The sequence below is a fragment of the Chitinophaga sp. YIM B06452 genome (assembly GCF_039655965.1).
Lineage (GTDB): Bacteria > Bacteroidota > Bacteroidia > Chitinophagales > Chitinophagaceae > Chitinophaga.
On the sequence record NZ_JAWLKY010000001.1, the window covers coordinates 57,672 to 288,357 of the forward strand.

176 protein-coding genes and 2 tRNA genes (2 of these 178 only partly in view) are annotated in these 230,686 nt (G+C 52.2%); 67 read left to right on the forward strand and 111 right to left on the reverse strand.

Annotated features, from left to right (window positions below; all coding sequences use genetic code 11):
- The 11 genes from dapA to R3I13_RS00220 all read right to left on the reverse strand — a co-directional run.
- Positions 1–764: the 5' portion of a 4-hydroxy-tetrahydrodipicolinate synthase gene (dapA, locus tag R3I13_RS00170; protein ID WP_346315879.1), read on the reverse strand. Its footprint begins 139 nt before the window's first position; only the first 764 of its 903 coding nucleotides appear in the window; the start codon lies at positions 762–764; its stop codon lies beyond the left edge, outside the window.
- A 95-nt stretch (positions 765–859) separates the two neighbouring features.
- Positions 860–1,819: an acetyl-CoA carboxylase carboxyltransferase subunit alpha gene (locus R3I13_RS00175; protein ID WP_346317731.1), complete on the reverse strand. Its 960-nt coding sequence runs from the start codon at positions 1,817–1,819 to the stop codon at positions 860–862.
- A gap of 282 nt (positions 1,820–2,101) precedes the next feature.
- Entirely contained in the window at positions 2,102–2,428 is a 327-nt protein-coding gene (locus tag R3I13_RS00180; protein WP_346315880.1) for a hypothetical protein, read from the reverse strand.
- 34 nt (positions 2,429–2,462) lie between these two features.
- A complete protein-coding gene (locus R3I13_RS00185; RefSeq protein ID WP_346315881.1) occupies positions 2,463–2,765 on the reverse strand; it encodes a hypothetical protein in 303 nt (100 codons plus the stop codon).
- 87 nt (positions 2,766–2,852) lie between these two features.
- Positions 2,853–3,452, reverse strand: coding sequence for a GDSL-type esterase/lipase family protein (locus R3I13_RS00190; protein WP_346315882.1), 600 nt, complete (start codon positions 3,450–3,452; stop codon positions 2,853–2,855).
- Between the two features lies 1 nt (position 3,453).
- A complete protein-coding gene (gene kynU, locus R3I13_RS00195; RefSeq protein WP_346315883.1) occupies positions 3,454–4,713 on the reverse strand; it encodes a kynureninase in 1,260 nt (419 codons plus the stop codon).
- A 144-nt stretch (positions 4,714–4,857) separates the two neighbouring features.
- Entirely contained in the window at positions 4,858–5,439 is a 582-nt protein-coding gene (locus R3I13_RS00200; RefSeq protein ID WP_346315884.1) for a hypothetical protein, read from the reverse strand.
- Between the two features lie 51 nt (positions 5,440–5,490).
- Positions 5,491–6,810 (reverse strand): DUF4302 domain-containing protein, encoded by a 1,320-nt coding sequence (locus R3I13_RS00205; protein ID WP_346315885.1) that lies wholly within the window; start codon positions 6,808–6,810, stop codon positions 5,491–5,493.
- Between the two features lie 28 nt (positions 6,811–6,838).
- Complete coding sequence (locus tag R3I13_RS00210; protein WP_346315886.1) at positions 6,839–7,744, reverse strand: putative zinc-binding metallopeptidase; 906 nt, start codon at positions 7,742–7,744, stop codon at positions 6,839–6,841.
- A gap of 38 nt (positions 7,745–7,782) precedes the next feature.
- On the reverse strand, positions 7,783–9,240 hold the full coding sequence (locus R3I13_RS00215; protein ID WP_346315887.1) for a RagB/SusD family nutrient uptake outer membrane protein: 1,458 nt from the start codon (positions 9,238–9,240) through the stop codon (positions 7,783–7,785).
- Positions 9,241–9,250: 10 nt separating this feature from the next.
- Positions 9,251–12,583, reverse strand: a complete 3,333-nt coding sequence (locus tag R3I13_RS00220) for a SusC/RagA family TonB-linked outer membrane protein (protein WP_346315888.1) — start codon at positions 12,581–12,583, stop codon at positions 9,251–9,253.
- A gap of 310 nt (positions 12,584–12,893) precedes the next feature.
- Here R3I13_RS00220 and R3I13_RS00225 point away from each other — a divergent pair, with 310 nt between their 5' ends.
- Positions 12,894–13,178, forward strand: a complete 285-nt coding sequence (locus R3I13_RS00225; RefSeq protein ID WP_346315889.1) for a SelT/SelW/SelH family protein — start codon at positions 12,894–12,896, stop codon at positions 13,176–13,178.
- An 11-nt stretch (positions 13,179–13,189) separates the two neighbouring features.
- On the opposite strand, the gene R3I13_RS00230 is transcribed toward R3I13_RS00225, so the two are convergent.
- From R3I13_RS00230 to R3I13_RS00240, 3 genes are all read right to left on the reverse strand, one after another.
- Entirely contained in the window at positions 13,190–14,299 is a 1,110-nt protein-coding gene (locus R3I13_RS00230) for a Fic family protein (protein WP_346315890.1), read from the reverse strand.
- A 136-nt stretch (positions 14,300–14,435) separates the two neighbouring features.
- Complete coding sequence (locus tag R3I13_RS00235; RefSeq protein WP_346315891.1) at positions 14,436–16,073, reverse strand: sodium/sugar symporter; 1,638 nt, start codon at positions 16,071–16,073, stop codon at positions 14,436–14,438.
- 102 nt (positions 16,074–16,175) lie between these two features.
- Positions 16,176–17,069, reverse strand: a complete 894-nt coding sequence (locus tag R3I13_RS00240) for an inositol oxygenase family protein (RefSeq protein ID WP_346315892.1) — start codon at positions 17,067–17,069, stop codon at positions 16,176–16,178.
- Between the two features lie 153 nt (positions 17,070–17,222).
- Here R3I13_RS00240 and R3I13_RS00245 point away from each other — a divergent pair, with 153 nt between their 5' ends.
- Both R3I13_RS00245 and R3I13_RS00250 read left to right on the forward strand, forming a co-directional pair.
- Positions 17,223–18,224 carry a LacI family DNA-binding transcriptional regulator gene (locus tag R3I13_RS00245; protein WP_346315893.1) on the forward strand — a complete coding sequence of 334 codons (1,002 nt, stop codon included), beginning with the start codon at positions 17,223–17,225 and terminating at the stop codon, positions 18,222–18,224.
- 50 nt (positions 18,225–18,274) lie between these two features.
- The gene (locus R3I13_RS00250) at positions 18,275–18,778 is read left to right on the forward strand and encodes a PPC domain-containing DNA-binding protein (protein WP_346315894.1); all 504 of its coding nucleotides are present in this window, start codon (positions 18,275–18,277) and stop codon (positions 18,776–18,778) included.
- Positions 18,779–18,830: 52 nt separating this feature from the next.
- Here the strand turns inward: R3I13_RS00250 and R3I13_RS00255 are convergent, their stop codons facing one another.
- On the reverse strand, positions 18,831–19,574 hold the full coding sequence (locus R3I13_RS00255) for a MerR family transcriptional regulator (protein WP_346315895.1): 744 nt from the start codon (positions 19,572–19,574) through the stop codon (positions 18,831–18,833).
- Positions 19,575–19,732: 158 nt separating this feature from the next.
- Here R3I13_RS00255 and R3I13_RS00260 point away from each other — a divergent pair, with 158 nt between their 5' ends.
- Positions 19,733–20,077, forward strand: a complete 345-nt coding sequence (locus tag R3I13_RS00260; RefSeq protein WP_346315896.1) for a YciI family protein — start codon at positions 19,733–19,735, stop codon at positions 20,075–20,077.
- A 4-nt stretch (positions 20,078–20,081) separates the two neighbouring features.
- Positions 20,082–21,329 carry a DUF6596 domain-containing protein gene (locus tag R3I13_RS00265; protein ID WP_346315897.1) on the forward strand — a complete coding sequence of 416 codons (1,248 nt, stop codon included), beginning with the start codon at positions 20,082–20,084 and terminating at the stop codon, positions 21,327–21,329.
- Between the two features lie 71 nt (positions 21,330–21,400).
- On the opposite strand, the gene R3I13_RS00270 is transcribed toward R3I13_RS00265, so the two are convergent.
- The gene (locus R3I13_RS00270) at positions 21,401–22,282 is read right to left on the reverse strand and encodes a DUF6528 family protein (RefSeq protein WP_346315898.1); all 882 of its coding nucleotides are present in this window, start codon (positions 22,280–22,282) and stop codon (positions 21,401–21,403) included.
- A 152-nt stretch (positions 22,283–22,434) separates the two neighbouring features.
- Between R3I13_RS00270 and R3I13_RS00275 the strand changes: the two genes are divergently transcribed.
- Positions 22,435–23,208, forward strand: a complete 774-nt coding sequence (locus tag R3I13_RS00275; protein WP_346315899.1) for a bifunctional hydroxymethylpyrimidine kinase/phosphomethylpyrimidine kinase — start codon at positions 22,435–22,437, stop codon at positions 23,206–23,208.
- A 52-nt stretch (positions 23,209–23,260) separates the two neighbouring features.
- Here R3I13_RS00275 and R3I13_RS00280 read toward each other — a convergent pair whose 3' ends face one another.
- The 4 genes from R3I13_RS00280 to R3I13_RS00295 form a co-directional block, all read right to left on the reverse strand.
- Positions 23,261–25,414, reverse strand: coding sequence for a GH92 family glycosyl hydrolase (locus R3I13_RS00280; protein WP_346315900.1), 2,154 nt, complete (start codon positions 25,412–25,414; stop codon positions 23,261–23,263).
- A 95-nt stretch (positions 25,415–25,509) separates the two neighbouring features.
- Positions 25,510–25,950 carry a hypothetical protein gene (locus tag R3I13_RS00285; protein ID WP_346315901.1) on the reverse strand — a complete coding sequence of 147 codons (441 nt, stop codon included), beginning with the start codon at positions 25,948–25,950 and terminating at the stop codon, positions 25,510–25,512.
- A gap of 11 nt (positions 25,951–25,961) precedes the next feature.
- Positions 25,962–26,909 (reverse strand): heme-binding domain-containing protein, encoded by a 948-nt coding sequence (locus R3I13_RS00290; protein WP_346315902.1) that lies wholly within the window; start codon positions 26,907–26,909, stop codon positions 25,962–25,964.
- A 40-nt stretch (positions 26,910–26,949) separates the two neighbouring features.
- Complete coding sequence (locus R3I13_RS00295) at positions 26,950–27,171, reverse strand: hypothetical protein (RefSeq protein ID WP_346315903.1); 222 nt, start codon at positions 27,169–27,171, stop codon at positions 26,950–26,952.
- A gap of 36 nt (positions 27,172–27,207) precedes the next feature.
- Here R3I13_RS00295 and R3I13_RS00300 point away from each other — a divergent pair, with 36 nt between their 5' ends.
- The 6 genes from R3I13_RS00300 to R3I13_RS00325 all read left to right on the forward strand — a co-directional run bounded on the left by R3I13_RS00300 (position 27,208) and on the right by R3I13_RS00325 (position 34,220).
- Positions 27,208–27,993: a DUF1223 domain-containing protein gene (locus R3I13_RS00300; RefSeq protein ID WP_346315904.1), complete on the forward strand. Its 786-nt coding sequence runs from the start codon at positions 27,208–27,210 to the stop codon at positions 27,991–27,993.
- Between the two features lie 129 nt (positions 27,994–28,122).
- Complete coding sequence (locus tag R3I13_RS00305) at positions 28,123–28,584, forward strand: organic hydroperoxide resistance protein (RefSeq protein WP_346315905.1); 462 nt, start codon at positions 28,123–28,125, stop codon at positions 28,582–28,584.
- A gap of 120 nt (positions 28,585–28,704) precedes the next feature.
- Positions 28,705–29,724, forward strand: a complete 1,020-nt coding sequence (locus R3I13_RS00310) for a histidine kinase (RefSeq protein WP_346315906.1) — start codon at positions 28,705–28,707, stop codon at positions 29,722–29,724.
- Positions 29,705–30,466 carry a LytTR family DNA-binding domain-containing protein gene (locus R3I13_RS00315; RefSeq protein ID WP_346315907.1) on the forward strand — a complete coding sequence of 254 codons (762 nt, stop codon included), beginning with the start codon at positions 29,705–29,707 and terminating at the stop codon, positions 30,464–30,466. Before R3I13_RS00310 ends, R3I13_RS00315 begins: the two co-directional genes overlap by 20 nt.
- Before the next feature lie 164 nt (positions 30,467–30,630).
- Positions 30,631–33,006 (forward strand): TonB-dependent receptor, encoded by a 2,376-nt coding sequence (locus R3I13_RS00320; protein WP_346315908.1) that lies wholly within the window; start codon positions 30,631–30,633, stop codon positions 33,004–33,006.
- A gap of 5 nt (positions 33,007–33,011) precedes the next feature.
- A complete protein-coding gene (locus R3I13_RS00325) occupies positions 33,012–34,220 on the forward strand; it encodes a PepSY-associated TM helix domain-containing protein (RefSeq protein WP_346315909.1) in 1,209 nt (402 codons plus the stop codon).
- A gap of 2 nt (positions 34,221–34,222) precedes the next feature.
- On the opposite strand, the gene R3I13_RS00330 is transcribed toward R3I13_RS00325, so the two are convergent.
- The 8 genes from R3I13_RS00330 to R3I13_RS00365 all read right to left on the reverse strand — a co-directional run bounded on the left by R3I13_RS00330 (position 34,223) and on the right by R3I13_RS00365 (position 46,163).
- Positions 34,223–35,896, reverse strand: a complete 1,674-nt coding sequence (locus R3I13_RS00330; protein ID WP_346315910.1) for a right-handed parallel beta-helix repeat-containing protein — start codon at positions 35,894–35,896, stop codon at positions 34,223–34,225.
- 45 nt (positions 35,897–35,941) lie between these two features.
- Complete coding sequence (locus tag R3I13_RS00335) at positions 35,942–37,195, reverse strand: T9SS type A sorting domain-containing protein (protein WP_346315911.1); 1,254 nt, start codon at positions 37,193–37,195, stop codon at positions 35,942–35,944.
- Between the two features lie 305 nt (positions 37,196–37,500).
- Positions 37,501–39,072 (reverse strand): family 43 glycosylhydrolase, encoded by a 1,572-nt coding sequence (locus R3I13_RS00340; protein ID WP_346315912.1) that lies wholly within the window; start codon positions 39,070–39,072, stop codon positions 37,501–37,503.
- Between the two features lie 100 nt (positions 39,073–39,172).
- Complete coding sequence (locus R3I13_RS00345; protein ID WP_346315913.1) at positions 39,173–40,084, reverse strand: terpene synthase family protein; 912 nt, start codon at positions 40,082–40,084, stop codon at positions 39,173–39,175.
- Between the two features lie 530 nt (positions 40,085–40,614).
- Positions 40,615–40,688: transfer RNA gene (locus R3I13_RS00350), tRNA-Asp, on the reverse strand.
- Between the two features lie 285 nt (positions 40,689–40,973).
- Entirely contained in the window at positions 40,974–42,419 is a 1,446-nt protein-coding gene (locus R3I13_RS00355) for a RagB/SusD family nutrient uptake outer membrane protein (protein WP_346315914.1), read from the reverse strand.
- Positions 42,420–42,437: 18 nt separating this feature from the next.
- Complete coding sequence (locus tag R3I13_RS00360; protein ID WP_346315915.1) at positions 42,438–45,554, reverse strand: TonB-dependent receptor; 3,117 nt, start codon at positions 45,552–45,554, stop codon at positions 42,438–42,440.
- Positions 45,555–46,089: 535 nt separating this feature from the next.
- Positions 46,090–46,163: transfer RNA gene (locus R3I13_RS00365), tRNA-Asp, on the reverse strand.
- Between the two features lie 149 nt (positions 46,164–46,312).
- On the opposite strand from R3I13_RS00365, the gene R3I13_RS00370 reads away from it, so the two are divergent.
- From R3I13_RS00370 to R3I13_RS00385, 4 genes are read left to right on the forward strand one after another with little or no spacing between them, the layout of a single operon-like run.
- Complete coding sequence (locus R3I13_RS00370) at positions 46,313–46,825, forward strand: hypothetical protein (protein WP_346315916.1); 513 nt, start codon at positions 46,313–46,315, stop codon at positions 46,823–46,825.
- A gap of 3 nt (positions 46,826–46,828) precedes the next feature.
- A complete protein-coding gene (locus R3I13_RS00375; protein WP_346315917.1) occupies positions 46,829–47,332 on the forward strand; it encodes a methyltransferase domain-containing protein in 504 nt (167 codons plus the stop codon).
- Positions 47,333–47,353: 21 nt separating this feature from the next.
- Positions 47,354–48,382: a hypothetical protein gene (locus tag R3I13_RS00380; RefSeq protein ID WP_346315918.1), complete on the forward strand. Its 1,029-nt coding sequence runs from the start codon at positions 47,354–47,356 to the stop codon at positions 48,380–48,382.
- Positions 48,348–50,675: a hypothetical protein gene (locus R3I13_RS00385; protein WP_346315919.1), complete on the forward strand. Its 2,328-nt coding sequence runs from the start codon at positions 48,348–48,350 to the stop codon at positions 50,673–50,675. The genes R3I13_RS00380 and R3I13_RS00385 overlap by 35 nt, the downstream gene beginning before the upstream one ends.
- Positions 50,676–50,929: 254 nt before the next feature.
- Here R3I13_RS00385 and R3I13_RS00390 read toward each other — a convergent pair whose 3' ends face one another.
- On the reverse strand, positions 50,930–52,126 hold the full coding sequence (locus R3I13_RS00390) for a glycoside hydrolase family 88 protein (RefSeq protein ID WP_346315920.1): 1,197 nt from the start codon (positions 52,124–52,126) through the stop codon (positions 50,930–50,932).
- 106 nt (positions 52,127–52,232) lie between these two features.
- Here R3I13_RS00390 and R3I13_RS00395 point away from each other — a divergent pair, with 106 nt between their 5' ends.
- On the forward strand, positions 52,233–52,709 hold the full coding sequence (locus R3I13_RS00395; protein ID WP_346315921.1) for a thermonuclease family protein: 477 nt from the start codon (positions 52,233–52,235) through the stop codon (positions 52,707–52,709).
- 69 nt (positions 52,710–52,778) lie between these two features.
- A complete protein-coding gene (locus R3I13_RS00400) occupies positions 52,779–53,252 on the forward strand; it encodes an acyl-CoA thioesterase (protein WP_346315922.1) in 474 nt (157 codons plus the stop codon).
- A gap of 7 nt (positions 53,253–53,259) precedes the next feature.
- Here R3I13_RS00400 and R3I13_RS00405 read toward each other — a convergent pair whose 3' ends face one another.
- Together R3I13_RS00405 and R3I13_RS00410 are read right to left on the reverse strand one after the other, a co-directional pair.
- Positions 53,260–53,895, reverse strand: a complete 636-nt coding sequence (locus R3I13_RS00405; protein ID WP_346315923.1) for a redoxin domain-containing protein — start codon at positions 53,893–53,895, stop codon at positions 53,260–53,262.
- A 169-nt stretch (positions 53,896–54,064) separates the two neighbouring features.
- Positions 54,065–54,634: a YceI family protein gene (locus R3I13_RS00410; RefSeq protein WP_346315924.1), complete on the reverse strand. Its 570-nt coding sequence runs from the start codon at positions 54,632–54,634 to the stop codon at positions 54,065–54,067.
- A gap of 112 nt (positions 54,635–54,746) precedes the next feature.
- Here R3I13_RS00410 and R3I13_RS00415 point away from each other — a divergent pair, with 112 nt between their 5' ends.
- Positions 54,747–55,145 (forward strand): helix-turn-helix domain-containing protein, encoded by a 399-nt coding sequence (locus tag R3I13_RS00415; RefSeq protein WP_346315925.1) that lies wholly within the window; start codon positions 54,747–54,749, stop codon positions 55,143–55,145.
- Positions 55,146–55,147: 2 nt separating this feature from the next.
- On the opposite strand, the gene R3I13_RS00420 is transcribed toward R3I13_RS00415, so the two are convergent.
- Complete coding sequence (locus tag R3I13_RS00420) at positions 55,148–55,729, reverse strand: TIGR00730 family Rossman fold protein (RefSeq protein ID WP_346315926.1); 582 nt, start codon at positions 55,727–55,729, stop codon at positions 55,148–55,150.
- A gap of 72 nt (positions 55,730–55,801) precedes the next feature.
- A complete protein-coding gene (locus R3I13_RS00425; RefSeq protein WP_346315927.1) occupies positions 55,802–56,389 on the reverse strand; it encodes a hypothetical protein in 588 nt (195 codons plus the stop codon).
- A gap of 1,035 nt (positions 56,390–57,424) precedes the next feature.
- Here R3I13_RS00425 and R3I13_RS00430 point away from each other — a divergent pair.
- The 3 genes from R3I13_RS00430 to R3I13_RS00440 all read left to right on the forward strand — a co-directional run bounded on the left by R3I13_RS00430 (position 57,425) and on the right by R3I13_RS00440 (position 59,465).
- Positions 57,425–58,387 carry an AraC family transcriptional regulator gene (locus R3I13_RS00430; protein ID WP_346315928.1) on the forward strand — a complete coding sequence of 321 codons (963 nt, stop codon included), beginning with the start codon at positions 57,425–57,427 and terminating at the stop codon, positions 58,385–58,387.
- Between the two features lie 186 nt (positions 58,388–58,573).
- Positions 58,574–59,050 carry a MauE/DoxX family redox-associated membrane protein gene (locus R3I13_RS00435; protein WP_346315929.1) on the forward strand — a complete coding sequence of 159 codons (477 nt, stop codon included), beginning with the start codon at positions 58,574–58,576 and terminating at the stop codon, positions 59,048–59,050.
- A 136-nt stretch (positions 59,051–59,186) separates the two neighbouring features.
- Entirely contained in the window at positions 59,187–59,465 is a 279-nt protein-coding gene (locus tag R3I13_RS00440; protein ID WP_346315930.1) for a hypothetical protein, read from the forward strand.
- A gap of 17 nt (positions 59,466–59,482) precedes the next feature.
- Here the strand turns inward: R3I13_RS00440 and R3I13_RS00445 are convergent, their stop codons facing one another.
- The 4 genes from R3I13_RS00445 to R3I13_RS00460 all read right to left on the reverse strand — a co-directional run bounded on the left by R3I13_RS00445 (position 59,483) and on the right by R3I13_RS00460 (position 66,869).
- Positions 59,483–60,874: a RagB/SusD family nutrient uptake outer membrane protein gene (locus R3I13_RS00445; RefSeq protein ID WP_346315931.1), complete on the reverse strand. Its 1,392-nt coding sequence runs from the start codon at positions 60,872–60,874 to the stop codon at positions 59,483–59,485.
- A 3-nt stretch (positions 60,875–60,877) separates the two neighbouring features.
- Positions 60,878–64,465, reverse strand: a complete 3,588-nt coding sequence (locus R3I13_RS00450) for a SusC/RagA family TonB-linked outer membrane protein (protein ID WP_346315932.1) — start codon at positions 64,463–64,465, stop codon at positions 60,878–60,880.
- A gap of 210 nt (positions 64,466–64,675) precedes the next feature.
- Complete coding sequence (locus tag R3I13_RS00455; RefSeq protein WP_346315933.1) at positions 64,676–65,209, reverse strand: sigma-70 family RNA polymerase sigma factor; 534 nt, start codon at positions 65,207–65,209, stop codon at positions 64,676–64,678.
- A gap of 511 nt (positions 65,210–65,720) precedes the next feature.
- On the reverse strand, positions 65,721–66,869 hold the full coding sequence (locus tag R3I13_RS00460) for a FecR domain-containing protein (protein ID WP_346315934.1): 1,149 nt from the start codon (positions 66,867–66,869) through the stop codon (positions 65,721–65,723).
- 335 nt (positions 66,870–67,204) lie between these two features.
- Here R3I13_RS00460 and R3I13_RS00465 point away from each other — a divergent pair, with 335 nt between their 5' ends.
- The 4 genes from R3I13_RS00465 to R3I13_RS00480 all read left to right on the forward strand — a co-directional run bounded on the left by R3I13_RS00465 (position 67,205) and on the right by R3I13_RS00480 (position 70,557).
- Positions 67,205–67,573 (forward strand): hypothetical protein, encoded by a 369-nt coding sequence (locus tag R3I13_RS00465; RefSeq protein ID WP_346315935.1) that lies wholly within the window; start codon positions 67,205–67,207, stop codon positions 67,571–67,573.
- Entirely contained in the window at positions 67,573–68,196 is a 624-nt protein-coding gene (locus R3I13_RS00470) for an N-acetyltransferase (protein WP_346315936.1), read from the forward strand. Before R3I13_RS00465 ends, R3I13_RS00470 begins: the two co-directional genes overlap by 1 nt.
- Before the next feature lie 595 nt (positions 68,197–68,791).
- The gene (locus R3I13_RS00475; protein ID WP_346315937.1) at positions 68,792–69,883 is read left to right on the forward strand and encodes a hypothetical protein; all 1,092 of its coding nucleotides are present in this window, start codon (positions 68,792–68,794) and stop codon (positions 69,881–69,883) included.
- Positions 69,884–69,897: 14 nt separating this feature from the next.
- Positions 69,898–70,557: a hypothetical protein gene (locus tag R3I13_RS00480; RefSeq protein ID WP_346315938.1), complete on the forward strand. Its 660-nt coding sequence runs from the start codon at positions 69,898–69,900 to the stop codon at positions 70,555–70,557.
- A gap of 145 nt (positions 70,558–70,702) precedes the next feature.
- Here the strand turns inward: R3I13_RS00480 and R3I13_RS00485 are convergent, their stop codons facing one another.
- Positions 70,703–70,864 (reverse strand): DUF3606 domain-containing protein, encoded by a 162-nt coding sequence (locus R3I13_RS00485; RefSeq protein ID WP_346315939.1) that lies wholly within the window; start codon positions 70,862–70,864, stop codon positions 70,703–70,705.
- An 84-nt stretch (positions 70,865–70,948) separates the two neighbouring features.
- Between R3I13_RS00485 and R3I13_RS00490 the strand changes: the two genes are divergently transcribed.
- Positions 70,949–73,231 carry a GH92 family glycosyl hydrolase gene (locus R3I13_RS00490; RefSeq protein ID WP_346315940.1) on the forward strand — a complete coding sequence of 761 codons (2,283 nt, stop codon included), beginning with the start codon at positions 70,949–70,951 and terminating at the stop codon, positions 73,229–73,231.
- Positions 73,232–73,326: 95 nt separating this feature from the next.
- On the opposite strand, the gene R3I13_RS00495 is transcribed toward R3I13_RS00490, so the two are convergent.
- The 14 genes from R3I13_RS00495 to kduI form a co-directional block, all read right to left on the reverse strand.
- The gene (locus R3I13_RS00495; RefSeq protein ID WP_346315941.1) at positions 73,327–75,618 is read right to left on the reverse strand and encodes a GH92 family glycosyl hydrolase; all 2,292 of its coding nucleotides are present in this window, start codon (positions 75,616–75,618) and stop codon (positions 73,327–73,329) included.
- Positions 75,619–75,719: 101 nt separating this feature from the next.
- Positions 75,720–77,363 (reverse strand): RagB/SusD family nutrient uptake outer membrane protein, encoded by a 1,644-nt coding sequence (locus R3I13_RS00500; RefSeq protein ID WP_346315942.1) that lies wholly within the window; start codon positions 77,361–77,363, stop codon positions 75,720–75,722.
- Positions 77,364–77,383: 20 nt separating this feature from the next.
- Complete coding sequence (locus R3I13_RS00505) at positions 77,384–80,314, reverse strand: SusC/RagA family TonB-linked outer membrane protein (protein WP_346315943.1); 2,931 nt, start codon at positions 80,312–80,314, stop codon at positions 77,384–77,386.
- 997 nt (positions 80,315–81,311) lie between these two features.
- Positions 81,312–82,352, reverse strand: a complete 1,041-nt coding sequence (locus tag R3I13_RS00510; protein ID WP_346315944.1) for a substrate-binding domain-containing protein — start codon at positions 82,350–82,352, stop codon at positions 81,312–81,314.
- A 206-nt stretch (positions 82,353–82,558) separates the two neighbouring features.
- A complete protein-coding gene (locus R3I13_RS00515) occupies positions 82,559–82,804 on the reverse strand; it encodes a hypothetical protein (protein WP_346315945.1) in 246 nt (81 codons plus the stop codon).
- 34 nt (positions 82,805–82,838) lie between these two features.
- A complete protein-coding gene (locus tag R3I13_RS00520; protein ID WP_346315946.1) occupies positions 82,839–83,216 on the reverse strand; it encodes a hypothetical protein in 378 nt (125 codons plus the stop codon).
- 165 nt (positions 83,217–83,381) lie between these two features.
- A complete protein-coding gene (locus tag R3I13_RS00525; protein ID WP_346315947.1) occupies positions 83,382–83,591 on the reverse strand; it encodes a hypothetical protein in 210 nt (69 codons plus the stop codon).
- Positions 83,592–83,613: 22 nt separating this feature from the next.
- On the reverse strand, positions 83,614–85,830 hold the full coding sequence (locus R3I13_RS00530; protein ID WP_346315948.1) for a heavy metal translocating P-type ATPase: 2,217 nt from the start codon (positions 85,828–85,830) through the stop codon (positions 83,614–83,616).
- 114 nt (positions 85,831–85,944) lie between these two features.
- Positions 85,945–88,206 carry a cation:proton antiporter gene (locus tag R3I13_RS00535; RefSeq protein WP_346315949.1) on the reverse strand — a complete coding sequence of 754 codons (2,262 nt, stop codon included), beginning with the start codon at positions 88,204–88,206 and terminating at the stop codon, positions 85,945–85,947.
- Between the two features lie 143 nt (positions 88,207–88,349).
- Positions 88,350–89,537: a glucuronyl hydrolase gene (locus R3I13_RS00540; RefSeq protein ID WP_346315950.1), complete on the reverse strand. Its 1,188-nt coding sequence runs from the start codon at positions 89,535–89,537 to the stop codon at positions 88,350–88,352.
- An 8-nt stretch (positions 89,538–89,545) separates the two neighbouring features.
- Positions 89,546–90,592: a LacI family DNA-binding transcriptional regulator gene (locus R3I13_RS00545; RefSeq protein ID WP_346315951.1), complete on the reverse strand. Its 1,047-nt coding sequence runs from the start codon at positions 90,590–90,592 to the stop codon at positions 89,546–89,548.
- A gap of 15 nt (positions 90,593–90,607) precedes the next feature.
- On the reverse strand, positions 90,608–91,390 hold the full coding sequence (locus R3I13_RS00550; RefSeq protein ID WP_346315952.1) for an SDR family NAD(P)-dependent oxidoreductase: 783 nt from the start codon (positions 91,388–91,390) through the stop codon (positions 90,608–90,610).
- 4 nt (positions 91,391–91,394) lie between these two features.
- Positions 91,395–93,566 (reverse strand): glycoside hydrolase family 88 protein, encoded by a 2,172-nt coding sequence (locus R3I13_RS00555; RefSeq protein ID WP_346315953.1) that lies wholly within the window; start codon positions 93,564–93,566, stop codon positions 91,395–91,397.
- 68 nt (positions 93,567–93,634) lie between these two features.
- The gene (kduI, locus tag R3I13_RS00560) at positions 93,635–94,477 is read right to left on the reverse strand and encodes a 5-dehydro-4-deoxy-D-glucuronate isomerase (protein WP_346315954.1); all 843 of its coding nucleotides are present in this window, start codon (positions 94,475–94,477) and stop codon (positions 93,635–93,637) included.
- 257 nt (positions 94,478–94,734) lie between these two features.
- On the opposite strand from kduI, the gene R3I13_RS00565 reads away from it, so the two are divergent.
- The gene (locus tag R3I13_RS00565) at positions 94,735–96,381 is read left to right on the forward strand and encodes an altronate dehydratase family protein (protein WP_346315955.1); all 1,647 of its coding nucleotides are present in this window, start codon (positions 94,735–94,737) and stop codon (positions 96,379–96,381) included.
- Positions 96,382–96,626: 245 nt separating this feature from the next.
- Here the strand turns inward: R3I13_RS00565 and R3I13_RS00570 are convergent, their stop codons facing one another.
- The 5 genes from R3I13_RS00570 to R3I13_RS00590 are packed head-to-tail and all read right to left on the reverse strand — an operon-like array spanning position 96,627 to position 102,499.
- Positions 96,627–97,922, reverse strand: coding sequence for an MFS transporter (locus tag R3I13_RS00570; protein ID WP_346315956.1), 1,296 nt, complete (start codon positions 97,920–97,922; stop codon positions 96,627–96,629).
- 39 nt (positions 97,923–97,961) lie between these two features.
- Positions 97,962–98,624, reverse strand: coding sequence for a bifunctional 4-hydroxy-2-oxoglutarate aldolase/2-dehydro-3-deoxy-phosphogluconate aldolase (eda, locus tag R3I13_RS00575; protein ID WP_346315957.1), 663 nt, complete (start codon positions 98,622–98,624; stop codon positions 97,962–97,964).
- Between the two features lie 5 nt (positions 98,625–98,629).
- The gene (locus R3I13_RS00580; RefSeq protein ID WP_346315958.1) at positions 98,630–99,628 is read right to left on the reverse strand and encodes a sugar kinase; all 999 of its coding nucleotides are present in this window, start codon (positions 99,626–99,628) and stop codon (positions 98,630–98,632) included.
- Positions 99,628–101,022, reverse strand: coding sequence for a glucuronate isomerase (gene uxaC, locus R3I13_RS00585; RefSeq protein ID WP_346315959.1), 1,395 nt, complete (start codon positions 101,020–101,022; stop codon positions 99,628–99,630). The genes R3I13_RS00580 and uxaC overlap by 1 nt, the downstream gene beginning before the upstream one ends.
- Positions 101,023–101,032: 10 nt before the next feature.
- On the reverse strand, positions 101,033–102,499 hold the full coding sequence (locus tag R3I13_RS00590; RefSeq protein ID WP_346315960.1) for a tagaturonate reductase: 1,467 nt from the start codon (positions 102,497–102,499) through the stop codon (positions 101,033–101,035).
- 310 nt (positions 102,500–102,809) lie between these two features.
- Between R3I13_RS00590 and mnmA the strand changes: the two genes are divergently transcribed.
- Entirely contained in the window at positions 102,810–103,901 is a 1,092-nt protein-coding gene (mnmA, locus tag R3I13_RS00595) for a tRNA 2-thiouridine(34) synthase MnmA (RefSeq protein WP_346315961.1), read from the forward strand.
- A 129-nt stretch (positions 103,902–104,030) separates the two neighbouring features.
- Here mnmA and R3I13_RS00600 read toward each other — a convergent pair whose 3' ends face one another.
- From R3I13_RS00600 to R3I13_RS00610, 3 genes are read right to left on the reverse strand one after another with little or no spacing between them, the layout of a single operon-like run.
- Positions 104,031–104,525, reverse strand: a complete 495-nt coding sequence (locus tag R3I13_RS00600) for a hypothetical protein (RefSeq protein ID WP_346315962.1) — start codon at positions 104,523–104,525, stop codon at positions 104,031–104,033.
- A gap of 11 nt (positions 104,526–104,536) precedes the next feature.
- On the reverse strand, positions 104,537–109,063 hold the full coding sequence (locus R3I13_RS00605; RefSeq protein WP_346315963.1) for a DUF6443 domain-containing protein: 4,527 nt from the start codon (positions 109,061–109,063) through the stop codon (positions 104,537–104,539).
- A gap of 9 nt (positions 109,064–109,072) precedes the next feature.
- Positions 109,073–112,324, reverse strand: a complete 3,252-nt coding sequence (locus tag R3I13_RS00610; RefSeq protein ID WP_346315964.1) for a hypothetical protein — start codon at positions 112,322–112,324, stop codon at positions 109,073–109,075.
- 138 nt (positions 112,325–112,462) lie between these two features.
- Between R3I13_RS00610 and msrB the strand changes: the two genes are divergently transcribed.
- Positions 112,463–112,918: a peptide-methionine (R)-S-oxide reductase MsrB gene (gene msrB, locus R3I13_RS00615; protein ID WP_346315965.1), complete on the forward strand. Its 456-nt coding sequence runs from the start codon at positions 112,463–112,465 to the stop codon at positions 112,916–112,918.
- Here the strand turns inward: msrB and R3I13_RS00620 are convergent, their stop codons facing one another.
- The gene (locus R3I13_RS00620; RefSeq protein WP_346315966.1) at positions 112,919–114,064 is read right to left on the reverse strand and encodes an Fmu (Sun) domain-containing protein; all 1,146 of its coding nucleotides are present in this window, start codon (positions 114,062–114,064) and stop codon (positions 112,919–112,921) included. It abuts the gene before it with no gap.
- A gap of 389 nt (positions 114,065–114,453) precedes the next feature.
- Here R3I13_RS00620 and R3I13_RS00625 point away from each other — a divergent pair, with 389 nt between their 5' ends.
- Positions 114,454–115,860: a serine hydrolase domain-containing protein gene (locus R3I13_RS00625; RefSeq protein ID WP_346315967.1), complete on the forward strand. Its 1,407-nt coding sequence runs from the start codon at positions 114,454–114,456 to the stop codon at positions 115,858–115,860.
- A 75-nt stretch (positions 115,861–115,935) separates the two neighbouring features.
- Here R3I13_RS00625 and odhB read toward each other — a convergent pair whose 3' ends face one another.
- Positions 115,936–117,507, reverse strand: coding sequence for a 2-oxoglutarate dehydrogenase complex dihydrolipoyllysine-residue succinyltransferase (gene odhB, locus R3I13_RS00630; protein WP_346315968.1), 1,572 nt, complete (start codon positions 117,505–117,507; stop codon positions 115,936–115,938).
- A 38-nt stretch (positions 117,508–117,545) separates the two neighbouring features.
- The gene (locus R3I13_RS00635) at positions 117,546–120,293 is read right to left on the reverse strand and encodes a 2-oxoglutarate dehydrogenase E1 component (protein ID WP_346315969.1); all 2,748 of its coding nucleotides are present in this window, start codon (positions 120,291–120,293) and stop codon (positions 117,546–117,548) included.
- Positions 120,294–120,654: 361 nt separating this feature from the next.
- Between R3I13_RS00635 and rpsT the strand changes: the two genes are divergently transcribed.
- The 4 genes from rpsT to R3I13_RS00655 all read left to right on the forward strand — a co-directional run bounded on the left by rpsT (position 120,655) and on the right by R3I13_RS00655 (position 123,984).
- A complete protein-coding gene (gene rpsT, locus R3I13_RS00640; protein ID WP_209148040.1) occupies positions 120,655–120,909 on the forward strand; it encodes a 30S ribosomal protein S20 in 255 nt (84 codons plus the stop codon).
- Positions 120,910–121,222: 313 nt separating this feature from the next.
- The gene (locus R3I13_RS00645) at positions 121,223–122,956 is read left to right on the forward strand and encodes a M14 family metallopeptidase (RefSeq protein ID WP_346315970.1); all 1,734 of its coding nucleotides are present in this window, start codon (positions 121,223–121,225) and stop codon (positions 122,954–122,956) included.
- A 62-nt stretch (positions 122,957–123,018) separates the two neighbouring features.
- Entirely contained in the window at positions 123,019–123,519 is a 501-nt protein-coding gene (locus R3I13_RS00650) for an antitoxin Xre/MbcA/ParS toxin-binding domain-containing protein (RefSeq protein ID WP_346315971.1), read from the forward strand.
- Positions 123,520–123,528: 9 nt separating this feature from the next.
- Positions 123,529–123,984, forward strand: a complete 456-nt coding sequence (locus R3I13_RS00655) for an RES family NAD+ phosphorylase (protein WP_346315972.1) — start codon at positions 123,529–123,531, stop codon at positions 123,982–123,984.
- Positions 123,985–124,006: 22 nt separating this feature from the next.
- On the opposite strand, the gene R3I13_RS00660 is transcribed toward R3I13_RS00655, so the two are convergent.
- The 10 genes from R3I13_RS00660 to R3I13_RS00705 all read right to left on the reverse strand — a co-directional run bounded on the left by R3I13_RS00660 (position 124,007) and on the right by R3I13_RS00705 (position 133,204).
- Entirely contained in the window at positions 124,007–125,026 is a 1,020-nt protein-coding gene (locus R3I13_RS00660; RefSeq protein WP_346315973.1) for a beta-ketoacyl synthase chain length factor, read from the reverse strand.
- Positions 125,016–126,230 (reverse strand): beta-ketoacyl-[acyl-carrier-protein] synthase family protein, encoded by a 1,215-nt coding sequence (locus tag R3I13_RS00665; RefSeq protein WP_346315974.1) that lies wholly within the window; start codon positions 126,228–126,230, stop codon positions 125,016–125,018. Before R3I13_RS00665 ends, R3I13_RS00660 begins: the two co-directional genes overlap by 11 nt.
- A gap of 15 nt (positions 126,231–126,245) precedes the next feature.
- Positions 126,246–126,503: a phosphopantetheine-binding protein gene (locus tag R3I13_RS00670; RefSeq protein ID WP_346315975.1), complete on the reverse strand. Its 258-nt coding sequence runs from the start codon at positions 126,501–126,503 to the stop codon at positions 126,246–126,248.
- Between the two features lie 82 nt (positions 126,504–126,585).
- Positions 126,586–127,881 (reverse strand): ABC transporter permease, encoded by a 1,296-nt coding sequence (locus tag R3I13_RS00675; RefSeq protein WP_346315976.1) that lies wholly within the window; start codon positions 127,879–127,881, stop codon positions 126,586–126,588.
- A 9-nt stretch (positions 127,882–127,890) separates the two neighbouring features.
- Positions 127,891–128,637: an ABC transporter ATP-binding protein gene (locus tag R3I13_RS00680; RefSeq protein WP_346315977.1), complete on the reverse strand. Its 747-nt coding sequence runs from the start codon at positions 128,635–128,637 to the stop codon at positions 127,891–127,893.
- A 9-nt stretch (positions 128,638–128,646) separates the two neighbouring features.
- The gene (locus R3I13_RS00685) at positions 128,647–129,645 is read right to left on the reverse strand and encodes a BtrH N-terminal domain-containing protein (protein WP_346315978.1); all 999 of its coding nucleotides are present in this window, start codon (positions 129,643–129,645) and stop codon (positions 128,647–128,649) included.
- Between the two features lie 9 nt (positions 129,646–129,654).
- Positions 129,655–130,077 (reverse strand): hypothetical protein, encoded by a 423-nt coding sequence (locus tag R3I13_RS00690; protein ID WP_346315979.1) that lies wholly within the window; start codon positions 130,075–130,077, stop codon positions 129,655–129,657.
- Positions 130,078–130,182: 105 nt separating this feature from the next.
- Positions 130,183–131,319, reverse strand: coding sequence for a beta-ketoacyl-ACP synthase III (locus R3I13_RS00695; RefSeq protein WP_346315980.1), 1,137 nt, complete (start codon positions 131,317–131,319; stop codon positions 130,183–130,185).
- Positions 131,320–131,503: 184 nt separating this feature from the next.
- Positions 131,504–132,430 carry a hypothetical protein gene (locus R3I13_RS00700; protein ID WP_346315981.1) on the reverse strand — a complete coding sequence of 309 codons (927 nt, stop codon included), beginning with the start codon at positions 132,428–132,430 and terminating at the stop codon, positions 131,504–131,506.
- A 57-nt stretch (positions 132,431–132,487) separates the two neighbouring features.
- On the reverse strand, positions 132,488–133,204 hold the full coding sequence (locus R3I13_RS00705) for a head GIN domain-containing protein (protein ID WP_346315982.1): 717 nt from the start codon (positions 133,202–133,204) through the stop codon (positions 132,488–132,490).
- Positions 133,205–133,337: 133 nt separating this feature from the next.
- Between R3I13_RS00705 and guaA the strand changes: the two genes are divergently transcribed.
- The 7 genes from guaA to pdeM all read left to right on the forward strand — a co-directional run bounded on the left by guaA (position 133,338) and on the right by pdeM (position 143,445).
- Positions 133,338–134,876 carry a glutamine-hydrolyzing GMP synthase gene (gene guaA, locus R3I13_RS00710; protein WP_346315983.1) on the forward strand — a complete coding sequence of 513 codons (1,539 nt, stop codon included), beginning with the start codon at positions 133,338–133,340 and terminating at the stop codon, positions 134,874–134,876.
- Between the two features lie 110 nt (positions 134,877–134,986).
- Positions 134,987–136,312 carry an ABC transporter substrate-binding protein gene (locus R3I13_RS00715; protein ID WP_346315984.1) on the forward strand — a complete coding sequence of 442 codons (1,326 nt, stop codon included), beginning with the start codon at positions 134,987–134,989 and terminating at the stop codon, positions 136,310–136,312.
- Positions 136,313–136,386: 74 nt separating this feature from the next.
- The gene (locus R3I13_RS00720) at positions 136,387–137,388 is read left to right on the forward strand and encodes a ligase-associated DNA damage response exonuclease (RefSeq protein WP_346315985.1); all 1,002 of its coding nucleotides are present in this window, start codon (positions 136,387–136,389) and stop codon (positions 137,386–137,388) included.
- 10 nt (positions 137,389–137,398) lie between these two features.
- Positions 137,399–139,003 (forward strand): ATP-dependent DNA ligase, encoded by a 1,605-nt coding sequence (locus R3I13_RS00725; protein WP_346315986.1) that lies wholly within the window; start codon positions 137,399–137,401, stop codon positions 139,001–139,003.
- Positions 139,004–139,317: 314 nt separating this feature from the next.
- A complete protein-coding gene (locus tag R3I13_RS00730; RefSeq protein WP_346315987.1) occupies positions 139,318–140,133 on the forward strand; it encodes a sulfite exporter TauE/SafE family protein in 816 nt (271 codons plus the stop codon).
- A gap of 192 nt (positions 140,134–140,325) precedes the next feature.
- Positions 140,326–142,767, forward strand: coding sequence for a ligase-associated DNA damage response DEXH box helicase (locus tag R3I13_RS00735; protein ID WP_346315988.1), 2,442 nt, complete (start codon positions 140,326–140,328; stop codon positions 142,765–142,767).
- A 27-nt stretch (positions 142,768–142,794) separates the two neighbouring features.
- Entirely contained in the window at positions 142,795–143,445 is a 651-nt protein-coding gene (gene pdeM / locus R3I13_RS00740; RefSeq protein WP_346315989.1) for a ligase-associated DNA damage response endonuclease PdeM, read from the forward strand.
- 229 nt (positions 143,446–143,674) lie between these two features.
- Here the strand turns inward: pdeM and R3I13_RS00745 are convergent, their stop codons facing one another.
- Complete coding sequence (locus R3I13_RS00745) at positions 143,675–144,430, reverse strand: LexA family transcriptional regulator (protein ID WP_346315990.1); 756 nt, start codon at positions 144,428–144,430, stop codon at positions 143,675–143,677.
- Between the two features lie 111 nt (positions 144,431–144,541).
- On the opposite strand from R3I13_RS00745, the gene R3I13_RS00750 reads away from it, so the two are divergent.
- Entirely contained in the window at positions 144,542–145,006 is a 465-nt protein-coding gene (locus R3I13_RS00750; RefSeq protein ID WP_346315991.1) for a hypothetical protein, read from the forward strand.
- A gap of 39 nt (positions 145,007–145,045) precedes the next feature.
- Here the strand turns inward: R3I13_RS00750 and sulP are convergent, their stop codons facing one another.
- From sulP to R3I13_RS00765, 3 genes are read right to left on the reverse strand one after another with little or no spacing between them, the layout of a single operon-like run.
- Positions 145,046–146,701 (reverse strand): sulfate permease, encoded by a 1,656-nt coding sequence (gene sulP, locus R3I13_RS00755; RefSeq protein ID WP_346315992.1) that lies wholly within the window; start codon positions 146,699–146,701, stop codon positions 145,046–145,048.
- Positions 146,702–146,726: 25 nt separating this feature from the next.
- Positions 146,727–147,308: a class I SAM-dependent methyltransferase gene (locus R3I13_RS00760; protein WP_346315993.1), complete on the reverse strand. Its 582-nt coding sequence runs from the start codon at positions 147,306–147,308 to the stop codon at positions 146,727–146,729.
- A gap of 24 nt (positions 147,309–147,332) precedes the next feature.
- Positions 147,333–147,737 carry a hypothetical protein gene (locus tag R3I13_RS00765; protein WP_346315994.1) on the reverse strand — a complete coding sequence of 135 codons (405 nt, stop codon included), beginning with the start codon at positions 147,735–147,737 and terminating at the stop codon, positions 147,333–147,335.
- A gap of 98 nt (positions 147,738–147,835) precedes the next feature.
- Between R3I13_RS00765 and R3I13_RS00770 the strand changes: the two genes are divergently transcribed.
- Entirely contained in the window at positions 147,836–148,546 is a 711-nt protein-coding gene (locus tag R3I13_RS00770; RefSeq protein WP_346315995.1) for a Crp/Fnr family transcriptional regulator, read from the forward strand.
- Positions 148,547–148,634: 88 nt separating this feature from the next.
- On the opposite strand, the gene R3I13_RS00775 is transcribed toward R3I13_RS00770, so the two are convergent.
- On the reverse strand, positions 148,635–149,309 hold the full coding sequence (locus R3I13_RS00775) for an SdpI family protein (protein ID WP_346315996.1): 675 nt from the start codon (positions 149,307–149,309) through the stop codon (positions 148,635–148,637).
- A 124-nt stretch (positions 149,310–149,433) separates the two neighbouring features.
- On the opposite strand from R3I13_RS00775, the gene dinB reads away from it, so the two are divergent.
- Both dinB and dnaE read left to right on the forward strand, forming a co-directional pair.
- Positions 149,434–150,660, forward strand: coding sequence for a DNA polymerase IV (dinB, locus tag R3I13_RS00780; RefSeq protein ID WP_346315997.1), 1,227 nt, complete (start codon positions 149,434–149,436; stop codon positions 150,658–150,660).
- A gap of 4 nt (positions 150,661–150,664) precedes the next feature.
- On the forward strand, positions 150,665–153,649 hold the full coding sequence (dnaE, locus tag R3I13_RS00785; RefSeq protein ID WP_346315998.1) for a DNA polymerase III subunit alpha: 2,985 nt from the start codon (positions 150,665–150,667) through the stop codon (positions 153,647–153,649).
- Between the two features lie 245 nt (positions 153,650–153,894).
- On the opposite strand, the gene R3I13_RS00790 is transcribed toward dnaE, so the two are convergent.
- The 9 genes from R3I13_RS00790 to trpS form a co-directional block, all read right to left on the reverse strand.
- The gene (locus R3I13_RS00790; protein WP_346315999.1) at positions 153,895–155,217 is read right to left on the reverse strand and encodes an aspartate kinase; all 1,323 of its coding nucleotides are present in this window, start codon (positions 155,215–155,217) and stop codon (positions 153,895–153,897) included.
- Positions 155,218–155,239: 22 nt separating this feature from the next.
- The gene (locus tag R3I13_RS00795) at positions 155,240–156,316 is read right to left on the reverse strand and encodes an Ldh family oxidoreductase (protein ID WP_346316000.1); all 1,077 of its coding nucleotides are present in this window, start codon (positions 156,314–156,316) and stop codon (positions 155,240–155,242) included.
- An 8-nt stretch (positions 156,317–156,324) separates the two neighbouring features.
- Positions 156,325–156,636: a DUF3467 domain-containing protein gene (locus R3I13_RS00800; RefSeq protein WP_346316001.1), complete on the reverse strand. Its 312-nt coding sequence runs from the start codon at positions 156,634–156,636 to the stop codon at positions 156,325–156,327.
- A gap of 153 nt (positions 156,637–156,789) precedes the next feature.
- Positions 156,790–158,268, reverse strand: a complete 1,479-nt coding sequence (locus tag R3I13_RS00805) for a SusD/RagB family nutrient-binding outer membrane lipoprotein (protein ID WP_346316002.1) — start codon at positions 158,266–158,268, stop codon at positions 156,790–156,792.
- Between the two features lie 19 nt (positions 158,269–158,287).
- Positions 158,288–161,458: a SusC/RagA family TonB-linked outer membrane protein gene (locus R3I13_RS00810; protein WP_346316003.1), complete on the reverse strand. Its 3,171-nt coding sequence runs from the start codon at positions 161,456–161,458 to the stop codon at positions 158,288–158,290.
- A gap of 616 nt (positions 161,459–162,074) precedes the next feature.
- Positions 162,075–164,102, reverse strand: a complete 2,028-nt coding sequence (locus R3I13_RS00815) for a helix-hairpin-helix domain-containing protein (RefSeq protein WP_346316004.1) — start codon at positions 164,100–164,102, stop codon at positions 162,075–162,077.
- A gap of 116 nt (positions 164,103–164,218) precedes the next feature.
- Positions 164,219–164,929 carry a hypothetical protein gene (locus R3I13_RS00820; RefSeq protein WP_346316005.1) on the reverse strand — a complete coding sequence of 237 codons (711 nt, stop codon included), beginning with the start codon at positions 164,927–164,929 and terminating at the stop codon, positions 164,219–164,221.
- Positions 164,930–165,040: 111 nt separating this feature from the next.
- The gene (locus R3I13_RS00825; RefSeq protein WP_346316006.1) at positions 165,041–165,673 is read right to left on the reverse strand and encodes a deoxynucleoside kinase; all 633 of its coding nucleotides are present in this window, start codon (positions 165,671–165,673) and stop codon (positions 165,041–165,043) included.
- Positions 165,674–165,706: 33 nt separating this feature from the next.
- Positions 165,707–166,711: a tryptophan--tRNA ligase gene (gene trpS, locus R3I13_RS00830; RefSeq protein WP_346316007.1), complete on the reverse strand. Its 1,005-nt coding sequence runs from the start codon at positions 166,709–166,711 to the stop codon at positions 165,707–165,709.
- Between the two features lie 147 nt (positions 166,712–166,858).
- On the opposite strand from trpS, the gene gatC reads away from it, so the two are divergent.
- From gatC to tyrS, 4 genes are all read left to right on the forward strand, one after another.
- The gene (gene gatC, locus R3I13_RS00835; RefSeq protein WP_346316008.1) at positions 166,859–167,149 is read left to right on the forward strand and encodes an Asp-tRNA(Asn)/Glu-tRNA(Gln) amidotransferase subunit GatC; all 291 of its coding nucleotides are present in this window, start codon (positions 166,859–166,861) and stop codon (positions 167,147–167,149) included.
- A 1-nt stretch (position 167,150) separates the two neighbouring features.
- Entirely contained in the window at positions 167,151–167,858 is a 708-nt protein-coding gene (locus R3I13_RS00840) for an ABC transporter ATP-binding protein (protein ID WP_346316009.1), read from the forward strand.
- Positions 167,859–167,941: 83 nt separating this feature from the next.
- Positions 167,942–168,502, forward strand: coding sequence for a cob(I)yrinic acid a,c-diamide adenosyltransferase (locus R3I13_RS00845; protein WP_346316010.1), 561 nt, complete (start codon positions 167,942–167,944; stop codon positions 168,500–168,502).
- A gap of 101 nt (positions 168,503–168,603) precedes the next feature.
- Entirely contained in the window at positions 168,604–169,890 is a 1,287-nt protein-coding gene (gene tyrS, locus R3I13_RS00850; protein WP_346316011.1) for a tyrosine--tRNA ligase, read from the forward strand.
- A 33-nt stretch (positions 169,891–169,923) separates the two neighbouring features.
- Here tyrS and R3I13_RS00855 read toward each other — a convergent pair whose 3' ends face one another.
- From R3I13_RS00855 to R3I13_RS00870, 4 genes are all read right to left on the reverse strand, one after another.
- On the reverse strand, positions 169,924–170,295 hold the full coding sequence (locus R3I13_RS00855; protein WP_346316012.1) for a rhodanese-like domain-containing protein: 372 nt from the start codon (positions 170,293–170,295) through the stop codon (positions 169,924–169,926).
- A gap of 555 nt (positions 170,296–170,850) precedes the next feature.
- On the reverse strand, positions 170,851–171,300 hold the full coding sequence (locus R3I13_RS00860; RefSeq protein WP_346316013.1) for a hypothetical protein: 450 nt from the start codon (positions 171,298–171,300) through the stop codon (positions 170,851–170,853).
- Positions 171,301–171,422: 122 nt separating this feature from the next.
- On the reverse strand, positions 171,423–172,724 hold the full coding sequence (locus R3I13_RS00865) for an amidohydrolase family protein (RefSeq protein WP_346316014.1): 1,302 nt from the start codon (positions 172,722–172,724) through the stop codon (positions 171,423–171,425).
- Positions 172,725–172,745: 21 nt separating this feature from the next.
- Positions 172,746–175,847 (reverse strand): amidohydrolase family protein, encoded by a 3,102-nt coding sequence (locus R3I13_RS00870; protein ID WP_346316015.1) that lies wholly within the window; start codon positions 175,845–175,847, stop codon positions 172,746–172,748.
- Between the two features lie 195 nt (positions 175,848–176,042).
- On the opposite strand from R3I13_RS00870, the gene R3I13_RS00875 reads away from it, so the two are divergent.
- The 3 genes from R3I13_RS00875 to uxuA all read left to right on the forward strand — a co-directional run bounded on the left by R3I13_RS00875 (position 176,043) and on the right by uxuA (position 178,970).
- Complete coding sequence (locus tag R3I13_RS00875) at positions 176,043–176,465, forward strand: hypothetical protein (protein WP_346316016.1); 423 nt, start codon at positions 176,043–176,045, stop codon at positions 176,463–176,465.
- On the forward strand, positions 176,465–177,733 hold the full coding sequence (locus R3I13_RS00880; RefSeq protein ID WP_346316017.1) for a DUF4147 domain-containing protein: 1,269 nt from the start codon (positions 176,465–176,467) through the stop codon (positions 177,731–177,733). Before R3I13_RS00875 ends, R3I13_RS00880 begins: the two co-directional genes overlap by 1 nt.
- Positions 177,734–177,803: 70 nt before the next feature.
- Positions 177,804–178,970: a mannonate dehydratase gene (uxuA, locus tag R3I13_RS00885; protein ID WP_346316018.1), complete on the forward strand. Its 1,167-nt coding sequence runs from the start codon at positions 177,804–177,806 to the stop codon at positions 178,968–178,970.
- A 110-nt stretch (positions 178,971–179,080) separates the two neighbouring features.
- Here uxuA and R3I13_RS00890 read toward each other — a convergent pair whose 3' ends face one another.
- The 3 genes from R3I13_RS00890 to R3I13_RS00900 are packed head-to-tail and all read right to left on the reverse strand — an operon-like array spanning position 179,081 to position 183,007.
- Complete coding sequence (locus R3I13_RS00890) at positions 179,081–180,358, reverse strand: TolC family protein (protein ID WP_346316019.1); 1,278 nt, start codon at positions 180,356–180,358, stop codon at positions 179,081–179,083.
- Between the two features lie 21 nt (positions 180,359–180,379).
- A complete protein-coding gene (locus tag R3I13_RS00895; protein ID WP_346316020.1) occupies positions 180,380–181,960 on the reverse strand; it encodes a DHA2 family efflux MFS transporter permease subunit in 1,581 nt (526 codons plus the stop codon).
- A 3-nt stretch (positions 181,961–181,963) separates the two neighbouring features.
- Complete coding sequence (locus tag R3I13_RS00900; RefSeq protein WP_346316021.1) at positions 181,964–183,007, reverse strand: HlyD family secretion protein; 1,044 nt, start codon at positions 183,005–183,007, stop codon at positions 181,964–181,966.
- A 148-nt stretch (positions 183,008–183,155) separates the two neighbouring features.
- Here R3I13_RS00900 and R3I13_RS00905 point away from each other — a divergent pair, with 148 nt between their 5' ends.
- The gene (locus R3I13_RS00905; protein ID WP_346316022.1) at positions 183,156–183,686 is read left to right on the forward strand and encodes a MarR family transcriptional regulator; all 531 of its coding nucleotides are present in this window, start codon (positions 183,156–183,158) and stop codon (positions 183,684–183,686) included.
- On the opposite strand, the gene R3I13_RS00910 is transcribed toward R3I13_RS00905, so the two are convergent.
- Together R3I13_RS00910 and R3I13_RS00915 are read right to left on the reverse strand one after the other, a co-directional pair.
- Positions 183,594–186,368, reverse strand: coding sequence for a CHAT domain-containing tetratricopeptide repeat protein (locus R3I13_RS00910; RefSeq protein WP_346316023.1), 2,775 nt, complete (start codon positions 186,366–186,368; stop codon positions 183,594–183,596). The genes R3I13_RS00905 and R3I13_RS00910 overlap by 93 nt on opposite strands.
- An 81-nt stretch (positions 186,369–186,449) precedes the next feature.
- Entirely contained in the window at positions 186,450–188,465 is a 2,016-nt protein-coding gene (locus R3I13_RS00915) for a PKD domain-containing protein (protein WP_346316024.1), read from the reverse strand.
- Between the two features lie 208 nt (positions 188,466–188,673).
- On the opposite strand from R3I13_RS00915, the gene R3I13_RS00920 reads away from it, so the two are divergent.
- From R3I13_RS00920 to R3I13_RS00945, 6 genes are read left to right on the forward strand one after another with little or no spacing between them, the layout of a single operon-like run.
- Positions 188,674–189,255, forward strand: a complete 582-nt coding sequence (locus R3I13_RS00920) for a sigma-70 family RNA polymerase sigma factor (protein WP_346316025.1) — start codon at positions 188,674–188,676, stop codon at positions 189,253–189,255.
- Complete coding sequence (locus R3I13_RS00925) at positions 189,252–189,977, forward strand: tetratricopeptide repeat protein (RefSeq protein WP_346316026.1); 726 nt, start codon at positions 189,252–189,254, stop codon at positions 189,975–189,977. Before R3I13_RS00920 ends, R3I13_RS00925 begins: the two co-directional genes overlap by 4 nt.
- Positions 189,978–190,021: 44 nt before the next feature.
- A complete protein-coding gene (locus tag R3I13_RS00930; RefSeq protein WP_346316027.1) occupies positions 190,022–190,351 on the forward strand; it encodes a metalloregulator ArsR/SmtB family transcription factor in 330 nt (109 codons plus the stop codon).
- 55 nt (positions 190,352–190,406) lie between these two features.
- On the forward strand, positions 190,407–191,252 hold the full coding sequence (locus tag R3I13_RS00935; protein ID WP_346316028.1) for an arsenite methyltransferase: 846 nt from the start codon (positions 190,407–190,409) through the stop codon (positions 191,250–191,252).
- Positions 191,253–191,277: 25 nt separating this feature from the next.
- Positions 191,278–192,360: an ACR3 family arsenite efflux transporter gene (arsB, locus tag R3I13_RS00940; protein WP_346316029.1), complete on the forward strand. Its 1,083-nt coding sequence runs from the start codon at positions 191,278–191,280 to the stop codon at positions 192,358–192,360.
- Positions 192,357–193,097, forward strand: coding sequence for a metallophosphoesterase family protein (locus R3I13_RS00945; RefSeq protein ID WP_346316030.1), 741 nt, complete (start codon positions 192,357–192,359; stop codon positions 193,095–193,097). The genes arsB and R3I13_RS00945 overlap by 4 nt, the downstream gene beginning before the upstream one ends.
- A 130-nt stretch (positions 193,098–193,227) precedes the next feature.
- Here R3I13_RS00945 and R3I13_RS00950 read toward each other — a convergent pair whose 3' ends face one another.
- The 11 genes from R3I13_RS00950 to R3I13_RS01000 form a co-directional block, all read right to left on the reverse strand.
- Positions 193,228–194,400 (reverse strand): alginate lyase family protein, encoded by a 1,173-nt coding sequence (locus R3I13_RS00950; RefSeq protein WP_346316031.1) that lies wholly within the window; start codon positions 194,398–194,400, stop codon positions 193,228–193,230.
- Positions 194,401–194,467: 67 nt separating this feature from the next.
- Complete coding sequence (locus R3I13_RS00955; protein ID WP_346316032.1) at positions 194,468–197,011, reverse strand: glycoside hydrolase family 95 protein; 2,544 nt, start codon at positions 197,009–197,011, stop codon at positions 194,468–194,470.
- A gap of 349 nt (positions 197,012–197,360) precedes the next feature.
- Positions 197,361–198,665, reverse strand: coding sequence for a glucoamylase family protein (locus tag R3I13_RS00960; RefSeq protein WP_346316033.1), 1,305 nt, complete (start codon positions 198,663–198,665; stop codon positions 197,361–197,363).
- A gap of 46 nt (positions 198,666–198,711) precedes the next feature.
- Positions 198,712–200,214, reverse strand: coding sequence for a RagB/SusD family nutrient uptake outer membrane protein (locus R3I13_RS00965; RefSeq protein WP_346316034.1), 1,503 nt, complete (start codon positions 200,212–200,214; stop codon positions 198,712–198,714).
- Positions 200,215–200,224: 10 nt separating this feature from the next.
- A complete protein-coding gene (locus R3I13_RS00970; protein WP_346316035.1) occupies positions 200,225–203,290 on the reverse strand; it encodes a TonB-dependent receptor in 3,066 nt (1,021 codons plus the stop codon).
- A gap of 274 nt (positions 203,291–203,564) precedes the next feature.
- Complete coding sequence (locus R3I13_RS00975) at positions 203,565–204,590, reverse strand: phytase (protein WP_346316036.1); 1,026 nt, start codon at positions 204,588–204,590, stop codon at positions 203,565–203,567.
- Positions 204,591–204,605: 15 nt separating this feature from the next.
- A complete protein-coding gene (locus tag R3I13_RS00980) occupies positions 204,606–207,398 on the reverse strand; it encodes a TonB-dependent receptor (protein ID WP_346316037.1) in 2,793 nt (930 codons plus the stop codon).
- 343 nt (positions 207,399–207,741) lie between these two features.
- On the reverse strand, positions 207,742–209,325 hold the full coding sequence (locus tag R3I13_RS00985; RefSeq protein WP_346316038.1) for a tetratricopeptide repeat protein: 1,584 nt from the start codon (positions 209,323–209,325) through the stop codon (positions 207,742–207,744).
- A gap of 98 nt (positions 209,326–209,423) precedes the next feature.
- Positions 209,424–210,881 (reverse strand): sulfatase, encoded by a 1,458-nt coding sequence (locus R3I13_RS00990; protein ID WP_346316039.1) that lies wholly within the window; start codon positions 210,879–210,881, stop codon positions 209,424–209,426.
- 92 nt (positions 210,882–210,973) lie between these two features.
- On the reverse strand, positions 210,974–212,350 hold the full coding sequence (locus R3I13_RS00995; protein WP_346316040.1) for an alpha-L-fucosidase: 1,377 nt from the start codon (positions 212,348–212,350) through the stop codon (positions 210,974–210,976).
- A gap of 148 nt (positions 212,351–212,498) precedes the next feature.
- A complete protein-coding gene (locus tag R3I13_RS01000; RefSeq protein WP_346316041.1) occupies positions 212,499–214,652 on the reverse strand; it encodes an alpha-galactosidase in 2,154 nt (717 codons plus the stop codon).
- Between the two features lie 887 nt (positions 214,653–215,539).
- Between R3I13_RS01000 and R3I13_RS01005 the strand changes: the two genes are divergently transcribed.
- A complete protein-coding gene (locus tag R3I13_RS01005) occupies positions 215,540–215,800 on the forward strand; it encodes an HTH domain-containing protein (protein WP_346316042.1) in 261 nt (86 codons plus the stop codon).
- A 268-nt stretch (positions 215,801–216,068) separates the two neighbouring features.
- Here the strand turns inward: R3I13_RS01005 and R3I13_RS01010 are convergent, their stop codons facing one another.
- A complete protein-coding gene (locus R3I13_RS01010) occupies positions 216,069–216,662 on the reverse strand; it encodes a hypothetical protein (RefSeq protein ID WP_346316043.1) in 594 nt (197 codons plus the stop codon).
- A 136-nt stretch (positions 216,663–216,798) separates the two neighbouring features.
- Between R3I13_RS01010 and R3I13_RS01015 the strand changes: the two genes are divergently transcribed.
- The 6 genes from R3I13_RS01015 (at position 216,799) to R3I13_RS01040 (ending at position 224,786) form a co-directional block, all read left to right on the forward strand.
- Positions 216,799–219,222, forward strand: a complete 2,424-nt coding sequence (locus tag R3I13_RS01015; protein ID WP_346316044.1) for a glycoside hydrolase N-terminal domain-containing protein — start codon at positions 216,799–216,801, stop codon at positions 219,220–219,222.
- Between the two features lie 145 nt (positions 219,223–219,367).
- Complete coding sequence (locus tag R3I13_RS01020; RefSeq protein ID WP_346316045.1) at positions 219,368–220,447, forward strand: histidine kinase; 1,080 nt, start codon at positions 219,368–219,370, stop codon at positions 220,445–220,447.
- A complete protein-coding gene (locus R3I13_RS01025; protein WP_346316046.1) occupies positions 220,444–221,151 on the forward strand; it encodes a response regulator in 708 nt (235 codons plus the stop codon). The genes R3I13_RS01020 and R3I13_RS01025 overlap by 4 nt, the downstream gene beginning before the upstream one ends.
- 24 nt (positions 221,152–221,175) lie before the next feature.
- A complete protein-coding gene (locus R3I13_RS01030; RefSeq protein WP_346316047.1) occupies positions 221,176–222,468 on the forward strand; it encodes an erythromycin esterase family protein in 1,293 nt (430 codons plus the stop codon).
- Positions 222,469–222,591: 123 nt separating this feature from the next.
- On the forward strand, positions 222,592–223,725 hold the full coding sequence (locus tag R3I13_RS01035; protein ID WP_346316048.1) for a HAMP domain-containing sensor histidine kinase: 1,134 nt from the start codon (positions 222,592–222,594) through the stop codon (positions 223,723–223,725).
- Positions 223,722–224,786, forward strand: coding sequence for a response regulator (locus R3I13_RS01040; protein ID WP_346316049.1), 1,065 nt, complete (start codon positions 223,722–223,724; stop codon positions 224,784–224,786). The genes R3I13_RS01035 and R3I13_RS01040 overlap by 4 nt, the downstream gene beginning before the upstream one ends.
- 207 nt (positions 224,787–224,993) lie before the next feature.
- On the opposite strand, the gene bglX is transcribed toward R3I13_RS01040, so the two are convergent.
- From bglX to R3I13_RS01055, 3 genes are all read right to left on the reverse strand, one after another.
- Entirely contained in the window at positions 224,994–227,219 is a 2,226-nt protein-coding gene (bglX, locus tag R3I13_RS01045; protein ID WP_346316050.1) for a beta-glucosidase BglX, read from the reverse strand.
- A 69-nt stretch (positions 227,220–227,288) separates the two neighbouring features.
- The gene (locus tag R3I13_RS01050; protein WP_346316051.1) at positions 227,289–228,683 is read right to left on the reverse strand and encodes a sialate O-acetylesterase; all 1,395 of its coding nucleotides are present in this window, start codon (positions 228,681–228,683) and stop codon (positions 227,289–227,291) included.
- 117 nt (positions 228,684–228,800) lie between these two features.
- A protein-coding gene (locus R3I13_RS01055) for a hypothetical protein (protein ID WP_346316052.1) crosses the window boundary here: on the reverse strand, positions 228,801–230,686 show its 3' portion. The gene runs 10 nt beyond the window's last position; the window shows 1,886 of its 1,896 coding nt (coding positions 11–1,896); its start codon lies off the right edge, out of view; the stop codon is at positions 228,801–228,803.

Consider the following 230,686-nt stretch of genomic DNA (forward strand, 5'->3'; position numbering starts at 1 on the left):
GCGGGATTGTTCTCAGCGAACATCAGGTCGAAGCCTTCCAGCATTTTGTAGTGCAGGCGGCGGGCTTCGGTATAGTTTTCCTCCAGCGCGGCTCTTACCATAGAAGAGAAATCTTTCGCGAAATAGTTGGCAGCAACGGATATCACGCCGTCCATACCACAGGCCAGCTGCGGGAATGCCACGGCATCGTCGCCGCTGATCACCAGGAAGCCTTCAGGCTTGCGGCGGATGATCTCCATGCATTGCAGCATATCGCCGGAGGCTTCTTTCATCGCGATCACATTGTCTACCTCGTTCGCAATGCGCAGCGTTGTTTCCGCGGTCATATTGCGGCCCGTGCGGCCCGGAACGTTGTAGAGAATGATGGGTTTGGGAGAAGCGGCGGCAATGGCCTTATAGTGCTGGTAAATGCCTTCCTGCGTGGGTTTGCTGTAGTAAGGCGCAACGCTGAGCACAGCGGCCGCCTCGTCCAGCGGGCAGGTTTCCAGGCGTTTTACCACATCGTTCGTGTTATAGTCGCCAATTCCTACTACTACAGGCACCCGCTTGCTTACCTTTTCAAATGTGAAGTTGATAAGGTCCAGCTTTTCTTCTGCTGAAAGCGTGGGTGTTTCCCCGGTGGTGCCTAATGTAACAACATAATCCACCCCTCCTTCGATCACGTGGTTGATCAGCCTTTCGAGGGCCGTCCAGTCGATCGTTTCCTGTGTAGTAAAGGGCGTAACCAGCGCAACGCCGGTACCCCTTAATTGTTCCTGTAACATATCAATCTTTATCAATAGCCTCTTTTGCGGCCTGGAAATAATTGCAAATATTGAATTTTGATCCGGTTCACGCAACAAAGAAGGCTGTTATTTTATCAGCGCTCTTCAAAAAAGCCCATATTGGAGAATTTCTCAATCCGTTGCTCGATGCGCGTATCCGCGTCTACCGGCTTCAGTTCAGCCAGCGTGGCCTTGAGTTTTTCCTTCAGGATGGCTGCCATTTCCTCATGGTTGGAATGCGCGCCGCCGATGGGTTCTTTGATCACCCCGTCTACCAGTCCGAACTGGCTCATGTAGCCGGAAGTAAGCTTCAGCTCTTCCGCCGCTTTTTCCTTGAAATTCCAGCTTCTCCAGAGGATGGTGGAGCAGTTTTCAGGGGAGATAACAGTGTACCAGCTGTTTTCCAGCATAAAGATCCTGTCGCCGATGCCAATGCCGAGCGCCCCGCCGGAAGCGCCTTCGCCGATGATCACGCAGATCACGGGCACGCGGAGCTTCACCATTTCAAAAAGATTGCGGGCAATGGCTTCGCCCTGGCCGCGCTCTTCCGCTTCAAGGCCGGGATATGCGCCTGGCGTATCGATAAGGGTGATGATCGGTTTGTTGAACCTTTCGGCCAGCTTCATAAGGCGGAGGGCCTTGCGGTAACCTTCCGGGTTGGCCATGCCGAAGTTACGTATCTGGCGCATTTTGGTGTTGATGCCTTTCTGCTGCCCGATAAACATAACGGTTTCGCCGTCCAGGTCTGCAAACCCGCCTACCATCGCCTTATCGTCTTTCACATTCCGGTCGCCATGCAGCTCCACGAAATTAGTGGTCATGCGCTCGATGTATTCCAGCGTATACGGCCGGTCCGGATGGCGGCTCAGCTGCACTTTCTGCCAGCTGGTGAGATTGTTATAGATCTGTTGTTGGGTGTCAGTGATTTTTTGTTCGTACTCCTTTACCGTAGCGGAAACATCCACACCGGATTTTTCACCGTTCTCTCTCAGTTTCTCCAGTTGTTCGTACAGATCAGCAATTGGTTTTTCAAAATCCAGAAATTGCATATACAGTTTTAAAAAGGTTAAAGTATTGCACCAGGTAATGGTCGATATTTATTTTGCCCGGTGAAATATATCTGTTCCATAAAGATAGTAAAACCCTGTATTGGGAACCCGGAGGCCACTTCGTACAGGGATCGCATTCAACGATGATCCCGGTTCGGCCCGGGACAGGAGTGCAAATGTAGGATATTTCTAAGTATATCAAAATGACACGCCGCATGGAAGTGCCCTTTCATGGTAAAATGCCTGTAAAAAACTGATTAACAATAATTTGCCGGGTGGGAAGTATGATCAGGGATCAGCCGGCAACTTATAGGCGCTAAGAATATTGCCCCAGATAGTTGTAAAACTCAGGTACAACATCATCATCCCCGCGAAGGAAAGATATCTTTCGCAACCGGCCAGCTTTGTTTTGGATATCACTTCCCATGGGTCTGGATCAAAGGCATAATAACAGAAGAAAAATGCCACCGGGATATTTCCGCCTGCGATGAATGTGCCGGCCAATATGCCCATATCCGCCCGGTCGCAGCGTCTCTGCCGGAGAATGATAATTGCAAGCACGAGCAGCGTAAAGAAAAAAGCCGATGCCGGGTAAAGCTTATTCAGGTCTGGCATGTTAACAAACAATTTAATGGGTTACAACAAACACTCACCTCACTTTTTCTCTCATTTTTTTTACCTCGGAAAAATATCCCAGGCATCCACCGCCGATCAAAGCCGCCACCTGCAGCGCCTTATTTACAAACTCCGACCAAACAGGATGCGCTATCGCTTTCGCAAGCGGAGACGCCACAAAAACATCAGTCATTATCATTGCGCCGATTGCCATCGAACTGGCCATTGTCAATAAATAAAAAAACTCCGGACCGTCCATCTTTCCAGCGCCGGCCGGCCGTTTCCCGGCATTCGCATCCGATGGAGGCTGAACGTTTGTTGTTGAAATTCTTGGCATAAAAAACATGTTTTGGTGTTACATGTAAATTAAATTTTGTCCGCCAGAATTTGGAATATTCTTATTTACTATATGAGACGCATACACTTATTTTCTCAGGAAACCACTCACCTGCTCCGCCCAATATGCATACACCTTCGCTGAAGGATGCAACTGATCTTCCACCAAACTCTCAGGCCTGCCGCCCGTTTCGCGGTACACAGGCGTGATGTCCGCGTAATTGAAATTCATCGCAGCGCTTATTTCCCGGTTAATGTTATTGAACCGGTCGATGGCCGCAGCGATGGCCGCAGCATCGCGGTCTTTTGCAAACGGCGTAACGCCCCAGTCGGGAATGCTGATCACGGTTACATTCTGCGCCGCCGTAAGCTCCAGCGCCTTTTTCGCCAGCCACTCAAATGTTGAAGCGTAGTCTGCTTCACTCATGCCGCGGTATTGGTTGTTTACACCGATCAGCAGCGTTACATAATCGTAAGACGGCTGCAGGCGCGTGTTATGCAGCAGGTGCGCGATCAGCTCGTCCGTCGTCCATCCTGTTTTGGCGATGATCTCCGGCGCATGGAACTGTTTGCCATTGGCCCGCAGCAGCTGCAGGGCCTGGTAAGGATAACTGTCGTGCAGCGGTACGCCTTCGCCGATCGTATAGGAATCGCCGAGTGCCAGCCAGGTTTTCGGTGAATTGGCCATATCAGAAAGTTTGTAATACTTCGTAAAAACGGTATACGTCTGTATAAGAACAGTACAGTGGCGCAGGCGCCAGGCGGATCACACCGGGTTCGCGGTAGTCGCAGATGATCCCGTTTTCCATCATGCGCGTTTGAATGGCCTTGCCGTTCTGCGGGAAAAACAATGACAGCTGCGCACCCCGTTGCTGCGGATCTTTCGGCGTGATCACCTCGAAAGGCAGTTGCGTTTGCCCCAGCAAAAACTCCAGGTAGGCGGTGAGCTGTATGCTTTTTTCTCTCAGCCGTTCAATACCCGCTTCGCGGAACAGTTCCAGGGAGGCTTTCAGCGCAACCATGTTGAACACCTGCGCAGTGCTGATCTGCCAACCGGCAGCGCCGTTGCGGGGAATGAAACCTTTTTCCATTTTGAAACGCGTCTTTTCGTCATTACCCCACCAGCCGCCAAGCCGCGGGAATTGCGGATCGCTGCCGAAGCGCTCATGCACGTAAAGCCCGCCGGCCGCGCCGGGGCCGGCGTTCAGGTATTTATAGGAGCACCAAACGGCAAAATCCACATTCCAGCTGTGCAGTTGCAAAGGAATATTGCCGGCCACATGCGCGAGGTCCCAGCCGGCGTAAGCGCCGGCTTCGTGGGCTGCTGCCGTAATGGCGGGCATATCGTAGAACTGGCCGGTGTAATAATTGATGCCGCCCATCAGCACTACAGCGAGGGAATCGCGGTGGCGGTGAATGGCGGATAAAATATCTTCCGTATGCAGCAGCTTCTCTCCTTCCCGTGGATGCACTTCAACGATCGCGTCTTCAGGATCAAAGCCGTGCAGGCGCACGAGCGTTTCCAGCGCATACTGGTCGGAAGGGAAAGCGCCTGCTTCCATCAGGATGCGGTAGCGCTGCTTGTTTGGCCGGTAAAAACTTTGCATGACCAGGTGCAGGTTCACCGTAAGTGTATTCATCACCGTTACTTCATCTTCGCCGCATCCCATCATGCCTGCCAGGGTTTCGCTGAAGTTGTACTGGTAATACAGCCAGGGATTGCGCGCGCGGAAATACCCTTCCACGGCCATGTTCTGCCAGTCTTCCAGCTCCTGCTGAATAGCCCCGGCCACAGAACGTGCCTGTAAACCGAGTGAATTGCCGCAAAAATAAATGCTGTCTTTCCCGTTGTGCTGCGGGAAGTGGAAGCGGGACTTAAACCCGTTCAATACATCAGCAGCATCCCTTCCCTGCGCGAAGGATGCTGTTGTCTCAAAAGCAGTGTTCATACGGCAATATACTATTCCGGCCGTTCTGCACAAAAAAAGAAGGCGGGCGTGATAATTTGAAAGCAATGAAAAAGCCGCACGGACCATCGTCCACACGGCTTTTCTTTTTCCAGGTTTTATAGCAGGGTTGCTGAAAACAAATGATCAGTCCTTCAGGCCCAGGTAGGCTTTCACAGCTTTGTAGTCGTTCCAGTTAACGGCCTGGCGGGCGGTGGTGCCGCCGGGTATCAGGATGTAACGGAACTGGAACACTCTTGCGCCTGCGGTATTGTTACGTGAGCTGAGGTCGAAGTTGGAGATCATGAATATTTCCCCTTCGTAGAAAGTGGTGGTGCAGCTCAGGCCTCCGCCGATGTAGATATCGAACAGCGGCAGCGGGTCCACTTCCGGCGCGGCAGCTGTACCCCAGTTGAAATATACTTTTATCTCGCCGGAGTTGACGATCTCTTTGGTCAGTTTCGGCGCGGTGATGGTTGCCGTGAAGGCCAGCGTATCGCCGGTGTCAGGATCTTTTTCAGGAACAAATGCCACATCCATCCAGGCGGAGTAGATCACATTCGCGGTGCCGGCAGGGCCATTGGGACCGGCAGGACCAGCGGGACCAGCAGGACCTGCAGGACCAGCGGGGCCGGCAGGACCGGTATCACCGTCTTTCGAGCAGGAAACAGCGATAACAGCAACAAACATCATGAGGACGTATACTATGCGGGGTGTCATCCATTTCATAACAGTTAATTTTAGTTATTAATAATTGGTATTTCGTAAACAGTTGTCTGATCAATATTCCCAGGTGATCCAGGCCTTAGCGTCACGCGCGCTCACCATGTCGTAGGTAGTCGGGCTGGTTTGCACCAGGTAATAACCAAGCGGGTCGCTCCATTGAATGGCGGTATTGACATATGGGTCTTCCGCTTCAGGCGGCACATCGCCGAGCGTGCCCAACCAGCTGAAGATCACTTTCCCGTTGGTGAAGGTGGGCGGCTCGAATGCCGCACCAAATTCGATAGACGCGGTTCCGCCGGAGTTGTACACCCATCCTGCCAGGTCGTATATCAGCCCGCCGCCCGCATCACCGAAACGGGGCCAGAATACGAGGAACATGAAATTGGAGATATCATGCAGCTTAAAGGCATCGTCCACACCGTTTACATGGAAGCCGTTGAGCGTAGCCCAGTAGCTGTCTTGCTGTGCCACAAAGTTCCACCAGCGCGAAGGCGCCTGCACATCTAACACCACGGGCGCGATGGCACCGGCTATCGTGGAAGGCGTAGCACCGTTCACGTTCATCGTGAAGGCGGAAGCGCCGGCATTCCAGCTAAAATTTGAAAAAGAGTTGATGGTGCTCGCGCCGTTTACCAGCGGGTTGGTCAGCTGTATGCCGGTGTTGTTGACAACATAGCCCGTGGTGTGCTGGTGAGCTGTGCCTGCGCCGTCCCTCCAGGTGAAGGTCACTGTTCTCTCCGTTTTGTTTACCTGTATTTCATATTGCGTGGCGCCGTAGTGAAGGCGTTTGAAATAATTGAGGATGCGCGCGCTGAGGTCTTCAAACAGCAATACATTTTTCCATTGTCCGTTCTGCCAGGTCTGCAGATCCTGCTGGGTAGACCTTTTCAGCACCAGCTTGCTGCCTTTGAAGCGGCCGGTGAGTTTGATGCTGTCTGCCGCCAGCGAGTCCAGCGAAAACTCGAAATCTGAATTCAGCCCTTCGCCGGGTGTACCGCCATTTACAGAACCATCCGGGTCTGCAAGAATATGGAGATAGGAATAAGTATCGAAGATCAGCGCGGGCTGCTGCAGTGCTTTGAGGCGGTAGCTGCTTTCTTTCCGTTCTGATGCGGTGAGCGTGTCTATATCGCCGAACATCAGCACGCGGTTTGCGTTGTTGAAGCTGAAGTGGAAATTATAGATGCTGCCGGCAGCCGTTGTAAGCCGGGCATTCCAGCCGAACTGCGCGCCTTCCAGGGCAGTCTGGTATTCGCTGAGGGTCTTGTTGATCCGCTCGTCCGTAGTGCCGGGAAACACAGAATCATTATTGTCCTTCCGGCAGGAAGAGAAGGCCAGTAACGCGGGTAATAGATATGTTATAATTCGTTTCATCTGTTGAATGTTATCCGTAAAGGAATAATTACCGTGTCAGCGCATCGATGGCGGTCCTGGTGCGGGTTTGCAGGCTGTAGAAATTGATCTTCCAGGCCTCTGCAAAATATTTCACTACGATGGCCTCTTTCTGCCGCAGCCGCGCTTTGGCCTGCCCGGGCGTTGTGCCGCCGGGACCGGGCTGCGTAATGCTGTTCACCAGGTTATCGAAGCCCTGTTTGCCTTCCACCAGCATCATAGCGATCATTTCCACGAAATCTTCATCAGGCGCGCTCATGGCATAAGCGGTCACAAAACCGTCTGCCCTAGCATCGGCATCGGATACGTTATTCCAGTTGGAGGTGTACATGCCGACCGATATGCGTTTGTATTCGTCGGGGTACATGGCGTTCTGGTGCAGGATGTGTCCGAACTCATGCTCGATGGTATGGAACATCTGCTTTACGCCGAAAGAATCAGTAGGCACATAACCGGCCATCGATTTGGTGCGGAAGTCATTCAGCACATACAATACTATCTTCCGGCCGCCTTCCGCGGTACCAAGGGTAATAGTGCCGTCTGTATTGTAACTGGCACTGCCTACCAGCACGAAGAATTTGGGAACATACCGTTTCACGAACAACTCTCCTGCTTCGGCTTCGTAAGGTTTGAGCCAGGCCCGGCGGATGGTGCTCAGCACAGGGATGATCTTTTCTTCTTTGGGCGGCACCAGCGTGTGGGTATAATCCAGCTCACCCTGGTCCCATTTATATTTCACGGCAACGTTCAGCGGCGTGGTAAGACTGTCTTTGATCCAGATGTCTATGGGGCCGGGCGCCCAGGTGTCTCCGCCCAGGCCGGGGATGTCGTTCACATCATCCAGCTTTTCGTCCCTCCTGCAGGCGGCCAGCGCGCAGCAGAGAAGGAGGAAGGTCAATATGTTGATATGCTTCATATGCATGTTTGTGCTTTTAAAGTTTGTGCCTTGTGTTGTTAACGTGGGTTGCCCGGTACGCCGGAGATCGCCGCGGAAGACGGTATCTGGAACAGCCTGCGCGGATCGTTGCCGGTGAGGTTGAATGTCCCCCCACCGTTTGCCACCACGTGCGTTACGGGTATGCGGTAGCGGAGGATGTCGAACCAGCGCATGCCTTCCTGTACATATTCAGCCCGTTTAAAATCGAGAATGGTGCGTATCAGCGCAGTCTGTAAATTATTGGTGCCGTAAAAGTTCCGCACCTTGGTAGCTGTAACGGCGTGGGCGCCGGGATTATAATCGACGATGCGCGTGGCGGCGTAAGTGTTCAGGTCACTGATGGCAGCGCTCGTGTTGTTCAGGTAAGTATATGCTTCCGCGCGGTTGAACAATACTTCTTCGGCGGTGAACAGCGGTACCATTACATAAGCGGTACCAATGCCGGCGTTCACAGTGGAGCGCACGAAGTATTCATTTACTTTAGGGATCAGGAGGTTTTCGGAGCCGCCGCTGGTGAAGGTCTGGTTCCTGAATACCCAGTTCCCCCCGGTTACATTGGGGCCCAGTATCTCGTTGCGTTTGGCGGGATTAAGTGCGTAACGGAACCTGAAATAATAACGGCCATACACGGAAGGCGTTTCCACCAGCAGCAGGTTAGCCGGCTCGGTGGCTTTCGCATAAACGGCAAACAGTTCCAGGTAGGTCATTGTTCTATACGTGGTATTCCAGGGGCGCAGCAACGGGGTGATGTTGTTGTCCGGGAATACAAGCGTGGCATAGGTCACCACCTTTGTCCAGTCCTGCTTGAAGAGATAAAAACGTGCGGCAAACGCGTAGGCAGCCGCAGTAGTGAAGTGATACGCAGGAACGCTGTAACGTTTGTTGTCCAGCATCGGGATCCCCGTCAACAGGTCCTTTTCTATCATTTCGTACACATACGCCACTGTTTTCCGGTCATATTGTTTGATCACCACATTCTCCGGTTCGGTTACATACGGTATGCCCGGGCTGGTAGCCGCCGTGGCAGGATCGTAGGTCTCAGAGAAAAAGGTGACCAGCATAAAATGCGCGTAGGCCCTTGCAATGAGCGCTTCCCCTTTCTGCGAACGGTAATTCTCAGGATCTGGCGCTTTATCGCAAACCTGGATGGCGAGGTTGGCAGCCGCGATGGCTTCGTAGCATGCATTCCAGTAATACTCCGGGGAATCTTCCTGGTCGTCTCTCACATCACGGAACTGGAAGGGATCGGTATTGATGTTTTCGATGACGCCTCCCGCTTTGTCGGCCACGTTGTCGGACTGGCCTTCGGTAAAGGCCATGTAATTGGCCTGCGGGTAAGCCGTGCCCAGCAGGCGCGACACCTGTTCCGGGGTGTTCAGTTCGGCCCGCATATCCGGCGGCTGCTCCAGGTATTTTTTACAACCGGCCGCGGCCACCGCGAGGCAAATGCTTGTGTATATCAGCAGTCTTTTCATGTCAGTTCAATTAAATGCCCACTTTCAGGGTTAGCGTAAATTGTTTCTGCACAGGCAGCGCCACGCCGCCGGTATTGAAGAATTCCGGGTCCTGCCCTCTCAGTTTATCATCAGACAATATCAGCCAGGGATTGATAGCGGCCCCGGAAACGCTCGCGCTGTTCAGCCCGATCCTGTTGAGCAGCGCAGGCTGGAACGCATAGGTGAGCGATACGGTCTTGAGCCGCAGGAAAGCGCCGCTGGCCACCCGCGCGGTTGAATAGTTGTAGTTGTTGTAAGGGTATTCACCGTTCAGCCGCGACTGCTCCAGGCCACCCAGGATGGAAGGCACGATCGTCACTTTTTCATCCCCCGGCATCAGCCAGCGGTCCAGGTATTCCTTGGGCGTGGCATCGAGGTCGGAGTAGGCAGTCTTGAATGCAGGGTACAGCCTGATCTTGTTGCCGCCCTGTGCGGTAACGAAGATGTTCAGCGACAGGTTTTTATAGTTGAAGGTGTTGGACCAGCCGCCGGTCAGGGTGGGGTCTACCGGGCCTTCGTATACGAGGTGGCTGATATCCCTGTCCTGCAGGTAAACGCCTTCGCTGGTCTCTCCTTTTTCGTTGACGAACAGCGGAGCGCCGTTGTAGCGGTCAAGCCCTTTGAATTGCAGGGAAAACAGGCTGCGTACCGGGAATCCCTGGCGGTTGCCGCCTTCAGCCTGCACCATGTTGAATATCTGCGGGCGGCTCCTGTCGCTGGTGATCTCGTTTTCGTTGTAGCTGAAAGTGACATTGGTTCTCCAGCCCCAGTTCCTGCGGGTGATCACCGGCCCGCCTACCATCAGTTCCGCGCCCCACGAATCCATGTCTGCATAGTTGGCGGCTTTCTCCGCTTCCCCGCCGATGCCGGAAGTGCGGATAATGCTGATGAGGTCGAAGCTCTGGCGGATATACCCGTCGAGGCTTACGTTTAGTTTATTCTTGAACAAACCAAAGTCCAGCCCGGCATTGGCCGTGTAGGCCTTTTCCCAGGTAAGCTCGGAGTTTTCCAGGTTAGCCAGCCTGATCACGGATTCCACTTCGGTAAAATATGGACGGGTAGTGTTGATATTGCGAAGCACAATGCTGGAATTAGTTGCGGGGCCCATACTGGCCGTGAGGCCGTAAGATGCTCTTACTGTCAGGTAATCTACCCACGACAGGTTCTGCATGAATGGTTCCCTGTCCGCATTCCAGGAGGCTGCAAGGCTCCAGGTGGGCAGCCAGCGGGCGGTGGTGCTTTTGCCCAGCCTGTTGGAACCGTCGTAACGGACCGTACCGGTAAAGTTGTAACGCTGCCTGAAGGTGTAACCTGCCGAGCCATAGAATGCCACAAACCGGTCCCAGTCCTTACTCATACCATAATACGGGAAATTGCTCTCGATGGTTTGCTTCACGATGCGGTAATCTATGAAGGGCACCCCGCCATTGTCGTATTGATAACCGAAACCGGTATTGCTCGCCTTCTGCCGGTCCGCGGATTTCACCTGCATACCGGCCAGGAGGTTTACGGAGTGGATGTTGTTGAAGGTTTTGATGAAGGAAAGGCTGTTCCTGAAATCATAGCTCACCAGCTGGTCTTCCGTCCTGTTGTAAAAACCGCCGTAAGGCAGCACTACCACGGGGTCCGCTTCGGGATTATCGGGATCGCGGTAGAGGAAACGGTTGTTTTCCCTGATCGTGGCATTGCCCGCAGCGCGGTACGCATTGGCCATGTTGGCCCTTTCCGTGATCTGGTGCTCCATGCTGGATTTCACGTAACGCACTGCTCCTACGAATTCGAAAGTGAGCGCGGGCGTGAACTTATATTTCAGGTCGCCCTGCAGGCGGAGGTCCGACACATTGATATTGAGATAATTATTTTCCAGTTCGGTGAGGATGTTGAAAGGTGCGAAGTTGCGGCGGAAATATTCCCGCTCGCCGTTCTCGTCATAGGCCGTCATGGTACGGCTGGCATTGAGGGCGTAGCTGAAAGGGTTGATATCGAAGTCCCTGTCGTACTGCCCTTCCACCGGGTTCTCCTGCCTGGTGAGCGAACCCGGCGCACGTTGCTGCCTTACGGAAGCGAGAGCGGAGAAACCCACGGTGAGGCGGTCGGAGAAATTATAGTTGTTGCGGAAATTGAGTGTGTAACGGTTCACCCGGTCGGCCACCGTCCAGCCATTGTCGCCATAATAACTCGTGGAGAAATAGGACTGTGATTTATCGGTACCGAAGGAAACGCTGAGGGAATGTTCCTGCACAAAGTTGTTGCGGAACAGCAGGTCGAACCAGTCCGTATTGGCGGCTGCGTACCTTTTCAGGAAAGCTGCGCGGCCTTCCGGTGTGTTGGGAACGGGGAAATTGCCGTTCTGGTCCGCCAGCATAAGCTCGTACATTTTGCCGAACACGCCGTTATCCGCCCGGTCCAGGATATTCGGCTCCAGGGCGCCTTTCCTGTACAGTTCCGCGAGTACGGACATCTGCTGGGAAGAATTCATAATGCTGTAATCGGCGTAGGAAGGTTTCAGCATGGTGCTGAAATTGCCGGTGTACGACACGAGTGGTTTACCCACGCGTCCTTTTTTGGTGGTGATCACCACCACGCCATTCATGGCCCTGGCGCCGTAGAGCGCGGTGGCCGCGGCGTCTTTCAATATTGCGTAGCTCTCAATGTCGTTGGCATTCAGGCCGGCCACGGCGGAGCCCAGCAAGGTGGTTGGGTCCCCGCTGGAAAGCTGGTCGTTGGAAATATTGATGATCTCTTCCAGCACCACGCCATCCACCACCCAAAGCGGTTTATTGTCGCCATGGATAGAAGTGGCGCCCCTGATGCGGAGCTTGGGCGCGGCGCCGAATGAGCTGGATACGTTCTGCACGGAAACGCCGGCAGCGCGGCCTTCCAGCATGCGGCTCAGATCGGCCACCCCGTCGATCTTCACATCGTCGCCCTTGAGGGTAACGGCGGCGCCGGAGAATTTTCTTTTGTCCAGGTCCTGGAAGCCGGTCACCACTACTTCAGACAATACGCCGCCAGCCTGCTCCAGCTGGATGTTCAGCGGTTGCCCGCGGTAAGTGACCACCTGCACTTTTTTACCGAGGTAGGAAAAACGGATGCTGTCTCCCGTTTTGCCGGCGAGCGCAAAATTACCGTTCACATCCGTGAGGATGCCTTTACGGTTCACGAGATTTTCCACGGTCACGCCGGGGAGCGGTATTTTTTCATCCGCGTCGGTGACCCTGCCCCGGATCAGGGAAGAAGGTACAGAATCCTGATAAGCTGTGGTTTCCGTTGCAAAAGCGTCAGCAGGTGTAGATGCTGCAAGCAGTAACAGGATAAACAAGACCGGGAGTTTTAGGCGCCACTTCCCGGCGTCACAGGCGTAAACCTTTAATTGCATGTGCGCATGTTTGATTTTGGAATCACTTTTGGTTGATATGCCGGCAGCTCTCAAATGCTTTACTACAGAAGCATGCTCCCCTTTTGAGTTAAACAGACAATCAGCAGAATTTCAGTCGTTTTGGGAATATTATCCGTACTTAAGTTACACAATAAATGCGGGGTTTTAACTTTTTTATAACGCTTTTTTATGGGAGGGATGCAAACGCCCGCGAACGGGTGTACATTTATGTTTAAAAGACAAACATTAACGGATGAAACCCGGAATAACAATTTCTTACTGCCCTAAATGCGGCTGGCTGCTTCGCGCGGCTTATATGGCACAGGAACTGCTGGTCACTTTCGAGGAAGACCTGAGCGGCGTTACGCTGAAACCCTCCGAAATAGCCGGAAGTTATCAAGTATCGCTGAACGACCAGATCATTTTTGACCGCAAGCGGGACGGGCATTTTCCCGAAGTGAAAGAATTAAAACAGCGTGTGCGCGACCTGGTGAACCCGGGCAAAAGCCTCGGGCATGCGGACCGGAAGGTGGAATAACGGGATTTTTATTATTCGTTCAGGATATAGCTGGTGCTTCTGCCCCCCGCATCTTCTTTCCGTAAAAGCCCTTTCCCTACCAAGTCCTGAATATCGCGTATCGCCGTATCCTGCGAGGTTTTGGTGATGGTTGCCCATTTGGAGGAAGTCAGCTTGCCAATGAAACCGTCCAGCAATTTATTCAGCATCAGCTTTTGTCTTTCGTTCAGGGTTTGCGTTGCAGCAATTTCCCAGAACTTCGCTTTTCTCATTACTGCAGCAAGGGTTACATCCGTTGCGCCGATGGCGCGTTCCAGGCATTCGAGGAACCATACGATCCAGGCTGTTATGTCCAGTGTATCTTTTTGGGTTCGCTCAAGAATATCATAATAGCCGTTCCGTTCTATCCTGATCTGTGCGGACATACTGTAAAAACGCTGTACACTTCCATCGGCGCGGGCCAGCAGCATATCGGTAATAGCCCTTGCTATACGCCCGTTACCGTCACCAAACGGATGGATGGTAACAAACCAGAGATGTGCAACAGCGGCTTTCAGCACCGGGTCAATATTTCCTGCTGCATTAAACCAACGAAGGAATTTCTTCATTTCACTGCCGAGCTTATCGGAATCGGGTGCCTGAAAATGCACTTTTTCACGGCCCATGGCGCCGGAAATGATCTGCATAGGATCATCCCTTTTATTATTCCGCCAGGCGCCAGTCACGATCTTATACATGCCACTACGGCCTGCCGGAAATAAAGAGGCATGCCAACCGAAAAGACGATCGTCCGTAAGCGGAGCAGTGTATCGTTGTGTGGCATCAAGCATCATTTCAACAACGCCTTCCACGTTCCTGTCTGCCGGAATAAGGCCAGCTACGTCCATGCCTAAACGCCGCGCGATGGAAGAGCGTACCTGGTCGGGGTTTAACATCTCACCTTCAATCTCGCTGGATTTCAGAACGTCCATCGTCAGGGTACGAAGCGTTGCTTCTTCCTTCAGGTCAAAACCCAATCCCTCCATCCGGCCCAATAGCCGCCCCTGGCGATGCCGGACATTGCTCAGCAGTGAAGCAATTTTGGCATTATCCCACTGGAAATCAGGCCATTGTTTTAGCTGATGGATATACATTCTACGCATCTTATGCGGTGAATATATAGATTATTCTTCGCATAAACAAGTTAATCTCTGCAAAATATGCGGAGATTAGATAAGATATTCTACGCAATTTATGCGGAGATTACGCCACTTAATCTCCGCATTATCCGGTTTCCCCCTACCAGAACACCGTATACAAAGCCGCCAATATCCCGCAAATGATCACGGACGCCACTATGAAACCCGGCGTCACCCGGAACAGCGACCGGTCGATCACGATCGGCGGCTCGCCTTCCGGCCTCGGTTTGGTGAGGCTGATAATGATCATCACGATAATGAGCAGCACAAAGGTGATAGACATGCGGTCCAGGAAAGGATAATCCGGGAAAGCCCCGCCGGTCCATACCGGCAGGAATTTCAGCACGGTTGAAATGGGAATGGTAAGCAAAGCGCCGGTAAGCGCGGCGCCCGCGGTGGTGCGCTTCCAAAAGAAACCCATCAGGAAGATGGCCAGCACGCCGGGGGAAATAAACCCGACATACTCCTGGATGAACTGGTACGCCTGGTCCAGCGAACGGAGGGCCGGGGCCACCACCGCGGCAATGAACATGGATATGATCACAGCGTATTTACCCACGCTTACCAGTTTTTGTTCGGAAGCGTTCTTATTGAAGAATTTCCTGTAAATATCCAGCGAAAAGATCGTGGAGATACTGTTCGCCTTTCCTGCCAGCGAAGCCACGATAGCGGCAGTGAGCGCGGCAAACGCTACACCCTTCAGACCGGGCGGCAGCAGGTTCATAAGGGTGGGATAAGCATGGTCCGGCTTCACTTTCTTCACACCTTCCACCACGCCCTGCATTTCCTCGTGGAACATCCCGTTCTTGTGCAGCACGAACATTACGATACCCGGCAGCACGGCGATCACCGGCACCAGCAGCTTCAGGAAAGCGGCGAACAGGATGCCGTTGCGCGCTGTTTTAAGATCCGCTCCCAGCGCGCGTTGCGTGATGTACTGGTTGCAGCCCCAGTAAGCCAGGTTGTTGATCCACATGCCGCCGATGAGCACGGAAAGGCCGGGAAGGTCTTTATAATAGGGATTGCTCTTGTCGAAGATCATATGAAAGTGCGAAGGCGCTTCTTTCCGCAGTACGCCCAATCCTTTCAGGATATCGCCGCCATAGCCAAAACGCTCCGCCAGCAGGTCCAGCGCAAGGTAGGTAGTGACCAGCCCGCCGAGGATCAGCACCAGCACCTGCACCACGTCTGTATACCCGATCACCTTCATGCCGCCGAGCGTTACCAACACCGCGAAAATGCTCAGCCCGGCAATGCACCATTCAAACGAGATCGTGGAAATGGACGCAATAGCCAGCGCACCCAGGTAAATGATGGAGGTAAGGTTCACGAAAACATATACCAGCAGCCAGAATACGGCCATCACCGTGCTCACCTTGTCGTTGTACCGTTTGGCGAGGAACTGCGGCATGGTGTAGATCTTGTTCTTCAGGTATAGCGGGATGAACACCACGGCCACGATGATGAGCGTGGCGGCGGCCATCCATTCATAGGTGGAAATGGCCAGCCCCAGCGCAAAGCCTGAGCCGGACATGCCAATGAAATGCTCCGCCGAAATATTGGATGCGATCAGCGACGCCCCGATCGCCCACCAGGTAAGCGATCCCTCCGCCAGGAAAAAGTCCTTGGAATCAGTGGAAGCGGATTTCTTTTTATGGTAGATGTAATAACCGTAAGCGGCGACGGCAATGAAATAAATGAAAAATACGATGTAATCAGCTGTATGCAGTTTATTCATATAGTGAAGGCAAGGTTAGCTTAAAAATTTCCCGCAGGAACGGACATACGGGCCGTTACACTGCGGGAAATTACTGAAGTTGGAGCGTACTTAGCGGAAGTATCAGAATTTTAACGTGGAGGGCAGGTATTTCGCCACCAGGTCCTCATAATAAGGCCTTAACTGCTTCCAATCCGGCGGCGTGGGGTTCTTGGAATACAGGTCGTATGGATTGAAAAGCTTCACCCAGCGCAGCATTTCACGGTCGTGATCGTCCAGCAACTGGCTGTAGGCGCCTTCGCGGTGCCAGGCGTAGAAAGAGTGATACCGGAGCATGTACAGGCCCTGTTCCGGCAGGTGGTCCTTCATCATCTGGTATACGTATTCGTCGTGCCCCCACGACATATGCACGTTCCTCAACCCGCAACCTTCTTTGTACACGCCGGTGGGCGACTGGTATTCAGGATTGTTGTAATCGGGATTGTTTTTGAAGAACTCGGGATATACTACTTTGTCTGAATACTGCACGCCCACCGGGAAAGTGTCTCCCACCACGGCCCATTGCGGCTCGCCGAAGAGACAAAGCACTTTGCCCATGTCGTGCATCAGGCCTACCAGCACCATCCAGTCCGGGTGGCCGTCTTTACGGATGGCTTCGGAGGTTTGCAGCAGGTGCTGGAACTGGTCCAGGTCGGTATCCGGGTCTGAGTCGTCTACCAGTTGGTTAAGGAAGTCGAAGGCCTGCCATACCGGCATTTCTTTTTTATCAAATTTTAAGTAGTCCGCTCTTTTCTGCTGAACAAACCCGTAGGTTTGATACGTGTGATTGAGCCGGTAGAATTCTTTTACGGTGTCTCTCTGGGGGGAATCATAATTCCTGTATTCATCCGTGGATTTATCGGTGGCAATGCTGTCCGGGTCAGGATAACGTTTCAGTACCGCGTCCTCCCATTCATCGAGGCTGTTAAGCGGGTTAATCTCCCTGGCTGTAAAAGTGGAATTTTGAGTTGTTGCCATGGCAAGTATTTTGTAAATTATTGATAAGTTGAACACTATAATTTCGGTCATTTTTGAGGATTTTCATATCACTCCGCGCCTTTATTTACGAAACCGGTTTCGTTATAATACCGTATTAAAGGCTAATTTAGCAACGTAAGGACTTATCAACCAATGAAACAGATCAATATCAAGGCGCTGGCGCAGGAACTGAACCTTTCCGTTTCGACTATTTCGAAGGCTCTCCGGGACAGTTATGAGATCAGTGATGAAACGAAGCACCGGGTGCTGGAACTGGCGGCCAGGCTAAATTATACGCCAAATCCCTACGCCAGCAGCTTGCGGGGCAAAAAGAGCCGGAATATAGCCATCGTGATCCCCGAGGTGGCAGACAGCTTTTTTTCGCAGGCCATCAACGGCATTGAAAGTGTGGCGAAGGTAAAGGGATACCATGTGCTGATCTGCCTCACGCATGAGAACTACGAACATGAGCAGGCCATCCTGAAAGAGTTCCAGAGCGGCCGGGTAGACGGCGTGCTGATGTCCGTTTCCAGCGAAACGGCCAACGGCAGCCACATACAGGAGCTTATTACCAGGGACGTGCCCGTCGTATTTTTTGACCGCGCGCTGAAGGACGTAAGCGCCGCGCGGATCGTGACGGATGATTTTGAAAGCGGCTACAAAGCCACGCTGCACCTGATAGAACAGGGTTGCCGGCACATCGCTTTCCTCGGGGTTTCCAGCAGGCTGTCTATCAGCAACGACCGGATGGCCGGCTACCGCAAGGCCATGGAAGAAGAGGGATTACCCGTGCATGAAACCTATTGCTCCGCCTCAGCCGGGGAAAATTATACCATTATCCGGGAAATGCTGCAACGGCCGGACCGGCCGGACGGCATACTGGCTTCCGTGGAAAAGCTCGCCACACTGGTATACCAGGTGTGCGCGGAACTGCCGCTGGCCATGCCCGCAGACGTAAAACTGGTATGCTTCTCCAACCTCGGCATTGCTGCTATGTTATATCCTTCGCTTACAACCGTCACCCAGCCTGCCTTTGAAATGGGCAAAGCCGCTGCGGCCGCATTGCTGAAACTGCTCGAAAAAAAGAACACCGACCCCGCCGGGCTGAATATGGTGATACCTTCGGAGCTGATCAGGCGTGGATCCACACTGTAGTTTTTCTGGCACGGCGCGTGCGCGCTAAAAAGGGAACAAACCCGCTGATCATGAAGAAGGTCATTGCGATTTTACTCCTTTGCCTGTTCATCAGCAAAGCAGCCGCACAAAACAATGCCATGGATACTATTCCCCGTTACATCAAAGTTCCCGCCGGCTACCTGATGGTGCTGCGGCAGGGAGACGACGTGCTGGCGCAGCTGGAGTCACTGGCCGTAAAGGAGAAGATCCCTTCCGCGAATTTCGCGGGAATGGGCTTTGTAAACGCCCGATTCGGTTTCTTCAACTTCCAGACAAAAGAATATGAACCGAAGGAATTCAATAACGTGGAACTGGCCAGCATGCGCGGTTCCATCGCCTGGCAACAAGGCAAGGTATCCATCCATGCTCATGGTGTGGTGACAGACAGGGAATTCAAAGCGTACGGCGGCCATATGCTGGGCGCCGTTGTAGGCACGGGTTCAGTGGAAATACTCATAACGGTGCACGATAAAATGCTGGAGCGGAAAATGGAAGACCCGCCGGGGGCGAATGTGTTGCGGTTGAAGGAATGATTTTATAAAGAAAGCCCATCTTTGCAATGACGGGCTTTCCAGACCGGGATTTTTATCCAAGCCTGTCCGCAAAATAATGCATCGCCTTTTGCAGGAATAAGCCAAACGCAGGTTTACCGGCAGTATACCGCTCATCCGCAACATACAGGTCGCCCAGGCCTTTGTAAGCCGCGATATCGCCTTCAGGCTTGCCCCAGAATTGCCGGATGAGATGATAATGATCAGCAATGAGCCGCTGCACTTCAGGACTGTGAGGGTCTTTATCCGCCATGGCGGCCAGCTGCTCCCAGTTGGCGGCGAAGTCTTTTCCGAGTGTTTCGAACTCCTCCACGTTCATTTTAAGCAGCTGTTCTTCGGAATGTTTCACCTGGTCCGGCCAGCGCTCCATGGCTTCTTTCCGCCAGGCCTCCGCCTGTTCTTTCGGTAGTCCTTTATAAAGGTCTTCTGGTTTCATTTTTTGTTTGTTTTGAAGGTGATCAATTGTTTTGTCAAGCGTTTCCAGCAGTGTGGCAATGCGCTCTTTCCGTTGCAGCAGGTTTTGTTTATGGTGGTGAAGCGCCGCTACCATGTCAAAATCAGCGTCGTCCAGCAGCCCCGCGATAGTCTTCAGTTCAAAGTCCATTTCCTTGTAAAAAAGTATCTGCTGGAGCCGCAGCAGTTCTTTTTCACCATATAGCCGGTAACCCGCCCCTGTGCGCACAGAGGGCTGCAACAAACCGATCCTGTCGTAGTGATGCAGCGTGCGCACGCTTACACCAGCCATTTCCGCCAGTTTTTTTACTGCATATTGCGCCATAATGGAATGCTTGTTTTAGATTGCAAAACAAAGGTAGGGTATGACGTAAGGTTAGAGTCAAGCGTTTTTTTTTTGATTTTTGAAAAAAATCTTTCATGCCTTTGTCCCCCTTCCTCAACGCCGATCGTTAAGACTATGAAACCATAAAATATTACACGATGAGAGATTTCCTTCTGATCTTCAGGAACAGCGACACGTCACATCCTGCGCCCACGCCCGAGCAAATGCAGGAAAGAATGAACTGGATGGCCGGCATTGCCGCGCAGAACAAGCTGGCAGACAAAGGCAACAGGCTGTCCGGCAGTATCGCCAAAACCGTGCGGCCTGATGATGTGGTGACCGATGGGCCTTACACCGAGATCAAAGAGTTCATCCTCGGCTATGTGATCGTAAAAACGGACACTATCGAGGAAGCGGTGGACATAGCCAAAAAGAATCCCATCCTCAAAATGGGTGGCAACATTGAAGTGCGGGCCATCTTAACGCCGGAAGAAAAAGGCTGAGGCCATGGAAGAAAAACCTTCGCCTCACCAGGAATTACTGCCCCGCCTCTTCAGGCTGGAATACGCTAAAATGACGGCCGTATTGTGCCGTCATTTTGGGCTGCAGCATATTGAGACCGCGGAAGACATAGTGAGTGATACCTTCCTGAAAGCGGCCGAACATTGGAGCCGCAGCGGCGCGCCGCCCAATCCCACTGCCTGGCTTTATACTGTCGCGAAGAACCATGCAAGGGATCACTTCAAACGGCATTCCCTGTTCGAAACACAGATAAAGCCGGCGCTGGGTGTGGACGGGCTGGAAACGGCGCCGGAAGTCGACTTTACAGAACAAACCATTACAGACAGCCAGCTGGCGATGATCTTCGCCGTTTGCAATCCGGCCAATTCCACCGAAGCACAGATCTGCCTGGCGCTCCAGGTGCTTTGCGGCTTCAGCGTGGAAGAGATCGCCGGGGCCTTTCTTTCAAAGACGGAAACCATCAAAAAGCGGCTGGCCAGGGCAAGGGCGAACCTGCGCAACGACCGTTCCGGGATCTGGCCATTGCAGGCTGCCGCCATACAATCCAGGCTGGATACGGTATTACGGACCATCTACCTGTTGTTCAACGAAGGCTACGCTTCCCGTTCCGCGCATCACCTGATCCGTAAAGACTTTTGCTCGGAAGCCATGCGGCTGGCGCTCTTCCTCACCGAAAACCCGCTCACCGGTACCCCCAAAGCCAATGCCCTGCTGGCGTTGATCTGCTACCAAAGCTCCCGGCTCGAAGCGCGGGAAGACGATGCGGGCGATGCCGTTTTATTCGAGCAGCAGGATAAAAGCCGCTGGAGCAAAGAATTGATCGAAAAAGGCAATTTTTATCTCGTAGAAGCCTGCTCTGCCAACGAGATCTCCAAATACCACCTGGAAGCAGCCATCGCCTACTGGCATACCACGCCCACGGATCATGACAAATGGAAGCACATCCTGCAGCTGTATAACCAGCTGGTCATCCTTGAATATTCCCCTATCACCGCGCTGAACCGCACTTTCGCTTTTGCCAAGGTGCACGGCAACCATCAGGCCATCCCGGAAGCGGAAAAGCTGGGTCTCAGCCACCTGAATTACTACCATTCCCTGCTGGGCTTCCTGTACACCGGCATCAGCACCGCCAAAGCGATCAGGCATTATCAAAAGGCCATTGCGCTCACCAGGCCCGCGGCGGAAAAAAGAACGCTGGCGAAGGAAATAGAACGGCTGCGGGCGCAGCCTTAAAAAAAATTCCCCATCCGCGAAGGATGGGGAATGCAAAGAGTGAAACAGTTAACAGTTATAGGCCACATCCGCTAGTTCATGAACCAGCGCGCTTTATAAACATGTAAATCAGGGAAAGCAAAGGAACGTGCCGGTGCGGAAAATTTCACATGAAACGTCCACCAGCTTTCCTCCGGGACGGTGAAGATGTATTGGCCTGACTTGAGCTGGCCGAGGCTTTTGATATTTTCGGCATCCGGCAGGCCCTTGCGTTTGCTGAACTTACCAGTGCCGATATCGAACGTCCATGAGCCGTGATGCTCGGTCACAAAAAGGTGATCGCCACCGGGAGCGGGTTGCAGCTCATGCCCGCCAATGCCGGGGATGGTCCACTCGTTCTTCAGTTGAAGGGCCTCCGGCGAAACGATCTTGTACTCGCGCAATACGGAATAACCCAGTGCAAAAAGGCTCTGCCTCTTCGCGTCCCATACCAGGCCGTGGGCGGAATACAGGCTGTCCGTATACAATACTTTCCCCGGCTGCGCGATATCGAACAGCATGATCTTATTGCCTGCTTTATGCGTGGAAGCAGCTGCCGCCAAGAGGTTGCCGGGCAGCAATTCTATGGAATGCGCATTGGGTACGGCAGCGTGGAACACCACTTTTTTGCCGTCCAGGTTCACGATCGCGATGGCGCCGGATGAAGAAGAAACCAGTATTTGTTTCCCGTTGTTGATCGCTTTGCAATCGTCCATGGTATTGAAGAGGCGGCTGCGGTATTCTTCGGGCAGGTCTTCCGCCTCACGGGCGTCCCACATCCAGGTCACTGCCGGGATGCTGTCTTCCGACCGGTCATAATCCACCAGCAGCACCCTGCTGTCGCCGCATACGAGGAACTTTTTCTCGGATTGGCAAAAGGCTGTCGCAGCGGCGAGTAGCATCCCGCAGAGGCCGAAAATATGCTTACATGTCATACGTTATCGTTTATTTGAATGACCCATTCCATCGATGGGCGCGAATTTCACCTGCTCATACAAACCCGGAAGGAACGGGCAAAAATAATAAATAATCAGGTCTCGTTTTTTAGCTTATTGTTAAGGATCGGAATGCATAATTTGCAGCCTGTATGCATACTCTGAAAATACTGGCGGCAGGCAGTTTCGCAGTGCACGGCACGGCAAGCCTCAAGGCCATGATCAAAATACTGGGTTCGCGGGTATTGCCCGTACCCAGCGTGGTGCTGAGCGGGCTCACGAACATGAAAAGCGTGACCAAGCTGGATGTGCCTTTCGAAAAGCTGCTCACGGAAGTGTTCGAACTGGCCGTGTTCCGCGGGCAGCGGCTCATCCTGTACATTGGCTACCTCGGCAAGCCGGAACAGGCGGACATCCTGGCGGACCTGGTCCGCGTCTACCGGCCGCATATCGCGTATATTGTCACCGATCCTGTTTGCGGCGACCATGGCCGGATGTACGTACCGGCGGAGATCGCGGAGAAATGGCCCGCGCTCATACGCCTGTCGGACATGGTTTTCCCCAACCTCTCCGAAATAAAGATATTGACTGGCAACGATCCCGCCGCTGAAGGCGCCCCGGGTGCTTATATCGAACAATTCCGCCAGCGCTACCCCGAAGCGGAGCTGGTCGTAACCAGCATGCTGCCTAACCCGGAAGAGATCGGGGTGGAACTGTATGGCGAAAAAAGGTTTTCGTTCTATCACCCTTACCTGTCGCGGAACTTTGGCGGTTCAGGAGATACTTTCCTCGCATTGTTCCTGCTTCATTTCTTTTTTGAAGGAAAAACAAAAGAAGAAGCCTTAATGGAGGCCGCCCGGCAAACGTCCGCCTACATTGCACGATCCATTGAGCAGGAAGCGGATGAGCTGGTCGTGGAAGACTAAAAAAGAAAGCCTGCGCAAACGCACAGGCCTCCCGTTTCTGCAAGAAGGAACTTTATTTTGTCACGATCTCTATCTTCCCTCCTTCTCTGAACAGGCTGTGCGGCACGAAGTACCCTTTGTTCGTTTGCCCGTTCACGTTAATAGCTGAAAGATCCCTTCCCTTCCCGGTTTTGGTGATGGTCAGCAATTTACCTGTGCTGGTCCTCCATTTCACTTCGTCAAAAAGCGGGACGGTTACAATATATTCAGGATCGGTAGCTGAGAAAGTATACAGGCCGGCAGCGCAGAACACATACCAGGCGGACATTTCACCCGCATCATCCATACCGCAGAGCGCCAGGCCTTCGTCGCCGATGCCATAGAGGCTGTTGAGAATGGTGTCAATTATCTTTTGTGATTTTTGCGGTTTGCCGATGAAATAATATGCAAACGGCGCTTCATGGTCCGGCTGGTTGCCGTGGCAATACTGCCCTATCATCGTTTCCACGTTGCGCGCAATGTGCCTGGGATTCCAGGGCAATGTGAACAGTGAATCCAGCTTGGATTCAAACCCTTTTTCCCCGCCATACAATTCAATCAGCCCTTTCATATCATGCGGCGCGAAGAACGATACCTGCCAGGCGTTCGCTTCGCGGTACATGTATTCGTAATACGGGTATTGCGGGTTGAAAGGCGTTATCCATTCGCCGTTTTCCAGCCTGCCGCGCATGAAGCGGCTGGACGGGTCGAACATGTTCTTATAATTTTTCGAACGGGCCATCAGTATCCTGTAATTGGCCGTGTCGCCGAGTTTTTTGGCCATCTGCGCGAGGGAATAATCATCGTATGAATATTCCAGTGTTTTCGAAACGCCTGCTTTGGCCTTGGTTTCCACGTGCGGGTTCGGTATGTCAGGATCGGAGATATAACCCTTCTCCATGTATTCGCGGATGTGCGGGCGGGCGCCGCCGGGCGTGTTCGCGTTCTTCAGCAATATTTCATACGTGCCTTTCACATCAAAATCATCCATTCCCCGAAGGTATGCGCCTGCAATGGTGGAAGCGCCATGGTCGCCGTGGAAGAACGTGGGAATGAAACCTTTTTTGTCCCCTACATCTTTCATGGACCGGATCACATCCAGTGCAACGCGGGGTGAAATGAGACTCAGCAGCACGTCTTTATTGCGGTAAGTATCCCACAGGGAAGGTTCGGTATAGTAGTTGAAGCCGGTCTTCGCTGTTTTCCTGGAGGCATCGGTAAATTCCCCGTTCACATCGCTGCGCAGGGCGGGCCAGAGGAATGAGCGGTAGAGGCAGGAATAGAACATCTCCTTTTGTTTGGGTGTGCCGCCTTTCACCTGTATGGACGACAGCAGCGTTTCCCAGGTCCTGGTGGCTTCGCTGCGCACCTGTCTGAAGGTTTTGCCGCCGATCTCCTGTTCAAGGTTCTGCCGCGCATTTTCCGCGCTCACGAAAGACAGGCCGATCTTCAGTTCCACCGGTCCTTTGCGGCCATCCTTCAAATGCACGGTGGCGGAGCCTGTGCGCTGGCCTTCGTCTTTCTTTTCCAGCTTTTCGATCTCCGTGTTCAGGATAGCATAAAAGTAGATCCGCTCGCCCGTCTGCTGGTAACCTTGCAGTGCGGAAGCGCCCGCCTGTTCAATGCTCCAGCCAGACACGCGGTTGTTCGCCCTGCCCAGGTCGAAGAGTACCTGTTTATTTTTCCCGTCCTGGTATTCATATTGATGGAAACCGCAGCGGAGCGTGGAGGTGAGCTTTACGTTCACTTTGTAATCTTCCAGGTACACCTGGTAATACCCGGGCGCGGCGCTTTCTTTTTTGTGAGAAAACCTGGAGCCTGGCTTCTCCCCTGGGTTTGATACCGGCAGGATGGGAATGTTGCAAAGGTTCCAGTGGCCTTTGTTCGTATGCGTAAAACCATAGATAACAGAATCTTCATACTCATATCCCGCGCCGGAACCGTACTCGGTAATAGGGCTCAGCTGCACCATGGCATTGGGCAGCGAGCTGCCGGGAAATGTAAGCCCTGCCCAGGACCGCCAGCCCTCCGGTAATGTATAACCCAGTATTTTCGGATCAGTGAGCGGCGCGGTGCCGATAAAAGTGTTCACATACTTCGTATAAACCGGCGCGGACTGCCCATTTCCCGCAAGCGCGGCAAACATCAGCGCTATGAGCACCGGCAGGGTTTTGACGTGGTGTTTCATTCTTAAGGAGAAATTTCGTTAGCGGTCTTAAAGTACTACTAAATCGATATAGTTCATAGTCTGCAGCGAAATTTCACCAAGCGGCGAACGAAAGTTTATGGGAACACCGAGGGTCGCTGTGCCAGGATGAACTTTGCCCTTTCTTTCCTGCCAGGCAAATCTGCCGGCTTGCCCTGCACCAGCTCATAATCGATCCCGGGTTTGCCATCAGCGGCAACCGTGATGGTTATGCGTTCCACGGTGGTTACAGCCCCGTTCTTGTTACTGCCGAACCAAAGCGGGTGGCTTTGCTGCTTCCAGGTCACCAGCCTGTAATCTTCCCCCGGCTGATGTATGCTGTCTCCCGCCGCTTTCAGCGCGGCTGCATTGCCATACAGCGTAGACATCGTTTGCCGGCTGCTGTTAAAGGAAGAGGTGATCACCGTCAGTCCTTCGCTGTTGTAAATATCTTCCGGGGCCGGAGCCGGAGCCTTTTCACGGCTGCATGCCGTTGCCAGCAAGACAAATAATACGATCGGGCAGTATTTCATTTTCATATGTTGTTGAATTATTTCGTGGGGATGTCGAATACAAAACCGGTGGCGGATGCCAGGCGGTGGCAGTTAATGCACTCGCTGGCAAAAGAGGCCGTTTTCCCGTAAGGCACCAGCTTTTTGGTGCTGAACCTCGCAAAACCCCATCCTTCCGTGTCTTTGAACTTCTCATCGTCCCTGATCATGAACTGCACGTTGTTGAAATCTCCCGCAAACACATTCCCGTCTTTATCTTCCGCCTGCTTATCCCACACCACCTTCACGATCTTGGCGCCGTTGGGCCAGGGATGGATGTTATTTTCCTGTATGGCTTTCACCGCGATATCGTTCCCATAAATAATGCGCATCGTGCCATTGTCGAAACGGTTCGAGGAAGTGATCACTTTCCAGCTTTTGTAATCTGAAAAATAAGTGATGCCATTAGGCGAAGGAGCCACCGGGAACGGCAATTCATGCTCTGCTGCCAGGGCTTTCACCGGAACGGATACGGTGGGTTTTGCGACGGGCCGGGCGTTGGTCAGCGATACCACGTATTGTTTCAAAACGTCCACATCCGTTTTGGATATCCTCGCGGAAGGATGAACGGCGGTGTAACTTTCCAGCGGCATCTTCCCCTGGTCCACCATGTTCACAATATACCAGAGCGTTGTGAGCTGCGCTGTGGCGGAAAGGCTGTCCCAGTTCGAAAAGTTCAGCCGCTGTCTCGCGTCCTTCACATGCGATGCAACTTTCCAGGAAACGGGCGCGATCTTATCATACCATTCCAGGCTGGTTTCGTTGGAGTGGCAATCATAACATGCCCGCTCAAAGATCGCCGTTACCGCTGCCGGTCCTTTGAATTCACCGGTTACCGGGGGATTGGGGATAACAGGGCTGGTAAACTGCAAACCTGCTGCCACCACGGCAATGACCAATGCGGCAATGATCATCCATTTTTTTCTTTCTGGCTTCAATGATCTCATGGCTTTTTTTTCCAAAAGTACCCGGGGATGCCGCCCCTGCCTAGCCTGAAGCCGTGTAGCGGGCAGAATGGATGGCGAGCCGGACATTTCCCGGCCTGAAACATCCATCACCATTTTCACCCGGCACCTGCGCAAAAGCAGGCCTGGCAGGTGCTGCAACCTGGAGAGCGGAATTGTCCGGCTCAGGGACTGCTTTGGCCACCTGGGGTACTTTGTACTTAGCCGTTGCGCAGCGGGCAGGTACTTTTGGATCAGCAACCATAAACGATCACATTTAAAGCGATAACACATGAAATCAATGAAAACAATGATCCTTGCAGGCGGCCTCGCCGCGGTGCTGGCGGTAACGGCCGCATTCGCGGATTTGCGGCATGAAAAAACCATCAAAGACCTTCAAACAGCACAGGACAGCAAAGGCTTCGCGGTAGTGGAACTTTTTACATCGGAAGGCTGCTCCAGCTGCCCTCCGGCAGATGAGCTGATGGAAAAGATCCAGGAAGATAATAAGAACCGGCAGATCTATATCCTGGCCTTCCACGTGGATTACTGGGACCACCAGGGATGGAAAGACCGCTTCAGCGACCATGAATTCTCAAACAGGCAGCGGCAGTATGCGGATTGGCTGAATGTACGCACCGTATACACGCCGCAGGTCGTGGTAAACGGCAGGTCCGAGCACGTTGGTTCCGACCAGCGGCCTGTTCTGCAGGCCATTTCCGCGGGGCTGAGCCAGGGACCTGCCGGCACACTGGCGCTCACGGCCAGTATTGCGCGCAACCAGCTGCAGGTGAATTATGAAGGAGCCGGGCAGGAAAAGAACACCGAGCTGGTACTGGCCCTCGTACAGCGAGCAGCGGCAAGCCGTGTGAAGGCCGGTGAAAATTCAGGCAGGAGCTTATCCCATGTACAGATCGTGCGCCGCGTGCTGCGTGTGCCGCTGGATGCGGGCAATAAAAAAGACGTCAGCATGCGCCTTCCTGCCGGTTTTGACGCGGCAGGCTGGGAGCTGATCGGCTTCGTGCAGCATACAGACGACGGGCATATCAGCAATGCAGGCAGAACGGGTTTTGACGCGGGGAAATAAAATTTTCAGCCCCCGGATTGCCTGTTTCACGGCCCGGTTGGTCCATCCCGCTGGTTTGTGATTGACCGCGACCCAACAGGGAAATATCTTTGACATACAAATTGAAAAACACATAAAAAATCAAAAAAAATGGAAAACAACAACATCGAACAGGTTATCACAGTTGCCAATCATATCATTCAACCGGAGAAAGTGCTTTACACCGGCAGAACCCATACCACCGGCGGCCGCGACGGCGTGTCGCGCAGTACGGACGGCAGGCTGGACGTCCAGCTGTCATCTCCCGGCTCTGCCGGCGGCGGCACCAATCCCGAGCAATTGTTTGCCGCAGGCTGGTCTGCCTGCTTCATCGGCGCCATGGGCCTGGGTGCGGCTAAAATGAAAATTGGCCTTCCCGCGGGTCATGCCGTAGATGCGGAAGTAGACCTGGGCATGGCCAACGGCGGTTATTTGCTCCGGGCCCGCCTGAACGTGAGCCTGCCCGGCCTGGAACGCGAAACAGCCCAGGCGCTGGTAGACTTTGCGCACGAGAACTGCCCGTACTCCAAAGCCACCAGGGGCAACATCGGTGTGGAGATCCGCCTCGTATAAAATCCATTTCAACGAAATAGCCTGTCCTTCAAATACGGGCAGGCTATTTTCAACAGGATGCAATAACTTAGCGATGCCCAACGAGCAGCACTCATTATTCAACATTACCGGTCAGGCTGTATGAACAAAAAGACATTTAAAGTTTCTAACAAGATAATATGGCTAAGCTCCTTTTTCCTGGGCGTGCTTACGTCTGTCCCGAAAATTGCCGAGCGGCATTTTAATCCTTTCGAGGCGGTTGTGAATGCGGTGATCACCTTCCTGTTCGCGCTTTTCATCTGGTATTACAACATCCTCACCCTTCCCGCCTACACCTCCCGCGATGTGGCCAACGGGTTTTCCGTAATGCGGCTGATCAGGAGCCTTGCGGTGGGCATGGTGGTGATGTTCGTGCTCGCCTGCGTGCAGCAGGTGCTCATTTCATATCTCAGCTTCGGCCCCGTGGCGCTGATGATCGGTATCAGGGGCATCCTGATCAACTTAACCTTTTATATGTTCCTGCACCTGCTGTACCAAAGCTACCAGAACCAAGAGGTAGGCATAGAGCTGGAACGCACCAAGGCAGACAATCTCGGCGCGCAATACGAGCTGCTCAAGCAGCAGGTGAACCCGCACTTCCTGTTCAACAGCCTGAACACCCTGAAATACATGGTGGAAAGCAACGACAAGCATACGGTGGATTTTATCCTGAAGCTCTCAGACTTCTACCGTTACACGCTCGAAAGCCGGAAGCTGGACCTGATCAGGCTTTCAGAAGAGCTTGACATCCTGAACGCCTACGTTTTCCTGCTAAAAGCGCGCTTCGAAGACGGCATTGACCTTTCTATAACGGTGAATGAAACGCATCATGCATCGCTTATCCCCCCGTTTACCCTGCAGCTGCTGGTGGAAAACTGCATCAAGCACAATGTAGTGTCGCTGGAGCATCCTTTGCAGATCAGGATCTATTCCGACGAAGAATATATTGTCGTGGAAAACGGGGTGCAGCTGAAAAGAACGCCGGAATCATCCATGGGTATGGGATTGGAGAATATCAACCAGCGGTATATACACCTGCTCGACAAAAAGATCGAGATCCGCGCCAGCGAAACATTATTTACGATCAAACTTCCTGTCATCCATGCAAATCATCATCATTGAAGACGAGCTGAAAGCAGCCAAATCGCTCGCCGCGATGATCACCAAACTGCGGCCCGGGGCTACTATTACGGCGCAGCTGCAAAGCATCGAAAGCGCGGTAAGCTATCTTTCACAGCACCAGGCGCCCGACCTGATCTTTATGGACATCCAGCTGTCTGACGGTTTGTGCTTCGAGATCTTCAAATCCGTGAAGATCCAGTGCCCGGTGGTGTTCTGCACCGCTTACGGCGAATACACGATGGACGCTATCAAGGCCAACGGCATCGACTACATCCTGAAACCCTTTTCCAAAGAAGCTTTGCAGGAAGCTTTTGAAAAGGTGGAGAGCTTTAAGAACTTCTTCCAGCAACATACCCAGCCAGACCTGGACGGGCTGCTGAAAAAGATCGGGCTGGATGAAGGGAAAAAAAGTTTCCTCGTGTTCAAAAACAATAAATACACTACGATACAAACAGAGCAGATCGCTTATATCTACATCAAATACGAATCTTCGACGATCATGACCTTCCAGGGTCAGGAGTATGCGATAGACCAGTCGCTGGACCAGGTGCAGGGCCTGCTGTCTGCCCGGCAGTTCTTCAGGCTGAACCGGCAGTACCTCGTGAACTTCGCCGCGGTGAAGGAAGTGGAGCATTATTTCGCGCGAAAACTCCTGGTGAAGCTGACCGTGCCGACAGCGGAGAAGCTGCTGATCGGGAAGGAAAAGACCAGCAGTTTTTTGCAATGGCTGGAAAACAGGTAGGGCGTTGCCTGCAAGGCTACGTAGCATGAGTTAAAATTTCCTAGTGACTTCCAGACATCACTTCCCTACGGCTTGCTTTTTTCCTTATTGCGTAAATCATTTTCCGCATATGAGTTGAATCCGGGGTTTGAAAGCATTCATTTTGAGCTTTCAAACCAACTATCATGGCTACAATTCTACTTAAGCTTAAAAAGACGGGCTTATTGATCATACTCGCGTTCCTCTTTCAAAACGCCTCCGCACAAACCGGTGACATTAAAGGCATTGTAAAAGACCAGGAAGGCAAATACATCCTATCGGCCAACCTTGCTTTAAAAGGCACTTCCTATGGCGCTACCAGCGACGGAAACGGCGCCTATCATATCTCCGGCGTCCCAGCGGGCAATTATACGCTCGTATTTTCTACTGTCGGCTACAAACAGTTCAGTAAAAAGATCAGCGTCAGGCCGGCCGAAACGACCACGCTGGATATTGAAGCGGAAACAGACGTAAGCGAGCTGCAAACCGTGGAAGTGACCGGCAGGAAAGAATCTTCCTACAAAAACAACCAGTCGTTCTCCGCCACAAAGATCGAAATGGCCATCAAGGACATTCCCCAGACCATTTCCACCGTTACCAAGGAGCTGATACAGGACAGGCAGGCATTGCGGTTGAAAGACATCGTGCAGAACGTGGCAGGGATCAACGAATTCTCCGTGTACGACGATATTACCATGCGCGGCTTCAGGAACAGCGGCAGCAGCGGCCGGTTGATGAACGGGCTGCGCACGCACAATAATTTCTGGACCAGCCCTCTGTTGGTCAATATCGAAAGGGTGGAATTCATCAAAGGCCCGGCCTCCGCAGCGTTCGCCAATACCAGTCCCGGCGGCACCGTTAACATGGTGACGAAGAAACCGCTGGACGAAAGCCGCCAGGCTATCAGCTTCAGCACCGGCAGCTTCAGCACTTACCGCATACAGGGCGACTTTACAGGTCCGCTGAACGACGACAAAACATTGCTGTACCGTTTGAACCTGGGTTATGAGAACGCAGAAAGCTTCCGGGACCAGGTTTTCAATAAATCCTTCGTGGTAGCGCCTTCCATATCCTTTCTTCCCAGGGAAGGCACCCGATTCAATGCAGACTTCGTTTACAGCAACCAGCACACGATCCTGGACCGTGGCAGAACCATCATCCAGGGCACCAAAGACCTCTTCGCCACACCCATGAACTTCAACGTGGCGCAGCCCGGCGACTACCTGAAACAGCAGAACCTGGCCCTCACGCTCTCCTTCAGCCAGCAGCTCTCCAAAAAGATCGCGTTCAATGCCTCCTACATGAAGTTCAGGTACGACGAGCTGCTGAACGAACACGTGCATGCCGCATATATTACGCCGGACAGCATCAGGATGGCCTTTACGGACAGGAATTCTAAATTCAACGGCAATAACCTGACCGCTTACCTTACCTTCAAATTCAACACATCTGTGCTGCAGCATACGCTGCTGGCCGGCTACGATTATATCGACGGGTATAATATCAGCTACAACCGTTCTGCCATCGGTCTTGCCAATGGCGTGGGCGACTTCAGCCTGAAAAATCCATCCTGGAAACTGCGGCCTGTGGAGAGTTATACCTATGCCGCCGCCAATGATTATTCTTCCGGCAGCAGGTTCAAAACGCAGGGCGTATACCTGCAGGACCTTGTGCAGCTCAACCGCTTCCAGTTCCTGCTGAGCCTCCGCCAGGAATTCTACCATTACCCCGTTACCAGCTTTTCTTATGCAGGCTCCAACATCAAGACGGCCCAGGATCAAAACGCCTTGCTGCCGAGAATAGGTATCACCTATGCGCTGACAAAAGACATCAGCCTCTACACCACCTATGCCACCGGGTTTGAGCCGCAGGCCGGCGGCACGCTCAGCAATCCCTCCACCGGCGGGCCTTTCGACCCATTAACCAGCGACCTGCTGGAAGTTGGCGCGAAGGGGGAATTTTTCAACAGCCGCCTGTTTGCCGGCGTAGCGGTATACCAGATCACGCAGAACAACGTGCTCGTAAATGCCAACGACGCTTCAAAGCCTGACCTGCTTAGAGAGCGCGGCCAGGAACGAGCAAGAGGGTTTGAATTGGAAGCATCCGGCCGCATATTGCCGAACCTGAGCGTCCAGGTGAATTATGCTTTTAACGAAGCGCTGATCACCGAAGATATCGAGAACGATATCAATAAACGCGTGGGGCTGACGAAAGAGAATGCGCCGAAACACAGCAGCGGCAGCTGGATCAAGTACACCGTCCGTAAAGGAGCGCTGAACGGCCTGGGCATCGGGCTGGGCCATTCCCAGGTATCGGAGCGTGAAACATTCGACAGAACCTTGCAGCTGCCAGGTTATGTCGTTTTCAACGGCGCGCTTTACTACCAGGTAAAAAGACTGCAGCTGTCCGTTAACCTGAACAATCTTACCAACAAAGAATACATCTCCGGCGGCTACAACTATGAGCGGAACTTCCCCGGAGCGCCGCGCAATTTCTTATTGACCGTGGGTTATACATTTTAATGCTTATGCGCATACCCTTCAAAAAAATATTAGGCAAGATACACCTCTGGCTCGGCCTCACCGCCGGGCTGGTGGTGTTTATCAGCCTCACTGCCGCCGCCGTGTTCGTTTGGGATAAAGAGCTGACGGACTGGTATCACAAGGAAAAAATATTCGTGCCGGAAGTAAGGGCCGAACGCCTTCCTTTCAACATACTTCTCGAAAGCGCCCGCAAAGCAGCGCGGGGCCATAGTGTCAGCTATGTGACGCTCAGCCGGGAGCCCGAAAGAGCATATGTGTTCCTGAATTACAAAGAGGCAAAGGAACCCGGTTGGCTGTACGCCTCGTCCATAGAAAATTATGAGCAGATCTATGTCGATCCTTACACCGGGAAAGTACTGGGCGTGGTAGACCTTCCGCGCGATTGGATCTTCAACACCCGCATGCTGCACCAATGCCTCCTGTTGAATTATGACATCGGGCATTATATTGTCGGCGGCGCCACACTGATCATCTTTGTGATGATCATCACCGGGATCGTGCTGTGGTGGCCGAAGAACAAAGCGGCCTTAAAACAACGGCTGTGGTTCAAATGGAAGTCTTCCACCAAATGGAAACGCAAAAATTATGACCTGCACAATATCGGCGGGATCTATACTTTTCTTTTCGTGTTGCTCTTTGCTGCAACCGGCCTGGTGTGGACCTTCGACTGGTGGACCAACGGCATTTACCGGCTGCTCGGCAACGAACCATCGAAAGTATTCACAAGAGCACCAAAACCGGCTACCGTAGCCGATTCCGTGGCACATATCTACGACCGGGTGTTTGCAGACGCCATGCATCGCGTGCCCAACTGGCGGCTTGCCGGTTTTACGATACCGGAACCGGGAGCAAAAGAGCCGCGTGAGATCCAGGCATTCATCCGGTATTATTCCGGTACCTCCGGCTGGGATGAATCCGACATCTATGCCTATCATCCCAAAACGGGGGCATTATATTTTTCCACTCCCCACGATAAGAAAACCCTGGGCGCAAAATGGCGGAACAGTAACTACGCTATACATGTAGGCAGCATTTACGGGCTGCCCACCAAGATACTGGCCTGCTTTATCGCGTTGTATTGCGCATCGCTGCCGGTGAGCGGCTTCCTCATCTGGTGGGGCCGCAGGAAAAAGAAGCCGCAGGCGCCGGTTAAAAAAGCAGGCGTGCTTGCCCGCAATACTGCCGTGTCGTAACATTACTGCGTATTATTTTTTTGCCATACCGGCATGCTAAAGTTCACGTTGTATTTTTTCCCATGCTCCCTGCTGGTACAGGGATAGGGTACCACTACATTGGACGAATACTGCAAACCTGTCACGGAAGTGAATACGATGCCGGGATACGGCGATTTCTCAATCGTGTTATGATGCACATTGATCTGCCCAAATGCACCGGCGGCGGGTACTTCTCCCAGCCCATTCGCGCAAAACACGGAAAGCACTCCCGGCGGCATGCCCTGGTTCGTTTTCTCGAACATACATTCAAAAAAACGGTTGTTCCTGATCTCCACATGATCGGCAAAACCGCCGCCCATCCAATGAACTTCAGGGCCTACTAACAGGCCGTTCATGGCCGTACCGGTGATTTCGTTGTCGTGCACGATGCCGTTGCTGCTTTTGATGAGAATGCCGCGGGAACGGTTGTAGCCTACTTTATTGTTGCGGATCACAAATCCTTTACCGGTGTGGCTTTCGTTGTAGATCATGTCGCCGATGCCCATGGCCGGCAGCGTATCGAGTATGATGCGCGCGCCTCTTGTATAGTTTGCTTTAAACAGCAGGTCCTGGTACATCGCAACGACCGCCAGCCGTTCTGCTTCCGTTGGCGTGTAGTTTTCAACGGCCTGCACCTTCATCTTGCCGCTCTTCGTGCCGGCATACAGCACATGCTGCAGCGTGTCTCCCGTATAAAAAACGAGGTTCGCTTCTCTCGCCAGGATGTAGATGGATTTGGTCGCACTGTCGATCCTGCAAATGGGGAACGAGCGGCCGCACACGATGATACAATCGTCGCCATTGTGTTTGATGTCGCAGTTTTCCACGAGCGGCCCGATGCTGGCCAGGCTGCTGTGAATACCGTCTGCATTGCTTGAGCGCAACCTGGCCGGCATACCCGGCGCCACAGGGCCCCGGCCTACCTTGCAGCGGTTGTAATGCGTGCCGCGGCAATCCCTTTCAAAGAAAGAAAAACTATTTGAGCCGTAGATGGTCACATCCTCCACCCTGGCATTCACGCATTTTTCCAGCTGGAAGGCATGTGCGGCAGGATTGGCTTTGGTAGATACGACATCCAGCACCACGAGGTCTCCCACTTTTTCATACGCCACCCATGCATTGTTTTTGGTGAGCCGAAACCGCCTGGTGGTACCGATCCGCTGGAATGCGGAATAATACCCTTCAGTGGTCGTGATACTGTTTCTTTTCAGCTGCCGCGTATTCGGGTCATAAAATTGCACGCGGCTATTCCTGAGGTTCTCTACAGGATATCCCGGGTCGATCTCTACCTCATACCACAGGTTGGCGGGGTCTTTGGCCACGATCACGCCCTGTGTGAAACAAAGCGGGTCGTAGTCGATGGAGAACCCGGATATTTTTATGTTCGTGCAATTCAGGAACCGGAGTGCCAGTTCCTGTGAATTGCAGACGATGGATGCGCCGTAGCCTTTGATCTCCACATTGTTCAGGTTGGCAAACAGGTAGGCGCCATTCGCCATGTTGTTGAGCTGGTATTGCCCTGGCGGTATCTCGATAACGGGATTGTTCTTCTGCGCATCGAGGATGGTCTTTAGATCCTGCAATTGCTGTGCATGCGCGGCCATGGCGCAGGCCATGAACATGCAGATATAGAATAACCTGGAAATGAGTTTCATTTTTTCTGCTTGTGTTTTTATGAAGAGTATACTTGCCGGATGAGGTTATAATACCAGCAGTTTTTTGGTTGTTTGTTTTTTGCCGTCATTTATCGTGACGTAATACACGCCCCTGGGCAAGCCCTGCAGGTCGATAGTGGCCTTGCCTGCCTGTATGGAAGCTGGCGGCACCTGCCGGACAGCCTGACCAGCGGCATTCGTTACAATGATCAGGGGGTTGGACATGCCGGTTGCATTAAACGTTACTACCACCCTTTCTCTCGCGGCGTTGGGAGAGAGTTTCAGGTCGAGGGAATCTGATGGTGCTTTGAGAGAGACGGTATTCGCCGCGGCCATTACATCCGGTGCCATTACGATGGACCTGAAAACGTTGTAATCATTAGCCTGGACAAGGAGCGTGGGTACAACGGCTGAGAAATCGCTGTTATAGCCCGTGCTGTCCGTGAGTGTCACGATCTCCCCGCTTGCGGCGGTGGCGTTGTCATTTCTCCGGATGGCATATAAAAGCACAGAGCCGTTCGCATTGAATTGCCCGGTCACGGCCCTGTATTTATCCGATGCAACGCCGATGGTGCCGTTGCTCACCCAGGTGCCGCCGGACAGGGAATATTTCCGCAGCAGGTTGTCGTGCGCCATATAAAGCACATCCGAACCGCTGCCTGCATTAACGATCAGGAACTGATACGGGCTGCCGGTAGCGGGAAGGCCGGGAAGATTCACCATCGTTTGCCCTGCCGTAACGGGAAGTCCCGTACCAACCGTGGTGAGCCGTAATGCGCCGGAGGTGGAGGAAGCGTACAGCTGCCCATCCGATACAACCAGCGAGCGCGCGGTGGTTGTGGTGAGCTGTACATGGGAAGTGCTGCCCAGCGTGGTGTACATAATACCGCCGGAGCCGCCGCTCACCCAAATGCCGGAGCCATTGACCACCGCCGCGCGGACCGCCTGGCCGCTGAATGCGCCTAACGCCGTAGTGGTATTCACCGTACCATCGGCGCTTACCACCGCTACTACTCTTTTTACAGTGGCAGTGGAGGAGGAAGACACGGCTGCGGCTCCCGGATCCGCGTCATAACCGGCGAGCGCCAGCTTGCTGCCATCTTCGGACAGGCTGATGTAGCCTTCCGTGTAATCGCTCGTTGAAACCGGGAGCGTGAGCCTTTTGTGATCGCCCGAAACAGACACGGGCATGGGAATGCTTCGCACTAAATTACCGCAGGAATTATACTCATTCAGGAAAACAGGCTGGGCCTCCCCGGCCGCCAGGGGCGCCGTTCCCGACCCTATTCTTACCACCACAAAATTTCCAGGGATAAATGATTGAGCGAAACAATTAGAAACAGAAAGTACTAGTAGTACCAGGGATACAACGTGGACAGTTTTTTTCATGTGTGGAATTGCTTATGGTGACAAGTAACATAAAAAGCAATTTGACCACAATGAAAAAGCAAAGATATTTTTGATGGGAATGCTCCCATGGCGAGGGAATGTTCCCATAGGGGATAATTGTTTGGCAAGGCCGCTGTTCCCGGCGTATAAAATGAAAAAGGCCACTCGTGAGAGTGGCCCAGTGATTAACCGTGATCAGTGTATTTTATATTTAATTACTCGCCTACGGGAATCGGCATGTCTACACCGGTTGCCAGGGCAGTGCCAAAGTTTGGCGAACCGTCGCTGTTCCAGGTGAGCTTCTGCATTCTCGGAGCCCTTTGTCCATTGGTGGTACTTGCCACGCTGCGTGCATGATAGATGAACCAGTTTTCCTTTTTCGTCACGCCATTGGGATCTGTATAGCTGCTGGTGAAGAAGCCATTATGCCCGGGCCCGTAAACGGAGTTGGCGTCATTCCTTACAAAAACCTGTTTCTTGTTAATCCAATCGGCAGCCACGGTGGGGTTGCCTCCGCTTTTGAGTTGTATCTGTGCAAGGCAATAGTTGTCGCTGGTATACCGGCTGGCCGAATAGATAATGAATACAGGGCTGCTGGCATCTTTTTGCAGCATGATGGGCCCTTCATTCACACCAGCCCCAATTGAATTCGGTTCATGCTTCTCCCAGGTATTGGTAGGTGAGGATATTTTGATCCTTGGCCCGCTGATAGTCCATGGGTTAGACATCGTAGCGAGATAAAGGTACTGTTTGTACCTGCTGGCGGTGCTTTCCCACCCTGACCAAATGAAATAATTAGTGGAACCGATGGTGAGTATCGAGCCGTCGATTGCCCACTGGTCGCTGGAATCATAGATCTTTCCTTTGAATGTCCAGGTACCGGTCATTGGATCCGCATTAGGATTTTCCAGTACAAACATGCGGTGTGAATCACCGGTGCCATCGTTAGCTGCGAAATAGATATACCATTTTCCATCGAGGAAATGCAGTTCGGGCGCCCAGATGTTGGAAGAATAAGGCATACCTGACGGCGGCGTCCAGATCACAGATTCCGGCGCTGTTGATAACAAGGACATGGAAGTAGTTTTCCTCAGCCCGATGTTACTCCCCCTGGTGTACATGAAATAATAATAACCATCCTTCTGGGCAACGAAGGGATCCGGCCTGCTGGCGTTGATCAGCGGGTTTTGAAAATAGAGATTGTGAAAATTAAACAGATCCTGGTTCCCGGTAATGGTGGATTTCTGCCTGAGTTTAGCGCCGAGGGTAGTGCTTTGCGGGTCCAGCACCATTTTCATTCCATTCGCTTTATTGGTCAGCGAAAATACGTTATTACTGCCCGAGTACGCTATGGACCAGGCCTGGTTATCGCCTCCATCGTCTGTTCCCTGCTGCAGGATATCTCCTGCGGTAGAAGAGGGAGATTCCAGGCATTTATTGCTGGTCACGTTCACCAGCTTATAATAGGTGGAATCGATCTTAACCAGCTTCCATTTCTGGCCGTTGTTGGGGAACCACCACCATTGCTGGATCTTCTGGCCTTCTGCGGTAGAATTGCCGGTAACTTCCACTACAGGCCCGGCCGGGGCAGACGAGGTTATTCCCCTGATGCGGTAAGTAGCGCCGTCGATCAATGTACCGAGTGGCGGGGCGGCGCTGATCCTGGCGTCATTAATCCGCAGTTTTTCTTTTTCTGCATCATTGTTTTTTTGCTGGGTTTCTTTTTGACAAGCCGTTGTCATGAGCAATAAAATAGCCGCAACGTGTGGGAGCGCTTTGATTTTCATAACATAGTAATTATGCGGCAATCCAACGTGGAATGAATTGCACGGGGTTTGTAATAGGTTAATCGGGATAGAAATTAAGAAATATAGTTTATAAATCCTATCACATTTTAGTTGGCTGCTCCGGCCAGGCAAAACCGGTACCACGAATATGGTAACGATGTGTTCCCGAGTTGACGTAATATGAGTTTATGGCCTGTGTCTGAATGCCTAAGCCAACCGTGTATATATCTACGGCTTCGTTATACTCCCCGAAGTCCGGAAGATTTTTATGCAGGGAAACAAATTCGGCTACATCTGCTTCATGAATGCGCATGGATTCTTTAACCGCTTCTTCCAGCGAAAGCTGGTATTCATGTTGTACTACCAGCACGATGTTCAGTACTTCCGTCTCCTTCCCGTACTCTTTTCTCAAAGAATGGATATCATTTTGCCAGGCTACTATCCTTGCTGCCAGTGCCAGTAAGCGTTTCAGTACAGGATGCCGGGTAATTTTCTCAGGCAGGATATTATCGGGCATCCATTCCGACGCGATCAGGAACGGGCGCATGCCTATCGAATATTCCCGGAACGCCATATAGTGTGCCAGCGAAGGAATACGTTTGCTGGATTTGAAAGGCGCCTCGCCTGCCATACCGTACATGATAAAGTCATTTAACTCTTCAGCGAACCTTTGCATCCATATTGCCGGCATGAATGCTTTACATTCATCCCGCACCAGGGCCAGTTGACTATACCAGCCCTTTTCTCCGGGCAACGGCGTAACGCCATCCAATACTTCCATCATGCGTTTATTGCATTTCTCCAGTTCTGCGGCCGAAAGAAGCTCATGCTGATCGTCGAATGAGGTCAGGAGAAGCATGAACCTGTTAAGGGGTCTTACCTTGTAATCGCCTAAGTAGGGAAGCATTCTCGCCAATGCATCATGCAATACCATTTTTTTGTATTTCTCCCGTATCTTTTCCGGCCATGTTATATAATCCGTATCAATCCATTCTTCCATTTCTTTTCCCATTTGCGTTACATGCGGATTGATGGTGTCCGGCCAGGGGTAATGGCCGGCCGGCAGGTAATCTGCGGCGTTGAATTGCTCTATGAATTGGTTTGCTGTCATGTTGTTTTGGAAATTAGATGCCGTTATAACAGGACTTACAGAGGCTTGTTTGCATTACAGGAAAGCAGTATCTCTTTGATCCTGCGGACTTATAAATGTATTTCTTCGCTAAAGATATCGGGCGTTACTGCGGTAAGAGCGCAGGCGGGGATGCAATGTTATAGCGGTCCTGATGGTAAATATGCCAATCCGTTTTCTCGACATCCAAAGCATCCGGTATTCTCGGGCTTTTCGTTTTAGGCGACATCAAGCATCCGTTTCAGGCAAACAACCAGCTGGAAAGAGTAAGGGGAATTTCTCATCTTAAACGATTGCTTAAAGATAGAATGATTATACAGGATGTTTATTTACGTAAGCTAATTGTAATAATGAGGGGAACTCAATTAAAAAACAAAAAACCCGCGCAATGCGCGGGTCTCTGAAAAATCGTGCGGACCGGACGGGACTCGAACCCGCGACCTCCGCCGTGACAGGGCGGCATTCTAACCGACTGAACTACCGATCCAACTTCCTCTTTCGGGGCTGCAAATATAGAAATAATTACTTCAAACTTCCAAATTTAATTCCTCCATTTTTTTTACCGACACTTCAAATCGGCTGTAGCGGGCTTTTTCCGACAATTATCAGATGACCAACAGCCGAATTAAAAGCAGGATGAATTTCAAAACGAACAATGACATCTTCAAAGTTTATTACTAACTGGAATAATCCGCGTTAAGCAAGGGGTTTTGTTCCCTGCATAAAAAAAGGCCCGCACAATGCGGGCCTTCTTCGAAAACAGTATTAAGGATTATCTTGTATAACCGGGATTTTGTTCCAGACCGCTGATATCAGTTTCCCTTTCAGGGATCGGGAGAACATTGCGGTAGTCGCCTGTAGCGAGCGTGAGCGCGGCCCAGTGGTCGGGCATTGCGCGGGTAAGCGTTTCCTTTCGGCGGGTGAGGTCGTAGAAACGGAAACCTTCGCCGAAGAGCTCTTTCCTTCTTTCGTCGCGGATCTCGGTTTTCAGAGCGGCGCCGGTATTGGTAGATTTAGTTGCGCCTGTGATAGCCCTGCCCTGAACGGCAAAAAGCGCATCCTGCGCCAGTCCGTCGTGCCCCAGCTCAGCTTCTGCTTCCGCTTCGATGAGCCACATTTCCGCGGAACGCATCATCGGAACACTGAGGTCCCATGCATCACGGAAATAGAATTTATTCATCAGGAAACCATCGCGGGAAAAATAAAGATCGTCACGTTGCAGCGCATCGCCTTCGTAAGTTGCCACTTTGTCCAGGTTTACATAGAATTGTTTTTTACGGATATCGTTATCCGCAAACATGTTCACGAAAGAAGTAGTAGCGCGGAAAGTGCTGTAGCCAATGTCGTAAGGCTCCTGGAAAGAAGCGATCTGCAGGTAACCGGTGTTGTCGTCTGACCGGTAAACAAGTGTCCAGATCCACTCGGAGGTTTTGTCTACAAAACCGTCCAGCAGTGTAGAAGCGGCAGCCAGCGGGTAGCCGGTACGGGCGAGCTTCGCGTGGTCTGCGGCGTTCTGCCATTGCTGCATATCCAGGTAAACCCTTGCCAGCAGGCCATTCACGACATTAATCGTAAAACGTCCGGTGTTGTTGGCGCGGGTAGTGCTGATATTGGCTTTTGCAAAAAGGAGATCAGCAAGAATGAAATCATAAGTTGCTTTCACTGTTCCGCGGCCGGGAATCGGATCATTAGGCCCGATCACTTTATCCACTACGGGAATGCCGAGAGCATTCTGATTTACAGCATACGGCTGTGAGAAAAGACGCACAAGATGCAGGTGAGCCCACGCCCTGAGTGCTCTTGCTTCAGCGAGATAATCGTTTTTCAGGGCATCGGAAAGCGTTGTTTTAGGCAGCTCGGTGATCGCCACGTTCGTATTGGCGATAAGCTTGTAACCATCCCTTAGGAAAGCGCCACCATTACCGGCTGTAGGTGATTGCTGGAACTGGTATTCGGTAACGAAGCGGTTATAGTTGCCCGTTCTCACCAGTACCATATCTCCGCCCTTGATATCCTGCGTCAACGCGATGTGGGTGTTGAAGGAAGAAGTGGTAATAAGATCGTACAGGCCATTCATCGCGGCTGTTACCCTCTCCGGTGTGCTGAAAGCGGTAGACGCGGCAACCGAGCCCGGAGGAGTCGTTTCGAGGTAATCCTTTCCGCAACTGCTGGCCAGCAGAAGCGTGCCTGATAAAAATATATAAAATATGCGTTTCATTATTTTCTCGATTTAAGATTAGAAGCCAAGATTTAAACCTACAGTAAACGTTTTCACGTTGGGAACATCATTATCGGCACTACCACCGATCGCCATTTCCGGATCTACGCCTTTGTGTTTCGCCCAGGTAAACAGATTCTCTGCAGATACATATGCACGCAGGTTCGCTACTCCGACTCTGCCCAGCAGCGACTTCGGAACCTGGTAACCCAGATTGATGTTTTTCACCCTCGCATAAGTACCGTCGTACAGGAAACGGGAAGAAACGCTGTTGCCGAGGTCTGTGTTGCTAGGGGAGAAACGTGGAATGTCGGTTACATCACCTGCTTTTTTCCAGGCTTTGTGCATGTCCGGAGACATCTGCTGGCCCGGTGTGTTACCAGCAACCATCAGCTGGGAATATGAGTTATCATAGATCTTACCACCTACGCTGAAGAAGGTGTAGATGCTCAGATCGAAATCTTTGTAACGGAAAGTGTTATTGAAACCGCCAAAGAACTTCGGAAGCGAAGACCCCATTTCATACCGGGTAGCTGCGTTGTAATCTTTAGTGATCACTTTTTTACCGGTGAGCTGTCCGTTCACCATCTCGTTCTGATACCACTGCGGACGGCCGTCTGCCGGGTCCACGCCTGCCCATTCCCTGAGATAGAACTGATAACGGTCTTTGCCGATCTTCAGTCTCTTGGAACTGGCATTGGGATCCACAAGGGAATCCACGTTCATGGACAGGATCTTGTTATTAACCTTCGTGTAGTTTACTGAAGCGGTCCAGTTAAAGTCTTTGGTGTTGAAGATCGTAGCTTCCACCATCGCTTCAAAACCAGTATTACGGATAGACGCCAGGTTGCTGCTGATAGACTCGAAACCGGTCAGGTAAGAGATAGGCTTGTCGAACAGCAGGTCTTCCGACTTGCGGTTGAAATAACCAATCTCACCTCTGAAGCGGCGAAGGAATGCAAATTCCAGACCGATATCGAGCACTTTGTTTGACTCCCATTGGAGCTCCGTATTTTCCAGTTGGTTGTAAGTTATACCAGGCAGGCCATTGTAGTTGTTACCGGTTTTGTACAGACCGAGGCGTGCATAACGTCCAAGACTGTTGTCGTTACCGGAAGTGCCATAGCTAGCTTTCAGCTTCAGTTCGTCGATCCAGGTTTGGGCGGCAAGGAAGTCTTCACGGCCAACGCGCCAGCCACCGCCTACGTTCCAGAACACGCCATAGCGTTTGTCTGAACCGAATACAGAAGAACCATCACGGCGTACGCCTCCTGTAACGTAGTACTTGTCTGCATAGCTATAGTTGAGCCTGGAGAACCAGGAAAGCATTCTTTTCTGCGTAGTGGTGGTGCTCACCTGAACGGGTGTGGCAGCCGCTTCCAGTTCATATATACCTCCGAAGGGGAAGGTTGTACCGTGCATGAAGCTGTTCTCATAAGTAAAGTTCAGCGCTTCCTGGCCAACCATTACGCCTACAGTATGTGCGCCAAACTGGCGGTCGTAAGACAACATATTGGTAAGCGTCAGGTCAAGGTTGCGGGGGCGGTAGCGGGACGTACGGCCTTTAACGCTTGCACCGTCGCCATGCTCGGGATTATAAAAGCGGGTTTCGTTGATATCGAAATAGTCAACGGCGCCGAGTGTTTTGAATTTGAAATTTTTCAGGAAGCTCACTTCGACCCACGGGCTGAAGATACCTCTTACGGTTTTGGCGCGGTAGATATTGTTTTTGGCAAGGCCAACCGGGTTGTAGTCCATTACCAGCGGCGTACGATAGTAGTATTCGTAGCCGTCGCCGGAAACGGCGGGAACAGGGTTACCATTTGCATCCAGCTGGTACAGCGGATAAACGTTAGACACGATCTCGGAGAAACGGATCGGGTTAGCCGCTCCACCTGCGCCTGCAGGAGTATTCTGGTCCGTGTATGAAAGTGTCGTGTTTACACCGGCTTTGATGAAGCTGTTCACAGCATGCTCCAGGTTCACCCTTGCAGAATAGCGTTTGAAGTTGGAAGCCAGTATGATACCTTTCTGGTTGAAATAAGAACCGCCAAAATAGAATTTCGTTTTTTCGTTGCCGCCGGAAACATTCATGGCGTAATCTTCGGTGCGGCCCTGGTTCATCACGGCATCGCGCCAGTCTGTATCGTACAGCAGCTTCGCCCCGTTATTCAGCGCTCCGCCTGCGCCCAGAGGCTGAGCCGTGTTGTATGGATTAATTTTCAGGATATTGATGGTGCTGTTATTCGCGTTAGTTGCAGCAGTAGCGGCATTCTGGCCGGCAGCCAGGTTTTGCGTATTATAATAATCCCAATAATATTTGTAAAATTCGGCGCCGCCCATCATAGCATGACGGTCTACGGCGATAGAAGACCACCCGTTATTTGCACTGAAGTTGATATTAGATCTTCCTGCGCGGCCTTTTTTGGTAGTGATCACCACAACGCCGTTCGCGGCGCGGGAACCATACAGACCAGCAGCAGTCGCGTCTTTCAGCACGGTAATGGTCTCAATGTCTTTCGGGTCAAGCGTAGAAAGGATGTTTGCAGTTGTTGAAGCCTGGGTATAATCGCCTTCAGCGATCGCTACACCATCCAGCACAAAGAGGGGCTGGGAGGAAGCAAAGTTGCTCGCGCCGCGGATGCGGATGGTGCTGCTGCCGCCGGGCTGGCCGGAAGCGCTCTGTACCGTAATACCGGTGGCGAGGCCCTGGAGGGCTTTATCAAAGGATGCCACAGGACGCGCCTGTAAAGGCTCCGCCGTGATAGTGGAAGCACTTCCCGTAAAAGCCGTCTTCCTTTGTGAACCGTAAGCCACAGCCACAAATTCTTCCAGTTCATTTACCCCGGTTTCCAGGGTCACATTGATCTCCGTTTTGTCACCGATCTCCACTTCTTTTACCTTCATGCCAATTGTGGAAAAAACAAGGACTTTGCCCTGTGGAGGCACTTGCAGGCTGTAAGTACCGTCTTGTTTGGAAATTGTACCGGAACTGGTACCCTTGATAGACACTGTTACAAATGGCAACTGAGCGCCAGTTGCATCCGTAATTTTTCCTGAAATTACCTTTACCTGGGCATTAGCGCCCACCGCTATTAAAAACAGGCAGGTAAACAGGCATAAAATTTTGCGCATGTTTTTGACAATTTAGATTTGGAAGATGTTTCATCTGTATACCTCTTCCCGCCAGGCAATTCTGCCGGAAACGGGCAACGATAATCCTGCTAACTGCGGCCATATTGCGCCGCGGCTGATACTGTTTATCGATATGAGAATGGGTATGCCTGCATCATTGGGCCGTTGCAGGTACGGAGACAGCCCATGGGGCTCACTAATAAGTTAAGTTTCATCATACATAGGCATCGATTAGATTTTATTTTACTGTATACTGATAAATTTCAAAAAACAAAACGGGGAATAATTGCCAGCTAACCGAATTTATCAAGGCTACCTATATCTCATAATGGTTGACGAGCGCATGGCATCTAGATTTCGGTTCTATTAAATTAACATGAACATAGCATGCATATTGGACAAATGTACTTGATTTTTTATAATCTCATCAGGCTGTGGGGAAATTTATTATCTATGAGAACAGGAAAAATATAAAATTCCCGTACCTGGGGCAGTTCCCAAACAAAAAAAGCCGCCCTTAGTGAGCGACTTTTTGCGGACCGGACGGGACTCGAACCCGCGACCTCCGCCGTGACAGGGCGGCATTCTAACCGACTGAACTACCGATCCAACATTTCCTTTAATCACGTCAGAACCTTGCGCTCTTCCGTTTTGGGATTGCAAAGATAAGGACAATTAAAGCATATAAGCAAATCTTTTTAACAAAAATTTTAAGCCCCCGGAAATACTTAATTTCATTGAACATCAAAGCCTACCATATGAAATTCCTTTATATCATATTACTGCTCCCCCTGCTGTTTGCCTGCAATACCACCAGCCAGAAAACAACCGCAGACAGCAACATCGTAGACGGCGTAAAAGACCTCGTACCCGTGGCCCCGCCACCCACTGTAGACCAGCAGGTGGCCGCTCAAACGCAGGCGCAGGACACCCTTTTTGAAGACGGCACCGTGCCCACCAGCTGGAGTACCGCGGGGTTCGACGATCCCGCCGGGTTCAAACAGTTCCTCCTCCGCTTCAAGGATTGGGTGAAAAACGACCGGAAAGACAGCATCGCCGCGCATATCCAGTTCCCCCTCCGGGAATATAAAACTGAAAAATCGTTCCTAGACGGCTACAACAAAATATTCGACGCCTCGCTGAAAGCCACGGTAGACAGCCAGCGGCTGGACCGCATCTTCCGCAACGCCCAGGGCGCCATGATCGGCAGCGGCGAAATATGGTTCGCCTCCCTGCCGGACGGCTACCGTATCATCGCCATCAACAAATAACGAATGGAACTCAGCACTGCCATATCCCTGATAGACACCCCTGCCATCCGCACGCCGGAACCCGCCACCTGGGCAGACCTTGGCTGCGGGCAGGGCCTCTTCACCCGGGCGCTGGCCAGCCTCCTTCACCCGGGCAGCACCATCTTCGCGGTAGACCGTGAGCCGGGCACATTCCCGAAATCCAACATCCGGCCTGTACAGATGGACTTTGAAAAGGACGAATGGAAACTGCCCGCCCTGCAGGGCATACTGATGGCCAATTCCCTGCACTTCGTGAAAAACAAACCGGCTTTCCTTTCCAAAGCTGCCGCGCACCTGGACAAAAAACACCATTTCCTCATCGTGGAATACAACATGGATACACCCAACCCATGGGTGCCTTACCCCCTCTCCTTTCCAAACCTGCAAAGGCTTTTCCATGATGCGGGCTATAAAAAGACCGAACTGCTGCGCGAACATCCTTCGATCTATCACCGGTCCAGGATGTACAGCGCACTGATCCGCTGATTTGCCGATATTTGCAAACGCATGAACGTACGTACGATACTGTTATGGAGCCTCTTACCCTTGTGCATGGCCTGTTCCCGCCCCCGGGAAGTGCACCGCGCATTTTATTTCTGGAAACAGCAATATGCGCTGTCCCCACCTGAGAAGGCCGCGCTGCAGGACCTGCACGTCAGCAGGCTGTATGTGAAATGTTTCGACGTAGCCTGGAATGAAATAAATCGTACAGCCGTTCCCGTTGCCATCGCGGATTTTAAAGAACCTTTTCCTGACAGCCTGGAAATTATCCCGGTCGTATTCCTGATGAACGAGATCTGGCAACAGAAAGATACCGGCTGGGCACAGCTCATGGCAGAAAGAACAGCTTCTTTGCTGGAAAAACAATGCATGCAGATACCGCCGCGGCAGATCAAAGAAATACAGCTGGACTGCGACTGGACGCGTACCAGCCGCGACCGGTATTTCAGTTTCCTGCAACAGCTCCGGCGGCAGCCTTTCTTCGCCAACCGCCAGCTCTCGGCCACTATCCGCATGCACCAGGTGAAATACACCGGCAGCAGCGGCGTGCCGCCTGTAGACAAAGGCCTGCTGATGTGCTACAATATGGGCGACCTCCGCAAACCCGGCGACCACAATTCCATCCTGGACATGGAAGCGCTGCGCGCCTACACCGGGCCGGACAGGATCACCAATTATCCTTTATCTTTGGACCTGGCGCTGCCGCTCTTTGAGTGGAACGTGCTGTTTCGCGATAAAAAATACGCCGGCTTGCTGCGGCAGCTGCCGCTCAGCAATACGCAGCTTTTCCGGGAAGACGGTGATCATACCTACACCGCCCTCCGCGACACGGCGCAGCAAAACGTACTGATCAGGCGGGGCGACGTGGTGCGCCACGAAAGCTGTCCGCCGGAGCTGCTGCAAAAGGCAGCACGTCACCTTAGCCGGCAGCGGCAACCCCACACGCCGGCCATTATATTTTATCACCTTGATCCCATCATCCTGCAAAAGTATTCACTGCATGAACTGGAAACGATTTACCATATTTTTGAGTAGCTGCCTCGCATTGGTGCTCAGCGGTGTTGCCTATGTGTTTTCCTGCGGCCCGGAACCGGACCCGTATGACTACTACGCAAATTTTTATAACCCCAACATTCCCGCCCAACGAGGGTTTGAGCCATTTTACTATACGGCTCTCACCGATTTCTACGGCAGCGAGATCTCCGAAGAAACACTCAACCTGGAAGAATGGAAAAAGTTCTTCGGCGGTAAGATCCCGGGAAAAGACCTCAACGAATTTATCTACGGGTTCTCTCGCGGGCAGATGAGCAACCTGTACATGCACATCGAAAAAGGCGCCGCACTCCAGCTGGCAGACAGCGCGAGGCTCAACGCCCTGACGCAGCATTTCATCAGGTCGGCGGATAAAGAAACGCTGGGCTACCTCATGTTTGCCAAACAATGCGAGCCATACGTAGAAGGGCCTGCAGGCTGGGATGAGGTGAAAAGGGATTCCCTTACCATGATCAAACTTTCCCGCAACGGCGTGCAGCTCTACAAAGCCTGCAAGAACCCTGATGTCCGCGAACGTTTTGCTTTCCAGAGCATCCGGCTGGCACATTACTGTAACGCCTATACGCAGGCGCTGCAATATTATGATTCTCTCACCACGCCCGCCGGCTCCACCTCGCTGATCCATTACAAGATCGAAGGGCTGCGCGCGGGCGCCCTGCGCCGCACCGGCAAAAAGGCCCAAAGCGCCTACCTCTTTTCCCGCATCTTTGAAAACGCGCCATCGCAGCGGGAAATGGCTTACCGGAACGTGCATTATACAGATGCATATGAAAACTCCGTGCTGCCGCTCTGTAAGAATAACCGGGAAAAGGCCACCGTGGCGGCTATTTATGCGCTGAAAACGATAGATGTGAATACGGAAGGCCTACGGAAAGTATACAGCCTCGATCCGCAATCGCCCATGCTGGACGTATTGCTGAGCCGCGAGATGAATAAGCTGGAAGAAAATTACTTCACCAATATGCTCCGGGAAGAAGCGAACCAGCATGCGTACTACTGGACGGAAAAAAAGGAGGACCAATCGCCCGTTCTCCAGGTGCAGCAATTACTGGACGAGCTGGCCAAAGGCGGAAAGGTAAAAGAACCCGCGCTGTGGCATATCTCTTCCGCCTACATCTCCGCCATGCTCAAAGACTTTTCCGGCGCCCGCAGCCGGCTGGCGGCCGCTTCAGCCCCCAACCTCCGCCCCGCGCTGAAAGACCAGCTGGAAGTGGTGAAGCTGCTGGTCACCATCAACGAACAACCCACCATAGACGCCGCTTTCGAAAACAAGCTGCTGGAATCCCTCCGCTGGCTGGATACCAAATCCACCGGGGCACGTGATAATGTCTACAACCCCAGTGCCGCCGAAATGGATACCTTCTATTACCAGCGCATGTACCGCAACCTGCTGGACCTTATGATTGCCACGCGTTATACCAAACAGGACGACCTTGCCCGCAGAGCGCTCATCCTCGTGAAAAGGGACCAGGTGCTGCCTTACAGCTACAGCTACTACAGTGTAGCCGGGAAGGATTATATGCAGGATTCCCTTCAAACCCAGCACCTGCTGGCCTTGTACAATGGCTACCAGTCAAAGAAAAAAACGCCGTTCGAGCAATACCTGTATGAGCAGCTTAATATGGACGATAAAGAGATCGGTGAAATGATCGCCGTGAATTATGTGCGGGTACACCAGTTCCAGGACGCGGTGGAATGGTTCAAACGCTCCGGCAGCAGCCGTTCTGCTACGCTGGTGTTTACGCCGCAACTGGAAGATTATGGGTATGACGACGCCGATTCCACCAAACTGCCCGTCATCACCCAGCTTCAGTTTGCAGAGCGGATGGCGGAGCTGGAAAAACAAATGAAGAAGAAACCCGACGCCAAAGCGTATTTCGAATACGCCACAGGCCTGTTCAGCATTTCATATTACGGGCATTCTTACCAGTTCTCCGCCAATTACCGGCCCAGCACCGATTGGTATTCAAAGGAAGACGACAAATCGCCTTCCCTGAAACAATACTTCGGTTGTTACCGCGCGGAAGAATACTATAAAAAAGCCGCAGACGCCGCAACAGATAAGGAATTCAAGGCACAATGCCTCTACATGGCCGCCCGCTGCGCGCAAAAACATCTCCCGCACGAGGGCGACCAGGAATGGGCCTGGCTGGCGATGAATAATCCTTACTTCCCGGAACTATATAAAAACTACCAGGAAACGGAATTTTACAAAGAACGGCTCACCCAATGCGCCTACCTGCGCGACTTCCACAGGTCGAAACCGAAGTTGTAACGATACAGGAAAAAGGGTCAGTTCGAAGAAGTCTGTCATTTCATAAAAAGCCCGTCATTGCGAGGAGCAACAGGAAATCCTATGCAACAGGAAGCGCGACGAAGCAATCTCCAAACATCGGGCATATCAGTCCGAGGAAAGAGATTGCTTCGTCGCCCCACCCACTTTGGCTCTGCTGCTCCTCGCAATGACGGGCTTTTCTTTCCACTTCGTTTTCCCTTACACGTTAGCCCTGCGACTTCTGCAATGACAGTTCAGAGATACCATTTTTTATACCGCAGCAAACCCTCCAGGAAATAATAATCCGCGTAAGTGAGCGGTACATCCACTTCTGAATTGGCGAGGAAGCTGCCCACACTGTTCTTCAGCAGGAAGCCGCCATTCTCGCCCAGTTTGGCGCGGTATGCATCCGATGAAAGGGATTGCAGCATCACCGTGGCGGCGTCCACGTAGCGGGAGCGTTCCCTGCCGGTAGTGTACTGGCCCAGCTCCAGCAGCGCTGATGCGGCAATGGCGCCGGCGGAAGCATCGCGGGAGGTGGGTATCTGCGGGGCATTGTAATCCCAGTAAGGGATCTTATCTGCCGGCAGGTTAGGATGGCTGAGGATGAAGTTGGCAATATGCTTGGCCTGGTTGAGATACTTTTGGTCTCTGGTGAAACGGTACATCATCGTGAAACCGTACAGTCCCCAGGCCTGGCCGCGGCTCCAGGCGGACGTATCATGCGCGCCCTGGCCATTCACTTTTTTGATGATCTCGCCATTGTCCAGGTTGTAATCCACGATGTGGAAAGTACTGTAATCGGGGCGGTAATGATTTTTGATAGTAGTGTTCGCATGAATGAGCGCAATTTCCCGGAACCGGCTGCTGCCGCCGTTCTGCGAGGTCCATAGCAGTTGCTCCAGGTTCATCATATTGTCGATGATCACGGGGCAGTTCAGGTTGCTGCTTTTGTTCCAGGATTGTATGGACTTAATGGACGGCCGGTAGCGGGTGAGCTGGTATACTGCCGCTGTGTCTATCACGTCTTTATATTTTTTGTCGCCGGTAATGCGGTAGGCATTGCCGAAGCTGCAAAAGATCATGAACCCGATATCGTGATTGCCGGTGTATCTTTTTTCTTTTTCCAGGATGGTCAGCCTTTTTTCAGCTTCGGTTTTCACGTCCGGGTCTTTGGTGTATTCATAGAGATACCAAAGCGTGCCAGGATAGAAGCCGCTGCACCACCATTCGGTATCGGAGGTGATGGATTTGCCTTTGGCAAACGAGCGGGGCATACGGTCTGCAGGGGTATTGGCTTTCAGCACCTGGTATTGTTTTACGGCAAACTGCATGTTGTCGTCTATAAGCGCAGCCATTCGTTTTTTGGCTGCTGGTTGTGCAAGGGAGACAAGGGGCAGCAACAGTGCAGCTATGACTGTTGCCGTCAATTTTTCAAAAGTGGAATGCATGTTTGATATGTTTAAGCTGTAAACGGTAACGCCGCCCGAAGTGCAAACGTTTGCATAAAAATAATAAACGAGAGGGAATATCCAAGGAAATTTTTAATCTTGCAACATGCGCATATTATTAGTACTCATGCTGGTCCTGGGCAGCGTTATCGCCAGGGCACAGACCTATACCGGGAAAGTGACGGCGGTGAAAGACGGGGACACGATCGAAATGCTGGTGAATGGCAAAGCAGTGCGCATCAGGCTTTTTGGGGTAGACAGCCCGGAGAAGGGGCAGGCCTTCGGAGAAAAGGCGCGGCAGTACACGGCTTCCCTTTGTTTCGGCAAAGTGGTGACGGCGAAGCAGCAAAGCCGCGATCAATACCGGCGCGTGGTGGCGGAAGTATATCTTCCCGGCGGCGGGAGCCTGAACCTCCAGCTGGTAAAGGCCGGTTATGCCTGGCAGTACACCCAGTTCAACAAAACCAGGGAAATGGCGCTGGCGCAAACCGAAGCAAAGGCCGCACGCAAAGGGCTCTGGCAGGATGCGCATCCCGTAGCGCCCTGGGTATGGAGAAAACAGCGCAGGAGCGCGGCGAGGTGACCAATAAAATGCACTTCATGCAACACCATACCAGTAATTAATATCGTGATCACTCATTAAACCGATAAAATGGAACAACCGCAACACACCGTCACCCTCCGCTTCCTGGCAGAACCTTCAGACGTCAATTTCGGGGGGAAAGTTCACGGCGGCTCCGTGATGAAATGGATAGACCAGGCGGGCTTTACCTGTGCGGCCAACTGGAGCGGGCAATACTGCGTGACCGTGTATGTAGGCGGCATCCGCTTCTACAAGCCTATTTCCATCGGCGACCTGGTGGAAATATCCGCTTCCATCATCTACACCGGCAATACCAGCATGCATATTTCCATTCATGTATTCGCCGGCAACCCGCGGCAGAAGGAGAAAGAGAAAACCACCCATTGCATCATGGTGTTCGCCGCGATCGACGAAAAGGGCAAAACCGTGCCCATTCCCAAATGGGTGCCGCAAACGGACCACGACCGGAGCATGGAAGAATATGCCCACCGGCTGATGGACCTCCGCAAGAATATTGAAGATGAAATGAAACCTTACCTGTAAGGAAAGCTTAAGCGATCGCGCGGCTCAGCGCCTGGGCCTGCCCTGCGGTGTAAACTTCAGACAGCAGTTCCCGGCGGTTGATCACACGGTCGAAATAACGGTCGGTGAAGTCGTAGGTGATACGCTGGCTCTGGCCTATTACGTAAATGGCCGGCAGCGGCGCATTTTCCTCGAAGCCGGAAAGCCGGTCCCAGAGGGGATCTGTTTCAGCATAAATACCGGCACTGCGCGCTATCTGGTGGCCGCGGTCCTGCGCCAGGGGGAAAGTGATGCTGTATCTGGCTACTACTTCTTCCAGTTCCTTACGGCTATCCGCCGAAACTACCAGCAGCTGCCCTCCCATTACCTGTATGTCCGCATAAAGGTCCTGCAATTCTTTAATGTATTTTTCACCGTACCCGTTCCAGTGAATAGAGAAAAATGCCAGCACCAGCGGCTGGTTCAGCAGTTCGCTGCCTACAATGTAGCTGCTTTCACGGTTCAGGAACTGGAAAGGGACCACAAAATCCTCTTTGTGAAGGTTGAACAGCGGCAGGGTGTGACCGGCGGAAATAGGCTTAATGGGGGTGTTATCCTGCGGTTTGGTGCGGCGGATGTCGTAGCTGAGGGGCAGAAAGTCTGCATATCGGTTAATCGTACGCATATGTTCTTTTTAAGGTTGGTATGACTTTAATAAACGGGTATCGTCATGCAAATATAGGGAGAAATATTTATTATCCTACTAATTCTATAGACTTTATCTAAAATATTATCCGGGAATAAAAAAACCCGCCATGGTGGCGGGTTCCAAGATCATGTCCTTTTGCCGGGGTTTATTCTTTGCCAAACTCACCGTCTGCCGTGATCGCGATCTCGTCGCTCAGCATGGGCGGCTGGAATTTGCTACCGATACCGAAATCGGAGCGTTTGATGGTGCCGGTGGCGCGGAAACCTGCTACAGGCTTCTTGTTCATCGGGTTCTCGATGGTGCCGCGGTACCAGAGGTCCAGGGTTACGGGTTTGGTAACGCCATGCAGGGTGAGGTCGCCGGTAACCTGGTATTTGTTCTCACCGGTCTTTTTCAGCGAAGTGCTTTTGAAAGTCAGGGTGGTGTTGGTAGCCGCGTCAAAGAAATCCGGGCTTTTCAGGTGGTTGTCGCGCTGTTCGATGCCGGTGTTAATAGAGCCGGTCTGGGCCGTGAGGTTAAAGGTAGCGTCGCTGAAATCAGCCTTAGTGGCGGAAACAGTAGCGGAAAAGTCTTTAAACTCGCCGGAAACAGTGGAAATGCCCATGTGCTGCACGTCGAATTTCAACTGGGAATGCGCTTTGTCCGACTTCCAGTTCTGAGCAAAAGTGCTGAGCGAAGCTGCCAGGAGCAATACGAAGCAGGTAATCTTTTTCATGTTGTGTGTTTGGTTTTAAAAAGGAATGCAAACTTATGTACATTTGCTTACGCTTGGTAAGTAGTTACCTAAAGGTAAGCACTTACATCCAGGTTAGTTAACAATAGTATATATGTTAAAGTTACAAACAATTTCAGCAGAATGGGAGACCTGCTCCGCTTTGAGCTCAGTACAGGACGCATTGTATGTTTTGCACGGCAAATGGAAGCTGCCCATCATCGTGGCGCTGAGCTCGGGCAACAAACGGTTCAACGAGCTGCAGAAAACAGTGAAAGGCATTGCGGCCAAGGTATTGAGCCATGAGCTGAAAGAGCTGGAACTGAACGGCTTCGTGCTGCGAAAGGTACATAACACCACGCCGGTCGTGATCGAATATGAACTGACCGACTACAGCAATACGCTGGGCGCCGTGGTGAATTCCCTCCGGGAATGGGGCACCATGCACCGGGAGAAGATCCGCAGCCAGCTGCGCCAAACGGCGGAGCAGCATGTGCCGGTGGATGCGGCCTGACGCTACACTTCCTCTTCCGTGATCCATTTGCCCACCAGCGGCGGCGTGTATTGCCGCATCTGTTCCAGCACCTGCAGGATGTCTGTACCGGTGAGCAGCATGCGCTGGTTCTCCGCTTTCAGCAGGCCTTCGCCGGTCATGTGCTGCAGCAGTTTCACCAGGTGGTCGTAATAACCGTTAACATTCAGCAGTGCGATGGGTTTCTGGTGAAGGCCCAGCTGCGCCCAGGTGATCATTTCAAAAAGCTCCTCCAGGGTGCCGTAGCCCCCGGGCAGGGCGATCACACCGTCGCACAGCTGGTTCATTTTTGTTTTGCGCTCGTGCATGGTTTCCACCATGATCAGTTCCGTGAGGCCGCGGTGGGCAATCTCTTTGGCCCGCAAAAAATCCGGCAGCACGCCGATCACTTCCCCGCCCGCTTCCAGCGCCCCGTCCGCCACAGCGCCCATCAGTCCTACATTTGCGCCGCCGTATACAAGGCGGATGCCTTTCTCTGCCAGCGTTTTCCCCACGAGGTAAGCCAGGTCCATATACACCGGGCTAAAACCAGGGCTCGACGCGCAAAATACCGTGATACTTTTCATAGGATAAATATAAATTAAAAAGGCCGTCCCGGCTGAGCAGGACGGCCTTTCAAGACTATCTTAACGCAGAATTTATTTTGTTTCCTTCAGGATGAATGCGCCCAGTTCCTTGCCGGCTTTGGCGTAAGCCTCCCCTATCCTGACGCCGGAAGCGATGTCGCCCAGGGCACCGTTGCCCGTGGCGTCTTCCACCCGGAGCTTCACGAGGGCCTTGGTGGGAGCCGAGGCTTCCACGATCCATACTTCCGCGTCCATCTTCGGCGTTCTGCTGGTGATGGCGCCGCCCGGCTCAAGATGTTTGGTTTTGAAGATCAGCTGGTAACGGGCATCCGGGTAGCTGCCGGCCGCTTTCTCGGATTGTTTGATGAATTCGGCAAGGAACCTTGGCTCGTAGTGTGCCGTGCGGTCGTTGTACCAGCCTTCTTCCCAGGCATTGGCGGAGCCCAGCGACCGCTTCTCCGCGTCAGCGCGTTTCTTTTTTACATAGTTGGCTTCACGGCCCAGGTCGCCCACGGTCATCTTGCTGTAATCGAACACGATATTAAAAGTATCTATGCCTTTAATGGCCGCCATCTTTCCGCCGGCCAGGGTTACTTTCTGGGCCCGGGCACCGGTGCAGGCGAGGCCGGCAAGCATCAAGAATATGATCCTGATCTTCATAAGTTCAAGGGTTTTTAGAGACGATAAATGTAATACATTCTGCTTTCAAAAATAAAAAGGGCGTACCCCGTGAGGATACGCCCGTACGAGCTGCTTTCTGCGATGTAAAAAGGTTGATTTTCGTTTACGCGTTACTGGTAGTGCGTTCAAACAATTAAGAGTAGCGGTTATTCATACGAAAGTCTTATCCGCCGCCGGGGCGGCAGGTGTATCATCGGTCATCAATGTGCATGGAAATATTATTCGCGGAGCAGCGCGTATTCATACAAAAACAATAAAGAATTAATAAAGGCAGCTTAACGCGCACAAGATAATACCCGGAAGATGCAACCGCGTTACAGGCCGCGGAAAAGTGATGCAACCATGACAGAAAAAAACACACCCGTTAAAGACCCTGCGCCCATAATGAATGATCCGCCTGAAAGCCGGCGTTCCTCCTCTTCCCTTTGATAAAACCTCCGGCAAAGGCATGACCGGCTCCTTTAAAAGTCATCCATCCACATGACATTAACATGACAATAACATATAATAACGTGAACGCCTATACTACGCTGGAAACCGGGCTTAGCGGGCATAAACGTGCCGGGTGTTTTCCCAAAGTTTCCAGGGAAGCGCCGGTTGTGGAAAAAATTCCTCATTGGGTCACTTTCCGGGGGACCGGCTACTTGCAATTGCGGAGAAAATGAAATAGCTTGTCTGCCGAAACATCTGCTGTAAGGCTGACGGCAGTACCGCCAGGGCACAGCGTTCATGGGAATGATCCAGGCCATATTGAACGGTTCCTGCAGGCAGCATGCTTTCAGTAATTCCCGGTGGCTGTTTTACCGGAACCGAAAGGCCGGTGACCCGTACCCGGGGGATGAGCTTTAATATTGTGAATGTTCTTTTGCGTACCTGCCAAACAATTCCCACTGCGGTATTGTTTCAGTAGGATATGAGAACCGGTGTATTCACACCCGTTTCAACCATTGCCTGCCCATATTTTTTCTGCCGACTAGCTTTAAAGACTGATTCTGTCACTTAATTCCTGCTTCCATGCCTTTGAGTCAAACCGAAGGAATCCTGCTGGGACCTGGTTTCCCATTCAGCAGAACGATTCCCGCCAACCAGCCGGCCGGCCGTGTTCAGGATGCATGTGCAACATATAGCCGGCATGCTGCCGGGCAGATACTTGCCCAGCAATTTTCAGATCAGTACACCTGCGGATGGCTGTATGATCTGGAAACCACATCCGCCTTCACCATCCCGGTGAACCTGCCGCAAACCTCGGTGGTGATGATCTACGCCCTGGAGGGCAGCGTAACGCTTCAAACCGAACAGCACAGCCCGCTGCCATTGCTGGAACAGCAATACAGCCTGCTAAGCCTTCAGCCCGAGCAGCACAGCCTGCGCCTGCAGCCCGGCCATAACCGTTTGCTGCTATTGCAACTGGGCCCCAGCATCTTCAGCCAGCTGGACGAAACCTGCATCAGCAATCCCTACGAAGCGCCGCGCACCGGCATCATCAACGCCGCCAGCAAACGCCAGCTGGCCGAGCTGGAACAGACGCAGCTTACCGGGGAAATATGGCAGCTGAAACGCCAGGTACTGCTGCTGGACCTGCTCTTCAAAACGCTGGACGATATGGGGGCAGCCTACCGCAAGGAAGATCCCAGCATTTATCACCGCGATTACCCACTATACAAAAAAATAAAAGATTACATTCGCGACAATATTGATAAGAAATTATCCATCCAGGTACTCTCCAAACGTTTCGGGATACCGCCCACACAGCTGCGGCGGGGCTACAAAAAAATATTCCATCACCAGCTCGCCGACTACATCCGCGACCTGCGGCTGGAAAGGGCCCGCAGGCTGCTGGTAAGAACGGAACTGCCGGTGCACGAGATCGCCTGGGAAGTAGGATATGAAAGCGCCGCGGGCTTTTCAAGGATGTTTTCCAATCATTATAAACTATCGCCCAGCGACTTCCGGAGAGAGTTGGTTGAAGCCTGCTAAAATTGCAAAGGATTCGGTCAAATCGGCAACCGGAAAATCATTTTGAGAATTTAAATTTACATTAGAGGTCGAGAGAAAACAGCAGGCATGAATAATTTGAGAAACCGCACCATTTTTTCATACGCATCCAATTCGTTAGAACGTATCAAGCTCTTTAGATTGTCCAACTTTAAAAAACCATATTCTATGCACCGCAAATGGATTATGGAGATTATCGTCCTCCTTTTATTTTCACTTTTCGTATATGCGGCTACGACTAAACTGATGGATTATAAGGTCTTTCTTTTCCAGATGAACGACCAGCCTTTCGACGACAAGTATTCATTGGCATTGGTTTGGGGCTTACCTGCTTTGCAATTCATCATCGCCGGCCTGCTTATTTTCAAAAGAACTTTACTGTCGGGATTATATAGCTCTTTGATATTGATGTTGATCTTTACGGGGTACATAGCGCTGATCAAGCTGAACTTCTTCGATCATGTGCCATGCTCCTGCGGCGGGGTGATACCAAGTTTTACCTGGATGCAACATCTTTATTTCAACTTATTTTTTGTATTCATCAGCGTGATGGGGATCGTTCTCCACCGCCGCTATCACAGAAACGCTCCGCCTGCCTATGACCAGATTAACATTATTGCATCTACACATGCATCTACACACTAGGTTTTGGAAGCCGTTCCTATTCTAAAAAAACTGGCTTCCATTTTTTATTTCTACTCTTCAGTTTATTTTTACACTCTCCATTTATTACACGCTCTAATTATTACTCTCTAATTATTTTTCATTAAAATCATGTGACATGAAACAGATTAAATTGGCTGTATTGGCCATATGCCTGCTTACTGGTATTGTGGGGGCGTATGGGACGTCGAAGAAAACCGTAAATCTTTATTATGTTCAACCGGGCGCTCGTACAACTGATCTTACAGCCGTAGTAAGTGCAACACCTCCCGCACCTTCGTGTTCTGGTGGTACAAGTTTTCCATATCTGTGTAGATTTTCAACGGGAGAAACTTATTTCCCAAATGATGAAGTATGGATTACGGAAGTTTCAATTGTTAGTACTTACAATCAATAAGGAACAAGTCATATTCACTACCGCTCATTTTGAGCTATTCCCGTCCTATCAATCTCGTTTTGAGGAATAGGGTAAACATATTTGGGATCGTTAGGTGCTAATGTAAAAACTTCTCCCTCTACAATTCTTGTAATATAAGTGGCAAATCTGGGATCGATATTAAGTCGTCTTAGGTCTTGCCATCTTATTTGAGACGTAAAAGGTAGTTCCTTTCTTCTCTCAGCCAAAATTTTAACTAACAAAGTATCACTGTTATCAGTTTCATATTCTACAAACCTGCCTTTTTCATACCGCTTGGATAGTAGTAAATTTAAATCACTGAGCGAGGCTTGAATATTATTCAGTCTTGCATTGCATTCAGCACGTGTTAAACATACTTCATTTATTCCAAGTCCACAAAAATTCAATGTAGAGCCAGAATATGTACCTCGAAATTTAACTTGACTTAGTCCAACTTGTTCATAAAAATATTTTCGCCGAAGATCGCTCACATCATACGATTTATACAGTACCGTATCGACAAAACCATATCCAAAATTGTAGTCTGGTATTATTCCAGTATACCCAATACCTTCGCTATAAAATATTACTTCTTTATTCCCTGTTGTAAAATTTGGAAATCGATATTCCAATAGCAAAGACGGCACTCCGTCATTAAAATCCAGCAATTCCGCACCATTGCTTAGCACTGAATCTGAAAAATCTCTTGCCTTTACATAGTTTCCCATATTTAGATAAACCCTGGCCAACAACGCATAACTAGCTAATTTCGAAGGCCGGGATTTGTATTTAGGTATTTTAGGCAATAATGAAGCTGCAACCAAAAGGTCGTCAACAATTTGTTTGTATGTAGCATCTAGACTTGCTCTCTGCTCAATTTCATAGATATCAGAACTCAGCTTCAAACTTAATCCGAGGTCAACAGATGCTGTCTGGCTGCGGTAAGGTTTGCAAAAAATACTTGCAAGCTCAAAGAACATTATAGATCGGTGAAATAATGCCTGCCCCATTACATTATCAAATTCAATCTGTTCATTGGAAGTGATCTTAAGTTCCTTCAACCCATCTAACACTATATTTGCAGCACCGATCTCTTGATATCCAACAGTATAATCAGTTGACAATCTGTCTTCGAAGATATCCTTCTTCCAGATATAAGCGTTCTTCTCAGTAGGGGCGGTAAGATTATAATACTGTTCATTTAGATAATAGTTATCGCAACCCAGCTGTCCGATACTCGTGTAACTAGAATTAAAAATCAAAGTATTATCAAGTATTGCCTGAAAATCCGCAAGCTTCTCAAGTATTTTGTCATTGGGATCCTTCCGAATATCCAACCAATCATTTTGTTTCTTGCAACTTATGAAAGATAAGCACAACAAGCTGGCGAATGTAAACAACTTAGTCATTGATCATAATTTAACTGTTAAACCAAAGACAGCCGAAAAAGGGGTAGGAATGCTTACGGTACTATTTTGATTAGATAAATCCGGATCGAGTTTGTGCTTGTTTGCACGCCAAATAATTCCCAAGTTATTCAGATTTACATAAAATTCAGCAAAGTCCACCGGAAGCTTGGGTTTCCCCGATCTGGAGAAGTTATATGTGATACGAATATCCTGAAATCGAATATGGTCACCTCTTTCAACCAATACTTCAGACAACTGATAAAAAGTATTCCTCGGATCGTTAGCAGGATACCTTAGAGATGGAACATACGTATTTAATTCATCACCGGGTTGTTTCCAGCTGCTGGTGTAATCCTTGTGCATACCTTGATTTAACATTCCGGTATAATTAAGGTTTACAGAAGTTCTCCTGAAATAATAACCCAACTTAAAAATTAGGTTCCATGAAAGCGAAAATCCCTTATAGGACAAATCATTTCTAAATGAGCCAAAAATTGTCGGCATACCTGAGCCATGATAAACAAGACTATCTGGATTTGTATTTTTTAGTATTGCAGTATAGTCTTTACTTTTCAGGCCATTAACATACCCAAGCGGATCGCCATTCTCTGGATCCAAGCCTGCCCATCTATAGCTCAAAATGCCTTTCAGTGGCTTTTCCTCCACATTTAAAATTGTCAGATATGAGTCCTTCAACATCAAAGCTGCAACAGAATTAGCCGGCAACTCAATACTTGTAACCTTATCCTTTAATGTGCTAATTATCAACGTAGAATTCCAGCTAAGTGGTTTTTCCACAACCTTTCCAGAAATGGTTATATCAAATCCCTTTGTCATTGTACCTGCCGAGTTCAAGTTAGCAAATCCAAAGCCTGTTTGAGGAGCCAATGGCACTCTTTGAATCAAATCAATACCCTTCTTGAAGTAATATTCAATGGTTGCATTTAATCTATTCTTATATGAAACATCTAGCCCCAGATTAGTTATCTGGATACGCTCCCATTGAAGACGTTCATTTGCAGGATCATTAATCGAATAAGCATCAGCCCCCGTGAGCGGATCAGTAAATTGTCGTCCTATCAAATAGGCAGTTCCATTATATATATTACCATTTTCCCCGAAAGAAGCCCTCAACCTGAGGTTATTGATCGAATGCGCTTTAAAAAACTCCTCTTCATGAATATCCCAACCTACACCGGCGGACCAAAATGGCGATATTTTATCATTCACCCGTACTCCAAACAAATTTGTCCCATCACGTCTTGCACTGAGATTCAAATCATATTTATTCTTAAAACTATACTCGATATTCGTGTAGTAAGAAATAAATCTATTTAACACTCCAGGATTGCTTCCACTAAGCCCCACCGCAGTTTCAATTGTTGATGTCCCAGCCGGATTTAACGGATAAGACGTGTTTCCGCTATATGCCGAAGAAGGCGGACCGTTTTCGTTAGTATAACCTATTGACCTCCTTATCGAACCTTCAGCTTTCAACTCCCTCGCCTCCGCGCCCAATATCGCCCCAACCGTATGATCACCATACACCTGCGAAAAATTAAGATCCCCCCTGACGCTGTTCGTTCTCCAATCAAAATCACCTATCTCCATGATCCCGCCTTTCGGCAGGTTATAAGTAAACTCCCGCGTAACCCGGTTGTAGCCAGCGAATTTATTAATGAGGTTTCTGGTATAATAAGTATTTTCATCCCAATACCGCTTTGCGTAAACAATCTGCTTCTCATTCTGGTAGTGCAACTGGGCATGCAGCGATTTTGAGAAATTATACTTCAGAGATACCTTTAAGACCAGGTTTTGAATAGCTACATTCTCAATTTTATTCCTCATCTCGTCCAGCGGTCTATATCGCCAATCCAAAAATCCCAGGTTCTCTACGCTATCCAGATAGATAGCCCGGTAGTCTTTCGTTACGGGAAGCGCTTTCCCGTTCTCATCTGCCAGCCTGGAATAGGGATATAGGTCGTTATATCTCGGCGTTCCGACTGTCAACCCGCCATACCTTACATCATTCCCCATATCCGTATTACTCTGGCTGAAGTTCAGGTACGTCCTTGCTTCCATCTTCTTCACCGGTTTAAAGGAATTCGATGAAATTACCGTGGTGCGGTTGCGGCCATTATTCACGAGATTATCCTTACTGCGGTCATGCCCCAGGGAAAGGTAATATGCGAAATCCTTGTTACCGCCTCTTACGCCAAGGGAATATTGCTGGTTAAACATCCGCTGGTACGAATATTTATAGATCTGGTCGCGCAGGTCGTACTTTTTCAGCTCGTTCAGGCGTACTTCCGCTTCGTCAATTGAAATTTCATTCGCTCTCAGCTTTGCCAATATCTCCACCGCGGGCGATACCGCCGGGCGTGAGTTCCGGTTTGTCAGGTCGCTATTGAAATATCCCTTGTCAAACAAAGTCCTTTCCACTTCGATGTAATCTGAAGCGCTCATGTAGTTCGGGTCGTAAAACAGGTTGGGTTTCGCTCCTATCGTAAAGTTCATGTTGTAGTCGATCTTCATCTTCTGGTTGTACTTTCCTCTTTTGCTGGTAAGCACAATCACGCCGTTGCCGCTTCGCGCGCCCCAGATGCTCGCTGCAGCCGCATCTTTCAAAACTGTAATGGATTCAATATCATTAGGGTTAATGTTCCTGACGTCTCCTTCATACGGGAAGTTGTCCAGGATCAGCAAAGGATTTGCATTGACCTGGTTAGGCGATAAAGTGTTGATGCCCCTGAGCGCCATGCCCGTATAATTGATCGTTGGCATCTTTTGAATGAAATACATGTTCATGGTCTGCGCCCTCAATGTCAGCAAACCGCTCGTCACTCCTTCCAGCCTGTCCAATATGTTCGGGCTCGGGTTCCGGTTCAGCAGCGCGCTGTCTATCAACACGAAAGACCCGGTGGTGCGGGCCTTCGGCAGCATCTGGTAACCCGTGGCCACGGAGGTTACTTCTACCGCCGCGATCTGGGATACGTTGGGTTCCATGTGGAAGTTGACGATCTTTTCATTGTCCAGGCGGTACTGGCGGCTGAGGTAACCGATGGAAAGCACTACGATGGTGGAGCGGGGTGGGATCTTCTCCAGCACGTACCGGCCATTTTCGCCGGTGGTGGTTCCGCGCAGGGTGCCTTTTACGATCACGGTGCTGCCGGGCAGCGGGTTGCCCAGCGTGTCTGTCACAAACCCGGTAACGGAGACCGTCTCTTCTTCTTTCTTTTCCACAACGGCAGGCTGGTCGCCTTCTTTGATAACGATCTGGCCTTTTACGTATATCCAGGTCAGGCGCTGGTCGCGGGTGATCTTTTCCACCACTTCTTCGGGCGTGGCTTTTTTAAAACTGACCTTTACTTTCAGGTCGGGACTTATGACTGATTGTTCGAAGTTAATGTGAACGCCTGTTTGCCGGCGTACTTCGGTGAAGAGGTCTTCGATGCGGTAAGTGCCTTCAATGGTGCATGTTCCGTCGCCGCGCACCTGTGCCTGCAAAGCGGTGCCCATGCATACCAGGACGATACCCATTATCAGTTTCCCCAGGAAAGCAGCGGCTTTACACATCGTATTTATTCCCACAGGTGTTATTGGTTGATCCGTTACGCTCCAAGCCAGGCAGCTGTTCTCCGGGACGTACGTAAATATTTCTCATTCTGATTTTCGTTAAACGTATGCAAACGGGATTAAACCTACACTTTATTAACTATATAAAATAAACAAAATCCTACGCAAAGGATAGGATTCTGATCTTTTTGGCTTAAGCATTAATATTGTAACAGCTGGGAAAACTCATTTCAGGTGCTTCAGCATCCCCCGGAGGCTGCGCAATGCGAACTTAACGTGGCTGCGGACCGTCTCCATTTTCAGGCCCATTTCATCGCCCACCTGCCTGTACGTTTTCTGGTGTAAATGCGCTTTGATAAAAGCAAGCCGCCGCTGCTCGGGCAGGTCCTGCACCGCCTCGTTGATCTTGGTCCTTAGCTCCCAGGCCTCACCCAGGTCGCTCATGTCATACTGCGGCGCGGTTTCGAGATAATGGGCTTTCTTTTTCTCCGCCGTTTGCAACTTGCGCTGAAGACTGAGACAATTATTCCTCACGGCACAAAAGATATACGATTTGTGCTTCTCCGGCGGAACATTCGCAAGATGGTCCTTTTCCCATAAGACGATAAAGGTATCCTGTACTACATCCTCCGCTTCCCAATAGTCATGCAGAATTACCTGGGCTTCAACGATGAGCACCCGCCGGTACTGGTCAAACAGCTGCTTAAGCGTTTCCAGGCTCCGCCGGTCATCGTTCGGTGTTGTGCATTCTTCACGCATAGCGTCGTTGATCTTTTGGGTAAAACGTGAAAATTAAAAAATGGACATCGATAAAACTCCTTTCCCTTACCCGGGGAAGGAGTTTTAATCGTAACACTAAAATAGTAAATAGATTCTGCTTGCGTTCACTGAAGATAGTGAAATTTGCACAGTAAGAAAAAACGGAAGATGTTAATCTTCGGTTAATAGCCATAGGATACGGTTGTAAAAAATTTGATCCTGCGGCTTTTAATGGTTAACTGGGGAAAAGAGGCTAACAATTTATAAATCAACGAATTCTATCTGTGTTCTTTACAATTTCTATATGATACCCGATCCGGGATAATAATTCACTTGATTCCTGCAGCAATTCCATCAACTCCTCCCGCAAATTGGCGCCGTTTTCACCCGCCCTGTACGCAAAGTCATCCCAACTGAGGTTATCAGACAGGAAGATGTACTGCAACCGGTTTGTGAGATTCGTGTTGTCCATAAAACAATTGATTGTTATAAGGTCAAATAATTGTCTTTTTTAGAATATATGCAGCACATGCCCCTCCACACGATACTGGAATCCCTTGGATACCCGCAGTATCTCCATAAAATCACCAATAGGTTTGTGTTTGTCCAGCTGAACATGAAAACGCAGGCTGTTCAGCTCCGGCCTATCCACCCTCAGCTCCAGGTCGTACCAGCGGTCCAGCGCCGTAGCGATCACGCTGAAATCCGCCCCTTTGAAATATACCACCCCTTCCATCCAGGCCAGGGTTTCCGTCGGTTCAAATTTCTGCACCCGGGTTTCGCGCCCCTCGTCCCAGATAGCCTCCTGCCCGGGGCGGAGCACTACCTCCTTCCCGCTATTGGAGGTTTTCACGGCGCCGTCTACCAGCGAAGTGATCATATGCCCGGGTTCGTAAGCATTCACGTTGAACGTGGTGCCGAGTACCTGCACTTTGCCTTCGGGCGTATGCACGATAAAAGGTTTCTCCGGATCCGCGGCCACATTGAAATAAGCCTCGCCGTTCACTTCCACTTCGCGCGTGCTGCCGGTAAAGGAGAACGGGAAACGGAGGGTTGACATGGAATTGAGCCATACCTCGGTGCCGTCGCTCAGCCGCACTTTATAATCCAGCTTCGAAGGCACTTCCAGCGTATTCATCTGGCCGCTGTTGTTGAATTTATCCTGGAAATGAAGGGCTTTCGCCTCGTATACCAGGTCTACATCCCCCACTTTCCGGGAGCCGTTGTTCTCTAAACTGATCGTTTTACCACCGGCCAATTTAAGCCGCACATCCCGGGGCCTGTCCTTGATCGTTCCACGGCCGGCGGAATAGTTAATAGATTGTTGTTGCACCGTATCGTACCGGAGGTAAGCGCCCAGCCCGATCAGCACCGCAACACCCGCCGCGGCCGCCCACCATACCATGATCCTTGTTTTGCGGGTAGCGTCCTGGCTGTTCATGACATGCTCTGCCAGCTCGTCCCACCGTTTGCTGGTAGGCCGCTCCTTCAGGAGGTTCAGCATTTCAGGGCTATCGTACAACTCTTCCAGCTCCTTGCACATTTTGCGCACCATGGAGTCGTCCATGGCGGCTTCCAGCTCCGCTTCCTCTTCCTTAGAGAGCCCTCCCGCCAATTTTTGCAGGTATAACTGCCGGATATGTTCGAGATCTGCTTCCATAAACTTACAAGGGTGTTATATTAAAGATGGATTTTGAAACCCCGCAGGGTGTATCTGAAAATAAATTTTTCTCATTTTGACAGGCACCCTTCCATTTCTGAAGGGTAGCCCCCTGCCCGGCCCGCCGCATCCTTTTTCAAAAGGCCCGCCTGTATTGCATTTCCCGGTTTTAACGAAGTTTTGCCCCCGCCCGGAACGCCTTTTGGCATATGCCCCTCAAACCTCACCACCCATGAAACGCATGCTTTACTTTACAAACCTGGTCACCGGCATGGTAGCCGTTACATTCATCGCGCTCACGCTTGCCTGGATTTTCTAAAAATATATTAAATAAGATGATAAATCAATACGAAGTGCCTGCTTTAATTGAAGACGCACTCCCTGAACTTAAAAAACCGCTGCACCAGTTCCCCGCCATTTTTCATATTTATGAAACGGTGCAGTGCCTGGACCACTACCTGATCCGCCAGCTGCGTAACAAAAATTACGCCCTGCTCGAAAAATGCCTGCAACTGACAGGCCGCCTCTACGAAAGAGGAAACCCGCTGGTGAGGAACGCCGTAACCCGGATCATCGTGCCCGATCTTTCCAAAGAGCACCCGGCGGACAATATCAGCCGCATCCGGCTGTATTCTCTCATCCCGCCTTCGATCTATAACCTTTACATGCAGCATCACCTGCATTTAAACACCGACAACGCATAATGGACCACTCATCGAAAACAGGCGACCCCGTCGTCACCGAAACCCTGGCGCCTGCCGTGATACCCGGCACCGCCCAACAGGAAGCCATCATTGTACGCCCTGCGGAAGCGGGAGACGTGCAATTTGCCGAAGCCATCACCGCAGAAATGGAAGCCTCCGCCAAAGCGCGCGGCACGGGCATCGCCCAACGTTCCGTGGCTTCCATTGTACAAAAGATATTACAGGGCAAAGCCGTGATCGCCCTCACCGCCAAAGGCATCTGGGCCGGCTTCTCTTACCTGGAAACCTGGGAGCAGGAACGGTTCGTGAGCAACAGCGGCCTGATCGTTTCCCCCGCTTTCCGGGAGAGAGGGGTGGCAGCGCTTATCAAGCAGCAGGTGTTCCGGCTTTCCCGCGCGCTGTACCCGGCCGCAAAAATATTCAGCATTACCACCGGCCTGGCCGTCATGAAACTGAATACCCGGCTGGGATTCGAGCCCGTCACCTTTGACGCGCTCACGCAGGACCCCGCGTTCTGGAAAGGCTGCAGCAGCTGCGTGAATCACGGCATCCTCTGCTCCAAAGGCGGTAAGAACTGTCTCTGCACCGCCTTACTTTTCGACCCTGCCCGGCATGCCGGGTAATAACCCAGCGTAAAATACAAAACACAAAAACAAGAGGCCGGTTCAATCTCCCTCAGGAATCCTTTCGAAAACCCTTGCGGCCTCTTGTTCCATGGGGAAAACCACAAGTTTCTGTCAAAGCCAGCAGCTCCGTCGTGCAGAAAAGAGATACTGATACGATATCGCAACAATGATTTTTGTCATTAAGGGAGTTTTTTTTTAAATTGCCTATGATTTTTAGTCATTTGCCCTAAAAAATATTATTCGTTTTGTTTGAAATCCAGTCAGTAGCTATTGCGATATAAATTCAACTCAAGCACCCAAAATACCTCTCCAAAAACATTTGAGTTTTTATTAATTTATTGACTCAGCGAAATGTTACAACATTCGCAACATCAATGGTTTTTTACAGGCGTTGTTTATTGACTTTAATTCTATAACCCTTCAAAATCCAATACTCTATGAAAAAATTTCGTTCCACCACAATTCTATTTTTTATTAGTATTTTCTTTTAAGTTCCTGTACATCCCAAGATGATCCTCCTGCAGAGCCACCTCGTGCGGATATATTTGGTGGCATTTTAGGAGTACAGAACTTGTTTAAGAGGTCTATCAATATGGATACTCTCGCGAAGATTACGGGTAGAAGGGAAAAAATTTTATGGGAGCAAGCAATCGTATACCGGCTTCAAAATAGCACAGTTTATCAAATGCCGGTTGCTTCTACAAATCCAAGGGTCTACAACATTAGATTAAAAAACAGCCCACTACAACGCATTGACGAGATACAGAAACAGGTTGGACATAATTTTATCATTTTCAATCGGTTTGATAATGGTGGCTTTGAGCTTTTACGAATGACTGTCCAACCGGATGAAAGATATACTCTAGGTCAAAGCACAAACGAAAAATTTAAGTATAGGAAAATGGATACCGCATTTTCAGGAATGGTATTTTATCATAGCATAAAGGACGAATTCATGGGCGGTTGGCAATTTGAAAGAGGTAAAGCAATAAAGAAGGTCAGATATATTGAACATGACCCGAATGGTAAGATCGTGACCTGTACTAATGTAACAATAGATTATTATTGCCAAACATGTAATGATTACTATACAAATGGTGTTTACACTGGTAGCTCATGTGGAGGATGGACATACTGTGGGCCGGCAGGTGAACTCTTTTTCTGCACAGTAGAAGAAGAGCCTGGTGACCCTTCCGGTGGAGGCGGGCCGACACTTGGGCCGATCGGTTGGCGGGGATGGGCTGCCGGGTCAAATTTGTGTGGAAATATTAATTATTTTCCGATGGCTAAGGTCGGCAATAGCTGGACAGGACAAATCAACTTTGTTCGTCCAAGGTTTGTCTTTGAATCGACCAGTTGGGTTGACAGAAGAGATATACCGTTGAGCTTTGCTAATGTTTGTGTTACTCTGCCCGAATATGGTTTGTTCAATTCCAGTATGGCTTCCGAGGCGTTCCGTTTATTACACAACAGTGCAATTGAGGAAACCCTTCTCAGACTTAGCCTTTTGCCACAACCACCTCCGCCAACGCCATTAATCGATGCAATCGTCCGTGAAACTTTCCAAGAAACGTTTGACGAGCTAATGCGAAACTTTAATCCAAAAGCAAGAATCACTTCCGGCCCCTGTATTGGTACTGGCATCCCGCAATCAGAACCTGTTTACGGGGGAAATTGTAACTAACATTTAAATTTTATATGGAACCAGCAACACTTTTTACGCTTCTGAACGATGTTGTGAAGTATTATTCAATTGGACAACGGATAATACCTGCAGAATACCAAGGATATAAAAATTGGGAGGAGACGGTTAGAAAAAAATTTTATTTGATTCAATCTGGAACTCATCATCCGTGGTTAGATGTATTGTCGGCATTTGAACAGAAGCGGTTTGTTGATGATGATACTATTGATTGTTCATCCTTTCAATTTCCGAGTTTGACCCTACGGTTGGTGCTGGATCGATTCTCTTTTAGTGACGTAAAACGTGAAAGGACCTTTGTTTTGGATCTGTCTTTGTTAAGTCCGTTTTATTCCGCATATGTTGAAGACAGGTTTGTTGTAGGCCCAGCGCTAAATCTGGAGCAATATGTTCCAGGGAAGAATTATTCACTGCACAATTTATCCACTCAGCACCCTGAATTTTCTGGATTAAAAACGATTGCTGAGAAAGTAATTCCATCAGTTTATAGTGGCTATCAGTTTATTGATCATTATCATCTTTTTCAGCATAAAATCGATAATATTCAAACATATAATGTGATCCCTGGCGAATTAAAAAGTCGTACCCTATATAATATCTTGTTTTCCGACTACCATCAAGGGGCGGAAGGTTTTACATACAGGGTTACCTCGTAATTGTTTATTCTTGATGCTGTTTGTTTCTAAAACTTAATACAGCTATCATTCTGAATCATAGAAAGAGGGTGCTTCAATAATTTTGAGGCACCCTCTTTCAATCAAGCCATGCACGATGTTTTAGTTCTAACTATTTTCCAAGATACTAGTTTACATCCTTAACCATCGGCCCGACGGCTTCCATAGCTTGCCTCAGCTTCTCTTGTGAAACTCCGAGCTTTAGTGACCAGGACTTTAACTCCCGGGGTTGATTTACGTTAATCCGCATATCATCCTGCTTACCGGTATTTTTTAAATTGTCTGTCATAACAACCAAAGTTCCCGCAAATCCGCTACCTACCTACGCTAAAACGATTTATCTTTGAAAGGATCAAAATCAATTACCTGTAGCATGAGAAAATTCTCCTTTATCCTGTTACTCTCCTGCCCGACCCTGCTGTATGCGCAAAAGCCCGTACAGTACGTAAGACCGGTCATCGGCACGGAGAAGATGGGGCACACTTACCCGGGAGCCACCGTGCCGTTTGGCATGGTGCAGCTCAGTCCGGATACCGATACCATTCCTTATGAAATGAATGGCAAATACAATCCTGACGTATACAAATATTGCGCAGGCTACCAGTACACAGACCGTACCATCACCGGTTTCAGCCACACCCACTTCAGCGGCACCGGCCATTCGGACCTGGGCGACTTCCTCATTATGCCCACCACCGGCCCATTGCAGCTGAACCCCGGCACGGCAGACCACCCGGAGAACGGCTACCGCTCCCGCTTTTCGCACAACAACGAAACCGCTGAGCCCGCTTATTACAAAGTAAAGCTGGATGATCACAACATCCTCGCGGAGCTTACCGCTACCAACCGCGTGGGCTTTCACCAGTACACCTTCCCTTCCGGCGGCGATGCCCACATCATCCTGGACCTGATGGCCGGCATCTACAATTACGACAACAAAAATGTATGGACATTCGTAAGGGTGGAAAACGACACGCTGGTAACCGGCTACCGCCAGACCAACGGCTGGGCCCGCACCCGGACGCTCTATTTCGCCATGACCTTTTCCAAGCCCATCAAAAAGTACGGCCACCGCAATTATGCGAACGACGTGTACAAAGGTTTCTGGCGCAAGTTCAACCAGGCGGAGAACTTCCCTGAAATGGCCGGCCGTAACATCCGCGCCTGGTTCGATTTTGATACCAGGGCGGGAGAAAAGGTACAGGTGAAATTCGCACTGTCGCCCGTGAGCACCGAAGGCGCCCGGCGCAACCTCGCAGCTGAAATACCCGGTTGGGATTTTGAAACGGTGAAACAGCAAAGCCAGGACGCATGGAATAAAGAGCTGTCCAAAGTAAGCGTGAAAACCATCCGGCCCGACGATCTCATCAACTTCTACACCGCCCTCTACCACACCTATCTCGGCCCCACGACCTACATGGATGTGGACGGCGGCTACCGCGGCATCGACCAGCTGAACCATACCGCCAACGGTTATACGAATTACAGCACGTTCTCCCTCTGGGATACCTACCGCGCCCTTCACCCGCTGTTCAATATCCTGCAGCCGCAACGCAACGCGGATATGGTGCGCAGCATGCTGGAGCATTACAACCAGAGCGTGCACAAAATGCTGCCCGTATGGAGCCACCAGGGCAATGAGAACTGGTGCATGATCGGCTACCACAGCGTATCCGTGATCGCAGACGCTATCATGAAAGGCAACATCAAAGGCTACGACGCCATGCAGGCGCTGGAAGCATGCGCCAACACCGCCCGCTACAAACCCTACGATGGCCTGGAATGGTACATGCAGATGGGTTACGTGCCGGAAGACAAGAACGGCTCTTCCGTTTCCAAAACGCTGGAGTATGCCTACGACGACTGGTGCATTGCACAGGTAGCGCAAAAGCTCGGCCGCCGGGACCTTTACGACGAATTCATCAAACGCAGCCTGAACTACCGCAATGTGTTCGATCCCTCCACCGGCTTCATGCGCCCCCGCCTCAGCAATGGCGGGTTCCGCAAAGAGTTCGACGTGCTCAGCACGCACGGCCAGGGTTATATTGAAGGGAATGCCTGGAACTACAGCCTGTACGTGCCGCAGTATCCCGCTGAAATGATCGCCATGATGGGCGGCCGCAAACAGTTCACCGGCCATCTCGATTCCCTCTTCACCATGCACCTGCCCGATGCATTTTTTGCAGAAACGGAAGACATTACCCGCGAAGGCATCATCGGCAACTACGTGCACGGCAACGAGCCCGCCCATCACGCCGCCTACCTCTACAATTGGACGGACGCGCCCTGGAAAACGCAGGAACGCATCCGCATGATCCTCGGAAAAATGTACAAACCCACGCCGGACGGCCTCGGCGGCAACGACGACTGCGGGCAGATGAGCGCCTGGTACCTTTTCAGCACGCTCGGCTTCTACCCCGTTTGCCCCGGTTCAACAGAATACGCCCTCGGCAGCCCTGCCATACAATCCGCTACCATCCAGCTGGAGAACGGGAACACCTTCGCCGTGGAAACCGTGAACCAAAGCGCGCAGAACGTGTATGTGAAGAAAGTGGTGCTGAACGGGAAGACCTTGCAAAAACCTTTCATCCACCACGAAGACATTATGAACGGCGGCAAGCTGGTTTTCCATATGGACCGCAAGCCGGCCCGCTGATAGTTGATATAAAAAAAACATCCCGAAGAATCGGGATGTAATGTATACAGTGAACAATGAAATAGCAATTAGAGCTACTATTCCAGTATCTTTGATTATTTTTTAGTTGTTGAATACGAATACGGGAATGCATCTTCCCTGGTACCCCTCACTTTCTCCGGAGCCGCCCCCATCACTACTTTCATGACCCCGCCATTTTGTATCTGGCTGTGGCTGATCCAGTTTTTCGTATGTGCTTTACCGTTAAGGGTGACGCTTTGTGTGTAAACATTGGTCTTGCTGTTGCCCGGCGCTTCCACTACAAAACGTTTCCCGTTTTCCAGCGTCACCGTCATTTTCGGGAACAGCGGCGCGCCCAGCACGTACTGGTCTGTACCGGGGCATACCGGGTAAAAACCCATGGCCGAAAACACGTACCAGGCCGAGGTTTGACCGTTATCCTCATCACCGCAATAGCCGTCTGCACCGGAATGGTAGAGCCTGTCCATCACCTGGCGCACCCAGTACTGGGCTTTCCAGGGCTGGCCGGCATAGTTGTAGAGGTATATCATGTGCTGGATGGGCTGGTTGCCATGCGCATACTGGCCCATGTTGGCGATCTGCATTTCCCTGATCTCGTGTATCACGCTGCCATAGTAGCTTTCGTCGTACACCGGCGCCATTACGAATACGGAATCCAGCATTTTCGCGAACTGCTGGCGGCCGCCCATCATCCCTGCCAGTCCTTCCACGTCGTGGAAAACGGACCAGGTGTAGTGCCAGCTGTTGCCTTCTGTGAAAGCATCACCCCATTTGAAAGGATTAAAAGGCGCCTGGAATTTGCCGTCTTTGTTTTTGCCGCGCATCAGTTTGGTTTCCGGGTCGAAGATGTTGCGGAAGTTCTGGCTGCGTTTTGCAAAGCGGTCTATTTCCGCCTGCGGGCGTTTCAGCGCGATGGCCAGCTTGTAGATGGTGAAATCATCGTAAGCGTATTCCAGCGTGCGGGCGGCATTTTCATTCACGTTCACATCGTAGGGCACGTAACCCAGCTCGTTGTAGAACTTCACGCCTTTGCGGCCCACAGACGACATGGGGCCTTCATTTTCAGAATTCTTCAGGATGCCTTCGTACAGGGCTTCGATATCGTACCCGCGGATGCCTTTCAGGTAAGAATCCGCGATGAGGGAAGCGGAGTTGGAACCGATCATGCAATCACGATGGCCGGGGCTTGCCCATTCAGGCAGCCAGCCGCTTTCTTTGTAAGTATTGGCCAGCCCTTCCATGATGTGGCTGTTCAGCTCGGGATACATGAGGGTAAAGAAAGGGAACACGGCGCGGAAAGTGTCCCAGAAGCCGTTGTCCGTAAACATATACCCGGGCAGTACCTGGCCGTTGTAGGGGCTGTAGTGCACGATCTTGTTGGCCGCGTCATATTCATAGAACTTGCGGGGGAAGAGCAGCACGCGGTAGAGGCAGGAGTAAAAAGTGCGCACCTGGTCTGAAGTGCCGCCTTCCACGAGCATCCTGCCGAGCTCTTTGTTCCAGCTCTGTTTGGCTTTTTGTTTGGTAGCGTCAAAACCGTCGCTGCCTACCTCGCGCTGGAGGTTCAGTGCGGCTTGTTCGGGGCTGATGAAGGAAGACGCCACTTTCAGGTGTACTTTCTCGCCTTTAACGGTTTTAAAGCCCACTACGGCGCCTACGTGATCCGCTTTGTATTCCAGCGTGTCTTTCGCCAGGCGGTTGCCGTTCCAGGCGTGTGCCACGGTAAACGGCTTATCGAAGGTGATGATGAAATAGTTCTTAAAGTTCTCCGGTACGCCGCCGCTGTTGCGGGTGGTGTAGCCGATGATCTTATTTTCTTTCGGGATGATCTTGATATACGATCCTTTGTCGAATGCGTCTACCACTACAAACGCGCTGTCTGTAGCGGGAAAGGTGAACCGGAACTGCGCGGCCCTTTCGGTGGGCGTGATCTCGGTGGTTACGTCCGCATCGGCGAGGTAAACGCTGTAGTAATAAGGTTTTGCCACTTCCGCTTTGTGGGAGTACCAGCTGGCGCGGGCATCCTGTGTGAATTGCAGCTTCCCGGTAACGGGCATGATGGCAAACTGGCCATAGTCGTTGATCCAGGGGGAAGGCTGATGTGTTTGTTTGAAGCCGCGGATCTTATCTGCACTGTACTGGTAAGCCCAGCCGTTACCCATGGTATTGGTTTGCGGCATCCAGAAGTTCATAGCCCAGGGCACTGCAATAGCCGGATAAGTGTTACCGTTAGAGAGGCTTCCTTTGGAATCGGTTCCCATGAGGGGGTTCACCCATTCTACGGGGTCTGTTACTTTGAGGACTTTTTGAGCGTTGGCATGTAAGCTGGCGGTAAGGGCAAGGATACACCATACGAGTTTATTCATTGCAAAATCGATTTTGTTAAAAAAGAGGGGCCGGCCCAGGAATGGGCCAGCCGTTAGATGCTACTCTTTATTGTTTGTATGATAAGCACTTGTTCATGGGGTTATTGTTCATAACCCGGGTTCTGTTTCAGATTCTTATTCAGTACCATTTGCTGATAGGGAATCGGGAACAGGTTCCATTTATTGGCACCAGACGCGGTATGATCCCACCAGGTTGCGGTCGTAAATTTACCAAACCTAATCAAATCTGTACGTCTTTTCCCCTCAAAAATAAACTCGCGGCCCCGTTCTGCCAAGAATTCGTCCAAAGTTAATTCCGGAATTGTATAAGCCGCTGTGGGCCAATCAGTTGCAGAAAAGGCTCTTTTTCTCACCTCATTCACCAGGTCTACGGCTTCCTGGGTGGCTATTCCCCCGTTCTTCCGCATCAAAGCCTCTGCCTTATTGTAATAGATCTCCGCCAGGCGGTACAGCACGAAGTCATTATTCCAGTACTGGGCGGTGTTGGTCTGCTGGTCCGGCAGGTACTTCGCAAAGCGCGCCCCGCTGTTCTCCTCCCCGTCCATCATACTGCCCGGGCCGGTCTGGCCCTGGGAGTTCTTACGGATCTCTTTCACGAAGATAAGGGGTTTTCCGTTATATTCTTCAGTACCCAGCACCAGGGAATCCGCAACGCTCGTTCTGAGCGCAGGATGTTTTTTCAGCTCGCCGATCAGCATCCAGTTCGTTTTGCGCAGGTCGTTGGCTGCAAAGGCGTCGTAGGCCGTGGGGATCACCACGATGCCGTTATTGCCCCTGAAGCTGGCGTTGTAAGCGTCTTTCTGCAGGTAATGCCAGAGGTCTCCCTGCCATCCGAAGCGGAAATTGCCGACTGAGTAATCGTAGGCGATCTGGAAAAGATTTTCCGCGCTCAGGTGGTTGTCGGTTGCGAAAGGCTTCATAATGTTTGTTTCCAGCTTCGGCACCGCGCCAGACAGGCTGCCGCAGCTGCCGTCCAGGATCTTGTTGCAGGCGGCCACACATTCATCCCATTTGGGAGTGCCTGCCCATACCTGGGCATTGAGGTAAAGCTCGGCCAGCATGGCATAGCCCGCAGCCCGCGTCACACGGCCTACCAGCTTGCCTTCCAGCTTGGGCAGCAGGTCCACATTCTCTTTCAGCTCCTTTTCGATGAATGCCCACACTTCCGCCCGCGGCGCATTGGCGGGACTGGTGGGAATGCCTACTTCGGTAACGATGGGAATATTACCGTAAAGGTCCATCAGTTTCAGGTAATGCCAGGCGCGCAGCACCTTGGTTTCTGCGATGATGGAGGCTTTTTCAGCATCGGTCATGCCGATGGTCTTAAAATCAATGGCTGAAAGGTCTTTGATGGTATTGTTACAGAAACCCAGACCCCAGTACATAAGCCTCCATGGATTCCATGCGTTGTTGTCGTTCGCGATCCAGGTGTGGCGGTGCAGGCGTATCCAGTCGCCATTGTCGAACCCATGGCGGCCTTTGGTGGGCCAGGCCAGTTGGTCGGCACTCAGCTCGCTCACGCGCCAGTAGCCTACCTGGCCGGTGGGCGCGGCCCATGCGTTGGCATGCGTGAAAGGCCTGAGCACAGCTGCCATCACTTCCGTGCGGTTGTTGTAAAAATTTTCCGCCGGTATCTCACTGTACACTTTTTCATCCAGGTTGGTGCAGGCTGCGGCGCCCGTGAGCAAAGCAGCCATTCCCCATACTTTATGTTTCTTTTGCATGATCTTCATTTTTAGGAATTTTAGAACCCGAGGTTGAGGCCTACGGTGAAAGAGCGTGTTCTCGGATAAAAGCCGCGGCCATCGATGCCGGTAGTGGTGCCGTTGTCTTCCAGCTCAGGGTCCAGGCCGCTGTAGTTGGTGATGGTCACCAGGTTGCGGCCGGCGGCGTATACGCGCAGGTTGCGGATGTAGTTGTTCTTGAACTTGAAGCTGTAACCCAATGCCACGTTATCCAGCTTCACGAAACCGCCCGGCTCGAGGTAATAATCGGAGTACTGTGCAGGTACTTTCAGGTTCGCATGTTTGGTGAGCGCGCTGCGCAGCACGTTGTTGGGCAGCCAGCTCTGGTTACCGAAATACATTTCCTGCAGGTTCAGGATGTCGTACCCGAGCTTGCCGCGCCAGAAGATGGTCAGGTCCCATTTTTTATAACGCAGGTTGTTGTTCCAGCTAAACATCACTTTCGGCACGCCGTTGCCGATCACGCTGAAGTCGTCTTCCGTAATGGCGCCGGCCAGCACTTTGGAGCCGTCTTTTTTGTAGAACAGCCAGTTGCCTGATTCATCGAATCCCGCGAAACGTTTGCCATAGAAGTTGCCCAGCGGGCCGCCTTCCACTACGCGGATAGCAGGACCAAGATTACCAGGTGAAGGCAGGTCGCCGAATGTGAGCTTGTCCAGCCGGTAAAGGTCATTGGAAATGGACGTCATTTCGTTCTGCTGGCGGTTGAATGTTACGTCTGTGCTGTAAATGAAATTCTTCGTCTGCACCGGCGTACCGCTCAGTACTATTTCAAAGCCTTTGTTGGAAATGGAGCCAACGTTCGTATAGATCTTGCTGGTTACGAACGGCGGCAGCTGCGTATCATATTCATACAGCAGGTCTTGTGTTTTGCGCTGGTATACGTCGAATGAACCGCTCAGGCGGCCGCCGAACAGTGCGAAGTCCGTACCCAGGTTCCATTCTTTTTTCTTTTCCCAACGCAGATCAGGGTTCGGGTTGCGGGACGGGCCGAAGGTCTGGTACCATTCGCCGTTTTGCAGGTAAGCGCCGCCTGTTCCGAGCAGGATCAGGGAGTTGTAGCTGGTAAAACCGGAGTTGCCCGTAACGCCGTAACCGCCGCGCAGCTTCAGCTGGGTGATGATACGGTTGCCTTTCAGGAAATCTTCTTCATGCAGCGACCAGCCGAGTGAAAACGCGGGGAAGTTCGCCCATTTATTGTTGGCGCCGAACTTGGAGGAACCTTCATGGCGGAGGATCGCCTGGGCAAAGTATTTCTGTTTGTAAGAATAGTTCACCCTTCCGAAAAACGCCACCAGTTTGTAATCCCTTTTATCGCTGTCCATAAAGGCCTTGCCCTTGGTGAGATAAAGGCCGTTCTCCATGTTCCAATCCTGGAAAGCATCCGTGATAAAACCGGAGTTGTTCATGTTGTAGGTTTCAACAGTATTGTAATAATAACTGTATCCTCCTACCGCGGAGATGGTGTGGTCGTCTTTGATAGTGGTATTATAATCGAGAGTAGCTTCCAGGGTCTGATCCAATTCCATGCGGTTGGCTTTGTAGGCATAGCCGCCGCCTTCGTAGTCCTGTTGAGAAGACTGCGATGCGCGAACGCGGTACTGGCGGTCGTTCCAGGTGTTTCTCACTACTGCGCCGAACACGGATGCGCGGAGGCCTTTGATGATTTCCAGGCTCACCTTGCCGTCGCCCTGGATGGTCTGCTGGTCTCTTTCGCTCAGTTCCTGCTCCAGGCGGGCAATGGGATTGTAGTTGTTGAATGCGGAGGTTTGCAGGTAAGAGCCGTCAGGATTTTTAACAGGCGCGGTAGGGTTGCGCTGAACGGCCTGTTCAAAGTCTCCCGCGCTGCCGCCAAGCAGGTCTGCCTTGTTGAAGTTGGCGGAGAGGTTGGCCGTCATGCTCAGCTTGCCCTGCAGGCCCAGCTGGTTTACATTCAGGCGGCCGCCGTACTGGTTGCGGAAGTTGCGTTTGGCAATGCCTTCACCGCGGTTGTAATACACGGCTGCGCGGTAGTTGGATTTGTCTGTACCGCCGGTTGCGGACAGGGTATAATATTGACTGAGGTTATCTTTATTGATCAGCATGTCGTAGATGTCCGTATTGCCGCCGAGGTCGTTGGCGGGCGACAGTTTACGGAATTCATCGGCATTGAGCATCTGCGGTCTTTTCGCTACGGTCTCTCTCTGCAGGTAAGTGGCGAAGTTGTACTGTGGTTCGCCGCCCCTGCCTTTTTTGGTGGTGATGAGAATAACGCCGCCGGTACCGCGTGTGCCGTAGATGGCCGCGGCGGAACCGTCGCGGAGCACGTCTATGGAGGCGATGTCTTCCTGCTGCAACAGGTCCAGGTTACCGCCGGGTACGCCGTCTATCACAACAAGCGGGGCCACCGCGCCGCCGAGGGTGGTGATGCCGCGCATCTGCACGCTGGCGGATTGGTTGGGGTTGTTGCCGTTCACGCGGGTAATGCTGAGGCCGGGCACTTTACCCTGCACCAGGTCCATGGGTGAGCGGGCAACACCCGGGTTGAAGTTTTCCGCTTTGATAGAGGTTACAGCGGAGGTGATCTCCTTTCTTTTGAGGGTGCCATAACCTACCACCACTACGTCTTCCAGCGTTTTGGAAGAAAGTTTCAACTGAACGTTCAGCGTGGTGTTGCTGCCAGCCGAGATGGTGACCGTTTCGTAGCCGATGTAGGAAAATTCCAGCTGTGCGTCAGCATTGGGAACGTTGAGGCTGAAAGTGCCGTCTGCTACGGTAGACGTGCCGATAGTGGTGTTCACTACCCTGACGGTTACCCCGGGAAGCGGTGTTTGGTCCTTTGCGTCCGTCACCTTACCACGTATGGTGATGGATTGAGCATAGGTGAGGGAGGTGGTGAGCAGCATCAGGAAGCTCAGCCAACTCATGCGCATGGAAAACGTGGATCTCATTTTCATTGCAGTTGAAATTGGTTTGGTTAAAAAGTAATGACATAGGAAGTCCTGCCGCCCTGTTAAGGGCCGTTACGTATATGCAAAAAGATTCCTTCCCGGTGTTTCAACACAGGTTTGCAAAATCGATTTAGCATAGGGTTTATTGATGGCGGAATGGGTTGGGCAGTTTCAGCTGCCGGTTGCTACCTTTTCATTGTTTGTAATTGAGTTTTTTGTCAAAAAAAGAGGATCACTGCGGTGGAATCCGTCACTCGATCCAGCTTGGTTTCGTCGTTTTCGGGAGTAAACGCGGTCCACTCCCATCTGGCCTCATTAATAGCGTTTGTTCTCTACAGGCACGCATGCGTCGCGCCCATGTTTAGTTTCACTGTTTGTTTTGGAAGTGGATTTCAGCGACTTCCTTTTGGTTTCACTGTTTACAGCCCTGCCGGTGTTGCATGCAGCGGTGCTGTTAGTTTTTCAATTGACATCCGAGTTGGTTAAATAATATTTCAATAACGTTTCCTTCCCGCCCTGCATGAATGGCAATATCCCCCGGCGTGGTGCGGCCCCGCCTGCGGAGTAAGATCCCAGTCTCAACATCTCCAGGTTACGTATCCTGATGCAATGAATAACCCGTCTGTGGCGCATTTCCGCGCTGCTAATGCAAAATCGATTTAGCATTGGTCTTAAAAAAAAGGCCCGAAGGACTTTAACTTGCTACCCGGAAATAAAAACACTCCATAAATGTATAATTTATTTGCGGAAATTAACACTATTTTAAGCAAAAAAAATTACCGGTGCCGGTAAGACACTGATGCAGTAAGGGTTCAGAAGGTATATTAAATTTATGAATGAAAGGGTATTGAATCAATTCGCGTAAAAAAAATTGTTTCCCCGCGCAATAAATGAAATGCTAAACTCGGAAGGAGATAAAGATATTTAAACTTCTAATGACGCAGTGACCAGGAAATTTACAGTCTGGAAAACTCCAGGTTCAGCGACATGACACAACTCACGCAGATCCCCGCCGGATAAACTTCCCGGGCACCTGTACCTGGCTCTTCCTGGTGTAACGCTGGCTTTTGTCCAGCTGGTTCATCAGCAGGCCCATAGCTGTTTTCGCGATCTCTTCGATCGGCTGTTGCACCACCGTAATGCCGGGAGGATACAGCCGGAAAATATCATGGTCGTCAAAACAGATCATCGCCATGTCGTCCGGTATCTTTAGGCCAAGGCCCGCAATACTTTCCAGGCCGAGAATGCCCAGGTAGTTAGTGGAAAAGAAGATGGCATCCATCCCCTTGTTGTCTTTGATGAACTGCTGTATGCTGCGTACGGATTCTTCGCGGGGACTGCTGTAACCGATCTTCAGTATCTGCTTGTTCTTCACGGTGATGCCATGGTCGCGGAGGGTTTCTTTGTAGCCCTGCAGCCTGTCCTGCACCTGCACCAGCTCCATATCCACGGTTACGAAACCTATCTTTTTGTAACCTTTATCCAGCAAATGTTCCATACCCTGCTTTACGCCGGCCAGGTTGTCTATCAGCACATAGGGAACGGCCAGGCCGGGAAAATAGCTGTCCATCAGCACTACAGGCCGCTTGTGGGCCAGCAGCTGCTGGATGTCCTTTTCCATGCCGGCTGCCGGGGTGATCAGGTAACCGTCTACCTGCTGGCGGCTGAGCATGCGGATAAGGTCGCTACCTTTCTGGGCATTGTTTTCGGTACTGCAATAAACGATGTTGTAGCCGAAGCGGTCCGCTTCAGTTTCGATCACTCTCGCCAGCGCGGCAAAAAAACTGCCGGAGATGCTTTCCACGATGAGCCCGAGGGTTTTGGACTGGCCGGTACGGAGGTTCACCGCCACGGAATGCGGCTGGTAACCGGTCTTTTTGACCACAGCCATCACTTTTTCCGCCAGTTCGTCGCTGATGCGCATCTGGCGGGCTTTCCCATTTAACACAAACGACACAGTGGAAGGGGCTACTCCCGCCATTTTTGCCACATCTTTCAGGGATAATCGCTTCATTTCCTGGCCTTTCATATCTTTCATGTATACAGCTACTATTTTTTTGGTTGGCCGGTGCGGCTCGTCGAGGTTGATTTGTCTTCAAAAGTGGAATTTACAGCAAAAAACCGGGAATTCCGGGGCACGGGGCAATATAATTGCTTTCAAAACAATTCCCAACCGCCACTGCCGGCGGGCACCCCCATATGCCTGATACACTTTGCGGCGGCGCCTTAACGCTGCCGGGTACACTAAATACCCAGGGAATTGTCCACCCTCCTGTAGTTCATCCGCCAAAGGATGTTCGCCAGCTTGCGGGCGGTGTTCTTTACAAAGGTTTCGCTCTTTTCCGGGAAATATACATGCAGGGATTCATGCAGGCTCACTTCCAGGTGTTTGCGGCCCTGCAGCCTGCTGTCTATCACAATGGTATTGCAACCGTAATCAGACATCCCGTAGGCTTTTTCTCTTCCCAGTTTCTTATAGATGACTTTCATACTCCACTATTTGTACTAAAGGTACGAAGAAAGCTCAAGGACGGCGGATCATTATGTGACGTGTACACGTTATTTCTTCCTTGCTGATCTGCAGGTAAGTGAAGCGGATGTTGCTGTAGTTCTTTTTGTTAGACATAACCACCGCCAACCTCTTCGCGATGTTCCCTGAAATGCGCGCCAGCTCTGAAGAATCGCTGTTGCAGTAATACACGGAGGAATTGATGAAAGTCACCTCGAATGTCCCTGTACTGTTGTCGTTCTGCAGTGCAAAGTCGTCGTGGGCAAGCTCCACCTCGCAGCCGCAATCTTCCTGCAGCTGTTGGCGGAAACGTTTTTCGTCATCGGAAAGAAGTTCCCTGCTGGTATTGCAGGAAATTGTGAACAATAAAAACAATAAGATAAGCCGGTTCATTTTATGCTTCGCCATTTATACTGAGGTCATATATTTTTTTTCGGTAAGTGGTTCATATCATAAAGTTATATAACAGGATGCTGTTGTTTCAATTTTTCATACAACAAAAAAAGGTTGCAGCCCCTAAGCCACAACCTTTGCATCTGCATCTGCATATGTTTCCGTTTACAATGCTTCCGCCTTGAAACCCGCTTTCTTCACCGTGTTTTCCACTTCTTCCGCCGAAAGCGTGCTGGTGGAAACCGTCAGTATCTTCTCCGGGTTGCTGGTGTCCACTTCCCAGTGCGCGATCTCTTTTTCGCCGTCCAGGTGAGGGCTTACGGACCTGATGCATCCGCTGCAATTGATGTTGGTCTTGAATTTTAACGTTTTCATGATTTCCTTTTTTTTGTTTCTGTCAGATTTTTGAAAGTTTTAAACGAAGGCTGTTGCTCACGACGGACACGGAACTGAGTGCCATGGCGGCGCCCGCCAGCATTGGGTCCAGTGCGAAGCCGGTGATGGGTATGAGCAGCCCCGCCGCAACAGGTATGCCGATCACGTTGTAGATGAAGGCCCAGAACAGGTTCTGACGTATCAGCCGTACAGTTTTCCGGGAAAGGCGGATGGCTTTGGGTATCTGCTGAAGATCGGAAGAGATGAGGGTCATCATCGCTACGTCCATCGCAATATCTGTGCCTTTGCCCATGGCAATGCTTACGTCAGCCTGCGCCAGCGCGTGACTGTCGTTGATGCCGTCGCCCACCATCGCCACGGTTTTGCCGCCCTGCTGTAATTGTTTGATGAAATCGGCTTTACCTGAAGGCAGCAGCCCTGCCTGCACGTGCCTGATGCCGGTTTCCCGGGCCACGGCGGCGGCGGTCTGCGGATTGTCGCCCGTGAGCATATACACTTCAATGCCCATTTCCTGCAAACGCTTCACAGCAGCGGCAGAGCCGGCTTTCACCTTGTCTGCAATCGCGATCACTGCCAGCGCCTGCTGCGCATCCGCAAACCAGATCACGGTGTGGGCGTTGTTCAGCCATGCATCCGACTGCTTTTGCAGCTCCGCGGAGATGGCAATGCGGTGTTCATCCAGCAGCTGGCGGTTGCCGGCGTAAAAGGTCTTATTGTCAAATGTTCCTTTCACGCCGCGGCCTGTAATGCTTTCGAAATGCTGCAATTCAGGGGTGGCGATGCCGTCCAGGTGTTTAACGATGGCTTCCGCCAGCGGGTGTTCTGATTCTTTTTCGAGTGCGTACAGCACGCCGGTGTATTGCAGGCGCTCCTGCTCTGTGCGCCACCGTTCGCCCGTTACGGCGGGCTTGCCTTCGGTGATGGTGCCGGTTTTGTCGAGGATCAGGGCTTGAATCCGGTAGGCCTTTTCAAGGCTTTCCGCGTCTTTGATCAGGATACCGTTCTCCGCGCCTTTGCCCATCCCCACCATAATCGCGGTGGGCGTAGCCAGGCCCAGCGCGCAGGGGCAGGCAATTACCAGCACGGTCACCAGCGCCAGCAAGCCCTGGGTGAGCCCGTTGGCGCCTCCCCATATCATCCACGCGGCAAAGGCCAGCAGGGCAATGCCGATCACCACGGGCACGAAAATGCCGGCCACTTTGTCCACCAGCTTCTGCACGGGCGCTTTAGAGCCCTGGGCTTCCTGCACTTTGCGGATGATCTGCGCCAGCAGTGTGTCGCCGCCTACCTGTTTGGCCTTGAAGCGGAAACTGCCTTTCTGGTTGAGCGTTCCGGCAAACACGCCGCTGCCGTTCTCTTTGGCCACGGCCACCGGTTCGCCGGTGATCATGCTTTCATCCACATACGATTTGCCCTGCACAACGGTACCGTCTACCGGCACCTGTTCACCGGGCTTTACCAGCAACACATCATTCACCTGCACTTCCGCCAGCGGCACCACTTCCTCGCGGCCGTCCCGGCCGATGCGCGTAACGGTATTGGGTTGCAGGCCCATCAGTTTTTTGATGGCGGAGGAAGTGGAGGCTTTGGCCCTTTCTTCCAGCAGCTTGCCGAGTAAAATAAAGGCGATCACCACCGCCGCCGCCTCGAAGTACACATGGGCGTGAAGGCCGCGGCTGTGCCAGAATTCAGGGTTCAGGGTGTTGAATATGCTGAAGATGTATGCAATACTCGTGCTTAGGGCTACCAGCGTGTCCATGTTGGCTTTGCCGTTGCGCGCCTGTTTCCATGCGTTGACGAAGAACTGCCGGCCCAGTACCAGCACTACCGGCGTAGCCAGGGTCCACATGATATAATTGGCGTAAGGCATTTCCATCCAGAACATGCCGATGACGATCAGCGGGATGGAAAAGATGACGGACCACAGCGTTCTTTGCTTCAGGGAACTGTAATGGGCGCGCTGGTGGTCTTCCAGGCTGCCGTTCATATTATCGGTGAGCAGGTCGTAGCCTACGGACTGGATGGCTTTTTTCCACTCGGCGGGGTTGGCGGCCGAAGGCGTGTATTCCACGAGGGCGGAGCTGCTGGCAAAATTCACGGCTACGGAGCGTATGCCGGGCTGCGCCATCAGCATGCTTTCCACCGAGCCGGCGCATGCCGCGCAGCTCATGCCTGTAACCGGGAAGCTTTGTTTTACCGTTGGTTCCATTGTATTCATCGTTGTTTCTTTTTTGATGATACAAAGGTCCGGCAGAACGGCCGCCCGGCTGTTATACAATTAAGGGAAAGATTTACATGATTTTTCTCCGGGGCCGGAAGGCTTTACCCTGGCTCATTCCGGGGAGCGGTCCATATTTTTCGGCGCCTCTCCTTTCGTTCTGAACAGGGCCGCCGTGCGCCTGGGATTGCCTACTACCCACACCACGTCGCCTTCTTCCAGCATCATGTCCGAAACCGGGTTCAGGATACGTTCTTCCCCGCGTTCGATGCCCACTACCATGCTGTGCGCCAGCTCACGGATGCCGCTCTGGCGGATGGTTTTGCCGAACACCTGGCTGCCGCGCTGCACATCGTAGCGGCGGAGCTCCACTTCGGAACGCGCCTGCTTCAGCGCGGGCACATGATATTCAATATAGCTGCGGAAAGCGGTGATCTGTTCGTCTGTACCGATCACCTGCAGGCGGTCGCCGGGGTACAGCCTTTCGGATTTAGGCGGGATGGGGATCAGCCGCTCTCCCCTTTCGATGAGGGCGATGTTCACCCCGTATTTCTCGCGCAGGCCCAGCTCTTCGAGGGTCCTTCCCACGCCTTCCCAATCTGCATGCACATGAAACGAAGCCAGGTGGGCATCCCAGGGGGCCAGCACGGGTTCTTTTTTCTTCTGCGCTTCAGCCGCGGCTTCGCGGGCGTTGAAGTTGGAGAAGAACCGGGCTTCCAGCCGGTCGTAAAACACCTGGATGCGCCGGGAGAATATGATCAGCACCGCCACGATCAGCAGGGTAACGGTGAAGGCTATACCGAAAGAGAAGAACCGGCCCAGCATAAACCCGATCAGGAACACGGACAGCGTGATACGGGCAAGGCGCAGCAGCACCAGCGGGCCTTTGTATTTGTTCTGCGCGCGCAGGTTCGAAAAGGCCTTCCCCTGCACCTGCCTCACCGCCAAAGCCCAAAGGAACGGGGCCATGGCCAGGAAGGTGAGCACGGCGGTCACAATCTTGCCGTACCGTATGCCTGCCAGCTCATTGGCCTTGGGAAGGATGTAGATGGAAGAAAGCAGCCCGATGGCGATCAGTATCACAGAGCAAACCACGGTATTGGTGAGGTATCCTTTGAGCAACACCTGCCAGTCGGAGGCCTGGGAGATCGTCTGCGCACCGCTGCTGTAGCGGGCCAGGGAAGCTTTCCATTTTTCAGGCAAACGTTTATCCAGCCACGCATAAAATGGTTCAGCCACTTTGATCATGTAAGGCGTAGTAAAAGTAGTGACCGCGGAAACCGCCACAGCAATGGGATACAGGAAATCGCTGGTTACTTTCAGCGTAAGCCCCAGCGTTGCGATAATGAATGAGAACTCACCGATCTGCGCAAGGCTCATACCGGCCTGAACGGAAGATTTCAGCGGCTGGCCAGACAAAACCGCGCCCAGCGTGGTACTGAGCGTTTTACCCACCAGCGTGATCACCGTGATGAGGATCACCGGCCCGAGATAACGCTGCAACATTTCCGGGTCTATCAGCATACCTACGGATACAAAAAATATCGCACCGAACAGGTCTTTCACCGATTTCACCAAATGCTCGATCTTCTCCGCCTGCGTGGTTTCTGCGAGGATAGACCCCATGATGAAAGCGCCCAGCGCGGCGGAAAAACCTACCTGCGTAGCCAGCACCACCATCAGTAAACACAGAGCGATAGCCGTGACCAGCAAGGTTTCCTCGCTCATCAGCTTCTTCGTTTTCTTCAGTAAAGTAGGTATGAAAAATATGCCGCCGATGAACCAGAGAATAAGGAAGAACACGAGCTTCACCACCGAGATCAGCATTTCCGTGCCGGCGAACTGCTGGCTTACGGCGAGGGTGGAAAGCAACACCAGCAGCACGATCGCGATGAGGTCTTCCACGACCAGTATGCCAAACACAAGCCCGGCGAACTTCTGCCCCTTCACGCCCAGCTCTTCAAACGCCCTGATAATAATAGTGGTGGAAGAAATGGAGAGCACGCCGCCAAGGAAAATACTGTCCATGGTATTCCAGCCCAGCAGCTTACCCGTAATATAACCGAAGCCGAGCATCACCACCACTTCCACGAAAGCCGTGATGGACGCTGAACCGCCCACTTTCATGAGCTTTTTGAAACTGAACTCGAGGCCAAGGCTGAATAAGAGGAAGATCACGCCGATTTCGGACCAGATCTGGATGTTGTCCTTTTCCTGTACGGTGGGGAACAAATCGAAGTACGGACCTACCAGGATGCCGGCAATCAGGTAGCCGAGCACCAATGGCTGCTTCAGTTTTTTGAATATCAAAGTCGTGACTGCCGCGGCCCCCAGGATGAGGGCGAGGTCTGTAATAAGATTTGGTAAATGAATCATACTCCCCTGTTTTCGTTATCGGTTGTGGCTAAAATAACGAAAAAATCCGGGAGCGCCGGTCAATAAAGAACAAGGAATGTAGCACGGTGGCTGCATTCCTTGTCAATAAAGGTCAAACCGGGATTATTAAAATCCCATTAAAATTATTTGCCTGCCCATTGTTTGTAGCGGAGCAGGCCTTCGATGAAGTAATAGTCGGCATAAGATAGAGGCACGTCAATCTCGGATTTGCCGGGCATAGAGCCGGTGCTGTGCATGAGAATGAAGTTGTTGTTCTCTCCTTCTTTGGCGCGGTAAGCCGGGCCTGCGAGGCTCGCCAGTGCGTCGGCACCTGCATTCCAGTAACGTTTGCTTTCTGCTTTGCCGGTGTAGCGGCTCAGCTCCAGCAGCGCGGAAGCCATCACAGCAGCGGCGGACGCGTCGCGGATGGCGTTGGGGATTTCCGGCGCATCGTAGTCGTAGTACGGCACCAGGTCTTTCGGCATGTGTGGATGATTTAGCATGTAATCGGCGATATGGCGCGCCTGGTCCAGGTATTTTTTGTCTTTCGTTTCGCGGTACATCATGGTATAGCCGTACAGGCCCCAGGCCTGGCCGCGGCTCCATGCGGAAGCGTCGGAATGGCCCTGGTGGGTCTTTTTGGCGAACACCTGGCCGCTAATGGTATCGTAGTCGATGACGTGGTAAGAGCTGTAGTCGTCGCGGAAATGATTTTTCATCGTGGTGTTCGCATGGTTCACCGCGATCTTGTAAAACATGCTGTCACCGCTGTTTTTTGTCGCCCAGCAAAGCATTTCCAGGTTCATCATATTGTCTATGATCACGGGACATTTCCAGCCGGTATGGTCCCAGCTGCGGATGGCGCCGATGGTGGGCTTGTAGCGCTGAATGAGCGAGCGCGAGCTGGTCATAAGTATATCTTTCGCGCCTGGCGTGCCTTCCAGCCTCAGCTCGTTGCCGAAGCTGCAATACATCAGGAACCCGAGGTCGTGCGTGTTGGTGCGGTATTGGTCCGGCAGCAGGTATTGCTGGCGCTTGAGGGCTTCCTGCTTAAATGCGGGGTCCTTCGTGAATTCGTAAAGATACCAGCAGCTGCCGGGATAAAAACCTGCGGTCCACCAGTTGTACTTCGCCGTCATAAGGCTGCCGTCTTTATTAGCGGAGCGGGGGAAAAGAGAATCCGGCAGCGATTGCATCATGTGCCTGTATTGCTTTGCAGAGAATTGGAGGCTTTCGTCTGCCAGCGCTTTCATCTGTTTTACAGACAGCTTCGTCTGCGCCTGCGCGTGGAAAGTGCCGCAGGCGAGTAATAAAAAGACAATTTTCTTCATAATGTGGATCATTTTTTCTTTTTGGAAGCTCCCGCGGAGCTTTCCCTCGTCACCAGCTGTATCGGCACTATTTCCTGTGAATGCCGGTATGCCGGCGGATGTTTGGCTTGTATCAGGTCCATCAGCGCCGCTACCACCCTTTCGCCCATGGTGGTGGGGTATTGGTCCACAGACGTGATGGCCGGCGTTACGATCTCCGTGCGCGGGTCGTTGGAATAACCTACGATCTTGCAGTCTTCCGGCACTTTGATGCCGTTCTTGCGGCAGTATTCCAGCAGGGTGATGGCCGTGGTATCATTGGTGGCAAAGATCCCGTCGGGGATGGGCTTCTGGGAAAATATCTTCTCCGCGGTGGCCCATGCGTTCTCCCGGGTGAGCTCGTGGAAGAACACGCGCGATTTGTTGTAAGGCCGCTTGTGCCTTTGCAGGCCTTCCTTGTAGCCCGCCAACCTTTCCTTGTAGAGGTTGCAGGTGAGCGGGCCTGATATGTGCACAATGTCCTTGCAGCCCTGTTCCACCAGGTGTTCCGTGGCAAGCAGGCCTCCCAGGAAATCGTCGCCTTTGATCACTTTCACGTTGTAGTCTTTGTTGGGAACGCGGTCAAAGAAAACGATGGGGATGTTTTGTTGTTTGAATATATCGAAATGAGAAAAATCGGTGGTGTACAATGTGGCTGAAACCGCCAGCCCGTCTACGCGCGCGGAGTAAAGGGTATTGGCCAGGGCTATCTCCTGTTCGAGGGAATCGTTGCTTTGGCAGATGATGAGGTTATACCCGTACTCCATCAGTTTATTCTGGATGATGGTGCTGATGGCGGCGGGGTAGAACATGGAGATACGCGGCACGATGAGGCCGATGGTCTTGCTCTTGTTGTTACGCAAACCGGCGGCCATAGCATTGGGGCGGTACCCCAGCTTGCGGGCCATCTTCTTTACCCTGTCCTTCGTTTTGGCGCTGATGTTAGGGTGGTCATTCAGGGCACGGGATACGGTAGACACGGAGAGTTTCAGCTCTTCCGCGATATCTACGATTGTTTTCTCAGAACGTACAGACATATTCGTTAGTTAAGTTTACCTGCCCATCCAGCCGCCGTCTACCGTCATTACGGTGCCATGCATATAGCCGGATGCATCAGAGGCCAGAAATACGACCGGTCCTGTAAAATCTTCCGGCTCGCCCCAGCGTGCGGCAGGGATGCGCTCCAGGATGCCCTGGCTGCGTTTTTCATCGGCACGCAATGCGGCGGTGTTATCCGTGGAAATATAACCCGGCGCAATGGCATTCACGTTCACGCCGCGGGAAGCCCATTCGTTGGCGAAAGCTTTGGTAAGCTGTCCTACAGCGCCCTTGCTGGCCGCGTAACCCGGCACGTTGATGCCGCCCTGGAAAGTAAGCAGCGATGCGGTGAATATCACTTTCCCCTTCCCGCGTTCCAGCATTCCTTTGCCGATCTCCCGGGTGAGGATGAACTGGGCCGTCTGGTTGATGGCGATCACTTCATCCCAGTATTCGTCCGGGTGCTCTGCGGCGGGTTTGCGCATGATAGTGCCTGCATTGTTCACGAGAATATCTATCACCGGAAAATCCTTTTGGACCGTTCCGATAAAATTATACAATGCTTCGCGCTTCCCAAAATCGCATTGGTAAGCTTTAAAGCGGCGGCCGGTGGCCAGCACCGCTTTTTCTACGTCGCTGCCGTTCAGTTCGAGGGAGGCCGATACGCCGATGATGTCGGCGCCGGCCTCTGCCAGGGCCACTGCCATGGCTTTGCCGATGCCTCTTTTACACCCGGTGACCAGCGCGGTTTTGCCTTTCAGGCTGAAAAGATCGAGTACGCTCATTGTGCGGATCATTTTTTTACTTGTAAATTTTAACCCTCACAGGCCTGGCCAGGCGCGCCGCCTGCTGCCGGAGATAGGTAAACCATTCGTCTGCGCCGGTAATAACGCCGGCCTTATCCCAGGCTCCCCCTGTGTAGTAAGTTACAGATTTGTTTTTATCCGTTGCGGAAACGGCCAGCAGGTGGCCTTTCTCCACTTTCATTTCTTTTACGGGGTTCAGCATCACGCAACCGATGCCGGTGGTGCCGTCCTCGCCGTGGCGCGGTTCCCAGTAGCCCATCACGCCGGTTTTCTCATCCAGCCAGATGGTGCCGGCTTCTTTGCGTTTGCTGATGCCGATGGCCACCGGCAGCGTATCCGAATAGCGGATCTCCATTTTGCTGAGCTGGGCATGCGCGTCGATGGATACGGTTTTGGTGACGCTCACCTGCCTGCCGTTCACGTTCCAGGGTTCGTACCCAAGCTCGAAAGTAGTGCGCAGCGCGCCGCTGTCTATGATCCGGTGGCGGGTGTAGTTCCTGGAATGCCAGATGCTGTCTGCCACATACGGCGCAATGCCGCCAGCGCCCAGCATAAGGCCAACATGATAATAATCCAGGCCATCACCATCGTCTTTATGATAATTGGTACGTTTGTACCATTTGTCTATCACAAGGTTGCCGGTGCGTTTGTTCCAGAAGTCAACGCCATAGGCCATTTCTTTCGGGGTGGCTTCCAGCGCCCGGCCATACATGCGGAAGGCCACGCGATCGTTCTCCCAGGCAAAATCGTCTTTCCTTTCCGGCACATAGCGGCCGTAAGTTTTCTTCACAACAGGTTCAGGCAAGCCTTCCTCCAGCGTGGCCATCACCCTGCCGCCCGCTGCCAGCGGGGCATCCACGAGTATCTTCACCGGTTCTTTGCCGCCTTCGTACAATAACTGGTAAGGATATTCTTCCCCGGTGATCGTATTGGTTATCTTGAAAGGCCCCCTGCGCAAAGGTTTCCACTTACCGGCCAGTTCTTTATAGTCCAGTTCCACCAGCCCTGCGGGAGCACCGGCGGGATTGTATAATTCAATGGTAACGGGCCATACCTGTTCTTTCAGGCTGAGCTTTACCAGCTCCGAACCCGCCAGCAGGTAGGCGCCTACGCCGTATACCTCGGTATCGTCTGCCGTAGCGGTGCCCGGCGCTGCGGCGATCATCTGCACATAGCCGAGTTTGCCGTTCGGCTGTACGCAGGACTGCAGGGCTGCCCAGCCTTTCACCAGCACCGGGCGGTAAGTTTCCTTTGGCAAAAGCCCATTGTTGATGCCCCAGCTGATAGCGTACAGGAAAAACCCGGTGCCGCTGGTTTCTTTAGCGGGATAACTCTCCTGGTCCAGCAAGGCCGCATGCCAGGTGCCGTCTGCATTTTGAAGGGAAGCCACTTTGGCCGCCATTTCTTTGAACTGTTGCTCAAAAGCCGCACGGGCAGGGTCTCCCGGCTTAATGTTATTCATCATGCGCACTAATCCGCCCATTACCCAGCCATTGCCGCGGCTCCAGAACACAGGCTGGCCGTTCTTCTCTTTCTGGTCGAAGTAGCGGCCGTCGCGGAAATAAAGTTTATGTTCTTTGCTGTAGAGGTAATCCGATGTTTTCCACCACAGTTTGATGGCGGTTTGCAAATACTTCGGGTCGCCGGTGGCAGTGGAAAGGTAAGCCATCGCGGTGGGGCCCATGAAGAGCGCATCGCACCAGGCCCATTCGCGGTTGTGGATGTTGTTCTTCCATTCCAGGCTTTCCGTATGCGGCTGGGCTACGATGCTGTCTGCCAGCGTGCGCCAGCGGCGGATCATATGATCTTCGCCGTAAACATTGTACAGCTGCGAATAGGTTTGCCCCACACAATAATCGTCCGCGAAAAAGCGGCGGCGGCCTGCGTCCCAGTTGTTCTGATCCGCGATGTTGATCAGCTGCCGGAAGTATTGCTGATCGTTGGCCAGCTCTGCAAATGCATACACGCCGGCATAGAGCGCGCCGTTGGTCCAGTCCGTTTTCGGATGCTCCCACCCTTCACGTTCCAGGTGGCGGAACTGCCAGGCGGCCACCCTTTTCATGGAAGCCATGATGGAATCGGGAAGAAGGCGGGCCTGGGCGCTGGCGGAAAATGCCGTGCCCAGTGATATGCAGGAGCATATGCACCATTGAGTGAATTTCTTCATGGGTCTGAGTATCAGTTATTTCAGTATATACGTTACCGTTAGCACGGCTGTGTTCCCCGGGGAATTTATTACCGCAGGTCGGGAATGGCGCAGTGGTCCATGTCGCCGTAGTCCAGGTTTTCGCCGGCCATACCCCATATGAAGGTATAATTGCTGGTACCTGCGCCGGAGTGGATGGACCATGGCGGTGAAATGACCGCTTCGTTGTTCTGCATCCAGATATGGCGCGTTTCCTGCGGCTGGCCCCAGAAGTGGCATACAGCCTGGCCCTGCGGCACTTCAAAGTAGAAATACACTTCCATGCGGCGGTCGTGCGTGTGCGCGGGCATGGTGTTCCAGGTATTGCCGGGCTTCAGTTCCGTCATACCCATCTGCAATTGACAGGTAGGCAGAACGGAGTTCACCAGCAGTTTGTTGATAGTGCGGTGGTTGGCTGTTTCCTGCGCGCCCAGCGTTACCACGTCTGCTTCAGCGCGGGTGATGCGGCGGGTGGGATATGTCATATGGGCGGGCGTGGAGTTCAGGTAGAAGCGAGCCGGCTCTGCGCCGTTCCTGCTTGAAAAGATCACTTCCTGTTTTCCTTTGCCGATATAAAGCGCTTCCTTAAATCCCAGTTCAAAAATCTCTCCGTCTACACTTACCGAGCCCGCGCCGCCGGTGTTAATGATGCCGAGTTCGCGGCGTTCCAGGAAAAAAGCTGCTTTCAGCGGATCCACGGTTTCCAGCTTTACGGACTGCTTCACGGGCATAATACCGCCGGTGATAAAGCGGTCGTAGTGGCTGTATACCAGTTTCACCTGGTCCTCTGCAAAAAGAGGCGTGATGAGCAGGGCCTCCCTGGCCTGAGTGGTGTTCCAGGCTTTCGCTTCCTGCGGGCTGCTGGCGTATCGAGTTTCTATAGACGTGTTCATCAAAATGTGGATTTTAAAATGAGCTGGTAAAGTATCACCAAAGGTAACCCGCTACCAGGATGAAAGGTAATACGAATCCCCGAAAAATGCAAACGTTTGCATAAAATTGCTATAGAACAGCCTGATATCAGTAGTACCGGGGGCTCCCGGCGGGTTTTCCCCCGGCACTTCCGTACCTTTGGGGCAGGTTAATATCCAATCAAAAAAACAGATTTTAGTATTAACGCGGCGTCGCGAAATGCGCTATTTTGCAGATCATGAACACGTATCTTCAGATTCATCCGAAAGACAATGTGCTGGTGGCTTTACAGGATCTACCGGCAGGGCAGCAAATTCAGTTTAATGGCTCAACAATTCAATTGAAGCAGAACGTTCCCGCTAAACATAAATTCCCCCTCAAACCGCTCAACCCCGGAGATCCCGTGCTGATGTACGGCGTGCTGGTGGGCAAGGCCGTTACGGCTATCCAGGAAGGCGAACCCATTACGGTAAAGAACCTTCAGCACGATGCCAGCGCTTTCCATGAGAAAGACGGCAGCATGGAATGGCTCCGGCCTGATGTGAGCCGCTGGCAGGGCAAGACCTTTTCCGGCTACCACCGGGAAGACGGCCAGGTGGGTACCCGCAATTACTGGCTGGTGATCCCCATGGTATTTTGTGAGAACAGGAATGTGGGCGTCATCAAAACGGCTTTCGAAAAAGGGCTGGGCTTCGCTCCCACCGAGGTGTACAACGAGCAGGTGGCGGACCTGGTGAACCTTTACAAAAGCGGCAACCTTGATGCCATCAAGGATTACAAAGCAGAAGAAGCGGCCAAAACCGCGAAACGCCACCCTGTATTCCCGAATATCGACGGGGTGAAGTTCCTCATCCATGAAGGCGGATGCGGCGGCACCCGCCAGGATTCCGATGCGCTTTGCGCGCTGCTGGCCGGTTACATCCATCACCCCAACGTGGCGGGCGCTACCGTGCTGAGCCTTGGTTGCCAGCACGCGCAGGTTTCCATCCTGCAGGCATCGCTCAAAAAGCTCAACCCTAATTTCTCCAAGCCGGTATTGGTATACGAACAGCAGACCAGCGGTTCCGAATTCAACATGTTATCCAACGCCATCAAGGATACTTTCCTGGCGCTGGTGGAAGCCAATAAGCTGGAACGCAGGCCTGCCCCGCTTTCCAAAGTGGTGATTGGATTGGAATGCGGCGGCTCCGACGGGTTCTCCGGCATTTCCGCCAACCCTGCTATCGGGCACACTTCCGACCTGCTGGTGGCGCTCGGCGGCACCACCATTCTTTCCGAGTTCCCCGAGCTTTGCGGCGTGGAGCAGGAACTGATCAACCGTTGTGAAGACGATACTACGGCGGATAAGTTCATCACCATCATGCGGGCCTACGAAAGCCAGGCGCAGATGGTGGGTTCCGGTTTTCATATGAACCCTTCCCCCGGCAACATCAAGGACGGTCTCATCACCGACGCGATCAAATCCGCCGGCGCAGCCAAAAAAGGCGGCACCTCCCCCGTGAGGGACGTGCTGGATTATACAGAATATGTTACCAAACCCGGTCTCAACCTGCTCTGCACACCGGGCAACGATGTAGAGTCCACCTCCGCGGAAGTGGGTTCCGGCGCTTCGGTGGTATTGTTCACCACCGGCCTGGGCACGCCTACCGGCAACCCCATCGCGCCTGTGGTGAAGCTCTCCACCAATTCGCGCCTCGCGCAGCGCATGCCCGATATCATTGATATAGACACCGGCAGCATCATCAGCGGGCAGAAGACCATTGAGCAAATGGGCGAAGATATTCTCGATTATGTAGTGAAAGTAGCCAGCGGCGAGATCCGCACCAAAGCGGAAGAGCTGCACCAGGATGACTTTATTCCCTGGAAACGCGGGGTGAGCTTGTAAAAATGCCCCCCTTTTGTGCAAAAGCCCCGTCATTGCGAGGAGCAGCAGAGCCAAAGCGGGGGGCGACGAAGCAATCTCTTGCATTGTCTTGATATATTCAGTTTGGAGATTGCTTCGTCGCGTTTCCTGCCGTACAGAATTCCTTGCAGCTCCCCGCAATGACGATGCTTTGCTAGTCAACATCGGCTAAATGAAACGGGCTGCGTCTAACGACGCAGCCCGTTTTTAATATGCACTGGATAAAATTATGCTTCTTCAGGAATCTCCACCTGTTCCATTCGCGGTGCAAACAGGTGCATCGCGCCCCAGGCCAGCAGGTAAGCACAGCCGCAGATCACGAACAGGATGCTGTAACCAGTGCCTATATTGCCTAATGCTTTGTAATGATCCAGCAGCGCCCCCACCAGCAGCGGGAACAGCATGCCGCCGATAGAACCGGCCATACCGCCGATACCTACCACAGAACTGAGCGCAAACTTCGGGAACATGTCTGACGCAGTGGTGAAAATGTTGGCAGACCAGGCCTGGTGCGCCGCAGCTGCTAAGCTGATGAGCGCTACAGCTACCCACATGTTCGTGGCAAAAGGAGCGGTCATAATAGGCAGTACGCAGATGGCGAAAATGAACATGGCTGTTTTACGCGCCTTGAACACAGGCATTCCGCGTTTGATGAAATAGCTGGAAAGGTATCCCCCGCCGATGCTTCCCACGGTAGTGGCCGTATACACAATGATCAGGGGCAGGCCCAGGCTCTTCATGTTCAGGTTGAAAGTAGTGGAGAAATAAGAAGGCAGCCAGAAGAGGAAGAACCACCAGATAGGGTCCGTCAGCAATTTACCGAACACGAAGGCCCATGTTTGGCGGATACCGAACAGTTTCAGCCAGGGAACTTTACGTTTGGAACCGGACTCATCCACGTTGTCGCTATGGATATAATCGTATTCCGCTTTGGTGATCTTTTTATGGCGGGCGGGAATTTCATACATCACGATCCAGAATACCAGCCACACAAAGCCTACAACACCGGTCCAGATAAAGGCTTCCTGCCAGCCGTAATCGGCCGCCAGCCACGGAACTACCGCCGGTGCCGCCACCGCGCCGATGTTGGCGCCGGAGTTGAAAATACCTGTAGCCAGGGCACGTTCTTTTTTGGGAAACCATTCAGCCACCGACTTGATAGCCACCGGGAAGTTGCCCGCCTCACCCAGACCCAATATAGCGCGTGCGGCAGCAAAACCGAAAGTAGATTTTGCAAATGCATGTGCAACTGCCGCAATGCTCCATACTACAATGGACACTGTGTAACCTACTTTAGTGCCAACTTTATCTACAAAACGTCCAAATATGAGCAAGCCAAAAGCGTAACAAGCAGAAAACACCATTACGATCTCGCCATACTGCGTTTCCGTCCAATGAAATTCCTGTTCCAGTATTGGTTTCAGGATACCGATTACCTGCCGGTCTATGTAGTTGATGGTTGTTGCAAAGAAAAGTAGTGCACAGATGCGCCAGCGGTACCGGCCAATTACGGTGGAATTCATTAGTTGATTGTTTAGGATAAATCGAATTGTTACGACAAATTACTGTAATGCCGCAATATATGCAAACGTTTGCTTTATTTTAGCACTCAAGCCTTTCCAGTCCTGCTTTTCAATGGCATTTTTGGAGATGAGATTGGATCCCATGCCCACGCATATCACCCCTGCATCGAACCATTGCTGCAGGTTATCTTTCTCAGGTTCCACTCCCCCGGTTGGCATAAAGCGGAGCGAGGGGAACAAAGGTTTGATCGCTTTTACGAAAGCCGGGCCGAGCGAGCTGCCGGGAAACAGCTTCACCAGCTGCGCGCCGTTCTTCTCTGCAATGGAAATTTCGGTTGGCGTCATGCAGCCGGGTACCCACAGGATATTTTGTTCATGGCAATACGCCGCGGTTTCAGGATCCACCACGGGGCATACAATAAAGTCGGCGCCCATATCCGTGTAAGCTTTGGCGTCCGCAGCGTTTTTGATCGTGCCGATGCCAAGGTGCAAATCGGGCATGGAAGCGGTCTTTACGTCGCGCAGTTCGGCGAAATTATGACGGGCATGCTCTCCCCTGTTGGTAAATTCAAACACACGGATGCCGCCTTCGTAGCAGGCTTTCATCACTTCCACGCATACCGCGGGGTCTTCATGGTAAAATACCGGCACTACTTTCGTGGCCTCAAATGCTGCAATGATCGTATCTGGATGTGGTCTCATTTTCTTTACATCAATTGTGTGATCGATTCTTTCTCCGTCAGGTTAAAATCGCCGGCGCGGAACAGCTTGGAATAGGCTGCTGCAGCGGCATAGGAAATAGTATCCTGGGGGTCGAACCCGTTCAGGTTCGCATGGATAAGACCTGCCATAAAGCTGTCTCCGCTGCCCACACGGTCTACCACTTCATTCGTCTCAAACTGCCTGCTCACGTACAGCTGGCCACCCGTGTAATACACGGCGTAATATAAATTATGCGTGGGCGCGGCCGAGAACCGGAAGGTAAAAGCCACCCTGTCGCATTTTGGAAATTGCTGGATGATGGCGGCTGCAGATTCTTTCGCTGCTTCCAGGTATGACTCCTTTGTATCGGCGGCGATCTTCTCCTGGTTCAAGGGTGTGCCCAGCATCATATTCGCCGCCCAGATGTTGCCCATGATCACATGGCAGTATTGGGTGAGCTCAGGCATTATTTCCAGCGGGCTGCGGCCGTACTGCCACAGCTTGCTCCGATAGTTGAGGTCCGTGGAGATGGTCATCCCCTTGCGGGTAGCCGCTTCCAACACTTCTTTGCAGATGATCACCGCGTCAGGATTTAATGCGGGTGAAATAGCGCTCCAGTGGAACCATTGGGCATCGCCGAGCAATGCATCCCAATCCACGGTGCCCGGCTTGATCTCTGAGAAGCTGGAATATTTGCGGTCGTACACGACTTCCGCATGTTTCAGGTCCGAGCCCTGCGCGAGATAATAAGCGCCGATGCGGTCGCCGCCCCAGAGCATCCTGTCTGTCTGCACACCAACGGCTTGCAACTGCGCCAGCACCTGGCGGCTGAGACCGTTCTCCGGCGTTTTGCTGATATAGGCTACTCTATTGCCCCATATCGCCAAAGAGGCCGCCACATTGGCTTCCGCCCCGCCTACGAACAGCGCGGCGCGCTGCTGCGCCCATTCAGGGCTCAGTCTTAATAATATTTCTCCAAAAGTGATTACAGATACCGGTTGCATCAGAAATTAAAATAGGCTTTGGCATTGTTATAGCAAATATCCTGTACCATTTTCCCTAACCATGGTACATCACCGGGCAGTTCGCCGTTCTCCACATCGTTGCCGATCAAATTACATAATATTCTCCTGAAATACTCATGTCTCGGGAAAGAGAGGAAGCTCCGCGAATCGGTGAGCATGCCCACGAAACGGCTGAGCAGGCCCATGTTGCTGAGCGCGTTCATTTGTTTTTCCATGCCGTCTTTCTGGTCCAGGAACCACCAGCCGGAGCCGAACTGCATTTTGCCGGCTACGCTGCCGTCCTGGAAATTGCCTGCCATAGTGGCGTACACTTCGTTGTAGGCCGGGTTCAGGTTGTATACGATGGTTTTGGCCAGCTTGCCGTCGCGGTCCAGCCGGTCAAAGAAGCGGCTCATGGCTTCGGCCATCGGCCAGTCGCCGATGGAATCCACGCCGGCGTCTGCGCCCAGGCGCTTCAGCAGGCGGGAGTTGTTGTTGCGGATGGCGCCTGCATGGAACTGCTGCACCCAGCCTTTCTCATGGTTCCAGAGGCAAATGTGATGCAGGGTAGCGGATTTGAACATCACGGCAATTTCGTCCGTCACATGCTTACCTTTTGCCAGGTACTGGAAAGCCTCTTCCAGCGTGGCCTCTGTAAAGTCCGCATATACGAAATAGTTCAGCCCGTGGTCGGATAAACGGCCGCCATTTTCATGGAAGTAGTCGTGCCGTTTTTTTAACGCGTCCAGCAGGGACTGGTAACTTTTAATTTCAATACCGGCTGCGGCGCCCAGCTTTTTTATATAAGCGTTGAATGCGGCAGGGTCTTCCACCGCCATGGCTTTATCGGGCCTGAAAGTGGGCAGCACCTTCACTTTGAAGCCCTGCTTGCGGATGGCGATATGATAGTCCAGCGGGTCGGCGGGATCGTCTGTAGTGCACAGGGTATCTACCTTAAAATGCTGAAGCAGCGTTTGCGTGGTAAGCTGCGGCAGCTGTGCGTTGCAGGCTTCATAGATCTTAGCCGCGCTGTTACCGTTCAGCAATCCGGTGACGCCGAAAGGATTCTTCAGCTCCATGTGCGTCCAGTGGTAGAGCGGGTTGCGCATGGTGTAGGGCACGGTTTCGGCCCATACCTTGAACTTGGTGAAATCGTCAGCAGGACCGGTGATGAGGTCTTCATTCACGCCATTGGCGCGCATGGCCCTCCATTTATAATGATCGCCTTTGAGCCAGGCTTCCGTGATGGTGCTGAAGCTGCGGTTGGCCGCAATTTCATCGGGAGGCAGGTGGTTGTGATAGTCGATCACGGGCATATCCTTCGCGTAGTCGAAATATAATTTCCGGGCGGTATCTGTTTGCAGTATAAAGTCTTCTGACAGAAATGCTTTCATGAATGCGTGCTTAAAGAACCTTTGAATGATGGGTGATGTACTCTTTCACGCCGTTCTGCATCATCCCTAACAGGTGATCAGCAACGGTATCGGCAAAACCGGGCAGCGTGTTGAGGTCCGTTTGCCAGAGGCGCTGGTCCGCACAAATGTCTCTCACCATGGCGGACACCTCCGGGTAACCGGCCTTGGCAACCGATTGCCAGTAAGCGGCGAAAATAGCTGCGTTGTCGTCCGTAATATCGTAAAAAGCGTCTTTACGCTGGCCCTGGAACTTGCCGTTCTGCTCCCTGGCCGGTTTGAGGAACAGCAGGGTGCTGGCGAAGCCGAGCATCATCATTTCCGGCAGCAGGCCTTTTGCATCGCGGTAACGGAGCAGGGTCTGCACGTTACGGGCGTTCATTTTGGAGCTTTGCTGGAAGGTAATGCTGATGAGTTTATGTTCGATATACGGATTGGCGAAACGGTCCAGCACGTCTTTGGCAAAAACGGCCGCCTGGGGGCCCAGGTTTTCGAGTGTGGGCAGTATTTCATCCAGCACCACGGTTTCGAAAAAACGGCGCATATAGGCGTCTTGCATGCATTCGTAGACGGTATTCAACCCGGAGAGATAACCCAGGGTTACAGCGGCGGTATGGCTGCCGTTCAGCAGGCGCAGTTTCTGTTCGCGGTACGGTGTGATGCTGGGGGCAATGAGCATGCGGTCGTCCGCCTGGTGGAAAGACAGCTTTTGGGCAACGCCCGCGTCTCCCTCGATGGCCCAGAGCAAGAAAGGCTCTGCTTCGATCCACAGTTCGTCCTCGTAGCCCGCCTTTTCCCAACTTTCCGCCAGGGTTTTCGGTTTGCCGGGCACAATGCGGTCTACCAGCGAATTGCAGAAGCGGTTGCCCTGCCCTATCCACTGGATGAATCCTTCCGGCATCTTGTTATATTCCGCCAGTTTGATGACGATCTCTTTAAGGATCTTGCCATTGTCTACGATCAGTTCGGTGGGGATGATGACAAAGCCAGGCAGCTTGCGGCGGTAACGTTCATGCAGGATGGCAAGCAGCTTACCGGGAAAGGAGGCCGGCACGCCTGCTGTTACATCTTCTTCTACGTATTGAATGCCTACTTCGGTGGTATTGGACACGATCACTTCCAGACTTGGCTGCGCTGCGGCCTCAAGTATTGCCTCCCACTCTGCATTCGATTGCAAAACACGGCTAACAGAAGCATTTATAACGTGTTGATCCACAGGCTGTCCCTGGGAAATTCCTTTGATATGCGTGGTAAAAAGTCCGTCTTGCGTAGCAAACGCCCCGGCATCGCCGTCGGTGGATTTTACCACTACGATGCGGCCGTTGAAGATGTTTTGTTTGTTCGCTTTGTCTACCAGGAAATCTACCAGGCCGCGCAGCAGCACACCGGTACCAAATTGCAGGATTTTTTCAGGAAATTGCAGATAGTCAGGTGAAATGCCCCACTGGGGGTTGTTCATAACGTGTTGCTTATTCAGTCTCGGAAGCATGCATAGATGTTTTATTAAATAACATAGCTAATTTCCAATAAATATATAATTAGCGTTTCAATTTTTTGATAAAATGCTAAAGATTTTATACAAATAGCGCATATCAATCGTTGTAAATTATCCTTATTTAGATTTTTTTACATCTGTCTAACTCCTTCAGCTATAGCCCTATCGGCAGTATCTATAAGCCGGTGCCCCTGTTTTCAAGGGATTTCAGTAATTTTGCGGTCTTAATTCATAGGAACCTGGCTTTGATTATCCGGGTGTTAAACAATATCAGATGAGCAAGCATGGAAAAGTGCTGGTAGCCATGAGCGGGGGGATTGACAGTACGGTCACTGCCCTGATGCTCCATGAGCAGGGATATGAAGTGGTGGGCATCACCATGAAGACCTGGGATTACGCTTCCGCCGGTCCTTCCAAGAAGGAGACCGGCTGCTGCAACCTGGATTCTTTCAACGACGCCCGTGCCGCCGCCGTGCATCACGGTTTCCCGCACTTCATCCTGGACATACGGGACGAATTCGGGGATTTTGTCATTAATAATTTCGTGGACGAATATATCGCGGGCCGCACGCCCAACCCATGCGTACTGTGCAACACGCACATCAAATGGCGCGCGCTTATGAAGCGGGCGGACGCGATGGACTGCGACTTCATTGCCACCGGCCACTACGCCCGCCTCCGCATGGAAAACGGCCGTGGCGTGATCAGCAAAGGCGTGGACGAAACCAAAGACCAGAGCTATGTGCTCTGGGGCCTGGACCAGGACGTAGTGAAACGCACCCTGCTGCCCCTGGGCGGCTACCGCAAAACCGAGATCCGCCAGATGGCCATGGACTTCGGTTACCCCGAACTGGCCAAAAAAGCAGAAAGCTACGAGATATGCTTCGTGCCGGACAATGATTACCGCGGTTTCCTGAAACGGAAGGTAGACGGCCTCGAAGAAAGAGTGAACGGCGGCAACTTCGTGCTGGCAGACGGTACCATCGTAGGCAAACACAAAGGCTACCCCTTCTACACTATCGGCCAGCGCAAAGGGCTGGACATCGCGCTGGGCAGGCCCGTGTTCGTAACCGAGATCATCCCGGAAACCAATACCGTGGTACTCGGCGCCGAAGCAGAACTGAACCGCAGCGAAATGAAAGCAGGCGGCCTCAACTTCGTGAAATACGATCACCTGCCCGAAGGCATGGAATCTGTCGTAAAGATCCGGTACAAAGACAAAGGCACGCTGGCCAATGTATACAACCAGGAAGACGGCACTGTGAAAGTGCATTTCTACGAACAGGTGAAAGGCATTGCGCCCGGGCAGTCTGCAGTGTTTTATGAAGGAGATGATGTGCTGGCGGGGGGGATTATCAGGAGATGATTTTGTTTTGAATAAAAATTAAAAGAGGGAGGCGGATGCTTCCCTTTTTTATTGAGTATAGTTAATCGCTTGGCTATAACAGAGTCAGCCCAATGCTAAACGAACGTTTTGCAGGCAAACGTAGTTCCATTAGTACGAGGTCTCCTCTGTATCCTTATTCTTCCATACAAGAAACCCTTTTGGATTTATGAGCAAGGAGTTTAGAATTTCCTGATAAGCTATGTTGATGTTACCTTCTATAACCTCATTTATACCATTGTAATCAGGATCAAAGACTATACACCATTCAGGCATGTTACCAATAAGTATGTTTAACAATTCGAATAATTTATTTCCTTTCTTTTTGGTTTCATCTTCCAAAAGCATTAGCTCCTTTTTTAACTCGTTTATCCCTTTAATAACTGTGATACATTGCCACTCAGTTTTTTTCAGGTTATCGGGCAATAGAGATAGCACGTATTTGGGAATATCTAATTTCATCAATTTAATGTAATAAAAGTCAGCCTCTTCCGGCCCTTGAGGATATTCCACACCATCCCATTCATAAGCAGGCTGCTTAAATTTGACTCCCGATAATTTTAAACCAGCTTCAACTGGTATCATAATTTCAAATCCAATATCCATAAGTTAAGATATTATGGAAAGGGTGTAGGATCGCCAGTCCACCAAAATTTCCCAGACCAGTTAAAAATATGTTGATGTGGATTGGGATGAACTGCCGCCCTGCCATGGTCGGTCCAATCCACCCTGCTCCATGGAACAATCTTCCCATTCGCCAACGGCCAGGATCCACCCGTAAATGTTGCCGATTGTCTATATATTATTCCGTCACTCCCCAATCTTTGTCCCAAAGTTGTATGTGCGTAGCTTCCGGCCGCAGGGTTGGGCAATGGAATATCCCAACCAGCAACATTCTGTTGAGCCAGCGGTATTTTGGGTATATATACTCCTTTAATGGTGGGAACTTGAGTTCGAATTCCCGGAATATTAAATCGCATTCCGCCCGCCCGTACATTACCTAAAGATCGCAATCCGCCTACCAAAGATATGCCATCAGCAATAGCAAAAGCACCATTTATTAACATACCTTTTTTATTGCCATGCCTTGTTGCTGCCAAGAGTCTCACACTCGGACCTAATATCGGCGCAGCATTTATTATGAAATACGCAGGCAATATAACCATAGCCTCTAGTGGCGAATTAATCGTTATGCCGGGTTGCGGGGTGCTGACGTCGGAACGGTATCGATCCAATAGTTTTAAGTGCTCTTTCCTTTTTTGTTGAAGGTACACTTCTTCAGCCTGTCCTTCAGGTGTTGACATTTTTAGCTGATGCATGTACTTTGCATTCCATGCCTTAGCCACTTCTTTTTCCGGGTTTATTGTGGGCTTGGGCCATTCCAGGGGAAAATACCTATTCCCATCGATCTCCTTATTCTTGATCGGGCTGTTATCAGCAAAGTGATAGGGAGATAAGTTACTATATTCATTGCTCGCCCCGTCTATCGCAAACCATCTACCCAATTGAGGATCGTACATCCTTGCGCCGAAATCATACCAGTCAAGGCCTTTCCCATTCCCAAATTCATCTGTCTGTAGCTCTTTCCCGCTAAAACGAAGTTTATTTTCAGGATAAGTAACAGGTGTAACTGCTTTGGAGCTGATGCCTTCCATTGTTAGACCGAACGGGTAATAATGCGTTTCTTCCAGCAATCTTCCCGTACTCATAATAACAATCAGATTGTCGAAGTATACATCCTGGGGACTTTCATTGCTGGTGTAAACATACAAGTAACCATTTCTTGAGATGGCATTTTTACCATTATAAAGCGCTTGTACCACATCGGGGCTGCTATTTATCTGTTTTACACCACTGTTCCTTTCCACCATGTTCAGCTGTTCGTCGAATAGCACATAATTCAAGTATGCTTTAGGACGTAGCTGGGCCTCCTGAGTGTCAGATTCCTTTTGTTTCAGTTTTTGGTAATGATTATTGATGAATTCCTGGCTAAATGGAGAAACCCTGCGCGTTTGTCCACCTTTTACTACGCCAGAGGTGGAATTTCCCGCAAAAACCGCTAACAAGGGTGTTAGCATATCAGCTACGGGACCAGTAGGATCTTGTTGTTTTATTGCCTGAGTTTTATGAAAAGCCTCTACTTTTACTTCAACTGTATCACCAGCCATTACCTTCAGTACTAATGCAGGGCCAATACGCTTGTCAGGAAACTTCGCATTGAGCCGGGCAGCATACTTATTTTTAGAATCGCTGACGGGGTACCCAACGGGTTTTTGCTGCCTTGTATTATCAATATTGCTAAACAAGCTGTTCTCTACAGCTGCGGCGGAAGGTTCCATTCCGGCCGTATATGTACTCAAATCACTTTGCTCGGTATAAACTATCCTCACATCACCCCGATGGTCTGTAATAAAATAATCATACCAAAAGGCCACCGGTAATCCTGGCTTTTGAATAACCCTAATCCTCCCTTCATCGTGAGGAATGTATCTTAACACCCCATTCTCATACAGCATACCCGCGATATAGTCATGTTTCACCTGTTTGGGAGTACCGCTGCTCTGATCATTGACGATTCTCTGGTGTTTAGCTCCATCGGCGGTATATTTGAATTGAATATTGCCTTTACCGGAAAAAGTAATCTGGTCAGGCATATGAATCTCATTGTAGACAATTCTGGAAATTTCTTTATTCGCGTCGTGGATAACATTACCATTTGCGTCAAATATGTAGTCTATTTCCTGACCGCTATTTTTTTCTTTGAAGTCTCCGAGCAAAGATCCCGCATCATTCTTGCTGTCAGTCACCCGCTTCAGGCGATTGCTATTGTCATAATATACGTACTGCAACAAATCAACATCATCGGATGTCGTGCCTTTCAGACCCTTTTGATGCAAAGCTTCAATATTGCCATTTGCATCATACTTTATATGATTGCCGCTAGCAGTTGGTCCGCCTACACTAAAATTGACATTGCCCTGTTCCCATGCTGAACCATTGAGCTGGGTAAAATCAGCCTTCATTAAACGACCAACGCCATCGTAGCTATAACCATATGCCCTTGCCGGACCGTCGCCACGCCATTTGACACCAGAAATTTCGCCGGTTATCAAAGGAACAGTAAATCCATAGTCATAATAAAGCTCCTCTCCGAAAGAACTTGTGCCTGCATCAGTAATATATGCCCTATTGATGCTTTTAAGCCGGTTATTCAGGTAATATTCGTACGCTACATCTCTCAATCCACCCAGGGATTTATTGCTTAGTTCTCCACTTTCAAAATAAGAGCTGGAAGCAATTACTCTTTCGAGTGCAGGATCGTCATTCAATTTCATAATGGTGCTTAACTCCCTCCCCGCGTGATCAAGGTTGCTGATCTTAAGTATCCTTAATTCGGGAACTGCGCTTCCTGGATAAGTATGATAATGATAGGAACTGATATTCCTGTCCCTAAAATCATAGAGTTTCGTAGTTACATCTTTTCCTCCTTCAATATTGTCACTGATAATCTGAATCACCCTTCCCTTGCCATCATAATGTTCAGTGGACGTCAACCACTTATCTGAGCCTAAAACCCGAACCCGGGTTCCTGTTTTAGCGCCCGGTACGATGTCTGCCTTTATTATATTATCCTTGTGAATATTACTTCCAATTTCCGGCTTATTGGCGTATGCCGCTTCAAAAGGCCGGCTTCCACTCCAATTGTAGCTATCATAGTAGTTATAGGTCAGGGGAATAATATCAGCCGGATTCAAGCTTGGTAAAGGGTTATTGGCGACAAAAGTCACGTTCGTATTAACGATCTTCAGATTAGGATCGATGTACGCTTCAAACTCATCCGTGCCCGAATCAAATTCCGGGTTAAAAATGATACTATTGGATGCTATATATTCGCGGATATGGGGAAGCTTAGTAGTTATCACCAGATCCGCATATGTGTTAATGGTGTGATTGATGGTCATCGTTCCAGAAGCAGGCGCAGCGTTCATCTCAGACTGCAGCTGTGACCGCGTTTTAGAAGAATGATATAGCCCTTCCATTGTCACCCGGTTCACCTGATCGTAAAGCAAAATCTCCCACATTCCTTCCTGGCGTTGCTTTGCATTTTGCTTAAATACCAGCCTGTTCCTGTTATCATATACGTTCTCAACAAAACCTCTGTCAGGCACCTTGTCCCTGATAACCCTGTCCCTATTGTCATACTCCTGGTAAAAACATAAGTTCTCTACAACACCGGGAAATGACGCAAAGCTCCAGGTTGATTTTATTTTTTCCACTGCCAGCGGAGGAATTATAAACCGCTGTCTTCCAGTCTCATCATATACAAAGTAGGTACACAGCCAGCCGTCATGGGTCAGAGACCCGCTTCCCGCCTCTTCTTTTCTTAAAATGATATTTCCTTCAAAGTCTCGATACACAACACTCCGCTTACCCAACGGGTCCGTGGTTTGTGTTTTAGTTAAGAGCCCAGTGCCGTAATAACCGCTAGACTGCGGTATGCTGCCTTCCAGATCAGCAACACTCCATTTTATAATTTGCTCTTCTGCAGTATTCAATAAATAAGCTGTGGCCATCCCTCTGTTGCTGCCTATCCAACTATTCCCTATCGGCAAATCTTTTTCTTTCCTCTGCAATGGCGAATTCTCCAACTCTTCTTCAGCATAATAAAACTTTTCGCCGGCAAACCGCTGGCCTGGCGCCGAGAGTCCCGTATAATAAGTATTCTGCTCCGTGAAGGCGTCGCTCCTTAAACCGCCGTCATAAGTAGAGGAAGGGTAAGGAAGATATTGTTGCTCTTCTTTGCCTCGAACCGAATATTCTTTCGGATAAATCATGTCCTTTCCCATGGGAGTAAAGCCTCTTTTCACCAACTGCACCACTCTTCCCATCCTGTCGAAATAAGACGTTTGCTGCTGAACTTCAGCGTTAGGCCTTGACGACAAGGAGGAAATATCGGCATCGGTCAGCGGAATATTAGGTTCCCATACCGTCAGATAATTGAGCTTAACATTTTGATATGCGTTCGGTATCGTACGTGGCGTTCTGGTGGGGGCAGGAACCGACGGATTGCTTACCGGCTTGTTCTGAGCAGAAACACAAATACTATATAAAACAAATAAGATCAGAAGGATATAACGCGGCATAACCAAGGTTTAATTTTGTTGCTGGATAATATACAGTGGACTGGGTATTAGCTCATACTGACGAGCTATATATCTCCACGGAACTGCGTCACGATAATATTCTTCATAAATAAAGAATCTGCCTAAAGAATATTCCGTTCCATTCGCAGTATGGGTATATGTAAGTTCAGAAATAACCAGATCGGTGTCGGTAATTTCCTTTACGGAAAACGGCAGGCCATCTGCCTGGAAAGGATTTCCATTCGCATCCTTGAATTTCACAACCACTTCTACCTCATGAGCGTAATAATCCTCCAGGTTAATAGTATAATCGTTCCTGTACTCCACGGAAGCGTACACCAAGGGTAGTGGGCAATCGCAGGCTGAACCATAATCGTATACTTTAACGATCTTTCTGTCATTGTTCCTGACAACCCTCATTCGCTGGAATATATCATATTCGTAGAAAGCTGTTGTACCGTTGGGTTCTGTTACGGAAGCATGACCAACCCCAGGAATAGTGACATAATTGAACATATAAGCGTCTTCAGGCAGTACCGCCACATTATCGATCGGATAAGTTCCCGCAATCGTCATATTATTGGTCGTATATTCGATCCTTATAGGCTCCCATTTACCATTTACCAGCCGGCTATAAGAAAGGAAATATTTTTTGGCGTCGGGTTTCGTGAAAGGCACCTGGAAGCTTCCGGTCCAATACCTGGAGCCTGTAGCGCCCTCTCCGGATGTTGCCGAAGTATGCTCCTCAAAGTCCTCAAAGTACACTTCACCCAGTGAAGCATTAACAATGGTAGCGGTCAGGTCTCTAAGACTATTGTACAGATAGACTTTGGGAATTCCGTCTATGCCAATTTCAAACCTCATGATACCAGCGATGGAACTGTATATATATCTTGACTCTTCTACGAATGCACCCCCATAATTTGATTCCTGTACAGTAGAAGGAAATACCTTGATGTCAGGTGGCGCCCCCCCTAAGCTGACGGTTTTATATGAAAAATGACGAATCTGTTTCTGGCCGGAAGGCAAAATCTTTTCTTCCCTTATCTTTGTGGCTAACTTATCCATATGCTGATACGAGGTGTTATCTTCTGCGCTTAACCCGGAAATCTCCGAACGGTTCTCCGGGTAATAGTACTTCATCGCATAGCTGGCGCCCATTGAGTTGGTATAGTTCATCTTACGCAGCAACGTACCATCAGGATTGTATTCGTAAGTACGTTCTTGTTCCTGAACCCGTGAAAAGTCCTGCGTATCATAAGTTCTTTTGATCTCTTTGGTCAGCTGGAAGTTATCCTTTATATGGTAGTAAATATTTTGATACCATCTCCTCGTATCGAAATTGCTGAACCATTCTAATGTAATACTGATCCCCCTTGCTTTTTTTTCCGGCACTGCGAGAGCCGTATACTGGTATTCCGTTTCCTCTACTTTATCGCCTGCAGAATTAAAAAACTGTTTGAAACGAAGCAATCCTCGCCGGTGCGCGTATGAAGTTGAATAACCAAACTGCCGCTTTTGGTTGATTGACCATATTGTACCAAGATTGGCATTTACAATCTTGAACTCGTCCGGATAGTTGCTGAAGTTTGTAAACTGATATACTTCTGAACCTCCGTCGGCATTGGTTACTTTAACCCGTGAATAACCCACATGAGGCTTATTGATATCAAATGTATTGTAGAATAGCGTATTATAATAAGTTTCGCCATAGATCGTACAAGCGCCGACAGGAGGCATTGCAATCAGATGAGTCACCGTATTGTTATAAACAAAGCTATTAATAAACGGCTCTCCACTAGACTGTGTTGTGGAGCCTTCCACACGATAACTAAATGACTTGACAACCGCCTTACCTGTATTATCTGTCTCAGTAATAGTCTTCAGCCTCAACCCTCCGGCAAGCTTAGTACTACTCGTTGCCGGGTCCCAGTAATCATTCAATTCATATTCATAAGTGGTTTTCCCTCCTAAGCCATATTCAATTTCATAAAGCGTATATTGTTTTGTCTTTCCCAGATCCGGGTCTTTCAAGGCTTGTGGAGGGCAGGGCGTAGAGTTGCTGTTGTTATTATAATATCCCCAATGGTCAATAGCCACACTATTTCTGGCCGGAAACTTATAAGCCGGGTTATTAAAATAATTAAAACTATACAGCTTGATAGAACTTACCTGGTCCTGCCCCACCACATACACATCCTGAAGCGCTAGTCTGTTGAGATCTTTGTTACCATCCGGCGTACCATAATAATGATGCCTGAATCGAATACATTTTAGGAAATTGGCATTGTTGTAAATATTAATTAAAACAAGCCGCTTACCATTTACCTGATCCAGACGGTCATCAGCATATTTAAATTCTACATTTCCGGATGTACAGGATATTTTTGATAAATATTTAGGCGCTGCATAAGTTGAAGGCATTGGATTCTCCCAGTTTACTTCCGGTTGGCCACTACAAGTACCGGATGTAGTAAAAGTGGTCCGCCCCCTGATAAACTTGTTGGTAGATATATTCTGCCCGGTTATGTATTCAAATTTGATTTCATCGGTCCTGTTAAAGTTGCTTACTTGATCCAGCAGCCAAGTAGACACAAACGAGGCCCCTTCCTGCAATATTTCCTTAGAGTTATTTGTAGTCCCGAAGGTGAACCGGTTGCCGCTCTCGTCTACTGCAACCCACGAGACATTTGTGTAATTATTGGTCCCGGCAGGGCTCGTCATAGAAAGTTGTAACCGGGAAGGCTTTGTAAATACAATTCCCTTGTTTTCATCAAAAACGAAAGAATTCGATTCAAAAGGCGTAGTAATAAAGAACAGGTCGGGTTCCCCATCCCATTCACCCGATGCTATTTTATCAGACCTCCCGGCATCTACCTCATTGCCCCCATTTATATTCAGGCCGGTTCGGTTAGCGCCGATGTAACCACTATCCGATTCATCAGGCCGGCCTCTTATTACACGTGTAATAGACCCTCCAGCCTGCAGGTTCCAGTTAATACCCACGGTAGAAGCATATTGGTGAAGCTTAACCCCGGTCGCCTGATAATTGATGCCTATCGGCACCTTTAGTTCAGGTGATTCAAGCGTGTATAACGGCAACGAAATACTAGGAGTGCCGTTGTAATAATTGAACGACGTGGTCGTGGCGTTTCCAATATTATTGGGAGAGGGTAGCGTAACACTGATATTGTCTTGATATTGTCCAAAAACAATACAAATCTTCAAACAGAAGATCAGGCATAAGGTTAATGATCGCATAAGTACAGGAAATATGGGTTTCCGGTTAACTATTTTCGAAGCGTAAATATAGTTTTATTTCGCGGAAGTTTTCCTTCCCATACTTAATTACCCCATTTCCAATTTTTTCGGTAAATTTCCATCAGAAAACCATACACAATGCTAAACTGGAACGACGTCCTCAATTTCGCCACCAAAGGCAATCCCACGCCAGACAAACGTGTTGAAAAAACCGACGAAGAATGGAAAGCATTGTTAACGCCTGAACAATACCGCATTACCCGGAGAAAAGGCACTGAAGCCCGCTTCAGCGGCGAGCTTTGCAGCCGTTACGAACCGGGAAGATACAACTGCGTCTGCTGCGATACTGAGCTGTTCGATTCCACCATCAAATATGATTCAAACACAGGCTGGCCGAGCTTTACGCAACCCATCAAAGAGAACGCCATCAAATATGAGAAGGATGTCTCATTCGGGATGGTGAGAGTAGAGGTAATGTGCAACGTCTGCGATGCACACCTGGGGCACGTTTTCCCGGATGGGCCGGCGCCCAGCGGGCTGAGATATTGTATTAATTCCGAGTCGCTGAAGCATGTTGGAGTGGAAGTGAAATAACTACTTCCTCCCCACCGCCACAAACATTGTATCCGCTTCCCTGTCATACCCGCGGATCACCCCGCTTTCCTCTATTTCCAATCCGCATTCGTTTTTCAAAAACGCTACCGCATGTTCGTTCTCCTCTTTAAAAACGGAACAGGTGATGTACACCAGCCTTCCACCAGGCTGCAGCTGTGGCGTTACATGTTTCGCGATCTGCTTTTGCAGGGCGGCGTATTCCGCAATGCGTTTCTCTGAAAAATAATACAGGTTCTCCGGCGAACGCCCCCAGGTGCCGGAGCCGCTGCAGGGCGCATCGAGAATGATGCCGTTGAAATGTGGAAGACCGGTAACAGGCTTCGTGAGATCGATCACTTTTGCATCGTAGTTCTTTAGACCCGCTTCTGCAAAGCGTTTGCGGAGATTTTCCAGTATGCTGGCGCGCACGTCGCTGGCGGTGAGCTGGATGGTGGGTTCTGTGTCGTGCAGGAGAATGGACTTGCCGCCACTGGCCGCGCAGCAGTCCCACCAGCGCTCGCGGGCTTTTGGTTTGAAGCGCTGGCCCGTTTCCTGCGAGGAAAGGTCCTGCACTTCGTACATGCTTTTATCCGTTAATATCTGCTCTGTTTTGGTGCCATTCGGTAATGCAATGGTATGCTCCCCTATCGTTTCAAACCCGATACCGGCAGTTTCCAGCAAACGCAATATGGCGGCCTTTTTGCCGGGGCGGGCGCGGATGTAGAGTTTCGGCTGCTGCAAATAGGAAAGCGTGAACGCTTCGGGATCGATACCTTCGGAGAGGTACGCCAGGAAAGGAAAAGCGGAAGCGGCATCCCATGTTAACCCGAGGAATTGCAGCTTCTCTGTAACAGTACCGGCTATACGCTCATTCCATTCCGGCCGGAAAAAGCCAAGCAGCATGTCGGGGGATTGTTCGCAGAGGAAAGCGCCGAGCAGCATTCTTTCTTTCACATCCAGCTGTTGCTGCCATTTGCCGAGGCGGAAGAACTGGTACACCAGCTGCTGTATCCGTTTGCGATCGCGGCTGCCCATGTGGGGGCGGGCCTTGAAAAAATGCTTCAGGTAGTGATGTAAAGGCAGGCTGCCATCATATTCATCCACGATGCCGGCAGCGGTGTTGAGGTAATTTTCCCAGCGCGTCATAAAACAAAGATAGGAAACGCTTTCGTGAAGCGTTTCCTACCGGTGATGCCGCTGATCATTTCATATAACAAGAACACTATTACCAGGCAGCGACAGCAACTTGGGGTAACAAACGGGTTGCGACTTTAATATCTTCTGTCAATGGTAAAAAATCTAAGGCTGGCAAAGGTTATGAGTATCATGTAAAGTTTCGGGTTCCCGGTTCTCATAATACCTGGCTTTGAAGATTGGACGCTGATAAACCGCAAGGGTTTAACGCGTAAGAAAATAAATTTCAATTGGTTACAGCTGTTTTATTCAGTTCAAAACAGCTGTTTCGTTTCAATCCTTCTTTTTTAAAGGGTTCCCATAGTTATTTTGTAAATTATGCTACCTAAAACCCAAAACTTATGCGCCGCTATTCCCTGATCCTCCTTCTGTTTTTGCCTTTCTTCGCCTCCGCGCAATATGCTGACGACATCCGCAAGGTAGAGAACAGCCTTACCGGCTGGGTCTATATTGCAAACGAACCGCCAGCGCGATGGAATATCGAAGACCGGTTAAAGGTCCACAAAGTGCCGGGCGTTACCATCGGCGTAATACGCGATTACAAGCTGGAATGGGCGAAGGGTTACGGTTTTGCAGACAAAGAAGCAAAGATCCCCGTCACCCCGCAAACCCTTTTCCAGGCAGCTTCCATCAGCAAATCGCTGAATGCCGTTGGCATCCTCAAGCTGGTGCAGGAAGGTAAGCTCAGCCTGGATGCAGATATCAACACTTATCTCAAAACCTGGCATCCTTCCGCCGATTCCGGCAAGATAACCATTGCCAATCTGCTGAGCCACACCGCCGGTTTGAGCGTACACGGCTTTCCCGGTTATGAAGCGGGTGATACCCTTCCCACGGTAGAACAGATACTGCAAGGGCAGCGCCCGGCCAACACCCGCGAAGTGAAACCGCTGTTCGCTCCCGGCGTGAAGATGCAGTATTCAGGCGGAGGCACCACCGTTACACAGCTGATCGCCACCACTGTAACCGGCATTCCTTACGACCAGTACATGCAAAAAGAAGTGCTGGATCCGCTGGGCATGACGGGCAGCTTTTACACGCAACCCGCACCCGGTAACAAAAAACAGCTGCTCGCAACAGCCTATAACGGAGAAGGAAAAGTTTACCCGGGGAAATATCACATTTACCCGGAAATGGCCGCCGCCGGCCTTTGGACCAACCCCACCGACCTCTCGAAATACATCATCGAAACGCAACTGGCCCTGCAGGGGAAATCTTCGAAAGTATTGAACCAGGCCATGACCAAAACCCGGCTTACGCCTTACCTGAATAAAAATTCAGCGCTCGGGGTATTTATCATCAACGGGCAGCGTTATTTCAACCACAACGGCGGCAATGAAGGTTTCAGGTGCGTATACTACGGCAGCCTTGAAGGCGGCAACGGCATGGTGATTATGGTGAATTCCGACAACTTTGCCATCATCGATGAAGTAACGCGCAGCATTGCGATCACCTACGGATGGGAAAAAGATTTTTACAGGCCGGATACAGTCACCGCTGCGCCGCTTCCCGCCGATTCGCTGAAACAATACATGGGCAAATACAATTTCCGGACGGTAAACCTCGTAGTGGAAGCGAAGGACGGGAAGCTATACGTAACCTCGAACAATGGAACGCCCATGCTCATGCATTACACCACCAACGGCGATTTCGTGCTGATGGAAGAAAGGGGCCGCATCAAACTGGTAAACGGCGACCTGGTGGCCTCCGATGGCGGGGAATCGGTCACGTTCAAACGCCAGCCTTAGACAACGCTTTTAACCAAATATAAAAGGCCATGACATTATCCGTCATGGCCTTTTTCGATATACGTTACGGGTAGATTATACTTTGAGCAAAGTTTTCACCGGGTCTTTACCGAACAGCAGCTGCTCGGGGTTTTCCAGCATATCTTTCACGCGCACCAGGAAGCTCACGGATTCGCGGCCGTCGATGATGCGGTGGTCGTAGCTGAGCGCTACGTACATCATGGGGCGGATCACCACCTGGCCGTTGATGGCCATAGGCCTGTCCTGGATCTTATGCATGCCGAGGATGGCGGATTGCGGGATGTTGATAATGGGCGTGCTCATCAGTGAGCCGAACACGCCGCCGTTGGTGATGGTGAAGGTACCGCCGGTCATTTCTTCCATCGTCAGTTTGCTGTCTCTCGCTTTGGTAGCCAGTTCTACTACTTTTTTCTCAATGTCTGCCATGCCCATGCTTTCCGCGTTGCGGATCACCGGCACTACCAGCCCTTTGGGAGCGGATACGGCGATGGAGATATCGCAGAAATCGTGGTACACCAGTTCTTCCCCGTCTATGTAAGCATTCACGGCAGGAAATTCCTGCAGGGCGAAACATACGGCTTTGGTGAAGAAGCTCATGAAGCCGAGGTTCACGCCGTGAGCGGTTTTGAAGGTCTCTTTATATTTAGCGCGGATAGCCATGATGTTGGTCATGTCCACCTCGTTGAACGTGGTGAGCATGGCCGTCGTGTTCTTGGCTTCCACGAGCCTGCGGCTAACGGTTTTGCGGAGGTTGCTCATTTTCTCGCGGCGCTCGTTGCGGCTGAACATTTCGTGGCCGATGGCAACGCCGGGATTTTCCAGGGCGGCAAACACGTCGTCTTTCATGATCTTGCCATGTGCGCCGGAACCTTTGATGGAAGCGGGATCCACCTTTTTATCCGCAATCACGGCGGCAGCTACGGGAGAGGCTTTAATATCATTGGGGATGGCGGTAACCGGCGCCTGCTGGGCCTGGGGCGCAGCTTTGGCAGCTGGCGCGGCGGCCTGCTGCGCAGGTGCGGGAGCTGCTTTGCCTGCGGGGCGCGCAGCGGAGGTATCTATCTGGCAGGCTACATCGCCGATCTTCAGCGTATCGCCGTCTTTTGCAAGGGTTTTGAGCACGCCGGCTTCTTCCGCGGGCAGTTCGAAGGAGGCCTTTTCAGATTCCATTTCGGCCAGCACTTCATCGCGCTCTACATACTCCCCGTCTTTTTTGAGCCATTTAACGAGGGTCACTTCCGTGATAGATTCTCCAACGGTGGGAACTTTGATATCGATGGTCCCTTTGTTCACAGCGGGCGCTGCGGGAGCGGCTTCTGCCTGGGGTGCAGGCGCGGGTTCCGCTTTTGCCGCAGCAGGTGCGGCTGGCGCGGCGCCTGCGGGTGCGGCGGCATCCGTATCGATAGTGCCTACAACATCGCCGATCTTTACCGTATCTCCTTCCTTAACTGTCAGTTTCAGCACACCGGCCTTCTCTGCGGGCAGGTCCAGTGTGGCTTTTTCCGATTCTATCTCACCGATCACTTCATCCTGCTGCACATAATCCCCGTCTTTTTTCAACCACTTTGAAATGGTGACTTCGGTGACTGATTCTCCTACCGTAGGAACTTTAATTTCGATTATCATGAGTATTACCCTCCTGTTGAAAAGTAAATAGTTAAAAATTAGATATTAAAAGCCGTGTCGATGATTTCCTGTTGTTCCTGCGCGTGTACTTTGGAATAACCGGTGGCAGTGGCTGCGCTCGGGTTCCGGCTGATCACGCCGTAGTTGAATTGTTTGAGGTTCATTTGCAGGAAACCGGCGGCGCCCATGTTGAGCGGCTCTTCCTGCACCCAGAACCAGGTGGCCCCTTTGTATTTCTGCTGGATGGCTTCCAGCTGCGCAACCGGCAGCGGGTAAAGCTGTTCCAGCCTTACAATGGCCACGTCTTTGCGGTCTTCCTTCATTTGTTTCTCGCTCAGGTCGAAGTACATTTTGCCGCTGCACAGCAGTACTTTCTTCACGCGCGAAGCATCGGCGATAAACGGATCGTCCAGCACTTCGCGGAAACCTCCCTGTACAAAATCCGCCACGGGGCTGTAGCTGCGCACGTGGCGCAGGTTGGCTTTGGGCGAGAAGTTGATCATCGGCTTGCGGAAAGGCAATGCCAGCTGGCGGCGCAGGGCATGGAAGAAGCTCGCGGCAGTGGTGCAGTTGGTCACAAAAATATTGTGCTCAGCGCACTGCTGCAGGAACCTTTCCAGGCGGGCGCTGGAGTGCTCGGGGCCCTGGCCTTCATAACCGTGCGGCAGCAGCATCACCAGGCCGCTTTGCTTCTGCCATTTGGTTTCGGCGGAAGTGATGAACTGGTCGATGAGCGTTTGCCCGCCGTTCATGAAGTCGCCAAACTGCGCTTCCCAGATGGTGAGCGCGTAAGGGTTGGCGATGGAATAACCATATTCAAAGCCGAGCACTGCGAATTCGCTGAGCAGGGAATTGTAGATCCTGAATTTACCCTGGTTCTCGCCCAGGTTGCTGAGGCGGCTGTATTCTTCGTCCGTTTCTTCGTTGCGCAACACAGCATGGCGGTGGGAGAAGGTGCCCCTCTTCACGTCCTGCCCGCTGAGGCGCACGTCGCGGCCTTCTTTGAGAATGCTGGCATAAGCGAGCAGTTCGCCCGAAGACCAGTCCAGCAGGCCTTGTTCGGAGAACAATTTTTGTTTTTCCTGCAACAGCTTTTCCACTTTACGCAGCGGTTTGAATCCCTCTGGGATGGCCATGATGGCGGCGAACAACTGGTCCAGGTCCGCCTGCGAAACGGCGGTGGCGGGAGAAGTGCCAAAATCTTCCGCCGTGCTCTTCCGCAGTTCTTTCCACCAAAGGTCCGGCTGCTGGTATTTGTAGGGAAGCGGGTGCTGTTTTACATCGTCGAGGCGCGCCTGGAGGTCTGCCCAGAAAGCTTTTTCCATTTCCGTTGCGAGGGCCGCATCCACATCACCGTTGGCGATCAGCTGCTGGGAATAGATCTCGCGGGGGTTGGGATGTTTGTCGATAGCGGCGTACAGCTTGGGCTGTGTGAACTTCGGGTCGTCCCCTTCGTTGTGCCCGTGCTTGCGGTAACACACCATATCGATATAGATATCGGAGTTGAATTCCTGGCGGTAACGGGTGGCAATCTCGGCTACTTTCACAGTAGCTTCCACATCGTCGCCGTTCACATGGAACACGGGCGCCTGCACGATGGAAGCTACGCTGGTACAGTAGTCGGAAGAACGCGCGTCCTCGAAATCGGTGGTGAAACCGATCTGGTTGTTGATCACGAAGTGCATGGTGCCGCCGGTGTAATAGCCTCTCAGCTTGCTCATCTGCGCCACTTCATACACTACGCCCTGGCCTGCAATGGCAGCGTCGCCATGGATGAGGATGGGGAGTATCTTGTCGTAATCGCTGTTATAGATCACGTCTGCCTTTGAGCGGGAAAAGCCTACCACCACGGGGTCTACCACTTCGAGGTGCGAAGGGTTGGGCGTGAGCTGCACGTTCACTTCCTTGCCTGCCGGCGTTTGAATGCTGGCGCGGAAACCAAGGTGATATTTTACGTCGCCGCTGCCCATGGTAGTGTCGGGGATGGCGGTGCCTTCAAATTCAGAGAATATCTGTTCGTATGTTTTCCCGAGGATGTTGGCCAGCACGTTCAGGCGGCCGCGATGGGCCATGCCGATCACAGCTTCCTGCACGCCGTATTCGGCGGCGGTGTTGATCATGGCGTCCAGCGCGGGAATGGTGGTTTCGCCGCCTTCAAGGGAAAATCTTTTCTGGCCGATGTATTTGGTGTGGAGGAACTTTTCGAACATCACGCCCTGGTTCAGCTTGCTCAGGATGCGCTTTTTCTGGTCCACGTTCAGCGGTTTGCGGATGGTGGTCTCCATTTCTTTCTGGAGCCATTCCATGCGGGCCGCGTCATTGATATAAGTGAATTCCAACCCTATTTTGGAAGCATATACTTCCGTGAGGTGCTGTATGATCTTTTCGAGGGGGGCTTTGCCAAGGCCTATCACCTGGCCGGCGAAGAATTCGGTTTTCAGGTCCGCATCGGAGAGGCCGAAGAATTTAAGGTCCAGGTTGGGCTGGCGGTCTTTCCTTTCGCGGATAGGGTTGGTTTTGGCGATGAGGTGCCCTTTTTTGCGGTAGGCCTGGATGAGGCGGAAGGCTCCCAGTTCTTTTACAAGCTGATCGCTGCTCACCGGAAGTGCGGAAGTGGCGCCGGGGGCGGTGGCCGCTTTCCCGTTGGCGTTGCTTACCGCGAAATCGAAACCTTCAAAGAATTTGATCCATTCAGGATCCACGGAGGAAGCATCTGCGCGGTATTGCTGGTACAACGATTCAATATACGCCGGGTGCGAGTTGGTGACAAACGAAAAGTCCTTCATTTACAACGTATTTAAGCTTGGTCTTCGATTCTCTGCCCTTATAACACCAAAAATCAGTGCCAGGATCGTGAAATCTATGATCTTTTGTCTTTGATTCTCTTGTCCTTATAACTCAATCTGCGCTTTTATAACTCAATTTGAGTTAATCAGGATTGCAAATATCGACAAAGATTTGGGATTTTCAGGCATTTAGCGTGGCTGTTTTATGATTTAACCCGCTGTTTCCCCAACCAGATATGTATATAATTTGTTATTTTTGAACCCGCTAAAAAGTAAGGGCCCGCAGGAAATACCTGTTTTTTATTTTTGTTTATAAAAAGATAAAACTTACCTTTGCCGTCCGAAACTTGAAATTTATACAATGGCAAACCATAAAGCAACGAAAAAAGACGTACGTCAGAGCAGAAAGCGTAATGAGCGTAACCGTTACTACGGTAAAACTACCCGTAATGCCATACGGGATCTGAAGAAACTGACTGATAAAGCAGCAGCTTCTGAAAACTTACCGGAAGTAATCTCCATGATCGATAAACTGGCGAAACGTAACGTTATTCACAAAAACAAAGCAGCCAACCTGAAGAGCAAACTTGCTAAGAAGGTAAATACCCTGGCGTAATCAGGCTGGTTTTCAATATTTTATAGCTCTTCCTTGCAAAGGGAAGGGCTTTTTTTATTTGAACATGCTCCTCTTGCCAATTTTAATACTGTGTCAAGATGGCAGTTCTTACATACATGAAAATTTTTCTAAATCGTTTTGCTACGGTTCCCTTACGGTATCCCTACTAAAGCCCTACTAAAGCCTTACGGTTGCCATACGATTACAACCATTGGAAGCTGCCGCTTGCCTCACCAACCCCAAATGCTTACATTTATGCCCTGAACCGCTTATCTCAATCGAATATCATTGATTTACAACAACTTAAACCAAAATGACGAGGACCATCCAAGTTATCCTGCTCCTGCTTTGCTCCGTTTTTTCCCTTTCCGCCCAGGATCTTACCACCAAATATGAGCGTACCGGCGCCAAAGAGACCGTTACCTACCAGGAATGCATTGCTTACTGGAAAATGCTCACCAAACGTTTCCCGCAGCTTAAAATGCTGGAAATCGGGCAAACAGACGCCGGGTATCCCCTTCACCTCGTCATCCTTTCGCAGGATAAAGATTTTAACTTCGCCAGCCTCAAAAAGAAAGATAAACGCGTGATACTCATCAACAACGGCATCCATCCCGGCGAACCGGACGGAATAGACGCCACCATGATGCTCTTCCGCGACATCCTCCAGGGTAAAAAGAAGCTCCCCGGCAATGTAGTGCTGGCGGCCATTCCGCTGTACAACATCGGCGGCTCCCTGAACCGGACCGCCTTTTACCGCGTAGATCAGAACGGTCCCGAAGAATTCGGCTCCCGCGGCAACGCCCAGAACCTGGACCTCAACCGCGATTTCATCAAAGCCGATTCCCGCAATGCCCGCGCTTTCCAGCAGATCTACCACCTTACAGACCCGGACGTGTTCATCGATAATCACGTAAGCAACGGCGCTGACTACCAACACATTATGACACTGCTCACCACCCAGTACGGTAAAATGGGCGGGGTAATGGGCGCTTTCCTCCACGATACCTTCGAGCCGGGGCTGTACAAGCTCATGAAAGAAAAAGGCTACGACCTCCTCCCCTACGTGAACCACTTCGGCAGCACGCCAGACAGTGGCTGGACAGCCTATGCGGACGGCCCCCGTTATTCCAGCGGCTACACCACCCTGTTCCACACCTTCGGGTTCGTGCCGGAAACACACATGCTGAAGCCGTACAAACAGCGCGTGGAAGCCACATATGCCCTCATGGAATGTTTCATCCGCTTCACCAGCGACCACAGCGCAACCATCCGCCAGCTGCGGGAGCAGACCAAAACCTCCGTGAAAACTCAGCAGCAGTTCCCCCTCAGCTGGAACCCGGACATGACGCAATCCGAATCCTACACTTTCAAAGGTTACGCCGCCGGTTACAAGACCAGTGAAATATCCGGCCTGCCCCGCCTGTACTACGACCGCTCCAAACCTTACGAAAAACAGATCAGGATATTCAACACCTTCCGCCCTGCGGACTTCGTGACCAAACCTGAGGCTTACATCATCCCGCAGGGCTGGTGGGCCGTGATAGAACTACTGAAGAACAACAAAGTGAACATGCGCCGCTTCACGCAGGATACAACCGTAACCGTGGAAGCCTATCGCATCGAAGATTATAAAACACCGCAGCGCCCTTACGAGAAACACTACCTCCACAACAGCGTGAAAGTGAATAGCAGCAAACAAACCCTCAAATTCCTGAAAGGCGATTATTACATCCCGATGGATCAAACGGCCAACCGCTACCTCATCGAAACGCTGGAACCCGCCGGCGGCGATTCATTTTTCGCCTGGAACTTCTTCGACGCGATCCTCGGGCAGAAAGAAGGTTATTCCACCTACGTGTTTGAAGACACTGCGGCAGAATACCTGAAAGAACATCCCGAGCTAAAACGGGAACTGGAACAACAACGCGCCAAAGACAGCACGTTCGCCCAAAGCGCCTCCGCGCAGCTGAATTTCGTTTACCGCAATTCGCCGTGGAATGAGCCGGGGTTTATGCGGTACCCGGTGTTTAGGGTGGTGAAGTGAGCAATCTTATTTCATTTGCTAAAAGATAATTTTTTTACTATATTTGGTAAAAAATTATACTCATGGAGACCGTGAAGAAGCCGAAGCAAAAAAAAACTGCCACGAAACCCGTGAAACCGTCTTCAAAGCAGGTTGAAAAGAAAGTAGTGCGGAAATTTATTAACCGACTTCCAGTAGCTCAACTTAGCAGGATGTCTTCAGACGCTAAGATTGAATTAATTAAGGGTGGAATTAGTAAAAATGACCTGGAAGCGCTGAAAGAACAAACAGGGCTTGGGTATGAAATACTGTCACACATATTATCCATATCTCGTCCTTCTTTAATTAATAAGAAAGGGGAAGATAAATTTAATCAACCAGTGAGTGATAGGGTTGTTGCCCTCGCTGATATTTATTCAAACGGGTATGCTGTTTTCGATGACAAGGATCGGTTTAATAATTGGATGATTAAACCTAACAGGACTTTAGGAGGAAAAGCGCCGATTGATCTTTTGGATACATCTTATGGTATGGAGAATGTAAAACATTTAATAGGCAGAATTGCTTACGGCGTCTATTCATAATGGGCTATTATGTATGTTTATCGAGTTAGTCTGACCAGGTATGCAAAGGATTTAAGCGGTGAAGGAGCGAGATTGAACGGTGGGCGTTGGAATCATATTGGTATTCCCTGTTTATATACGGCTGAAAGTCGCGCATTAGCGGCATTGGAGTATGCAGCTAACGTCAGCCTGGACGATATGCCGCGGGCATTGAGTATCGCAACGATTGAAATACCTGACAATTCATGGATAGAAAAATCCATATCACAGCTTCCGGGTGATTGGGCAGATCCCAGCACTCCTATATCTACCCGTGACTTTGGTACTTTACTATTGAGTGCAGCCAAACATTTAGCAATCAAACTTCCTTCTGCTGTTATTCACCAGGAATTTAATTATATAATTAATCCATTGCATCCTGCAATCAGTGATGTTCGTATTATTGCAATAGCAGATTTTGCCTTTGACGTGCGGGTTAAGAAATAAAATGAACGTTTAGCTATATATTCTAAAACACGCTTCTCCTCACCAGCATAAACGTATGCTGCTCCCCATAAAACTGGTTATACAACAAAGCAATCTTCTCCGGCCCTTGCTCCAGCTGCTTCACAGCCGCCCACAGCCCGAAAGCGCCCGCGGTATCATATTCGCCGCAATAGGGTTTGAAGTAAAAAGTCTTGGCATCTGTGAAACGCTTTTCCACCCCGTCATAAAAATGATTGAACTGCGCATCGCCGTTGCGGCCGGATACGAGGAGGTCGATCTCTTCAGGCGCAAGGTTATGGGAAGAAAGGAATGTTTGCAGCGATTGCTGCAGTTCTTCCGGAGAAGGTTTATATATCATCTTAATACCTTCCAGGCAAATATCAGCCGGCTGCGAAGTGAACAGGAAAAAAGCGGAACCTTCTCCCGCTATGGAGCCATTGGTGGCGGAGGCCAGCAGGTCCGCGGGCTGCGTCAGCCCGTTCTTCCAATAACCGATGCGGCTTTTGATATAAAAATGTTCGTCGGTGATCTCGTCGAAGGCGCCGGCGAGCACTTCGGCGGCATTGCCTTCCGCCAGCTGCATCAGAGCGTCCAGCACGGCGTGCTCGAAGGAGAAGCCGCGGTGAACGAAGGTATTGTTGTATTCCGTGCACTGCTGCTGCAGGGCGATGAGGCCGTTCACGGAATTGTAGGTGGACTGTATAAAGGGAGTTGGGTTGAGCGCCGTTTCTGCATAATCGCGGATGTTGTGCAGGAACTTTTCCGTGTCCTGCAGGCTGCCGCGGCCGGTGCCGGTGATAATGGCGCCGGGAACGGCGGTGTTGCCGTTGCGCAGGCATTGCAAAGCGGCTACCAGTCCCATTTTCAGCACGCGGCTCATGCGGCGCAGGCTGTTGGGCGGAATGAATCCGCTGTAATCCGGCTCTTTCACACGCATCATGCTTTTGCCTTCCAGCGTAAGCAGCTGTGGCGCAAAATCGCCTGAAAAGCTCTCCTGCGGGGAGATGGCGGCGCAACTTCGTATGTAAGCCTTACCCTTCATATTTGCTGAACACCAGCGAGGCATTGTTCCCGCCAAAGCCGAAAGAGTTGGAGATCACGTTGCGGACGGGATACTCTTCCAGCAGTTTGATTTCGGGTGTAATGCCCAGCTCTTCCATTTTTTCTGAGAAATTGAGATTGGGAAATATCATCTGCCGGTTGATGGCCAGCACGGAATAGATCGCTTCAACCGCGCCTGCGGCGGCCAGGGTATGACCGGTGAAAGGCTTGGTGGAACTGAATTTCGGCACTTTGTCGCCAAACAGCCTTTCCAACGCTTTACCTTCAGACGCGTCGTTGTTCAGCGTGGCGGTGCCATGCACATTTACGTATTGTACGTCCGCCGTGGTTCTGCCGCTCATGGCCAGCGCTTTGCGCATGGCTTCAAAAGCGCCGTCTCCTTCGGGGGAAGGCGCGGTGGGATGAAATGCTTCGTTGGTATTGCACCAGCCGGTAAGCTCCGCCAGCACTCTTGCTTTGCGCGCCTTCACGAGCGATTCGCTTTCCAGCACCAGGTATGCAGCGCCTTCGCCGAGGTTCAGGCCGTTGCGCTGTTGGTCGAAGGGGCGGCAAAATTGTTTATCCGTATTCTTGAGGGAATTAAAACCGTTGATGGTAAAGCGGGTGAGCGCTTCCGTGCCGCCGCATACCGCCCTTTGCACGAGCCCCTGCCGGATGAGCCTTGCGCCGTACATCAGCGCGTTGGCGGAGGAGGAGCAGGCGGTGCTGATGGTGGTTACGTATTCGCGAATGCCGGTTTCATCGGCGATGCGCTGGGTGCAGTCCGCACAATCCAGCGTATCGATGTACCGGAGGAAGGTGCCTTCCTTTTCCGGGTCCAGTATGTCGAAATAAACTTTTTCGGTATCGCACATGCCGCCAACGGTGGAGGCATTGATAAATGCGGCGGGCATTTCGCGGGGATCGGCTATACCGGCAGATTGCAGGGCTTCCTGCATGGCCACCAGCCCTAGTAAGGTAGTGCGGGTAAATTCGGGGGAACCAGGCTTGCCGGCCAGTTCAGCCAGTTCTTCCGTGCTCAGCTTCACTTCGCCTACGGGCAGTACATGCTGGTGGATGGTGTTGATATACCGGGTATAGCCCAGCCCGCTCTGTTGCGCACGCAGGCTGCGGAAATTCTCCTCCACGTTGTTGCCAATGGCGGAGATCATACCTATCCCGGTTATAAACACACGTTCAGCCATCCCGTTCTTTACTGCTTACGCTGCTTGTTTGCTTTTAATGAATTCAGCCATGGTTTGCACGCTCTGAAGGATCTTGCGGCCTTCGCGCGGGTCTTCCACCTTGATCTGGTAATTTCTTTCCAGCAGCACCATCAGTTCCAGTGAATCGATGCTGTCCAGGCCCAGACCTTCGCCAAACAGCGGGGCATTGTCGTCTATATCCTCCGGTTTGGTATCCTGCAGGTTAAGGGCTTCGATGATCTGCTGTTTCAATTTCAATTTTAACGCTTCCATAATTGTTGTAGGTTTTACGCCCAAGGCGTATTCCAGGGGAGTAAAAATAACTGTTTTAAGGTTGTTTATAAAATGTTTATTCCTATCCGATCCTGCGCTGCTCCACGATGGCGGCAATGGCCAGCATCACGGCGCCGCATCCCAGCAGGCGCGCAATATCAGGCAGCACGTACCGGATGTTGCCGTTGCGCAGGTAAATATCATTGATGGCATCCAGCCCCCAGCTCAGCGGCGACAGGCGACCGATCCGCTGCATCGTGTCCGGCATGATCTCCAGCGGTATCCAGATGCCGCCGATGGCGCTCAGGATCACGATGGAAATAGCGCCGAAGTTCAGCGCCTGGTTCGGCGTTTTGAACAGGGTGCCGATCAGGATGCCGTATGCCGTGGCAGTAACGCCAATGCTGGCGGCTGTAAGCAATCCCGCCGCATGATCCACACCCAGCTGGAGCTTTGGCAGGCCCAGCATAGGCAGCACGTAAATGCCCACCAGCATCATCAAATAAAACTGCACAATACATATGCCGACAAAAAACAACAGCTTCCCCGAAAGGATGGAGCCGTAATTGCCGGGGATCAGCTTCATGCGCACCAGGCTGCCGTCTTCCCGCTCCCGGATCATATTACCCGCGATCGGTATCACGATGAAGAACATGGCGAAAATGCTCCATGCGGGCACGTTGTGCTGCACTGAATTGGAGATCACGTCTATCTGCTTTCCCGCTCCCACACCTGTTTCCCGCAGTCCCACGGCTTTCAGTTTGATGGCGGGGAAAGAATCCTGCACGGCTGCGCTGTCTTTACTTTTCAGCTGCAGCTGTATCCGTTCCAGCAGCAGGTCCGTTTGCACCTGCGTGAGGAAATTATCCAAAGCCTGCTGTATAGCGCTTTTGAAAGCTTTTTTGGAAGCGGGGTCGAAATAAAGCTGCACAGCAAGCGAGTCGGACACAGTGGCCTTTACCGGCAACTGCGAAGCCAGGCCCATGCGTTTGGAAATATCGTTCACGATCTTGTTCGCATTGCTGACGATCTCTGCCGTAGCGCCTTTGGGGATGGTGATGCTGATCTTGTATTCTCCTTCTGCAATGAGGCTTTTTGCTTTTTCTTCGGTAAGCGGCTGCTGCCCGATGGAATCGATCACATTGAACTGCCCGCTGGCGCCCAGCCCTTCACGGATGTAGCGTCCCAGGCGGCCCTGGTCGTTGTCAACGGTCAGGATGTCGAACTTCACTTCCTGGTAATCTTTAAAAGGCGCATCCTGTATGAGGGCCATCACGGTGATGAGCACCAGCGGCATGGCAAACAGCAGCGTCAGCCCGGCCTTGTCGCGCCTCAGCAGTAACCATTCCTTTCGTATCGTTGCAATGAGCCTTAACATGCTATTTATTTAATCCCTTACCGCGTGGCCGGTATAGTGAAGGAATACATCTTCGAGGTTGCTGCAATCCGCCAGGCCGCTGATCAGTCCGGCAGGACTGCCCTGCACTACCAGCCGGCCTTCGTCCATAATGGCCACGTCTTCACAGATCTGCTGCGCTTCTTCCAGCAGGTGCGAGGTATACAGCACGCTGTTGCCCCTGGCGTTGTAATCGCGCAGGAACTGCAATATCATGCTGCGGCTCTGCACGTCCACGCCCGCTGTGGGCTCATCCAGCACCAGCAGCTTCGGTTCGTGCAGGATGGCGGCAATGATATTGGTCCGCCTTTTCATGCCGCCTGAAAATTTGCCTACTTCTTTATCAGCGGCCTTTTCGAGCCCGAAAGCTTCCAGGTGTGCCATCACTTTATCTTTGAGCGCTTTGCCCCTGAAGCCGTACAGGTTGCCGAAATACACGAGGTTCTCCATAGCCGTGAGCTGCGGGAACAAGGCGATCTGCTGCGGCACAATCCCTACCACCCGTTTGATCTCCTCGCGCCGCCCCGCTTCCTGCGGCAGGCCGAATATCTGCACCTTGCCGGCATCGGCTTTCACCAGTCCGCAAAGTATGGAAATGGTCGTGGTTTTGCCCGCGCCGTTCGGCCCCAGCAAGCCCGCGATCTTTCCTTCCGGGAATGAGAACGACAATCCCTGCAGGCTGGGCGTAAGCGCGCCTGCGTAGGTTTTGTGCAGATCATTCACGGCAATGCTGTTCATATCCCTGCGCTAGATTTTTACGTTGGATAAACGGCGGAACACTTTTTCTTCTGCATCGGCAATGTGCAGCAACATGTTGCCGAGGTCCGCGTAAGAGGTATTGTCTGCGGCCCTTGCCTTGCATACCCTGCCGGCGGAAAACGCGAAGTTGCGCCAGAGGTCGCCCACGGCGGTAAGCTCTTTGCCGATGGCTTTCAGCTCTTCATTTTTCAACAACGCGCCTGCTTCCTGTAAAAAAGCGGCGTACATAAAGCGGAAGCCCGCCCCGCCTGTGCCGATCTCTTCCTGCATGCGGATGATATTGCCCAGGTAAAGCCCCGCCCTGCGGTCGCCCACTTTGGCCGGGTAATCTTTCACTCTTTTGGCGAGGAAGCGGATGCCTTTCACGCCGAACATGGGCAGGGGAATTTTCAACATATAATAACAGGCCTGTTTGATGCCTGCTTTGATCGGTTCACGGAAATCTACCTGCTGAGGCACGCTCACGGGGTAATACATTTTCCCTTTGGGTTCGGGGAAACCTTTGGCGAAGCGCGCCTGCACAAGGTTTTCGTGGTCGATGGTGGTCACGGTGTCCATGATAGGATCGCTCACGAGGTAATCACCGTTCTCTTTGCCGTACACCACGAGGTTGTGCGCATTGAAGTGAAAACGGTACGACGCGGGAAAATATGGCAGGTAGTACACACTGCTCTGCATGCCCACGGGAATACCTTTGGCGATCACTTCATCCAGCGCCTGCATGGCTTTGTCAGGACTGCCGAACTTATGTGATTCCATCTTCACGCCCAGGCGCTTGCACACGCGGGAGAAGATGGCGCCGGGCCATATGCGGTAAGTGGTTCCGGGTACGCCGTTCACTTTCACGAAAGGCAGGTGGCCGAAAAATATGCCCGCGCCTATACCGAAAGCCATCGGCTCGCTGATCTGCAAACCGTAGTGGCGGAACATGTTGGAAATAACGCCGCTTTCGCAGTGGGCGGTTTGTGTGTGACTGAATTGTGTCATTGTTATTATTTATTGGGGCCGCTGAAATGGCAGCAATTCTCCCTTCCGCAGCGTTTCAGCCGGTATCCCGAAGATGCCCGCGTAACGCGCTATCATACCGGCGCTGAGTTTTTTGAACACGCCGGGCTTCATATGTCTTTTTACCTGCCAGCCGAATTTGCCGGCCTTGCTGGCCAGCAGCGGAAGGTCCAGCAGGGTCCTTTCCATATAGTATGCAATGGGGCTGGCTTCGCCTGATTCAACCCTGGCGCGGGTTTCAGCCACTCTTTTTTCCACTTCTTCCCAGGCCTGGTCCAGCGCCACGTTCTCCGGTTCCCAGCCTACGCTGGAAGCGGTCGTATAGTCGCCGGCGTTATCCACTGCATAGAACAACTGTTTGAATGTACCGTGGTGCAGGTTGTCTCCATCCTGCGGAACTTCATCTTTTTTCATGTTTTGCAGTTTTGGAAGGGAACGGGTTCCCTATTATTGAAATGCAGCAGGAACCGGCATTTAACGGCCTCTGCTGCATGGAAATAATGTGTATGTGGCAGGTGTTTACACCACCGTGATATGCGCGTAAGCGTAGGTAAACCTTGCGCTTTCGGGCACCATCATCACGATCGTGTCCCCTTTCTTCAGGAGGCCCTGGTTCAGCAGCTCTTCCAGCATAAAGTAAGGGGAAGCGGTGCCAACGTTGCCCACGCGGGTGAGGTTGGTGAACCATTTCTCCTGGGGTATGTGCACGCCCAGCCTTGCGATCTCCTCGTCTATCCTGAAACGGAAATACTCGGAAGAAAGGTGCGGCAGGAAGTAGGTGATCTTATCGATGTCGATATTGTATTTATCCACCATGTCTTTCCACATCTGCGCACCGGAAGGCACGATGTTCTTGCCCAGCAGGCGGGTATCCTGCTTGAAGGAGAACACGCTGTTGGCGCCCCATTCGTCGGGCGTCATGTCTGTCCAGCCTTTGGTGGTGCCGTCTGCATTTTTTACGGCGCCTGCGTACATGCAGGTTTCCAGGTTATTGGCGTAGGAAGCGATCTCTACCCAATCCACACGCAGGCTGAGGCCGGTCTCGTTCGGTTTGTCTTCGAACAAAGCGGCGCTGGCGCCGTCAGACAGCATCCAGCGGAGGAAATCCTTTTCGAATGCGATGATGGGATTTTCCGCGAGTGATTTCAGGTTTTCGGTTTCGGGCTCGAACTTGCGGGAGAGCATCCACGCGGAGAACTTTTCCGAACCGGTGCTTACCGCGTTGCGGGTATTGCCGCATTTCACGGACATATAAGCATATTTGAATGCCTGCATACCTGCCGCGCAGGCTCCTGTGGCAGCGATCAGCTCCACGGGCTGGCACTTCAGGATGCCGTGCACCATGGCGGCATGGTTGGGCAATAACTGGTCAGGGGAAGTAGTGCCGCAGGCGAGCAGCTCCATGCGGCTGATGGGGAATTGGTCGTCGAACAGGCTCTCAACGGCTACGGCCGTCATTTCAGCATTGGTATGGGTGGATTTTCCTTCTTTATCCAGTGCGTAGTAACGGGTCTTGATCTTATTGTTACCCAGGATCATCGTTCTGGCCCTGGATGGCTTACCGTCCACCATTCCGAGGATGCTTTCCATTTCATCATTCCCCACCGGCTCATTCGGCAAAAACTTGGAGAGCCTCGTAATATATACTTCTTTCATTAGTCAGTTATAGTTTATCCTTTATTGGGTTTGAAGCAATACTGTTAGTCGTTTGTCAAAAATTTCAAAATGGCCGTAAATATAGAATTTTGCATGGATAATCAAATAAGACAGGCTTGCTGGTAGCAGTAAAATAACGTGCTGTCAACATTCATTCCCGTAACAAATCTACGCAGAATCAGGCTCATCCTTCACGGAGTTGTATTCCTTTATAATAGGCAACGTCCCTGTTCAGCTTTTTCCGGCCCAGCAGCAGCTTCAGCCATGAGGCCACGAGGGTGAAAGGCGAGAGCACCGGTATGGCCAGCAAAAGGATCATACGGTACATGCTCACACGGCCCTGGCGGACGCTTTCACCGGGGCCGCCCTTTTCGCTGATATAGTTGGCCCAGAAGCGGAACGGCTTTACGCCGCGCATTTCCAGTACGATCAGCCCCGGGTTTATTTCAACGCTGCTCAGCCCGAGTAATTGTGTATGGAGGCTGTCATATTCCTTCTTCTCCGCGGCCTGCAGTATCGGCTCCCCGAACCTCACAGACTCCGTGATCTCTTTTTCCTGCACACCTGCCGGCGGGAAGATGAAAAATGCGTCTTTTTTTCCTTTGGTGGCCCAGCGCAGGATAGTGATGAGCGACACGAGGTTGGGGTGTTTGTCTGCCAACGCAATATGCCCTACCAGCCTGGCTTCCGCCTGTTTAAGATAACGTTTTACTTTTTCCTGGGCATTGATCCACATGTTGCGGCAGCCCAGCAGGGTCACCACCGGCTTGCCTTTCAGCAGGCGCTTGCCTTCTTCGCTTTGCAGGAAGGCCGCAATTGGCTGTGAAGGGCTCAGGAACCAGGGCTGATAAGCCAGCAGCACCAGGTCGAACTCCGCGGAAGGGTCCACCTTCAGCGGCATGATGTGACGAGGCCGTGCCAGCACGGTTTCAGGCATGGCGTCAAAAAATTCCTGTTTGGACCAGGGGAATGGAAACGGCTGAACCGGTACCAGCTCCTCGAACGTAATCTCTGCCTTGCCTTTCCACGGCGCCGTCACATGATCGATAATCCTCCTCAGCTGGCCCGTCTGCGTGTAATACACTACTAATATCTTCGGTAGTTGACTCATAAACAGGTATCGGATACTCCAATAAAAACTGTAAACATACAAAAGATTTGGAATTTGTTAGTCCTTCTTCTTGACCGTACCGGAGCCTATCTTGCTGCTGGAGACGGAAGGCTCTCCTTTATAATATACATTGCCGCTGCCGAGGATATTGGTTTTCAGTTCGCGGCTGGCGTGCAGGTCAACGTTGCCGCTGCCGGCGATGTTCACGTCCGCTGTTTCGGCCAGCAGGGATCCCGCGTCGCAATTGCCGCTGCCTGCCAGGCTGATGCGCACGTCCCGGGTTTCGCCTTTCAGCTCAATATCGCCGGAACCGGCCAGGTCCATGGAAATTTCAGGCGCGTTGAATACGCCTTTGATGTCGCCGCTGCCTGCAAGGCTGATGTGCACGGGGGCGGGAGAATTGAATATACCGCTCAGCTCGACGTCGCCGGAGCCGGAAAGCTCCACGCCCTCCAGGGTTTTGGCAGACAGGAACACCTTTACATCGCGGTGCGTGCGGATGTTCATATTTCTTTTGAAACGGATCTCCAGCTTGTCGCCTTCGGTAACCAGCTCGATTTCCGGCAATATGTTGTCTTCCCCCTCAAGGGTAACGGTGGTGCTGTTGCCCTGTGAAACGTATACATCCATGGAGCCGGACACTTCCAGCGCCCGGAAAGGGCCTACTTCGCGGGTTTCTTTGATAACGTTGCCGCTTCCGCTCACACCTTCGCAGGCAGACAGGAATGGAATAAACAGTAACAGGGGTAAGAGGTATTTCAATTGCGTTTTCATAATTAGGTCAATTTGGGTACGATTCGGGGCGGAAAATACAAAGAATTCTGCAAACCTCCCGCCGCCGCTAATTTGCGCGATATCTGCCGAAAGCAAAAACCAAAGTCCGAAATTCCTTTATCTTTGCACCACCATGACAGAAAAGATATTGATCCTCGATTTCGGGTCCCAGTACACCCAGCTGATCGCACGCTGCATAAGGGAACTGAACGTTTATTGTGAAATACAGCCATGTACCAAACCCATCCAGTGGGAAGACAGTATTAAAGGTATCATCCTCTCCGGTTCTCCTTTTTCCGTGAACGATCCCCAGGCTCCCGTGGTAGACATCAAGGCCATGGCAGACAGGGTGCCCGTTCTTGGCGTATGCTACGGCGCGCAGCTGATGGCCAAAGTGTTCGGCGGCGAAGTGGCCAAAAGCGCCCACCGCGAATATGGCCGTGCTTTTATGGAGCACAGCGATAAGGAAGAACCCCTCTTCTACGACATTTCCCTCAAGAGCCAGGTGTGGATGAGCCATGCGGACACCATCACCCGCCTCCCCGAGTCTTTCATACCCATCGCGCATACGGAAAACATCCCGGTAGCGGCCTTCAAAAGCCATACCCTCGCTAAAAACCCGCTCCTTGCCATCCAGTTCCACGCGGAAGTAACGCATTCCCTGGAAGGCAAGCAGATCCTCCGCAACTTCCTTGTTCATATCTGCGGCATCCACCAGGAATGGACCCCCGCGGCATTCGTACAGGAAACCGTAGCCCGTATCAAAGAGCAGGTGGGCGGCAAAAAGGTCGTAATGGCCCTCAGCGGCGGCGTGGATTCCACCGTGGCGGCAGAACTGATCCACAAAGCCATCGGCAGCAATCTTTATTGCGTGTTCGTGGATAATGGCCTGTTACGCAAAGACGAGTTCGAAACCGTGCTCGATTCCTACAAACATATGGGTCTCAACGTAAAAGGCGTAAATGCCAAAGACCTCTTCTACGGCCAGCTCAATGGCGTGAAGGACCCCGAAGAAAAACGCAAGATCATCGGCCGCCTCTTTATCGAGGTGTTCCAGCAGGAATCAGCCGAACTGAAAGATATCGCCTTCCTCGGCCAGGGCACCATTTACCCCGACGTGATCGAGTCCGTGTCCGTAAACGGCCCCTCCGCCACCATCAAAAGCCACCACAACGTGGGCGGCCTGCCTGAAAAGATGAAGATGGGGCTGGTGGAGCCGCTCCGCTTCCTGTTCAAGGACGAAGTGCGCCGCGTGGGCAAAGAGATCGGCATCAGCGACATTTTCCTGGCCCGCCACCCCTTCCCCGGCCCGGGCCTGGCCATCCGCGTGCTTGGCGAGATCACCCCTGAAAAAGTGGCCATGCTCCAGGAAGCAGACGCCATTTATATAGATAACCTGAAAGAATCAGGCCTCTACAACCAGGTTTGGCAGGCCGGCACCATCCTGCTGCCCGTGCAGAGCGTAGGCGTAATGGGCGATGAACGGACCTACGAGTTCACCGTTGCCCTCCGCGCGGTAACTTCCACAGACGGGATGACGGCAGACTGGGCCCACCTCCCCTATGAGTTCCTTGCTAAAGTTTCGAACGACATCATCAATAAAGTAAAGGGTATCAACCGCGTGGTGTACGACATCAGCTCCAAACCGCCGGCTACCATTGAATGGGAATAATTTAACACCCGCATAAAACAGTGATTACGAACTATGGATGAGTTATATTTTTCATTCGTAGTTCGTAATTTCTTTTTCCTGTGGAATGATTTTTGCAATTTTGGCACCATATGAACCCATCGAGAACATTTAGCAGTCTTGCGCTGATCATATCCGTTATGCTGATGATGCAAGCCTGTAGCATTTTCCGGCCCGCAGCCACGAAAACGGACGGTCCACCCCCTGAGCTGAGCAAGCCAAAACCAGTTGAAAAACAACCGGAAACAAAGCAACCGGAAACAAAGGCCGCCCCCTTCAACGTGCCGGCCTTCGCGAAGGAAGTGAAGCGCGACAATTACCGCATAGCCGTTTTCGCCCCGCTGTACCTGGATTCTGTTTTTGCCACCTCGCTCGAAATTCCCGGGAGAACCATGCCCCGCTACGTAATGGCCGGTCTTGAGTTTTACGAAGGCGTACAGCTGGCGCTGGATTCACTCCAGAGCCGCGGCATGCAGCTCACCGTGCAGGTGTTCGACAACAAAGGCCGTACAAACGATGTAGCCACCGTGCTGCGCACCCGCCAGCTCGATAATACAGACCTGATCATCGGCGCCGTGGGCGCTCCTGAATTCAGGCTCCTCAGCGATTTCGCCAAACAAAAAGAGATCAACTTCGTATCCGCCACCTATCCCAGCGATGGCGGCGTTACCGAAAATCCTTTCCTGCTCATTGCCAACAGCACCCTCCGCGCCCACCTGGAAGCCATGCACGACTATGCGCAGAGAGGCTTCGCCAACAAGAATATCATCATTCTCCGCAGGAACACCAGTTTTGAAGCAGGCATGGCCGGCAACATCAAAGCGGCGTACGAGAAAATGACCTACGATAAAAAAGCCCGCGTGCGCGAGCTGGTGTGGAGTGATGCTACAACCGAAGGTGAGCTGAGCCAGGTGCTGCTTACAGACCGGCCCAACCTCATCATCATCACCGCGCTGGATGAAGTGGGCGCCAAAAGCATTCTCCGGAAGCTGGCCCCGCAAAAAGGCACTTACCCCATGCAGGTATTCGGCATGCCCACCTGGGACGGGATGAAGTTCAAAGAGCCGGAGTTCAGCGGTATTACCATGTATTATTCTTCGCCTTACTACAACGACAAAACGGACATTTACAGCAAATATGTGAACGACCAGTTCAGGAAAATTTACAAAGCCCGCCCGTCCGATATGGCGTTCAAAGGATTTGAGCTTACCTGGTACTTCGTGAACCTGCTCCACCAGGATGGCATATATTTCAATAAAGACGTGAACAAGCCCGCTAACCGCGCGTTCACTACTTTCAATTTCCAGCCGGTGTACCTCAAAGATGGCGAAGCGGTGCCCGATTATTTCGAGAACAAAAACATTTACATCATCCAGAAGGGCGACAGCGCCGACTTCAGGATGAATACAGCATTATAGGCTGCACATGCAGTTGAAACGAAAGGGGATTGCCGGCAACGGTCATCCCCTTTTTGTCTTAAATTCGGTGACACATGCAACCCGTACTCACTTTTACAGACAGCGGCATTTATTGCCCTTCCGGGGATTTTTACATAGATCCCTGGAAGCCCGTGCCCCGTGCGGTGATCACCCATGCGCACGCGGACCATGCGAGGCCGGGCAACCAGAAATATCTCTGCGCGAAAGATTCCGTCTCCCTGCTGCAATTGCGTTTGGGGCAGGATATAGCCGTGCAGGGGCTGGGCTGGAACGAGACCCTGCAGATGAACGGGGCAACCGTATCCTTCCATCCGGCGGGGCACATGATCGGCTCCGCGCAGGTGAAAGTGACCGTGGGCGGGCAAACCTGGGTGGCCAGCGGCGATTACAAGACCGAGAACGATGGTATCTCCGGCCAGTTTGAGCCCCTGCGCTGCCATGTTTTTATCACCGAAAGCACTTTCGGTTTACCCATCTATCACTGGCGGCCACAGCAGGCCCTGTTTAGCGAGATGGAAAACTGGGTGAAAGAAAATGAGCAGGCGGGAAAGAACAGCATCCTGCTGGGATACAGCCTGGGCAAGGCGCAGCGGCTGCTGTATAACCTGCAGCATACCGGCAGGCACTTCCTGGTGCACGGCGCCATATACAACGCGCATGAAGTATTGCGGAATGCGGGCTGGAACCTGGCGCCGGTGGAGCTGATCACGCAGGAAACGCCCAAAGAACGTTTTAAGAACAGCATCATCATAGCGCCGCCCTCCACCGCAGACAGTACCTGGATGCGGCGTTTCGCGCCGTATTCCCTTGGCGTATGCAGCGGCTGGATGCAGGTGCGCGGCAATGCCCGGAGAATGAATGCCGATGCGGGGTTCGCGATATCAGACCACGCGGACTGGCAGGGCCTGCTGGGCAGCATCCGGCAAACGGGCGCCGAAAAAGTATTCGTGACGCATGGGTTCAGCAGCGTGCTGGCACGTTACCTGCAGGAAAACGGCATACAGGCCGAGGAAGTGAAAACCGCTTTCGGCACGGAAGAAGAAACGGCCGTATAAAAAGAACAGCATGCACCACTTCTCGCAACTCATATCCACATTGGCCGGCAGCACCAAAACCAACGAAAAGCTGGAAGCGCTGAGCAGTTATTTCGCCACGGCAGACGAGCGGGATAAGCCCTGGGTGCTGGCCCTCTTTTCCGGCCGCAGGCCCAAGCGGGTCGTGAATTCCACGCAGCTGCGCCAATGGTGCATGGAAGCCGCCGCATTGCCCGAATGGCTCTTTTCAGAATGTTATCATACCGTGGGCGACCTCGCGGAAACCATCGCGCTGCTGCTGCCGCCGCCGGAAATAAAAGCCGCCCCGCAACCATTGCATTATTGGCTGGATGCGCTGCTCCAGCTCGAAAAAGCGCCCGAAACAGAAAAGGCCGCATTCATCCGCAACGCATGGAACCAGATGCAGCCCAATGAACGTTTCGTATTCAACAAACTCATTACCGGCGGCTTCCGCATCGGCGTATCGCAAAGCATGATCGTGAACGCGCTCTCGCGCACCTATAAGCTGGAAGCAGCCGTGGTATCGCATATGATCAGCGGCAACTGGGACCCGCAGCAGATCACCCTGCCACAGCTGCTCAGCGATGCGGCCAATAACCCTGACGATTCCAAACCTTACCCATTTTTCCTCGCTTATGCACTCGAAAATAAACCCGAAGAACTGGGCGAACCGCAGGACTGGCAGGCGGAATGGAAGTGGGACGGCATCCGCGGGCAGGTGATCCGCCGCAACGGGCAATTGTTTATCTGGTCGCGGGGCGAAGAACTGATCACGGAGAAGTTCCCGGAGCTCACGGCCCTGCTGCCTTTTTTGCCTGACGGTGTCGCGCTGGACGGGGAAATACTTGCCTATGACCAGCAACAGCAGCGGCCTTTGCCGTTCCAATCCCTGCAAACACGCATCGGGAGGAAGAACCTTACTAAAAAACAATTGCAGGAAGCGCCGGTGGCTTTTCTCAGCTACGACCTGCTGGAGTGGAACGGGGAAGACATCCGCCTGCTACCCCTGCAGGACCGGCGCCGGCAGTTGGAAGAGCTGGTTGCAAAAGTAAACCAGCCTTCCCTTCGCATTTCACCGCCTGTCGCGTACAGTACCTGGAGCGAGCTGGCCGCCATCCGCGAGCGTTCCCGCGACAATGGCAGCGAGGGCATCATGCTGAAAAAAACAACATCCACCTACCAGGTAGGCCGCCGCCGCGGCGATTGGTGGAAATGGAAAATAGATCCTTTCACGGTAGACGCTGTGATGGTATACGCGCAAAAAGGCCATGGCCGCCGCTCCAACCTGTATACCGATTACACCTTCGCCGTGCGCAACGGCGACCAGCTGGTGCCTTTTGCCAAAGCCTATTCTGGGCTTACAGACAAGGAGATCGCGGAAGTGGACAATTGGGTGAAACGCAATGCCGTGGAGAAATTCGGGCCGGTGCGGACCGTCAGGCCCGAGCTCGTTTTCGAGATCGCGTTCGAAGGCATCGCCGCTTCCAACCGTCACAAATCAGGCATTGCATTGCGTTTTCCGCGTATTCACCGCTGGCGGCAGGATAAACCCGTGTCCGAGATCAATACGCTCGACGACCTGAAAGAGCTGCTGCGGTCGCAGGGTGGCGCCTGATATTCTCCTATTTCATCCGCCCTTTCAAAAACCAGCCAAGACTGCTCCCACAGCAGGGAAGAACCACATCACCTATTACCCCTTTAGTCTACAGAATTAGTGTCGGGAAACTCCCCTACCTTTACTTACGCCGGATACGCAACCGGCCACCAAAACATCCTTTGTGCAAAAGAAAAACACAAGAGGAAGGAACCAATCATACGCAAACCAACATTAAAAAAACGCAATTGTACCAGCCATTGCTATGATCGGGCTTTCCGATGTGCCGCATACCGGATGCATCCTATTACACGTGAAAATTGTTGCAAGGAAAAATGGAACTACACGCCTTATTGTTGCTAGTCGGACTGGGATTTTTGATTGGTACCTTCGGTACGCTGATCGGCGCGGGCGGGGGATTTATCCTTATGCCGCTGCTGCTGCTGATCTACCCGGATATGCCGCCGGATGTGCTCACCAGCATATCGCTGGCCGTGGTGTGCCTGAACGCCACTTCCGGTTCCATCGCCTATGCCCGCAAGAAACGCATCGATTATAAATCAGCCTGGGTATTTGCCCTTGCCACTTTGCCCGGGGCGGTTTTCGGCGCATTGGCCACTTCCTGGATCTCCCGCCATACCTTCAATATCATTTTAGGCGTGCTGCTGATCGTGATCGCCATATTCCTGATCCTGAAACCCCAGCAGGGCGGTTATGCCGGCCGGAACAACAAGGGCAAATGTGTAGAGCGCGACCTCACGGAGAGAAGCGGGGAAGAGCACCATTATAAATTCAATATCTGGTACGGCATTGGCATCAGTTTCCTCGTGGGCTTCATCAGCAGCCTGCTGGGCATTGGCGGCGGCATCATTCACGTGCCCGCGCTGATCAGCCTCCTCAATTTCCCGATCCACATCGCAACAGCCACTTCGCATTTCATACTCGCCATCATGTCGCTCGCCGGCACCATCGTGCATATGATACAAGGCAGCTTCTGGGAAGGCTGGCAAACAGCGCTGGCCATCGGTACCGGCGTGATACTGGGCGCACAGCTCGGCGCAGGGCTTTCCAGCAGGGTGAAACCGAAAGGGATCATCCTCGCGTTGGCAGGAGCACTGCTGCTGGTGGGCGTCAGGCTGCTGTTTACCTAATAATACTGCCATCATCTACATTCCCGGGTTAATCTCTTTGCAGCACCCGGTGAACACATTCAGCAATACAGCTAACGACGATAAGCCCGCCGGCAGTTCCTTCCCGGCGGCCGCACCATGCCAATGCAATGAAAAATATCGCGCATGCGGCATAGGTAGTCCTTGCCCGAATTTTTCCTAATTTCATGCAAAATGAAACAGACACCCGGCTGGCAAGCGATAGAACAGTGGCTGGCGGCGAAAGAACTCAAGCCGTTTGCATTCCAGGAAGAAGCATGGGAACACTACCTCCATGGCCGCTCAGGCCTTGTGAATGCCCCTACGGGCTTCGGCAAAACATTTTCCTTATTCCTCGGCACGGTCATCCGCTGGATCAACGAAAATCCTGGTTACCGCACCAAAACAACCAACGGCTTACAGCTGTTGTGGGTCACCCCGCTGCGCGCACTCGCCAAAGACATCGGCCGCGCCATGGAAGAGGCCCTGCACGAATTAAAAGTGCCGTGGAAAGTGGGCATCCGCAGCGGCGACACTGCCACCAGCGTACGCGAGCAGCAGAAAAAACAAATGCCCGAAGTACTCATCATCACCCCCGAATCCATCCACATCCTGATGGCCCAGAAAGAATATCCCAAACGTTTTGCCACGCTGCACACCGTGGTGGTAGACGAGTGGCACGAACTGCTGGGCAGCAAACGCGGCGTGATGGTAGAGCTGGCGCTCAGCCGCCTGCGCGGGCTCAGGCCGGGCCTGCAGGTATGGGGCATTTCCGCCACCATCGGCAACCTGGACGAAGCCCTGGAAGTGCTCATGGGCAAGCCTTCCCCGGGGCATGTGATCGTAAAAGCGGAAGTCAGGAAACAGATCGAGGTGCATTGCATTTTGCCCGACGAGATCGAAAAATATCCATGGGCCGGGCATATGGGGCTGAAGCTCCTGCACAAAGTGTTGCCCGTGATCATGGAAAGCAATACCACGCTACTGTTCACCAACACCCGCGGGCAATCCGAGATCTGGTACCACCAGATACTGAAGGAATGCCCCGAGCTGGCCGGCGCCATGGCCCTCCATCACGGCTCCATCGATGCGGAGCTGCGCATCTGGGTGGAAGAAGCATTGCATACCGGCACATTAAAGCTGGTGGTCTGCACGTCCAGCCTGGACCTGGGCGTGGATTTCAGGCCGGTAGACACGGTGATACAGGTGGGCAGCCCCAAAGGCGTGGCGCGCTTCCTGCAACGCGCGGGCCGCAGCGGCCACCGGCCGGATGCCGTGAGCAATATCTGGTTCCTGCCTACACATTCGCTGGAACTGGTGGAAGCAGCCGCGCTGAAAGACGCGATGAAAGAAAACCTCATCGAAAGCCGCATGCCCGTAGTGCTCGCGTACGATGTGCTGCTGCAATACCTGATGACGCTCGGCGTGTCTGACGGGTTCAACGCCGATGAAATATGGGCTGAGGTATCCGGTACTTTCTGCTACAAAGACATGACCACCGAAGAATGGCAATGGGTGCTGGCCTTTCTTACCACCGGCGGCGACGCCCTCCAGAGCTACGACGAATTCCACAAGCTTCACCGCGTGGGCGACATGTATCACTGCGTAAGCCGCCAGCAGGCCATGCGCCACCGGCTGCACATCGGCACCATTGTAAGCGACGCCATGCTGAAAGTGCGGTTCATGACCGGCGGGTTTATCGGGCTGATAGAAGAATATTTCATTTCACGCCTTTCGCCGGGAGACAGCTTCCGCCTCAGCGGCCAGAACCTGGAATACGTAATGATCAAAGACATGACGGTGCTGGTGCGGAAAAGCAAATCCAAAAAAAGTATCGTACCCAGCTGGAACGGGGGCAGGATGCCGCTTTCTGCGAACCTCGGCATGATGCTCCGGCGCAAGTTCCATGAAGCCATGGCCGGCACGGCGCGGGAAGAAGAGATCACCATCCTCCAGCCACTGTTCGACCTGCAGCAGATGTTGTCGCACATCCCGCGGGAAAACGAATTGCTGATGGAGCAGATCGAAACGAAAGACGGCTACCATCTTTTTGTATACCCGTTCGAAGGCCGGCTTGTGCACGAAGTAATGGCCATGCTGCTTGCCTGGCGCATCAGCCAGCAGCACCCGATCACATTTTCCATCGCGATGAACGATTATGGTTTCGAGCTCCTATCAGACCAGCCGATACCGGTAGACGATACCAATGCACAAGAATTATTTTCGCTGGACAACCTCAACATCGACTTGCAAAGCAGCGTGAACGCCACTGAAATGGCCCGCCGCAAATTCAGGGACATTGCCGTGATTGCAGGGCTCGTGTTCCAGGGCTTCCCCGGGCAGCACAAGGCCAACCGCCACCTGCAATCTTCCGCCAGCCTGCTGTTCAAAGTGTTTGAAGATTACGATGCGCAAAATATATTGGTGCGGCAGTCGTTTAATGAAGCATTCTTTTACCAGATGGAAGAAGCCCGCCTGCGCGAAACACTGGCGCGCATCAGTAACGACAGGATCGTGATCACTTTCCCGCAGCGGCTTACGCCGTTCTGTTTCCCCATCAAGGTAGACAGTTTGCGGGAGGAGCTCACCAGCGAAAAGCTGGAGGACAGGATCAAGAAGATGATCCTCTGGCAGTAACTTTTAATTTTTAATGGCATAACATACTTGGAAGACGTTTTACATCCGTTGAGGGGCCAGCACTGGCGGTTATCTGCCGGCAGGGCGGCATATTGGGAAGAGCAGCGGGCGCTGGTGATAGCAGACCTGCATGTGGGCAAGAGCGCGCATTTCCGCAAAGCGGGCATTGCCGTGCCGGCGAATATTGTGCAGGACGACCTGTACCGTTTGCAGCAACTGATCACGAAATACGACCCTGTGCGGGTGATCGTGGTGGGCGATATGTTTCACAGCGAGGCCAACAACGAAGTACAATATTTCCGGATCTGGCGGAACCAGTTCCCGCATATCCGCTTTGAGCTCATCACTGGCAACCACGACATCATGCCGGCGGCTGTTTACGAGCAACTGGAGATCATTGTACAACCTTTCCTGCAACTTGGCGACATTTACTTCGTTCACGATCTGAAAGACCAGCCTGCACCTTTAAACGGACGCTACGTGCTTTCCGGGCATATTCACCCGGGAGTGTGGATGGTGGGATACGGCCGCCAGAAACTGCGCCTGCCTTGTTTTTATTTTGGCGGCCAGGGAGCGGTTTTGCCGGCATTCAGTGCATTCACGGGCATGTATTCCGTAGAGCCGGAGGAATCTTCCGCGGTGTTTGTGATCGCCGAGAAGAAGATATTCAGGGTTTAAAAAAGAAACCGCCTCAACACTGAATTGAGACGGCTTCTAATGGTCAACATGGGGCACTAACAAGGATGAAGTTCCCTTGCATATGACATGAGATGCATTCTTCCATGTCAAAATCTTTATGAATTACCAGGCCGCCTTGTGGCCAGCCTGTGCTATTTTAAAACTTCGTGCCTTTCAATTGATCCATTGACGAAAGATCAATTCCTCAATGGCATGCAGGCCGGGCACATCAGTTCTTCATCTGCTTTTTCAGCATGCTCACCTGTTCCTGCAGCTGGTTTACCATGCCGGCAAGGTGATTTACACTCATGCGGTGCTGCTGGCCCATTTTCTGGATCACGGCATCAGCCTGCCAGATCTCCAGCACTTCGTCCATATTCACGGCGTACGGGTCGTACTGCGGGTTGTCGGACACCAGCGTTACCTTGTTCTTGGCCCGGTTGCTTTTCACCACACGCTTGTATACGATGCCTTCGCGGTTGGTCACCACAATATAGGCCTCGTTGTTACGGATGTCCTCCCAGCCGTCCACCTTATGGCAAACCACTACGGAACCCGAAGGAGTGGGCAACATGGAATCCCCCGCTATTTCAAAAGCGCGGTAGCTGCCGGCGCCCAGCATGGGAAGGGTAAAGGTGTTCAGCTCCTCGATGAATTCATCGTCATTAAAACCGGCAAGATAACCTGCGGCGGCTTTCACCGGAACAAAGACCACGTTCTGGCGGGCATTGCTGCCCAGTTTCTGCTGGCGGCGGCGCTCCAGGAAACTTTCTTTCTGTGAGCTGAGATCACGGCGGAGAAGATCATCTATAGAAACCCGGAACATGTCGCTGACCTGCTCCAGTACTTCTGTGCGCGGCTCCGCGCGCTCTTCTTCATATGCGCCCAGCAAGGACCGCTTAATGTTAAGACGGTCGGCAAATTCCTGCTGCGTCCAGCCCTTTTGCTTGCGCAGATATTTCAGGTTACGGCAAACAGTAGACATCCCTAAATTATTTAGTACAACAATGCTAACAAAATTAGCAATTATTTTTTGTATTTACCAAATTATTCTTCGCTTATCCGCTTATTTTTGTGCGGACAAACTCAATTAACTATGCATGAAACTTTGTTAGGTATCCATTCCATCGTAAGGTGGCTGATACTCCTGTTCGGGATATGGGCTGTTATTCGTGCCCTCATGGGCGTTAGCGGCAAAAAACCTTATACTTCCGCCGATACCAAAGCCGGCCTGTTCTTTATGATCTTCCTGGATATCCAGTTCCTGCTGGGACTTATCCTCTTCTTCGTCAGCCCGCTGATCAAAGCTGCCACCTCAGACATGGGAGCCGCCATGAAAAACGCAGGCCTCCGCTTCTTTACGGTAGAACACACGCTCATGGCCCTCGTAGCCATCGCGCTCGTGCATATCGGCCGCTCTAAGATCAAAAAGCTGACTGACGACGGCAAAAAACACAGGACCGCGCTGATCTTTTTCCTGCTGGCCCTCGTGCTCCTTCTCGCAGCGATTCCCTGGCCGGGCCGCGAAGCCATCGGCAGGGCTTATTTCCCTTCTTTCTGACCTGGTCTCATCCCGATAAACAATCAGAGGATAACGGCATCACCTGCTGTTATCCTCTTTTATTATCCGCCCGGCCAATTCAACGGCAGGCCCGAATGCCGGCACTACATACCGCTTCCCGATGCGGAACAACAGCCGCTTGGCGCGAAGCACCTCATACACGCCGGGTTGCAGCCCGCAAACGATCAGCCTTACATGATGGCGGCTGCAGTCGCGCAGCAGGTCGCCGATCACCTGCACGCCCGTTGCATCTATCACAGGCACATTCCCCATCTTGACGATCAGCACGGAAGGCTTTCGTCCCGTCCATTTGATGGCATCCCGGAATTTATAAGCGGCCCCGAAAAACAATGGCCCGTTGAGCTCAAATACTTCAACACTTGCAGGCAACGGCAGTTCTCCCGCCAAAGGCAGCCCCGGCGCGTTCCCATTCTCATTCCCCAGCGCATTCACATTGCTGGCCTTTGCCATGCGGCGCACGAAAAGAAAGGCGGCCAGCACCATCCCCGCTTCTATCGCCACGGTGATATCGAAAATTACGGTAAGGAAAAATGTAACCAGCAGCACAGCCGCATCGCTGCCCGCACCCCGCGCAATATCCCGGAAAGTTTCTGTTTCCGCCATATTGTAGGCCACTACCACCAAAATGCCGGCCAGGCAACTCATCGGGATCAACGTGGCCCATTTGCCTATCGCCAGCAGCACGGCCAATAACGTCAACGCATGTATCATTCCCGCAACCGGCGTGCGGCCGCCGCTCTTCACATTCACCGCGGTGCGGGCAATGGCTCCCGTGGCGGGAATGCCGCCCATAAAAGCCGAGGCAATATTAGCCCCGCCCTGCGCAACCAGCTCCATATTACTGTTATGTTTCCCGCCCGTCATCCCATCCGCCACTACCGCGGAAAGCAAAGATTCAATACCTCCCAGCAAAGCAATGGCAATGGCAGGCTGGATCGCATTTTTTATAGTACTCCAATCCAGCGCAGGCCAGGAAGGCGCAGGCAGCGAAGAAGGAATGCTCCCATACCTGCTGCCGATGGTCTCCACGGGCAAATGAAAATATTGCACAGCCAGGGTGCTGAGCAATATCGCCACCAGTGGCCCCGGAATACGCCGTGTCAGACGCGGAAAGAAGATGACCACCAGCACGGTAAAGACAGAAACAGCCAGCGCATACCCATTCACACTTCGTATATGCGTGATATATACGATCCATTTCTCGACAAAATCCACCGGCACCTGCCCCATTTGCAAACCCAGGAAATCCTTTACCTGTGAAGAAAAGATGATCACGGCAATGCCTGTCGTGAAGCCTACAACAAGCGGGTACGGGATAAATTTGATAACGTTCCCCAACCGCGCCACGCCCAGCAGCACAAGGAATATGCCGGCGATAAACGTAGCGATCACCAGGCCATTGACGCCCTGCGCCTGCACAATGCCATACACCACGATGATAAAAGCGCCTGTGGGCCCGCCGATCTGCACATTGCTGCCGCCAAAAGCCGAAATAATGAAACCAGCCACAATAGCAGTATACAAGCCTTTCTCCGGCGAAACGCCGGAAGCAATGGCAAAAGCGATCGCCAGCGGCAACGCCACGATGCCGACGATCACGCCGGCAAGCGCGTCTTTTCCAAACTGCGCCCAGCTGTAATCTTTTAATGCCCTAAAAAATGCAGGAATGAACATATTGTTGGACGGCAGTGTTTTTTCACTACCGCTTGATCCACATTTTCAGCAACAGGTCCGGCGAAGCCTCTACTACCTGGTAATCCGGCGGCACTTCTTCTTCCAGGCTGTGGAAAGTGACGAGCCGGGTGCCCGAAGGCCTAGCATCCAGGGCCCTGAACAGGTAACGGGAATAATAAATGTAAAGGCTGACGGAGTACTCGAGCAGGTTGTCTATCCGGCCCTGCTCATCGAGGTTTTCGAAGAAAGAATTGTAGAAATAAAAATTATCATATTCTCCTAATTCGATCTGCGTGAAATTGCCATGGATGAAGTCGGCGTTCTGCACGCCTGCCAGGGCTTTCGCGGCAAGGGCGTGGTCATACAGCTCCCGCCGCTGCTCAATGCCATAAAATAAATTGTCCGGGAAAAAGTTGGCGCCCACGATACAGAATTTCCCCACGCCGCTGCCGATATCCAGTATCTTTTTCCCCGGCTCGTCTGCCAGGAAGCGGGCGGATTTTTTTGCAATGCTCAGCGGCGTCCAGTGACGGCGGGAGAGTTTCTGTATGTTTTCCGGGTATAACCAGTCGAAGCTGGCGTCGTTTCTAAAACAGGCTGTATGCATCGCCGGGTGGTACAATTGATCGGTTTAAAAGGTTTTTGCGCGGATGAGTTTCTGGTAATCTTCCGGCGTAAGCAGCATGTCGTTTTGTTTTCCAAAAACGGAAGGAGCGATAAAAAACAGCCAGCCCTTGTCTTGCGGGCTTTCCAGGATGAGGTTCAAACCGTTTCCCAGGTGCTGGTTCCTGCCCAGGAACCGGCATTTTACAGGCGCGCAGACGGGCAGGATCATATCATCTGCGAAGATCTCCGCCACCAGCGTCCCCTTTTCGATCACGCCGGCAGGCTTGCACCACCGGATGCCGTCTATACGGCCCACGCCGCTGAGCCTGAAAGCGGAAACGCCTACAAAGCCCACCGTTCCGTTAAAATCGATCCATTCATGATTTTTTGTGAAATGTATTCGCGGACGCGAAACAGTTGATATTTTCATTTTGCAAAGTTACCTTTACATACCGGCCGCTGACGCAGCATTATATCAATTGCAAAATTGATAAATATCAATTCCCTGAACGAAATACCGTTTTTGCTATGAGCTTGGCAGGCTTGTTTCCTATCGATAAATGGAATTTTTCCACACAATTCATCTTAAACAATCTTCCTCCGGAAGAGTATGCCGCGCTGTCCGCAAACATGACCGAGCTGCAGCTCAAAAAAGGAGAAGTGCTGTTCAGGCAGGGCACGGTTCCGCAGGGATTGTTCTTCATCATCAGGGGAAAAGTAAAAAAGTACCAGGTGAACCGGAACGGGAAGGAACAGATCATCTATGTGGCCAACACCGGCGAGTTGCTTGGCTACCACGCGATCCTGTCGAATGAACGGTACCCTGATTCCGCCGCGGCGCTGGAAGAAAGCACCATAGGACTGATCCCGAAGGAAGATTTCCTGCAAACGCTGGAAAATTCAGGCAGTCTTTCGCGGATGCTCCTGAAATCGCTCAGCCACGAATTTACCGTGCTGGTAAATAGTATTTCAGTATTTGCACAACGGTCTGTGAAAGAGCGGCTGGCCATTGCGCTGATCGTTTTGCGCGAGAAGTTCAAAGACCCTGCTTCGCAGGAACCCGTCGTGATCGACGTTTCCCGCAACGACCTGGCCAACATGGTAGGTAGCGGCATCGAGAACGTGGTGCGGTTCCTGAAAGAATTCAAGACCGCCGGCATGCTGGATACGAAGGGCAGGAAGATCATCATCCGGGACGTCGGCAAATTGATCGAATTGTCCGGCTACGGCAGCCTTTGACATAAAAAAAGTAAGAGCAGGCCCATCCCGTTCTTACTTTTTATTTTGCAGGAACGCTTGCCACTTTCCTGCTGTATGTCCCGGTCTTTTAACCGTGCGTTTTATAGAATAACCGGTAAGAATAAATGTAAGGCAGCGCAGCCAGCGCCATCGCCGCGAAAATGAACAGGAACACCCCGCTGATGATCGGCAGGAAAATACCGGCCACAATGATGCCTAAACCGCCGAATAACCATAAGCGGCTGGCCATATGGTGCACTTCCACCCAGATATCATCGCTCTGGAGCGTCCACGGCGTACGCACACCCACGAAATTATTCGGCTTCAGGTTCCGCAGGTACAGGCCGATGGAAGCAACGAGCAGTCCTACCCCGGCAAATACCCATTTCTCCAGGAAAATTTCCCGCCCGGCGCTTACCAGGTAGATCACGATGGCGGTGAACACGGCCAGGTAAATATGGATCCTGAAACGGATGTTATAATACTGCGGCAGGTGGTCTTCCGCGCCTTCCATGGTGCCCAGTTCGCTGAACGGCTTGGGAATATACCTGAAAAGGGCGTAGAGCAGGCCGTTGGTAAAGAAAAGGAAGATCATGAGCAGGAGAAATTCCCGCTTTTCCACAACCCCGTCGGGCGTACCGTTGAGATTGAAATTGGTCGGGATGGTTGCAGGCAGGCTGGGCCAGATAATGCCCAGGTAGATCATCGGCCCGAACAGCAATGCCAGCAACAGCACCTCTTTAAGATAATCCGGATGTTTCATGGCAGTTTGGGTGATTAGTTCTATATATAACTACAGCCATCGTGCCAAATAAGTTTAAAATCTTTTTACTAACTGCGTTAGTTTTGCTAATATTTTTAGTATTTTTGAGTTAAAGAGACCGATCATGCTGTTAGACGGCCAGCGCAGCATCGCGCATTTTGACCTGGATTGCTTTTTTGTTTCCGTGGAATGCCTGAAGGACAGGAGCCTGAAAGGCAAGCCCCTGCTGGTGGGCGGGAAAAGCGACCGTGCCGTGGTGGCCGCCTGCAGTTACGAAGCCCGTACTTTCGGCATTCATTCGGCCATGCCCATGAAAATGGCGCTGCGCCTTTGCCCGCATGCTATTGTGCGCGGCGGGGATTTCGAGGAGTACAGTCATTTTTCCCGGGAAGTGACGGAGATTATCGCCGGTTCGGCGCCGTTGTATGAAAAATCGTCTATCGACGAATTTTACCTGGACCTGACGGGGATGGACAAATATTTCGGTTCTCTTAAGTGGACGAGCGAGCTGCGGCAGCAGATCATGAAAAAGACGCAGCTGCCTATTTCGCTGGGGCTGGCTTCCAACAAAATGGTGTCCAAAGTGGCTACGAACGAGGCCAAACCGAATGGCCAGCTGTCTATTCCTTTCGGGCATGAAAAAGGTTTTCTCGCCCCGATGCCCGTGGAAAAAATTCCCATGGTAGGAAAAGAAACGGCCGCACAGCTGCGCCGCCGCGGGGTGGAAACGGTGCGCACGCTGAGCGAGATACCGGTGGGATTGCTGGAAGCCTGGCTGGGGAAAAACGGCATTGCTTTGTGGAACAAGGCCAACGGTATCGACGAATCGCCGGTGGTGCCATATCATGAGCAGAAGTCCATTTCCACGGAAAATACTTTTCCTTCCGATACGATCGATCTTGGTTTTATTCACAGCGAGCTGGTGCGGATGACGGAAAAGATCGGTTTTGAACTGCGCTCGCAGAACCGGCTGACGGGCTGCGTGACGGTGAAGATCCGTTACTCCGATTTCGAGACGGTGACCAAACAGCTGAGCATTCCTTATACCTCCAGCGATCACATCCTGCTGGAAAAAGTAAAAGAGCTGTTTCACCGGCTGTACGACCGGCGGTTGCTGATACGCCTGATCGGCGTGCGTTTCAGCAACCTGGTATCCGGCAATTACCAGATCAGCCTGTTCGACGATACGGAAGATATGATCTCGCTGTACCAGGCTATCGACAGTATTAAAAGTCAATTTGGCTGGCAATACCTGATGCGCGGCAGCAGCAGCGCGGGAAAATTTGAAGAGCAGATACAGCCTTACCGGAAAGAAACAATGATCATGCATAAACGTTATCCAAAATACTGAAGCCATGTACCTGAACTGCAAAACATGGTTCAGCCTGCGTTACGGCACCATCCGTACAGACGAGCTGGTCACGCTGGCGAAGGATTTCGGCATCACTTCGCTGGCGCTCACGAACATCAATGCGACTACAGATGCGTGGATGTTCGTGCAGGAATGCCAGCAGCAGGGCATCAAGCCTATCCTGGGGCTTGAATGCCGCAACGGGGCGGCATTTAAATATGTTTTGCTGGCAAGGAACATGGAAGGCTGGTTGTCCATCAACCGGTTCCTTTCACAACATTTACAGACAGAAACCCCCTTCCCGGACGTGGCGCCCCTGCTTCCCCACACTTTCGCCATCTATGCCTGGGGCGCCCGTCCACTCCCATCGCTGGAACCACATGAGCTGATAGGCATCAGGCCGCGGGAGATGAACAAATTATTCAGGGTAGAAACGAAGAAATATGCTGATAAACTGGTGATCCTGCAGCCGCTCACTTTCCAGAACGAAGAATCGCAGCGCCTTCACCGGGTACTGCGCGCGGTGGACAATAACCTGCTGATCAGCCAGCTGCCGGCTGAGGAAGTGGCCGGTGCGGACGAGTGTTTTATGAGTCCATACCAGCTGCTGGAAACATTCAAAGAGCTCCCGCATATCGTGCGCAACACGTTGCATGTGATGGAGCAATGTCATATTGATTTCAGGTTCGGGCAGCATCTGAATAAAAAACGTTTTACCGATAGCCGGGATGGAGACCGGCAGTTGCTGCGCGGGAAAGCGTTTGAGGGCATGGCATACCGTTACGGGCTGCACAACGAAGAAGCGAAAGCAAGGATAGAAAAGGAACTGGCGATCATCGACCTTCACGATTTTAATGCTTATTTCCTGATCACCTGGGATATTATCCGGTATGCGCAGCACCGGGGGTTTTTCCATGTAGGCCGGGGAAGCGGCGCCAATTCCATCGTTGCGTATTGTTTGCAGATCACGAATGTGGACCCGATCGCGCTTGATCTTTATTTCGAACGTTTCCTGAATCCTCACCGCTCCTCCCCGCCTGATTTTGATATTGATTTTTCATGGCGGGACAGGGATGAGATCACGAAATACATTTTCGGGCAGTATAGTTCCGAACATACGGCCCTGCTGGGTACGGTGGCCACTTTCCAGACCAATGCCATTGTGCGCGAACTGGGGAAAGTATATGGCCTGCCTAAACAGGAGCTGGATAAGATATTAGAAAACCCCTACCAGGTGAAGCTCGGCGAAGACGGTGTACACCAGCGTATCATCCGTTACGGGAGAATGCTGGACCGCTTCCCGAATCACCTCAGTATTCATGCCGGCGGCATCCTGATCAGCGAAGCGCCTATTCATCAATACTGCGCCACGCATCTGCCGCCAAAGGGCTTCTGCACGGCGCAGCTGGACATGCACCTGGCCGAAGCCATCGGCCTGCATAAGTTTGACATACTCAGCCAGCGCGGGCTTGGGCACATCCGCGATTCTATCGACCTGATCAAAGCCAACCAGGGTGTGGATATTGATATTCACAATGCAAAGGCTTTCATGGAAGATGAGAATGTGCGCAACGCGCTCCGCACGGTAGACACTATCGGTTGTTTTTATATCGAGTCGCCCGCCATGCGGCAGCTGCTTAAAAAACTGCGCTGCGACGATTACATCACGCTGGTAGCAGCCAGTTCCATCATCAGGCCGGGCGTGGCGCAGGCGGGTATGATGCGGCAGTATGTGCTCAATTTCCATGCGCCTGACAAGGTAGAATACCTGCATCCTGTTATGAAAGAACTGCTGGGAGAAACTTACGGGGTGATGGTGTACCAGGAAGACGTGATCAAAGTGGCGCATCATTACGCCAACCTCGACCTGGCGGACGCCGATACGCTGAGAAGGGCTATGGCAGGGAAATACCGGGGGCAGAACCATTTTGAAAAAATACAGAACCTGTTCTTCGACAACTGTGCTAAACTGGGAAGGCCGATTGCGGTGAGCGAGGAAGTATGGCGGCAGATCGCCAGCTTCGCGAACTTCTCGTTTTCCAAAGCGCATTCCGCCAGTTTTGCCGTGGAGAGTTACCAGAGCCTTTACCTTAAAACATATTTCCCGCGGGAATTCATGGTAGCGGTGATCAATAATTTCGGCGGATTTTATAACCGTGAACTGTATTTCCGCGAGCTGGCGAAAACCGGCGCGCAGATATTCCCGCCATGCATGAATAACAGCCAGTATTATACGACCATCAGCGGCAATGATGTGTTCGTGGGTTTTATTCATGTCGAAAAGCTGGAACAGGCCTGGATAGAAAGGGTGTTGGCCGAAAGAGCGGCCGGCGGCCCTTATACCAGCCTGGAAAATTTTACAGAGCGGACCGATCCGAAACCGGAGCAGCTGGAGACACTGATCCGTATCGGGGCGTTCAACTTTACCGGCTATACGAAAAAAGAATTGCTCTGGAAAAGCTCTGCGCTGCTGAAAAATGATCCCCCGGAAGAATTGAAGCCGCGCCTCTTCCGCGAGCCTTCAAAGGACTGGGAATTGCCTCACCTCGCCTATCACCGGCACGAAGACGCGTTCGACGAGATCGAACTGCTCGGTTTCCCGCTGTGCTCGCCTTTTGAAGTGCTGCAACACGACCAGCAGCATTATATCATGGGCGCTGATTTCGAAAAGCACCTTGGGAAAACGGTGACAGCGCTGGGTTATCTTGTAACCCTCAAACATGTGTACACGGCCAAAAGAGAACCGATGTGCTTCGGCACTTTCCTGGACAGGGACGGCAACTGGATGGATACCGTTCACTTCCCGGACAGCCTTCGTCAATACCCTTTTATGAAAAGTGGTTTTTACATCCTGGAAGGCAAGGTGACCGAAGAGTTCGGGGTGTATACCCTGGACGTATTCCGGATGCGGAAGGTCGGGTTCTTTGAGGATAAAGTAAAAGAAACCGGTACCACGATGGGTTCCCTGAGCCTGGCGGCCGCGCGGTGAGCGCTCTCATTGAGCTGGTGCAGGCTTCTGATCCGGCCTGTGCCGGCTTAATGATTTTTGAGATGATGTTGCTCATTCTAAGTTAGCGCAAGTCTGAAGTATGGCGGTGTGCGCTTAGCGGACTTGTGCCCCATACGAACTTTCCTGGCGGCTCTATGTTCAGCCGGAGCTGACAGGACATGACATTACGCAAAAAAGGCTGAAGCAAAAAACGCCCCAGCCTTTTTGTATGAAAATGTTCGTTATCAATCCAGGTTGAACAATCCTTTATTGAGCAGCTGCAAGGTTTTTTCCTTGTATTGCCCGCCAACGAGGATGGAAATGTTATGCCTGCTGCCACCGTAAGAGATCATGCGCAGGGGCACTTCGTTCAGGGCTTCGAAGAGTTTCTTCAGGATAGAAGGCGTAGCCGCCACCTCGTTGCCTACGATGGAAACGATCGCCTGGTGATGATCCAGCTCCACAGTGCCGAAGGGCTGCAGCTCTTTCAGTATCTGGTCCAGGTTGCGCGTATCGTCGATGGTGATGGATACGGCGACTTCGGAAGTGGTGATCATATCGATGGGCGTGCGGAATTTCTCGAACACCTCGAATATTTTGCGCAGGAAGCCGTAAGCCAGCAGCATGCGGCTCGATTTGATCTTGATGGCAATGATGCCGTCTTTCGCCGCAATCGCTTTTACGCCGTTACCGCTGGGCATTTCCGTGATGATGGTGCCTTTTGCTTCGGGCTGCATGGTATTGAGCAGTTTAACGGGAATGTTAAAATGCTGTGCGGGCCAGATGGAAGCGGGATGCAGGATCTTCGCGCCGAAATAGGCCAGCTCCGCAGCTTCGTCAAAGCTGAGCTGCTCGATCGGGAAAGTTTTTTTCACCACGCGCGGATCGTTGTTGTGCATACCATCTATGTCCGTCCAGATCTGCACTTCAGAAGCCTGTATGGCTGCGCCGATCAGGGAAGCGGAATAGTCGCTGCCGCCACGTTTCAGGTTGTCTATTTCACCGCGCGCATTGCGGCAAATGTAACCCTGCGTGATGAAAAGCGTCTGGCCCTTCTGCTGGTCGATCAGTGTGCTGAGGCGTACTTTCATGCGGGGGATCTCCGGTTCTTCAAACTCGTCGATGCTCATGAAATCCAGCGCAGAGAGCAGCACGGCGTTGATGCCGGCCTCTTCAAGGTACGCGCAGAACAGTCTGGTGGAGAGCAATTCGCCCTGCGCCAGTATATCTTTATTCAACGCTTCATTGAAGGATATCTTCAGGATGATGTTGAGGAATTCAAAATGTTCGTCTATAATAGCAGTGGCATTCTTCCGCCCGGCATCTGTTTTCACCAGTTCCTGCACAAAGCTGCGGTAATGGCTTTCCAGCTTGTCTATTTGCTGTTTGGCCTGTGCCTTCTTGCCTTCAGAACAGGATTGGCCGATCTCCACCAACGCATTCGTGGTGCCGGAGAGGGCAGACAGTACTACTATTTTGGCATCCGGATCTGCGGTGATCAACTTCGCTACGGCATGCATACGTTCCGGTTTACCAACCGAGGTTCCGCCAAATTTTAAGACTTTCATTTGTTATCGTGGTATATATTACTTAAAAATCGATTTTAAACTTCATGGCTATTTCACCCAGATCTTTCACAACGGGCTCCAGCAGTGGAATTCCTGATTCCAGGCGCTCAGCCTGCATTTCCCTCTCCGGGTCTCCCGGTATCAGCACTTTTTCATGGCCTTCCGCGGTGGCGGCGTTCCTGAAACGGTTGATCCAGGTATCCATATGATCCTTGAATTCATCCGCCGGGCGGAACGCATCTACCCGCATGGCACCGAAGAAATGGCCGAGGCCCTTACCCACAGGGTCGGCCGGAAGCGGCAGGAAACTAACAAAAGGCGGCGCCCAGGGACCGTAATTGGCTCCTGAAAGCACGGCCGAAAATATATCAACTATTGATCCCAGGCAATAACCTTTATGGCTTCCGTGTTCGCGGTCGCCTCCCAATGGCAGCAAAGCGCCGCCATTCTTCAGTTCGTTCGGGTTGGTGCTCGGGATGCCGTTCTTGTCCTGGATCCAGCCCAGCGGCGCTTCCTGCTCTTTGCGCTGGAGTATTTCCAGCTTGCCATTGGCCGCCGTGGTAGTGGCAAAGTCCGCCACAAATGCCGGCTGCGTAGCCGCAGGAATGGCCACCGCAATGGGATTGGTGCCCAGCATACGTTCGGTGGCAAAAGTCGGCGCTACAAGCGGGCTGGCATTCGTCATGGCCATGCCGATCATATCATGCTGCAAGGCCATCATAGCATGATAACCTGCGATCCCGAAGTGATTGGAATGGCGCACGCTCACCCAGCCGGTACCGGCATTTTTCGCCTTATCGATGGCCACCTGCATGGCAAAGGGCGCCACCACGAGGCCGAGGCCGCCGTCTCCGTCCACCACCGCGGTGCTGGGGGTTTCATGTACGATCCTGATATCTGGAACCGGGTTGATACGGCCGGCTTCCCATAAACGGATGTAGCCAGACAAACGGGCTACCCCATGGGAATCGATGCCACGGAGGTCCGCAGACAATAAAACAGTGGTGGCCAATTGTGCGTGCTCAGGCGTACAGCCGATCTTCAGAAATACATCCCGTGTAAAAGCGTGCAGATGATCGTAAGGAAAAACTTGCTCCATTATATAAATTATGCCTGTGCAGTAGGCCCTCCGAAGTTCATGGGAATGGAAACCGGCTCCTGGTCCTGTATGGTGCCGTGTGCAGACTCATATTTCTTTACATTGTCCACCAGCGCTTTCATCAGGCGTTTGGCATGCTGGGGAGTGAGTATGATGCGTGATTTGACCCTTGCTTTCGGCAAACCGGGCATCACATTAATAAAATCAACCACAAACTCAGACGGAGAGTGCGTGATAATGGCCAGGTTAGCATATGTTCCGTCGGCAATTTCCTCGCTCAGCTCAATATTCAGCTGCTGCTGCTCATTTTGATTTTCCATTATATGTGGTTTAACGAGATACAAAAATAAAAAAAGAGGTGCCATTTCCAGCACCTCTTTTTTTATTATGGCCAGTTTTGGAATAATTCCGGATTTTCCGGCCCTTTGCAGGAGCCATGAATCCGGAATTATAACACGGGTTGTTCAAGATAATTACTTATCCCACCACACGGGGGTAGACAGCTCGTCCGGGCCCTGCCGGGACAGCGCTTCTTCGTAGTTCGCCTTGTTCAGGTCGCGTTCGGTGCTGATATAGCACTGCCTGCGGGGTATCTGTCCGCCTACATTCACAGCATCGGGCGCGGGAGCCAGCATGGGATAACCTGTTCTGCGCCATTCCGCCCAGGCTTCGTAACCGTTGCCCAGGTAGAAATTCAGCCATTTCTGGGTCTGGATGCGCTCCAGTTTCACGGCGGTGGTCTGAACGGGCAGGATCACCACGTTCGCGCCGGCGGCGTATGTTGCAATTTCCACATCAGTAATGGTTTTAGCCGCAAGGCCATGCCATTTCTGAAGGGATGCGGTGATGCCCTTGTTGTACCAGTTGAGCACTTCCGCATCTCCACCAGGGATCCAGCCGATGAGGGCTGCTTCGGCCATAGTGAAACATGTTTGTGCGTAGGTGGTAAGCAGGGCCGGGAAATTCTGCGCGGCAGGCGTAGTGCCTATCAGGCTGAAATCGCCGGTGGTGAACTGGTCGTTTACGCCGTAAGGCACCCCCTCGTAAGTTCCGGCTGCATTCGCAGGGGAACGTGCAAAGATGGAAAGGCGCGGATCGGCCAGCAGCTTCAGTTTATCGATCATGGTATTGCTCACCCCGTAGTCGTAACGGCTGCGGTAGTTGGTATACCAGGGGCTTTCGAATGCCTGCACAGCCTGGTAAGGGAAAGCCGCGTCATCAGTATTCGCGCCCATCAGGCCGGCGGCAACCGCTTCTGTAAAAGCAGTGCGCGCGGTTGTTGCTTCTGCGGTTCCGGAGAGGCGCAGCGCAGCAATGGCACGGAGCGTATTAGCCCAGCGTTTCCATTTTCCAAAACTGCCGTCGAACAGCGGATCGTTGGGCATGGCCACAGTGATCTGCGCGGAGGCTTCTTTGAATTCTTTCAGCAGGTCGAGATAGATCTCGCGTTGCGGCGTGAATTTAGGCTTTGTATTGGCAGAGCCTTTGAGCGCGTCAAAGTAAGGAATATCGCCCCAGCGGTCCGTCATGGTCAGCATGAGGAAACCGCGCAAAATACGGGCATGGCCGATCTGGTTGTCGTTCGGACTATTGTCCAGCACGGCTTTGGTGCCTTTTATTGCAGGATCGGTATTCATTTCGATGATCCTGGTGAGGTCCATCAGCGGGCCTGAATAGATCGCGTTATAGCTGTACTCCCGGTTGAAATAGCGGGATTCGTTGTTGTATACATATTCTGCAAGATGCTGCACGTACAGTACCCCGCCGGCGGCGTTGTTGATGCCGCCGATGCCGATCGCCGCGCTGCCAAACAGGAATTTGGTGCTGGGCTGGCTGGCCTGGTTGGGGTTCACGTTGAGGTCCCCGAAATCCTTGTTGCAGGATACGGTGCCTGCCAGCGTAATCCCCAGCATCACCGCAGCCGTTATATGTTTTAACCTGATGAGTTTCATATCTTCTACGGTTTTGATGTTAGAAAGTGACTTTTACGTTGAAGCCGACGGAACGTGTGCCGGGCAGCTGTCCGCCTTCGAGCCAGGAAGATTCCAGCTCAGAGGGGTCAATGCCCTTGGTCGCGCTGTGGATCAGCCAGAGGTTCTGCCCGATCACTGACACGTTGATGCCTTTGAAAGGCGTATTGGTCAACATGCGGGTCGGGAAAGAATACCCGATGGCCAGCTCACGCAGCTTCACGTAAGAAGCGTCGTAGGTCCAGTTTTCCCAGAGGGAGAACAGGTAAGATTCGTAGAGGTCTTTAGTGTCTGCGTATGCTTCGTTCGGCTTGCCGGAATTGGCATTGATGGCATCCAGCTTCACGCCGCCACCCTGGTCAACAGGGTCGCGTATGGGCTTGCCTTTGTCGTTCATGCCAACTGTTTCAGCCGCAAGGCCGGAACCGGAGGTGAACATTTTGGTAATAGATACAAACTTGCCTCCTTTCTGGAAGTCCAGGGAGAAGTTGAGGGAGAAGTTCTTGTAATAGAAGCCGGAAGCAACACCGCCGGTCCAGTCGGGGGTTACATATCCCAGCTCAACGCTGTTTTTTAACAAGGGGTAACCATCGTCGTCCACCAGTATTTTACCGGTAGCCTCATCTCTCTCGAAACCGCCGCCCATGATAAGGCCGTAAGAAGAGCCTTTCTTCGCGTTAAGGGAAACGCGGGGCGAACCTACGAAACCAAACGATAGCGCGGAACCGTCAAGTGCAACCTGCAGGTTTTCCACATCGGGCGCGATGGACACCACTTTATTTTTCATGAAAGCGAAGTTCACATCAATATCCCAGCTGAAATCTTTCATCTTCAGCGGAGTGGCGCCGATCGTGAATTCCCAGCCTCTGTTGATCATTTCACCGGAGTTGATCCTGCGGGCGGAATAACCGGATGAACTGGGTACGGTTACATCCACGATCTGGTCGATGTTCTTGCGGTAGAAGTAGTTCACATCCAACCTTGCGCGGTTATTGGCAAACTGGAGCTCGGTGCCGATCTCGTAGCTGGTAGACAGTGCGGGACGGAGGCTGTCATTGGCCCTGGTGTCCGGCACGCTCATACGGGAATATGTGGCACTGCCTGATTTCGGGAAGTTGGTTCCCAGTGCGAATGTTTCCTGCGTGCTGTAGGGATCGGTATCTGTACCGAGGCGGGCAACAGAAGCACGCACTTTACCAAAGCTCAGCCAGTTGCGGGTATTAAGCACTTCGGTGAATACGAAGGAAGTGCTTAAGCTGCCGTAAACGTATGAGTTATTGAAAGAAGGCAGGGTGGAAGAAATATCGTTACGCACCGTTGCATCCAGGAACAACATGTCCTTATATCCAACGCCGGCATAGCCGAACAGTGAGTTCACCTTACGTTCCTGGATCAGGTTAGTGGTTACTTTTTCGTTGAGCGAGTTGCTCACGTTATACACATCGGGTAGAATGAAACCACCTGCTGTAGCGGATGTTACGCGGTAACGGGTGCGGGTGTTCAGCTCGCCCCAGGCGCCTGCGCGTACAGAGAAATCTTTGATGGTCTTTTCGTATTCGATGTTGGCGAGGTAGGAAACTTCCGTGCGTTTGTCTTCTTCCGTAGAGAAAGAAGCCGGATCGATCGTATAGGAAGCCACGCGGTTGTCGCCGTTCAGGTTTTCGAAAGTACCACGGGCGATCACACCGGCTTTGAAGCCGTTCATGAAGTTGTAGTTCAGTGTTACCTGTCCATATACGGTCTGGATGTAGTTGTGGCGGATGTTTTCATTCGCTTCGGTATACGGGTTATCCCAGTATTTGGGCGTCGGATTGGTAGGACTGGTGATGTTCCAGCTGCGGAAGCTGCCGTCCGGGCGTTTGTAATATTCTTTTAATTTGCCGATCTCCAGGTTGCGGTGGAACCATTGGTTGAAAGAACCGGTTGTCTGCGTGCTGTATCCTTCGCGCGGAACGTTGAAGAGATATTCATTCACATAGTTCACATTGGTGCTCAGTGTCAGCCTGTCGGTCAGGTTGAGGCTGCCGTAGTAGGCAAGCCAGTTCTTTTGCTGCTTGGAGTTCGGGATCACGCCGGTACGCGTCAGGTTGGTGAAGGAGAAGCGGTTTGTCATTACGTCGCTGCTCTTCGCGAAAGACACGGTAGTGTTGTTGGCAATGCCGGTCCTGAAGAAGTCGCGCACATTGTCCGGCTGGGCAACGAAAGGTTTCTGGATGCCGAAGTCAGATGGGCTGACTGTTTTATCCCAGGCATACCAGGGAGCGTGCATGGTGCCGTCCATGCGGGGTCCCCAGCTTTCGTCCACTTCGTAATTATAATATTTGGCGCCGTCCAGTTTGGCCAGCGCGGGATCGTGCGTACCAGGCTGGTAGGTGAAGGTCTTCCAATCCTGTGAGCTGCCGCCGCCATATTCGTTCTGGTAATCGGGCAGTACGTATACGTTTTCAAAGGTGGTGGTATGGTTCACGGTAAGACCGATGCCGCCTCCGGATGTTTTCTTGGTGGTGATCACCACTGCGCCTTCTGATGCACGCTGGCCGTAAAGTGCGGTGGCTGCGGGGCCTTTCAGTACGGTGAGGGAAGCTACATCGTCCGGGTTGATCGCGGTGTTGGGAGTGATCACGCCGTCTACCACGTAAATAGGATTACCGCCGGTGAGGTTGTTCACCCCGCGCAGGCGTATCTGCATAGTACCGAACTTGGCGCCGGAACCGCCGCGAAGCTGCACCCCGGCCACTTTGCCGGCAATGGCAGTGTTGAGGTCCGCTTGTTTGGTCTGGGTGATCTTATCCGCTTTGATTTCCTGTACGGAATAACCCAGGGATTTTTTCTGGCGGTTCATACCGAGAGCGGTTACAACCACTTCTTCAAGACTTTTGGCATCCGGTGCGAGAGACACGGAAACGGAAGTGAGACTTCCTAAGGGAATTTCTTTAGCGAGATAACCAACGCTCCTGACAATAAGGATAACGTTGGCGCCAGATACAGAGATCGTAAAGTTACCTTCCTGGTCGGCAGTGGTTCCGGATGTTGTGCCTTTAATCTGGACGGTGGCAAAGGCTATGGGAGCACCATCGTCTCCCACTACCTTGCCCGTCACCTGGCGCTGCTGCGCAAATGCCAGGCTGACGCTCACCATCATCATGGTGATGAACAGTAAAGCTTGTTTCATAAAAAAGATTCAGATTTTGGATGAGAAACTTGTTAATAAATAGGCGGAATAATGGTTTTACTGTTTCAGGTCATAAATTGCAGTTTAGTTTTAGCTTGTTGTAGAATATTGTTTTAACGGACTAACTTGTTATTCAAGTACAGGTCTATAGATGAAGGCCGGTTTAGGCAAAAAGCTTTCCCGATCTAAAAAATCTCAATTTTTTAAATGCAATTTCAGGTCCCGGGTTTTGATCATGGGCAGGTAAAAGAATGGCAGTTCTCTACCGTCTAGTCTGTGAGTCGATGCTGTTGGCTAATGAAATGGATGTACCCCATTCATGTGTCTCGGATTTAGATTTAGAGTTCAGTTTCGATTTAGATGATGACCTTTTTTCTTCTGTTACTACTCAGTTAAGCATTGTTAGGATGAACGGTAAGTAACCACTACTGATCTTGGATGTTGATTGTAATGATTTTGGATGATAGGCGTAAGTTAGTGATTTATTTTACTTCACCATCATCCGCGGTTAAACTTTTGTTAAAACCCCTGCTAGATAACTTCATAATTCATTGTATAACAATTACATACAAACAGAAAAAAACATGAAAAAATTTCATTCCGCGGTTTAAAGAAATCACCAACTGAGCTGTAATTGCAGCTGCAGGCTTGTTTTCCTGCTTCCCGCAATCTTTTCCAAACCTGTGCCATTGCTCTCGCTGCCGGGATATACAGATCGCTGCCACCGGCACCAGATCGTCAGACCTGTAAATACTTGGTACAGCAACTGTGCATGCCCATTATGCCCTCTCCCTGAAAACCGGGACAGCGACTGATCTCCGGGGAATCCCAAGGCGGCAAGATATAACCCATCTGTTTCCGCGGTGTCGAACCAGGCATATCCCCCGCTTAATTTCCATCTGCCCCAACGCGCCTGCACCTGCTGATATAATAACCAACTCTCTGTTCCTTTACCGAATGCCGCCTGCATTCTCCCGTTCCACGTCACCCGCTGATCTACAGGCAAACCGGCCCGTGCGCTGATGTGGTGCCTGCGCTCAATATCTACGAACCTTTGCCGCAGGGGCGGCGCTTTTACATCCACGGGCGACTGTGCATAGCGGTACGTAACATTCAATAAAGATTTTTTGTCCGGCATCCATTGCATGAACAACAATGCATCTGTACCCTCAGCTGGCGCGCTCACGCGGTATCGCAGCCAGGGCGAGCGGAACACATCTGCATAAGCAGCCAGCAACCATTTCGATCCAAACTTGCACTGTATGCCCAGGTACATCCCGCTTTCATTACCCGGTGCGCTGCTTTCACCGAAAGAATTACCATACATGCTGCGATATGCTTTATGCTCGTAACGGTACAGCATGGCAAGGTCTACCCGGGAACTTAATGCCGCCAGCAAACCCTGCAGCAGCGCCGGGTTTCCTTTCCCGTCTACAGCCGCTTCTCCAAACACGTGTATATTCCGCCAGCCAAATGCATGATCAACACTGGCGTTGTACACCCGCTGCCCTTCCATTGCGTATAACCGGTACAGTTCTTCTCCCTTCTTTAATGAGTGAGAATATTGGTGCCCCATGACATTTAATGCAATGTGCCCCTGTTTTATCCGCCGTTTTATAACAGCGCCGGCGGTATACTGACGCATGGTGTTCCGCAATGCCAGCTCGGAGGCAGTCCTGTGATAACCGGCACTGGAAAGCGTCCCTTCTTCAAAAGCTTCCCCATTTGACGCAGTGTCCTCCACGATACTTAATCTCCCGTCCAGCGCCCGGTACGATATAAATCCGGTTACACTGTTTTTCCCCGCTTCCCAGGTAATTCCCCCGCCGCGATAAAAGAAAAATTCCCCTGCTGAAGCATAAGGCCGCAATACTTCACTTTCGCGTTTCACCTGCATCACCGCGGCGCTTTTCCCGAAAGAAAGCCCCTGCCACTGCACCAGCCCCTGCCCCATGTTCACCGTGTAATCCCCCAGTGCCAATACTTTCACATTCCTCAACCGCTGCAGGAATAAATGGAAGCCGATATGATCTCCCACCCAGGGCATTCTCTTTCCCATCCATTTTTCACCTGCATCTTTTTCCACTACCAGTCCCCAGCTGGCGTAGCGGCCAAACCGGTACCGGTATCGCAGCAACATTTTATCAGGACTGCCGAGATACTTCACAGCGCCGCTGTCCTTCCGCGTGTAACCTTCCGCCAGCTCAAGGCCCCGGCTGTAGCGTATTTCCAGCTGATGTTTCCCCTTCCTGAAATAATCCTTCAAGGTATAATACGGTTCCAGTCCGCTGCCCGCCTGCACATACGGCAACATGGCACGGATCAGCGGGAGCTCAAAACCCGGCACTGCCTGTAATTCATAAATTGAGACCAGCGGGCCGAGCCTTTCGCGGTATTGCAGCAATGTATTCACCTGCAATGCATCCAGCAATCCCAGCCCATGCAGGGCAGCTGCGTCTGCCGTGTTCAGGTTCAGTTTCCGGTGAGTGTATGCCGTCAACTCCTGGTATTGTTCATCGTTTTCCCGTGCCTGCTCCTGCCCTTCCTCGTTTCCCGTTTCACGGCCTGCGCTTTGTTCCTGCCGCATTTCCATCGGGTGCTCTTCCTCCTGGGCCCATGCATGCACTGCAATGCACAAAAACATTATAACAAACAGGAAATATTTTCGTGCAATCAATGAAACGCTTGACAGGAAAAACTTTCCGCTTATTCCTCTTTCACCATGAAAACACTCCACAGTAAAGACTTCGGTATCCCTGTTCATTCCTTTCCCCATACCAGCGATATGCCCGGCGTAATACCCAGTGTGTGATGAAAACTCCCCGTCACCCCGATCTTCCAGCGTTCGCCTCCATAGCCGATGCCGGCAAACTGGTACACCGGCTGCGTTGCCCATCCTCCCAGCACCATGAACCGCTTCAGCGGCAAATAGGCACATTGCACCCGTACGGACATCGGCATCGTCACATCCTTGCGCATTACCGCTTCCAGCCGCAGTTGCTCCGAAGCCCTGTACCCCAGCGTTACCATTCCCGCAGCATCATCGCTGCCGGGATGATACAGGTGCATGCCCATATTGAACTGCGAGGTCAGCTGCCAGTCCACTCCCAGCTCCCCGCCCATGCCGCCGCGACTGTAATTCAAGCTGGCTGCTGCCTTCAGCCGGCTTCCCAACGGCAACGCATATCCCAATCCGAACAACTGCTCCCGGTAAAGCCGGTAACCCAGCTGCCACAGTTTTATGCCGATCACACCACCGGCCAGCGGCATACCAAACGCCAGCGCCTGCACGCTCAGCTCGCGCAGCATAAAACGCCGCTCCGTGTAAGCGCCCGCAGTAAAATGCTCCAGCAACGCCAGCCGCGCCGGGTTCTGAAAAACGCTGAATACTTCTGAAAAACTTCCGCCCGCCGGGATGCGCGGAGCCTGCATGGTTAAGAATTGCAGGCAAAAACAAACAATGACTATCATGTTATTCCTGGTTAAACAAACAATGCCGTAAAAATAAAAAGGAGTGTGATCTGCAGCAAAAAAAATATCCCCGGAATCCGGAGATTCCAGGGATACAATTCATTATAAAGATCAGAATAAGCCGTACAGCTCTGAATCTACACGGGAGATAATTTCTCCGAGATCTTCTTCCTTATCGGGGAATTTATTCTTGTCCACATCGATGATCAGCAAAGGCCCGTCCTTGTACTTCTCGATCCAGGCATTGTAAAATTCGTTCAGCCGTTTCAGGTAGTCCAGCCGGATATTTTCTTCATATTCCCGGCCACGCTTCTGTATCTGCGCCACCAGCGTAGGAACGGACGCCTGCAGGTAGATCAGCAGGTCCGGCGGCTTTACCATCGATTTCAGGGTTTCGAAAAAGTTAAAATAATTATCGAAATCCCTTTTGGTCATCAGCCCCATCTCGTAAAGGTTGGGTGCGAAAATATGCGCATCCTCGTAAATGGTGCGGTCCTGGATCACCGTGTCTTTCCCATGCTGAATATCCACCAGCTGCTTCAGGCGGCTGTGCAGGAAATAGATCTGCAGGTTAAACGACCAGCGGGGCATATCGTCGTAGAAGTCGCTCAGGTAAGGGTTATGCTCTACGTCTTCAAACTGCGGCACCCAACGGTAATGTTTGGCGAGCATTTCAGTAAGAGTAGTTTTTCCGGCGCCGATGTTGCCGGCTATCGCTATGTGCTTGATCTTATTTTTTGCCATGCATGGGGGTGTATGATACAACAAGTTAAAAAATCAATAGAAATTAATGCCCATTAATTTGCGGGCCTCGGAGAGCGTCTGCGAAGCAGTGGCGCGGGCCTTTTCCGCTCCTTCGCGCATAATGCGGTGAAGGTAAGCGTGATCCTGCTGGATAGCCGCCGCCTTTTCACGGATAGGGGCGATAAATGCCACCATATCCTCTCCCAGTTGTTTCTTCATATCCCCGTAGCGGATATTGCATTTGTTAAAAGCTTCTTCGAAGAACTGCACGGTATCAGGGGTTGACACCAGGTTCATGAGGGTGAACAGGTTGTTGATATAGTCAGGTTTCTCTGAATTCTCAGACTGCGGGCCGCTGTCGGTCTTCGCCTTTTTGATCTTGTTGCGGATCGCATCGTCGGTATCGTTCAGGTAAAGGGTTGAATTTTCGTTTTCACTTTTGCTCATTTTCCCGTTCCCGTCAAGGCTCATGATGCGAACGAGATCGTCGCCGTAGTTGAAAGGGAAAGGTTCGGGGAAGAGGAAACCATAACGGTTGTTGAACCGCTGCGCGAAGTTGCGGCTCATTTCAAGATGCTGCTCCTGGTCCTTGCCCACGGGCACTTTCACGGCACGCTGGATAAGGATGTCCGCACTCATCAGCACGGGATAGGTCAACAGGCCCGCGTTCACGTTATCCGGGTTCTGGCGCACTTTATCCTTGAAGGTCGGCACTTTCTCCAGCTCGCCTTTATACGCCATCATATTCAGCAGCAGGTATAGCTCCGCGATCTCGGGAATATCACTCTGCACGTACAACGTTACTTTCTCAGGATCGAGGCCAGAAGCGATGTTTTCCGCCAGCACGCGGTACACGTTGCCGCGCAGGTCTTTCGGATCGGGATGAGTGGTAAGGGAATGCCAGTCTGCCACGAAGAAATAACAGTTAAATTCTTCCTGCATCCGGATGTAGTTGCGGATGGCGCCAAAATAGTTCCCTAAATGCAAAATGCCGGTGGAGCGGATGCCGCTGACAACAATTTCTTTTTCCTTTACCATATCGGGGCGCAATTTAATAAATTTTAACATCGTGCTATGTTATTCAATAGCAGAATGCCCGCCTTTTATCCCTATTTTTGCCTATCGATCACATTTATCGATTATATGAATACAATTTATTAGCTTTAAACCGTTAATTTAAAACCCATGGAAGTGAACGACGCACTGATCCGCCAGCTGGCGACCTTATCCCGGCTGGACATCAATGCCGCAGAGCAGGAGGAGATCCGGCACGATCTGCAAAGGATGATCACCTTTGTGGAAAAGCTCGGAGAGCTGGATACCACTAACGTGAAACCTATGCTGCATATGACCCGCGAAGCGAACGTGTTCCGCAAGGACGAGGTGAAGCACCCGATCAGCCGCGAAGAAGGGCTTCAGAACGCTCCCGCCCATACAGCAGAATACTTCAGCGTCCCTAAAGTAATCAAGAAATAATATGGCCCAGTCTGTTATCCATCTCGAAGACATTCGTAAAAGCTATTTCATCGGCAAAAATGAGCTGCCGGTGCTGAAAGGCGTTTCGCTGGACATCCTGAAGAACGAGTACGTAGCCCTCATGGGCCCGTCCGGCTCCGGGAAAAGCACCCTCATGAATATACTCGGGGCGCTCGATACGCCCACCAGCGGCAGGTATGTGCTGAGCGGCCACGATGTGAGCAGGATGGAAGACAATGAACTGGCCCGCATCCGCAACCAGGAGATCGGTTTCGTGTTCCAGCAGTTCAATCTCATGCCCAGGCTTTCCGCCCTGGAAAATGTGGCTGTACCGCTGATCTACGCCGGTATCGGTAAAAAGGAAAGGGAAGACAAGGCACGCCACATGCTCGAAAGAGTAGGCCTTGGCGACCGCTACAAACACAAGCCCAATGAGCTTTCCGGCGGCCAGTGCCAGCGCGTGGCCATTGCCCGCGCCCTGGTAAACGATCCTTCCCTCATTCTCGCGGATGAGCCCACCGGTAACCTCGACACCAAAACTTCCGTGGAGATCATGGAAATATTCGGGCGTATCCACGACTCAGGCAATACCGTAGTGCTGGTTACGCACGAAGAAGACATTGCCGATCATGCCCGCCGCATCATCCGCCTGAGAGACGGCGTGGTGGAGTCGGATAAGCTGAATCCCGTAAAGTCCCTGGCCCACTGAGCCAGGCACAGCATATCATTCAAAAGGCAGCTTCAGCGGGGCTGCCTTTTTTCTTTTGATTAACTTCGCGAAAAACAGCAACCATGGCTTTCAAGATATACACCAAAACAGGCGATAAAGGCAAAACCTCCCTCATCGGCGGCACCAAAGTATCCAAAAGTCATCTCAGGATCGAGACCTACGGTACCGTTGACGAGCTGAATTCCTGGCTGGGCCTGGTGAACGACCATATGACCGAAGCCGCCGTCAAAGCCCTGATAGGCGAGATCCAGGACCGCCTCTTTACCATCGGCGCCTCGCTCGCCACAGACCCGGAGAAGAACGTGAAAATGAGCATCCCCGACCTGCACGCGGAAGACGTGAAACTGCTGGAAGACGCGATAGACGCGATGAACGAGGCGCTTCCCGAAATGAAACATTTCATTATTCCCGGCGGCCACCCGGCTGTATCCCACAGTCATATTGCCCGTTGCGTGTGCCGCAGGGCGGAAAGGCTGTGCGTAGGCATGCAGGAGCAGGAAATGGCCGTGGAGCCGCTGGTGCTGCAATATCTCAACCGCCTCAGCGATTACCTGTTCGTACTGGCCCGTTATGCCGGCCACCTGCTGCATGTGCCTGAGATCCCCTGGAAGCCAAGGGTATAGGCTATTTCACCTTCACACATTAAACTAAAGCAATATTCATGGCGGCTCATGCCGTATTTCGTGATTGAATCCGTAGGTTTGCAAAAATTTTTCATCATTCCATGAATCTTATATCTGAATTGCGCTGGCGGGGTATGATACAGGACATCAAGCCGGGTACTGAAGAACAGCTGCAAAAGGAAATGACCACTGCCTATATCGGCTTCGACCCAACGGCAGATTCGCTGCACGTAGGCAGCCTGGTGCCCATTATGCTGCTGGTGCACCTCCAGAAGGCAGGCCATAAGCCGCTGGCCCTCGTGGGCGGCGCTACCGGCATGGTAGGCGACCCGTCATTCAAAGCGGAAGAAAGAAAAATGCTGGATGAGGCCACCCTGCTTCACAACCAGCAATGCATCAAAGCACAGCTGGAGCGTTTCCTGGACTTCGACCAGTCCAAGCCCAACTATGCGGAGATGGTCAATAACTACGATTGGTTCAAAGGCATTTCTTTCCTCAACTTCATCCGCGATGTGGGGAAACATATCACCGTCAATTACATGATGGCGAAAGATTCCGTGAAAAAGAGGCTGGAAGGGGAAAGCGGCATGTCGTTCACCGAGTTTTCGTACCAGATGATCCAGGGTTACGACTTCTATCATCTTTATACGGCGAAGAACTGCAAAATGCAGATGGGCGGCTCCGACCAGTGGGGCAATATTGTTACCGGCACGGAGCTGGTGCGCCGCATTGGCGGTGGCGAGGCGTATGCCTTCACCTGCCCGCTGATCAAGAAAAAAGATGGCAGCAAGTTCGGGAAATCAGAAAGCGGCAACATTTGGCTGGATCCTGCTAAAACCACGCCTTACCAGTTCTACCAGTTCTGGCTGAATGCAGACGATGAGGACGCAGAAAGCTACATCCGCATCTTCACCTTCCTGGACGAGCCCACCATAAACGACCTGATCGCGGAACACCACCAGGACCCAGGTAAACGCGTACTCCAGAAACGCGTGGCGCAGGAAGTAACCACTTTCATCCACGGCGCAGCCGAATATGAGGCAGCCCTCAAAACGACCGAAAGCCTGTTCAGCAAAGGCGCTGGTGTGGACACACTCAAAACCATGACCGAAGAACAGCTGCTGCAAACGCTTACCGGCGTAGACCTGAAGGAAATGCCCGCCACAGTGCTTTCTGAGCAGAAAGACGTGGTAACCTTCCTTGCAGAAGCAGGCGTATTCACCAGCAAGGGAGAGGCCCGCAAGCTGATACAAGGCGGCGGCATGAGCATGAACGGCCAGAAGATCACTGCGGTAGACCTGCGGATCACGGAGGAATCGCTGCTCAATGGCAAGAACATCCTCTTCCAGAAAGGGAAGAAAAATTATATCCTCGTAAAGTTCGTGTAAACGTTTTACGGCCGTCAACGGCGCAGCACAGCATCAGTCTGTGGCTGCGCCGTTTTCTATTTCCACCGGGTAGCCTTTGCGCATCCATACGGTGATTCCCGCGCTCATTACATACACGTTCTCAAACCCCATGTTCCTGGCTCTTTTGGCGGCATAAGGCGCGGCGCCGCAGAGGGCGTCGGAGCAGTAGAAAACCAGCGTATCGCGTTTATCGTCGCTGAGCTCGTGCGCGGAATAATCCCCGGGATCCAGGTGGCGGGCGCCGGGAACGTGGTGGCGGCGGAAGGAGGCGCATGTGTTGTTGTCGATAGCGATAAACCCCGGCTCTCCCAGCCTCCGGCGCACTTCTTCCGGGGAAATTTCGGCGAGCCCGAAGAGCCGGGTGGTGGTGATCCTTGTTTGCATATTGGTTGTTTTAGGGCAAAGGTCCGGGGAGGGAGTGACAAGGGTGTGTCAGGAGGGGGCGGGAATCATTATGATTGGTTGGCTGTCATTATAAAACAAAGCCAGGAAGGTGACCTTCCTGGCTTTGTTAATCTTTATTAAGATTCGTTGTATCGAATACAACGATGCTATGGTCTTTTAAGAAAGATCATTTTGCTAAGAATTTCGTTCGACTTGTCTATCTTTTTTTGAAAAGCCGGCGGCACCGTTTCAATCTGCCTTACAGTAACCGGATATGGGTCAACCCCTATATCTATCATATTAAAAGTCCGCTTTAAAGTCTGTTTTTTCTTTTTAGAGAGCATACAGTTTAATTTATAAAAAATTAGCGCTTCGGCTGATTATCAAGAAAGACCGCATTCTCAAATATCTTGTTTATCTCGTCCACTTTCTTTTGAAATGCAGGTGGTATCTCTTTAACCTGTCTAACTGTAAATGGATACGGCTCAACAAGTGTCTCCTTGGAACTTTGTTTTTTCTTTTTGACTGGCATACAATCCAATTTATGTAAAAATACTATTTTTTTCGCACCAAAAACACCACGTAGCCTATTCTAAACGGGTCATACTCAATTTCCGCAAATTCTCCATTAATCATAATCATTCCTGATATGCGGTACTTCTCAGAAAAACGCGAACGGTATCTCTTTAAAATCATATTATATACAGCTGTTCTTTGCAGTGTACTGCCTTTAAAAGAAAGCACACAATCTGGATTACGATCTAAAAAGTATTCCATTATGCTGATAATGGTAGAAAATACTTTAAGCAAATCATCATTATTAGTTTCTGATACATCATCAATACTTCCGTCTGAGCGCACATCACCGAAACCGAAATTGTAATATCCCAACCTCGAGACAGGTGTAATTACAACTTCTTTAATGATGGTTCCCTTAGGACCCTTACTCGCAAATCTAAATATAGTGGGGCTTCTAACCTCCACTTCATAAGGTAAAATATTCAATCAGTTGGTTTTTGATCTGCGCAATTTAATGATTCAACCAACGCGATGATTTTTTTTACCAACAAAAAAAAGCGTGTTACAGAAAAACTGCAACACGCTTTTTCACAATGAAATAAATCAAATCATTTCAGGTCATACTTATACTTATACCGTTCATACAACTGCTTATGCTTATCCTCCAAACTCACCTCACGGCCCTGGATGTAAGCGCGGGTGATCACGCTTGATTTCATGTCCAGGATGTCGCCGGTGCTCACTACGATGTTCGCGTCTTTGCCTACTTCAAGGGAACCGGTTTTGTCGGCGATGCCGAGGATCTTCGCAGCGTTGAGGGTAACGGAGCTGAGCGCTTCTTCCTTCGTCATGCCGTAAGCGCCTGCAGTGCCGGCGTTGAAAGGAAGGTTGCGCTGCTGCCAGAAACCTTCGTTGCTGATGCAAAACAGTACGCCTGCTTTTTGAAGCTGGGCGGGTGTTTTATAAGGCTGGTCCACATCATCGTCTGCCATTACCGGCAGGCTATGCGGCTGACTGAGGATCACAGGGATGTTGTATTTCTTCAGCACGTCGGTGATCATCCACGCGTCTGTTCCTCCAACTATCACTACGTCAATATCAAACTCTTTCGCAAAATCTGCTGCCACGATCAGCTCTTTCACCAGGTCTGCATGAATAAAAAATTTCTGCGTCTTGTTGAAGAGGCCTTTCACGGCGGCGTATTTCAGGTTCGTTTCAGCATGTTGCCCATTGGCGGCGTAAGCCTGTGCTTCGCGGAGGAAGGATTTTACACTGGCAACTTTTTCCATGGCCGCTTTCACCGCGTCTGTAGCAGGACCTGCCGCAGCGCTGCCAAAAGGATTGGCGCGGGGCATCAGGCGGGGCATGAAGAAATGAATGCCGTTATCGGTTTTGTAGGCTGCGTCCTCCCAGTTCCAGGCATCCAACTGCACCACGGAGGAACTGCCGCTCACAAGGCCGCCCTGCGGAACCACCTGCGCCAACAGGATACCGTTGGTGCGGAGGGTCGCTATCACTTTGGAATCGGTATTGTAGGAAACGATGGAACGCACGGAGGGATTGATCTCTCCCACTTCTTCGTAGTCGTTGGTGGCACGTACAGATTCCACTTCGGTGAGGCCGAGGTTGCTTTCCGGGGCAATCAGTCCGGGATAAACGTGCTGGCCATTCGCGTCAAATACTTTTACATCATCTGCAGGGATAGGCACGTTGGCGCCCACTGCTATGATCTTGCCGTTATTGAACCCGATGGTACCGTTTTGTATCACCTGGCCATTGCCTACGTGGATGGTGGCATTCCTGAGGAACACCAATCCCTGCTGCGGTTTGGCGGGATACACCGTTTCCTGCGCACGGAGAGCGGTGCTGCAAAGGGAAAGGATCAGTATATAAATGAATGTCTTTTGCATGTTGTTTCGATTTTTGGATGATTACTGCTGGTAAGCATCGTCCATGATATGATGCTGGTGGCCTGCCTGGAGGTCTTCGCAATGATAGATCTCTTCACGGCTTGGTACGGGCCTTCCCATGGGAACGCCTTTCTTCTTCTCGCCGAGCATTTTGCCGATGAGGCGGTTGCGCTCTTCTGCAATGCGTTTGCGCAGCTCAAGGTCTTTATCGCGGTCGAAGTAAATAATACCATCCACCATTGTTTTTTCTGCTTTTGCGTAGATGCTCAGCGGGTGATCGCTCCAGAGCACGAGATCCGCGTCTTTGCCGGCTTTGATGCTGCCGATACGGTCTGCCACATGCAGGAGGGTAGCGGGGTTGAGGGTCACCATTTTCAGGGCGTCCTCTTCCGCCATGCTGCCGTATTTCACGCTTTTGGCCGCTTCCTGGTTCAGGCGGCGGGCCATTTCAGCGTCGTCGGAATTGATGGCTACGGTGAGGCCTACACGATGCATGATGGTAGCGTTCTGCGGGATGGCGTCTACCACTTCCATTTTATACGCCCACCAGTCTGCAAAGGTGGATGCACCTGAGCCATGCGCTTTCATTTTATCCGCCACTTTATATCCTTCCAGGATGTGGGTGAAGGTGTTGACCTGGAAACCATACTGGTCGCCGGCTTTCAGCAGCATATTGATCTCGCTCTGCACGTAGGAGTGACAGGTGATGAAACGTTTTTTGTTCATGATCTCCACGAGCGCGTCCAGCTCAAGGTCGCGGCGTTTGTTGGCGCCTGCTTTTTCGTAATCCCTGGCGCGGGTGAAGGCGTCTGCCAGCACTTGCTCAACCCCCATGCGGGTCTGCGGGAAACGCACGCGCTGGCGGTCGCCCCAGTTGGATTGTTTAACGTTCTCGCCCAGCGCAAACTTGATGAAGCCATCCCAGTTCTTAAATTTGATATCTTCTGCATTGGCGCCCCAGCGCAGCTTGATCAGCTGGCTTTGCCCGCCGATGGTATTGGCGGAGCCATGCAGCAAATGGCTGGAGGTAACGCCGCCGCTCAGCTGGCGGTAGATGTTCACGTCGTCGGGGTTCACCACATCGGCTATACGAACTTCAGAGGTAACGGACTGCGTGCCTTCGTTCACCCCGCGGCTGATGGCGATGTGAGAGTGTTCGTCGAGGATGCCGGGCGTGAGGTGTTTGCCGGTGCCGTCTATCACGCGGGCATTGCCTGCGGAAAGATTTTTACCTACCTGCGCGATCTTGCCGTTGCGCACCAGTACATCCGCACCTTCCAGTTTGCCTTCTTTTTCATTGGTCCAAACGGTGGCATTGCGGATCACCACGTCCTGCTGCGTGGGCAGTGTTTCATAACCGTAGCCGGAGAAGGGAAAATAGAGCTTCCCATATTGCGGGCTCTCTTTTTTCTTCACTGAATCTTCTTTAGCGGGTACGGGTGCGGAGAACACGGCTTCCCAGGTTACAGGCCGGCCTTTATCGTCGGTACCGGAGCCGCTCCAGGTGTTGACTGCCCCTGGCTGCTGACCGATAACGCCGCTCAGGCGTACCTGCATGGAATTATCTTTTTTGTTGTTGATCACCATTTTCACCAGCTGGCCATCCACCTCGATCTTGCCGGGAATGGTGTCTTTATTCACCAGGGTCAGCGAAGCAGGCGTGCCTTTGATGGTTACCGGGTAAGTGGCGCTGGCGTTGGGATAGGTGAGCGTGATGTTGTACACACCACGCAGGTCCTGCCATCCATCGGTTTTCAACACATATTGGTTACCCTGCACCCAGTTCTGGAAAAACACGGTGTTTTCGCTGAAAACAGGGCCGGAAGTGATGATAAAGTTGGCCAGCTTACCGGCATCCAGGCTGCCGATGCGGTCGTAGGCCTTCAGCAGTGTGGCGGGCGTTTTGGTAAGCGCTTCCAGTGCTTTCTGTTCTGAAAGACCGTATTCTATGGCTTTACGCAGGCTGGAGAGGAAGGTCTTCGCATCTTTCAGATCGGCGGCGGTGAGACAGAAAGGAATATTTGCCTTTTCGAAGGCGCCGGCCTGTGTGGGCGCCAGTTCCCAGTGCTTCATATCCGTAAGCGCCACGAAACGCGCATCGTTAGGATCTTCCACGTCCATAGCCTGCGGGTAGTTCACCGGCAGGATGAAGGTGGCTTTGGTGGCGGCCATTTCGGGAATACGCTGGTATTCGTTGCCACCGGCTTTGATGATGTATTGCACGCCAAACTCATCGCCGATCTTGTCTGCGCGCAGCACATTCCATTTTTCGTTGGCGTCGAAGATCTGCGGCAGGCCCTGGTTGTCGTTCCAGGCCTGGAGACTGAGGTTCACGCCTTCTTTGGCGGGATTGCCTTTGTACCACTGTGCATCCAGGTATTGCTGGCGCAGCAGGGCAATGGTGCCCATGAGGGAGCTGGGGTAATCCTGGGTGGAAGAACCTTTCTCGAAAGAATAATTGGCGGAAGCCTTTTCACGGAGGATGGTCAGGTGCTCACGGTCGGCTGCGAGGCTGACGAGCACGCCTGTGCCGCGGGCAATACCGTCCTGCTGGTGGCTGAGCACTACGCCGAAACCTTGCTCACGGAGGGTTTTAGCTTTAGATTCGTCAGCAGAAAAGAGCTGCACGGCATTTACTTCGCTTTTGATGGCCTGGTTCCAGCCGTAGGCGCCGTTGGTGTTGGAGAGCATCTGCGGGGCCGCACCACCGCCGCGGCCGCCGAAAGAGCGGGGCGGGGCTGCGGGCATGCCGTAGTCGCTGTAAATGTCTACAAAAGAGGGATAAATGAATTTCCCCTTACAATCGATCACCACGGCATCTTTAGGGATGGCGGCGCCGGCGCCCACTGCGGTGATCTTTCCGTCGCGGATCACGAGGGTGGCGTCTTTCAATGTGTTTTGTGCGTCTTTGACAATGGTGGCATGGGTGAATGCATAACAGGCTTCACGGGGGCTGGCAACGCCATTTACCGGCCAGGTTTGCTGGGCGTTGGCCGTAAGGCCGGCCAGCAGGCATCCTACAACGCCTAATACGGAACGGTACCGTAAACGCGTTATCAGGAAGCGGCGGTGCTTCGCTTGCGCCGGTAACGGGATACCGGCAGGTAACGGATTTGATCTCATTCGATTAACTTTTAAAGAATTTAGATGATGGCTGATTCCGCCGGGCACAGGTTTAGATCATAGTATTTCCGGCATACGGTCACAATACAGCTACAAGTGCTAAATTTAACAAATGATTGACCGCATATCGTACTATTTTAGTATAAATTTTACGAGCGGTATAATACTTGCAGGAAAATCAGAGAATTCATAGTTATGAAAAATAAGACATGGAGCCTCCTTATACTGTTCTTCCTCGCCATGGGAACAGCTTACGCGCAGGATACCACGAAAACGCGGAGAGACCGCTGGGATGCGGCAGGTAAGGCTGATAAGCTGAGCGACAAACTCTACAGGGAGCTGGATCTATCAAAGGATCAGCACAGGCAGATCTACGACATCAACGAAGACATCTCCAAACGCCGCGACGCCGCCCGGCAGAACGTTTCGCTCACTTCCCGCCAGCGAATGCAGGTGTACCAGCAGCTGGATGCCGAGCGCAGCAACCGTTTCAAGTCCGTGCTTACTTCCGCGCAATACAAAAAGTGGAACGACTGGGAAATGAAGAAGAAAGCGCATATGGAAGAAAAAATGGACCGCAAGCACGATAAGAGGCAGGCCCGTAAAGCAGATCATTGATGGAAGCCATTCTGCAACAGGCAGTTGCCATCTTTGAGCATGCCGTGGCTGCCGTGCAGCCGCAGCAGTTCATGCGCAGGGCCCTGCAAAGCATCGCATCAACGGATACATCCTCTTCACGCATCTTCCTGCTGGGTGCGGGCAAAGCTGCCGCATCCATGGCGCTGGAAGCCGAAAAGATACTGGATGGCCGCATCTCACAGGGGCTGGTGGTCACCAATCACCTGCCCGCCTACACGCTGCAAAAAACCACCGTCATTACCGCCGCCCATCCTGTGCCTGACCTCAACAGCATCATTGCCGGCACCGCCATGCTGAATATGGCGGCCGCCTTCCAGCCGGGCGACCTCGTGATATTCCTGCTGTCCGGCGGCGCATCGTCGCTGCTGGCCGATGTGCCGGAAGGCGTTACCATGGAAGAATTGCAGGAACTGTTCAGCGCGTTGCTGAAAAGCGGCGCGGATATCCGGGAAATGAACACCGTGCGCAAGCACCTTTCCTCCATCAAAGGCGGCCAGCTGGCCCGTGCGCTGCTGCCCGCGGACGTGTTCACCATTATCCTCTCCGATGTTCCCGGCGACGATCCGGCGGTGATCGGCTCCGGACCTACCGTGCCGGACCCTTCCACTTTCACCGAAGCCTGGATCGTGCTTGAAAAATATCATCTCACCGAAGGATTGCCCGAAGGTATCCTGCAACATATCAAAGGCGGCATAGCGGGCGTCGTTCCCGAAACCGCCAAGCCCGGCGAGCTTTCCCATTCCACCCACCTTATTGCCGCCAGCAACCGCATTGCGCTGGAAGCCGCCGCAGAAAAGGCGCAGGCCATGGGATATCATACGCGCATCCTCACCGGCGCAGCCACCGGGGAAGCCCGGGAGCTGGCCCTATCGCTTGCAGAACTGGCGTTGGAATATGAAGGCCCTTATCCCGCGTGCCTCCTGGCGGGCGGGGAAACCACCGTGAAAGTGACCGGCACAGGGCTGGGCGGCCGCAACCAGGAACTGGCGCTGGCAACTGGACTGTTACTTCAAAATGACCCTCATATCACCTTCCTGTCCGCGGGCACAGACGGCATAGACGGCCCCACAGACGCTGCAGGCGCAGTCATCAATGCTTCCGTGCTGGCAACGGCGCCGGATCCGCGGCCTTTCCTGGAACAGAATGACAGCTGGCATTTCTTTGAACAGGCCGGCACCCACATCAAAACCGGGCATACAGGCACCAATGTGATGGATGTAATGGTGCTGTTGCTGCAAAAACCCTGATTTTCTTACCGATTGTTTGCATATCTCGCTTTTGATTCTATTTTTGGGAAATTAAAAAAACAATCAGCGTATGTTGAGAATGGAACAGACCTGGCGGTGGTTCGGGCCTAAAGACCCGGTAAGCCTTTCAGACATCCGGCAGGCAGGCGCCACAGGTATCGTTACGGCATTGCATCACGTGCCGAATGGCGTAGTGTGGAGCAAAGAAGAAATCATGCAGCGCAAACAGGAAATAGAAGCCGCAGGCCTCACATGGTCCGTAGTGGAAAGCGTGCCCGTGCATGAAGATATCAAAACACAGACAGGCCGGTTCAAAGAATATATTAAGAACTACCAGCAAAGCCTCCGCAACCTTGCAGCCTGCGGCATTTATACAGTAACGTACAACTTCATGCCCGTGCTGGACTGGACGCGTACAGACCTCGCCTACACCGTGGAAGACGGCTCAAAAGCCCTCCGCTTCGACAAGGCGCAGTTCATGGCATTCGACCTCTTTATGCTGCAACGCCCCGGCGCGGAAAATGATTATTCCCAGGAAGAGATCTCCCGCGCAAAAGAGCAGTTCGACAGCATGACGAACGACGAGAAGAACCTGCTGCAACGCAATATCATAGCGGGTTTACCCGGTTCCGAAGAAAGCTTTACACTGGAGCAGTTCCAGGCTGCGCTGGATAAATACAAGGATGTTGACGCCATCAAACTGAAGCTCCACCTTTTTTATTTCCTCCAGCAGATCGTGCCCGTGGCGGAAGAAGTAGGCGTTAAGCTCGCCATTCACCCGGACGATCCTCCCTTCCCCATCCTTGGCCTGCCCCGCGTGGTAAGTACCGAGCAGGATGCGAAAGAATTGCTGGCCACCGCACCTTCCCCCGCCAACGGCCTCTGCTTTTGCACCGGCTCATACGGCGTGCGTGAAGACAACGATCTGCCCGGCATGGTAGACCGCTTCGGCGAACATATCCACTTCATTCACCTGCGCGCGACCAAACGCGATACGCTCGGCAACTTCTACGAAGCCAACCACCTGGAAGGCGATGTGGACATGTACAGCGTGGTGAAGAACATCCTGGCGGTGATGAAAAGAAGAGGCGTATCCATCCCGATGCGCCCTGACCACGGCCACCAGATGCTGGACGACCTGCATAAAAAGACCAATCCCGGGTACAGCGCCATCGGCAGGCTGCGCGGCCTTGCTGAGCTGAGAGGTCTTGAGATGGGCATTGCAGGAAAACAATAATGTGCCTCACATAAAAATAAGTAAGCCCGGTCCACGAAGGACCGGGCTTTTATTAAACACACACTACGAAAACAAAACTACGGACATCCCGTCCGTAATTGTCTTTATCATCATTTCCAGAATTCATTTCCATTCAATTGCAACAATGCCAGGCTGCTCACAGAGAGCTGGTATTGATATTGGATCTTTGAAATTTCCGCTTCCAGCAGCGAGGTTTGCGCGTTCTGCAGGTCCAGGTAAGTGATCACGCCGTTCTTATAGCGGCTCTGGGCCAGCGTAAGCGCCCGGTTCGCCTGTTGCAGCAATGTTTCCGCGGTTTGCAGCCTTTCGCGGCTGGCCGCAATGTCTGACAATTGCTGGGCGGCTTCTTTCCTGATATTGTCTTTGATGCCCTGGGTATTCCATTTGGCCACTTCCACTTCCGTGGCGGCCATATGTTCCTGCGTGCGCAGTTTTTTACCATGGAATATGGGAACGGAGAGGCTTACGCCCGCGTTGTAATTAAATTTCGGCACGCTTACATCCGGCAGGTAACCATTTTTATAACCGGTGCCCGCCTGGGCAAACAGCGAAGGTTTATATTGGCTCTTGGCCAGCTGCACGCCGGTTTCCGCTACTTTTTCCTTTTCGATGGCGGTCTTCACAGCAGTATTCCCTTCAAACGCTACATCTGCCTGCGCGGCAGGCATGGGCCAGTTGAAGTTGCTGTGGATGGAATCTTTCAAAGGCTCACCGGTAAGGTATTCCAGGTTGGCCAGCTGCTTTTGCAGCGAGTTCTGGTAATCCACCTTGCGGTTGCGGTATGTTTCGAGTTTCACGCGGGTGTTCAGCAGGTCCAGGTCGATAGCGTCGCCATGTTTGAGTTTATTTTCCACCATTTTCTCCGTTTCCTCCAGCAGCCTGATGTTCGCATCCTGCACGGCGATATTGTCTTGCAGGAAAGCAATGGCGAGATAAACGTCTGCTACCTGGTAAGCTAAATTCTCTTTCGCTTCAGCGGTTTGCGTGCCCAGGAGGCTGGCCTGCGCCTGGCTTTGTTTGATCTGGCTGCCCGATTTCCCGAAGTCCAGCAACAGCTGGCGCGCTTCTATACCTGCGTTCACGTTTTCGGAAGGCATGGGCTGGAAGACGAGGTCGGTGCCGGGAAATGCAATTTTCGGAACGGGGTATACATGCGAGTAACCCGCTACGCCATTTACTTCCGGCAGGCGGTTGGCCCTGGCCAGCGTAGTTTTGTCTGCAGCGATCTTCTGCTGCGTTTCCATCGCTTTTATCTCTGAAAAGTGATCGAATGAATGTTTGACCAGGCTTTTAAGGTCTGCCGGCGCTTCCTGCGCGGAGGCCCCTGCGGCGGAAATGGTCAGTATGATGAATAATAACTTTTTCATTTTCTGAATTCTGTTTTATATTTAGTGCGCATGTTCTGCCGCTTCTTTCATCGCGGCGGCGCTTACATTTTTTTTCTTCACAAACAACATTACCGGCAATACACATATAAAGAAGATGCCCACGATGCGGAAAGCATCCAGGTAAGTGAGCACATAAGCCTGGCGGGTGACCACGTTGTCCAGCAGGCTCAGTCCCACCTGGTGCGCATCCAGCGCGTTCACGCCCCTGGCGGCAACGGCGCCGGCCGTCTGGTTCAGCCGCTCCATGGCAACGGGATTGTCTGTCGTTACGTAGTTGAGCAGTTGAACGCGGTGCAGGCTGTATTGTCTTGCCACATAAGTATTCATGAATGCGATACCAAATGAACCGCCCAGCTGGCGGAGCATATTGTTAATGGCAATACCCTGCGGCATTTCCAGCGGCGTAAGACCGGAAACCGCCTGGTTCGTCAACGGCACGCTCAGCATGGCCGCGCCAAAACCGCGCAGCAGCAAGGGCAGGAAAAAGAACATTACGCCGGCTTCGGCGCTGGCGGTAGACATCCAGAAGCAGAACACTGCGAAGCTGAAGAACCCGAACGTGATCAGGAATTTCGGCGGCACGCCGCGCTGTATCTGCTTACCAACGATCGGCATCATAATGGCCGCAACAATTGCACCGGGGAAAAGCGATTCGCCGGTAAGCGTAGGCGTGAAGCCCATTACACGCTGCATCCACACAGGGTATACGAACATTGAACAGTACATGCCCATGCCCATGATGAACGTGAGCAGCGTAGTAATGGCCAATGTCCGGTTCTTCAATACCTGCAGGTTCACTGCGGGCGAGTCTGTCGTCAGTTCCCACCAGATGAAAAGAATAAAAGCAACAACGGCCGCAACGGTCAGCACCACGATGTGTTTGGCGGCGAACCAGTCTTCAGACTGCCCTTTTTCAAGGATGTACTGCAGACTGCCGACCCAGACGACCAGCAACAGGATGCCGATGTAATCGATCCTGATGGCCTTCCGGTTGATGTTGTATTCCTGCGGCTGCTTGTCGATAAAATTAAATACGAGAAAAGCAGCGATGATGCCTATGGGCACGTTGATGTCGAATATCAGGCTCCAGTGGAAGTTATCCACGATCATACCGCCAAGCGTAGGCCCGATGGTGGGGCCGATGATCACGCCCATCCCGAAGATGGCGGCGGCAATGGGCCTTTCGGATATTTCGAACGTATCGAAAAGAATGGCCTGGGAGGTGGACAATAACGCGCCGCCGCCCACGCCCTGCAGGAACCGCCATGCTACAAGCTCCCAGAGCCCGTTGGCGTTCCCGCACATGTACGAGGAGAAGGTAAATATGAGGATGGATGCCAGGTAATAGTTCTTGCGGCCAAAGTAAGAAGCGAGGAAACCGGTCATCGGGATCACGATCACATTGGCGATCGCATATGCCGTAACGACCCAGGAGGCGTCTTCGATGGTGGCCCCGAGGTTACCGCTGATCTGCGAGAGCGCCACGTTTACGATCGTGGTGTCTATCAGTTCCAGCATGGTAGCCGAGATCACCGTGGCTACGATGATCCACTTGGCAAATCCTTTCGGTTTGGGTGACATACATTAGTATTTTAAGGCCACTTCTACGCTCAGGCCAGCACGCAGCTTGTCGAGATATTGGTCTGCATTATCAATTGTGATCTTAACCGGCACGCGCTGCACGATCTTTACGAAGTTGCCCGTCGCATTGTCAGGCGGCAGCAGGGAGAATTTAGCGCCTGTGGCGCGGGAGATGGCAGACACGTGGCCGGTCAGCTTAAGACCGCTGTAGCCGTCCACTTCAATTTCCGCTTCCTGCCCTACCTGTATGTGCGCCAGTTGTGTTTCCTTGAAATTCGCCACGATGTAAAAACCGTTTTCATCCACGATGGTGAAGAGGCTTTGACCGGCCTGCACAAACTGCCCCGGTTCAATGTTCTTTTTACCGATGCGGCCGTTGATGTTTGCGGTGATGTTGGTATAGCCCAGCTTGAGCTTCATTTGTTCTACTTCGGCTTTGCGGCTGGCTACCAGCGCTTCGGCCTGCGCTACTTTGGCGGCAGCCACCTGTACGGAAGAACGGGCGAGAGTGATGTTGTCCTGTGCGGCCTGGTATTGTTTGTCGTTGGTGAGACTGGCGGCTTTGGTGTCGTCCAGCTGGCGGTTGGTGATAGCCTGGTCGTCAAAAAGACTCTGGTCGCGGCGAAGGTCCGCCAGCGCTTTATCTTTCCGCACCAGCGCCACCTGTGCATTCGCATCAGCCACCCTGATGGATGCTGCTGCGTTCACCTGGCTGGCCCTCGCAGTTTCCAGGTCGGCTACAGCCTGCTGGTAATCCGCTTCAGCCTGCTGCAGTTCGATGCGGTATTCCTCGTCATCTATCAGCAACAGGGAATCTCCTTTTTTGACATTACCGTAATCCTGGACATTGAGGCTTTTTACATAACCGGCCACCCTGGCTATAACGGGGGCGGAATGGCCTTCTACCTGTGCATTGTCTGTCGTTTCGTGGTGGCGGGCGTAAAGCCATTGTTTAATCCCGAAAATGCCCCCGGCTATGAGGATGCCGATGAAGATGAGGCGCACGGCCAATTTACCCTTACGTGGGTTTGCATTTGCTGTTTCCATTGTTTGTGTGTGTTTGTAGGATGTATTTTACAACACAAAGGTAAACCGAGTTTACCAAATAGACAAATAGGTTGACCATTAAATAAAAATTATTAACTTTATGTTGACAAAAGGGCTATTTTAGGCAACATTGTAACAGTGTACAAGTATGACTACAACTGAATTAGATAAGAAACTGGAAGAGATAGTAGCCCGCAGGCCCCGGCTGCTGGTGAAGCTGCTCAGCATCGTGAAGAAGGACTTTGACGCCAGGATCACTGAATACCTGCAACAAACTGGTTATAAAGATTTTAAGATAGGAGACATGGTGCTGCTGGTGAATATTTCACCGGAGGGTACGATCAATAATGAGCTTGCCAAAAAGGCCCGTATTACCAAGCAGGCGATGAGCAAGGTCGTAAAAAACCTGGAGGCGATGGGTTTCATTTATACCCGTAAGCATGAAACGGACAACCGCGCCACCGTCATTTTTCTCAGCGACAAAGGAAAGCAGCTGGTGATCGACGTTTCGGGCGCAGTGCAGGAGATACAGGCGTTCTATACAGGCATTATCGGCGAAAAAGATGCAGAGCAGCTGCGGGATATCTTATTCCGTCTCGTGGAAGGTATTTTTCCCTCTGCGGTAGCGGGAACTGAGAAAAAAACGCCTGCCCAGCCAGAAGACAATGCCAACCAGTAAAAACCCCATTGCCGCCAATACATACCACATTTTATTCCCTGGAGGATTTTCCGGCAACACAGTTTGCGGATGGCCGATGTAGGTCATGGCTGCCCAATAGTACGGCAGTTTCAGCTGCTGGCCGGCCTTTTCGTTCAGCAACCATTGCTGTTTGGCGTGATGAAGCGCCATGGCGGGGTCTGCCGCGTTGCGCAGCTGGTTATAAAAATCGCCGGTAAGGCTGGCAGCCGTGGCATCGTGCAGGTTCCAGAGGCCGGCTACAATGCCCGTGGCGCCTGAAGTGGTGAATTCGCGGGCCAGGCTGATGATGCCCTCCCCTTCCGCCATCATGCCCTGGCCGGTTCTGCAGGCGCTTAACACGATAAGGCCGGGACGGAATTTCCTCGCATATAATTCAAACAGGTAAAAAGGCCCGTCTGCCAGCTGGATGGCGGGCAGTTGCTGATCGCCTTCGAGCGAGGCATGCGTGCTGAGATGCAGGATGCCACCGTTACCAAGTTGTTCCCTGAACGCAGCAAGCGTAGCCTGTTGGTCTTTGAAGTAAAATCCGCCGGCAGCTTTTTTCACCGCTTTATATTCTTCTTCCACCGCGGGTAAGTTTTGCGCTGAAATAAAGAAGCCGCGGAGCTTTTCCGGCCCTTTGCCTGCCGCCGGTGATTGTTGAAGATAGGTTTGCAGCGAGTAAGCCAGGCTGGTGACAGTGCGTTTCAGCAAAAAAGGCCACTGCGCTGTATTTCGTTTATACGTGCTGTCTGTGATCAATGCATCGAACGGAAGATACCCGAACCAGCCATCGGGGATCAGCAGGTAGCGGGAAGCAATGGAATCTTGCCAGAGCCAGCTGTAGATCCGGTATGCCTCGCGGTAATAATCTGCGGGAGCGTTCTGCATGGCGGCGGGGCCATTGTGAAAATATCTGGTGACGAAGTTTCGCAGGAACAATTGTTTGTCTTTCCCATCGCTCAGCCGGCGGATGGATCGAATGCCTGATTGCGCCAGGTCCATTATGTACAGGTGATGTTCGCCGGAGAAAAGACTTTTCACCGTCAGCCCCGCGGGAATTTCTTTTACAGGATTGAGGTCCGTCATGGCGGGCGCTTCAAAATAATCCGGGTACTTTTTCCTGATCTGCCCCTGCAGTTGCGAAAGATCGTAAGCCAACGCATCACGGGCAGGGTTCTTTTTCCCGGACAGGGCCGCTTCGCGGTCGTAGTAGGCAAGCGCCTGCTGCAGTTGCTGCTGTTTGTCCAGCAGGGAATCTTTCAGGCCCAACCGCCCTTGCTGCATGTTGAATAATTGTTCCTGCAGCAGCACCTGCGCTTTGCTTTTCTCCATGATATGCAGCATGGCAAGGGCATATGTTTCCTGGTGATCCTTTTCCCATAAAAGATATGCGGTGTTCATGGCTTTTTCGGCCAGGGCGTGGCTTTGCCGCTGGTGCTGCAAACGTGTGGCGCGGCTGAAGAATTCCCTTCGCAGCGTGGTTTCAATATCAAAAATGAGCAAATATCCTTCCAGCGCCTCTTCCAGGCGGCCGGCCTGTGCCAATGCATCCGCGCGGCCTTCGATGGCGTCGGCAATGGAGAAATCGCCGTAGAGGCGGTCTTTCGCAGGCCAGCCGGTAGTGTGGCCGGGCAGCATGTATTGCAATGCACGGTCGAACAATAGGATACCTGATCTTGTTGCCGTATTTGTTCCTTGTTTTACCGGCTCATGGCCTGACAAAGCGGGGCCCCCATCCGCCTGCCGTGAAAGCAGCATCGCTTTCCCCTGTTTTACCAATACCCTGGCCTTTTCACGATTGCGCGCCCCGGGGTAGAACCGGTCCAGCGCCGCGAGTGAGCGGACATACCATGATCCAGCTTCTTTGTATTGTTTATGCAGCATTGCCACATCGCCGTTTGCCTGCAGCACAGAGGCCAGCCAATAGCCTGCATTTTCCGTTACCAATACTTCAGGGCGCTGCAATATCCGCATGCCCAGGGCGGCATGCATCGCAGCGCTATCAGGTATTTCCTTCCTGATGTAGATCTCCGCAAGCGAAGAATGCAGCAATCCCGCTATGCTGCTGTTTTCCGGCGCCTGGCGGAGGCCGGCGAAAGCATAAGATCGCGCCAGGTCAAAACGCTCCTGCATCAGGGAAGTAACGGCAAGATTGCTGTAAACGGACGCCACCTGCTGTGCATCGTCCTGCTGCCGGGCTATTTCCAGGCTGCGCTCCTGTATGAACGCCGCCCGTTCGTAATCCCCCAGGCGGGTGTAATTGTTGCCCAGCGGCTTGAGGATATATTCCAGTATATCCGTTCCCGTTATCTTCTGTTCATTATAAAAGCGGTAGGCAGCTTCGTAGGCAGCGATGGAAGGAAGTATATTGCCCGTGAACATCTGGTAATACCCCTGGTACGTAAGCATATCCAGCCAGGCGGAATATTCGGCCTCATGCTGCGGAACACGCCATGCGCGCTGTTGCAGGCCCATAAGCAGCGCAAGCCTCTCAGCGGGTGATTCGGCTGCGTAATCCATTTGCAGGTAGAGCCATCCTGCAAGATCGTTTTCCTTTTGAAGCGCAGCCGCCTTACGCTCCAGCGCGGCAGGAAGGCGCAGCGTATCGGCAACCCGGCAGGTACCCGCCGGCGCCCGGAAGCAGCATAGGAAAAGGATGATATATCGCAGGCGGAACATTCGGTACTAAAGATAATGTACCTGCGTTGAATTTATACCAGCAGAGAAGCTGCACTCCTTACAGGTATAAATTTTTAAAACTCAAAACCGCCATATACCATAAAAGAACACCCGCTGCTGCGAATCTTTGACATACTGCAGCAATCTCACGCCCAGCGAGGGCCCTGCGCGGACCATCCCCAGGTTGACATCTGCAAACAAAGCACCGTCCGCAGCTGTAAAACGCTCTTTCACCGTACCCGCCAGCTGTTCGAATTTTTCCAGCGTGCCCGTGGGAGGCTGCGGCATGGCCGTCACCACCTTCTTCTCCTGTTTCTTTTCGCCCACCACCACGCTCATCATTGCGCCCGCTCCTACGCCGAGCCAGGAAGTAACATTGTACCGCACATGCAGCGGCACCACGTCCATCGTCGTTCGGCTGGTTATCTCGAAATTCTCGCGCCCCTGCACAATGTATTTGCCGGTACCAATAGCAGTGTCACGCTGATCACGGGAGAAAGAAGTAAGTGTTTCATTTTTCTGCTGAAGGCCAAGATATATTTCCGCCTGCAAATACGGTCTGTACGGCGAATAGGTGGACACGCTGAAACCCATAGAACCCGCCGGCAAACCCAAAGGCATTTCATGCTTACCGGAACCAATCCCGTACCCCATGATCACACCCGGTGAAATACCCGGCATCCAGCGGCCTTTGGAGCGGTTGGTGATTACGGGTTCGTTTTTGTCGAACACGATAGCCGCCTGGCTGGTGAACGGCAGCTTCTTCAATTCCTTGCTGAAACGGATGCGGTATTTGATGAACCCTTTCGTGGAATCCTGGTCTTCCACGCCTTCCTGCCTTACGCCCTTGAGGTAAATATTATTGAACACGAAAAAAATACTGTCCTTCCGCACGATCGTATCCAGGCAGCTTTGTCTTTCATAAGCGGAATCGCACATTACGCATTTAGGTGAATAATCGGTGATCTCCAGGGTCTGCCCGTTGAGCATTCCCGGCACAGCCACGCCAATAGCTACCTTGCTGGCCGGGCCTTTTCCCGTGTTCTGGAATTGCACTTTGTAGCTCAGCTCTTTTGATTTCCGCACAAAACGGTAATTCATCCGCCGGTTCTTCAGCTGCATGCGGTTCGGATCGTGCGAGGCCACGATCTGCATTTCGAGATTATACTGCCCCATGGGCATCAGCGGATCGTCGGGTATGAACAGGCTGCTGATAGTTACCACTGCATTGGTGTCCTTGATCATCTCCGGCGTGGTTTCCAGCGAAAGGAACAGGAATTTTTCCTCGCCTGCGCCAAGATTTTCCACCCGCCATACATGTTGCTCACGGAAAAGACCTTTCTTCTCAGCCAATACAGCGGCCACTGCCGCATTCCTTTCAGCCAGCGCTGCGCGCCACGCAGCTATCATCTTTCCTTCCGGTGAAAACGATCCGCCCGCGGCAGGGCCTGCCAGCGGGATGTACGTCTCCCCGGGAGGCGCAAAGGCCAGCACGGAGTCAAATACCGATTTGCGCTCCCCATGATAAGCGCGCGCACCGGCCATTTCAAAGTTCTTCTGGGCGAATTGCTTTTCGTTATAAAATAAAAGCAGCGAACCGCTCACCGTTCCGGAACCGCCCGGGTGGCGGTAGCCTATTACGGTCACCATTTCTTCGCCGGGCTTCGGCATGCGGTTGGCTTTCATGGCCAGGAAGTCCTGTTGGCCGGGGAAAAAGCCGGAAGGGTTATCCGCAGCGGCGTACATGGTCTTCTTTACTTTTATTTTGCGCGGCTTGCTTTTGGGTGCTTTGCCATCGTCGTAGTTATTGGTGGCGTAGAGACGGATCTCGTAGTCGCCGGTATCTTTGAAATGATGAACAGGTTGGGGAGAAAAAGAAAACGTGCCGTCGCCAAACTCCCAGAAATACGTATAGAACGCTTCCGGTGCGCCGGCAATCTGCCGCAGGGGGCGAAGGCTGGCGCTGAGGCTGGCCCTGTTATCTTCCAGCGCGATCCCGATAACGGCAGGAATGCTGTCAGGCGCGGCTTTCTGCTGTGCGGCCAGTGGAAAGGCCATAACGAGAAATAGGATGGCGGCGCTGATAAATTTATTCATATAGCGGTATTTAGGGTAAATGCTGCTCCCGGCCCGACAGGTACGATCCGTCAATATACCGTTTTTCCGCCAACAACAAAAGGCGCTCCCGCATGGTACGGGAGGCCTTCATTTGTGTATCTGGCGTTAACAGGTCAGGAGCTTTCATTACCAGATCAACATGGCGGCTGGTTTGTTACCCCGGGATTTTTAAATATCTTTAAAACATATGTCCACCCAAACCCCTCATGCAGACCAATCTTTTATCCGCGCCCTGCTGCACAACGACGTGCAGGCGGTGGAAGAGATCTACCGGCGCTTTTCCCCGCGGGTGAAGCATTATGTAATGCAAAACAGCGGCACGGCAGACGATGCGGCGGACATTTTCCAGGAATCGCTCGTAGATATCTATAACCAGGCCCGCTACAAAGGGCTTGTGCTTACCTGTCCCTTCGAACCTTTCCTGCTGATGGTATGCAGGCGCAAATGGCTCAACGAGTTAAAGAAAAGAGGCCGGCAGGGGGTAACAAAAGACCTGGACGAGCAATTTAATGTGGGAGAAGACAGCTTCCGGGACGCCGAAAAAACATGGGCGGACAACGAAAAGGCCCGCCTCTTCAAAGCCATGCTCGAAAAGATGGGCGACCGCTGCCAGGAGATCATCCGCTGGTCTATGACAGACAAACCACAGGAAGAGATCGCCGCCAAGCTGGGCGTTACCTACGGCTACCTCCGGAAAAAGAAATCGGAATGCATGGCCGCTTTGATCAGCGCCATTAAAGAAAACCTTTCAAAATGGGGACTGACATGAACGAACTGGATCATGAATTAATAGAACGTTACCTGTCCGGCGATATGGACCCGGCTACCAGGGCTGCTTTTGAAAGCCGGCTGGAAAAGGAACCAGAGCTGCTGCATACGCTGCAAACCTGGCGCGACGTGGAAGAAACGCTCCGGCATTCGCTGGCGCCCGATGCGCAGCGCGAGGAACTGAAAAAAACACTGCAGCAGCTGCGTCCCGTCATCACGAAGCAGCCCGCTAAAGTGGTGCGTTTCAACAAATCGCTGATCGCGATCGCATCGCTGGCCGCTGCTGTGGCGCTCATCCTGTATCTTGGTCCCTGGGATGAAGATGTGTACCAGCAATATGGCGTCCGGGAAATGATCTCTCCCGCGGAACGCGGCACCTCCGCGGATACGCTGCTGGCTGAGGCGGCATACCAGTTCAATCATCATCATTATGAACAAGCCATTGCCACACTAAGCAAAGTATTACAGCAGCAGCCTGACAATGCTTATGCCCTGTACTACCGCGGTCTTTCTTACCTCGAAAACAAGCAACTCAGCCAGGCACGCGCCGATCTTGGATCTATTTACAATGGTGAATCTGTATTTAAATACGAAGGCGCATTTTATGTTGCACTGAGCTACCTGAAAGAAGACAATAAAGACAAATGCAGGGAGTGGCTGGGGAAGATACCAGAGGATGCGGAAAATTATGCGAAGGCGAGGGAGTTGATGGAGAAGTTGTAAAATAAATTTGCTTACTTAAATAATCAATCGTAATATTGCGATATATGGGATTGACGAAATCAGAGATATTCACCGACAAGCAGAACAAACTGGCAGCGATGATGAAGGCGCTGGCCCATCCTGCGCGCATTGCCATCATTCAGCACCTGATCAAAGCCGAGGCCTGCATCTGCGGCGACCTGGTGGAAGAACTGGGGCTCGCCCAGGCCACCATCAGCCAGCACCTTAAAGAACTGAAAAACGCCGGCCTTATCCAGGGAACCATTGAAGGCACCAGCGTTTGCTACTGCATAGACCCGAAGGTTTGGAAACAATATAAAACCGCCTTCGATACATTTTTCGTCGCTTATAACACCAACAGTTCCTGCTGCTGATTTTTTTGCCCCTATTAATCGCAATATTGCAATGTAACAATTAATTTACATCAACATGTCAACACCAGACCAGCTCAAAGAGATCGTAAGACTGAAATACAGCGAAATTGCCCTGCAAAGCAGGGAAGAGAACGCCGCCTCCTGCTGCGGCGCGGGCGGCTGCTCCACCGAAGTGTATAACATCATGACAGATGACTATTCAGGCATGGAAGGCTATAACCCCGACGCAGACCTTGGCCTGGGATGCGGTCTTCCTACCCAGTTTGCGAAGATCAGCACCGGCGACGTAGTAATAGACCTCGGTTCCGGCGCCGGAAACGATTGTTTCATCGCCCGCGCCCTGACCGGCGAAACGGGGAAAGTGATCGGCATAGACTTCACGCCCGCTATGATCGAAAAGGCCCGCGCCAACGCCGAAAAGCTGGGGTACAACAACGTGGAATTCCGCCAGGGCGACATCGAAAAAATGCCGGTATCCGCAAACGTGGCAGACGTGATCGTTAGCAATTGCGTGCTGAACCTTGTACCCGACAAAGAAGCCGTGATAAAAGAGATATACCGCGTACTGAAACCCGGCGCCCATTTCAGCATTTCCGATATCGTGCTGGAAGGCGAACTGCCCGCCAACATCCGCGAGGCGGCCGAAATGTACGCCGGATGCGTATCCGGTGCTATCCAGAAAAATACATACCTGGGCTTCATCGGGCAAACGGGTTTTGAGAACATCACTATTCAGAAAGAGAAAAAGATCAACATTCCCGGCGATATCCTGGAAAAATACCTGGATGCGCAGGAGCTGGAAACATTCAAACAAAGCAGCACCGGCATTTACAGCATTACCGTGTACGCGGAAAAACCCGCTGAAAAAGCGGCCTGCTGCGGAACGGACTGCTGCAAATAAACCCGGGCACCTTCAATTCAATCGAATGACTGCAAACAACTGTAATCCGGCTGCGGGGCGCAGGCACCTCAGCTTTATGGACCGGTATCTTACCCTCTGGATCTTTGCCGCCATGATCGCCGGTGTGGCGCTGGGATATTTTGTCCCGGAAATGCCGGCGGCCGTCAGTGCCTGGTCCAGTGGCACTACCAATATCCCGCTTGCGATAGGCCTCATCCTGATGATGTACCCTCCATTGGCCAAAGTGCGTTACGAAAAGATGGGGGAAGTATTCAGAAATACAAAGATTCTCGGTGCTTCACTCCTGCTCAACTGGGTGATTGGTCCGCTGCTGATGTTCCTGCTCGCCATACTGTTCCTGAAAGATTACCCGGAATATATGTCCGGCCTCATCCTTATCGGGCTGGCCCGGTGCATTGCAATGGTCATTGTCTGGAACGAGCTGGCGGAAGGCAACCGGGAATACGCGGCCGGGCTGGTAGCGCTGAACAGCATTTTCCAGGTAGCGTTCTTCAGCGTATACGCCTGGCTTTTCCTGACCGTGCTGCCGCCGCTATTCGGTCTTACCGGGCTTACCATTCACATCACCATCGGGCAGATCGCGGAAAGCGTGCTCGTCTACCTCGGCATTCCTTTTGCAGCAGGTGTCATTACGCGCTGGGTGCTGATCAAAACGAAAGGGGAAGAATGGTACCTGCGCCGGTTCGTCCCGTTCATTTCTCCCATTACACTGATCGCACTGCTCTTTACGATCGTGGTAATGTTCAGCTTAAAAGGGGAATTGATCGTGCGCATCCCGCTGGACGTGCTTCGCATTGCGGTACCGCTGGTGATCTATTTCGCATTGATGTTCCTGGCCAGCTTTTTTATTGGAAAATCAATGGGAGCGGATTATTCTAAAAATGCCGCGATTTCTTTCACGGCGGCCGGTAATAATTTTGAGCTGGCCATTGCGGTAGCCATCGGCGTTTTCGGGATCAACAGCGGGCAGGCTTTTGCAGGCGTAATAGGTCCGCTGGTGGAAGTACCCGCTCTCATTGCGCTTGTAAATGTAGCTTCCAGGCTGCGCAGAAAATATTATCCGTCTACACAAACCAATTCCATATGACCATTGCACTGTTCTCAGACATTCATGCAAACCTCCCTGCGCTGGAAGCCTTCTTCCAAAACCTCGACAGCCGGAAGCCCGATGCAGTCTATTGCCTCGGCGATCTCGTGGGCTACAATATCTGGCCCAATGAAGTGATACAGGCCATCCGCCAACGCGGCATCCCTACCATCGCCGGGAATTACGATTCCGGCATCGGCAGGAGCAGCAACGATTGCGGCTGCGCTTACAAAACAGACGAGGAAAAGAACAACGGCGCCGTTTCCATCTCTTTCACCAACCAGCTTGTGCAGGAAGAGGAAAGGAAATACCTCCGCACACTGCCCGCCCATATCCGCGTGGAATTCCAGCTCAACGACGACCAGCTTAACCTCCTGCTGGTACACGGCAGCCCGCGCAAGATCAATGAATATCTCTTTGAGGACCGCGATGAAAAAAGCCTGCTCCGCATCATGCAGGACGCAGATGCCGATATCCTGTGCTTCGGCCACACGCATAAACCGTACCACCGCAAACTCAGCGATGGCGGCCGCACACGGCATGCCATCAATACCGGCTCCGTTGGCAAGCCCAAAGACGGCGACCCGAGAGGATGTTACGTATTGCTCACAATTACAGAAAACAACATTGAAACTGAATTTGTGCGGTTTGAATATGATGTGGAAAAAGCCGCAAAGGCAGTAGAGGAAAGCATCCTGCCGGATGCCTACGCGGAAAGCCTGAGAAAAGGAATTTAATGCTGACAGAAGGAAGGCTATGGCCTTCCTTCACTTTATAGAAAAAAGATGCCGGCTCAGACGAGACCGGCGTTATCATATTCCACGTCTACAGTACTCTTTCGTACGTTTATGATATCTTTTTTTAAACTCAGAGTTTAACCATCCATATTTCCGGGTTTCTCACCGGCAGGTTGCGCAACACTTCTTCCACCTGCGGGTCGTGCTCCAGTTTTTCCCACAACCTGAAATAATCTTTATTGTTATAAGCCGCCGCGCCAAACAGCAGGAAAGGATGCGCCACCGGCCATTGATCCCAGTACATTACATCTTTCGCAAAAGGCCATTTGCCTTTGTCTTCCACGTAGGGGTACATGTAGGCGACGCCTTTGCCGATCGTTTTTCCCGCTTCTGCCGTGTATTTCCAGAGATCGTTCTCCGGCGTGCTCAATATCTGGCAAACAGTGGCCATAGCGTCGAGGTTGAACAAGGCATAGCCGTAAGGTTTTGTTCTCCTCAGCTCCAGCGGGAAGCTGCCGTCTTCCGCCATCTGGTTGGGCAGCAGCACTTCTTTGTAACGGCGGATGCAGAAGTCCGTCCATTGTTTGTCTTCCAGGAAAGCGGAGAACGCCGCTACCTGCATCACCCAGCAAGTGCCGTGATTGTTCTTCGCATTCATTTCATCTTTCCCGTAAGGGTGTTCTGTCATCCAGCGGAGATAAGCGGCGAACCAGCTTTTCACGGCGGCAAGGTCCGCATCGCGCAGCACGCCCGCTTTTTCCATGATGCGCAAAGCCTGTGCTATTTCAATGAAATGAACGGTGTCTATGATACCAATGCCGCGGCCGGTCGCCCTCCCCTTGATGGCCTGCGCGTATTGCAGGTTCGGGTTCATCCGGGTACCGTCGCTGACAAACCATGCCAGGATGTGTTTGCGCGCATGCTCCAGGTATTCTTTTTTCCCTTCAGCCACGTAAGCCGCTGCCAGTGCGCCTACTACCCTGCTAAACCGCACCATGGCCTGGCGGTGCGCCACGAAGTTGTCCGGGTTGGTTTGACCGTCTTTCTGGATATACGGACTGTCTGCACTGGCCGGGTTGGGCCACCAGTAATCGCCTTCGGAATAAAAATCGTGGATGCCGCCTGCGCTGCGGGCGCTGCGGGCTGCGGTAACCGTTACCGGCTGCTGCTGCATGGCCCATTCCGCTTTGGCTATGATATCGCCCCTCCTGGCTGCGACGGCCTGTTTCAGCCATTCATCGCCATTCGCGCGCACCACATTGGCGAGCACTATGCAGATCGTTATGAATACATATCTTCTCATTTCGTTTGGTTCGGTTCTTTGATGTCCGCCCCGTTTCCTGTCAAATATTATTTCCTGTACCGGCTAGTCATTCCGCGCTGATCGTTACACTGCCTGCAGGTATTACGACTGTTCGATCCACCACCGGTTCCAGGTCAAGCGAGGGCAGTTTGCTGCCGTCGCTGATGACTTTATTGACAGGGAAGCCATAGTCTTTTATTTCTTTCCGCTGTGCTTTTGTATTACTTACCTCGCTGATGATCACCTGCTGTGCCGTACGGATCGTTTGCGCTCCCTGGTTCACTTTCGAACGGATCACGGCCTTTTCCAGCCTGCCATTTTTCCAGCTGATGTCTACTTCCATACCGCCTTTGATCTTCAGGCCTTTCACGCTGCCGTTGGGCCATGCAGACGGCAATGCGGGTAATAAGTGAATCACGCCGTCATGACTTTGCACGAACATTTCCGTAATACCTGACACTACGCCGAAATTGCCATCTATCTGGAAGGGCGGGTGCGCATCGAGCAGGTTGGCATACGAGCCGCCGCTGCCGTCGCCCACGCTGACGGAGTCGATCGTTGCCAGGAAAAGCTGTTTGTTCAGCATCGTGTAGGCATGATCTCCATCTTCCAGCCTGGCCCACCAGTTGATCTTCCACGCTTTGCTCCAACCCGTTCCCCCGTCGCCTCTCAGCAGCAGGCTTTGTTTGGCGGCGGCTGCCAGTTCAGGCTGGCGGCGGGGAGTGATGGCATTGCCCGGGTACAAGCCGTACAAATGGCTCAGGTGGCGGTGTTTGTCTTTCGGATCGTCCCAGTCTTTGTACCATTCCTGCAACTGACCGAGCCGGCCGGCCTGGAAAGGATGCAGGTTTTTGAGCGCGAACTTCATCTGCTTTACAAGATCATCGTCTTTCCCTAATGTTTCCGCAGCCAGTATGGTACGGTTCAGCAGGTCGTGGATGATGGAGAGGTCCATGGTGGAGGCGATGCTTACCGAACCTTTCCGTTCGCCGTTTACCAGGAAATTATTTTCCGGGGATGTGGAGGGATTGGTCACCCATTTTCCCCCGGGATCCTTCACCATCCAGTCCATCATAAATTCCGCGGCACCTTTCATGAGCGGGTAAGCGGTATCGGCAAGGAATTTTTCATTCCCGGTATACGTGTAGTGTTCCCACAGGTGGCGGCAGAACCAGGCACCTGCCATGGGCCAGATGCCCCAGCGCGGGTCGCCTCTCGGGTCACGCCAGTCGAAACCGCCGCTAGGAGAAGTGATAGCCCAGATGTCCGTATTGTGGTGCACGGCCCATCCTTTCAGGCCGTAGTTCACTTGCGCTGTTTTCGCCCCGTTCTGCGCCAGTTGCGCAATGAAATCAAACAAAGGCACGGCGCATTCGCTGAGGTTCGCAGTTTCAGCAGGCCAGTAATTCATCTGCGTATTGATGTTCACCGTATAGTTGGAACCCCATGGCGGCTGCATCTTATCGTTCCAGAGCCCTTGCAGGTTCATAGCCGGGCCGCCTTTGCGCGAACCAGCTATCATCAGGTAGCGGCCGTACTGGTACAGCAGCGTGGTGAGCTGCGGATCGCGGTGGCCGCCTGCGCGTGTGTATTCTTTCAGCCTTGTATCCGTCGGTTTCAGGGCTGAAGTGTCTTTACCGAGGTCCAGCTTCACGCGGGTGAAGAGGGCCGAGTAATCTGCCTTGTGGGCTTTCAGCAGGTTATCATAACTCGCGGAACCTGCCTGCGCCAATGCTTTCAGCGCCTGCGCCGCGGGGTCTTTTCCTGCACTCACGGGATTGTTGAAAGGACCGTTGTAACTGGTACCGATGGAAAGCAGGAGCACTGCTTCCGTGGCGCCTTTCACGTTAAGACCTTTTTCATCCGCCTTGCTGCTGCCGCCTTTGAGACGGGCCTGCAAATGCACTTCGTACCTGATCCCGTTCCCCGGGTCATATTCGATGGTCCTCTTTTCGTACAAGCGATGTGGCACGTAGCTCGGGCATTGACCACTGAGTACAATATGCCCGTCGCCTTTCTTCGATAATTTTACAGGCATCGGATTATCGAACAAAGCCCGGAAGTTCAGCGCACCGGGTTTACTGCTTTGCCAACGGATCACCAGCAGTTGCGCCGGGTAGCTCACGAAAGTTTCCCTCACGTATTCCACGCCGCCGGAAGTATACTTCACAGTGGCGACAGCATTATTCAGGTCCAGCGAGCGTTCGTAACCCCGTACGCCGCTCACGGGCGCGTCGTTCTTTAATAACAGATTACCCAATGTCAGGTAACGGGCGCTGTAAGGGCCCAGCATGAGCCTGCTCAGCGAATCCGCCTTCATGTATTCTTCTTTCCACAAGGCTTCTCTTACAAATGGCAGCGTAGTGCGGGCGCCGGGGTTGTTCCCGTCAGACGGGCTGCCGCTCCAGAGGAACGCTTCATTCAGCTGGAGCTTTTCTTCCTCAACGGAACCGAATACCATGGCGCCGATGCGGCCGTTTCCTATGGGAAGCGCTTCATTCCAGTTAGCGGCCGGCTGGCGGTACCATAGTTTCAGCAAGGGGTCTCCCTGTTGGGCCTGCGCGTGGAATGGTACAATAAATAATATGATCCCTGCGATCAATCCTTTCATCCTTCCTGTAGTTTAGCAATTGACTGTAGCGCCCGGCGTGGTCAAACATCCTGTGCCGCTTCACACAGGCAGCGCGATAATGTACCGCGCCGCCCGTGCCTGGCGGCAAAGCATGATTTTGTAATGAAAAGTGGACGACTAATCTTCATAACGCGGTACCTGGTTCCTCCAGGCATATAATAAAAGAATTAAGTCCTGATCCTGTTGTACTCAGCAAACGTTTGCATTAATTCAGCTATTGATTGCATGAAACATGCCCTGAACCTGCTCCCGAAGATATGCAATCGGTTGCAGATTAGGAAACATTATTTTAACTTTTGCTGGTGGAGAATTAACACCTCATGATGGGTCATATCGCGGGACTGGTGAAGCCCAGCCGCTGCAAACCTGTTTTTATTTCCGGGCAGCTCATGAAAAGCCTCCACAACAGCCCGCTGCGGTAGTTCTCTATCATCACCACGATGGGCCCCTGGTCGATAGCGAGGTATTGATAATCAAACCAATTGACGGTTTCATTGAAAGCATCATAAAATCCATATTCACCCCAAAGCCTGTCTCCTACTTTATTATAAAAATATTTCAACGCCTGCATGGAATATTCCGGCGTATAGGGAAACGACGACAATGCAGCGGTAGGCGTGATCACGCCAAGGTCATTCGTAGGCGAATGCGCATTGTAAAATTCATGGTTGTCGCTGGCGGTAAGCCCCCAGCAGTCTGCACTGTAGCCTTTAAACTTCTTCGGGTTCTCTATGCAATACTGGCGGTTGATGAGTGTGTGATTCTTATTTTGTTCCCAGTAATCCGCATACTGATCTTTCAGCCCGCGAGGGTCGAGTCCCAGAAAGGAATAATGTGCGAAGAAGAGCGGGCCGCCATATGGGAAGCCCAGTGGCAATTTAATACCATAATATTCCCGGTTGGTGGAAAAGAATGTGCTTACTGCCCAGCCGTTGTGGTAGACCTTCGGGGAGATGGGATAATTCGGCGAAGAAGCAGCCAACACATACGCGATCAAACATTCATTCCAGCCGCGTACCTGGTGGTTCATGGCCCATCCGCTGTTGGGGCTCCAGTGCCAGTACAGCACGTCCTGCCCGCCCTGTGTATACCAGTTCCATTCGGTTTCGCCCCACATCCAGGTTATTTTGTTGCGCAGTTCCTGTTCTTTCGGCGTATCGCCGGTAAAGTATTGGCGCACGCACAGCAGGCCCTGCCACATGAACGCGGATTCTACCAGGTCGCCGCCATCATCTCTCCGGCTGAAGGGAATGGTTTTGCCGGTGGCGCCGTCCATCCAGTGCGGCCACACGCCGTGGTAGTGATCTGCCTTGTACATGAAATTCACGATCTTCAGCAGCCGCTCCAGTCCCTGCTCGCGCGTGATGAATTTCCTCTCAATGCCCACGAGTATCGCCATCACGCCAAAACCGGAGCCGCCAACGGTCACTACTTCCGGCGTGGTAGTGCGTTCCGGCGCAAGGCCCGAAACAGGATGCGCGAACTTCCAGAAATAATCAAATGTGCGTTGCTGCACGAGCGTGAGCAAAGCAGAGTCCCCCAGCTGTGGCCGGGGGATCTTTTTTTTCTTTTGCGCCGTTGCGGGCAACATCAATATGGTACAGCAAATAATGCAGATCAGGCTTCGTATCATATCACAGTTTGTTGATTCAAATTACTGTTTTCCTTTCACCCGGAGCTCAATTGTACCCGGGGTTTTGCGTGAGACGGTTATTGCTCAGCAGGATCTGGTCCTGCGGGATGGGAAACAATTCATTCTTGTTATCCACGAAATTTTTCCCGCTTGCGCGCATCACTACACCTGCACGGCCGGTGCGCACGAGGTCCCAGAAGCGGTCGTGCTCCATGGCCAGCTCCACTCTCCGTTCTCTCCATATTTTTTGCCGCAGGTCCGCCTGCCCGCCTGAAACGGCCGGTGGCAGCCCTGCGCGCCTGCGCACGATGTTCAGCTTAGCTAATGCTTCACCGGTATTACCCAGCTCATTGGCGGCTTCGGCGTATTGCAATAGCAGTTCGCCGTAGCGCAGCACACGCAGGTTCTTGGGCGTACGGTCAGGACTGCCGCAATAAGGTTCCTGCGTGCGGCTGTGGTATGCTTTGTAGTTGTAGCGGTCGTTTTCCACGGAATCGCGGCTGGGCACGCGGAAACCATCCCACAACACGGTGCCGTTCGGCTGTATGGTAATGATGGTGGCCGCTCTCCGTTTATCGCCGGGCTCGTAGGCAGCCACGAGGTTTGCGGAGGGATTGTTGAAACCAAAACCGAAATCGGACCAGCCCTTCCTGGCGCGGATACCCTGGCTGTTGGCATATAGCTCGATGGCGGAGTTGCAGGCGGCGTTGGTACCGGTTTGCACTTCGAAAATTGATTCAATGGAATTGGCGCCTGCCACACGCCAGATGTTCGCATAATTGGAAAGCGTATCGTACAGCCCGGAGTTGATCACTTCCTGGCTCAGGTTGAAGCATTGCTGCCAGTTCTTCTGGTACATATACACTTTCCCGAGCAGCATCTGCGCGGCGCCTTTGGTGATGCGGCCTACCGGTGTTGCGCCTTTCAACGGAAGATTGGCCACGGCAAACTGCAGGTCTTCGATAATAAGCGCATAGATGTCCGCCGCCGAAGCGCGCGTCTGAAACGCGTCTGAATTGGCTTCTTCAGGCGTAGGCACCCTGTCTATCTTCGGTACGCCGCCATAGGTGCGCACGAGGTTGAAATAAAAATATGCGCGCAGGAAACGCACTTCACCGATCAGCCTGTTCTTGTCCGCATCGTCCAGCGGGCTCAGCGGCAGTTTATCCAGCGCCTGGTTGGCCCGCGCAATGGCCTGGTAGTAGCCTGTCCAGAAGTTGGCCACGATAGGATTGGAAGGGCCGTAAGTGAAATTATCAATCTCAGCGGAAGGGCCATAATCCTGCGGGGTGCTGCCTTTATCGGCATCGTCGCTCACAATGCTCGTGATGTTGATAAATTGAAGGCCATGCACATCAGGCCCGAAACCGCCCAGCCACATTACGTTGTACACGCCGTTGGTAAGGTCGATGGCGGCGGTGGGGTTGGTGCGTATTTCTTCTTCGGTCACCCTGCCCTGGGGCGGAATATCCAGGAAACCTTTCCCGCAGCCCGCGTACACGAGTAGCAGGGTTATCATCAACAGGGGTATATAGATCGTCTTTTTCATGTTGCTGCATTTAAAATGTTACGTTCAGTCCTATCGCGAAAGTTTTGGTAGTCGGGTACGGATTCAGTTCGATGCCTGCTTCCAGCGGGCTGGTACTGTTTTGTAACGACAGGAAGCCGTCCCTTTTTGCCTGCCCTGCCACCAGCTCGGGTGAGAAGCCGCTGAATTTTTTTACGGTGAACAGGTTCTGCGAGGTAAGGTATACTCTCAGCCGCTCGAACTTTATCCGCTCCAGCAAAGCCTTTGGCAATGTGTAACCGATCGTGATATTGTTCAGCCTGAAGAAATTGCCGGATTCTATAAAATAATCAGATGCGGGAATGCCGCCGGGCAATGTTCTCGGGTCTGTGGAAGACGGCCGGTCCGGCCGCCAGCGTTTATCTGCATAGCTGGCTTCTATGTTGTCCGTCACATCATAACGGAAAGCTTTTTTACCGTTGTAGATTTTATTCCCCGCGTTGCCGTAAAAGTCCACACTGAAGTCGATGTTCTTGTAGTTAAGCCCTGCATTGATGCCATAATAGAATTTCGGCTGGTAGCTGCCTGCGTACACGCGGTCGTCCAGGTTGATCACGCCGTCGCCGTTTACATCGCGGTAGCGCAGGTCGCCGGGCTGTGCGTTAGGCTGGATCTTGTTGCCGTTCTTATCTACATAGGCGTCTATTTCTCCCTGGTTCTGGAACACGCCGTCCGCATCCAGCACAAAGAAGCTGCCGATAGGCTGGCCATTATCTGTTTTGGTAATGTTGCCCTGCTGGCCTACGCCGCCGCGGAACAGCGGCTGGCCCTGGTTCAGGCCGGTCACTTCGTTGTCGTTGAGCGTGAGGTTGCCGCCAATGGTGTAATCGAAATCATCGGATATCTTGTCTTTCCATCCCAGCGTAAACTCCCAGCCCCTGTTCACGAAAGAGCCTGCGTTGGTGGTATATTCATTGTCCGGGTCGCCGAGCAGGCCGGGGATCCTCACAGTCACCAGTGCGTCGCGGGTTTCTTTGTTGTAATAGTTCACTTCGCCGGTCAGCTTGCTGTCCAGCATGCTGAATTCAAGCCCGAAGTCGTATTCCTGGGTGGTTTCCCATTTCAGGTTACGGTCTTTGATGTCTGCCAGGTTGGTACCCAGGGTGGGCACGCCGTTGAAGAAATACAACAGGCCTGAGTTGGCCGTGAGTATGTAAAGATTGGAAGCGATATTGTCGTTACCGATTCGTCCCCAGCTGCCACGCAGTTTCAGGAAGGTGAAGAACTGCTGGTCTTTCATAAAATCTTCCTGGGAGATCACCCAGCCAAGGCCAAACGCAGGGAAATAACCGTTACGGTTATCCGAAGGGAAACGTGAAGAAGCGTCGTTACGGAAAGAGGCAGACAGCAGGTATTTATCGTCGTAACTGTAATTCACCCTCGCGAGAATGGATGTACGGGCGTATTTGTCACCATCTGCCGTGTTGGTGGAAGTGTTCGGGTCGCCGGCGATAAGGTACCAGAGATCCGGGCTGTTGGGCACATTCCGGCGGAGGCCCTGCAGATAATTCCCGGAATATTTTTGCGCGGTGTAACCGGCCAGCACGGTAAGGTCGTGTTTATCGAAGCGTTGCTGGTACGTAGCCGTATTTTCCCAAAGCCATTCGGTGCCTTCTTCTTTCACCATCGTCAGCTGGCTTTCGGGCCTTTGCTGGTTGCCGCCCGCAACGAGGAATGTGTTTTCGTCGTTGAGATATTTGTCGTTGAACTGCCGCCTGTTCTGGAATCCCTGGTTCACGCCCATACTGGAGCGCAGGCGCAGCCATTTCCAGGGGGAATATTCGAGGTAGGTGGTTCCCTGCAAACGGTTCTCGTTCATCTCGTCGAATATTTTATCCAGCGTGAGAATGGGGTTGCCTACATTCTGGAAGGCGGAGGTGTTGCCGTATTTGCCATTGCGTGTAATGGGTATCACGGGCGCGGCGCGGTAGGTGTTGTTGTAGATATCGTCCAGCTGCACATAGTCGGTTTTGTTGTGCATGTACGACAGCTGGGCTACGAACTTCAGCTTGTCTTCCACGATGTTCCATTCATTATTGGAGCGGATCGTGAAGCGGTCGTATTGATTGTCTTTCACAATGCCTTTATCGGTAAGGTAACCGGCGTTGAAATAATACAGGAATTTTTCGCTGCCGCCGGAAAGGGAAATATTATGTACCTGCTGGAGGCCTTTGCGTAAGACAGCATCATACCAGTCTGAGTCCGCGCCGAAATCCGGGATGGTTACCTGCGGGCCGGCCACTGCGAGGTAGTCGACGTATTGCTGCCTGTTGGCCATTTTAACGACGTTTGCTGCCTGGCGCCAGCCGATGTTCATATTGTAGCTCACCTCCATTTTACCGGCCTGTCCGCGTTTGGTGGTGATGATGATCACACCGTTGGCCGCGCGCACGCCATAGATGGCAGAAGCGGAAGCGTCTTTGAGTACGTCCATACTCACAATATCTGCCGTATTGATGTTACGGATGTCGTTAGTGAGGATACCGTCTACCACATACAGCGGTTCGGCGCCTGCCAGCATACTACCGGTACCGCGCACACGCACCTGCGGCTGGGAGCCCGGCTGGCCCGAGCTGATGATCTGCACGCCCGCCAGCTTGCCCTGCACGCCCTGTGTGGCGGTGTTCACGGGCTGCTTGGCAATTTCTTCACCCCGCACATTGCCCACAGCGCCGGTAACATCTCTCTTGCGGCGGGTGCCGTAACCGATCACCACCACCTGTTCCAGCTCCGAAGTGGAGGAGCTCATTACTACATCGAGCGTGGTACGCCCCGCAAGCGGGATCTCCTGCTGCGTGTAGCCGATGTAGGAAAACTGGAGCGTGGCATTGGCGTCGGGCACATTGATGGAATAAGTGCCGTCTGGCTGGGATACTGTGCCGGTGGAAGTGCCTTTCACCTGGATGGTAACACCGGGGATCGGCGTACCGTCGCTGCCGCGGACGGTACCTTTTACGGTAATGGCCTGCATAAAAGCGCCTGAGCCACGGGCAAGCGTGGCAAGGGGTTGCAGGAATAGCCATAAGAAAATGGAATACAATAGTAAGCCTGATTTCATAATAACGTGTTTAAGCTCATATGATTTGAATTGGAGGGTAGGGAAAAACAAGACAGGCCCGGGTCATTCAAGAATTACAACCGCAGGGATTCTAATGTTCAATTTGTTTGCAGAAAACGGGCAAGGATTCGATTTTGTCAGCGATTTAGATGTTACACCGCAATTAACACTCCGGTATATGTCATGCCATTGCAATAAGTGTTAAAACAATGTTAAAATGAAAATGCCGCTCCAGGCTTGAAGCGGCATTTCTTTAAAAAATCTTACCAGTTTATTATTTCATTCTCCCTTCAATATCCTTCCAGGAATAATAGTGGAACACCCTGCCGTTGCTCATAGCCACAAACAGCCCGCCGGGATATTTGCCGCCGAAAGTAACGGGCGTGATGTCTGAACCATCACTTTCGATGGTGGAAACGGGGACTTCCGCCACGAAAGCATTCGGGCCTTCTCTTCTGAAGATCATGAACGTATTGGCCTGCTGGTTGGATACCAGGAGGTAGCCGGTGCTGTCCGTAACCGGATAAATGGAAATCCCTTCGTGGTCGGAAGCAAAGCCCTGCTGCGCGAAGAAATCAAGCTCGTGGTCATCCTTTTTACCGGGGTCTGCATAATATTTGCGCACACCGGCGGTTTCGTCTGAATAATACACAAAGCCCAACTGGTTGTCCACGGCGATGGCTTCTACTTCCTTCTTCCCGCTATACCGCCCGAATTTGCGTACTACTTCAGCTTCCAGGTTGCCGCGGCCATCGTCCTGCAGACGGTATTGCCAGAGGTAGCCGTCGGCAGGACCTTCTTTCCGGCCCACGATCACGAACACGGCGGAATCGGAAGGGCGGGTATATAAGGCCACACCCATGGGGTCGGCCTGCTGCTCGCCTGCAAATACCGGGATACCGCCATTGTCCAGCGGTTTGAGGTCCGGCAGGCTGAAGATCCTGATCTTGCGGGTTTCTCTTTCGGTGAGCACCGCAACGTCTACCAACCGGCCATTTACGTGTACATCATAGGCGATGTCCACGTTATTCGGTCGTTTCAGCCCTTCCGATTTGCGTACGATCTTTCCGTTGAGGTCAAAGGCATAAAGCGCGCCCTGCGTGTCTTTGTCTGTACCAATGACCAGGCTTTGAAGCGTATCTTTCCGGTCGATCCAGATGGCAGGATCGTCGGTATCATGTTCCACGGGTTCGGTCACGGCGGCCGGCTTCAGCGCATTTTCCGCAACAGGCGCATGGTCATTGCAGGCAGCAAATACCAGCGCCAGGGTTGTATATATCAATGTTAATCTCGTCATCATGCTGATTTATGCAAATTACAGATCGAATTTAAAACCGAAGTTGTACCGTGGGCGATAGAACTCTTCCTGCATGGTCCTTTCGGCGATGCCCTGGTAATAACGCAGCGGTTGGTTGGTAAGGTTGTTCGCCTCGCCGAATACGCGCAGGTGCTGCGTCAGCTTCACCGAAGCGTTGGCGTCCAGGAAAAACTGGCGGTCGTAAAAACGGTCTTCAAAATCGGAACCTCCCAGCTCATCGAGGTAAGAAGCAGCGTAGTTGCCGGAAATGCGGGCGGTGAAGATCTTGTTTTCGTACGAAAGTGACGCGTTGAACATATGCGGCGCAGTACCCGGCAATGTAACGCCCGTGCGTTTTTCACCATCGCCGTTATACACGCCGTCTGCTTCTGATTTCGTGTAAGTATAGTTCAGGTAGATGCCGAAACCTTTTGCAAACCCGGGCAGGAAGTCCAGCTGGCGCTGAAGGGCCACTTCAAAGCCGTAAACTTTTACTTTGTTGCCGTTGCGCGCCTGTTTGTACGCCCAGGTATCACCGTCTGGAATAGGATTACTGAGGGTGGGATAATCCGCGGCGAACTTGGCAGCGTTGTATTGCTGGTCGCTATAGATGTAAATAAAATCTTTGATGCTCTTATAGAACACGCCGCCGGAAAGGATACCCACGGATTTAAAATACTGCTCGGCCATGATGTCGTAGTTGACGGCGTAAGCGGATTTCAGGGCGGGATTGCCGGCGCTCAGCTCTTCATCGTCTGCCACGCTGCTCACATACGGCGCAATGTCGTAATAGTTGGGCCGCGCAATGGACGTGGTTACCGCGGCGCGGAGCACGAGGTCTTCCGTAGCATTGAACTTGAACGTAATGCCGGGCAATACGTTCAGGTAGTTGTTCTTCACGCTGCGCTGGCCGGCCAGCTCTTCTTCGTCTTCCACTACGTTGCCTTCATATTTGGTGCTGGTATTTTCCAAACGCACACCGGCAATAAAGGAAAGTTTGGAAGTAATGTCCTGGTCCCAGCGGATATAGCCTGCGGTAATGGTTTCCCTGGCTTTGTAATTATCTGCGAGGTATTCAGACGGGTCTGCTTCTTTGTTGAACAATGCGGGATTGTTCAGGTCGAGGCCGCCGAGGAAATCAGGCGCAATGAAGGTGCCGGGCACGTACTGGCTGCCGGGCTGAAAGTTCCTGCCATTCCAGGAAACAGTCGGCATTTTGTCCAGCGTTTCAAATTCGGTGACGGGTTCGTATTCGAAGAAGTTGTTGTCTCGTTTCTTGTCTTTCAGCCTCAGCCTCGCGCCAACGCGCATACGGCCTTTCTGCTGCGGGATCACGCTGAGCGGGAAGCGCAGGTTCACTTTCAGACCCAGTTCGCTTTCGCGGGTGAAGTCGTTGTTTTCAGTCACGGAGTTGAACTCATAATCGGCATCGGTCACGCCGGGCGCAGTTACAAGCGGGCGGCGGGGATTGGCCAGGTTGAGGGTGAGGGGCGCGTCTTCGTATTCATAGGCGATGTACCTTTCACGGTCTGCTTTTTCGCTGGCAGCGGAATAGGTGGCGCTCCAGTTCAGGTCCAGCTTGCTGCTCAGCAGGTGGTCGCCGCGGAGGGAATAGTTCTGCACGCGCTGTGTTTCCAGCCTGCGGTTCTTTCCCCTGCTTCCGCCGATGCCGCCTTTGTTCTCTTTGCTCAGGCTGCCCACGTAACCGGTGATGTTATCATTGGCGCCGTATTCGGGTTCAATGTCTTCAAAACCTTGTGCATAGCGGTTCTCACGATCGTCTCTCCAGTTGTACATTGCATTCAGGTAAACAATGTTGTTGGCATTAAAGCGGTAGTCCAGCGCGCCGGAAATGCTCCTGCGGATGCGTTGCACGAAATACTGGCGGATGCTCAGCTCTTCTGTATATACGTTCCCGAAATCATCTTTCGCCCAAACGGGTTCGATGTTGTCTGAGCCGTAATCGTTGTTGTTGTAGGAAGCACTCAGCACGGCGCCCAGCTTGCTGGAAAAGAAGCGGTTGCCCAGCACGAGCGCGCCGTTGTAAATGGGTTTCTCGCGGATGGGATTATAGCCGGTGGAAAGCGTGGCAGACACGCGGGGACCGTTGGGCGCCGCGCGGGTCACCAGGTTCACAGAACCGCCAATGGCGTCCGCATCCATATCGGGGGTAAGGGTCTTGTTCAGTTCAATGGTCTGCACCATATCTGAAGGGATCAGGTCCATCTGCACGTTGCGGTTATCGCCTTCGGCGGAAGGAATGCGGTCGCCGTTGAGGGTTACGGAGTTGAGCTGCGGGGCGAGGCCGCGGATGATGATGTTGCGTGCTTCTCCCTGGTCGTTCTGCATGGTTACGCCGGGAATGCGTTTAATGGCGTCGCCGATGTTGCCGTCGGGGAAACGGCCGATCTGGTCCGCGCTCACGACGTTGGTCACATTGGGATTGTTCTTCTGCTGGTTGAGGGCTTTGGCCTGGCCGCGCAGGCGGTCGCCCACGATCAGCACCTCTTTTCCTGCAATGCCCCCGGCTTCGAGGCCCAGGGTCACCTGCTCATTCCTGCCGGCAGCGACTATCACGGGCTGGGAAATTTTTTCATACCCGATATAGCTCACTTCCAGGGTGTATTGTCCCGCAGGCACATCCAGGAACTCGAACTTGCCCTGCTGGTCGCTTACGGTGTAGTGGTTGCCGGGACTGAGCTTCAGCGTGGCGCCGGGGAGGGACAGGCGCTGCTTTTTATCCATAATATGACCGGTTACCAGCCCGGTTCCCTGGGCAAAGCCCAGCATGCTGATGCAGCACAGGATCATTACCGATAAAATTCTTTTGACCCGGTTTAATGGAATGGAACCCCGCGGTTCATCCCTGTATGCGTTAAAATTTATCACGCTCGTTTTCATGGTATCTTTTTATTGGTTTGGACAGTGCCCGGGAAAAAACGGCCGTCATTTTTCCCGGCGCTCCAAAGATGCGCATGAAGCTGCCCGGCAGGCAAATTTTGGGCGTATACAAAAAGGAAACAACGTGAACAGCTGCGTGAACAAAGCGGCAACAGCGTGAACAGGAGGCGTCTAAATAATTGATTTCCAACATCAAGGTGCGTAACAAAATGTCTGTTAAGAAAACATTACCGTAACATTAAGCGGACATTATTCACAGCGACTGTATAAAAATGCTCAGGCTTTCCCCCTGCCGCAGGTTCAGTTTTTTGCGCAGGCGGTAGCGTACCACGCGCAGGCTGTCCTGCGAAATTCCCAGCAGGATCGCGATGTCGTTGGAGCTGAGATTCATTTTCAGCAGCGCCACCAGCCGCAGGTCGTTGGCCGTGAGGGTGGAGCAGTATTGTTTCAGTTTATCGAAGAAGGATTGGTGGATCTGTTCGAAGATGCTGCGGAATTCATCCCAATGCTGGTCGTGGTTAAAATTCTGGTGGATGAGCTGTTGCAATTGTTTAAGCTGCTTTTTCTGATCCCGGCGGTCGTCTTTCACCATTTCCTCCAGCCGCTGCTGGATGTCTTCCAGCAATTGATTCTTCTGGATAATATGGAGGGTATGGGTGCCCAGCACTTTGGAGCGCACTTCCAGCTCCTGTTTGAGGTTCTGCTCCTGCATCTGCAACAGCTCGGTGCGGGTGCGGAACTGCTGCTGTTCCTGCATGCGCAGCAGGGCGGTGTTCCTGATCTTCAGGCGCTGGCGGCTGATGATGAGCACCCCCAGCGCGGCCAGTAATAAAGCTCCCACCACCAGGGCGATGGCGGTTTTACGGGTGTTCTTCAGGTTCACGATCTCCAGGTCCTTCTTGCCGGTGTCGTACATGGCTTGCAGGATGGAGAGCTGCTTGCTGCTTTCGCGGGAATAGATGGTGAGCAGGTTCTCGCGGCTCAGCTCGAGGTAATAAAAAGCGCTGTCGTTGCGGCCGAGAAGGTTATAGGCTTTTGCAATATCGCGATAGGCGCTGCTGAGCTGGTACTCTTCTTTTGTTTCCAGCGCCAGGTCCAGCGCGTTGCGGCTGTAGACAAGACTTTCCTGGTAGCGGCCGGTCTTGCGCAGGATGTCGCCCAGGTTATTGTATATCTCAATGGTGGCGGGGCGGTCGCCGTTTTGAAGATTCAGGTCCAGTGCCTGTTTGAAGTAGCGGTACGCGGTGTCGTATTGCGCGAGGTCTTCGTGGATGCTGCCAAGGTTCTCGTATATCTTGGCGATGCCGGTTCGGTTGTCTGTCCGGCTGAAAAGCTCCAGGGCTTTGTGCTGGTAGAAATATGCGCTGTCGTAGTGCTGTTGTTTTTCGTAGAGGTGGCCTATCCTGCCGTTGGTTTGAGCCATCCCGTTGCTGTTGCCGGCCTGGCGGTATAGTTCCAGCGCTTCGTCGTACTGGCGGCGGGCGAGTTGGGGCTGGCGGTTGTAATAATATAAGGTGCCGATGTCGTTGAGATTTTCCGCCAGCAGCTGCCATTGTTTTTCCTGGCGGTAAAGCTTACCTGCCTGCAGGTGGTAATCCAGCGCCTGGGGATAGTAGCCGAGGTGGTAACATTGATCGGCCATCCGGCTCAGCAGACGCGCCGCGGCAATACCGTCGTTCCGATCCATTGCACGGTCCAGCGAATCTTTCAGTTCCGGGAATGCCGCATCGGCTACGGTAGCGGGAGCGCCGGCGCGGGATATCATCATGGGCGCATCCGTTTGCGCGGCAAGGCGCATCACGGGCAACAGGAAGAAGATGAGAGCGATAGGCTTCATCCTGCAAAGGAACTGTTCTAATATTATGGAATTGTTAAGCCTAAAAAGAAGGGCCTCCCGTAACAGGAAGCCCTTCGTTATCCGATTAATTCATTTGCTCAGTTCCCTACCTTTCCCGGTTCCCGGTTCTCCGTTCCTTTTACGTTGGTGAGCGCATCGCCAAGCGTTTGGCGGTACGTGTCTGCCAGCGCCTGCAGATCTTTTACCACTTCAGGGAATTTCGCCTGTACATCCAGTGTTTCTCCCGGGTCCGAATGCAGGTCGTACAGCGCGAGCGGCGCGTCCACATTAGGCTGTGCGCCGGGGAAGCCGTCGTAGCCGGGCAGGTTCAGTTTATAGGTGCGGGCTTTGTGGGGGAAGACCAGTTTGTAATTCCCTTTGCGTATCGCTTCCAGTTGGTTGTTGCCGTAGTAATACACAAAATGGTCGCGCGGATTGGCATTCTTTTCACCTTTCAGCAAAGGCAAAATATTGATGCCGTCGATCTTCTTTTGAGGCATTTTCGCACCGCAAATAACTGCTACCGTGGGCAGCACGTCGATCGTGGAAGCGACTTTGCTCGTGACTGTTCCAGCGGGGATATGCCCCGGCCATTGCATAATGCAGGGCACGCGCTGGCCGCCTTCGTAGCTGGTGCCTTTTCCTTCGCGCAGCCCGCCGGTATTGCCGGCATGGTTGCCGAAGTTCAGCCAGGGACCGTTATCGCTGGTGAATATCACGAGCGTGTTCTTGCTCAGGCCGTTCTCTTCCAGTGTTTTCATCACTTCTCCGATGCTGGCGTCCAGCTCCTGCATGAGGTCGCCGAAAAGGCCTGCCCCGCTCGTTCCCCTGAATTTTCTTGACACGGCGATGGGCACATGCGGCATGCTGTGCGCCAGGTAGAGAAAGAAAGGTTTGTTCTTATTCCCGCGGATGAAATCGCAGGCCTTCTTGGTATAGAGCGAAGTCAGTTCCGCCTGGTCCTCCAGTGTGCGGATGACCCTTTTCGTTGCGCTGCCCTCTATCAGCGGCAGCGGCGGGTAATTCCGGCGATTGTTGGCTGAAGTATCGGCATAAGGTTTCCCATCGTAATACACAGGCCACATATCGTTAGAGTAAGGCAGGCCCAGGTATGTATCAAAACCGTTCTGCTGCGGCAGGAAAGGCGGTTTGGCGCCAAGGTGCCATTTTCCGGCCATGCCGGTCACGTAACCCTGGTCTTTCAATATCTCCGCGATCGTCTCTTCTTCATTGTTCAGCGCAATTTTAGAATTCGGGCTCAATGCGCCTGCAATCCCGATGCGGTTGGGATAACAGCCGGTCAGCAAACCTGCGCGGGAAGCGGAACACACGGCCTGCGCAGCATAGAAGTTGGTAAACCGCATGCCCTGTGCCGCCATCCTGTCCAGGTTGGGCGTGAGGTAAGGGCCGCCGCCGAAACAGGCAGGGTCGCCATAGCCCATATCGTCCATGAAAATGATCACCACATTGGGTTTCGGCGCTTTGGGAGGAATGAAACTGCAGATAGCCGCGCCCGTTACCGCGAGCAGGCCGAAGGCCAGGAATTGTTTTATCATAACTGTCATTTAAAAAGGAAGGCTGCCTCAAAAGCAAGGATCAAAAGCGCCCGTTACTTTTGAGACAGCCCGTCTCACAAAATACAAATTTATTAATCTGCCAGCATGAGTTCTATCACCGGTATTTCCACACCGGGTTTGATCACGGGCAGGCTCAGGTTCAGGTCGCCTTCGCCCAGGCTATTAGCACCGTGGCCGTGGCCTGACGGAGCACTGAAGCGGATCTCGGAGCCATCATGCAGGAACTGCGCGTATTTGATCTTGCCCTTGTAGCCGGGCAGGGTGAAGTTCTGCAGGGGATAATCCAGCAGGTGAACGTACAACCGTTTGGTGGCGGGATTGTACGTCAGCAGCGAATGATCCGGGCGCGCATATTTATCCGGCGCCTGCGTGCAGCCGTAAATAGCGCGGCTGTTGAATTCCATCCATTCGCCCATTCCTTTCAAAGCGTTCTGCGCGCGGGAGTCGAACTTGCCGCGGGCGGTAGGACCAACATTCAGCAGCACATTCCCGCCTTTGCTCACCGATTCGATGAGCAGCACGAGCAGTTGCTTTACGTCTTTCCAGCTGGTTTCGTCGCGGTAATAGCCCCATGAGCCGGAGAAGGTCTGGCAGGTTTCCCAGGGCACGCGTTTGCCGTTCTCAGTGGGCCATTCGGCTACTTTGTATTGTTCCGGCGTTACGAAATCGCCGCCGTCTTCATATTCTTTGAGGTCCAGGCGGTCGTTCACGATAATGCCGGGCTGCAGCTTGCGTATCATTTTGATGAGCGCTTCGGAGCCCCAGTCTTCATGGCCTTTGCCGTTTTTACCGGGATAGGAAAAGTCCAGCCACAGGATGTCTATCTTCCCGTAATTGGTGAGCAGTTCTTTCACCTGGTTGCTCAGATAAGTGCGGTAGCGGGCCATGTCCTTGCCTTTGTTCAGCGCTTCGTATTCTACATCGCTTTTTGCGCGCTGCGGGTGCGTCCTGTCGATCGTAAAGTCAGGATGGTGCCAGTCTATGAGCGAATAATAAAACCCGATCTTAATGCCTTCCGCGCGGAAAGCGTCTACCCACTCTTTGATCAGGTCTTTTTTGATGGGCGTGTTGGTGGCTTTGTAATCAGTGAATTTGGAATCGAAAAGGCAGAAGCCTTCGTGGTGTTTGGCGGTAATAACGGCGTACTTCATGCCGGCGGCTTTCGCTTGCCTGGCCCAGTCTTTCGGGTCATAAAGATCCGGGTTGAAGTACTCAAAATATTTCTGGTACGCGGAATCGGTGAGCTGCTCGCGGTTCTTAACCCATTCGTGGCGGGCGGGAAGGGCGTAGAGCCCCCAATGGATAAACATCCCGAAGCGGTCGTTCGTCCACCAGGCGAGACGTTTTTCTTTTTGCTCCGGTGTTTCCGGGAACAATTTTTTGCCCTGTGAAAACGCGTTGAGGGTAAGAAGCATGCAGAGTAGCAGCCAAAGGGTGTTTCGTTTCATCATATAAGTTTTAACCTCGTACAAGTTAATGGTAAACGGGTGTTGACGTTGGTAGGATTTTGACCGTGGCTGTTGTTTTTTGAATCGTAATGCAAAGGGGGAACACGTATAACGGTTCCCCCTGTATTATTTGTTGCAACGCCGTTCTTTATTCCACCACCAGCCAGGTATATCCCTGCGCCGGGATGGTCACTTTCACCAGCGCTTCATATTGCCGGTTGAGCGTGTATTGTTTCGGCGTCCCCTCTTTTTCACGGATGGAAGCGGTTTTATCCAGCCCGGTGTAATACAGCGGCAGTACCACTTCCCGGGTGATGGGCGTGGTCAGCGGGTTGTAGAGCATAGCCAGGCCTTTGTATTTCCCTTTCGGATCGGCGTGCAGGATGCCGTCCCATTCGCGGCCGTCTGCACGGCGGAGGTGGATGATATCCGCGTTGAGGATGTCGCGGTATTTTTTGTACCAGCCTACAACCTGTTGCACCAGGGCCTTGGTAGCATTGGTATCATACAGTCGCGGGCCTCGGTAGCAGGCTTGCACGCCTGCGCCGTAGTATTGCATCATGAGGTTCTCATAGGCATGGAGATGGTCTTTCAGCGGCTCCAGCGTTGCATCTGCTCCGCCGCCATGGTATTGCGTAAGTGGCACAAAGCCCCAGCCCATGGACGGTGTTTTTTCCCAGGTGCCGTCGTAGATATTCTGCCGGTTCAGGATCACCTGCTGCTCACGCGGGAGCGAGAAGTTCGTTTCACGGTAACCTATGGCGATCTTGTGCGTGCCATCCAGGAAATACCAGTCCGGCGCATTGATGTACACGCCCATTTCGTTCAGCTCGCGGTAGAATTTCTTTTGCTGTTCCATTTGCGTCCACTGCGAATCGTCCAGCCCTTTGTGGCCGGGGTGCGTAGTGGAAGCGCAAACGTCGCCGGGATAGGGACCGTCGTTCTCAAAAATATCAAAGCCGGTACGGGTGATAAAATATTTGAGCTTTTGCAGGTAAGCATTGCCCCACTTGCTGCCGAGGCAGGGCGCATGCCCGCCGAACAAGGCGCCGCCGGGCTTGCCGGTCTTGGGGTCTATCACATCGTCCTCATCGCTGATGCGCCGGCTGCTGAACAGGGAATAACCGCCCAGCAGAACGTTCTTCGCATGCGCATAATCGGCCAGCTCTTTGAATTTGCGGATATTGGCTGCGCTGGTATCTTCCATATTCAGGTTGCTGCCAAAACTGAGTATCACGCCTTCGTAACCGGTTGCGGCACATTGGTCTATGATAGATTTCACGCGTTCGGGATCTGAACTTACGAGGTGCATGAAAATGGGGTTCTGTGTTGTCCACGGCGCAATGGTGCGGTACATGGCGCGCTGGGCAAGACCGTTCCTTTCCCTGTCATAGCTGTCCAGCAGCAGCTCGTAGGTGCGGATAGAGGAATAATTGCCGCCCGGGGCCATGCTGATGTTCACGCCTTGCACGGGATAAACTTCCAGCAGGCAGGGCGTGGTGTAATTGTAATTCACCTGCGAGCGGTAAGTGCTGTCTGCCTTCCAGTGAGTGGTCTGGTCGCTGAGACTGGCTTTCATCGCATTGTTGAACGCATAGTTACTTTCGATGTAAATGTTATGGGGCGTTGCCATCTGGTTCACCTCTCCTACCACAGCGGATTCTTCTTCCACGGTGGCCAGCACTTCGTTCACCACCTGGTTCACCTGCAATGCGCCGCCCGAGGCATTTTCGATGCTGAGCCATTTGCACACGAGCGGGATGCCGTCGTATAATTCGTAGTGCACCAGCACGCGCACGCCTTTTAACTCAGGCTGGCCGGAGGTATAGATGAAGGTGAGCATTTTGCCGGAAGGCTGTTGTTTGTTAAGCGCCCATAACCTCGGGTGCCAGTGCACGTAAGGCCGTATAGGCGTCACCGTATGGGAGGCATACTGGAAACCGGCGGCATCGTTTTTCATATCCTTCAGCCAGGCGGGTAAAAGATAGGCCTGTTGCGGCTGACCATAGAGGCCGCCTACGTTGAAGGTTTTGCCGTTGAGGGTAAGGCGCGCTTCGGGTTTCACGGCGCGGAGCAGCTGTTCCCCGCTGCTGAGGTTCCGGAAGTCGGTACAGGCAACATTTGGCCCCAGTACGAAGCTGCGGCTGAGCAGGCCGTTGGAGATTGTCAGGTTGTTGCCGTTTTCGGTAACGGCGGCTTTGTAGCCGGTGTTGTTCACCAGCCAGTCTTGCTGCTGTGCAGGGCATGTTGCGGAAGCAAACATGCATCCTGCTATCAGTGCCAGCTTTTTGTGGATCATCATGCGGGTAAATTACAGTTTTAAGAGTAGACGTGTGGTTTAACAGGTAATGGGAGAAAGGCTGCTGCTTTAGTGTTGCTCAAAATAAAGAAAGCATTGCGGCGCGTTGTATAGTATTTGCGCGATTAGTGATCAGATTTTAACCCTTCTTTGAAAAGGTGTTCAACGTTCAAAAAAAGATTGTTAACGCGAAAAAAAATGCCTGCTGGGCCGGGGCCCAGCGATCTGTTAAAGACATAATCATTAACAACTCATTAACATAAATGAAGTTTCTTTGCCTGTATACTTGCATCGACATTCTAACCCCAAATTACACTGATAGCAGTATCCCTGCGCATCTTCTGATCCAGTTTAACTTGAGCAATCCCGGCCGCGTGTTCCAACGGAACAGCGGCTTTTTATGTTATGAAGTACTGTGCAGCAAAGCATTACAAGCAGCAAACCTTAAACCGCCAGAGATCAGGGGAACACATTCCTGAAACACCGGCAGCTCTTCCAAACAGTTCATGATCCCCTGGATGGGCTACCCTTTGGTTACCCATTCCTTTTGTTAATAACATCGTAAAATTTGACATTTCTTTAACACTGCATTAACATTTATACGGGGAGGCAAACTGTAATATTGGGCTCTGATTTTTGCTCCAAGTTAACCATCAAAAAGGCAACCATATTCCGAGATGGTTGCCTTTTTATCAAAAATCCGGACTGAAAAAATAATGCAGTGCGGTATGTTAACTTAGAACATGAGCCACTGAAAAAACAACAACAGTGTTAACCAAAATTTGATGCATATGTCCATTCTCTACGTTCAATAAGACACAGCAGAAATTTCCCGGACACAAACTGAAAGAAATCAATTTTCCAATTTAGCTAAACCCCCAGTTGATCCAATGCCAAAGCGTTATTTTGAAAGACTACAGACCATCGACTACCTTATCCGCATCAAAGGCACCGGTAAGCCCGCCCAATTGGCAAAACGCCTGCGGATTTCCGAGCGTACACTCTATGAGTTCCTGAAACTCATGAAAGACCTCGGAGCGCCTATCGAATACGACAGGTACAAGGAGAGTTATTATTATGGAGAGAAAGGTGGCTTCAATATCAAGTTCACCAAATTGCTTGCCGGCTTAACTACCGCCGCGGCCACCTGAAGTTTATCGCCCGCCCTCCAGGCCTTTACCTGAACGGGTGATGAATGTAAGCAACCGCTGGTTAACAAACAATTAACTCCGCTATTTTTAGCAGTAAGCTATTTTGATGCCCGTTATTCTATACCAGGCACCAGGATAGCTTTTTTATTGAATCATACCGCAAAACATTCTCATACACCACATCCATCAAAGCTGACCCCAAGAGCATCACTGCTTCTTATGTATTTTTATACTGTCAGCGGTATAAAAACGACAGGTTCCTTTCCAGTTACCTGTGTATTTCCCGGGCCGGCGCTCCCTGCGGCAACCGCCACTTCACCGGCGCTTCGCTCCATTTAGGGCCACGCACAAAAGCATATTCCTGCCCGTCCAGGTAAAGTTTCATCAGCTTCACCTGCCGCCCGTTCACCCGCCAGATATAGTTGTCAGACAATGCGTACCAGGGCTTGCCCCCTGCCGTATCCGTTCTGTGATGCGGGACCAGCCTGATGTGCAGCAGGCTGTCTTCCACCGAAAGATCTTCCAGCCCGAAGTACCATTCCTTCCGCGGGTCTTTCACCACCACCGTTACAATAAAATCATTCCCGAAGCGCATGGGGAAAGTATCTGTCATGGAAGTGCCTTCGGGGTCTATACAATCCGCGACCTGCAGGCTGTCCTGCAGCACATAGGTATAAAAATCTCCGGGATCGGCCAGGGAATCCGCAGCCGGCAATACGGCATTCAGCACCGGCTGGCCGCAGGGCGTATAAAAGCGGTAACCCGTCACCATTTCATAGCTGGCCACTGCGGGCGCTTCCAGTTTAGGGGCGCAGGCGGAGAGGAAAAAAACAATGCCGATAACAAGGATATGCCGGTGCATCCCGTAATTTAAGCATTAATGGCATAACAAATCATTGACAGCGAAAATGAACAGCGGCTGATGCGATTTTCGCTTTTTCCCGTCCTGCTTTAGCCAATGCTTTTCAATTCAGGGAATACCTGTTACATTTAGTTATATGAACCACGTGCTACTAACGGCGGCTATACTCGCTGCCGGTCTCACAGCGTCCGCACAAAAGCCCGACGCCGTCCTCCGCTTTTCCGAACCGGCCGCCCACTACCAGGAATCCCTGCCCATCGGCAACGGAACCATCGGGGCCATGATCACAGGGCACCCTGTGAAAGACAGGATCATGCTGAACGAGATCAGCATGTGGTCTGGCGGGGTGCAGGATGCAGACAGCGATACGGCCTACCGCATCCTCCCGCGCATCCGCGAAAGCCTGCAGGCGGGCAGGAACAAAGAAGCGCAGCAACTCCTGCAGCAGTATTTCATCTGCAAAGGCCAGGGCTCCGGCCATGGCAGCGGCGCCAATGTGCCTTACGGGGCCTACCAGACCTTCGGCGACCTTACCCTGCAATGGAAAGATACGCTCAGCCCCTGGACCGGTTACCGCCGCAGCCTTAACCTCGAAACCGCCGTGGCCCGCACCACCTGGCAAAGAAAGGGCGTTGCATATGTGCAGGAAGCCTGGGTGAGCATACCGGATAATATCCTCGCCGTGCGCATTACCTCCGCGCGCAAAGGCGGCATTTCGTTCACCGCCGCGCTCAGCAGGAAGGAACATGCCAGTGTGCGGGTAAATAAAGGCATCCTGGAGATCACCGGGCAGCTGCCCAATGGCGATCAACCCGGCCTCCGCTTTGCCGGTGCCTTGCAAGTGAAGACCACCGGCGGCAGGCAGGTAGCGGAAAACGGCGCCATACGCGTGGAAAATGCGGATGAATGCCTGTTGCTTTTCAGCGCTGCTACAGATTATAACATGAATGACTACACGCAGAAAGCAACAGACCCGCTGCCGCGCGTACGGCAAACCCTGCAACGATCTTCCACGCGGACCTACGCGCAGCTTTTCCAGGCACAACAGCGGGGTTATATCCCGTTATTCAACCGCTCTCGTCTCCGGCTGGATGCAACGGCCCCTGGCACGGATACCCTTTCCACGCCCGAACGCCTGGCCCGTTATTACGACCGCCAGCCGGATCCGCAGCTGCCCGTGCTGTATTATAACTTCGGGCGATACCTGCTGATCGGCTCTTCCCGCCCCGGCAACCTTCCGGCCAATCTGCAGGGCCTCTGGGCGCCGGAATACCAAACACCCTGGAACGGCGACTACCACATCAATATCAATCTGCAAATGAATTACTGGCTGGCACCTGTAACCGGCCTGCAGGACCTTTCAGAGCCTTTGCACCACTACATCCGCAACCTCGTGGAGCCTGGCAAAAAAACAGCCAAAGCCTACTACAACGCACCCGGCTGGGTGGCGCATGTGATCACCAATCCCTGGGGCTTCACTTCCCCCGGCGAAGGGGCAGACTGGGGTTCTACCCTCACCGGCGGCGCCTGGCTCTGCGAGCATATCTGGGAACATTACCGCTTTACCAAAGACACCGCTTTTCTCCGCGAATATTACCCCGTGCTGAAAGGTTCCGCCGAGTTCCTGGAAGCCATACTCATTGAAGAGCCGCAGCACGGCTGGCTGGTAACCGCACCGTCCAACTCTCCCGAGCACAGCTATATTATGCCCGATGGCACGAGGGGCAGCACCGTGATGGGTCCCGCGATCGATATGCAGATCTGCCGCGAACTCTTCGGCGCCTGCATCGAGGCATCGCGCATCCTGGGAACGGACACGGCCTGGAGCCGGAAGCTGGCCCTCACCCGCAGCAGGCTGGCGCCCAACCAGGTGGGCGAAGCCGGCGACCTGAACGAGTGGCTGCACGACTGGAAAGACAGCGAGCCCAAACACCGCCATGTGAGCCATCTTTACGGCCTGCATCCTTACGACGAGATCACGCCGTGGAATACGCCGGAACTGACCGCCGCGGCCCGCGAAACCCTGCGCCAGCGCGGCGACGATGGTACGGGTTGGTCGCTGGCATGGAAGGTGAACTTCTGGGCGCGCCTGGGCGATGGCGATCATGCGCTGGAACTGATCCATAAACTGCTGCGGCCCGTGCCGCCTGTCAATCCCCGTGGCGGCGGATCATACCCGAATTTATTCTGCGCACACCCTCCTTTCCAGATAGATGGCAATTTCGGCGGCACAGCCGGGATTGCGGAAATGCTGCTGCAAAGCCATGGCGATACTTCCGTGATCAGGATGCTGCCTGCCCTGCCCACCGAAAGCGGCTGGAAGAAAGGCAGCGTAAAGGGCCTGCATGCCCGGGGCGCTTTCGTAGTGGATATGAACTGGGACAACGGCGCCATCACACAGGCTTCCATCCTTTCCACCAAAGGCGGCGCCTGCCGGGTGCTGCTACCCGCGGGGAAGCGGATTTTCGGCACCAAAGGCAGCGTAATGGCCCAGGCATCGCCCGCCGCAAGGATTGTGGAATTTGCCAGCCTCAAAGGCATGAAATATATTATCCGGTAAACGATCCAACAATAGCCGGGAGGCTGTTCCGTTCGCGGGGCAGCCTCTTTTCATTTCACCACAAAAATCTTCCACCCGCCGCCCCGATCTTCCGTTCATTCAATTTCCCCGCTTTCATTCCGGCTGAACGCATAGATTTGTTCCCATGAAGATCAGGTACCGTTACTGGGCATGCCAACTCGGAGGCTGGGGCCTCTTTACCTATCTCTGGAACAATATCCGTTCCGGCGAAGGTTTTGCCTTCAGGACAGACGTGTTTGGCGATACGGACTTTTACAGCGCATACTTCATCGGCGTGCTTGCCACCCACCTGCTGTACCTGTACCTGCGCAAACAACAGCTGCAACGTTACCGGCTGGGCGCAGTGTTCATGAAAGTATGGGGCGCGGTCACCCTCAGTTCGCTGCTGATCGTATTGTGGCTCACCGGCATCAGCATCGCGGAAGACGGGGGATGGAACAGCTTCTTTGCATCCGTGGACAAGACGCTCGGGAAACCGGGCGGCCTGGGAACCCGGACCACCATAGGTCTGATCTTCCTCCTCGTCTGGTTCGTATGGCACCTGGTGGTATGGGGCTGGGTGATCCTTTATTTCAGCCTGCTGCAGGGCCGCTTCAAACGGATAGAGCTGGAAAATGAGAACAGGCTGAAGCAGGCCGAGCTGGACAATCTTAAAACGAAGCTGAACCCGCATTTCCTGTTCAACGCCCTCAGCAGCATCCGCAGCCTGATCGGCGAAAACCCTGAACGGGCGCAGCAGGCAGTGGCAGAACTGGCGGAAGTGCTGCGCAGCGCCATGCTGGCAGAGCACCACCAGCTCATCCCTTTCGGGAAAGAACTGGAAGTGGTACAGCATTACCTTGCCATCGAAAAGATCCGGTTCGAAGAACGGCTGAACGTGCATTACACCATCGATCCCAATATCCACCAGCAAACCATGCCGCCCATGCTGCTGCAAACGCTCGTGGAGAACGCCATCAAACACGGCATTTCGAAGCTGGCAGCCGGCGGCGAGATCAGGATCGCTGCGGCGCTGGAAGGCAAACAGTTCGTGCTGCGCGTGGAAAACACCGGGCGGGTACCTGAAGAGCGCCCCGGTGGCGGATTTGGCATACAGGGCACCTTGAAGAGATTGGCGCTGCTGTATGGAGACAAAGCATTTTTCACCCTTCATAATACGGCGCAGCAAACGGTTTGCGCCACCGTAAAACTTCCCGCCGCATGATTGAAGCGATGATCATAGACGATGAAAGGCTGGCGCGCAAAGACCTGCGCGCCGTGCTGGAAAAATTCCCGCAGGTGAAAATAACCGGTGAAGCGGCGAACGTGGCGGAAGCGCTCACGCTGCTCCGGAAGCTGCGCCCGCAGGTGATCTTCCTGGACATAGAAATGCCTGAAGCAAACGGTTTTGCCTTGCTGGAACAGCTGGAAACCGTGCCCCAGGTGATCTTCACCACGGCCTACGACACCTATGCCATCAGGGCCTTCGAAGTAAATGCGCTGGATTACCTGTTGAAACCGGTTACGGAAAAACGTTTGGGCGAAAGTCTTGACAGGCTTGAAATACCCGTCATTCCCACACCTTCCTCCTACCTGGACATACATGAAAAAATATTCGTGAAAGACGGCGACCGCTGCTGGTTTGTGCCTTTATCGGACATAAGGCTGATGGAATCCACCGGCAACTACATCAAGCTATACTTCGGGAAACACGCACCCCTGCTGGCCCGCAGCCTGAATTCCCTGGAGCCCCGGCTGGACCCGAAACATTTTTTCCGCGCCAGCCGCAAGCATATTGTGAACCTTGGCCATGTGCAGCAGATCCATGCGCTGGATAATTCCCTGCTGGCGCTCGAACTGGCGGATGGCGTCCGCATCCCGCTGTCGCGCCGCCAATCCATACTCTTCCGCGAGCTGCGCGGCATCTGATCATTCACCTAAAACACCTCACCCATGAAACGTAACCTGCTGCCGTTTACGGCATTGCTATGCCTGTTATTTTCCCTTGCGCAAGCGCAAAAGACGGATGCGCGAAAACAAACCTCCCCGGTTGCCAAAACAACGGGAACGGTTATACGCGCCTCTGCTCCTTCCATAAACCCTGCCGGTATTTCCAAACGGGTATTCCCTTTACAGTCCACGCTCCCGGGCTATTCCGTCAGCGACCTCGCGCCATTAAAAAAAGGCCTTTCCGGCGTCAGCATCTTCGGCGCGGGTGAAGGCACACATGGCACACACGAATTTTTCACATTCAAACACCGCCTCTTCGAGTTCCTCGTACAGGAAATGGACTACACCGTGTTCGCCATCGAAGACGGCATGTATGGCGCTGCACTGATCAATCAATACATCACCACCGGCCAGGGCGACCCGAAAGCCATACTGGAAACGGAATTCCACAACGTATTCCAGGTGCGCGAACTGCTGGACCTTATCGAATGGATGCGCGGCTATAACGCCGCTCACGGCAACAGGCTTACCTTTGCCGGCTTCGACAGCCAGCAGATGGACAGTTACGTAAGAGGCATACGGGAAATAGAAGACAGTTACCAGACTAACGCCTTCCGCAGGCTTACGGATTACAGCGCGCCGGAAGGCGATACTGCAGGCCAGGCCATGATAGAAGCCAGGGCCATCGCGGAAAGCATGGCGGAGAATATTCCTGTCCGCCCCCCGCATGTTCCCGAGAAAGAATGGGAGCAGGCCACCTGGTACCTGCTTAATATCAAGGCGGCATTGCAGCAATTTACGTCCAAAGACTGGCTGCCGGCCATCAATACGCGCGATTCCATGATGGCGCTCAATGTACAGCGGCTGGCCGCTCAACATCAGGGGGAAAAGATCATGCTGTGGGCGCACAACGGCCATGTGGGCAGCAGGCATGGCGCGGTGGATGGTTTCAACACACTCGGCAGCCACCTCAAAGCCCGCTATGGCGCAGCATACCAAAACCTCGGCTTCACCACATCCACCGGCACTTACCGCGCCATGAGCGAAACCACTTTTAAAATGGTGGAAGATAACAGGCTCGGCATACCTGTAACCGGGAGCATTGAATCCCTGCTGCATAAAACAGGCATACCGTTATTTTTCTTCTCCACGCGTTCCCTGCCGCTGGAAGGCCGGTTCCGCATGATCGGCTCCATCGCCTACAAAGATCAGTTCACACCCAAACCCCTAAAACCGGGCGACCTGTTCGACTGGCTGGTATTTGTGGATAAGACCAGCAGCGCGCTGGGTCTCTGAATCCCCGGATAAACCCACGCCCGCTTCAAAAGTACCGGCTGCAGGCAGAATTCTGACTTTCGTCATGTCTGCCTGCATATAGGGCCGCATGCGTTATCTTTGCCCTTAACGCAAACGAATACCATGTTCCATTTCGGCCAGCGGCAGACGCTTGTTATTTCCATCTTTATCATGCTGGTAACGGCATGCCTGCTGATGTGGCGGCCCGATTACAACTTCTTCGACGGTGGTCTCATCACGGCCATCCTGCTCACTATTTTCATCAAAAAGGATGCGCCTACCCGCTTCATGGGCATCGCCTGCACCATACTGGTGGTGGTGATCGCCTGCCTGCCCCACAAAAACCCGAACCTCGCGGAAGTATTCATAGAACACTTTTTCTCGCTCATCCTCGTGATCAGCTCCACCTTGCTGGTACTGTTCCTCAAAAGGCTGTACCGCACCATGCAGGAGTTGAACCAGGCGCTGGAAAAGGAAGTGGAGAAAAGGACCGCCAACCTCGAACTGGCGCTTTCACATCTTGCCTCCTCGCAGGCAGAGCTGAAAGAAGCGCTGGAAAAAGAAAAAGAACTGAGCGAGATCAAATCCCGCTTCGTATCCATGGCCTCGCACGAATTCAGAACGCCGCTAAGCGCCATTCTTTCCTCCGCCGCGCTGATCGGCAAATACCCCTCGTCAGACGACCAGCCGCGCCGTGAAAAGCATGTGCAGAAGATCAGGGATTCCGTGATCCACCTGAACGAACTGCTGGAAGACTTCCTCTCCCTGGGCCGCATCGAGGAAGGGAAGATACATGTGCACCCGGAAAATATTTCCATGTACAACTTCTCCCACGAAACGGCGGAAGAAGTACAGGGCCTGCTGAAACCCGGGCAGGTGCTGGATGCGGACGTCCAGGCGGAACTGCAGGTAGTGTCTGACAAACGGCTGCTGAAACATATTTTTGTGAACCTGCTTACCAATGCCTCGAAGTTCTCTCCCGAAGGAACAACCATCCGCTGGAAGGTTTGGGAACAGGACGGTCACATTCACGCCATCGTGCAGGACCAGGGCATGGGCATTCCCGAAGAAGACAAAGCGTACCTGTTCAGCAGTTTCTTCCGCGGCCGCAACGTGACCAACATCCAGGGCACGGGGCTCGGGCTGCATATCGTGAAACGGTATGTGGACATGCTCCAGGGCCGCATCAGCGTTGAAAGCGAACTCAACAAAGGCACCAAGATCATTATCAACTTTCCAAATCTTCAGACCAAATGACAGCCACTATCCTGGTAGTAGACGATCACCCCGGCATCCGCGAGAACGTGGCCGAGATACTCACGCTGGCGGGTTACCACGCACTTGAAGCGGAAAACGGCAAACAGGCCATAGAAATAGCGCGGGAAAAACAACCGGACCTCATCGTGTGCGACATCATGATGCCCGAGCTGGACGGCTACGGCGTATTGCACATGCTCCGGAAATACCCGGAAACAGAACATATCCCCTTCATCTTCGTGACCGCCAAAACCGACCGCAGCGACTTCAGGAAAGGCATGGAAATGGGCGCAGACGACTATATCACCAAACCCTTCGAAGATGTGGAACTGCTCACCGCCGTTGAAACGCGGCTGAAAAAACAACAGTTCCTCCAGGAAAAATTCGCGGCCTCCCAAACGCAGTCCATCGGCACTATGCTGCAGGACTGGCAGGCCTCCGGCCTTCTCCAGCTGAACCTGGATGCATATGATGTGATGCCCTTCTCCAAAAAACAATCCGTTTACCGCGAAGGCAAACACCCGCAGTTCCTCTATTACGTGAAAAGCGGCAAAGTAAAAGCCTACCGCATGAACGACGACGGTAAGGAATATATCACCAACCTCTTCAGCGCCGGCGATTATTTCGGCTACGTTCCGCTCCTGGAAGACCATCCCTACGACGAGAACGCCGAAGCACTGGACAATACAGAGCTGGTGCAGATCCCGAAAGAAGTGTTCCTGGAACAACTGCTGAACGACATCAGCGTGGCGCGCACCTTCATCAAACGTATTGCCACCGAAGTGAAAGAAAAAGAAGACCGCCTGCTGCAGCTGGCGTACGATTCCCTGCGCAAACGCGTGGCCAACGGCCTGCTGGCCATCCACGACAAGCTGCACCTGGAACAACAGCCCGACGCGCTGATAGAGCTTTCCCGCGATGATATTGCACGGTTCGTAGGTACCGCCACGGAATCGCTGATCCGGACGCTGAGTGATTTTAAATCTGAAAAGCTCATCGAAATGCAGGGCACGCGTATCAGGATCGTGCAGCCGGAATTATTGAGGAAGTTATTGTATTGATTGTATTATACGCTGCACATCCCGTGCAGCTTGCGAAGCCTGTCATTGCGAGGAGCAACAGGATATCCTGTGCAGCTGGAAGCGCGACGAAGCAATCTCCAAACATTGAGTATGTCAATCCAACGAAGGAGATTGCTTCGTCGCCCCTCCCGCTTTGGCCCGGCAGCTCCTCGCAATGACGGGTTTCCTGGTCAACGTTTTCGCATATTATTTGACGACATTAAAGGAAACTTCTTTCACATCGCGGCTGTTAGTCCCTACCTGCACCCTGAACTCTCCCGGCTCCCAGGTGTATTGCATGTTGCGGTCATAGAACTTCAGGTCTTCTATGGTAATAGTAAACACTACATCCTGCTTCGCGCCTTTTTTGAGGAATATCTTTTGAAAACCTTTCAGCTCCTTCAGTGGCCGGTTTACACTGGCCGTTACATCGCGGATATAGAGCTGCACCACCTCTTCGCCATCGTAATCCCCTTTGTTGGAAACGGTTACGCTCACCTGTAGTCTTTCCGCGGCGTTCATGGTATTCTTGCTGATGCGGATATCGCTGTATAGAAATTTCGTATAGCTGAGACCGTAGCCAAAGGGATAAAGCGGTTCATTGCTTACATCCAGGTATTTGGAAGTGTATTTGTTATTCGGGTCCAGGGGGCGGCCGGTGTTTTTGCGGTTGTAGTAGATGGGTATCTGCCCGGTATTGCGGGGAAAGGTCATGGTGAGCTTGCCGGAAGGATTGTATTCCCCCAGCAGCACATCTGCAATGGCATTGCCGGCTTCGGTACCAAGGAACCATGTTTCCAGGATGGCGGGCACATGCTGGTCTTCCCATTCCAGCGTCAGCGGGCGGCCGTTCATTAATACGAGCACAACGGGTTTGCCCGTGCGCAACACCGCTTCCATCAGGCGTTTCTGGCTATGAGGTATGCCAATATCCGACCGGCTGGCGGCTTCGCCGCTCATGCCCTGGCTTTCGCCCAGCGCCAGTATTACCAGTTCCGAGCGCTGCGCGAGGTCCAGCGCTTCTTTTTCCATTTCCGCCGCATTGCCCGGCGGAATGTTCAGCTTGCCGAGCAGCACGCTGTCGTCCGTCACATTCGCGCCCTGCGCATACGTGACGTTCAGGTTCTTTGCTTTGAGGCCCTGCAGGAGGGTAACGGCCTTCTTAAAATCACCGGCGGCAGACCAGTTGCCGATCATATCTTTCTGCGAATCGCCCAGCGGTCCTATCAGCGCAATGTTTCCCTGCGGTTTCAGCGGAAGAAGGCCGCCTTCGTTCTTCAGCAGCACGATGGAACGCTGTGCTATTTCACGCGCGGCTTTCAGCTTCTCCGCGCTCATGATCACCTCTTTCGCTTTAACTGAATCGTTGTGGCGGTAAGGATCTTTGAACAGTCCCAGCTTGTATTTGGCTTCCAGTATACGGTATACCGCCTGGTCGATGGTCTGCATGCTGATCTTTTTATCCGCTACCAGTTTTTTCAGCTGCGTGGCGTACACGCTGCCCTGCATATCCATGTCCACACCGGCTTTCAGCGCCAGCTCTCCCGCTTCGTATTCATTTTTCACGATCCCGTGGTTGATCATTTCGTTGATAGACGTGTAATCCGTTACCACAAAGCCTTTGAAGCCCCACTCCTTCCGCAGCAGGTCTGTCAGCAGCCATTTATTGCCGGTGGCGGGAATGCCGTCTATTTCATTGAAAGAGGTCATAACAGAAGCCACACCTGCATCCACGGCGGCTTTGTAGGGAGGGAGGTAGAACTGGTACATCTGGCGGCGGCTCATGTCCACCGTATTGTAATCCCTGCCGGCTTCGATGGCGCCGTAGAGCGCGAAGTGCTTCACGCAGGCCAGCAGGGTATTTGGAGCGGAAAGGTCTTTGCCCTGGTAGCCGCGTACTTTGGCCTGGGCGATCTGCACGCCCAGCCAGGTATCTTCACCGGTACCTTCTGCAACCCGCCCCCAGCGTGGGTCGCGGGCAATATCCACCATGGGCGAATAGGTCCAGTGCAAACCATCCGCGCTGGCTTCTTCCGCCGCGATCCTGGCGCTTCGCTCCATCTGGCCGAGGTCCCAGGTGCAGGCTTCGCCGAGGGGAATGGGGAAAATGGTCTTATGCCCGTGGATCACATCGTAACCGAAAAGCAGCGGGATCTTCAGCCTTGTTTTTAAGGCCATGTCCTGCAACATGCGTGTGTATTGCGGGGTGTATGCGTTGAAGATAGCGCCGCATGCACCGCTGAGAATGTCCTGCTTGTAATTCTCTTTCATGAACGGGCCTGTTACGTCCATGTCGCTGGTGAGCAGGTTTAGCTGCCCGATCTTTTCCTCCAGTGTCATTTTTTGCAGCAGGCTGCGGAGGAAAGTTTGTTGCGGCTGCTGTGCATATGCAGTAACGGACATAAGCAGGCATATGGTGAAGATCAGTTTCATAAAAAACCGGCGTTGACTTCTTAATCAACGCCGGTTAAAAGTGCTTTGTTCAGTCCGTATGGCTGTATATTATTTTTCCGGCCAGTTATCCGTGCGGAACGGGCCCAGGGGCAAACCTTCTTTGCTGAAAACATTGCCGATAGCGGTATTCGTGAACGAAAAACGTACGGCCTCCGGTTGTTTCACCGCTTTGGCAGACACAACAGCTGTATTACCAACGATCTTCACATCGGCCGGCCAGAACTGCCTGTCTGCCCCGGCAATATAAAACTGCGTGGCCTTGCTGCCGTTCACTTTCAGGCCGTTGTCCGCGTTCCTGAAAAATACAATGATCTTCCCGTTGCGTTGTTCCATTTTTTCGTACATGGGACTTTTATATGCAATGCCACTTTTGCCATAATGATCGCCCAGCGCCCAGTTTGCAAGGCGAAGGCCTACGTCGGCCTTGTTTTGCGGGTGGATGTTGCTGGTATCGTCCACCAGGTCTGTAATTACAGCCATGCCGGTATGGGGGTAACCAAGGGTCGCAGTTTGCGCTTCACGGAGCAGCGCGCCTTTGATGGTCTCCTTGCCGTAATTGTATGGCGCGATCTGTACATAGTAGAACGGAAACTCCCGTCCCCAGGCCTTCCGCCAGGAACCGATGAGGGTCCTCATCAGCGGGTCGTAGGTGGAAGCAGTGCCGGAATTGCTTTCGCCCTGGTACCAGATGGCGCCGGCAATGCTGAATTGGGTGAAAGGCGCGATCATCGCGTTGTACGTGTAGCCTGGTAAATATGGCCAGTAGTTGCCGGGGGTAAGTTTGCCGGCGGCTTCCACGAGGGAAGGCTGGGAGGCTACGTCCTGCGCGGGCGTCCAGACTTCGGCGGGCGTGCCGCCCCAGCTGGTGTTGATGAGGCCGATGGGCACATCCAGGTCTTTGCGCAGTTTTTTGGCAAAATAATAAGCTACCGCGCTGAAACTTTTCAGCGTGTTGGAATCACAAAGGGTCCAGGTGGCTTCGGCATCGTCCTGCGGGTAAGCGGCGGTTGTTTTCGGAACGTGGAAGAAGCGGATATTCGCATCCGCGCAAACGGGCAGCTCGGCTTTGATCTGCTTCAGCCCGTGGTTGCCGGACCATTCCATATTGCTCTGCCCGCTGCACACCCACACTTCGCCGATCAGCACATTCTGCAGCTTAATAGTGTTGCGGCCTTGCAGGGTGATCTCGTAGGGGCCGCCGGCGGCGGGTGTTTTTACTTTGAGCCGCCATTTGGCGTCGCGGGTAGTGACCGCGGAATCCAGCCTGCCGTTCCAGGAAGTGGTGACCCTGATCTTTTCGCCCGGCTGGGCCCAACCCCAGAGCGTTGCGGAATCATTTTGCTGAAGCACCATGTTGTCTGCCATGATAGCCGGGAGGCGGATCTGTGCGCCGGCGAATATTGAGCTGCATATGAAGATGCACGTGAAGAAAGAGCGTAGCATTGAATTTCTAAAGTTTTAAGCGCATTAAAATAATAAACGGCGGCCAGAAATTATACTATCAGCATGAATGAGGGCCTGCCCTCATCCTTTGATGCAGTTTACCCGCTGCGGGATATTTTACCAGAAACTGAGGAATGACGGCGCTTTCAGGCCGTAGATGTCGAACCGGAGGTCCGTTACAGTGGTCAGCTCGAAATAGAGCCCGGGCACACGGTCCGGCGTTTTGGGGTAGTAATACACGCCTGCCTTGAGGGTATTCAGCGAAAGGTTCTCGTTCCGGATGCGCACTCCCAGCCCAAAACCAGTGTAGACGGGATTCTCCACGAGATAACTCTTTTCATGGGAGAGTTGCGCCGCTTCAATGGAGCCGAAGAAGTTGAATTTGAAACCGTAGATCTTCCAGGGACTGTAATACACCGTTTCAGAACGGGCCACCAGGCGGTGGAAACCGTTGATAACAGAGCGTTTGAAGCCCCAGATACCCTGCTCCATATTAATGTTGAGCGGGCGGTAAAAATAGTTATTCGGGTTACCGAGATAATCGAGCGTAACGAACTGCCGTATGGCGGATTTCCTGCCCACGCTCATCAACCGGCTGTAATAGCTGGCATTGGCATGGATCACCATGTCTTCAGACACCCCTGCCTGCCAGAAGCTGCTGATACCTGCAGCCAGGCTCAGCAGGCCATTGCGCCGTGTATGCCAGAACTTCTGCCCTTCCAGCCCGGTGTAAAAACGTTTCCTTCCCACCCAGTTCTCCCAGCCCATAGACAGGCTGGCGTTGTAGCCGTAGGGAATATCTTCTGTACGCCCGAAACCGAAGAAATGATGCGCCTTAAAGAAGTCCTGCTTGAAGAGCTTGAACTGCCCGAGGTAATAGTGGCGGTTGTTGTAGATGGGATCGTCTTTGTACATCTCCTGGTCCGGCCGCTTATCGAAGGCAATATTGGAATAGCGGAAAAGCAGCGCCATATTGAATTTGTTATCAAAATGCCCGTCGTTCCCGAAGCGGTTGCGGAAGTTGTAACCGATCCATCCATCGAACAGCTTGTACATATAATCGCGGTAAACGGTATCGGGGTAGCTCCAGATGTTCACGGAATAATTTTTCGCAAGGGTGAGCCCGCCGGCTATTTTGGCGGACGTGCGGTAGAGCGGGCGTTCCAGCCGGAGGTAATAAGAGCCTTCGTACACGCCCGTGTCCAGCGGCATGCCGGGGTTCAGCTCTGAATAACCAATGGTAACGTCCATAAAACTGCCCAGCAGGTTGTATTTGGTATACTGCGCCTCCGTGCCCCAGGGCCGGGAATAATCTTTATCCCAGCGGAAGCCCACCTGCGCACCCTGCCCTGCGCCGAAAAGGTTGTTGTTGCTCACTTTGGCGGCCACGGAAGTAGGGGTCAGCTTCCGGAGGTCCACGCCGTATTCGAATACGTCCTTCGTCACCACGAGAATGTCCACCGAATCGGGCCAGACGGTTTGTATGGCATGAATGCGCGCATCCTGGATGAAGGGGCGGTTACGGAGATAACGTTCGTTATCCGCAAGCTCGTAGGCGTTGATGGTATCTTTTTCCCGGAAAAAGAGGTTTTGGCGGATCACCCATTCCTGCGAATCGAAATGCAGGCGGTTGGCGATGTGAATGAGCCGCATGCTGGTGGAAAAGGTGGTATCGTTGATGTTGCGGGGGCCGAAGGTGGCGACTTTACGGTAATGGATACGGCGGATCGCTTTGCCGCTGTACGGCAAAAATCCCTGTTCGCTCCTGGTCATGCTACTGTCGTCCGTTGAAGGCGGAGGGTCGTTGTGACGGGAGATCCTGGATAAAACGGAATCCCGGTAACGACGGCTCTTCAGGGAGTCTACATAGGTATTCAGCTTCGAGAACCACCTTTTGCCCTGCGCGGGTATGGTATCTTTTTTTTGCGCAAGGGCACATTGTGGCAGGCAACACAGTATCAGGTAACAGCTAAGGGTGACTAATACGGTTATTTTTCCTAACC

Coding starts and splice junctions, on each gene's coding strand:
- R3I13_RS00225 (WP_346315889.1), top strand. CDS start 12,894: ATGAAACCCGGAATAACAATTTCTTACTGCCCTAAATGCGGCTGGCTG.
- R3I13_RS00865 (WP_346316014.1), bottom strand. CDS start 172,724: ATGCAAAAGACATTCATTTATATACTGATCCTTTCCCTTTGCAGCACC.
- R3I13_RS00800 (WP_346316001.1), bottom strand. CDS start 156,636: ATGGAAAATCAAAATGAGCAGCAGCAGCTGAATATTGAGCTGAGCGAG.
- R3I13_RS00790 (WP_346315999.1), bottom strand. CDS start 155,217: ATGAAAGTCTTAAAATTTGGCGGAACCTCGGTTGGTAAACCGGAACGT.
- R3I13_RS00510 (WP_346315944.1), bottom strand. CDS start 82,352: ATGAAAGATATGAAAGGCCAGGAAATGAAGCGATTATCCCTGAAAGAT.
- R3I13_RS00695 (WP_346315980.1), bottom strand. CDS start 131,319: ATGAAAGAAGTATATATTACGAGGCTCTCCAAGTTTTTGCCGAATGAG.
- R3I13_RS00760 (WP_346315993.1), bottom strand. CDS start 147,308: ATGCATACAGCCTGTTTTAGAAACGACGCCAGCTTCGACTGGTTATAC.
- sulP (WP_346315992.1), bottom strand. CDS start 146,701: ATGTTCATTCCTGCATTTTTTAGGGCATTAAAAGATTACAGCTGGGCG.
- R3I13_RS00805 (WP_346316002.1), bottom strand. CDS start 158,268: ATGAAACTCATCAGGTTAAAACATATAACGGCTGCGGTGATGCTGGGG.
- trpS (WP_346316007.1), bottom strand. CDS start 166,711: ATGGTAAAGGAAAAAGAAATTGTTGTCAGCGGCATCCGCTCCACCGGC.
- R3I13_RS00535 (WP_346315949.1), bottom strand. CDS start 88,206: ATGATTCATTTACCAAATCTTATTACAGACCTCGCCCTCATCCTGGGG.
- arsB (WP_346316029.1), top strand. CDS start 191,278: ATGACTGCAAACAACTGTAATCCGGCTGCGGGGCGCAGGCACCTCAGC.
- R3I13_RS00720 (WP_346315985.1), top strand. CDS start 136,387: ATGCAACCCGTACTCACTTTTACAGACAGCGGCATTTATTGCCCTTCC.
- R3I13_RS00960 (WP_346316033.1), bottom strand. CDS start 198,665: ATGATACGAAGCCTGATCTGCATTATTTGCTGTACCATATTGATGTTG.
- R3I13_RS00795 (WP_346316000.1), bottom strand. CDS start 156,316: ATGGAGCAAGTTTTTCCTTACGATCATCTGCACGCTTTTACACGGGAT.
- R3I13_RS00625 (WP_346315967.1), top strand. CDS start 114,454: ATGCGCCGCTATTCCCTGATCCTCCTTCTGTTTTTGCCTTTCTTCGCC.
- R3I13_RS00490 (WP_346315940.1), top strand. CDS start 70,949: ATGAGAAAATTCTCCTTTATCCTGTTACTCTCCTGCCCGACCCTGCTG.
- R3I13_RS00715 (WP_346315984.1), top strand. CDS start 134,987: ATGAACCCATCGAGAACATTTAGCAGTCTTGCGCTGATCATATCCGTT.
- bglX (WP_346316050.1), bottom strand. CDS start 227,219: ATGAAACTGATCTTCACCATATGCCTGCTTATGTCCGTTACTGCATAT.
- R3I13_RS00200 (WP_346315884.1), bottom strand. CDS start 5,439: ATGAAATGGATGACACCCCGCATAGTATACGTCCTCATGATGTTTGTT.
- eda (WP_346315957.1), bottom strand. CDS start 98,624: ATGAGACCACATCCAGATACGATCATTGCAGCATTTGAGGCCACGAAA.
- R3I13_RS00400 (WP_346315922.1), top strand. CDS start 52,779: ATGGAACAACCGCAACACACCGTCACCCTCCGCTTCCTGGCAGAACCT.
- odhB (WP_346315968.1), bottom strand. CDS start 117,507: ATGATAATCGAAATTAAAGTTCCTACGGTAGGAGAATCAGTCACCGAA.
- R3I13_RS00565 (WP_346315955.1), top strand. CDS start 94,735: ATGAACACGTATCTTCAGATTCATCCGAAAGACAATGTGCTGGTGGCT.
- R3I13_RS00990 (WP_346316039.1), bottom strand. CDS start 210,881: ATGATAAAACAATTCCTGGCCTTCGGCCTGCTCGCGGTAACGGGCGCG.
- R3I13_RS00275 (WP_346315899.1), top strand. CDS start 22,435: ATGCATACTCTGAAAATACTGGCGGCAGGCAGTTTCGCAGTGCACGGC.
- R3I13_RS00210 (WP_346315886.1), bottom strand. CDS start 7,744: ATGAAGCATATCAACATATTGACCTTCCTCCTTCTCTGCTGCGCGCTG.
- R3I13_RS00395 (WP_346315921.1), top strand. CDS start 52,233: ATGCGCATATTATTAGTACTCATGCTGGTCCTGGGCAGCGTTATCGCC.
- R3I13_RS00875 (WP_346316016.1), top strand. CDS start 176,043: ATGAAAAATAAGACATGGAGCCTCCTTATACTGTTCTTCCTCGCCATG.
- R3I13_RS00370 (WP_346315916.1), top strand. CDS start 46,313: ATGAAATTCCTTTATATCATATTACTGCTCCCCCTGCTGTTTGCCTGC.
- R3I13_RS00895 (WP_346316020.1), bottom strand. CDS start 181,960: ATGTCACCCAAACCGAAAGGATTTGCCAAGTGGATCATCGTAGCCACG.
- R3I13_RS00285 (WP_346315901.1), bottom strand. CDS start 25,950: ATGAAAATGAAATACTGCCCGATCGTATTATTTGTCTTGCTGGCAACG.
- R3I13_RS01000 (WP_346316041.1), bottom strand. CDS start 214,652: ATGATGATCCACAAAAAGCTGGCACTGATAGCAGGATGCATGTTTGCT.
- R3I13_RS00530 (WP_346315948.1), bottom strand. CDS start 85,830: ATGAATACAATGGAACCAACGGTAAAACAAAGCTTCCCGGTTACAGGC.
- R3I13_RS00515 (WP_346315945.1), bottom strand. CDS start 82,804: ATGAAAGTCATCTATAAGAAACTGGGAAGAGAAAAAGCCTACGGGATG.
- dinB (WP_346315997.1), top strand. CDS start 149,434: ATGCTGTTAGACGGCCAGCGCAGCATCGCGCATTTTGACCTGGATTGC.
- R3I13_RS00550 (WP_346315952.1), bottom strand. CDS start 91,390: ATGATCCGCACAATGAGCGTACTCGATCTTTTCAGCCTGAAAGGCAAA.
- R3I13_RS00900 (WP_346316021.1), bottom strand. CDS start 183,007: ATGGAAACAGCAAATGCAAACCCACGTAAGGGTAAATTGGCCGTGCGC.
- R3I13_RS00665 (WP_346315974.1), bottom strand. CDS start 126,230: ATGGCTGAACGTGTGTTTATAACCGGGATAGGTATGATCTCCGCCATT.
- guaA (WP_346315983.1), top strand. CDS start 133,338: ATGACAGAAAAGATATTGATCCTCGATTTCGGGTCCCAGTACACCCAG.
- R3I13_RS00750 (WP_346315991.1), top strand. CDS start 144,542: ATGCATGAAACTTTGTTAGGTATCCATTCCATCGTAAGGTGGCTGATA.
- R3I13_RS00250 (WP_346315894.1), top strand. CDS start 18,275: ATGAAGAAGGTCATTGCGATTTTACTCCTTTGCCTGTTCATCAGCAAA.
- R3I13_RS01005 (WP_346316042.1), top strand. CDS start 215,540: ATGCCAAAGCGTTATTTTGAAAGACTACAGACCATCGACTACCTTATC.
- R3I13_RS00545 (WP_346315951.1), bottom strand. CDS start 90,592: ATGTCTGTACGTTCTGAGAAAACAATCGTAGATATCGCGGAAGAGCTG.
- R3I13_RS00570 (WP_346315956.1), bottom strand. CDS start 97,922: ATGAATTCCACCGTAATTGGCCGGTACCGCTGGCGCATCTGTGCACTA.
- R3I13_RS01035 (WP_346316048.1), top strand. CDS start 222,592: ATGTTCCATTTCGGCCAGCGGCAGACGCTTGTTATTTCCATCTTTATC.
- R3I13_RS01050 (WP_346316051.1), bottom strand. CDS start 228,683: ATGCTACGCTCTTTCTTCACGTGCATCTTCATATGCAGCTCAATATTC.
- R3I13_RS00915 (WP_346316024.1), bottom strand. CDS start 188,465: ATGAATAAATTTATCAGCGCCGCCATCCTATTTCTCGTTATGGCCTTT.
- R3I13_RS00495 (WP_346315941.1), bottom strand. CDS start 75,618: ATGAATAAACTCGTATGGTGTATCCTTGCCCTTACCGCCAGCTTACAT.
- R3I13_RS00320 (WP_346315908.1), top strand. CDS start 30,631: ATGGCTACAATTCTACTTAAGCTTAAAAAGACGGGCTTATTGATCATA.
- R3I13_RS00410 (WP_346315924.1), bottom strand. CDS start 54,634: ATGAAAAAGATTACCTGCTTCGTATTGCTCCTGGCAGCTTCGCTCAGC.
- R3I13_RS00855 (WP_346316012.1), bottom strand. CDS start 170,295: ATGCAAACAAGGATCACCACCACCCGGCTCTTCGGGCTCGCCGAAATT.
- R3I13_RS00955 (WP_346316032.1), bottom strand. CDS start 197,011: ATGAAAGGATTGATCGCAGGGATCATATTATTTATTGTACCATTCCAC.
- R3I13_RS01025 (WP_346316046.1), top strand. CDS start 220,444: ATGATTGAAGCGATGATCATAGACGATGAAAGGCTGGCGCGCAAAGAC.
- R3I13_RS00360 (WP_346315915.1), bottom strand. CDS start 45,554: ATGCGCAAAATTTTATGCCTGTTTACCTGCCTGTTTTTAATAGCGGTG.
- R3I13_RS00295 (WP_346315903.1), bottom strand. CDS start 27,171: ATGGTTGCTGATCCAAAAGTACCTGCCCGCTGCGCAACGGCTAAGTAC.
- R3I13_RS00475 (WP_346315937.1), top strand. CDS start 68,792: ATGGATACTCTCGCGAAGATTACGGGTAGAAGGGAAAAAATTTTATGG.
- R3I13_RS00310 (WP_346315906.1), top strand. CDS start 28,705: ATGAACAAAAAGACATTTAAAGTTTCTAACAAGATAATATGGCTAAGC.
- uxaC (WP_346315959.1), bottom strand. CDS start 101,022: ATGAAAGCATTTCTGTCAGAAGACTTTATACTGCAAACAGATACCGCC.
- R3I13_RS00340 (WP_346315912.1), bottom strand. CDS start 39,072: ATGAAAATCAAAGCGCTCCCACACGTTGCGGCTATTTTATTGCTCATG.
- R3I13_RS00415 (WP_346315925.1), top strand. CDS start 54,747: ATGTTAAAGTTACAAACAATTTCAGCAGAATGGGAGACCTGCTCCGCT.
- R3I13_RS00355 (WP_346315914.1), bottom strand. CDS start 42,419: ATGAAACGCATATTTTATATATTTTTATCAGGCACGCTTCTGCTGGCC.
- R3I13_RS00290 (WP_346315902.1), bottom strand. CDS start 26,909: ATGAGATCATTGAAGCCAGAAAGAAAAAAATGGATGATCATTGCCGCA.
- R3I13_RS00985 (WP_346316038.1), bottom strand. CDS start 209,325: ATGAAGCCTATCGCTCTCATCTTCTTCCTGTTGCCCGTGATGCGCCTT.
- R3I13_RS00815 (WP_346316004.1), bottom strand. CDS start 164,102: ATGTTTTTGTGCATTGCAGTGCATGCATGGGCCCAGGAGGAAGAGCAC.
- R3I13_RS00910 (WP_346316023.1), bottom strand. CDS start 186,368: ATGTTCCGCCTGCGATATATCATCCTTTTCCTATGCTGCTTCCGGGCG.
- R3I13_RS00925 (WP_346316026.1), top strand. CDS start 189,252: ATGAACGAACTGGATCATGAATTAATAGAACGTTACCTGTCCGGCGAT.
- R3I13_RS00190 (WP_346315882.1), bottom strand. CDS start 3,452: ATGGCCAATTCACCGAAAACCTGGCTGGCACTCGGCGATTCCTATACG.
- R3I13_RS00880 (WP_346316017.1), top strand. CDS start 176,465: ATGGAAGCCATTCTGCAACAGGCAGTTGCCATCTTTGAGCATGCCGTG.
- R3I13_RS00685 (WP_346315978.1), bottom strand. CDS start 129,645: ATGACACAATTCAGTCACACACAAACCGCCCACTGCGAAAGCGGCGTT.
- R3I13_RS00345 (WP_346315913.1), bottom strand. CDS start 40,084: ATGGGAAAAGAAATGGAAGAATGGATTGATACGGATTATATAACATGG.
- R3I13_RS00825 (WP_346316006.1), bottom strand. CDS start 165,673: ATGGCAAAAAATAAGATCAAGCACATAGCGATAGCCGGCAACATCGGC.
- R3I13_RS00905 (WP_346316022.1), top strand. CDS start 183,156: ATGACTACAACTGAATTAGATAAGAAACTGGAAGAGATAGTAGCCCGC.
- R3I13_RS00505 (WP_346315943.1), bottom strand. CDS start 80,314: ATGAGATCCACGTTTTCCATGCGCATGAGTTGGCTGAGCTTCCTGATG.
- R3I13_RS00380 (WP_346315918.1), top strand. CDS start 47,354: ATGAACGTACGTACGATACTGTTATGGAGCCTCTTACCCTTGTGCATG.
- R3I13_RS00525 (WP_346315947.1), bottom strand. CDS start 83,591: ATGAAAACGTTAAAATTCAAGACCAACATCAATTGCAGCGGATGCATC.
- R3I13_RS00870 (WP_346316015.1), bottom strand. CDS start 175,847: ATGAGATCAAATCCGTTACCTGCCGGTATCCCGTTACCGGCGCAAGCG.
- R3I13_RS00485 (WP_346315939.1), bottom strand. CDS start 70,864: ATGACAGACAATTTAAAAAATACCGGTAAGCAGGATGATATGCGGATT.
- R3I13_RS00610 (WP_346315964.1), bottom strand. CDS start 112,324: ATGCGATCATTAACCTTATGCCTGATCTTCTGTTTGAAGATTTGTATT.
- R3I13_RS00305 (WP_346315905.1), top strand. CDS start 28,123: ATGGAAAACAACAACATCGAACAGGTTATCACAGTTGCCAATCATATC.
- rpsT (WP_209148040.1), top strand. CDS start 120,655: ATGGCAAACCATAAAGCAACGAAAAAAGACGTACGTCAGAGCAGAAAG.
- R3I13_RS00185 (WP_346315881.1), bottom strand. CDS start 2,765: ATGCCAAGAATTTCAACAACAAACGTTCAGCCTCCATCGGATGCGAAT.
- R3I13_RS00440 (WP_346315930.1), top strand. CDS start 59,187: ATGAAACAGATTAAATTGGCTGTATTGGCCATATGCCTGCTTACTGGT.
- R3I13_RS00845 (WP_346316010.1), top strand. CDS start 167,942: ATGGCTTTCAAGATATACACCAAAACAGGCGATAAAGGCAAAACCTCC.
- R3I13_RS00600 (WP_346315962.1), bottom strand. CDS start 104,525: ATGGATATTGGATTTGAAATTATGATACCAGTTGAAGCTGGTTTAAAA.
- R3I13_RS00765 (WP_346315994.1), bottom strand. CDS start 147,737: ATGAAAATATCAACTGTTTCGCGTCCGCGAATACATTTCACAAAAAAT.
- R3I13_RS00975 (WP_346316036.1), bottom strand. CDS start 204,590: ATGATGACGAGATTAACATTGATATATACAACCCTGGCGCTGGTATTT.
- R3I13_RS00330 (WP_346315910.1), bottom strand. CDS start 35,896: ATGAAACTCATTTCCAGGTTATTCTATATCTGCATGTTCATGGCCTGC.
- R3I13_RS00730 (WP_346315987.1), top strand. CDS start 139,318: ATGGAACTACACGCCTTATTGTTGCTAGTCGGACTGGGATTTTTGATT.
- kduI (WP_346315954.1), bottom strand. CDS start 94,477: ATGAACACGTCTATAGAAACTCGATACGCCAGCAGCCCGCAGGAAGCG.
- R3I13_RS00230 (WP_346315890.1), bottom strand. CDS start 14,299: ATGCGTAGAATGTATATCCATCAGCTAAAACAATGGCCTGATTTCCAG.
- R3I13_RS00995 (WP_346316040.1), bottom strand. CDS start 212,350: ATGAAACGAAACACCCTTTGGCTGCTACTCTGCATGCTTCTTACCCTC.
- R3I13_RS00255 (WP_346315895.1), bottom strand. CDS start 19,574: ATGGCGCAATATGCAGTAAAAAAACTGGCGGAAATGGCTGGTGTAAGC.
- R3I13_RS00540 (WP_346315950.1), bottom strand. CDS start 89,537: ATGAAGAAAATTGTCTTTTTATTACTCGCCTGCGGCACTTTCCACGCG.
- R3I13_RS00325 (WP_346315909.1), top strand. CDS start 33,012: ATGCGCATACCCTTCAAAAAAATATTAGGCAAGATACACCTCTGGCTC.
- R3I13_RS00240 (WP_346315892.1), bottom strand. CDS start 17,069: ATGGCAACAACTCAAAATTCCACTTTTACAGCCAGGGAGATTAACCCG.
- R3I13_RS00245 (WP_346315893.1), top strand. CDS start 17,223: ATGAAACAGATCAATATCAAGGCGCTGGCGCAGGAACTGAACCTTTCC.
- R3I13_RS00555 (WP_346315953.1), bottom strand. CDS start 93,566: ATGAAGAAATTCACTCAATGGTGCATATGCTCCTGCATATCACTGGGC.
- R3I13_RS00435 (WP_346315929.1), top strand. CDS start 58,574: ATGCACCGCAAATGGATTATGGAGATTATCGTCCTCCTTTTATTTTCA.
- R3I13_RS00520 (WP_346315946.1), bottom strand. CDS start 83,216: ATGAACCGGCTTATCTTATTGTTTTTATTGTTCACAATTTCCTGCAAT.
- R3I13_RS00460 (WP_346315934.1), bottom strand. CDS start 66,869: ATGGAAGCAGATCTCGAACATATCCGGCAGTTATACCTGCAAAAATTG.
- R3I13_RS00645 (WP_346315970.1), top strand. CDS start 121,223: ATGACGAGGACCATCCAAGTTATCCTGCTCCTGCTTTGCTCCGTTTTT.
- R3I13_RS00775 (WP_346315996.1), bottom strand. CDS start 149,309: ATGAAACATCCGGATTATCTTAAAGAGGTGCTGTTGCTGGCATTGCTG.
- R3I13_RS00725 (WP_346315986.1), top strand. CDS start 137,399: ATGCACCACTTCTCGCAACTCATATCCACATTGGCCGGCAGCACCAAA.
- R3I13_RS00950 (WP_346316031.1), bottom strand. CDS start 194,400: ATGAGAAGATATGTATTCATAACGATCTGCATAGTGCTCGCCAATGTG.
- R3I13_RS00480 (WP_346315938.1), top strand. CDS start 69,898: ATGGAACCAGCAACACTTTTTACGCTTCTGAACGATGTTGTGAAGTAT.
- R3I13_RS00620 (WP_346315966.1), bottom strand. CDS start 114,064: ATGACGCGCTGGGAAAATTACCTCAACACCGCTGCCGGCATCGTGGAT.
- R3I13_RS00455 (WP_346315933.1), bottom strand. CDS start 65,209: ATGCGTGAAGAATGCACAACACCGAACGATGACCGGCGGAGCCTGGAA.
- R3I13_RS00385 (WP_346315919.1), top strand. CDS start 48,348: ATGAACTGGAAACGATTTACCATATTTTTGAGTAGCTGCCTCGCATTG.
- R3I13_RS00935 (WP_346316028.1), top strand. CDS start 190,407: ATGTCAACACCAGACCAGCTCAAAGAGATCGTAAGACTGAAATACAGC.
- R3I13_RS01030 (WP_346316047.1), top strand. CDS start 221,176: ATGAAACGTAACCTGCTGCCGTTTACGGCATTGCTATGCCTGTTATTT.
- R3I13_RS00465 (WP_346315935.1), top strand. CDS start 67,205: ATGATAAATCAATACGAAGTGCCTGCTTTAATTGAAGACGCACTCCCT.
- R3I13_RS00930 (WP_346316027.1), top strand. CDS start 190,022: ATGGGATTGACGAAATCAGAGATATTCACCGACAAGCAGAACAAACTG.
- R3I13_RS01040 (WP_346316049.1), top strand. CDS start 223,722: ATGACAGCCACTATCCTGGTAGTAGACGATCACCCCGGCATCCGCGAG.
- R3I13_RS00840 (WP_346316009.1), top strand. CDS start 167,151: ATGGCCCAGTCTGTTATCCATCTCGAAGACATTCGTAAAAGCTATTTC.
- R3I13_RS00205 (WP_346315885.1), bottom strand. CDS start 6,810: ATGAAACGAATTATAACATATCTATTACCCGCGTTACTGGCCTTCTCT.
- R3I13_RS00260 (WP_346315896.1), top strand. CDS start 19,733: ATGAGAGATTTCCTTCTGATCTTCAGGAACAGCGACACGTCACATCCT.
- R3I13_RS00605 (WP_346315963.1), bottom strand. CDS start 109,063: ATGCCGCGTTATATCCTTCTGATCTTATTTGTTTTATATAGTATTTGT.
- R3I13_RS00970 (WP_346316035.1), bottom strand. CDS start 203,290: ATGAAATCAGGCTTACTATTGTATTCCATTTTCTTATGGCTATTCCTG.
- R3I13_RS00315 (WP_346315907.1), top strand. CDS start 29,705: ATGCAAATCATCATCATTGAAGACGAGCTGAAAGCAGCCAAATCGCTC.
- R3I13_RS00690 (WP_346315979.1), bottom strand. CDS start 130,077: ATGAAAAAAGATGAAGTTCCGCAGGATGGAGACAACCTGCACCACGGT.
- R3I13_RS00675 (WP_346315976.1), bottom strand. CDS start 127,881: ATGTTAAGGCTCATTGCAACGATACGAAAGGAATGGTTACTGCTGAGG.
- R3I13_RS00215 (WP_346315887.1), bottom strand. CDS start 9,240: ATGAAAAGACTGCTGATATACACAAGCATTTGCCTCGCGGTGGCCGCG.
- R3I13_RS00235 (WP_346315891.1), bottom strand. CDS start 16,073: ATGAATAAACTGCATACAGCTGATTACATCGTATTTTTCATTTATTTC.
- R3I13_RS00420 (WP_346315926.1), bottom strand. CDS start 55,729: ATGAAAAGTATCACGGTATTTTGCGCGTCGAGCCCTGGTTTTAGCCCG.
- R3I13_RS00375 (WP_346315917.1), top strand. CDS start 46,829: ATGGAACTCAGCACTGCCATATCCCTGATAGACACCCCTGCCATCCGC.
- R3I13_RS00945 (WP_346316030.1), top strand. CDS start 192,357: ATGACCATTGCACTGTTCTCAGACATTCATGCAAACCTCCCTGCGCTG.
- gatC (WP_346316008.1), top strand. CDS start 166,859: ATGGAAGTGAACGACGCACTGATCCGCCAGCTGGCGACCTTATCCCGG.
- R3I13_RS00270 (WP_346315898.1), bottom strand. CDS start 22,282: ATGACATGTAAGCATATTTTCGGCCTCTGCGGGATGCTACTCGCCGCT.
- R3I13_RS01020 (WP_346316045.1), top strand. CDS start 219,368: ATGAAGATCAGGTACCGTTACTGGGCATGCCAACTCGGAGGCTGGGGC.
- R3I13_RS00820 (WP_346316005.1), bottom strand. CDS start 164,929: ATGATAGTCATTGTTTGTTTTTGCCTGCAATTCTTAACCATGCAGGCT.
- R3I13_RS00430 (WP_346315928.1), top strand. CDS start 57,425: ATGCCTTTGAGTCAAACCGAAGGAATCCTGCTGGGACCTGGTTTCCCA.
- R3I13_RS00445 (WP_346315931.1), bottom strand. CDS start 60,874: ATGACTAAGTTGTTTACATTCGCCAGCTTGTTGTGCTTATCTTTCATA.
- R3I13_RS00300 (WP_346315904.1), top strand. CDS start 27,208: ATGAAAACAATGATCCTTGCAGGCGGCCTCGCCGCGGTGCTGGCGGTA.
- kynU (WP_346315883.1), bottom strand. CDS start 4,713: ATGAACACTGCTTTTGAGACAACAGCATCCTTCGCGCAGGGAAGGGAT.
- mnmA (WP_346315961.1), top strand. CDS start 102,810: ATGAGCAAGCATGGAAAAGTGCTGGTAGCCATGAGCGGGGGGATTGAC.
- R3I13_RS00470 (WP_346315936.1), top strand. CDS start 67,573: ATGGACCACTCATCGAAAACAGGCGACCCCGTCGTCACCGAAACCCTG.
- R3I13_RS00920 (WP_346316025.1), top strand. CDS start 188,674: ATGTCCACCCAAACCCCTCATGCAGACCAATCTTTTATCCGCGCCCTG.
- R3I13_RS01010 (WP_346316043.1), bottom strand. CDS start 216,662: ATGCACCGGCATATCCTTGTTATCGGCATTGTTTTTTTCCTCTCCGCC.
- R3I13_RS01015 (WP_346316044.1), top strand. CDS start 216,799: ATGAACCACGTGCTACTAACGGCGGCTATACTCGCTGCCGGTCTCACA.
- R3I13_RS00700 (WP_346315981.1), bottom strand. CDS start 132,430: ATGAGTCAACTACCGAAGATATTAGTAGTGTATTACACGCAGACGGGC.
- R3I13_RS00705 (WP_346315982.1), bottom strand. CDS start 133,204: ATGAAAACGCAATTGAAATACCTCTTACCCCTGTTACTGTTTATTCCA.
- R3I13_RS00890 (WP_346316019.1), bottom strand. CDS start 180,358: ATGAAAAAGTTATTATTCATCATACTGACCATTTCCGCCGCAGGGGCC.
- R3I13_RS00265 (WP_346315897.1), top strand. CDS start 20,082: ATGGAAGAAAAACCTTCGCCTCACCAGGAATTACTGCCCCGCCTCTTC.
- R3I13_RS00680 (WP_346315977.1), bottom strand. CDS start 128,637: ATGAACAGCATTGCCGTGAATGATCTGCACAAAACCTACGCAGGCGCG.
- R3I13_RS00405 (WP_346315923.1), bottom strand. CDS start 53,895: ATGCGTACGATTAACCGATATGCAGACTTTCTGCCCCTCAGCTACGAC.
- R3I13_RS00425 (WP_346315927.1), bottom strand. CDS start 56,389: ATGAAGATCAGGATCATATTCTTGATGCTTGCCGGCCTCGCCTGCACC.
- R3I13_RS00770 (WP_346315995.1), top strand. CDS start 147,836: ATGAGCTTGGCAGGCTTGTTTCCTATCGATAAATGGAATTTTTCCACA.
- tyrS (WP_346316011.1), top strand. CDS start 168,604: ATGAATCTTATATCTGAATTGCGCTGGCGGGGTATGATACAGGACATC.
- R3I13_RS00965 (WP_346316034.1), bottom strand. CDS start 200,214: ATGAAAAAGACGATCTATATACCCCTGTTGATGATAACCCTGCTACTC.
- R3I13_RS00180 (WP_346315880.1), bottom strand. CDS start 2,428: ATGCCAGACCTGAATAAGCTTTACCCGGCATCGGCTTTTTTCTTTACG.
- R3I13_RS00655 (WP_346315972.1), top strand. CDS start 123,529: ATGTATGTTTATCGAGTTAGTCTGACCAGGTATGCAAAGGATTTAAGC.
- msrB (WP_346315965.1), top strand. CDS start 112,463: ATGCTAAACTGGAACGACGTCCTCAATTTCGCCACCAAAGGCAATCCC.
- R3I13_RS00500 (WP_346315942.1), bottom strand. CDS start 77,363: ATGCAAAAGAAACATAAAGTATGGGGAATGGCTGCTTTGCTCACGGGC.
- R3I13_RS00390 (WP_346315920.1), bottom strand. CDS start 52,126: ATGCATTCCACTTTTGAAAAATTGACGGCAACAGTCATAGCTGCACTG.
- R3I13_RS00980 (WP_346316037.1), bottom strand. CDS start 207,398: ATGATCCTGTGCTGCATCAGCATGCTGGGCTTTGCCCAGGGAACCGGG.
- R3I13_RS00590 (WP_346315960.1), bottom strand. CDS start 102,499: ATGAACAACCCCCAGTGGGGCATTTCACCTGACTATCTGCAATTTCCT.
- R3I13_RS00745 (WP_346315990.1), bottom strand. CDS start 144,430: ATGTCTACTGTTTGCCGTAACCTGAAATATCTGCGCAAGCAAAAGGGC.
- R3I13_RS00580 (WP_346315958.1), bottom strand. CDS start 99,628: ATGCAACCGGTATCTGTAATCACTTTTGGAGAAATATTATTAAGACTG.
- uxuA (WP_346316018.1), top strand. CDS start 177,804: ATGTTGAGAATGGAACAGACCTGGCGGTGGTTCGGGCCTAAAGACCCG.
- R3I13_RS00280 (WP_346315900.1), bottom strand. CDS start 25,414: ATGAAACACCACGTCAAAACCCTGCCGGTGCTCATAGCGCTGATGTTT.
- R3I13_RS00660 (WP_346315973.1), bottom strand. CDS start 125,026: ATGAAGGGTAAGGCTTACATACGAAGTTGCGCCGCCATCTCCCCGCAG.
- R3I13_RS00735 (WP_346315988.1), top strand. CDS start 140,326: ATGAAACAGACACCCGGCTGGCAAGCGATAGAACAGTGGCTGGCGGCG.
- R3I13_RS00650 (WP_346315971.1), top strand. CDS start 123,019: ATGGAGACCGTGAAGAAGCCGAAGCAAAAAAAAACTGCCACGAAACCC.
- R3I13_RS00635 (WP_346315969.1), bottom strand. CDS start 120,293: ATGAAGGACTTTTCGTTTGTCACCAACTCGCACCCGGCGTATATTGAA.
- R3I13_RS00810 (WP_346316003.1), bottom strand. CDS start 161,458: ATGAAACAAGCTTTACTGTTCATCACCATGATGATGGTGAGCGTCAGC.
- R3I13_RS00670 (WP_346315975.1), bottom strand. CDS start 126,503: ATGGAAGCGTTAAAATTGAAATTGAAACAGCAGATCATCGAAGCCCTT.
- dnaE (WP_346315998.1), top strand. CDS start 150,665: ATGTACCTGAACTGCAAAACATGGTTCAGCCTGCGTTACGGCACCATC.